Below are 230,686 nucleotides of genomic sequence, written 5' to 3'. Positions count from 1 at the left end.
GGCGGCACCATCGGCCCGTTCCGCGACACCACGCTCGGCTTCCACACGCCGGAGAACGAGGCCGCCCGCCTCGCCGTCAACCGCTGGATCCGCACCGGCGGCGCCTACGACGCGGTCGCCGACTTCGACGCCGCGGTGCGCGATCCGGCGCGGCCCGACCGGCTGCTGCCCGCCTACGACAGCGGCGACCACCTGCACCTCAACGACACGGGCAACCGGGCCATGGCCGACGCGGTCGACCTGCGCGTCTTCCGCTGAACGGCGCGCGGCCCGGCCCGTTCCCCCGGGACGGGGGAACGGGCCGGGCCGCGCGGGGGGAGACGGATCCGGCGTCAGTGCACGGCCGTCGGCGGGAGCGGGGTCTCCCGCTCCTGGCCGGCACTCCCGGCCGACTCCTCGGCGAGCCGCTCGATGCCGCTCTGGGTCTTCAGCGCCTTCTCCTTGATCAGGCAGACCGCGATCAGCGCCACGAACGCGATCGGCGCGCCCACGAGGAACACCTCACCGGTCGCCACACCGTACGCGTGCTCCACGACGCCCCGGATCTCCTCCGGCAGCGCGCTCATGTCGGGGATGGCGTGGCTGCCCGAGCCGCCGTCCGCCGGCATGCCGGGCACCTTCTCCATCTCGGAGGCCACACGGTTGCCCAGCACGGCGCCCAGCGCGCTGGTGCCGATGGTGCCGCCCAGGCTGCGGAAGAACGACACGACCGAGGTGGCGGCGCCGAGCGACGCGGCGGGGACGTCGTTCTGGGCCGCGAGGACGAGGTTCTGCATCAGCATGCCGACGCCGGCGCCCATCAGCAGCATGAACAGCGAGAGCGTCCAGAACGGGGTCGTCTCGTCGATGGTGCCGAGCAGGGCGAGACCGGCCGTCATGAGGACGCCGCCGATCACGAGGAAGATCTTCCACCGGCCGCGGGCGCTGACGATCTGGCCGACGACGGTGGAGGACACCATGAGGCCGAGGATCATCGGCAGACCCATCAGCCCGGCCTCGGTCGGCGTGTGGCCCAGGGATATCTGGAAGTACTGCGAGAGGAAGACCGTGCCGCCGAACATGGCGACACCGACCAGCATGCTCGCCACCACGCTCAGCGTCACGGTGCGGTTGCGGAAGATGTCGAGCGGCACGACCGGCTCGTCCACCCTCGACTCGACCCACACGGCGAGGACCAGCAGGATCACGGCCGCGCCCACGAGCATCGCGGTCTCGGGGGACACCCACGCGAACTCGTGGTCCACGAAGGAGATCCACAGCAGCAGCGAGCTGATGCCCGCCACGATGAGCAGTGCGCCGACGTAGTCGATCTTCACCTCGCGGCGGGTGACCGGCAGCCGCAGGGTCCGCTGGAGCAGGACGATCGCGAGCAGCGCGAACGGCACGCCGATGAAGAAGCACCACCGCCAGCCGAGCCAGTCGGTGTCCACCAGGACGCCGCCGATCAGCGGCCCGGCGACCGTGCCGACGGCGAACACCGCGCCGAAGACGCCGGAGTAGCGGCCGAGCTGGCGCGGCGGGATCATCGCGGCCATGACGACCTGGGCGAGCGCGGTCAGACCGCCGGCGCCGATGCCCTGGGCGACGCGGCTCGCGATCAGCATCGGCACGCCCGTCGAGAAGCCCGCGACGAGCGAGCCGACGACGAACAGCGACAGGGAGAGCTGGATGAGCAGCTTCTTGTCGTAGAGGTCGGAGAGTTTGCCCCACAGCGGGACGGTCACCGTCATGGCCAGCAGTTCGGCGGTGACGACCCAGGTGTAGGCGGAGTTGGAGCCGTTGAGGTCCGCGAGGATGCGCGGCAGGGCGTTCGCCACCACGGTGGAGGCGAGGATGGCCACGAACATGCCGGCCATCAGGCCGGACATGGCCTCCAGCACCTGGCGGTGCGACATCGGGGCTGCGGCCTCGTCGGCCGGTGGGGGCGGAGCTGGGGCGGTCATCGGGTGTGTCCTCGTTCTCGGGTGTGTCGGAGGTCTGCGGGGTCGGTGGGTCCCCGGGGCGCGCGGCGGCCCCGGGGTGGGCGGTGCGCCCGGGTCAGCGGGCGAGGCCGGCCGCGAGGTGGTCGAACGCCTCGCGGTAGAGGTCCTGGAAGACGGCGCTGCGGTCGGCGGTCCAGGTCTCCACGGCGGACCGGACGGCCGCCACCGCGGCGTGCACGGCCAGCCGGGGGAGCAGCGCGGTCGGCGGGTGGCCGTCGCGCGCGGCGACCGCCTCGACGAGGTCGGCCTCCTCCGCGCACCGGGCCGCCAGGAACCGCGACATCAGGGCGGGATCCCGGCCGAACACGGACGTCTGGAGCTGCCAGCGCTCGTGGTCCTTCTCGATGTGCGCGAGCTGCCGGCCGATCGCGTCCCTGAGCACCCCGAGGGCGCCGAGTCCGGCGGGCGCCTCGCGGATGGCCGCCAGCGTCCGTTCGTGGGCGCCGGGGTCGGGCCGGACGAGGGCGTCCTCGAGGGTGGGGAAGTAGTTGAAGAAGGTACGGACGGATACGCCGGCGGTGGCCGTGACGGCCTCCACGGTGACGCCCGCCAGGCCGTGCTCCGCCGCCACGCGCAACGCCGCGTCCGCGAGGGCCTCGCGCGTGGCGCGCTTCTTGCGCTCGCGCAGCCCGAGGGGCGGTGGATCAGGGGGCATGAGGATGGATGCTATGCAACTTTTCCTATGACTGCAAAATCATTATTGCGACGCTCTGGAGGGAGAGGCGACACCCCGCGCGCAGGGCGTCAACTCCTCTTGTCAGCCACGGTGTTCAACCCCCACTCGAAATGGCTCAGATCTGCCCCGGCCCTCCCGGTCACGGGGAAACGGAGCTACCGTGGACGGTACGGCCGCGTCGATCCGCGCGCCTTCGCGGCCGTCCAACGACCGGTTCCCCGGCCGCCCCGTCCGAGGGCGGCCGGGCGTCCCGTCGTCACCCGCCGGCGTCGCGCGAAGACGTCACACGGCCGTGTCACCGGCCAGCCGGGCGCGCGCGGCGGGCGCCGGCGTCTGCCGCCTCGGCTCGAACACACAGAACTCATTGCCCTCGGGATCGGCCAGAACGTCCCACTCCGTCCCCTCGCCCCGCCGCCTGACCAGTGTCGCCCCGAGCGCGATCAGCGCCTCCGGGTCACCCGTCACATCGAGGTGCATGCGGTTCTTCACCGTCTTCGGCTCGGCCACCGGGTTGAACCAGATCAGGGGTCCGAACCCCGCCGGGTCCTGGATCGGGACCGGCCAGGAGCGCGGCCGGTCCGCCGCGCCCGCCGCCGGCGGGACCCGCTCGTACCCCATCGCGGCGCACCACCAGTCCGCGAGCGCCTGGTGATCGGTGGCGTCCAGCGCCAGGTCCTTGAAGCGTGCCGGGAAACGTGCCGGCTGAACTCCTGCTGACATGCCCCGAGCTTAGGGTCACTCCGGCGCATCCCGCCCGTCCCGCAACGCCGGGCACGGCATCCGATCCGGCGCCGCGAGCCTGCGGCAGGACCCGCCGCACAGCCCCCGGGACGGCCACCCCGCGCGGGGCTCAGTCGGCGACCGCGGCCTGCGCCGTCACCCGCTCCGCCCGCAGCCGCACCAGCAGCTCCCCCGGCACGCCGTTGCGCGCGCCGTACTCCTCGGCCTGGTCGGGACCCATGTAGCGCTCGGCGATCCGCGTCGCCCACAGCAGCAGCTCCGGCAGGTCCTCACTCAGTGTGACCGGCCCCGTGACCGTGACGAACGCGTACGGCGCCCGTTCGTCGTCCACGCACAGCGCGGCGCGTCCGTCGCGCGCCAGATTGCGGCCCTTCACGGTGTCCCGGCCGGTCGTCAGGACGATGTCGTCGCCGTCCAGCACGAACCACACCGGGGCGACATGCGGCGCGCCGCCCGCCCGTACCGTCGCCAGCTTGCCCGTCCGCGTCCCCGACGCCAGGAACGACCGCCACTCACTGTCCGTCATCGCACGTACCATGCGGCCATCCTCCGTCATTCCCCGGGACCCGGCCAGCGGGCGGGCAGCCCGTGCGGGCGGGCCGACGCGAGCAGCCGCTCCGGCCCGGCGCCCGAGCGCGCCGCGAGCCAGAAGCCCGCGCGGCCCGCGACCTCGCGCGGCTCGAACGACAGGTACGCGAACCCCGCCTCGTCCGTCGCCGCGGCGGCGAGCCGCGCCAGCTCGTCCGTCACGCCCGCCCACTCGTCCGCCGGCACGTACTGCCGCATCACCGAGTGCCACACGACCGTCAGCGTCCCCGGTTCGAGGTCCACCGACGACAGGAACTCCGCGGCCCCGGCCCCCTCCACCGTCGCCGGGACCTTGGCCGCTATGCGCAGCGCGCCCTCCAGGCGGCGTACGCGCTCCGCCTGGTCGGGCCACAGGTAGGCGCGCAGCGCGAGCGACCCGTCGGCCGACAGCGGGTCGATCGGGGAGGGGTCGCAGCCGCGCCGCTCGACGATCCGCAGCGCCTGGTGCCGCTCCGCCCCGGCGCGCAGCCAGTCGGGGACCTCGCCGTCCCACGCGTCGGTCAGCCGCACGGCCGAGTCCACCGGACCCCAGGCGAAGTCGCCCGAGACGTAGCGGAACTGCTCGGCCCGCAGGTTCAGGCCCGCGCTCGACCCCAGCTCGAACAGCCGTACCGGACGCTGGGCGGCCGGCACGGTGTACAGCAGCCCGGCCAGCAGCAGATTCGCCCGGCCGACCTCGTTCGTCTGCGGCGGGCGGCTCAGCCAGTCGGCGATCCACCGCGGGTGCTCCGCCACGGCGTCGCGCAGCGCGGGCCAGCCCGCGTCCGGCGCCTCCGGATCGAGGACGCCGCCCGCGCTCGGGTAGTGCTCCGCCAGCGCCGGGGCACGTCCGGTGAGGGCCAGGGCGTGCGCCCCGGCCATGAGCCGCAGCGGCAGGGCGTCGTCCTCGGGGCCGTCCTCGCGGCCCGTGACGGCGTCGGCGCACGGGCCACCCTCGCGGATGTCCTGCGCCACCCGCCGCAGCAGCGCCGCGTACAGCGGCGAGCCGAGGTGGGCACAGGCTTCGGCCTGCCGGCTGAAGACCTGGGCAACCTGTTCACGGGCCATCGGTACTCCTCACTGCGGATGCCCAAGATCATGGGTCCGCGAGCGGCGGAACGGAAGACCCGCCCGGTGAATATGCCCCGAAGGAAACCCGGGCGTGCCCGTGTTGCCGCGCTCCGTGGCTGACCGGCCCGCACACGGCCGCGACCGTCGCACACGAGCCCGCCGGGCCGCCCGTCCGTACGATGGGCTCCCATGAGCGCACCCCGCATCGTCGTGTACTCCCGCACCACCGGGTTCCGCCACGACTCCATCCCCGCCGGCGTCGCCGCGTTCCGCGAACTGGCGGCCGAGCGCGACATCGCCGTCACGGCCACGGAGGACGTCGACACTTTCACCGCCGCCCTGCCCGGCAGCCGTGCCGTCGTGTTCCTCTCGACCAGCGGCGAGGTCCTCACCGACGGCGCGCGGGACGCCCTGCGCGCCCACCTCGCCCGGGGCGGCGGCTTCGTCGGCGTGCACGGCGCGTCGACCACCGAGTACGACTGGTCCTGGTACGGCGAGAACGTCGTCGGCGCCGTCTTCGACGGCCACCCGCCGCTCCAGGACGGCACGGTGATCGTCGAGGACCGCGACCACCCCGCCACGGCGCACCTCGACGAGCGCTGGCGGGTCACCGACGAGTGGTACGACTTCACGAGCAACCCGCGCGGTCCGGGCGTCCGGGTCCTCGCGCGCGCGGACGAGACGACGTACAGCGGTGGGAAGATGGGCGCCGACCACCCGCTGGTGTGGTGTCACGAACGCGCCGGGGGCCGCTCGTTCTACACGGCGCTCGGCCACCGGGCGGAGTCTTACGGGGACCGGGTCTTCCGCCGCCACCTGCTGGGCGGCCTCCTGTGGGCGGCCCGCCTGTCCGAGGAGGCGTGACGGCACGGCCCGCCCTGCCATCATGGGCGGTATGACCACTCTCGTACGGGTCCGCGGGGACATCACCGAGCAGCACACGGACGCGATCGTGAACGCCGCGAACTCGTCGCTGCTCGGCGGCGGCGGGGTGGACGGCGCGATCCACCGCCGGGGCGGCCCCGAGATCCTGGCGGAGTGCCGGGCCCTGCGGGCCTCCCGGCTGGGCCGCGGCCTCCCGGCGGGCCGGGCCGTCGCCACGACCGCCGGGCGCCTGCCCGCCCGCTGGGTCATCCACACCGTCGGGCCGGTCCACTCCGCCACCGAGGACCGATCGGAACTCCTCGCGTCCTGCTATCGCGCGTCGCTGCGCGTCGCCGACGAACTCGGGGCGCGGACGGTCGCCTTCCCCGCCGTCTCCGCCGGCGTCTACCGCTGGCCGCTCGACGACGCCGCGCGCATCGCCGTGGAGACGGTGCGCGCGGCACGGACCCGGGTCGAGGAGGTCAGATTCGTGCTCTTCGGCGAGGCGGCCGACGCGGCGTTCGCCGCACGCCTCGGCTAGGGAGTCAGCACGCTTCCGAACCCGCTGCCCTGGGCGTCGAGGCCGACGTCGTCACCGCAGACGGCGGACGCGCCGTCGGCGGTGAGGCGCCCGTCACCGCCGGCGTCGGCGGTCCACACGCATCCCACGCCGTCCTGGCCCGGCGCGCCGACGGTCAGTTCGGCCCGGCCGTCGCCGTCGCGGTCGGCCAGCCGCACGGTGCGGCCGAAACCCGCCCCCGCCTGCACGGCCTGCCCGCCGCCGAACTGCCCCGCGTCGAACGTCTGGGCGCCGGTGCCGGTCGGGCCGCCGCCCGTGCTGTAGAACACGACGACCACGCCGGCGTCCGACTGCCCGCCGACGGTCCTGCCGGGGACGCCCACAGCCACGTCCGCGTATCCGTCGCCGTTGACGTCACCCGTGCTGACGGAGGCGCCGAACGCGTCCCCGTACTCGGCCTGCAGGCCGGCACTGCCCTCGTGCAGGCGGTAGGAGTTGGCCGCCGAAGGACCGCTCGACCAGCCCTTGAGGACGGTGATGTGGCCACCGACCGGCCACTGCGCGAGGCCGTCGTACGAGTTGCCGAGAACCAGGTCGCCGTAGCCGTCCAGGTTGGTGTCGGCGATGGCGGCCGATGTGCCCTGCGCCCGGTCGCCGCTGTTGAGGAACGTGCGGACCATCTGTCCGTCCACCCAGTTGTCCAGCCAGACCCGTCCGCCGGGCGAGTTGTCGGTGGGGCCGGGCAGCAGGACGCGTTCGGCCCAGGTCTCGTGGTCCACGGTGCCGGTGGCGCCCGGGACGCCGGGGGAGTCCTCCGTCAGGACCGACTCGGGCACTCCGTCGCGGGTGAACGGACCGTCGAGGAACGCGGAGGAGCAGGCACCGCCGACGCTGAGGTCCTGCGCGCCGGCGTTGGTCATCTCGTCGGCGAGCAGAGTCAGGCCCCACTGGCAGCTCTCGCCGGGGACTCCCACGGGGGGCACGGCGGTGCCCGCCACGAGGCCGTCCGGGCTTCCCCACATGATGGTCACGCTGCCGGTCTCCGGAGCGTCGCCGACTGTCTCGTACGGTGCTCCCACGGCCAGGTCCGTGTATCCGTCACCGTCCAGATCACCGGCGGCGACGCTGTGGCCGAAGGCGTTGCCGGCCGCCGCGGTGCCGGGGACACCGGGGCTGTCCTGCGTGAGCAGTTGGTGCCGTGTGCCGTCCGTGCCCGGGGCCGAACCGTAGAGGACGGTGACGGCGCCGGCGCCGGCCTTCCCCGCCACGCCGGCATCGGGTGCGGCGACGACCAGGTCGCCGTAGCCGTCGCCGTCGAAGTCGTCCGGGACCGGGATGACGGGGAGCGGGGTCCCGGGATCGGGTTCGGCGTGGGCGGGACCGGCGGCGAGAGGGAGGAACCCCAGGGAGAGGACGGTCGCGAGGGCGATCCGTCGGCGAGCGGCGTGCGGCACTGTGCACATCTCCACTTCGTGAAGCAATCATGGAGCCTTCGTGGGCGCCCTCACCCTAGGCCCGCCAATCCCGCCTGGCCAGAGGGGAATTGACCGCCCGTCCGAAGTCCGCGGTGCTGGGCGTGCGGACGGGGGAGTTCAGAGCCCCGGGGGGATCATGTCGACGGCCCGCAGTCCGGCGGCGAGCGGCAGGTCGTTTCCGGTCCCGGGGTTCTGTGCCAGGACGTCGAGCGCCGTGTCCGCCAGCTTGATCGCGTGCTCGTCCCCGTGGTCCGCCGCGCGTTCGAAGAGTCCGTCCGCCGTGATCCGCGCCGCGTCCGCCGGAGCCGGACGCTCCTCCGCCGGGGCGTAGGCGGCGACGATCCCCGCGCTCGCCGTCCAGGCCGCGGCCGTGCTCGCCGCCCACATCTCCCGCGGCAGGGCGGGCAACACCCGCAGGACGGCGTTCGGAGCGGTCGCCGCGTGCACCAGCATCACCGGGTTCCCGTGGGCGTGGGTCGCGTAGTGGCCGACGGCCGCGCCGACCAGCTCCCGCAGCCGCTCGCGGGCCCGCTCGGCGCCGCCGTCGCCGTCGGGCCAGGCGGGCAGGGCCGTGATCTGGCCGAGCCGGTGGTTCACGCCGCCCGAGGGATCGGGGACGCGCCGCACCACGCGCAGCGCCGCGTCCGCCGGGACCGGTGAGGGGAGCGGCGCGACGGCCGACGGCAGGACGCGGTGGCGTGCCGCCCAGTACCCGAGCGCGTGCGCCAGCTCCGCGACACGCGGCGCCGTCTCCCCGCCGTCGAGCAGCCCGCGCACCGCGTGCCCGACCCGGATCACCCCGTGCGTGGCGCTCGCGGTGATCCCCGGCAGCAGCCGCGGCCACCAGACGGCGAGCACCTCGCGCCACGGCGCCTCCTCGAGCTGCTCGGCGAAGTGGACGGACCAGTCCGTGAGATGGCGGGGATCACCCAGCGCCGTACGCCAGTTGTCGGCCGTCACCCGCCCGTACCGTCCCGGCCGGTCCTCCAGCCGGGGGCGGTACGCGTCCAGCCAGCGGTGCACGCGCGCGGCCTGCCCGTGCCGCACCAGTGCCTCCACCGCCATCGGTGCGTGGTTGCTCAGCCAGCCCTCGAACTCGGGGCCGGTCCGGTGCAGTCGCTCCCACGCCTCGTCCAGCGTGCCCGTCGTGTCGCCCGGCGGCGTTCCCTCGGTCGTCATGCCGCCAACCTAGGCACGGCGCGGCGGGACCGGAACGGCCGCGCGGCGCAGGCTTCGGGGCCTTTGGACGTACGTCGCGTGCCGCCCGCCCCGCCATGGCGACTACGACCGGGGACCCGGGCCGGGCGCCGGGGCCGTATGGCCGCGGGACCGGTCATTTTCGTCCCGTGATGGCGAAAAGACGGACGCGTGCGAGGAATTGCTCCTCGGTATTCTCTCCTGTTCCGCAGTGGTCCGCCGTGCCGCCTCCGGTATTCCTCGCGCTCCCGGTGATGCGCTCTTGCCGTGGCGGCGGTGATGTCCTGACGGTGCGTACGACCAGGCGTTTCGTGAGCCTCCCGGCCAATTCGCGGCATCCGTCGCGGCATTGTCCGAATGCCCCCGGCGCACTCTTGTCGATGATATGACCACTGTTTCCGCTGCTTTGGAGCGCGTGCGGCCGGGACAGGATGCAGGGCGAGATTCCGCCGCTCCCGAGGAGGCCCCGTGCTGCAGGTCGAGCGCCTCCTCGCCGATTGCGCCGACGACGCGCGCGCCGGGTCCTTCGGCGCCCTCCCCTCCCGGCCGACGGCGCCGGCTACGCGGCGGCGCGCCGGGCCTTCCTCGCCGCGGGGCTCGCGGCACTGCGCGAGCATCTGCCCGACGCGGGCTGGGTGCAGCTCAACCTGACGCCCGACGCGTCCGGTCCGGCCGGGCTCCACAGGCGGCTCGCCGCGGCCGCGGGGGAGACGCTGGGCAGCGGGCTGGCGCGCGACTTCTTCTTCATGCACAAGCCACCCGGGGTCCGCGCGCGGTTCCGCGCCGCGGAGCCGTCGCTGGCCGGCGACCTGCGCACCGTCCTCCTGCGCCACCTGACCCCCGATCAGGGGGCCGCGGCCGGTCAGCGGCCCGTCGCCACCGTGTACGAACCCGAGACGTACCTCTTCGGCGGACCCCGCTCGATGCCCCATGTGCACACCCTGTTCACCGCCGACTCCCTGGCCTGGCTCGACCTCCACACGGGCGCGGCCGGCGGGCAGCCGCCCGCGGCCTGGCGCGTCTCGCTGACGCTGCTGCGGACCGTGTTCGACCGGCTGGGCATCGACGGCTGGGAGCACCGCGGCGTGTGGCAGGCCGTGCGGGACGAGACGGGCCGCCGCCTGCCCGGCGGACTGCACGACACCGCCCTGCGGCGCGTGGCCGACGGCATCCGCGCCCACTGGGCCGAGGGCGCCGAGGCCCAGCTCGCCGCGCTCCCCGAAGCCTGGCGGAACGTCCTCGGGCCGCGGCTCGACGGCGTGGCACGGGCGGCGGAGCAGTGGCGCACCCGCTACTTCGCGTCGGGCGAGGCCACCGTCGGTCCGCGCCGTGCCGCCGCCCACCACGTGATCTTCCACTGGAACCGCGGCCTGGTCTCCACAGCACGGCAGTGCCTGCTCACCGAGGCACTCGCCGCCGACGGCCACGAGGGGACGGAGTGACCATGGGACACGCGCGGACCGGGGGGACGGCGCTCGGGGGGACGGCGCTGCTGCGGATCGCCGGGATGCCCTGCGACGCTTGGACGGCCGGCGCCGCGCCCCGCCTCTTCGACGCCGTCGCCGACCACGCCGCCGACACCGAACGGCTCGCCGCGCACGCCCGCGCGCTGGCCGACCGCCTCGGCGCCGAGGTCGTCACGCACCCGGCGCTGCCGGCGGCGGACCGCGGAGCCGTCCTCGCCCTCCGCCGGCGACTGCACTCGGGCGCCGCGCCGCGCCCGGCGGACTGCCGTCTGCTGCGGCACTCGCCCGCCGTGCCCCCGACCTCGCGGACCGGGCCGACGCCCTGCTGCGGCTGACCGCCGAGGCGGACGAGACCCTGGCCCGCCTCGGGCGCGAGGTCACGGCCGAGCAGGAACGCCTCGCCGTGCTCGCCTGGCGCACCGTGTCGTCGAGCCCCGTGATGCTCGCCTTCCTCGACAGCACGGCCCCCGGGCTCGCCGCCGAGGTCGAACGCCGCCTGGCGGCCGGGCAGTCCTGGTCCGACAAGCAGTTGCGCAAGCGCGCCGCGTACCTGTGGCGCCTCCTGGGCCGCGCCGCCGCCAAGACGACGCCCCGCGGCTGGGCCGGGCAGATCGCGGCGCTCCCGGTCGGCCCCGGGCACGACGGCGACGGGCGGCTCCTGCCCGACGGCACCGCCCTCGGCGCCCTCGCCGCCGTGGCCGTGGAGAACGTGCACCGTGTCCGCGCCCGGCAGACCGCCGCCGACCCGTGCGCCGCCGACCCGGAGACCCTGATCGCTCCCGTCCCTCTGCGCTTCACCGAGCCGGGCGCGTCCGGCCCGGGACACGTGCGCTGCTACGTCACCGATCCGGCCACGCCGGAGCGGCTCCGGCAGATCGTGCTGCGCCGCACCCGCGCCCTGGACACCGTCCTGACCCTCCTCGCGGACGGGCCGCGCCCGCTCGCCGAACTGGAGAAGGACATGCTGGGCGCGCTCGCCCCGGACGGCCCCCCGGCGGCGGCCCGCGTCGACGCACTGCACGGATTCCTGCGGCACCTCATCACCCGTGGTGTCCTGCAGATCTGTCAGGCACCCCGGAATCACTACGGCTCCTGGGTCCCCGAGGGCGACATCACGGCCTCCGGTGCCCTGCCGCAGCCACCGGGGGGAGCGGGACAGGGCGGCTGGTTCCTCGACGCGTACCGTCGCCTCGCCCCCGCCGCCGCGGTGTCCGCGCACGCCGCCGACCGTGTGGCGCGCGGCCTGCGGATCGCGGCGCGTATCGCCGCCCTGCGGGATGCGGACAACCCGCCGGACACGGCGCGCCACGAACGGCCGGAACTGGCCGCGCTCACCGACCACCCCCGTCCCCTCGCCGAGATCCTGGCCGAGGCGCTGTCCCGGGGCACCCGGCCGCCCGCCGCACGCCGCTACGCGGGCTGGTCCCCGGCCCGCGACCCGGACGGCGGCTACGCCCGCCTGCTGGACCACCTGGACGCCGCCGCCCGTTCCGGCGCCACGGGCGTCGACATCGACGACGCGCTGCTGGACAGCCTGGGCGCCCCCGCTGCCGATGACCACCTGCCGCGCTGGCCCCTCGACTGCCTGCTGCGCCCGCTCGCCCCACCGGACGGCAGCGGACCCGTGGCCGTGCTGGAGACCGCGTCGCCCGCCGGAGTGATCGACGCCCGGTTCGCCGACGGTCTCCGCGCGCTCCACGGCGGCTACGGCAACAGCGACGCCCACCGCGCATTCCTGGCCGCCGTCGAGGCCCGCACGGGCGTCCGGTTCGTCGACCTCCTCGTGCCCCCGCTCACCGAGCGCGCGGCCAACGCCGTGCGCCGCCCGCCGACCACCGGGTGGTGGACCGGCGACCCGGACCCCACGCCGTACTACGGACGGACCGCCGGCGACATGCAGTACCTCCCGCTGGACCGCATCACCCTGCGCCGCAGCCATGGACAGGTCATCGCCGAGGCGGACGGCCGCCGCATCGTCCCGGTGTACTGCGCCAGCCGGTCCCCCCTGCCGCCCTACGACACACTGGTCCGCATCCTGCTCGCAGCGGGCCACCGGGCGGCGTCGTACGTGATCCGGCTCGACTCCCTGGACGCCGCGTTCCCCGGGCGGCCCCGGCTGCCGCGTCTCACCGCGGGCGGTGACCTCGTCATCGCCCCCGCCACTTGGCGGATCGACGTGGAACGCCTGTGGCGGCGGGACGACGATCCGCTCACCAAGGTCCGCACGCTCGCCCCGCTGCGCCGCGCCGCCGGCCTGCCGCGCCACGCGTTCGTGCGCACGGCCCCCGGCGGGAAGCCCGTACCGGTGGACCTCGCGTCCCTGACCGCCGTCCACATCATCGACCGGCTGCGCGCCGGACAGCCGGGCCGTGAACTCCTCGTCGAGGAGATGCTGCCAGCCCCCGGCGAACTGCCGCTGCGCGACCCGCTGCACGGGGGCGCGGCCGTCGCCGCGCAGCTCGTGCTCCGTCTCCCGCACGACCGTGACGCCGCGTCGGCCGCCGCCGACGTCCCGGTGGGCGGCGACCCGAGAAACGTCCCCGGCCCGCCCGCGCGGCGGCCCGCCGGGGCGATCAACACCCGCTGAGAGAAAGGCACGTCCCATGCCGAACAACGACATCACCGAACTCGACACCCTCATCTCCGAACTGGACGAGCGGATCACCGAGAGCGAGCTGCCCGAGGCCAACGGCGGCGGCAGCGTCCTGTGCACGATCATCGTCTGCAACAGCGTTCTCTGCGCCTGACCCGCTCCAGGAGCCGCCCGCCACGCGCGGGCGGCTCCGCCCCCGGCCACCACACGAGGGAACGCGATGGCGCACGAGACGGCCGTACCGGCCACCGACCGCGACCACATCCACCGCCTCGCCGTCCGATACCTGGAAGCCCAGGCCGCCGCCCCCGGCGCGGCCGCGCACCCCGGCGACCCCGGCATCCCCGTCCTCGCGCACCTGACCGGCGACGACCGCGCCACACCCGCGGCCGTCGCCGCCTGGGCGCGCACGGCAGGCCGCGGCCCCGCCCACCCCGCCCTGCACGACGGGGGACTCGCGGGCACCCTCGTCGGTCTGCGCCTCGGCGCGCACACCCACCCCGCCCTGCGCACGGCCGCCGACCGGCTCGCCGCCCATTTCGGCGGACGCCTCCCCGCGTACCGCACACGCGACGTCGCCTTCCCCGACTACGACCTGATCTCCGGACCGGCCGGCACCCTGCTCGCCCTGTGCGCCATCGACCCCGCCCCCGAACTGCTGCGCCCACTCACCTCCCACCTGACCCTCCTGTGCGACGACCCGGAACTGCCCCGGCTGCGCACCGGGCAGTACGAGCGGCACCCGTATCTCTCATGGGTGCACGGCCGCGTCAACACGGGGATGGGCCACGGTGTCGCCGGCGTCGTCACCGCGCTGACGGCGGTCCTGCGCCGCACCGGTCCCGACGGGGCCGTCGCTGCCGCGCTCGCCCGCGCCACCCGCTGGCTGGCCGACCGGGCGTACACCGACGACCGCGGCATCCGCACCTGGCCGGCCGCCGGCACCGACCACCCGCCGGAGACCACCGCCCAGCCGCGCCAGGCGTGGTGCTACGGCGCCCCCGGCGTCGCCTGGGCACTGTGGGACGCGGCCGACGCCCTCGGCGACACGGCGGCCGCCGACCGTGCCGCCGCGGACTTCACCGCCCTCGCCGAGCGGTACGACACGTCGTTCCACCTGTTCGGGGACACCCCGGGCGACCGTCTCGGACTGTGCCACGGCGCAGCGGGCGTCCTGGCCGTCGCCGACGCCTTCGACCGCCACGCCCGCCTGCCGGCCGCCGCCGGCCTGAAGGCGCGCCTCATCCGTCACCTGACGGACGGTATCCCCGCAGAGCCGCCCACCGACTGGCCCGCCGACCTGCTGAACGGCTCACCCGGCGCACTCGCCGCCCTGCTCACCGCCACCAGCACGACGGCCCCCCGCACCTGGCTGCACTGCCTCGGACTGCGCTGAACCACGGGGGCGCCGCCCTCACGCGCTGACGAGGACGACCTCCAGGGTGCGGGGGCCGTGCACGCCCTCCACGCGGTCGAGTTCGATGTCGCTCGTCGCCGACGGACCCGAGATCCAGGTCTGCGGACGGCCGGGGACCAGCCGGGGCAGCGCGTGCGGCACCGAGTCCACCACCTGGTCCGGCACCCGCACGACGCACACGTGGTGGTCGGGGACGAGCGTGATCCGGCGGCGCCCCTGGTCGGGCGATCCGTCGAGGACGATCGTGCCCGTCTCGGCGATCGCCACCGCGCACCCCGTCACCACGCTGTCCACCGCGTCCAGGTCGGCCGGCGTCAGCTCCGCCGTGTCCTGGACGCGCCGCACGCCCTGCGGTGTCCGCGCCAGCCACTGCGCGGGCAGCGCGGGCGGCACCACGACGGAACCGCTGCCCCGCCGCGTCAGCAGACGGCCGATCAGCTCCGGGAGGCCGGCCGCGTCCGTCCGGTGGACGAGGGCGCGGTAGTCCGCCAGGTTCTCGGCGAGGGTCTCCACCGCGTCGGCGGGGGAGTGGGTGCGCAGATACTCGCGCACGACCGGTACGTCCCCGGGGTTCTCGTCGCGCGGCACGTCGGCGAGTGCCCTGCGTACCCGGCCGAGGACCGTCTCCCTGCTTCTCACCGCTCGCCTCCCGCCTTCCGCGCGGCCGGGCGCGCCCCGCCGCCCCTCTCCCGCAGCCACCAGTCGCGGAACGATTCCGCCGGCACCGCCGGGACGTCCCGCGTCGCCGTCCAGGCGCGCCCCGGTCCCGGCAGCCGCCGCGGGACGAGCCGGCGGCCCCGTCCGGCGAGCCGCTGCCCTGCCCGCAGCACCCCGGGGTGGTCGAGGGCCCACCGCGCCGCCCGCATGGCCGCGCGCTCCGCAGCGTGCCCCTTCGCCGGCGCGATCCGCGTCCGCGTGCCCCGGACCGTCACCTCACCGCCCTGCACCACGCGCTCCCGCAGGTGCACCAGCACTTCCGGGATGTCGATCGCCACGGGGCACACCTCGTAGCACGCGCCGCACAGCGACGACGCGTAGGGGAGGGACGCGTCGAGTTCGCTCGTCACCCCGCGGAGCTGGGGCGTGAGGATCGCACCGATCGGCCCCGGGTACGCGGACCCGTAGGCGTGGCCGCCGGCGCGCTCGTACACCGGGCACACGTTCAGACAGGCCGAGCAGCGGATGCAGCGCAGCGCCTGACGCCCGACGGTGTCGGCCAGGGTGTCCGAGCGTCCGTTGTCCAGCAGCACGAGATGGAAGTCGCGCGGCCCGTCCCCGTCGGTCGTCCCCGTCCACATCGAGGTGTACGGGTTCATCCGCTCGGCCGTCGACGAGCGAGGCAGCAGTTGGAGGAAGACCTCCAGGTCCGCCCAGGTCGGCACGACCTTCTCGATGCCGACCACCGAGATCAGCGTCTCGGGCAGGGTCAGGCACATCCGGCCGTTGCCCTCGGACTCCACGACCACCAGCGTGCCGGTCTCGGCGACCATGAAGTTGGCGCCCGAGATCCCGACCTTCGCCCGCAGGAACTTCTCCCGCAGGTGCAGCCGCGCCGCCTCGGCGAGGACCGCGGGCTCCGCCGTGAGGCCGTCGGGCGCGGGCCGGCCCCAGTCCGCCATCCGCTCGCTGAAGATGTCGCGGATCTCGTCCCGGTTGCGGTGGATCGCGGGCACCAGGATGTGCGAGGGCAGGTCGTCCCCGAGCTGCACGATCAGCTCGGCGAGGTCCGTCTCGTAGGCGCGGATGCCCTCGGCCTCCAGGGCGGCGTTCAGACCGATCTCCTGGGTGGCCATCGACTTGACCTTCACGACCTCGCGCTCGCCGGTCGCGCGCACGAGCGAGGTCACGATGCGGTTGGCCTCCCGCGCGTCCGCCGCCCAGTGGACCGTGCCGCCGGCGGCCGTCACCGCGGCCTCGACCTGCTCCAGGTAGTGGTCCAGGTGCCGCAGGGTCCGGTCCTTGATCGCCGCGCCCGCCGCCCGCAGCCGGCCCCAGTCGGACAGCTCGCGCACCGCGCGCGCCCGCTTGTCGCGGATCGTGCGGGTGGCGTGCGTGAGGTTGGAGCGCAGCCGCGCGTTCCTCGTCGACACGTCGGCCGCGCGCGGGAACGCCGGCATGCCCAGGTACGTTCCGCCGCTCACAGGGGCGCCTCCTTCGTGCTGGCCAGGATCTCGGCGATGTGCACGGGCCGCACCGGCGCGCCGAGCCGCGCGAGCGTGCCGCCGATGTGCATCTGGCACGAGTTGTCCACGGTGCAGACCGCCGACGCGCCCGTGCCCATGATGTTGCGGGCCTTGTCCGCGCCCATGGCGGCCGACACCGCCTCGTTCTTCACGGCGAACGTCCCGCCGAAGCCGCAGCACTCGGCGGCGCCCGGCAGCTCGCGCAGCTCCAGGCCCTCGACCGCCTCCAGCAACCGCCGCGGGCGGTCGCCGAGCCCCAGCATGCGCAGCCCGTGGCACGTCGGGTGGTACGTGACGCTGTGCGGGTAGTACGCCCCCACGTCGGTCACGCCCAGCACGTCCACCAGGAACTCGGTCAGTTCCAGCGTCCGCGGCACCACGGACTCCGCCACCCGCGTGAGCGCGCCGCCGCGCCCCTCCGCCTCGGCCTTCGCGCCGATGCGCGGGTAGTTGTCCCGCACCATCGCCGTGCAGGAGCCCGACGGCGTCACGATGTAGTCGTAGCCCTCGAACGCCCGGCCGAAGCGGCGGACGAGCGGCTCGGTCTCGTGCCGGTACCCGGTGTTGAACTGCGCCTGACCGCAGCAGCTCTGCGCCGGCGGGAAGTCCACCGTCACCCCGAGCCGCTCCAGCAGCGTGACCACGGCCCGGCCCGTACGGGGGTACAGCGTGTCGTTGACGCAGGTGACGAACAGTGCGACGCGCATTCTCAGTCCTTCCCACCGGTGGCGATCCTGGCCGCCGCCCGGTCCCACGCCGCGCGGTCACCCGACGGCTCATGCTGCCGCAGCGGCAGTCCCGCGCGCAGCAGCGCCCGCAGATCGGCGAGCCCGCCGTGCGCCTCGCCCGCGGCGCGCGCCTGCACCAGGACGTTGCCGAGCGCCGCCGCCTCGGCCGGTCCGGCCACCACCGGCAGGCCGCACGCGTCGGCCGTGAGCCGGCACAGCAGCTCATTGTGCGCGCCACCGCCCACGATGTGCACCGTGTCCACGTCCTTGCCGGACAGCCGCTGCGCGTCCTCCACGGCCGCGCGGTGCGCGAGCGCCAGGGAGTCGAGGACACAGCGCACCGTCTCCGCGCGGTCGCGCGGCACCGGCTGCCCCGTACGGCGGCATGCGTCGGCGATCCGCTCGGGCATCCGGCCCGGGGGGATGAACGCGGGGTCGCCCGCGTCCACCACGGAGCGCAGGGGCTCGGCCCGAGCCGCCGCTTCGAGCAGCGGCGCCAGGCCCGCGGGGCCGTCGGCGACCGACCAGTCGCGCAGGCACTCCTGGAGCAGCCACAGGCCCATGATGTTGCGCAGGTAGCGGACGGTGCCGTCGACGCCCAGCTCGTTCGTGAAGTTGGCCCGGCGGCTCTCCTCGGTCAGGACCGGGGCGTCCAGTTCCACGCCGGCCAGCGACCAGGTGCCCGTCGCGATGTACGCGAACCGGTCGCCGGCGGCCGGGACGCCCGCGACGGCCGACGCCGTGTCGTGCGAGCCGACCGCCGTCACGGGGACGCGGCCGGTGAGCCCCGCCTCCGCGAGGACGCCCGGCAGCAGGTCGCCCGCCGCGTCGCCCGGCACGCGCAGCGGCGGGAACAGGCCGAGGTCGATGCCGAGGGCGCGCGCCACCGTGCCGGACCAGTCGCGGGTGCGCGGGTCGATGAGCTGGGTCGTCGAGGCGTTGGTCAGTTCCGTGCCCGCCTCGCCGGTCAGCCAGTACGCGATCAGATCGGGTATGAGCAGCAGACGGTCGGCAATGGTCAAAAGTGGGCTGTTCCGGGCGGCGACCAGTTGGTACACCGTGTTGAACGGCAGGTGCTGGAGGCCCGTCGCCGCGTACAGCTCTTCCGGTGGGACGACGGCGGCCACCCGCTCCGCCGCGCCGGCCGTCCTCGTGTCCCGGTAGTGCACCGGGTTGCCGAGCAGCGCGCCCGAGGCGTCCAGCAGGCCGTAGTCCACGGCCCAGGAGTCCACGCCGACGCCCGCCAGTTCCCCGGACGCGGCACGCCCGGCCTCCCGCAGGCCGTCGAGCACGCCGCGGTGGAGCGCCAGGACGTCCCAGTGCAGTGTCCCGCCCACCCGGACCGGCCGGTTCGGGAAGCGGTGCGCCTCCCGCAGCGTCACCGTGCCGTCCCGTACCGCGCCGAGCATCACCCGCCCACTGGACGCCCCCAGGTCGACCGCGGCGAACGGGCGGCCGGGGGATCGGGAAACAGCGGCGGACGAGGACACTTCTCACCTCGGATCAGTCATGAACAGTCGACAAAGAACGCCGGCGGGCGGGCGGCGAGCCGGTGGCGGCGGGCCGCACCCGGCCCGCCGCCTCCGGTTCAGCGCAGGAACGCCGCCGCCACCCCGGCGTCGACCGGGATGTGCAGCCCGGTCGTGTGGCTCAGCTCGCCACCGGTCAACGCGAACACCGCGTTCGCCACGTGCTCCGGCAGCACCTCGCGCTTCAGCAGCGTCCGCTGCGCGTAGAACTCGCCGAGCTTCTCCTCCGGCACCCCGTACACGGCCGCCCGCTTGGCGCCCCAGCCGCCCGCGAAGATCCCGGAACCGCGCACCACGCCGTCGGGGTTCACCCCGTTCACCCGGATGCCGTGCTCGCCCAGCTCCGCCGCGAGCAGCCGCACCTGGTGCGCCTGGTCGGCCTTCGTGGCGCCGTACGCGATGTTGTTCGGACCCGCGAAGACACCGTTCTTGGAGGCGATGTACACGATGTCGCCGCCGATGCCCTGCTCGGTCATCACGCGCGCCGCCTCGCGCGACACGAGGAACGACCCGCGCGCCATGATGCCGTGCTGCAGGTCCCAGTCGCGCGCCGTCGTCTCCAGCAGCGGCTTCGAGATCGAGATCCCCGCGTTGTTCACCACGAGGTCCACGCCGCCGAACGCCAGCACCGCGGCCTCGAACGCCGCCGCGATCTGCTCCTCCGACGTCACGTCCACCGTCACCGGCACCGCCCGGTCCGGGCCGCCCAGCTCCTTCGCGACCGTCGCCGCGGCCTCGCCGTTCAGGTCAGCGACCACCACGCACGCGCCCTCGGCCGCCAGCCGGTGCGCGATCGCCCGCCCGATGCCCGAACCGCCGCCCGTCACCAGCGCCACCCGCGTCGCCAGGGGCTTCGGCGCGGGCATCCGCCGCAGCTTCGCCTCCTCCAGCTCCCAGTACTCGATGCGGAACTTCTCGGACTCCTCGATCGGCGCGTACGACGAGACCGCCTCGGCCCCGCGCATCACGTTGATGGCGTTCACGTAGAACTCGCCCGCCACCCGCGCCGTCTGCTTGTCCTTGCCGAACGAGAACATGCCCACGCCCGGCACCAGCACGATCGCCGGGTCCGCGCCCCGCATCGCCGGCGACCCCGGCTCCGCGTGCCGCTCGTAGTAGGCCCGGTACTCCGCCCGGTACTCCTCGTGCAGCTCCTTCAGCCGCGCCACCGCCTCGCCGAGCGGCGCGGACGCGGGCAGGTCCAGGACCAGCGGCCTGACCTTCGTGCGCAGGAAGTGGTCAGGACACGAGGTGCCCAGCAGCGCCAGCCGCCCGTGCTCCTCGCGCGCGAGGAAGTCGAGCACCACGTCCGCGTCCGTGAAGTGCCCCACCTGCGGCCGGTCCACCGACGCAAGACCCCGCACCACCGGCGCCAGCGCCGCCGCGCGCGCCCGCCGCTGCGGCTCCGGCAGCGCCTCGTACCCCTCGCGCACCGGGCCGAACGGCTCCGGCCTGCCGCGCTCGGCGAGGAACGCCTCCGCCGCCTCGATGATGAACAGCGAGTTCGCCTCGCACTCGTCGCTGGTCGCGCCCCACGCCGTGATGCCGTGACCGCCCAGCACGCACCCGATCGCCTCCGGGTGCGCCCGGCGCACCTCCGCGATGTCCAGACCGAGCTGGAACCCGGGCCGCCGCCACGGCACCCACACGACACGCTCGCCGAAGCACTCGCGGGTCAGCGCCTCACCGTCCTTCGCGCACGCCAGCGCGATCCCCGAGTCCGGGTGCAGGTGGTCCACGTGCGCCGCCTCGACGAGACCGTGCATCGCCGTGTCGATCGACGGCGCCGCACCCCCCTTGCCGTGCAGGCAGTAGTCGAACGCCGCGACCATCTCGTCCTCGCGCTCGACCCCCGGGTACACGCCCCGCAGCGCCCGCAGCCGGTCGACGCGCAGCGCCGCGAGACCGCCGGCCGTGAGCGTCCCGAGGTCGCCGCCCGAGCCCTTCACCCACATCAGCTCGACGTCGTCACCCGTCACCGGGTCCGTCGCCGTGCCCTTCGCGGACGTGTTCCCGCCCGCGTAGTTCGTGTTCCGCGGATCGGCGCCCAGCCGGTGCGAACGCGCCAGCAGCGCCTCGACCGCCCCGTGCGGGACCGCGCCCGCGCTCTCCTCCACCGCCACGCTCACGCACCCCATCCGGCCTGCTGCCCGCCGACCCGCTCGGCGACGATCCTCTCCGCCCACCCGCTGCGCGCGTACGCGGCCACCGGGTCCGGGTCGAGCCCCTGCTCGGCCCGCACCTCCGCGAGCAGCGGCCGGACGTCCGAGTTGTACGCGTCCATGAACACCGCGTTCGCGCCCAGGACATCGCCCGCCTGCTGCGCTGCGACCAGCGCCTCGCGGTCGACCAGCAGCGCCTTCGCCGTCGCCTCCTGGACGTTCATCACCGACCGGATGATCGCGGGGATCTTCGGCTCGATGTTGTGGCACTGGTCCAGCATGAACGCCACGTCCGGCGAGAACCCGCCGCCCCGCACCACCTCGTACATGATGCGGAAGAGCTGGAACGGGTCGGCCGCGCCCGCCATCAGGTCGTCGTCCGCGTAGAAGCGCGAGTTGAAGTCGAACCCGCCGAGCTTCCCCTCGCGCAGCAGCAGCGCCACGATGAACTCGATGTTCGTCCCCGGCGCGTGGTGGCCCGTGTCCACCACGACCTGCGCCTTCGGGCCGAGCTTCAGGCAGTGCGCGTAGGACGTCCCCCAGTCCGGGACGTCCGTCGTGTAGAACGCCGGCTCGAACAGCTTGTACTCCAGCAGCATCCGCTGGTCGCCGCCCAGCCGCTCGTACACTGCGGCGAGCGCCTCGGCGAGCCGGTCCTGACGGTCCCTGATGTCGTCCTGGCCCGGGTAGTTCGTGCCGTCGGAGAACCACAGCTTGAGATCGCGCGACCCGGTGGCGTCCATGACGTCGACGCACTCCATCAGGTGCCCGAGCGCCTTGCGGCGGACCGCGGGGTCGGGGCTGCAGACGCTGCCGAGGACGTAGTCGTTCTCCTGGAAGACGTTCGCGTTGATCGTGCCGATGCGCAGTCCGAGACCGCGCGCGTGCTCGGCGAGCGCGGCGTAGTCCTCCACCTTGTCCCACGGGATGTGCAGCGCGACGGTCGGCGCCGCACCCGTGAAGCGATGGACCTGGGCCGCGTCGTCCAGTTTCTCCTGCGGTGTGCGCGGCACTCCCTGCTGCGCGAACACCTTGAAGCGGGTGCCGGAGTTGCCGTAGGCCCACGAGGGGGTCTCGATGGCCTGGGTGGTCAGGGCCGCCTTGACGGCGGATGGAGCGGTCATGCGATCAGGGCTCCCGGATGGTCATCGCCGGACGAATCTCTAATGAATCGTTTCACCAAGGGTGACGCTAGGAGGGCGCGGGACGGCTGTCAAGGGAGCTGCGGCAGGCCGGGACGGCCCGCCGAGCTTGACGCCCCGACCTCGCCTGACTAGCTTGCGTCCGTCCGGATGAAACCTTTCAGAGAGGTGGTCGGCCGTGCAGCGGGTGTGTTTTCTGCTGAAGGTCCGCCAGGACCGCGTCGACGAGTACCGCGCGCGCCACGCCGACGTGTGGCAGGAGATGCGCGACGCCCTGTCCGCCACCGGCTGGCACAACTATTCACTGTTCCTGCGCGAGGACGGCCTCCTCGTCGGCTACCTGGAGACCGAGGACTTCGACGCCGCCCGGGCCGCGATGGAGGCCACCGACGTGAACGCCAGGTGGCAGGCGCAGATGGCCCCGTACTTCGAGGCGCTGGACGGCACCCGTCCGGACGAGGCCATGACACCGCTCACCGAGGTCTTCCACCTGGCGTGACCCTCCGTCGGCATCCGGTGTCTACGATGTGCGGGCGGTGAGTGGCGTGTAACGGACGAGGAGCGGGGCACAGCACATGGCGCACACGGTGGGGATCAAGGAAGTCGCCCGGCAGGCGGGAGTGTCGGTCGGCACCGTCTCCAACGTGATCAACCGCCCCCACATGGTCGCGGACGAGACCCGGGAGCGCGTCCAGGCCGCCATCACCGAACTGGGGTACGTCCGCAGCGAGTCGGCGCGGCAGCTCCGCGCCGGGCAGAGCCGCATCATCGCGCTGCTCGTCCTCGACATGGGCAACCCGTTCTTCGTCGACGTCGCCACCGGCGCCGAACGTGTCGCGCGCGCCGCCAAACTCGGCGTGATGACGTGCAACAGCGCGCAGAGCCCGTCCGAGGAGTCCGACTACCTCGGTCTCTTCGCGGAGCAGCGCGTCCGCGGCGTCCTCGTCACACCCGCCGACATGACCGGGCACAACCTGGCCGACTTCCGCCGCCACAACATCCCCTTCGTCCTGGTCGACCGCGTCCTGCCGAGCGCCGAGGGCTGCTCCGTCTCGGTGGACGACGTGCGCGGCGGCACCCTCGCGGTCCGCCACCTCATCGACCGCGGGCACACGGACGTGGCGTACATCAGCGGCCCGATGTCCCTCCAGCAGTGCCAGGACCGCATGGAGGGCGCGGCGCGGGCGCTCACGGACGCGGGGTTCGCCGCCTCCGCGCTGCACCACATCGAGGCGGCGCGCCTCGACGTCGCGTCGGGGCGCGAGGCGGGGGCGCGGCTGCTGGCCATGGCCGACCGCCCGTCGGCCGTCTTCTGCGCGAACGACCTGCTGGCCCTCGGCGTCCTGCAGGCGCTGTTCGCGGCGGGCGTGCGGGTGCCGGACGAGATGGCCCTCGTGGGGTACGACGACATCGAGTTCGCGGCGGCGGCGGCCGTCCCCCTCACCTCGGTGCGGCAGCCGGCGGTCCGCATGGGCCGGCAGGCCGCCGAACTGCTGCTGGAGGAGACGGGCGAGGGCGCCGCGGCCCACCGGCACCAGCGCATCGTCCTCGACCCGGAACTCGTCGTCCGCGAGTCGAGCCGGGCCGCCCGCCGCTGACACCCGGCGCTGCGTACGGTGGGGGCATGAGCGACGCCTTCCGCACCACGGTCCTCCGCGTCACCACCGGCTCGCACGAGACGGTCACCGACCTGACGCGCGACTGCGCCTCCTTCCTCACCGAAGCGGCCGGGGGAGGGGACGGCCTGTTCAACGTCTTCGTGCCCCACGCGACGGCCGGGGTGGCCATCCTGGAGACGGGGGCGGGCAGCGACGACGACCTGCTGGCGATCCTGCGCGACCTGCTGCCCGCCGACGACCGGTGGCGCCACCGCCACGGCAGCCCGGGCCACGGCCGCGACCACGTCCTGCCGGCGATCGTCCCGCCCCACGCAACGGTCCCGGTGATCGGCGGCCGCCTGCAACTGGGCACATGGCAGTCGATCTGCCTGATCGACACGAACGGCGACAACACGGAACGCCAGGTACGCCTCTCCTTCCTCGGCTGATCGAGCCGATTCCGATTGTCTTTGGTGTGGCCGCCGAATCCTCTCGTGCTCCGGCGAAACGGGAGGGAGCTGCGCGGTACCGCCATGGACGAGATCGAACGACCGTGCGACGGCTGCAGTAGTTCCTGCTCGGAGTACGCCGGCTGTCGCGGGTCAAAGCCGCCACGACCTACGGCAGCGGGAGGACGTGCTGACGACTGCCGCAGCTGTAGGCGGTCGCATCATCGACTGGGCGGACAACTGGGAGGTGTCCGGCTCCGCCGAGACCCGATGACCCGTCCGAAATCCGGTCCGTGGTTCCGCGATGAGCGGGGGAAGTACGACGGGCTGGTGACGGCAGCGGTTGAGCGGCTCGACCGCGACGTGGTCGACTGCCTGAACACCGGCTACACGGTGTACGGCGAGGGGAAACTCCTCGTCGTCGACAGGCACGAAGGCGTCTGGAACTGCGTCTGCGGACCTCCACGGCGAGCTGCATGAGGCGCTGACCGAGCGCTTCCGTGGTTCTTGGCAGGGAAATGGTTGCCGTCCGCGGTGCGCGAGCCAGTGCTGCGGGCTGTGCAGTGTGTTCCATCAGCCGAGAACGCTCATGGGCGGATGGTGCGAGCGACCCGCTGGGCTGGACGGTTAGGCACGGGTCCGGACGGGCGACCCCAGTCGAGGACGTGGATACCGGTGCTCTGGATGAGTTCTGCGTCCACATGCAGGAGCTGGACAGGGGAGTGGCCGTGGCGTCCGAGCCATGCGAGACGGCGTCGCTGCTCCGCAGCGCTCAGCTCATGCCAATGATCGTGATGGACGCCGGGTGGCTGGCCGGGATTCTCTCGGACCCAGACGCGTACGAAATGTGTCTCGTGCGGCGCGGTGCGCAGGGTGATCAGTGCCCATGCGGTGTCGTACGTCAGCGTGGGTCCGTGTTGAGACATGAGACGGCGGGTGCGCAGTTGTCGTAAGGGCGTTAAAAGCCATCGTCTGGTGAGCAGATTCATGTTGGGACACTTCCTGGTTCGGGTGGGGTCTGCCACCGGGTAGCGGCTGTCTTCAAATCCTTTTGGCCGACGACGCCGAGACTGTGGACGAAAGCTTGGAGGAAGAGCTGGCGCTGCTCTGGCGTGTGCAGTTCGGTGACGAGCCGGTCGGTGAAGCGTCGGATGTCGCCGCGGATGTCGTCGTCATTGGGTTCGCGAGGCACGGGAAGCCCTTGGAGTGCCTCCGCGAGTGATGTCAGACTGGAGAACCGGTCGGGGAAACGAGCCGTCCACCACACGCGGCGCAAGTCCGAGTCGGCCAGCACCCGCTGTAGGTGAGACAGGCGGGCCAGCTCCTCTTCCTGAGCCAGATCGACTGCCTGTCGTCGGCGGGCATGTTCTTCGGCCAGGGCGGTGTCGTTCCGGGCGGGGGCGCCCAGACGGACCTCGCCGAACACCTCCAGCCCGGGGAGAGGACGGCTCCAGCGCATCAGGATCGTGTTGGTCGCGTCCTGGGCCGCTGCCCGATCAAGAATGGAATGCTGGCTCAGGACGCGAGCTGCCTGGCGGCGTAGGTAATCGCGCGCGGGGACTGCAGGATCGCGATGCTCGGGAGGTTCACTGTGTGTCCACCGCCATGCTCCTGTGATGCGAACCGTGAAATGCACGCCGGTGATGCGGCTGGCCATCCGCTCGCCCTCGAGGGCGAGCGGATGGGTGACGCCAGTGCGCACCGCGTGGGACGTATGCCATGCGCTTTTCCGGCGCCCTGACAGAAATCTCACGTCGACGAGGGGGAGCCGTTGTAGTGCGGGACCGGGGCCGTACCGGGTACGTCAGCTCCGGGCACCTGCGCGGAGATCAACATGTCCACCAGCTTCAAGCGCCGGGCCCGCCCCAGGTCGGAGCTGCCGGAGGAGCCCACCAGAAGTACGGCGGCCCCGGCCTGGCCGATATGTCCGCGCAACACCGTCGCGGCCATGGGGAGTACCTGCTCGTCCGTCAGTTTGGAAGAGTCCAGCCAAGCGGCCAGCCGATTGTGAGCTGCGTCAGTGGTGGAGGGTTCCCGTAGCGCCGCACGCCAACCCCGGGCGAACAGGTGAGGGCTCTGGGGGGCTACCTCGTCGTCAACGCTTTCTTGCGTTTCGGGCAGTGGGAGGAGCGTGTCGCTGGAGATGTCGGTCAGGGCCAAGAAAGTGCTTGCTCCGGCTCTGCGGATCGTGGTGTCGGTGGACTCCGCCCAATTGACGATCTCCGACAGCAGCAGGACGCGCTGATCCGGCGTACTGGCCAGGGTGCGTACCGCCTCCGCCACCGCCTCGCGCGCCGCTGCGTTGTCCCTCGAGGCCAGCAGGCGGAGCCGGGTCAGGGCGATGCGGGGGTACAGCTGACCCAGCCGACCCGAGCAAATCTCAGCGACTGCCCTGGTCAGCTCTTCGCTAGTGGACTTCTGCTGTGCCCAGTCGTACAGCTGCTTGCGGACGCCGACACCTGTGACCGGGTGGAGTGCCATGGTCTCGACGATCCCGAGCGCCAGCTGCCGGTGCGCTGTCCGGCCCTTCTCGATCCATGCGATCGCCACGGACAGGACCGTGGAACCCCCGGGCAGCAGAGCGAGCCGGACCAGGCAGTCGGCGATGCGTCGTAGATGGCCCACAGCGATCCCGTGGGGCCGACTGATGTCGGAGGCCCATTCCAGCAGTACAGGTCGCAGTTGCGGCCTCTGTCGCCATACGTACTTCAGGAGGGCTTCGGACATTCCGTGCCGGTCGGAATCCAGGGAGATTGTTTCGCCGTCCACTTGACGGGCATGGATGGCCTTGAGGCGCATTTCGAGATCGCGGCCGGCCAGCGGCCCACCGGGCGGAAGTTTGCCGCCGACCTTCGTAAAGAGCTGGTCCGCTGCAGCGAGCACGATGTCCGCCGGTACCTTCTCTAGTAGGGCACTGCTCACCAAAAGCGCTCGCTCGCGGAGGTCGTCCTGTGCCGAGTGCTTCTCGAACCAGCCTTTCAAATGGTCGTGCCAGTCGGTGAATTCCTCCTTGACGGTAGCTTCGCCGTCCACATTGGCCTGTGCGATGAGCCGAGCCAGGCGCGCGGCGTCACCGGGAGGCGCTGCCGGAGCGAGCAAGTCGCTCAGCGGAGCCCTGTTCAGCCAGTCGATCCTGTCGGCCGACAGGTGGTGCAGATGGGCTCGGGCGACCTCTCGCGACGGCGGACGGATCATGTGTACCGCGGGTGTGGTGGTGAGTGGCCCGGGCTTCCAGCTGCCAGGGTCGGTGAGGATGATCAAGAAGGACTCGGAGACTTCAGCGGCCTTCTGATAGTCGGCCAGTCCGGCGTAGAAGTCCTCCGGCAGGGCTCGGAATCCGGTCAGGTCCAGGACGAAACCGTAGCCCTGGGTGTGGGGAAGCTGTTCCGTGCGCGGCCGGTCCCAGTCCAGTACCAGCCAGCGAATCCGCTCTCGCGGCACATCCGCCTCGCGGAGGACACGCAGAGCGGCGGTACGCCTCCCAGTGCCGGCCTCCCCGCAGAGCACAAGTGAGTTGCTCCGCGCGCGTGGGCCGCGGAGCAGGCTGGCGGCGCGTTCCACTTGACCAGTGGCCTGAGAACCCTGGGGGTCGACGAAAGCGCGTTCCACAAGGTCCAGCTCGTGAGCGTCCACGCCGATGCCGCGCAGATACTCCCAACCTCGCACATACTGGTGGTGGTGCTCCTCGTAGTCGCCAGCGACTTGTGTCAGTCGAGCGTGGCCGGAAGCCTCCGCCTGCTGGTGCGGTACCACCCCGGTGCCCGTCATGACGGCTCCGAACCCGAGTTGTAATTGCCAGCGACCTGGATCAGTTGTGACTTACCGCTGGCCTTGGCCTTTTGCCGCACGTCGGGCCGCGACGTGTTGGCTTTCGTGCTCTCTGCCGTACGCCGGGGTGCCCGGTGCTCCTCGTCGGGCGGTGCGGTCCCGTTCGGAGTGAGGTGAGGGCTGATTGCCGCCGGCACCAGTCCGGGGACGAAGAGCCAGCATGTCTCCTCGAAGTCAGGCTTGTTGTTGACGCGGGCCGTGGCCCGGTGGAAGTGGTGCTCCCTGAGGGTCTGAGTGCGTTGCGCCAGCACGGTCCGGTGGAAGACCGTGTTCGAGACGGCAGCGGCTAGAAGCAAATTATGGTCCTCAGCCGCAGTCAGAGCCTGGCGGACTGCGTCACTTTCGACCAGACGGCAGGCGACGTTGATGGCGTCACCCCGGTAGTCGGGGAGCTGCAAAGGGCCGACGTGCACGCTCGCACGTAGCCGGATGGAGGCTGCACTGGCCAGCCGGGTCTGCTCGTGACGGGCCAGCTCCTGGCCGAGGTGGGTGAGGAGGGGGTCGATCAGTCGTGCCGCGTACCAGGCGGGCACGACGAAGATGGCGCCGTCGCCGCTGTCCTTGACCGCGATTTCCGGAGCCGTCCCGTCGCCGAGCCCACTGTGCGTGAACGCGGTGGCCAGCATGCGGTCCAGGTCGGCCCGGGCAGGCGCCATCTGGGCCTCGGGAATCCGGCTGTACCCCTTCATGTCGACGACCAGGAGCGCCTGCTCCTGCGGTACATCGTGCGTGTGGGGTGGGAGTGGAGATGACATGGGTAGGGGACCTTCCCGACGTGACTGGGTGTGAGTGCCCCATGTTTGCCGTCCCCGGGCCGAGGCAGTGCACAGTAATGGGCACCGCAGGAGTGCGGTCGGTCACCTCTGGGTGTGCGCGTGTGCCTGGATCGATGGGTAATCCCGGATCGACAGCCCGCCACCGGCCTCCGTGGCGAGCCAGCCCTGCTCACGCCATGGCCGCAGTGCCGACCCCACGGCGTTACGGGAGGCGCCGATCATCTCCGACAGTTCTGTCTGCGTCAGGCGTACGAGGCACTCGGCACCAGCGGTGGAGGCGGCTTGGAGAAGGCGGCCGAGGGCCGAGGCCAGACGCATCGGAACCGGGGCGGTAGCCATCTCCAGGCGCACCGCCTCTGCCTCGCGGACCCGTGTGATGGCGTGGTGCAACAAGGGGGCTAGCAGAGCGTGGCGGTCTACGAAAGCTAGGAAATCTCCACGCGGGACGATGTGAACCCGGCAATCCTCGGCAGCGATGACCGATGCGGTGCGTGGCTGCTCGTCGAGGACGGCGAGTTCGCCCAGAAGTTCACCGGCGCCGCGTACCGCCAGAAGCGTCCGTTCCCCGTGCGATCCGGTCAGTGTGATGAGGGCCGAGCCGGAGGCCAGCAAGATGACATGGGTGCCGGGATCGCCCTGCCGCAACAGCACACTCCTGGCCGGCCGGACGCGGACAGGGGTCAGGCCGGACAAGCGGGACCACAGCTGCTGACCTATGACTGACAGATGTGGCTGACACATACTCACCCCAAGTGATGGTCGTTCCGCCGTGATGCTCTCAAGAAGAGACGTACGGGATCAACAGCCCAAGTGTGGCGACTGTTGTGGCTGTCGCCACAAAGTCGACAGCCCACTTGATGGCACGGAACTTCTGCTGCGCGAGGGTGGTGAACATCGCCAGCCTCGCGGCTTCCGCCCGAAGGTGGTCACCGCCGCAGACTACGGAGCAGGCTGGCCAGCCCGACTCGGACTGGTCGTTGGCTGGTGCGGTGCATGCGAACGTCCTGAGGCGGCCGTCGCGTGGGAGGGCGGGACGGATCGCATACATAGCCGTGATCAGGGCCACGGCAAGAAGGATGGTGGCAGTTGTCTGTGTGATCAGGGGCAGCCCGCCGCACTCTCGGACGGCCGAGAGCGCTGCAATGTCCACTCCGAGCATGCCCCCGGCGACTCCGCAAAGCGTCGTGGCCTTGGAATCGGCCCGCTGCACCTCGGTGAACATCACCGCCGCTTCGGTCGCAAGCCCGTGGCCGGCCCGATGTTCCGTTGCAGTGCAGCTTCCGTCAATGTCGGACACTAGCCCCTCCGAGGGTGGACGCAGCTTGTCTGGGTCCTCTCACCATGCCGGGATTACGGCTGCTCCAGTGCCTTACACGGGGCACCGCACCCGATGGACGTGTCACAGTCACCCTTGAGTACGCCGAACCTGCTGAGAGTTCTCGCCAACCATCCGTCCTGCCGCTGAACAGCGTCGAGAACCCGGTTGCTGCTGTGCCCAGGGCATTCGTCTGGCTGCGTGGCAGGAATGGAGCCTGGGACTGCACCTGGGCCACCTCCGGTCATCTTGAAGAACGGAACGGCGAGCCCCCTCTCCACCGGCGGCCTCCGTCGAATGCCCGGCGGGTACTTCAGGCGTCGGGGTCACTCCGCTTCTCGTCGGCCCTGCACGGTGCTTCCGGTGCGGGAGCTGCCGTCAGGGACAGGCCGGACTTCCGGCTTGTGCAGTCCGCCTGCCTCCTGACCGCATAGCGGGTATGGTCTCTGTCTTCACGTCACGTGCACCGGTCGTGCATGTGTGTGGTGGTGGGGCGTGGTGCGTCCTCGCCCCGGGGGACGGCTGGGAGGCCCTGTGTACGAGATGGTCAAGGGTGGCAACGTCGGGCTGGCGGACCTGAGCGGCGGCGATGTCGATGCGGTCGTCGTGAGTCTTGGATGGGTGAGTCCCACGGGCGACGGAGACGCGGACGTGTCCGTCTTGCTGCTCGACGCGAACGCCAAGGTGCGCAGTGACGCTGATTTCCTTTTCTACAACAACGCCACCGCGCCCGACGGCAGCGTGCAATTGCTGGGCAAGATTCCGGTGGGGGATGGCAGTGAAGACCGGATCAGTTTCGACCTCACGGCCATTCCCGACGACATAGCGACCATTCTCATCGCGGCAAGTAGGTACGAGTCGGGCCGCTTCGACGAGTTGCACGATCTCCGCCTGTCGTTGTACGACGGGTCGGGGGAGTCGCTGCTGCGTTTCGACATCGATGACGCAGGCGGTGTGAGTGCGCTGATCTTCGGTGAGCTGTACCGGCGCGGTGGTCAGTGGAAGTTCAGGGCCGTCGGACAGGGGTACGAGGCCGGTTTCGCGGCCCTGGCGACCGACCATGGTGTCGATATAGACGACGATGCCACGACGGAGCCGGCGGAACCCGGCAGTGCCGAGACACAGCCCTCGGGGGCTTCAGCCGTGGAACGGTCCTCACAGGAAGTGCAACCGCGCTCGGCTGCCGTGATCGCAGTACCCGCGCCGCGCCGCGCCGCCGACGACACGGTGGTTCCGGGGAAACCCGCGCGCCATCGGACGGCCAAGAAGAAGGTCGTGCTCCCGAAGAAGCCGAAGCGATCCCTGGCGGAGAACGAGTCGTGGAAAGGGGCGCGGCTGTTCCCGGTGTCCGCGTTGAAGAGCGACCGTGACCGGGAGATGCGCGCCACTTCGGTATTGCTGGCCGTGATGGCGCAGGTTCCGGAATTCGGCCGTCGGCTCACCGCCGGGTTCGGTGCTCCGGCCGGACGTATGGAGACGTTCACCGAGGTGTCGCTGCCTCATGGCGAATCGCCGAGGCGCCCTGACGGCGTGATTCGTGTAGAACGCGCCGGCAAACTCTGGACGGCACTCGTCGAGACCAAAACCAATGGAAACGCTCTCAAAGCAGAGCAGGTGCAGACTTACGCTGACATAGCGGCCAGGCGCGGGTTCGAGGCGGTCATTACCCTCTCAAACGATGTGGCGCTGGAAGGCAGTCCACTTGTCGATGTGAAAATGGACCGTCGACGGAAGAACAAGGTTGGGCTTTGGCATCTCTCCTGGGCTGAGGTCGCCTATCAGGCGCAGATGTTGATCCGGCACGAAGGCGTGGGGAATCCCGCGCACGCGTGGCTCCTGGAAGAACTTTTGTACTACCTTCTGCATGAGAATTCAGGTTGTCACGGATTCCAGAACATGGGACCCGCCTGGGTGCCCGTGCGGAACGGAATCCAGGATGAGACCCTGTGCGAGGGTGACCCCCGGTCCCTGGAAGCTGTCGAGAGCTGGGAGCGTCTGATCCGGCAGGTCTCGTTGCGACTGGGTGGCGAACTGGGGCAGAAGGTGCTCCCGGTCCAGCGTGCCCGGCGGGGGTCGGACGCCGTGTCGCGGCGAGCGCGCATGGCGGACACCCTGTGCCGTGACGGCAAGCTGCATGCGGAGCTGCGCATCGACGGGGCAATCGGCACAGTGGGGCTCACCGCTGATCTGCGGACGGGAAAGATCCGCACGTCCATCGACATACCGGTGCCGGAGCAGGGCTACCCGCTGTCCTGGGCCAAGCGGGTTGTACGCGAATTGGCGGATGCGCCGGCCGATCTGCATATTGAAACCTTGGTCGAGGGGGACATCGGCGGGCCGCGTGGGACTTTGGAGCGTCTGAGGCCGGAACCGGGTGACATGCTCCCGAAGGGCGGAGCGAAAATAACGGGATTTCGACTGTCGCTGTTCAAGGGGATGGGCAGCCAGCGGGGGAATTCAGAATCCAGTTTCATCCGCAGCGTCGACGAAGCAGTGCACAAGTTCCAGGCGGGGGTCGTGGCACGCCTCGACCGGCTGGGCAGGGGCGTTCCCGGGAAGGTCGTCGCAGGGGCCGACCTGTAAGTAGGCCGTGTTCGCGGTGGCGGTTAGGGTTCCGGTGTGGATGATGCTGGGGATGCCGTGCGGATCAGGCCGGGGAGGCCGGGGGATGTTCCGGGTGTGCTCGGCATGCTCGATGGTGCTGTTGTCTGGATGAACGCCCGTGGCAACACCGAGCAGTGGGGTACCACGCCCTATTCCCGGAAGCCCGGCGGTGTCGAGCGTGTCGAGCGGTACTTCAGCGAGAACGATCCGTACGTCGCGGAGTTGAGGGGTGTGCCCGTCGGTGCCCTCGTGCTCGATTCCGGTCCCAGTCCGCGGATGCCGATCGCGCCGGCCGGTGAGCCCGAGCGATACGTCCGGCTGCTCGTGTCCGACCGCCGGTACGCGGGGCGGGGGATCGGTGCCGCGCTGCTCGGCCATGCCGTCGAGCGGACCCGGCGGGCCGGGGTGGCGCTGCTGCGCGTCGACTGCTGGGCCGGTGGCGGAGGTGAACTGGTCGCCTTCTACCGGCGCAACGGCTTCGACCCCACCGAACGTTTCCTGTCCGGTACCTGGCCGGGGCAGGTGCTCGCGCGGCGCGTCGGCTGACGGGTCCCGGTGGGAGGGAACCCTTCGGCCGGTTCGCGGTGCGTCGCGTACCGGCCGCCGCCGGGATCCGCCCGAACGGCCGGGTGTGTCGGCCGGTGGCGGGCGCGGCGGGTCGCGAGACTGTGCACCGCCCGGCCCCGCCCCGGCCGCGCGCCGCACCGTCCGGGAGGCCCCGTGGAACCGCTCGTCCCCCTCGTCGCCGGCTTCGTCGTCGCCCGCCTGATCGGGCTGGCCGGCGTGGACGCGGTGGACGGATGGGAGCCGTCGCTGCGGGTCGGCGCCGCCCTCATGTTCCTGTTCACCGCCGCAGCCCACGTCCAGCCGCGGCTGCGTGCCCAGCTCATCGGCATGGTGCCCCCGCGCATGCCGAGGCCCGACCTGCTGGTGAGCGCGACGGCCGTCCTGCAGGTCGCCGGCGCGATCGGGCTGCTGATCCCCGCGACCGCCACGGCCGCCGCCGTCTGCCTGATCCTGCTGCTGGTCGCCATGTTCCCGGCGAACGTGTCGGCGGCGCGCCGCGGCGTCGCCCAGGGGGACCCGCTCGGGCGGCGCACGGCCGTCCAGATCGTGTTCATCGCGGTCGTGGCCCTCACCCTGCCCTGACGCGCGGCGCCCCGGCCTGGGTTCAGGCCGCCATGGCGCCGCTCCGCCGCAGCAGCGGCAGCACGTGGCCCGTCACGGCGGGCGCGAGGCGCACGCCCTCCTCCCGTCCGGTGATCCACCGGAGGTCCGCCAGTTCGGTGGCGGTCCTCGGCGGCCGGCTCAGGCCCGCCGCGTAGACCGTGAGCCTCATCGGCACCCCCTCCAGCGCCGCGACGGACTCCACTTCGGCGAGGAGCCGGGGCGCCACGGGCGCGGCACCCAGCTCCTCGTCCAGCTCCCTCACCAGCGCGTCGAGCGGTTCCTCACCCGGCTCCGGTTTCCCGCCCCGGAGGTGGAACACCTCGGGAGCGGCCCGCCTGCTCACGACCAGGAGACGTCCCTCCCGGACGGTCCCCGGGGCGGTGGTCGTTTCTCCGTTCAGCGTCACGGACACCATGGTGTACGGCCCGCCCGCGCCCGCCGTCGGCAGACCGGTGATCCGCCGGACGACAGCGGCGGGGGACGTTGGCCGGGGCGGCGGCCGGACGCATCGTGGGTCTCGCCGTGTCCCCTGCCGAGGAGAGGCGAAGCCCATGGCCCCCGCCGACCGCACCGCGTCCGCCGAGCCGCAGATCCTGGTGATCTTCGGCGCCACCGGCGACCTCGCCCGCCGCAAGCTGTTCCCCGCCCTGCTGCGGCTGCTGCGGGCCGGGATGCTCCCGGACGCGTTCCTCGTCATCGCCTCGGGACGGCACCCGCAGGGCGACGACGACGCGTTCCGCGACCGGCTCGGGGACGCCGTGCGCGACCTGGCGGGGGACGGGGCGTTCGACGCCGGCGCCTGGCGCGACCTCGCCGGCCGCGTCCGCTACGCCGTCGCCTCGGCCGACGACGGGTCGGCGCTGGCCGACGCGGTGCGCCGGGCGCGGGACGACCTCGGCGGCCACGCCCGCGTCCTGTACTACCTGTCCGTGCCGCCCGGCGCCGCCGAGCCGATGATCGGCATGCTCGGCGGCGCGGGTCTCGCCGAGGACGCCACCCTCGTCATGGAGAAGCCGTTCGGCCGGGACCTGGCCGGCGCCCGCGCGCTGGACGCCGCGGTCGCCCGGTTCGTCCCGGAGGAACGGGTCTTCCGCATCGACCACTTCCTCGGCAAGGAGGCCGTGCAGAACGTCCTCGCCCTGCGGTTCGCGAACGGCCTCTTCGAGCCGGTGTGGAACCGCGACCACATCGCCTACGTGCAGATCGACGTCCCCGAGACGCTCGGCATCGAGGGGCGCGCCCGCTTCATGGAATCCACGGGCACCTTCCGCGACATGATCGCCACCCACCTGTGCCAGCTCCTCGGCTTCTTCGCCCTGGAGCCGCCCGTGCGGATCGCCGCCGACGAACTGCGCGCCGAGAAGCTGAAGGTGTACCGCGCCCTGCGGCCGTTCGACCCGGCCGATGTCGTGTTCGGCCAGTACGACGGCTACCGCGGCGAGGACGGCGTGGCGGACGACTCGCCCACCGAGACGTTCGTCGCGCTCCGCGCCCGGGTCGACAACTGGCGCTGGCAGGGCGTCCCGTTCTTCCTGCGCACCGGCAAGGCGCTGGCACGGTCGCTGCGCGTCGTCACCGTCGGCTTCCGCAACCCGCCGCACGCGCTGTTCGGCGCCGCGGCGCGGGACACCGGCGCGCCCGACGAGCTGGTGTTCGACCTGACGGGCGATCCGGTGGTCAGTCTCGACGTGCGGGCCAAACGCCCGGGACCCGACCTGCGGCTGGCACGCGGCCGGTTCACCTTCCGCGCGGACGAGGCGTTCGCGGCGGGCGAGCCGCTTGAGGCGTACGAGAAGCTGCTGCTCGACGCCATGCGCGGCGACCGCACGCTGTTCACCGGCGCCGCCGAGATCGAACGCCTCTGGGAGGTCTGCGACCCGGTCCTGAAGGCCCCGCCGCCCGCCCTGCCGTACGCGCGCGGCTCCTGGGGGCCCGACGCCGCGTCACGGCTGCCGGGCGAGCGCGGCTGGGCGGTGGGCTGACGCGTGACTGCCGCATCCCCGCTCGACCCGCCGTACCTGCCGATCGCCGAGCACGGCCTCATCGGCGATCTGCGGACGGCCGCGCTCGTCGGCACGGACGGGCGCGTCGACTGGTTCTGCGCGCCCCGCTTCGACTCGCCCAGCGTCTTCGGCGCGCTCCTGGACGCCCGCCGGGGCGGCCACTGGCGGATCGCGCCGCTGTGCGACGTCGCGACGCGGCAGCAGTTCTACTTCCCCGAGACCAACATCCTCATCACCCGCATGCTCACCGAGGACGGCATGGTGGAGGTGCAGGACTTCATGCCGGTCTCGCGCGCCCACGACCCCGCGCACCGGCAGCGCCTGGTGCGCCGCGTCGTGAACGTGCGCGGCCGCATGCGGATGGCCGTCGAGATCGCGCCACGCATGGACTACGGGCGGGCGCGGCACCGGGTGGCCGTCCGGCCGGACGGCGGCGTCCGGTTCACCGGCGGTCCGGTGGAGCTGGCGGTCGGAAGTACCGTCCCGCTGCGCGCCGACGGCATGGACGCCCGCGCCGAGTTCTCGCTGGAGGAGGGGCACTCCGAGGTGTTCGTCCTGGAGGTGGGGGAGCCCGGCCGCACCGGCCGCGGGGACCGGCCGGACCCCGGGGACGCCGACGCGCTGTTCGAGCGGACCGTGGCGTTCTGGCGCGGCTGGCTCAGCGGGTCGGCGTACACCGGGCGCTGGCGCGAGATGGTGCACCGCTCGGCGCTCACCCTGAAGCTGCTCACGCACGAGCCGAGCGGCGCGCTCGTCGCCGCACCGACGCTCGGCCTGCCGGAGCGGATCGGCGGCGGCCGGAACTGGGACTACCGGCACGTGTGGATCAGGGACGCGGCGTTCTCCCTGTACGCGCTGCTGCGCCTCGGGTTCACGGAGGAGGCCGAGGCGTTCATCGGGTGGCTGACGCGCGGCCCGCTCCGCTCGGGCGGCGGCCCGGCCGGCCCGCTGCGGGTCATGTACACCATCGACGGGCGGCCCGACCTGCCCGAGGAGGAACTCTCCCACCTCGCCGGCTACCGGGGTTCGCGCCCCGTCCGCACGGGCAACGCGGCGGCCGACCAGACACAGCTCGACATCTACGGCGAACTCGTCGACTCGGTCTACCTGTTCAACAAGTACGGCGCGGGCATCGCGCACGACGGCTGGACGGACCTGTGCGGCGTCCTCGACTGGCTGCTGGAGAACTGGGACCGGCCCGACGAGGGCATCTGGGAGACCCGGGCCGGGCGGCGGGACCACACGTACTCGCGCGTCATGTGCTGGGTCGCCGTCGAACGGATGATCAGGATGGCGCGCCACCGCGGCCTGCCGGGCGACATCGTCCGCTGGAGCGCGGCGCGCGACCGCATCTACCGGCAGGTGATGGACCGCGGCTGGGACGCCGCCGCCGGGACGTTCGTCCAATCCCTGCGCGCCCCGGAGGGCGCCGGGCGGGACCGGCCCGTGCTGGACGCGTCGCTGCTGCTGATGCCGATGGTGAAGTTCATCTCGCCCGCCGACCCGCGCTTCACCGCCACGCTCGCCGCCATCACCGAGCAGCTCGTCACCGACAGCCTCGTCTTCCGGTACGACCCGGCGCTGTCCCCGGACGGGCTCACCGGCGTCGAGGGCACCTTCTCCATCTGCTCGTTCTGGTGGGTCGAGGCCCTCACCCGCACCGGGCAGGCGGAGCAGGCGCGGATCGCGCTGGAGAAGACGTTCACCTACGCCAACCACGTCGGCCAGTACGCGGAGCAGATCAGCCTCACCGGCGAGCACCTCGGGAACTTCCCGCAGGCGTTCACGCACCTCGCGCTGATCAGCGCCGCCGTGAACCTCGACCGCGCCCTGGGCTGAGGCCCGCGCCGCCGCACCTCTCAGCGCAGGCCGGAGCGGACGAACGAGTCCTGGACCTGCCGCTGCAGCAGCGCGTAGATCACGAGGACCGGCACGCAGGACAGCCCGGACGCCGCCATCACCGCGCCCCAGTCGTTGCCCTCGGCGCCCAGGAAGCTGCGGATGCCGATCTGGACGACGGAGTCCGCCCGCTGGAGCACGAGGGCGGGCCACAGGTAGTCGTTCCACGCGGAGATGAACATGAGGATGAACAGCGAGGCGAGCGCGGGCCGGGTGCTCGGCAGCACGACCGTCCACAGCGCCCGCCAGCTCCCCCGGCCGTCCATGGTGGCGGCGTCCAGCAGCTCCCGGGGGAACGCCTGGAAGTGCTGCCGCAGCATCATCACGGCCATGGGCGCGCACAGGTTCGGCACGACGACGCCGGCGAGCGTGCCGAGCAGGCCGAGCTGCGACAGCAGGACGTAGTTCGGGATCATCGTGACCTGGAACGGGATCATCCACGAGCCGATGAACATCAGGAACAGCAGCCCGCGCCCCGGGAACCGCCAGCGGGCGAAGCCGTAGGCGGCGGGTATGGCGATCAGCAACTGCGCCGCCGCCGTGGCCACCGACACGAGCAGCGTGTTGAGCAGCATCCGCAGCATCGGGATGCTGTCCCACACGTGGGTGACGTTCTCCAGGCTCAGCGGCCACGGCAGCGGGGACTGGGAGAGGACGTCCCCCGACGGGCGCAGCGCCGTGAGGAACATCCAGTACACCGGGCCGATCGCGGCCAGGGCGACGGCGATCAGCAGCAGGTGCCCGCCGGCGCGCGCGGCCAGGCCGCGCAGGGCGCCCCGCGCGGGCGCCGCGCCGGGGGCGGCTCCCGGGGGTGGCTCGACGGGGTCGGGGGCCGGGGCGGTGGGCGGGTCCAGCAGGACGAGGGTCATGTCGGGGCTCCTGTGTGTTCCTGGCGGTGAACGGCGGTGAACGGCAGCGGACGGGCGGGCTCAGTCGTCGTAGAAGCTGAGCCGGTCCATCAGCTTCACGAAGAGCAGCGCCACCAGCGTGAAGGCGACGAAGAACAGCACACCGGCCGCGGCCGACAGGCCCGCGTCGAAGTTGCGGAACCCGAACTGCCACAGCAGGTGGTAGACGTTGGACGTGGCGTTGCCCGGCCCGCCCTGGGTGAGGACGTCGATCACCGGGAACGTCCACTGCGCCGACAGCAGCAGCGTCATCAGCGCCAGGAACACCAGGGTGGGCGACAGCAGCGGCAGAGTGATCCAGCGGGTGGTCTGCCAGGCGGTGGCCCCGTCGGTGGATGCGGCGGCCGCGTAGTCCGGGCCGATCCCGGTCAGCCCGGCCGCCACCACCAGCACGCCGAAGCCCATGAGCTGCCACCCGGTGATCAGGACGACGGCGAGCACGGCGAGCTGCGGGTCGCGGAACCAGTTGACGGGCTCCATGCCGAAGGCGGAGAGCAGCGTGGTCAGCGGGCCGCCCTCGGGCGCCAGCAGCCAGCGCCACACCGCGGCCGTGGCCACCGGCGTGATCAGCACCGGCACGAAGATGAGCGCCTGGTAGAAGCCGCGGGCTCGGCCGCCGACCCGCCGGGTGAGCAGGGCGATGACGACGGGCAGCACCGTGGAGAAGACCAGGAGCGCGCCGATGTAGAGGGCGGTGGTGCGGATCGCCTGCCACATCTCCGGCAGGGCCAGCACCTCGCGGTAGTTGTCGAGACCGACCGGTGTCATCGGGTTCGACGGCACCATGTTCCAGTCGTAGAAGGACAGTTGGAACGTCTGGGCGAGGGGGCGGTAGGTCCACAGGACCAGCAGCGCGAACGCCGGCGCGATGTACAGCAGCGGCACCAGGTGCCTGCCCAGGGCGCGCAGCCGGCGGCGCGGCGCCCGGGCCGGGCCGCCCGCCTCGCCGGCCGGGGCCGACGGGGCCGGGCGGCCGGCCGTGGGGAGTGCCTCGACGAGCACGGCCTCAGCTCCCCGCCACCGCGTCGGCGCCCCGGTCGCCGGCGGCCAGCCACGTGGCCATCTGCTCCGTGGTCACCTCGTACAGGGTCTGCGCGTCGCCCCACGGCGTGGTGGAGGCGACGGTGTCGCCGCCGAAGCAGTGCACGAGGTTGAACGACTGTCCCGCGTCCATGCCGCGGTGCGCCGAGGAGGCGGGGGACAGGATGTCCGTCGAATAGCAGGTGGCGGCGGCGACCGCGACCGGCACGCCGGCGAACAGGCCGCTCGACGCGTAGTGGTAGTGGCCGCCGAGGATCATCCGGACATCGCTGCCGGCCACGACCTCGGCGAGCCGCTCGCGCTCCCGCAGGTCGACCAGGCGCAGCAGGTCGCTGGTGGGGGCCAGCGGCGGGTGGTGGAGGGCGAGGATCGTGCCGCCCTCGGCGGGCGTGGCCAGTTCATCGGCGAGCCAGTCGAGCTGCTCCTGGACGATCTCGCCGTAGTGCTCGCCGGGCACCGTCGAGTCGAGGGCGATGAGCCGCAGGCCGCCGAAGCGGTGCACCGTGTCGTACGGCTCGTCGGTCGGGTCGGCGTCCAGCAGGCCCGCGCGGAACGCGCCGCGCTCGTCGTGGTTGCCCATCACCCAGACCACGGGGGCGCCGATCCGTTCGGCGGCCGGCTCGACGGTGCGGCGCAGCCGGTCGTAGGCGTCGGCGTCGGCGGTGTCGGCCAGGTCGCCGGTGAAGACGAGGGCGTCGGGCGTGATGCCGGCGGCCTCCACGGCCTGCAGGGCGGCCGTGAGGTTGGCGCGGGTGTCGGCGACGCCGTGCAGGGGCTTGTCGCCGCCGGTGAAGTGGGTGTCGCTGAAGTGGACGATGAGGTGGTCGGGGGTGACGCTGTCGGTCATGACGCTTCTCTCGGTGAGTCGGGGAGGGGGGCGGAGGGCCGGGTCAGACGAGTTCGAGCCGGGCGCCGGGTTCGTTCGCCGTGCCGGGCTCCGGCTCGACGAGGGCGGCGCGCAGCCGGTCCAGGCCCTCCGGCGTGACGCCGTGGGCCAGCAGGAACGCGCGCACGGTGCCGTGGCCGGCGCGGACACGGACCAGGGTGGTGCGGATCAGCTCCGCGGGCGCGGCGGTCGCGGCCCGCGCGAGACCGGCCGGGATGCCCGCGTCGGCGAAGTGCTCGCGGATGTCGTCCAGGAACGCGCCGGACAGCAGCGCCTCGGACGCCGTGTAGTCCGTGACGATGTCGTCGTCGCCGACCCCGAGGACCGAGAGCACCAGGGCGACGACGACGCCCGTGCGGTCCTTGCCGGCCGAGCAGTGCGCGATCGCGGGGAGCGCGCCGGGGGCGCACAGGGCCGCGACCGCGCTGCCCAGCCGGTCGGCGTGGTCCTCGACCAGCCAGCGGTAGACCTCGTCGAGGTCCAGGTCGCCGGATCCCTGGTCGTGCAGACGGTCGCCGAGCACGGCGACGCTCACATAGGCGGCGTCCAGACCGTCGAGCCGGTCGGGCGCCCGGTCGCGCTCGCTCCTGTCGCGCAGGTCGAGGACGGTGCGCAGGCCGAGGCGGGCCAGCAGGGCACGGCCCTCGTCGTCGAGCCGGTGCAGCGCGTCCCCGCGCAGCAGGTGGCCCGTGCGGATCGTGCCGCCCTCGGCGGGCAGGCCGCCCGTGTCGCGGACGTTGTGGGTGCCGGCCAGCGGCAGGCGGGCCGTCGAGTGGGTGGGTGCGGTGGTCATGTCCCTCCAGGACCGGTGCGGGGGCTGTGCTGGGCGGGGGGCGTCGGGGTCACAGGAGGTCCTGGGCGCGTTCCTGCGCGTCGCCCAGGACGCCGGCGGGGTCGGCCCCGTCGAAGACGGCGGACTGGACGGCGTCCATCCACAGGTCGGTGATCTGCACGAAGCTGTCACCGGGGAAGGACTGCCAGGGCTCCAGGCGGTCGAGCTGTTCCAGGTTGGGGGCGAGCAGCGGGTTGTCCGCGGCCCACTCGCTCAGCCCGTCGTCCACGAGGCCGGTGCGCAGCGGCAGGTAGCCGATGCCGGTGGCGATCCGTTCGTACGCGTGGTCACTGGTCAGGAAGGTGATCAGCTCCCAGGCCGCGCGCTGCTTGGCGGCGTCGTCGGAGAAGACGAACAGGGCGGAGCCGGAGTTGGTGGGCACGGCGTCCTGCCCCGTGAAGCCGGGCATCGCCGCCGCCCGCAGGTCCCAGCCGCCGGCCTCGGCGGACTGGGTGAGCGACCCCTGCACGGCGGAGGACTGGAGGAGCATCGCCGCGTCGCCCCGGCCGAACGCCTCCAGGCCCTGGGTCGAGTCGAGGTCGGCCACGGCGCCCTGCTCGACCAGGTCCGCCATCCCGGCGACGGCGTCGACTGCCGCGCCCTCGCCGAAGGTGAGACTCTCGCGGTCGTCGGAGATGACGCTGCCGCCCGCGGAGCGGATGATGCCCTGCATGCACCAGGAGCCGACCGGGTCGAGGCAGCCGACGACCGCGCCCTGCGAGCCGGTGGCGTCCCCGATCGCGGTGGCGGCGTCGGCGACCTCCTCCCAGGTGGTGGGCGGCTGGTCGGGGTCGAGGCCGGCGGCGGTGAACAGGTCGGCGTTGTAGTACAGGACGGGCGTGGAGAAGACGTACGGGACGCCGTACGTCTCGCCGTCCCAGTCGCCCAGGGTGCGGGCGCGCTCGTGGTAGGGGTGCTCGCCGTCGAACTGGGCCTGGACGGCGTCCGTCCCGAACAGGTCGTCGAGCGACTTGGCGTGCAGCCCGTTCACCGCGAAGTCGAGGCCGTCGAACGTCAGCTGGGCCACGTCGGGCGGTGATCCGGCGAGCAGTTGGGTCTGCACGCTGCTGATGGTGTTGCTGCCGTCGCTCTGGCCGCCCTGCGGGGGCTGCGCGTGGACGGTGATGTTGGGGTGCTCCTCCTGGAACTCGTCGAGCAGCCCGTTGATGGTGTCCGACCAGGCGCCGGACTGGGCGAGGTTGTAGCTCTCGAAGGTGATCTCGACCTGCTGGTCCGCGGCGAGTTCGGGGACGACGTCGCCGGCGCCGCCGTCGGAGGTGCCGGACGTGTCGGTGCTGCCGAGCCCGCCGCAGGCGGTCGCGGCGATCAGCAGGGCGCCGGCCAGGGCGGCGGCGCGCGGGCCGCCGCGGTGAAGGGGACGCATCGGTTGCTCTCCAGGGGCGTGGTGGGGTGTGCCGCGCGGTGCCCCGGCGGGGACGCGCGGCGCAGGGGGAAGGGGGAGGACGGGAGTCAGACGGCTTGGCCCGTCGGGGCGGCGGAGACCGCGGGGACGGGCGCGGGGGCGGCGGGGCGGTCGCCCGGGGTCCGGCCGGCGGCCGGGTCCCGGACGAGCCGGCGGCCGGTGGCGCGGTCGAAGAGGTGGACCCGGTCCGGGTCGGCGGCCAGCCGCACCGGCCGGCCCTCGCGGACACCGAGGGGGCGCGGGCCGCGCAGGGCGGCGCGGCCCTCGCCGACGGCGACCTGGGCGACCTCCTCGAAACCGAAGTTCTCGACGGCCGTCACGGTGCCCTCAAGCAGGACGGACGGGCCGCCTCGCGCCGTGCCGCGCGGCTCGGCGCCGCCGGGGGCGAGCAGCGTCAGGTGCTCGGGACGCACGCCGAAGACGATGTCGCGCGCGGGCGTCGCACCGGCCCACAGGTGGGCTTCGAGGCCGGCCGCCCGCGCGGTGACCCAGCCGTCGGAGGTCTCCACGCGGGCGTCGATCAGGTTCATCGGCGGGGTGCCGAGGAATCCGGCGGCGAACACGGTGGCGGGGGTGTCGTACATCTCGGCGGGCGTGCCGACCTGCTCCAGCCGGCCGCCGTTGAGCAGCGCGACGCGGGTGGCCATGGTCATGGCCTCCACCTGGTCGTGGGTGACGTACACGAAGGTGGCGCCCAGGCTGCGGTGGAGTTCGGCCAGTTCGACGCGGGTCGCGGTGCGGAGCTTGGCGTCCAGGTTCGACAGCGGCTCGTCCATGAGGAACGCCTTGGGCTCGCGCACCAGGGCGCGGCCCAGGGCCACGCGCTGCCGCTGCCCGCCCGAGAGCTGCTTGGGGCGCCGGCCGAGCACATGGCCGAGTTCGAGGCGCTCGGCGACGTCGCGGACGGTCTCCCGCGCGGCGGCACGGTCCGCGCCCCTGGCGCGCAGCGGGAAGCCGATGTTCTTCTCGACCGTCAGGTGCGGGTAGAGCGCGTAGCTCTGGAACACCATGGAGACGTCCCGCCGCCGCGGGGGTTCGTGGGTGATGTCGCGGCCGTCCAGCCAGATGCGGCCCGAGGTGGGTTCGAGCAGGCCGGCGATCATGCGCAGCAGCGTCGTCTTGCCGCAGCCGCTCGGCCCGAGCAGGACGAGGAACTCCCCGTCCGCGATGTCCAGTTCGATGCCGTCCACGGCCACCGACCCGCCGAAGCGGCGCGTCAGAGCCTCGATCCGGATACCGCTCACGGTGCCTCCCGCCCTGCCACGGAATCTCGTTCCATGGAGATCTGCTGATTTCGGTTCGCTGTTCCACGAGTCAGCATGGGAGGGGTGTGTGAATGGCGCGTGGCCGGAAAACGACCCTTCACGGAAGGCGTCCCCAGCAACACATGCCGGGTGTGTCCGGTTCGCCCCGCGGCGGGCGCTCAGCCGGCCCCGGTCTCCGGGCGTTCGATGAAGTCGGCGACGGTGGCCAGCTCCGCCGCGTCCTGACGGCCCGCCGCCAGGTCACGGGCCTGTACGCAGATCTCCAGCGCGTTCAGCAGAAGTGTCTGCACCACGCCGCCGGTCTGCACCCGCGAGCTGAACGGGCCGCCGCCCGGCCCCGCGACCAGCACCACATCCGCGTGCCGCGCCAGTTCGGACCGGTGGAAACTGGTCAGCCCCACCACCGTGGCACCGGCCGCCCTGGCCGCGGCGGCTCCGCGCAGCGTGACCAGGTTGAGCCCGCTGTCGCTGATCGCGAGGCACACGTCGCCGGGACCGAGGGTCCGCGCCGTCACCTCCTGCACGATCGCATCGCCCGGCGCCTCGGCCGACCGTCCGCGCCGCATCAGCCGCAGCGCGGCCCCCTGCGCCGCCGGCGCTGAACCGCCGTTGCCCAGCACGAGCAGCCGGGGCGTCGCGGCCACCGCGTCGACCGCGCGCGCGAACTCCGCCCCGTCCAGCGGCGCCAGCGACTCGCCGAGGGCGTCGGCCACCGTGCGGAACACCCCGCGGGCCACCTCGGCCGGCTCCGCCTGCGGATCGAGCGCGGGCCCGCCCCGCGGGGCCGCCGACGCGATGTCCCGCACCAGCAGGATGCGCAGATGCTGGAACCCCTTGAACCCCATGCGCTGGCACGCCCGGACCGTGCTGGCGCGCGACGTCCCCGCCGCGCCCGCGAGATCCGCCACGGTCCACTCGCGCACATCGGCCGCCCGGTCGAGCACCACGGCGGCGACCCGCCGCTCGCTGGGGTTCAGCGTCGGCAGGGCCGCCCGTACGCAGGCCAGCGTCCCGCCCACGGGCGGGTCGAGAAACTGTTCGCTCACGCCCCCAGCCCTACCACGCGTGGATGACGGGAGGACGGCGGGAGGACGGTGCGGACGCGGGCCGTCCCTCTCGCGCACGTGTGCGGGCGTCCGGCACGGATCGGGGACCGCGCCGCGCGGGAAGACCACAGGCCGGGGCCGTGTTCCGTCCCCGTCGCCCCACCGCACCGGGAGGCATCCGTCATGAGGCACCGGAACTCCGGGCGCAGGACCGGCGCGGCGCTGGGCGCCCTGGCGCTGCTCGCCTGCCTGTTCACCCCCGAAGGCACCGGCCCGGCCCACGCGGACGGGGCCGGCGCCGGCACGCCCCCAGCCGTCGCGCTGACCGGCACCGTCACCGAGGCCCTCGGCTGTCCCGCGGCCGGCGCCGACTGCCCGGCCGCCCGGCTCAGCCCCGCGCCGGACGGCACCTGGTCCGGCACGTTCGCGCTCCCGGAGGGCGAGTGGACGTACGGCACGACGGCGGACACGGGCCGGGCCGCCCCCCTCTCCGTCCCGGCGGGCGGCGCCCGCGTCACCGTCGTCCACGACCCCGCGACCCACCGCACCGCCGACGACCTCGGCACCGCGATCGTGACGGCCGCCGGCACCTTCCAGGCCGCGCTCGGCTGCCCCGCCGACTGGTCGCCCGACTGCCTGCGCGCCTGGCTCGACGATCCGGACGGCGACGGCGTCCACACCTTCACGACCTTCGCCGTCCCGGCGGGCGACCACCAGGTGAAGGCCGTCACCGACCGCGCGTGGACCGGGGCCTACGGCGCCGGCGGCGTACGGGGCGGCGAGTCCGTCCACTTCACCGTCCCGCCCGGCGGCGCCAGGACGACCTTCCGCTTCGACGCCGCCACCCACCGCATCGACGCCACGGTCACCGCCACCCACACCGTCACCGCCGACGAGCCGCCCCTCGTCACCGCCGTCGGCACCTTCCAGTCCGCCGCCGGCTGCGAAGCGGACTGGCAGCCCGCGTGCGACCTGACCCGGCTCACCGACGAGGACGGCGACGGCACGTTCACCTGGAGCACCACCGGCATCCCGGCCGGCGCCCACGAGGCCAAGGTCGCCATCGGCGGTACCTGGGACGAGAACTACGGCGCGGGCGGCGAGCGCAACGGCCCCAACATCGCCTTCCGTGTCCCCGACGGCGGCGGGACCGTCACCTTCACCTACACCGCCGACGACCACGTCCTCGCCATCGACACCGGGGCACCGCCGGGCGACGGCACCGCCCCCGGCGACACGTTCCGCGCGCACTGGCTCACCCGCGACCGCATCGCCTGGGAGGAGGCCGTCGCCGGCCGCACGTTCTGGCTGTACGCCGCACGCGACGGCGGGGTGACGATCGGCCAGGACAGCCACGGCGTCCCCCTCACCCACGAGCCGTCCGGCCTGCCCGCCGACACCCGGGAGGCGTACCCGCACCTGGCGTCCCTCGGCTCGCTGCGGCTGCCCGGCGACCTCGGCGACGACGACCTGCGCGCCCTCCTGAGCGGCGACCTCGCCATCGCCGCGTTCGGCGCCGACGGGCGTCTCGCCGCGTCGACCCGCCTGCAGACGCCCGGCGTCCTGGACGACCTGTACGCCGCCGCTCGCTCCCGCGCGCTCGGCCCCGCCTTCGACGGCGACGGCACACCGACCCTCACCCTGTGGGCGCCCACCGCCCGTTCCGTCACCGTCCGCCTGTACGACACACCGGGCGCCGGGACGCCGACGGCCACGGCGGACCTCACCCCCGGCGCGGACGGCGACGGCGTGTGGAGCGTGCGCGGCGAACCCGGCTGGAAGGACGACGCGTACGTCTTCGACGTGGAGGTCTTCGTCCCGGAGACCGGCCGCGTCGAGCACAACGAGGTCACCGACCCGTACTCCCTCGGCCTCACCGCCGACGGCGCCCGCAGCGTCCTGCTCGACCTCGCCGACCCGGCCCTCGCCCCCGACGGCTGGGACGACATCCCCGCCCCCTCGGCCGCGGCGCCCGAGGAACTCACCATCCACGAGCTGCACGTCCGCGACTTCTCCGTCGCCGACACCACCGTGCCCGCCGAACGGCGCGGCACCTACGCCGCGTTCACCGACCCGGACACGGACGGCATGCGCCGCCTCGCCGCGCTCGCCGAGCACGGGCCGACCGCCGTCCACCTCCTGCCCACGGCCGACTTCAGCCCCGTCCCCGAACGCCGCGCTGACCGGGCGGAGCCCGACTGCGACCTGCCGTCCGAGGCCCCCGACAGCGACCGGCAGCAGGCGTGCGTCGCCGAGGTGCGCGACCGCGACGGCTTCGACTGGGGCTACAACACCCAGCACTTCACGACCCCCGAGGGCTCCTACGCCACCGATCCGGACGGCGGCCGGCGCACCCTGGAGTTCCGCGCCATGGTCGCGGGGCTGCGGGACGCCGGCCTGCGCACCGTCATGGACGTCGTGTACAACCACACGCCCGACCACGGCCAGGACGGCACCGGCAACCTCGATCGCATCGTCCCCGGCTACTACCACCGCCTCGACGCGGACGGCGCCGTCACCACGTCCACCTGCTGCTCGAACACCGCCACAGAACACGCCATGATGGCCAAGCTCATGACCGACTCCGTCGTCACCTGGGCCACCGCCTACCGTGTCGACGGCTTCCGCTTCGACCTCATGGGCCACCACCCGAAGAGTGTCATCACCGGGGTGCGCGCCGCCCTGGACGCCCTCACGCCCGAGCGCGACGGCGTCGACGGGAGCGCCGTCGTCCTGTACGGCGAGGGCTGGGACTTCGGCGAGGTCGCCGGCGACGCCCGCTTCGTCCAGGCCACCCAGGAGAACATGGCGGGCACCGGCGTCGGCACCTTCAACGACCGGCTGCGCGACGCGGTGCGCGGCGGCGGCCCGTTCGACGCCGACCCGCGCGTCCAGGGCTTCGCCAGCGGCCTGTTCACCGACCCGAACGGCGCCGCCGTGAACGGGAGCGAGGCGGAGCAGCGCGACCGGCTCCTCCTGCTGCAGGACCAGATCCGCGTCGGCCTCACGGGCAACCTCGCCGACTACACCTTCACCGACCGCACCGGCCGCACCGTGCGCGGCGCCGAGGTCCCGTACGGCGGCGGCGCCCCCACCGGCTACACCGCCGACCCGCAGGAGGCCATCACCTACGTCGAGGCCCACGACAACCTGACGCTCTACGACAGCCTCGCCTACAAACTCCCCACGGACACCCCCATGTCCGACCGCGTGCGCCACCAGATCCTCGCCCTCGCCACCACGGCGCTCGGCCAGGGCACCACCTTCTGGCACGCCGGCACCGAACTGCTCCGCAGCAAGTCCTTCGACGGCAACAGCTACAACTCCGGCGACTGGTTCAACCTCTACGACCCCTCCGGCACCGACAACGGGTTCGGCCGCGGACTGCCGCCCGAGGACGACAACGGCGCGCTGTGGGACCACGCGCGCCCCCGCCTCGCCGACCCCGCCCTGCGCCCGGCCCCCGCCGACCTGGCCGCCGCCGACGCGCTCGCCCGTGACCTCGTCGCCCTGCGCGCGGGCAACCCCCTCCTCCACCTCGGGACCGCCGACCTGATCCGGGAGAAGGTCACCTTCCCCGGCGCGGGCACCGGCCAGACGCCCGGCGTCATCGTCATGCGGATCGACGACACGGCCGGGGGGACGGACGCCGACCCCGCCGCCGACGGGCTCGTCGTCGTCCTCAACGCCACCACCGGGACGACGCGGCAGACCGTCCCCGGGGCGGCCGGCGCCGCGTACGCCCTCGACCCGGTGCAGGCCGGCGGCGCCGACCCGGTGGTGCGGGAGGCGGCGTACGACAGCGGCACCGGCACGTTCACCGTGCCGCCGCTGACGGCGGCCGTCTTCCGCACCACGGGGTGAGGCGCCGCACCACGGGCGCCGTCAGGACGCCGTCATGTGGGCCGCGACCCGCAGCGCGTTGGCGAAGATGGACAGCACCGGGTTGACGCCCCCGTTGGTGACGTGCAGGGACCCGTCGGCGACCCGCAGGTTGTCGTGCCCCCACACCCGGCCGAACGGGTCGGTGACCGAACGGGCCGGGTCCGTGCCCATGCGGCAGGTGCCCGCCTGGTGCTGCCCCGCGCTCGGGCCGTGCCCCGTGCCGGACGGCCGCGAGGTGACGACCCGCCGCGCGCCGGAGGCCGTGAGCCACTCGGCGCACCGCTCGGCCAGGAACGCCTGCGCCCGCAGGTCCTCCGCGTGCGGCGCGCCGGAGAGGACCGCGACCGGCAGCCCGAGACGGTCCCGCGTCCCCGGATCGACGCGCACCCGCGCCCCCGCCGTCGTCACCTCCTGCACGGGACCGGCCAGCCGCATCGTCCGCGGCGCCAGCTCCCGCATGCCGCGCTTGGCCGCGAGCCCGTGCACGGGTATCAGCCCCGCGTCCACCAGGTTCCGGTAGGTGCTCGCCGGCGTCGGCACGAACTCCTTGACGACGATGCCGCCGCCGACGATCCCCGCGTTGTCCTGCCGGTGGTCGGCCGTCGCGATGGAGGGACCCGGGCCGATCAGGTCCTCCACCGGGTCGTCGAAGACGCCCGTCGCCGAGGCGTACAGGTGGCCCTGGAGGTGGCGCCCCACCTGGTCGGCGTTGTTGCCGACGCCGTGGGGCTCCGCGTCGTGCGCCGAGTTCAGCAGCAGCCGGGCCGTCTCCACCGCGCCGGCCGCGAGGACCACCTCGCCCGCCGCGACCTCGGCGTGCCACTGCCGCCCGTCCCGCAGCCCGGTGACGGCCACGCCCGTGATCCGCCCGCCGGGCGAGGTGAGCAGCCGCGCGGCCGTCGCCTCCAGCAGGACACGGCAGTTCCCCGAGGCGAAGGCACGCGCCAGCAGCGTGTTGTGGCTGCCGTTCTTCGCGTCCACCGTGCACGCGAACCCCACGCACAGCGAGCACTGGGCACACGCGGGCCGGCCGAGGTAGGGGACCGAGTTCACGAGCAGCGGCGTGTCCACCGTGGACAGCCCGAGCTTCCCGGCGCCCGCCCGCAGCACGTCGTACGCGCGGCCCGTGGGAAGCGGCGGCATGGGCAGCGGACGGGCACGGCGCCCCGCGTACGGACCGTCGTCGGGGCCGCCGCTCACACCGATCTCCCACTCGGCCTGCTCGTAGTACGGCGCCAGCTCCTCGTACCCGAAGGGCCAGTCCGCGAGCGTGCTGCCCTCCGGCACGCCGTAGCGCGACGCCATCCGGAAGTCGTCCGGGCCGAACCGCCACGCCTGCGCCCCGTACACCCGGGTGCCGCCGCCGAGCGTCATCGCGTTGTTGCTCCACCGGCCGTCGGACGGGCGCAGCACGACGCGGCCGCCGTCCGTCGCGAGGACACGCGGATTGCCCTCGTCCCCGGGGCCCGCGAGGGACCCGAGGTCCCAGTAGGCGCGCGGGTTCCGCAGGTGGTCGCGCGCCAGGTCGCCGGTGGCCGGCCAGGAACCGGCCTCCACCACCAGCACCGACCGCCCGGCCTCCGCGAGCCGGCAGGCCGCCGCGCCCCCGCCCGCGCCCGACCCCACGACGACGACGTCGTACCGCGCGGCGAGGCCGTCCGGCGTCACCACGGCGTCGCGGTGCCCGTCACCGGCGGCGGCCGGCGGCAGGCCGGGCCGCCAGCCGACCGCGTCCCACGAGGCGTTGCCCGCGTTGCCGCCGTTGCCCTCGTCCGCGTAGTGACCGCCGTTCACGAGCTGCGCGAACCACACGTAGTCGGCGTCGCCGAGCAGCCCGTCGAGAACGGCGGCGCGGTCCGCCGCGCCGAGCTCCGGGTCCTCGAACGGCCGCCCGTACCGCTCCTCGGCGCCGGCGCCCACCCGCTCCAGCACCCGCGCGACGCGCGGCTCCCAGTCGGGCCGCTGCGCCAGCACCCGCGCCAGGAACCCGAGTCCGCCCGCCTCCACGGCGGACGGCCGGTCGTCCGCCGGCACGACGGCCTCCACCAGCGCCCGCAACCGCGCCTCCCCGGAACGGACGACACCGCCCGCCTCACTGCCTGACATGCCCGGTTCCCTGCCTTCTCGACTGTGTCGTCTAGTCTCTGCGCAGCACTCACTGCGACAACGGTGCCCCCAACTCTCTCCCGGAGCCCGCGATGCCCCTGCGCCTGCCCCCGACCGCCACCATCCTCTTCCAGGGCGACAGCATCACCGACGCCGGCCGCACGGGCCAGATCGGCGACGGCCTCGGGGACGGCTACGCCGCGGCGGCCACCGCCCTCCTGCGCGAGCGCCACCCGGACGCGGCCCCCGTCGTCCTCAACCGGGGCATCGGCGGCAGCCGCATCACCGACCTCCGCGCCCGCTGGGAGGAGGACGCCGTCGCGCTCAAGCCCGACCTGGTGTCCGTCCTCATCGGCATCAACGACACCTGGCGCCGCTACGACCAGGGCGAGACGACGGCCACCGGGGTGTGGGAGGCCGACTACCGGCACCTCCTCACCCGGCTCCGGGACGCGACGGGCGCGCGCCTGCTGCTCGTCGAACCGTTCGTCGTCCCCGTCACGGCCGCGCAGTGGGACTGGCGCGAGGACCTCGACCCGCGCATCCACGCCGTGCGGCGGCTCGCCGCGGAGTTCGACGCCGCGCTGCTCGCCGCCGACGGGCTGCTCAACCAGGCCGCCCGGACCGCCGGCGACCCCGCCCGCATCGCGGCGGACGGCGTGCACCCCACGCCCCTCGGCCACCGCGTCCTCGCCGAGGCGTGGGCCGACCTGGTGCGCCTCGACGCGGAGTGACGCCCCGCCTGTTGCCGCCCCGGTGGCATCAGCGCGGTGCGGGTGCCGAAGCATCCGCGGGCGGTTCCGGCAGCCAGTCGCCGGCCGGGTCGTACTCCAGCCATCGCCTGCGCCCCGCCTGCTCGGCGCAGGCGGCGGTGAGCCGGCTCAGCCCCGGGTGCCCGTCCCCCGAACGCCACAGCAGGGACCAGGCGTACAGCGGCGTGGGATCGACCAGGGGGACAGAGCGCAGCCCGGGGACCTCCGGCAGCGGCACATCGGCGGGCACCAGGGAGAAGCGCCGCGGGTCCGCCACCACCTCGGCGAGGAAGTGGCCGAGCCCGAGGTTGACGCTCGTCGCCGTGTCCCGCACGCCGAACCGGTCGGCGAACCGGTGGAGGAAGTCGAGCCGGTCCAGCGCACCGGGCGCCCACAGCACGCTCCCGCGCAACTCCGCCGGCCGCAGCGCCGGTTCGGCCGCGAGCGGATGGGCGGCGCTCAGCACCGCGTCCACCGGTTCCAGGCGGACGAGGCGGTGCGCGAGTCCGGCGGGCAGCGGGGGGTGGACCCGGCCGAGGGCCGCGTCGATGTCGCCGCGCAGCAGAGCCGTCGTCACCGACGCGAGATCGCGCCCGTGCCCCGACACGAGGGGGCCGGCCCGCCCGGCTACCTCGGCCAGCGTCCGCATCGGGGCGTACAGGTGCCCCCAGACGTCCACGCGCAGGGGCCGGTCCCCGCCGACGGCCGCCGCGACGGCGGCGTCGGCGGCGGCCACGGCCCGCCGGGCCGGCGCGAGGAACCGCCGCCCGGCGTCGGTCAGGCGCACCCCGCTGCCGCCGCGGTGGAAGAGTGCGGTGCCGAGCCCGGTCTCCAGCCGGGCGATCCTCTTGGACAGCGCCTGCTGGGAGACGGCGAGCCTGCCCGCGGCCCGCCCGAAGTGCAGCTCATCGGCGGTGTGCAGGAAGGCACGCACCTGCGCGATGTCGAGATCCACGGCCCCCACCATAGGTGACAACCGTCGGTTGTCGGCCGTGCTCGTCCTTTGTTGGATCGCACGGCGGCGAGCGCGGTTGCATCGTCCCCATGCAAAGACTGATCCCCACGGGGGACGCGGCCCGCCCGGTCGCCTTCACCGAGGTCCCCCAGCCCGTGCCGGAGCCCGGTGAGGCACTGGTCAAGGTCGAGGCGTTCGCACCGAACCGCGGCGAGACGTTCCTCCTCGAACACCCCAGCCCCGGCCTGCTGCCCGGCAAGGACATCGCGGGCCTCGTCGTACAGGCGGCGGCCGACGGTTCGGGACCGGACACCGGCACCCGCGTGGTCGGACACCCCGCCCAGGGCGGCTGGGCCGAGTACGCCGCCGTGCCCACGCACTCGCTCGCCGTGCTCCCGGACGGCATCGACAGCGCACGGGCCGCGGCCCTGCCCCTGGCCGGGATCACCGCCCTGCGACTGCTGGCCACGGCCGGTTCCCCGGCCGGCCGGCGGATCCTGCTGACCGGCGCCTCGGGCGGCGTCGGACACTACGTCACCGAGCTGGCCGTCGGTGCCGGAGCGGACCTGACCGCCGTGACGGCCACCCCGGCGCGCGGCGAGCGGCTCGCGGAACTGGGCGCCGAGGTGGTGCACGACGTCGCGGAGGCCCGGGGACCGTTCGATGTCGTACTGGAGTCCACGGGCGGCGCAGACCTGCCGCTCGCCCTGTCGAAGGTGCGCCCGGGCGGCACGCTCGTCTGGTTCGGCCAGGCGAGCCGCACCCCGGTCAGCCTCGACTTCTTCCGGCTCCTCGACGGCCCCGAGCGCGTCACGATCCGGCACTTCCACTACGCGGGCGCCCCGTACGGCCCGGACCTCTCCGCCCTGGTGCGGCTCGTGGACCAGGGCCGCCTGCACCCGGAGATCGGCCGCGTCACCGACTGGGGGCGGACCGCCGGCACCCTGGTCGACCTGCGGGAGCGCCGGATACGCGGCAAGGCCGTGCTGCTGGTCGGAGGAGGACGGTGAACGCCGCCGAGTTCGCCGCCGCCCAGTGGACACGCGCCACCGGCGCGGGCGTGGACCCGCACGAGTACCGGCGCGTCACCGGCGGTCTCGCCTCCGTCGCCGACTGGGAGCCGTCCTTCCTGCGCACGGGACACGCTCACGTCCGGCGCGCCGCGAACGCGGGATCGTCCGTCTCGGCGGGTGGGCATCTGCTGATGGCGGCCCGGTGGTTCCACCTGGCCACCCTGGCACCGCACGCGGAGGCGCACCGTGGTGCCGCCGAGGCGGATCACGCCCTGGAGGCGGCCCTCGCCCTGCTGGAGCCGGGTGCGCGGCGGGTGAGCGGCGAGGGGTTCACCGGCTGGCTGCGCGGCCCGTCCGACGCGCCGGGAACCGTGCTCGTCGTCCCCGGCCTCGACTCGGCCAAGGAGGAGTTCATCGATCTCGCGTCGGCGCTGCTGGCCAGAGGGCTGGCCGTGTTCGCGATGGACGGGCCGGGACAGGGCGTGCTGGCGGCCGGCACGACCCTGCGACCGGACTACGAGCGCGTCGTGGCCCGGGTCGTCGACACCCTCGGCGTCGCGCGCGTCGGGCTCGTCGGCATGAGCCTGGGCGGCTACTTCGCGGCCAGGGCCGCCGCGCTCGAACCCCGCGTGGCGGCTGTCGCCACCGTCAGCGGTCCCCACCGCCTCGACTGGGCGCGACTCCCCCCGCCGGTACGGGACCTCATGGCCCGCCGCACCGGAGGCGCGGAGGCCGCCCCCGAGTTCGCGCGCCACGTGGACCTGTCCGCCCTCGCGTCCCGCATCGCGGCCCCGCTGCTCGTCGTGGACGGAGGCCGGGACGTCATCCCCGGCGTGACGAACGGCGAGCCCCTGGCCCGGTCGGCGCCGCACGGCACCTACCTGTCCGTCCCGCACGGCGACCACCTCCTCGGCAACGCGCGACCGGACTGGCTGCCCCGCCTCGCCGACCACCTGGCACACGCCCTGGCGGGTACGCCGGCGTGAACCGCTCCACCGGGCGGACCGCCGTCGCCCCTCCCCGGCGGGGCGACGGCGGGGGCGCGTCGGTCTCCCGGAGTGCCCACCCGTCGCCACTTCGGGTGATTTCTGTGACGGAATGACCGCGAAGTGTCACGTGCGGCGCACTCTTGTGGGGTACGTCCGACCTCAAGCACCGAAGGAGCCGGAGCAGTTCATGCCCCAGTGCCCCGAACCCCTCGCCTTCCCCTTCCCCGACACCGCGGCGAAGCTCGCCCCGCACCCCCGTTACGCCGAGCTGAGGGAGCGCCCGCTGGTCCGGGTGCGCATGCCCTACGGTGACGACACCTGGCTGGCCACCCGCCACGCCGACGTGCGCCAGGTGCTCTCCGACCCGCGGTTCAGCATGGTCCCCGCCCGCGGCCAGGACCAGCCCCGCGTCCGCCCCGGAGCACGGGCCGGCGACGGCCTGTTCTCCCTCGACCCGCCCGAGCACTCCGAGGTCCGCGCCGTCATCGGCCGGCACTTCACCCCCCGCCGCCTCGAAGGGCTCGCCGAACGCGTCCGCGCCATGGCGAACGGGCTGTTCGACCGCATGGCGGAGACCGGCTCGCCGGCCGACTTCTTCGCCGCGTACGCCCGCCCGCTGCCCACCATGGTGATCTGCGACCTGCTCGGCGTCGCCGCCGACCGGCACGAGTGGATCTGGGACTGGGCCAACGGCATCATGAACAACACCACCACACCCGACGAGATGGCGGCCCGGTACGGCGACTTCCTCGCCTTTCTGCGCGGCGAGGCCGACCGGCGCCGCACCCACCCCGGCGACGACCTCCTCACCACCCTCGTCCAGGCACTGGACGCCGGCCGCATCACGGAACGGCGCTTCCACGCCCTGGTCGCCGACCTCATCGGCGCGGGCTTCGTCACCACCGCGGCGCAGCTCGCCAACTTCCTCCTCACCCTCTTCGAACACCCCGACCAGCTCGCCCTCCTGCGCGACGACCCGCGCCGCGCCGACGCCGCCGTCGAGGAGCTGATGCGCTTCGTCCCGGTGCTCAGCAGCATCTCGCTGCCCCGCTACGCGACGGAGGACGTCGAACTGGGCGGGGTCACCGTCTCTGCGGGGGACCCGATCATCGTCTCGCTCGTCGCGGCCAACCACGACCCGTCCGTCCACCCCGACCCGGGCCGCCTCGACATCGAACGGGAGACCGTCGCCCACCTCGGCTTCGGGCACGGCCCGCACTACTGCATCGGCGCCCAGCTCGCCCGCATCGAGATGCGCGTCAGCCTCGAACTCCTCTTCACCCGCTTCCCCGCGGTCAAGCCGGCCTGCGACCTCGCCGAACTGCCCTGGCTGAGCGGCTTCCTCATCAACTGCCCCGAGGAACTGCCCATCGCCTGGTGACCCCAGGACAACGGGGTCCCGGCCACCGGCCGGGACCCCGTCGTCGTGCGGCGCGCCGCGCCTACAGCTTCACCAGCACCTTGCCGCGGTTGGCCCCCGGGTCGTCGTACAGGCTCTGGTAGGCCGCCGGGAGGTTCTCGAAGCCCTCGACGACCGTCTCGTCCCAGGCGATCTCGCCGGACCGCACCAGCGAGCCCACCTCGTCGTGGAGCGCCGCGAGATTGTCGTCGGTGTACCACTCCTCGGCGAAGACGCCCCTGATCGTCGTCCTCGGGAACATGATGTACGGCAGCAGCCGCGGCCCGGACCAGTCGCCGTTCACCGTCGTGGACCACTGCCAGCACACCGCCACCCGGCTGTGCACCCGCAGCATCCGGAACGCCGCGTCCGTCACCGCGCCGCCCAGGTTGTCGAAGTAGCGGTCGATCCCGTCGGGAGCGGCGGCTTCGAGGGCGCGGTGCACGGCGTCCGTGTCGTCCCCGTGGCGGTAGCGCACGACCTCGTCGAAGCCCAGCTCCCGCAGGTAGCCGACCTTGCTCTCCGAACTCGTCGTGCCGACCAGCCGGGCCGCGCCCGCGCGCTTCGCGAGCTGCCCCGCGAGCGTGCCGACGGTCCCGGACGCGCCGCTGATCAGCACCGTGTCGCCCGGCCCGACGTCGAGGAACTTCGTCATCGTGCCCCACGCCGTGATGCCGGGGCTGCCCATGATGCCGAGCGCCGTCGTGACCGGCAGCCGCTCGTCGTAGCGCGCGGGGTCGAGCCTGCGCAGCGGCGGCAGGCGCAGCGGGAACTCCCCGCCGTCCCACACCCACGAGGCGCCGTCGCTCACCAGGTGGGTGCGCCACCCACCGAAACCGCGCACCAGGTCGCCCGGCCGGAACACCGCGTCGGGACCGGCCGCCTCCACCTCCATGATCGCGTCACCGACGACATGGCTGCCGATCGGCAGCTCCTGCGAGAGACCCACGAGATAGGGGTCCACCGAGACGTAGCGGGTGCGCAGCAGCATCCGGTCGGCACCGAGATCGGTGTCGATGTCCTCGGTGACCTCCTCGTACAGCCGCCGCACGTCCGGCACACCGGCCATGCGCTCCTTGATGGCCCATTTCCTGATCTTCATGTCAGACACTCCCCGTCCCCATGTCGGCGCCGGCGGCGGAGGGCACCCGCGCCGCGTCGTCCCCGGCCGTGGCCTTCGGCCCGACCGCGATGATCCGCTGCGTCGGCAGCGGCAGGCTCTCGTCGATCGAGGCCGTGAACTCCTTGCCGTCGTCCCGGCAGATGAACTGCATCACCTGCCGGCCGGCCGCCGCCGCGCGGATCAGGCCGCCGACGGTGACCCAGACGCCCGACATGTAGAAGTCGGACAGGCCGGGCAGCACCGGCCCGTTCTTCTTGATCTCGACCTCCAGCGTCTCGCCGCCCTCCATGAACGGCTGCCAGCCGGGGAACGCCCCGTTGTGCGTCGCCGTGTACCGGATCTGCGTGAGCGGCGTGGACACGTCCCGCACCGCGACGGCGTCCCGCAGCCCCGGGTAGCGCTCGTCGAGGAACGCCTCGACGGTCATCCGCACACGCCGCTTCGCCAGCGTGTACTCCTTGCCGTGGCGCACCGGCAGCGTGTGGAGGATGCCGCCGCGGCGCGTACGGCTGGCCCGCTCGGGACCGTCGCGCAGCTCGCGCCACGGCGCGGCCTCGGAGAAGTACGTCGCGTAGATGACGGACGAGTTCTCCGGGGACAGCTCCGGGTAATGGCAGCTCCGGAACTGCACGTTGATGCTGGGGTGGCGCATCCCCACGAGCTTCCCGGCCGTCTCCTCGTCCAGGAGGTGCGTGGTGCACGGATCGCCCTCGGGGAACGCGCGCCGCAGCCCGAGGAAGACGCTGACGTACCCGGGGGACAGCATGCCCGGCTCGTCGATCGTCTCCGTGTACAGCCTGCGGTAGGTGTCGTTGAGGTAGCGGCCGCCCAGCATGTCCATCACCGTGGACCTGCCGTCCGCCGCCGACACGACGATGTCCGCGCGGAACTCCCGGCCGTCCGTCAGCCGCACGCCGACCGCGCGGTCGTCCTCGACCAGGATCTCCTCGACGAGCGCGTTGTACGTGATGGCGCCGCCGAGCCCGAGGTAGCGCCGCTCGATGGACCGCGCGAGGCCGAGCGACCCGCCCTCCGGCACCCCGGCCGACCCGCAGGCGTGCGCCGCGAGCTGGAAGTAGAACGGCAGCACCGGGAAGTCCGCGTGCTTCTCGTACAGCATGTAGTTGAACGCCTCGCGCAGCAGCGGGTGGCTGAACCGCGCCGAGTAGTCCGTCATCAGCTCGGTGATGGACTTGCGGATGGTGTTGAAGTACGGCGCGAACGACGCCAGCATCCGCCACCGCTCCCGCCGGCCCATGAGCCCCACGGGCTTCAGGAACGGGTAGACGGCCAGCGCGCGCCTGAACGTCCGCAGTCCGTCGCAGAAGTGCCGGATCTGTTTGGCGTCCGCGGGCGAGATCTCCCGCAGGTGTGCCTCCAGGCGGTCCGGGTCGGAGTAGAAGTACACCGACTGCCCGCCGTGCCCCCGCACGATGTTGAACACGTCGAACTGCCGCATCTCCTTGCCCTGGAGGGCGCCGAGCTCCAGCCAGATCTCGTGCATCTCGTTGCCGGGGCCACTGCCGAGGAGCCAGCTCACGCACCAGTCGAACGTGAAGTCGCCGCGGTCCCAGGAGGTGCACGACCCGCCGGGGATCTCGTGCATCTCCAGGATGTGCGTCCGGTAGCCGTTCATCCGGGCGTAGACGCCGGTGGACAGGCCGCCGAGACCGCCGCCGATGATGAGCATGGTCTCCCGGGGGCGCCGGGTGCCGCTGTCACTGGTCATGTGTGGGGGTACCGCCCGTCAGGATGTCGAGGGTGAGCCGGGCGTTGTGCCCGGCGTGGTCGGCGTCGAGGAGTTCCGCGTGGGTGCCGGAGCCGGCGATGACCCGGGTGCCGCCGCCGGCACTGCCGTGCCAGCTCCGCCCCGCGCCCTCGGCGAACAGCGCGGCGTTGCCCTCGTCGGCGATCACCGTGAGGGCGGCCGCGACGGTGCCGTCGTTCGGCGTGCGGGCGGCGTAGTCCAGGTAGTCCCTGGCCTGCTCCATGGTCTCGGCCGCGACCGACGCCGACCCGGTGTGCCGCAGCAGATGGTCCCGCAGCTCCGCCTCGAACGCCGCGATGTGCTCGGGACCCGGCTCGTACGCCGCGACCGTGCGGAAGCTGTCGAGGATCACGACGTGCCGCACGGTGCGGCCGCGCTCCTCCAGCTCCTTCGCGACCTCGAAGGCCAGGTTCCCGCCGAGGGAGTAGCCGAGCAGGTCGAGCGGGCCCGAGGGCCGGAGCCGCTCGACGAGGTCCGCGTACGCCGCGGCCTTCCCCGGCCCCGTCAGGTAGTTGAACGCGACGATCCGCCGCTCGGGCAGCGCGGCGGCGAACCGCCGGTACACCAGCCCGTGCCCGCCGGCCGGCGGGAAGCAGAACAGCGCCGCGTCCACCCCGTCGTTGAACCGCAGGTACGGCTCCGCGCCGTCCAGGCGGCCCGTGATGACGCCCTCCAGCGTGCGCGCCATGCCGTGCAGCGTCGTCACACGGAACAGCTCGCTCACCGGCACCGACACGTTGAACTCGCCCCGGAGCCGGTGGATCAGCTCGATCAGCCGGATCGAACTGCCGCCGCAGGCGAAGAAGTCGCTGCGCAGGCCGACCCGCTCCAGGCCGAGCAGCGCGCACCAGTGGGCCGCCATCCGCTCCTCGTAGAGCGTCACCGGCTCCTCCAGCGCCTCGTCAGCCTCCGCCTCGGGGGCGGGCTCGGGCAGGGCCGCCGTGTCCACCTTCCCGCTGCGCGACAGCGGCAGCGCCGGCAGCACGACGAAGTGCGCCGGGATCAGGTACGTCGGCAGCTCCTCCGCGAGCCGGTGCCGCAGGTCCCGCGTGTCGAGGGCGGCACCCGCGGCCGGCACGCAGTACGCGCACAGGTACCGCTCGCCGGAGGCGTCCTCGCGGGCCGTGACGACCGCCTGCTCGACGCCGGGCAGCGCCACCAGGCGGGTCTCGATCTCACCCGGCTCCACGCGGTGGCCGCGCACCTTGACCTGGTTGTCGGCACGGCCCAGCAGGTGCACCAGCCCGTCCGCGTCCCAGTGGGCGAGGTCGCCCGTGCGGTAGAGGTGGAGTTCCGCGCCGTCCACGACGCGGGTGACGAACCGCTCGGCGGTGAGGGCGGGATCGCCCGCGTAGCCGAGCGCGAGGCCCGCGCCGCCGATCCACAGCTCCCCGGCCACCCCCGGCGGGACGGGCGTGCCGTCCGCGTCCAGGATGTACAGGGCGCTGCCGGGGAACGGGCGGCCGACCGGCACCATCCGCGCGCCGTCGAACCGGTCGGCCGGCCCCTCGAACCAGGCGGAGTCGATCGTGGCCTCGGTCAGGCCGTAGCTGTTGACGAGGCGCGTGTCCGGGCCGGTGAGGGCGCGCAGCCGCTCGTACTCGGCGGCCTTCCACGCGTCCGAGCCGACGATCAGCAGCCGCATGAAGTCCAGCCGCAGACCCTCGCGTTCGCAGTGCGCGAGCAGCGCGCGGACCACCGCGGGCACGAACTCGGCGCAGTCCACCCGCTCGTCGGCCATGGTGCGGTACAGCCGGGCCGTGTCGAACAGCAGGTCGCGCCCGACCAGCACGAGCCGCCCGCCGGTGCCGAGGGCACGCACCAGGTCGCCGGTGAACACGTCGAACGGGAAGGCGGCAAGCTGGAGATGGCACCGCGCCTCGGTGTCGAGCCGGTACACCTCCCGCCACCCCGCCAGCACCGAGGCGAGACTCCGGTGCCCGACCCGCACGGCCTTCGGCCGCCCCGTCGAGCCGGAGGTGTGGATCACGTACGCCAGGGTGTCGAGGCCGGCGTCGCCCGCCGTGCCGTCCGGCGCGCCCGGGTCCCCGGGCAGCGGCACGTCCAGCCGCGGCGGCGCGACGGCGGGCACCGACAGCCACGCCGGCCGGTCGCCCGCGATCACCGTCAGGACGGCCCCGCCGCCCGCCGTCATGGCCGCGAGCCGGTCCGCCGGGTGCCCCGGGTCGAGCGGCAGGTACGCGCCGCCCGCCTTCCACACCGCGAGCAGCGTCACGATCAGCTCGGGCGACTTCTCCAGGCACACCCCGACGACCGCGCCGTCCCGCACGCCGAGGGCACGCAGCTCGTGCGCCATCACGTTGGCCCGGACGTCCAGCTCGCCGTAGGTGAGGTGCCGCGCCGGGCCGTTCGCCGACGGGAGCGTGACGGCGACCGCGTCCGGCCGCGCCGCGGCGGCCCGGGCGATCAGCCGGTGCACCGGCTCGTCCACCGCGACCGGCCGGTCCGCGCCGCTGAACCGCGTCACGATCCGCTCGCGCTCCGCGTCGTCCAGCATCGCCAGCTCATGGACCGGCCGCTGCGCACGCGCCGCGGTCAGCTCCTCCAGGAGCCGCCGGAAGTGCCCGGCCATGCGCCGCATCGTCTCCGGCACGAACAGGTCGGTGTTGTACTTCAGCACGCAGTGGAACCGGCCGTCGGCCGCCTCCTCGTACGCCGACAGCGTGAGGTCGAACTGCCCCTCCTCCTCGGGCAGCTCGATGTACTCCAGCCGGTAGCCGTACCGCTCGGTGGCGACCTTGTGGTGCAGCAGGATGAACATCGCCTGGAACACCGCGGACCGGCTCGGGTCGTGCTGGAGCCCGAGCTTCTCCACGAGCAGCGTGAACGGGTACTCCTGGTGGTCGAGACCGCCGAGCACGACCTCGCGGACCTGGTCGAGCAGCGCCGCGACCGTGGGCCGCCCCGACAGGTCGAGGCGCAGCGGCAGCGGGTTGACGAAGTAGCCGTAGACCGAGGAGAACTCCTCCTGCGTCCGGCCCGTCACCGGGCTGCCGACGACGATGTCGTCCTGCCCCGAGTACCGCTGGAGCAGCAGGTAGTACGCCGCGAGCAGCACCATGAACACCGTGGTGTTGTGCTCCTGCGCCAGCGCGTGGACACGGGCGCTCAGTCCGGTGTCGAGGGTGAAGAACTCCGAGGCACCGTTGTGCGTCTGCACGGCGGGCCGCGGCTTGTCCGTCGGCAGGGTCAGGACCGGGACCTCGCCCTCCAGCCTGCCGCGCCAGTACTCCAGCATGCGGTGCGCGTCGGGACCGGCCAGGAAGCGGTTCTGCCAGTTGAGGAAGTCGAGGTAGCGGGCGGACACGGGCGGCAGCTCCACCTCGCGGCCGGCGCGCAGCCCCTCGTACGTCTCCAGCAGCTCCTCGATGAACGTGAACGTGGAGATCGCGTCCGACGCGATGTGGTGCACGGCCTTGGTGATGACCCATCGGTCCGGCCCGCGCCGGAACAGCCGGAACCGCACCAGCGGGTCGTGCTCCAGGTCGTACGGTCTGCGGTACTCCTCGATGATCATGCGGTACACGTCGTCCCAGGGCCGCCCCTCGACGTCGAACACCGCGCAGTCCGCCGCGTCCTTGGCCGTCGCCTCGGGCGCGATCCGCTGGACGGGCTGCCCGTCGAGCATCGTCACGTTCGCCCGCAGCACCGGGTGCCGCGCCACGAGCCGCCGGAACGCCTCGCACATCAGCTCGGGATCGAGCGCGGTCCGCACCTCGACGGCACCGCCGATGTTGTACGCGTACCCGTCGGGGTGGAGGTGGCGCAGGAACCACAGCGCCTTCTGGTTCTGCGTGAGCGGGTAGCAGTCGGCGTCCGTGTGGATCGGGGCGGCGTCCCCGCCGCCGCCCGCCGCGTCCGCCGCGACCAGGTCGGCCAGGCCGTCGGCGAGCCGGTCGACCAGCTCGGCGGCCGGCGCGCCGCTCAGCAGCGTCACCACCGGCAGGGAGACGCCGATGTCGGCGTGCACCCGGGAGCGCAGCTCCATCGCCAGCAGCGAGTCGAGCCCCAGCCGGCTCAGGCTGACCGACGGCTCGACGCCGTCCGCCGGGACCCGCAGCACGGCCGACACGACGGCCGTGAACCGCTCGGTGAGCAGCGCGCGCCGCTCCTCCTCGGGGGCCTGCGCGTACAGGTCGAGGAACGACCCGGCCGCGCCGGCGCCCTCCCCGCCGGTGTCCGCGCCGGCGGCCAGCTCGGCCGCGAGCGGCGGCGCCTCCGGGTACCAGGCGAGGAACGTCCGCCAGTCCACGATCGACGCGACGAGGAGCTGCGCCCGGTCCTGGCCGATGACGCGCTCCAGCACGGCCATGCCCGCGTCCGGCGTGAGCGAGCCCATGCCGCGCTGGTCGCGGTAGTGCTCGATCAGGCCCAGCTCCTCGATCATGCCGGTCGCCCACGGACCCCAGTCGAGGCTGAGGGCGGGCAGCCCGAGGGCGCGCCGGTGGTGCGCCAGGGCGTCGAGGAACGCGTTGCCGGCCGCGTAGTTCGTCTGCCCCGCGGTCGTGAGGACGGCCGCGACGGAGGCGAACAGCACGAAGTGGTCGAGCGGTTCGTGGCGCAGCTCACGGTGCAGCAGCCAGGCCCCCGCCGTCTTCGGGTCGTGGACCGCGTCGAACGTCGCCCGGTCCATCTGCGGCACCATCGTGTCGCGGACCTGCCCGGCGAGGTGGAACACACCGCGCACGGGCGGCGCACCGCTCGCCCGGTGGCCGTCGAGCCAGGCCCGCAGCGCCGCCTCGTCCGTGACGTCCACGGGAGCCACGACCGCCTGCGCCCCGAGGGACTCCAGCTCCCGGACGAACCGCACGCGCTCCCCGGCGGGGCCGTCGGCACCCGCGCCCCACGCGGAGCGCTCCGGCAGCGCCGTCCGGCCCATCAGGACGAGCCGCCGCGCGCCGCGCCGCACCAACGTGCGGCACAGCAGCCGGCCCAGGGCGCCGAACGCCCCGGTGACGAGGTAGGTGCCGTCCTCCCGCAGCCGCAGGGGCAGCGGGCGGGACATGCCGTCGGCCTGCTCCAGGCGGCAGGTCCAGCGGGTGTCGCCGCGCAGCGCGACCTCGTGCTCGCCGTCCCGGGCGCCCGCTCCGGCCGTCTCGGCCAGCAGCCGCGCCGCCTCGGCACGGGGACCGCCGGGCGCCGCCGGGTCGAGGTCGACCAGCTTGCCCCGCTGCGCCGTCAGTTCCTGCTGCCACAGGACGCGCCCCACGCCCCAGGCACGCGCGCCGAGGAGCGTCACATCGGCGTCCGGGAGGACGGGCTGCGTGCCGCGCGTCACGATGTGGAGGCGGGCGTCGGGGGCGCCGTCCGGCAGGGTCTGGGCGAGCGCGATCAGGGCGTACGCGCCGGTGGCGGTGTGGTACTCGGTGCCGCCGCCGGGCACCGGCTCCGGTGCGGTGAGCCCCACGTTCCACAGGTGGAGGACCGTGCGGAAGGCGCCGCCGGTGTCCGCGAACAGCCGCCGCAGGTCCTCCGCCGACCCCGGCACGACCTCCGAGACGCCGGCGGCCGTGTCCGTGCGGTAGGCACTGCCGGGCCGCACCAGGTGGCAGCGGCCGCCGCGCCCGGCGACCAGCTCCGCCACCGCGTCCCCGACGCCGCCCGGCGCGTCCGCGAACACCAGGACGGAGTCCGCCGCGCCGGAGGCGTCCGGCTCGTCGCCGAGCGGCGGCAGCTCCCGCCACACCGGCTCGCTCAGCCAACTGTCCACGGTGGCCTGCCCGACGGCCGCCGGGGCCTGGGCCACGTCACCGGCGCGGAAGCCCTCGACGTGCCCGAGCGGCGCGCCGTCCTCCGCGTACAGGGCGATGTCGCCGAGCAGCCCGTCGGCGTCCTCGCGGGTGATGACGGCGTGCGCCCACAGCGCGCGGTCGCCGACCGGCGCGAGCCGCACCTCGCCGATGGACAGCGGCAGTCGGATGCCGCCCTCGCCGGCGCCGGACGCGCCGTCCGCCAGCAGCGCGGGGGTGAGGAGCGTCTGGAAGCAGGAGTCCAGCAGCACCGGGTGGGCGTGGTGGCCAGCGGCGTCGCCCGCGAGGCTCTCGGGCGGACGGATGCGCGCCAGCGCCTCGCCCGGACCGATCCACACCTCCTCGATGCCCTGGAACGCCGGTCCGTAGTGGTAGCCGAGGGCGGCGAGCGCCTCGTACGCCGCCGGGCCGGTCAGCCGGCGCGCGCACCGCGCCCTGACGGCCCCGGTGTCCAGCGGCGGCGCGCCGTTCCGCCGCTGCCCGGCCCGTACGACACCGGTGGCGTGCACGGCGGGTTCCACGACGCCGCCGGCCGCCGGGTCCCGCACGGTCGCGATCGTGAAGGCCGCGGTCCCCGAGGAGAACGCGAGCTGCACCGTCCGCGGCTGGTCCTCGGGCAGGAACAGCGCCTTCCGCAGCTCGACGCCGGCGAGCGCGGCGGCCCCCGCGTCACCGGTCAGCGCGCGCACCGCCTGGGCCGCCATCTCGATGTAGCCGGCGGCGGGGAACAGGACGTTGCCCTGCATCCTGTGGTCCGACAGGTAGGGCAGCCGCTCCGGGTCGAGTGTGGACTCCCACACCGGTTCGGCGCCGTCGACGCGGCGGCCGAGCAGCGGGTGGTCGAGCCGGCCGAGCCGCACCCGCGCGACGGCGGGCGACTCGGTCCAGTACCGGTCGCGGCGCCACGGGTAGCGGGGGAGGGGCACCGGGGCGCCCTCGGGCTGCAGGACGTTCCAGTCCGGGTCGACGCCGAGCGAGGTGAGCGCGGCGAGGGTGAGGGCCATGCGCTCGGCCTCGGGCTCCGCGCGGCGCAGCGACGGCACGACCCGGCTCTCGGCCTCGCGGCCCGCGAGGCACTCGCGGATCGAGTGGCCGAGGACGGGGTGCGGCCCGATCTCCAGGAAGAGTTCGAAGCCGTCGTCCGCCAGCCGGTCCACGGCGGCGCGGAACCACACGGTGTCGCGGACGTTCTGCCACCAGTAGTGCGCGTCCAGTTCGGATCCCTGGGCGACGGCGCCGGGGCGGGCCGTGAGATAGAGCGGGACGCGGGCCTCCTGCGGCTTGATGCCGTGGAGCGCGGACAGCAGTTCCTCGCGGATCGGGTCCATGGCGGCGCTGTGGTAGGGCACCTCCACGGTCAGGAGGCGTGCGAAGCGGCCCTCGCCCTCCAACTCCGCGGCCAGCGCGGTGAGAGCTTTCTCGTCACCCGCGAGGGTGAGTGAACGCGGACCGTTGACGGCGGCGATGGAGACGCTCCCGCCGTACGGGCGGACGCGCTGCGCGGCCTCCGCCTCGTTCAGGTCGACGGCGAGCATCGAGCCGGTGCCGGCCAGCGTGTGCTGGAGCCGGCTGCGGTGGACGACGATCCGCACGGCGTCCTCGAAGCTGTAGACACCGGCCTCGTGGAAGGCCGCGACCTCGCCCGTGCTGTGCCCGGTGACGGCGTCAGGGACGATGCCGCGGCTGCGCCACAGCGCTGCCAGACCGAGCTGGAGGGCGAAGTTGGCCGGCTGGGCGAGCCAGGTCTCGGCCATGCGGGAGTCGGCCTCGTCGGCGTGCAGCTCCTCGACGAGGGACCAGCCGGTGAGCGCGGCGATCTCACGGTCGCACCGGTCGACGGTCTCGCGGTAGACGGGCTCGGTGGCGTACAGCTCACGGCCCATGCCCCACCACTGGGGACCCATGCCGGTGAACACCCACACGAGCCGCTTCCGCGTGCCGTCGCGGCGGGTGTCCTGCAGGACGCGCGGGTGCGGGACGCCCTTCTCCGCTGCCGCCAGCGCCTCGTCCAGGGACTCGCGGTCGGTGTAGGCGACGGTGAGGCGTTCCTCCAGGTGCTGGCGCCGGTGGGCCAGGGTGTGCCCGAGGTCGGCGAGCGGCGCGCGCTCCAGCTCCCGCCGGATGCCGGCGGCCACCTCGGGCAGCGCGTCGGCCGTGCGCGCGCTGAGCGGCAGCACGGTGAACGCGGGCCGCCCGGCGGCCGCCTCCGGCGGTGCGGGCCGGGCCGGCGGCTCCTCCAGGAGGACGTGCGCGTTGGTGCCGCCGAAACCGAACGAGTTGACGCCGGCGCGGGCCGGCCCCTCGTGCGCCGGCCAGGGTGTGGGCTCCGTCGGGATGCGGTAGGGCAGCTTCGCCGGGTCGAGGGCGGGGTTGAGCCGCTCCAGGTTGATGTGCGGCGGGATGACCTTCTCGCGCAGGCTGAGGGCGGTCTTGATGAGCCCCGCGATGCCTGCGGCCGACTCGGTGTGCCCGATGTTGGACTTGACCGAGCCGATGTACGCCGTGCTGCCGGGCTCGCGGCCGATGGCGAGGGCGCGGGCGAGCGCGGTCGCCTCGATCGGGTCGCCGACGGGAGTGGAGGTGCTGTGCGCCTCGACGTACTGGAGCTGGCCCGGCTCGATGCCGGCCTCGGCGCACACCCGGCGGATCAGCCGGACCTGGGCGTCGGCGCTCGGCACGGTGATGCCGTTCGTGCGGCCGTCCTGGTTGACGCCGCTGCCGATGACGACGGCGTGGATCGGGTCGCCGTCGCGCAGGGCGTCGTCGAGCCGCTTGATGGCGACCACGCCGACGCCCTCGGCGCGGACGTAGCCGTTCGCCGAGGCGTCGAGGGGGCGGGACCTGCCGTCCGGCGACAGGAAGCCGCCCTTGGTCTCGGCGATGGTGTACTGCGGCGTCATGTGGAGGAGCGTGCCGCCGGCGAGGGCGAGGTCCGTCTCGCCGTTGCGCAGGCTCTGGCATGCCAGGTGCACGGCGACCAGGGACGAGCTGCAGGCCGTGTCGACGGAGACGCTGGGGCCGCGGAAGTCGAAGCAGTACGAGAGACGGTTCGACACCATCGTCATCATCGTGCCGGTGGCCGTGTGCGCGGCGAGCGACTCGAAGCCGAGGTCGGCGAACTGCACGATCTTCCAGTCGAGCGTGAACGCGCCGACGAAGACGCCGACCTCGGTGCCGGCGAGGTCGGCGGGCTTCTGCCCCCCGTCCTCCAGCGCCTCCCAGGCGACTTCGAGCAGCTTGCGCTGCTGGGGGTCCATGTGCTCGGCCTCGCGGGGGCTGATCCCGAAGAACGCCGGGTCGAACTCGTCGAACCCGTCGATGTAGCCGCCGCGTCCGCCGACCAGGCGTCCGGGCTTGGCCTTGTCGCGGCTGCCGAGCGTGGTGACGTCGTACCGGTCGGGCGGGGTGGGCGTGATGCAGTCCCTGCCCTCGATCAGGTTCCGCCAGTAGTCGCGGTGGTCGTTGGCTCCGCCGGGGAAACGGCAGCCGATGCCGACGATCGCGAACTTCCCGGCTATGGCCTGGGGGACGCGTGGACGGTCCGTCATCAGAAACCTCGTGTTGGGGCGCTGGGGAATGCGGGAAGGAGAGCGGTTTTCCTTCCGGCATGCGGGAATGGCCGCGCGGGCGTGCAGGAGCCCGCGGCGGGAACAAACGGACACGCCGGAACCCGCGGTCGTTCAGCCTGTCATGCGGTGAGCCCGTCGTGACCGAAACAGAATTCGTACTGGTGAATGACCGTGGTGACCGGATCGCCGTTGACCGGTCGCTGGAATTGTGTACTCCCCCCGCGCGTTCAATGCGCGCCGAGAACGACAGTGCTCCCCAATTGACTCACATCATGGGCGCATGATCACCTTTTCGCGTCATCGTCATCCCAATTGATTAATGCTCAAAAGGGAGTTCGAATTGGACAGGTGTTTGCGGTGGGTCACTTCGCGGTGAACGGCGCGGATCGGCGACATCGGGGGCGCGGGGAAGTGCGCCGGAGCGCACGCGCGCGGCCGTCCGGGCAGCGGAACGCGCCCGCCGGCGGCGGGTGGGGAAGGGGTGACGGACGGCCGCCTTCACGCGCCCTTCACGGGAGACGGGCGCGGGCGGCGGGCTGTTGTGTGCGTCCGGGTGGCGGTGACCCGCCCGATCGCGCCACCGGACGGCGGTGACGCGGGGCGCCGGAAGCGCCGGCCACGCGGGAACGCACCGCGAACGGCCCCTCCGGGGGGCTCGAACCGGCCGGGGACGAGCGGAACGGGGCGGCCCCGGGGGGAAGACGGGACGCCGTGGGTGCGACGGGGACGGCCGCCCGTGCCGGAACACGTCGGCGGCCCGGAGGCTGTCCGTCTCGCGACGCCGGCCACGGCGCCCCGGCGCGTTGCCGTATCAGCGCGGACCGTGCGTACGGACGGGCACGAGCTGCGGCCCGGCGCCCCGCCGGACAGGCCCCCGGCCGCCGCGGCGTGCCGGCGGCCGGGGGAGGGGTGGCGTCAGCGCGCGGCGGTCCCCTGTGAGGGCTGCGGGGCGATCCCGACCTCCGTCATGTACCGCGAGAGGACGAGCTTGCCGATCGCCGGGTACGCGCCGAGGGGCTGCGCCGCCGAGCAGCCGGCCTCCTCCGCCGCCGCCTCCAGCAGGCCCTCGGGGATCTCGGGACCGATCAGGCAGGGGGCGAGCGCCAGGTTCTGCGAGCCCTCCTCGGCGAGCTTGGCCGCCGTCGCCGCCACCGCGCCCTCACGGTCGACCGCCGCCGCGAGCACCGGCACCGCGAGCCGGGCCGAGAGCAGCATGCCGGTGATGCCGGCGACCTGCACCGCCTCCTCGCCGCCGGCCGTCGCCAGCACGATGCCGTCCGCCGCTGTCGCGACGGTGAACAGCCGCGCCCGGTCCGCCCGGGCGAGCCCCGCCTCGGACAGCCGCACGTGCACCGCCTCCGCGAGCAGCGGGTGCGGTCCGAGCACATCCGTCAGCACGGCACCGGTTCCGCTGCTGAGGACCTCCTGCCGCAGCACCCGCAGGTGCGCGCTGTCGGGGCCGGCCAGCAGGGGCACGACGACCGTGGGGGGACGGTTCTCCTCGCCGTCCTCGCCCTCGCCGCCGGCGGTCCTGCCGAGGACCTCGGCCAGCGGCGGGAACTCCTCGTCCTTGCCCTCGGCGAACGCCAGCCGGGCGTCAAGACCCGGCAGTTCGGACCGGGCGATGCTCAGCACCTCGTCGGCGACCGAGCGGCTCTCCGCCGACGGGACGCCCGGCACGGCCAGGACGAGCGGCGGCGCGCCCTCGGGCGCTGACACGGGCTCCGGCCGGCGGTGGCGTCCGGGCTGACGGGGGCGCGGCATTCGAACGGGCAGGCCGTTGGCGGGCCCGGCGGATGAGGAGGAGCTCATGTCGCCGCATGTTAATGCCTTGATGTGGTTGGCTGTTCTTCCGGGGGGCGTCGCTCCGTGTCTGTCCTGTTTTATCCCACGCGTCGGTGGGAGCCCGGGACATGTCCCGTTTACGCGCCGCCGGTTGCCCGGCCACCGTGCGCGCCGTGCGGCCCGGGCGGCGCGGTACCCCCGTTCGACCGTCGCCGGGGCGGCCTCCACGCGCGCCGGGAGACGCCCGGGGCCTGCCCGGCGGGTCCTTTCGCGCGCTCGCGGCGCCGGACGCGTCGCTCCTGCACGTCCCCGCCAGGGACCTAGCCGGCGGCGATGTGCAGGAGCGACGGGTCGGGCGGCAGCCGCAGCGTGCCGGCCGCCAGCCGGGCCGCGACGAGGAGCGCGCCGGACAGCGGGTCCCCCGCGGGAGGCACCACGCGGGCGCCCGGCAGGAGTCGGGCGATCTCCTCCTCCAGGGGCACGGTCAACGGCTCGCCCAGCCGCGGCAGTCCGCCGGTGACGGACACCTCGCCGCCCCCGCCGGGGGGCAGGACGGCCGCGGCCGTCACGGCGATCTCACGGGCCGCCGCCCGCAGGATGCCCGCCGCGACCGGATCACCGTGGGGCGCTGCGGCGCAGCGCGCGACCTCCGGTGCGAACGACGCCAGGACCGCCGGCCGGTCCGTCCTCGGGTAGAGGCGCCCCGGCAGCCCCGCCACGGGGCCGAACACGCGCTCCGCCCGCTCCAGCAGCGCGGGGGACCCGCCGTCGCGGCCGTCGTGGGCGCGCAGGGCCGCCGCCAGGCCGGCGCGCCCGATCCAGGCGCCGCCGCCGGCGTCGCCCAGCAGGTGGCCCCACCCGTCGGCCCGGCGCCAGGACCGCAGGTCGGTGCCGACGGCGATGACACCGGTGCCCGCCGCGACGACGGCGCCCGGCCGTGTCCCGAGCGCCCCGGCGTACCCCGTCACCGCGTCCGCGGCGAGCGCGATGTGCCGCGCGCCGACGGCGTCCCGCAGCGCCGCGGGCAGGCGGGCGCGCAGGGAGCCGCCCAGCGTCGCCATGCCCGCGGCACCCACGCACACCGCGTCGGCGGCGGCCCGTTCCCCGGCCGTCGTCAGCAGTGCGCGGGCCGCGGGGAGCAGCAGCGCGAGGAAGTGGTCCGCGTCGATGCCGGCGTCGCCCGTCCGTACGGGCGCGGCGGTCACCGGCTCGCCGTGCGGCCGCGGCGCTCCGTCGGCGCCGGCGCGGGCCAGGGCGACCCGCAGCCCCGAGCCGCCGGAGTCGACGCCGAGGACCCAGCCGCCCGGCGGCGTCACGGGAGTTTCCAGTCGATGGGCTCGGCGCCCTGCTCGACCAGGAGCGCGTTGGCCCGGCTGAAGGGCCGCGAGCCGAAGAAACCGCGGTCGGCCGACATGGGGGAGGGGTGGGCGGACTCGACCGAGGGGACGGCGCCGAGCAGGGGGCGTAGGTTGCGGGCGTCGCGGCCCCACAGGATCGCCACCAGGGGCTTGCCGCGCGCGGCCAGGGCGCGGATGGCCTGCTCGGTGACCTCCTCCCAGCCCTTGCCGCGGTGCGCGCCGGGGCGGCGCGGCGCGGTGGTGAGGGCGCGGTTCAGGAGGAGGACGCCCTGCCCGGTCCAGGGGCTGAGGTCACCCGTGGCCGGCCGGGGCAGGCCGAGGTCGGTGTGCAGTTCTCTGAAGATGTTCTCCAGGGAGCCGGGCAGGGGCCGCACCTCGGGGGCCACGGCGAAGCTGAGCCCGATCGCGTGCCCGGGCGTCGGGTAGGGGTCCTGGCCGACGATCAGGACCCGTACCTCGTCGAAGGGTTGCTGGAAGGCGCGCAGGACGTTCGCCCCCGACGGGAGGTAGGTGCGTCCCTGGGCGATCTCGGCGCGGAGGAAGTCGCCCATCGCGGCGACGCGGTCCGCCACGGGGGCGAGAGCCGTGGCCCAGCCAGGCTCGACGATCTCGTTCAATGGTCGTGCTGCCACGGTCCGTCACCCTACTGGCGCAGCGGCCCCCGCGTCCCGCCGCCCCGCCCGGACTCACGCGGCGCGGCGGTACTGCGGGGGCAGCTCCGCGCCGGAGGCGCTCAGCTCGCGCGCGGCACGCCGGGGCCAGTACGGGTCGCGCAGGAGCTGGCGGCCGAGCAGCACGGCGTCCGCCTCGCCGGACGCGACGATGCCCTCGGCGTGCTCCGGTTCGGTGATGAGCCCGACGGCGGCCACCGGCATACCGGTCCCGGCCCGTACCCGGGCGGCGAACGGCACCTGGTAGCCGGGGCGCAGGGGGATCTCGACGCCCGGCACGTTCCCGCCCGACGAGACGTCGAGCAGGTCCACGCCGTGCGCCCGCAGGTCGGCGGTGAACCGGACGGTGTCCTCGATCGTCCAGCCGCCGTCCGGCAGCCACTCGGTGGCGGAGATCCGGAAGAACAGCGGCAGTTCGGACGGCCACACGGCGCGCACCGCGTCCACCACCTCCAGGGGGAAGCGGGTCCTGCCCGCGTGGTCGCCGCCGTACGCGTCGGTGCGGCGGTTGCTCACGGGGGAGAGGAACTGCCCCAGCAGGTAGCCGTGGGCGCCGTGGATCTCGGCCACCTTGAACCCGGCGTCGAGCGCGCGCCGCGCCGCCCGCGCGAACTGCGCGGTGACCTCGGCGATCCGCTCCTCGCTCATCGCGGCCGGCACCTGGTGCGCGGGGCTGTAGGGCACCTCGCTCGGCCCCTCGGGCCGCCAGCCGCCGCTCCCGGCGTCCAGCGGCCGGTTGCCGAGCCAGGGCCGGTCGACGCTGCTCTTGCGGCCCGCGTGGGTGAGCTGGATGCCCGGCACGGCGCCGAGGTCCGTCACGAACCGGGTGATGCGGCTCAGGGATTCCGCCTGCCGGTCGTTCCACAGGCCGAGGTCGTACGGGCTGATCCGGCCCTCCGGGCTGACGGCGGTCGCCTCCTGCAGGATCAGGCCGCTGCCGCCGACCGCGCGGGTCGTGTAGTGGGTGAAGTGCCAGTCGCCCGCGACCCCGGTGTCCGGGCCGGTGTCGGCGGCCGAGTACTGGCACATCGGGGCCATCCACACGCGGTTGGGAATGGTCAGCGACCGCAGTGTGCAGGGCTCGAACAGCGCGCTCACGTGTGACAACCTCTCCGGCATCGGGCGGGCCGCCGGCCGGACGGAGGTCCGGCCGGCGGCCCGTGCGGAACCCTCCGATCGTACTGTCGGGCCGGGGCGCCGTCCCCGGGCACGGCGTCCCGGAGCCGCCGCCCGTGGTCAGGACCGGGGCAGGAGGAGCGTCGGGGGCGCCCCGTCGGGCGGGCGGTCCCCCGGCGGGATGCCCATGTCCCACGCGAGGTCGTAGCGCGAGAACAGTTCGGCGCGCAGCCGGGCGAGCGGCATCGGTGCTCCCGGCAGCAGTTGCGCCACCACGGCGCCCATCAGCAGGGCGCGCAGCAGGGGGTAGTCCGTGTCCGGGTCGGCGGACCCGTAGCCCGCCACGGTCTCCCGCAGCAGGAACGCGAGCCGCTGCTGCTCCACGCACTGGATGAAGCCGTCGTGCTGCAGCAGTCCCGCCATGTGCGCCCGCATGAGGACGGGCCGGCTCCGCGCGAGCCCCAGGATCGCGTCGACCGCGCGGGCGAGCAGTTCGTGGCCTGCAAGCGGACCGGCGGGCCGCGGTGTCCGGTCCAGGGCCTCCTGGAGCGTCAGGTGCATGAGCCGGTGCACGGCGGACTGGAGGAGCTGGTGCTTGCCGGAGAAGTAGTAGGCGATCAATCCGCGCGCGGTGCCCGCCCGTTCGGCGATGTCGCCCAAGGTCGTGGCGTCGTAGCCGCGTTCGGAGACGAGCTCGACGGTGGCCCGCAGGAGCCGCTCCCGGGAGCGTCGGCGCATCTCCTCATTGACCGAAGCGCGTCGAGGCGACATGCTGGACTCCCGTTGGCTGGCTCACAGTCAATATACTCAGGGGCGACCGGGCCTCCGCCGTGCAGGGCGGACGGGTTCCGGTGGACGGGCCGGTATCGGGCGGAGCGGGGGACCGCCCGATACCGGCACCGCGTACGGGGCGCCCGCCGTACGGCACACGCCCTCACGGTCCTCGACGCGCCCCGTGTGCCCGCCGCCTCCTCACATCCAGCCGCCGAGCGCGCGCAGCCCGGGGGCGAAGGCCACCAGCAGCGGCACCGCGGGCAGCAGCGTCGCCCCCACCGTCAGCCTGGCCCTGCGCGACACGGACAGCCGTCCGGCGGGGCTCAGCAGCCGGTGCACCCGGTGCGGGACGTGCGCCCGGTGCGAGGTCGGCGCGAAGGCGCCGCGGCACTCGTTCAGCCCGACGAGCGCGAGCGCCGTCGTCAGCCGGCCGAACCGGCGGGAGGCCACGTCGTCGGCCGCCAGCTCGACGAGCCGGTGCACCTGGTGCCGGAACGCCGCGAACACCGGCACCCGGGGGAAACCGCTCGCGAGCGCGCCCGCGCAGTTCAGCAGCCAGTGGTGGCGCGCCCTGACATGGCCCTGCTCGTGCGCGAGCACGGCGTCGAGCTGCCGTCCGTCGAGCCGCCGCAGCGCGGCCGTGGTGATCACGAGGCGCGGCGGGGTGCCCGCGAGGAGCCAGGCGTCGGGGCGCTCGTCCTCCAGGACGACGAGCCGTTCCCCCGCGGCCGCCTCCTCCCCGGGCAGTCGCGGTGACCGGGCGAGCAGCTCGGCCCGCGCGCGCCGCCGCCCCGCGCGGGCGATCCGCACCTCGCGGGTCAGCATGACGGCCGTCCACGCGCCGCCGCACGCCAGCAGGACGGCGACGGCCGCCGCCCAGCCGCGGTCGTCGCCGTGCAGCGCGTACGCGTCGATGACACCGGCGGGCGCCGGCGCGAAGACCTGGCCGCGCACCGCGTGCCACGCCGTCGCGGCCGACAGGGCCATGGCGAGCAGACAGCACAGCAGGACGGCGGCCACGACGCACTGCCACACCCACAGCGCGAGGACCGGTTCCCTGTCCGGCCAGGACCAGCGGGCCAGCAGCCGCGGCGCCGTCGCCGCGGTGAGCCCGCCGAGCAGCAACAGCGCGATGGCGATCACCATGCCGTCAGCTTAGTGCCGCGGGAACGCGCCCACCGTCCCCGGGAACGGACGGCCGGCGGCGGGGTGCACGGCCGTGCCGCGGCCGTCCCCCCACGCCCGCGTGTTCCCAACACCCCGTGCCGGCGCTTCACATGGCCAGCAGCATCGCGAACATGCCGAGGGACAGGGCGAGCCGGCAGGCCGCCGTCGCCTCGTCCCCACCGCCGGGCACCACCGCGTGCGGGCCGCCGGCCGCGCCCGCCGGGACCAGCCGCGGCGCGCAGCGCAGGGCGTAGGCCGCGAAGTACACGAGCAGCGCGCCCGTCACGGGAGCGGCCCAGCCCGTCGTGCCCGTCCCGCCGTGCGCGGCGTGCGCTCCGCCGCCGGCCGTCGCCATCACCACGGCCATGTGCACCATGGCGAGGCCCTCGACCACGTGGTGCGTCTGGTGCCGTACGCCCGCACGCGCCAGTACGGCCGCCCGCAGCGCGACGGACCCGGCCGCGGCGCCGGCGGCCGCCATGACGGTCCGCGGGTCGCCCGGCAGCGCCGTCGCCGGCACGGCCATCACGGCCATCGCCAGTCCCATCGCGGCCTCCACCCCGGCCGCCTGCCGGTCGGTGCCCGCCGTCCTGCGGGTCCGCAGGACGCAGAACGCGCCGGTCGTCCCGCACAGCGCCACCAGCAGCCAGCACACCAGTACCGGCCCGTGCATCCGCGCACCTCCCCGTGCCGCCCGGCCCCGCGCACGGGTACCTGCCCGCCCGGCCGCCGGGGCAGTGCGGCGCACGGGGGCGCGGGGGAGCACGGCGATTACCATCCGGGGGTATGAGCACGCGCCCACTGACCTTCCGCGACGCCACGGAGGCGGACATACCGGTCCTCGTCGCCCTCGTCGAGTCCGCGTACCGGGGGGAGGCGAGCCGCGCCGGCTGGACGACCGAGGCCGACCTGCTCGGCGGGCAGCGCACCGACCCGGAGGGAGTGCGCGAGGTGCTGACCGCGCCGGCGAGCCTGCTGCTGACCGCCGGTTTCGCGGACGGCACGGCCGACGGCGACGCGGCTCCCGCCGGACCCGTCGCCTGCTGCCACATCGAACGCCGCCCCGCGGGCACCGGGGCCGGCCCGGCCGCCTACTTCGGCATGTTCGCCGTCCGGCCGGCCCTCCAGGGCGCCGGCGTCGGCCGCGGTGTCCTGGCCGAGGCGGAGCGCCGCGCCCGGGCCGAGTGGGGCGCCCGGGAGATGCGGATGCAGGTCATCGCGCAGCGCGCCGAACTCATCGCCTGGTACGAGCGGCGCGGCTACGTGCGCACCGGCCGGAGCAGCCCGTTCCCCTACGGCGACGAGCGGTTCGGGCTGCCGCGCCGCCCCGATCTGTCGTTCGAGCTGCTGGTCAAGCCGCTGGCCTGAGCCGGCGCCGGCCGCGGGTCAGACCGCCTGGCGGTGCCCGTCCCGCGCGGCCCGCACCAGTGAGGGGCTGTCGGTCACGACTCCGTCGAGGCCCAGTTCCCGTGCCCGTGCAAGGTCGGCGGCCGTGTTCACCGTCCAGGAGATGACGCGCAGCCCGGCGGTGTGGGCGCGCTCCACCACGGCGGTGTCGAGGTGGGCCAGCTCGCAGGAGATCATCCCGGCCCCCAGCGCGACGGCGCGCTCGGGAGCCGAGGCGGTGGAGCGGCCCGTCACCAGCGCCAGCGGCATGTCCGGCAGCAGCGCGCGGGTCTCGCGCAGCGCGTCGTCGTGGAAGGAGATCACGGTGATCCGGCCGTGGAGCCGCAGCCGTCCGATCTCGGCGGCCAGGACCCGCGCGGCGGCCGCGTCCTTGATCTCCGCCTGGAGCGGCGCCGTCACGGCCCCCGCGGCCTCGGCGAACACCGGTACCCGCTCGCCCCGGCCCGCGTCGAGCGTCCGCAGCTCGGCGAGCGTCAGGTCCGCGATGCGCCCCGAGCCGTCCGTCGTACGGTCGACCGCCGGGTCGTGCATCACGACGAGTCCGCCGTCCTTGCTGAGGTGCAGGTCGAGTTCGACGGCGTCGACCCCGGCCCGCTCGGCCGCGCGGAACGACCGCAGTGTGTTCTCCGGTTCCACGGCCATGAGTCCGCGGTGTCCCACGATCAGCAGCGCCATGCCGTGCAGCCTAGGGTCTGTCCGGCCGGTCCCGTCGTCCGCGCGCGTCCGCAGGGCGTCGCGGCGGCCGGGATCAGCCGGCGCCGAAGCCGAGCGAGCGGATCAGCTGGGCCAGTTCCGAGCGGAAGAGCTTGCCGGGCGCGAGCGTCTGGGCGCGCAGGTGCCCGTGGACCTCCAGCGTGACCAGGCCGTGCAGGTGCCCCCAGATGCGCAGCGCGAGGGCCACCCCGGACGGCGGCAGGTCGGGGAACGCCGAGCGCACCTTCGCGAGCAGACCGGGGTCGAAGTCGTCCCAGGTGAAGGCGGGCCCGGGGGCCGGTGACCCGGCCCTGTCCCCTGCCGCGGCCGCGAGGGCGGCGATGCCGACGCACACCCGCCGGGCGGCGTCCGGGGCGGCGCCGCCCTCCGGAGCGACGTAGCCGGGGACGGGGTCGCCGTAGATGAGCTTGAAGCCCTCGGGGTTGTCCAGCGCCCAGGCGCGGAAGGCGGTGGCCCAGGCCAGGACGCGCGCCGCGGGTTCGTCCTCGGCCGAGGCCGTCCAGGCGGCTCCGACGGCGTCGGCGAGCGCGGTGTACACGTCCGCGATGAGCGCGGTGACCAGGTCGTCGCGGGTGGCGAAGTAGCCGTAGATGGCGTTCGGTGTCATGCCCATCTCGCGGGCGATCGCCCGCAGGGTGATCGCGCCCGGGCCGCCCGAACGCATCAGGGCCAGTGCGGTGCTCTTGATCTCGGCGATCGTCTCGGCCCTCAGCCGCTTGGCCCGGACTGGGGAGAGAGCATGCACATCGGCGTCATCGGAGCCACCGGCACCATCGGCAGCCGGGTCGTCACCGAGGCCCTCGGACGGGGGCACCGCGTGACGGCGTTGAGCCGTGACGTCTCGGGGATCGACGACCGGCGGGAGAACGTCGGCTGGGCGGCCGTCGACGTCTTCGACGCGGCGGGCGTCGCCGCCGTCCTGCCCGGGCTCGACGTCCTCGTCAGCGCGTTCCAGCCCGGGAACGCGGCAAGGGACCTCACGGACACCGTCCGGCGCTCCGTGGCGGACCCGGCCTCCTACGCGCGGGCCGCCCGGGCGCTGCTCAAGGCCCTGGAGAGCCACCCGCGCACCCGTCTCGTCGTCATCGGCGGCGCGGGCAGCCTGGAGATCGCGCCGGGCGTCGTCCGCGCCGACCACGACGAGCTGATGCACGAGGTGCTCGACGCGATCGGGCTGCCCGCGCGTACGCCGCCGCGATACGCGGCCACCGTGACGCGCTGAACGTCCTGCGCCTCTCCGACCGGCTGTGGACCTACTTCAGCCCGGCCGAGCGGATCGCCCCGGGCGAGCGCACCGGACGCTTCCGCGTCGGCGGCGACCAGCCGGTCGTGGACGCCGACGGGCTGAGCCGCATCTCGGCCGAGGACGCCGCCGTGGCGATCGTCGACGAGGTGGAACTGCCCCGGTTCGTCCAGCGCCGGTTCACCGCCGGCTACTGATCGCGGCGGTGCCGCGCGGGGAGGCGGTCGCCGCCCGGCCGCCTCCCGCCCGGTTGAACCGTGCCCCTCATCCCGATAGCGTGGAGCAGGACAGCAAATCTTCCTGTGGAGGGCGGGTCATGACGGAAATCCTTGCTCCTGTTGCCCCGGACGGCGAGAGCGGGGCGGCCGAGGAGTCCCTGTCCGCCCGGCCCGCCTGGAGGGCGCTGAAGGCCGCAGTCGAGGCGCTGCGCCCCGCCCAGCGCGCGGACGGCTCGATCGATTTCGCCGCCGACGGCGCCCCCACGCCCGCCGAGGCCGGCCGCCTCGTCGACCGCGTCATCGCCGCCGTCCGCGACCTGTCACCGCTCCTGCCGCACGACGCCGCCTACCACGCCGCGCTCACCGCCGACCTCCGCCGCTGGGCCGACGAGGGCTTCGGCGTACCGGACTTCCTCGACTCGCTCCTCGCCTTCCGGCCCGCCGAACGGCGCGAGGACGGCCGCGCGCACCTGGTCGTCTTCCCCATGTACACGCAGAACGGCAACCCGGACCGCAACCTGGAGGCCGTCCTGGTGCGCCTCGTGTGGCCCGACTGGCTCGCCGAGCTGGAGCGCACCCGCTTCGACAACCCGATGTTCCTCGGCATCACCTTCGAGGACTTCACCGCCGGCTACGACACGAACTCCGCGGTCCTCTTCCCCGAGACCGTCGCCGTCCGCGAGGTCCCCGAACGCTTCACCTGGGGCGGCATCTTCTGCGATCGCGAGGCCGCCCGCTTCCGCCGCGTCGCGGCCGCCGCCCGCGACGTCACCGGCCTGCTGCTGCCCGAGGACGCCGAGGGCCTCCTCACGGACCAGCGGCGCTGCCAGGAGACGTTCGTGCTGTGGGACATGATCCACGACCGGACGCACAGCCACGGCGACCTGCCGTTCGACCCGTTCATGATCAAGCAGCGGCAGCCGTTCTGGATGTACGGCCTGGAGGAACTGCGCTGCGACCTCACGGCGTTCCACGAGGCGGGGCGGCTCGCCGCCGACGGCCTGCCGCAGGGCCGCGACGTGCAGTACGCCGTCCTCCTGGACCGGATCTTCCGCTTCCCCGTGACGGGCGCCCGCGTCCGCAACTACGACGGCCTCGGCGGCCAGCTCCTCTTCGCCTACCTCCACCGCCACGACGCGCTGCGCTGGACCGACAACCGCCTCAGCGTCGACTGGGACCGCGCCCGCGAGGTCACCGTCGCGCTGCGCGGGGAGATCGAGGACCTCTACCGCCGCGGCATCGACCGCCCGAAGCTCGTCCACTGGCTGAAGGCGTACGAGTTCGTCGCCGGCTACCTCGCCCCGCACCCCGGCTCCACCTGGGCCAAGGGGCCGGACGCCCTCGACCTCGCGCTGCCGCCCCGCAAACTCGTGGACGACGTCCTGCCCGACGAGTTCCCCCTGAGCCTCTTCTACGAGGCCCTGGGGAAGAAACTCCGCAAAGTCGTCGAGTCCACCCGCGGCATCACGGCGGCGGACACGGCGCCGCGCGCCGCCTGACCCGGCCCGGCGGGGTCCGGCGCGCCCCCGCACGGCCGACCGGCATCATGGACCCCCACGAGGAGGCCACCAGCATGGACCCGACCACCCCCACGACCCACGGCACCGACCCGCTCGCCGGCGCCGTCGTGGCCGTCGCCGGCGCAGGCGGGCCGGCCGGGCACGCGGCGCTGCGCGCCCTGGCGGGGGAGGGCGCCACCGTCGTGGCCGCCGACGCCGACCCGGGCCGCCTCGCCGAGGGCGTGGACGCCGCCCGCTCCGCCCACGGCGGCGCCACCGTCACCGGCGACACGGTGGACCTGCTCGATCTCGCCGCGACCCGCGCGTGGGCGGCCCGCACCGAGCGGGAGCACGGCCGGATCGACGGCCTGGTCCACCTCGTCGGCGGCTGGCGCGGCGCGAAGACCTTCGCCGGCACCGACCTCGCCGACTGGGACGTCCTGCACGGCCTGCTCGTGCGCACCGTCCAGCACACCTCCCTCGCGTTCGAGGCGCCGCTCGCCCGCAGCCGCAACGGCCGGTTCATCCTGGTCAGCGCCACCGCCGCGACCCGCCCGACCGCCGGGAACGCCGCCTACGCCGCCGCCAAGGCCGCCGCCGAGGCATGGACCCTCGCCCTCGCCGACGGCTTCCGCAAGGCCGCGGCCGACGGCCCGCCGCCCGCCGCCGCCACCGTGCTCGTCGTCAAGGCACTGGTCAGCGAGGCGATGCGGGAGCGGCGGCCGGACGCGCGGTTCGCCGGCTTCACGGATGTCACCGACCTCGCCGACGCCATCCGCCGGCAGTGGTCAAGGCCCACGGACGAAGTGAACGGAACGCGACAGTGGCTCACACTCCAGCCGACCCCACGCCCATGACGCCCCCCGGCACGCCCTCGACCGACGCCGCGCGGCGCCACGACCCGGACGCGCGCGGATTCGCCAGCGACAACTACGCGGGCGTCCACCCGGAGGTGCTGGCCGCCATCGCCCTCGCCAACGGCGGCCACCAGCCGGCGTACGGCGCCGACGACTACACCGCCCACCTCCAGGAGGTGTTCCGCCGGCACTTCGGCCCCCGCGCGCAGACCTTCCCCGTCTTCAACGGCACCGGCGCCAACGTCGTGGCGCTCCAGGCCCTGACCGACCGCTGGAGCGCCGTCGTCACCGCCGGCAGCGCCCACATCCACACCGACGAGTGCGGCGCGCCCGAGCGGGTCGGCGGCCTCAAACTGCTCCCCGTGCCGGCGCCCGGCGGCAGGCTCACCCCCGACCTCGTGGCCCGCGAGGCGTGGGGCTTCGACGACGAGCACCGCGCGCGCCCCCAGGTCGTCTCCCTCACGCAGGCCACCGAACTGGGCACCTGCTACACCCCCGGCGAGATCCGCGCCGTGGCCGACTTCGCCCACGAGCGGGGCATGACGGTCCACATGGACGGCTCGCGCCTCGCCAACGCGGCCGCGTCCCTCGGCCTGCCGCTCGCCGCGTTCACCACCGACGCGGGCGTGGACGTGGTGTCGTTCGGCGGGACCAAGAACGGCCTGCTGATGGGCGAGGCGGTCGTGGTCCTCGACCCGGAGGCGGTGCGCGGCCTGCCGTACCTGCGGAAGGCGTCGATGCAGCTCGCGTCGAAGATGCGGTTCGTCTCCGTGCAGTTCGAGGCGCTGCTCGCCGGCGACCTGTGGCTGCGCTCCGCCCGGCACGCCAACGCGATGGCGGCCCGCCTGGCCGAGGGCGCCCGCGCCGTCCCCGGGGTGACGATCCTGCATCCCGTCCAGGCGAACGGCGTCTTCGCCCGCATGCCCCGTGACGCGGCGGAACGGCTGCAGAAGCGGCACCGGTTCTACTTCTGGGACGAGGCGGCGGGCGACGTCCGCTGGATGTGCGCGTTCGACACGACCGAGGAGGACGTGGACACGTTCGTCGCCGCGCTGGGCGAGGAGATGGGCCGCTGAGGAGGCCCGCACCGCCGCCCCGCGGTCCCTCAGCCGGCGTGCGCGGGCGGCGGGGCGCTGCCGCCCAGGTGCGCGGGCAGCCACCAGGTGTCCTCCGGCCCCCTCGGCTTGGCCGGGTAGGCGCGCTGCGCCGCGTCGAGCAGCTCCTGCACGCGCTCGCGCAGCCGCTCGGTGACGGACATCGCCGACTCGTCCGCGTCGGCCTCCAGCGGCTCGCCCACGCGCACGGTGACGGGGAAGTGGTTGCGCCCGAGGTCGCGCTTCCGCCCCTTCGTCCACAGGCGCTGCGTCCCCCACAGGGCGACCGGCAGCAGCGGCACGCCCGCCTGCTGCGCCATGCGCGCCGCCCCCGTCTTGAACTTCTTCAGCGTGAAGGACGGGGAGATGGTCGCCTCGGGGAACATCCCGACGATCTCGCCGCCGCGCAGCGCGTCGAGCGCGTGGTCGAACGCCTGCTCACCGCTGGCCCGGTCCACGGGTATGTGCTTCATGCCGCGCATCAGCGGGCCTCCGATCCGGTGCCGGAACACCGACTCCTTCGCCATGAAGCGCACCAGCCGCTTCGCCGGCCGCGCCGCGAGCCCGGCGAACACGAAGTCGAGGTAGCCGATGTGGTTGCTCACGAGCACCGCACCGCCCCGGCGCGGCACATGCTCACTGCCGTCGACGTCAAGGCGCAGGTCCAGCGCCTTGAACATCGTCCGCGCGGCGGCGATGACCGGCGGATATACGAACTCTGCCATGGGAGGTGCGCCCTTCTTCCGTGCCGAGGACCTACGCAACCGTAACTTCCGGTGTCGCAGGATCGTGCCCGAATGCCGCGGCGATCGCCAACCCCTGGGCGCGGCGGATCCGTGAACGGTGCGCGTACGGGGCGCGCGACCGGGAATGCGCGCTGCTTCGCGGACGCTCGTTCCGGGGGACGACGACAGGAGGAACCACCCATGGACGGACGGAACGACGGACGGGACGACGGGCGGGACGGGCCGCTCACGGCGGGGGATCTCGGTGTGGAGCGCCTCGGCCGCCGCGCGACCCTCGTCCACTTCTCGTCGGCCTTCTGCGCCCCCTGCCGCGCGACCCGCCGGATCGTCGCGGACGTCGCCGCCCTCGTGGAGGGGGTCGGGCACGTCGAGGTCGACGCCGAGTCGCGGCTCGACCTCGTCCGCGCCCTGGGCGTCACGGCCACGCCCACCGTGCTCGTGCTGGACGCCGGCGGGCGGATTGTCCGGCGTGCCACGGGGCAGCCGCGCAGGGCGGACGTGATCGTGGCCGTCGGGCTCGCGATCGGCGGCTGAACCGCGTGGCGGTCATGGCGGGTGACATGGCCGGACATCCGTGCGGGACGCGTGGGGGGTGCCTCGGTGCGGCATGCTTGCGCGCGGGGGATACCCTCGGTTGTACTGGCGAGTAACAAACCGGGTCGATCGTCCGGCCGGCCCGGTCGCGGAGCGAACGCAGGAGGAGTCGGCGTGAGTCTGAGGATCGTTGTCTGTGTGAAGTACGTGCCCGACGCCACCGGTGACCGTGGCTTCGCCGATGACCTGACCACCGACCGCGAGGCCGTCGACGGCCTGCTGTCGGAACTGGACGAGTACGCCGTCGAACAGGCGCTCAGGATCGCCGAGGACACCGACGGGGCCGAGGTCACCGTCCTCACCGTCGGCCCCGAGGACGCCACGGACGCGCTGCGCAAGGCCCTGTCCATGGGCGCCGACAAGGCCGTCCACGTCGAGGACGACGACCTGCACGGCACGGACGTGATGGGCACGTCGCTCGTCATCGCCAAGGCCGCCGAGCACATCGGGTACGACCTCGTGGTCTGCGGCATGGCCTCGACCGACGGCGGCATGGGCGTCCTGCCCGCCCTGGTGGCCGAGCGGCTCGGTGTCCCGCAGGTGACGCTGCTGTCCGAACTGTCCGTCGCCGACGGCAAGGTCACCGGCCGCCGCGACGGCGACGCGGCGACCGAGCGCCTCCGGGCCGCGCTGCCCGCCGTCGTGTCCGTGACCGACCAGTCGGGCGAGGCCCGTTACCCGTCGTTCAAGGGCATCATGGCGGCGAAGAAGAAGCCCGTGGAGACCCTGGACCTCGACGACCTCGGCATCGACGCCGCCGGGGTGGGCCTCGCGGGCGCCGCCACCGCCGTGCTGTCCGCGACCGAGCGCCCGGCGCGGTCGGCGGGCGAGATCGTCACCGACGAGGGCGAGGGCGGCAAGCAGCTGGCCGGCTTCCTCGCCGAGCGCAAGTTCATCTGACGCCCGCCCCGCCGCCGACACGACACCCGTCACGCTCAACGGAGAGACCGATACCCATGGCCGAAGTCCTCGTGTACGTCGATCACCTCGACGGTGACGTCCGCAAGCCCACCCTCGAACTCCTCACCCTGGCCCGCCGCCTGGGCGACCCGGTCGCCGTCCACCTCGGCCCGGGCGCCGAGGCGGCCGCCCCCGTCCTCGCCGAGCACGGCGCCACGCGTGTCCTGGCCGCCGACGCGCCCGAGTTCGCCGACTACCACGTCGTCCCCAAGGTGGACGCGCTGCAGGCCGCCCACGACGCCGTCTCGCCGTCCGCCGTGCTCGTGCCCTCGTCGGCCGAGGGCAAGGAGATCGCGGCGCGCCTCGCGCTGCGCATCGGGTCCGGCCTGATCACCGACGCCGTGGACATCGAGGCGGGGGAGGAGGGGCCGGTCGCCACCCAGTCCGTCTTCGCCGCCGCGTTCACCACCACGTCGCGCGTCGTCGCCGGCACGCCGGTCATCACCGTGAAGCCGAACTCCGCCGCGCCCGAGCCGGCCCCGGCCGCGGGCACGGTGGAGGCGCTGGACGTCACGTTCGGCCCGCTCGCCACCGGCACGTCGGTCGTCTCCCGGCAGCCGCGCGAGTCGTCGGGCCGCCCGGAGCTGACCGAGGCCGCGATCGTGGTGTCCGGCGGGCGCGGCGTGGGCGGCGCGGAGAACTTCGCCGTCGTCGAGGCCCTGGCCGACGCCCTCGGCGGCGCCGTCGGAGCCTCCCGCGCGGCCGTCGACGCCGGCTGGTACCCGCACTCGCACCAGGTCGGCCAGACCGGCAAGACGGTCTCGCCCCAGCTCTACGTCGCCGCCGGCATCTCGGGCGCGATCCAGCACCGCGCGGGCATGCAGACCTCGAAGACCATCGTCGCCGTCAACAAGGACGCGGAGGCGCCGATCTTCGAGCTGGTCGACTACGGCGTCGTCGGCGACCTGTTCGAGGTGCTGCCCGCCCTGACGGAGGAGATCAAGGCCCGCAAGGGCTGAGCCGTGGGCCGGGGGACGTGCGTCCCCCGGCCTTCCGCGCCCTCCCGGCGCGCCGCCGCGCCGCGTGGTGCACCGTTGTGTTCGCCGCCCGCGCCCGTTACCGTCGCGCTGGTCCGCCGCCGCGGACCGCCGTACCCGCCGGAGGTGAGCCGCATGGACCAGCCCGTCCCCGCGGCGGCCGTCACCGTGCGCGCCGGCTCCGGGATCCGGGCGCGGCGGGCGGCCCCCCGCTCCGCGGAAGAGGCCGCCGTCCGCCGCCCCGACCGCCCCACCTGCGGGCCTTCGCAGGCCGGACCCCGTGCGGATCACCATGACCGGACTGGACAAGTCGGTCACCGCAGAGCAAGCTTCGTGCTCATGACCACTGATCTTGTCGCCGCCGTGGACATCGGCGGTACGAAAATCGCCGGTGCGCTCGTGGACGGCACCGGCGAACTGCTCCACCGCGTTCAGCGCCCGACCCGGGCCCGCGAGTCGGCGGAGAACGTGATGGGAGCGGTGACCGAGGTGGTCACCGGGCTGACCGACCACCCGCTGTGGTCGCGCGTGGGCGCCGTGGGCGTCGGCAGCGCAGGGCCGGTCGACGCCCGCGAGGGCACCGTCAGCCCCGTCAACATCCCCGCCTGGCGCGACTTCCCGCTCGTGGCGCACCTCGCGAAGACCACCGGCGACCTCCCCGTCACCCTCGTCGGCGACGGCGCGGCGATCGCCGCGGGCGAGCACTGGCGCGGCGCCGCCCGCGGCCGGCGCGACGCCCTGTGCATGGTGGTGTCCACCGGTGTCGGCGGCGGCCTCATCCTCGACGGCAGGCTCCGCCCCGGCCCCACCGGCAACGCGGGCCACATCGGCCACATCAGCGTGGACTTCGACGGCGAGCTGTGCCCCTGCGGCGGCCGCGGCTGCGTCGAGCGCATCGCCAGCGGCACCAACATCGCGCGGTACGCCCTCGCGTCCGGCTGGCGCCCCGCCGGGGCGGACGGCGACACGACCGCCGCCGGCGTCGCCGTCGCCGCCGCGCAGGGCGACCCGATCGCCCTGGAGGCGTTCGAACGGGCCGCCCGCGCCCTGGCCGCCGGCATAGCGGCGACCGCCACGCTGGTGGAGATCGAGACCGTCGTCGTCGGCGGCGGCGTCAGCCAGGCCGGGGACGTGCTGTTCACGCCGCTGCGCCGCGCGCTGTCCGCGTACGCCACGCTCCCGTTCGTCCAGCACCTGGACGTCGTGCCGGCGCAGCTCGGCACCGACGCGGGTCTGGTCGGCGCGGCGGCGGCCTGCTGGAACTCGGACACGTTTTCGGGGCAGGGCCCGCTGGGCACCTGACACACGGTGAACAAGGAGGGGGCACGTGATCATCTGGCTGAACGGCGCGGCCGGGTCGGGGAAGACCTCGGTGGCGGCGGAGCTGCTCGACCTGCTGCCGGGCAGCACGCTCTTCGACCCCGGCCTGGTCGCGGACGGGCTGCGCGCCATGCTGCCCGAACAGCGCCTCGCCGGCGTGGCGGACGTGCAGGAGCTGCCGGCCTGGCGCCGGCTCGTCGTCGACACGGCGGCGGCCCTGCTCGCCGAACTGCCGGGGCCGCTGATCACGCCCCTCACCCTGCTGCGGCAGGAGTACCGCGACGAGATCTTCGGCGGGCTCGCCACCCGCCGCATCGCGGTGCAGCACTTCCTGCTCCACTCTGACGAAACGTTCCTGCGGACCAGGATCGGTCAGCGTGCCGCGGTCGACGGCGAGGCGGCGGCCGGCCGCCCCGGCCGTCCCCCCGGCCACCCGGCCGCCCCCTCCTGGCTCGCGGCCGACTCCTACCGCGTGGACACGGCGGGACGCACGCCCCGCGAGACGGCCGTGCTGCTGGCCGAGGCGATACGGCGCGGTGACGGCACCTGTCCCATCGTCCAGACACCACCGCCCCGGGCGGAGACCCTGGCCGCCGGCGTCCTCTTTTTCGACGACCAGGACCGGGTCCTCCTGGTCGACCCGACCTACAAGCCGGGCTGGGAGTTCCCCGGGGGCGTCGTCGAGCCGGGCGAGCCGCCCGCCCGCGCCGCCGTCCGCGAGGTCGCGGAGGAACTCGGCCTGCACCTCGCGCAGGAGCCCCCGCTGCTGGTCGTCGACTGGGAGCCGCCCCGGCCGCCCCGCTACGGCGGCCTGCGCCTGCTGTTCGACGGCGGGCGGCTCGACGCGGACCGCACGGGCGACCTCCTCCTCCCGGGCGAGGAGCTGCGCGGCTGGCGCTTCGCCGCCGAGGACGAGGCGGAGGAGATGCTGTCGCCCGGCCGGTTCGCACGCCTGCGGTGGGCGCTGCGGGCGCGCGCCGACGGCCGCGCGCTCAACCTCCAGGCGGGCGTCCCGGTCGGCGTCTGACACCGCCCCGGCGCCGTGCCCTCCGTATGCCGCACATCCGGATCGCGGCGGCCGGGGCGCGGATCTAGCGTTACCGGTGATGGCCCCGCGAAGGGGCGGCTCCTCCCTGCAGGCGGTGACCGCGATGCGCATGCCGGAGTACGTACCGGACCCCGCCGACGACCAGCGCGGCTGGGGCGGCCACGCCGTCTTCGGCGCCGCCACCGCCGCCGTCGTCCTCGGCGTGACCCTGATGTTCGGCGCCGGGGGCGGCGCGGACGCGTCGGTGGGTCCGCCGCCCCAGCCGGCCGGTACGGACCGGACCGACCAGGACGCCGGCACGGAGGGCGCGGTCGTCGAACCGCTCCCGCCCGCCGTGCCCACCTGGGTGTCCGTGCCCTCCATCGGCGTCGACGCCCCCCTCGCGCCGGTGGGCCTCGATGCCGAGGGCTGGGTCGAGTCGCCCCCCGAGGACATCCCCGGTCTCGCCGGCTGGTACGACGGCGCCACGGCACCCGGCGCGGACGGCACCGCCGTCATCGTCGGGCACGTCGACAACGCCGCGGGCCCCGCCGTGTTCTACGGCCTCGGCGCCGTGCAGGCGGGCGACCGGATCGAGGTCGTGCGCGAGGACGGCCGCGCGGCCGGCTTCACGGTCTACGACGTCGCCGTCTACGACAAGGCCGACCTGCCCGCCCACGTCTACCGCTCCACGGGCCAGGCCGAACTCCGCCTCATCACCTGCGGCGGCGCGTACGAGGAGGGCAGCGGCTACGCCGGCAACATCGTCGTCTTCGCCCGGCTGACGGACGTCCGCTGACGCGCCACACCCGGCGCCGCGCGGACGCACCCCAATGGCCCCCGCGCGTAACCCGTTCGTCCCGTCCAGCGGGGTACGGGACCGCCCGGATGCCTAACGTCGCGGTGCGGGGCGAGCACTTCGACGAAGGAGCCAACCGATGAGCACACTGCGTACCGCGCTGGCCGGTGCCGGACTCGGCGCGATCCTGGTGGGCGCGGCCGCGCCCACGGCGGCAGCCCGGATAGCCGGCGCGGCTCCCGACCGGGCGCCGCTCGGCGCCCCCCTGGTGGCGACGGCGTTCGGCTTCAGCGTGTCGCCCGCCGCGGTGCGCCCCGGCGGGACCGTGACGCTCACCGTCACCGGCTGCACGGAGGCGGGGGCGTACGCCGAGTCGGCCGTCTTCGACCGCATCAACCTCGGGGCCGCCGGGCAGACCCAGAGCGCGAGCACGACCGTCGACACGGACGCACGCATCGGCGCCGAGTACGACGTCACGTTCACCTGCGGCACCGAGAGCGGCACGGCCCCCCTCAGCATCGTCGCCGCCACCGCGAGCCCCACGCCGACCGCCACCGCCACGGTGACCGCCTCGCCCACCGCCAGCTCCACGAGCCTCCCGAGCCGGGGCGCGCAGGCGGGCGTCGGCGGCACCCAGCCGGTCGCCGACGGCGGCAGCGGCGGAACGATCCTCCTCGCCGCCGCCGGCATCACCGCGCTCGCCGCCGGCTGGGCGGCGTACGCCTTCCGCGGGCGGCCGGGCCGCGGACGCTAGTGCCGCGTCAGGCAAGGTTTGCCCGTCAAGGAGCGGCGTCCGGTGCGGTGCATCGCAAGGCGCCGGATCGCAGCTCATACCCGTCGTATTCGCGCGATTCGGCAACGCAGCGAGGTGCCGTGCCGGGCGACGCGACGGGGCGAACCTTGCCTGACGCGGCACTAGGGCCTGTATCGAGTCGTGATCAGTTTGTTGGTTCCGCCCTCGTTTCGAGGGTGGATCCGGTAGTCCGGTGCGCATGACGCGTGTGCAACTGACGGACGGGGAGTGGGGGTTCGTCGAGCCGTATCTGCCGGTCGGTGAGTACGGCCCGTATCCCGAGCGGCTGCGGCAGCAGTTCGAGGGTGTGATTTGGAAGTTCCGCTCGGGAGCGCAGTGGCGGGAGGTGCCGGAGCGGTTCGGTGCCTGGTCCACCGTGCACAACCGGTTCCGGCAGTGGCGGGACGCCGGGGTCTTCGAAGCGCTGCTGGAGGGGGTGATCGCCGAGGCGTCCGAGCGGGGCGGGGTGGACCTGTCGTTGGTCAGTGTGGACTCCACGACAGTCCGTGCCCACCACGACGCGGCCGGGATGCGTCTGCAGGAGGGCATCCTGGAGGCGTTGGAGAAGGCCGCCGTCGAGGCGGAGGCGGCCCGGCAAAAAGGGGCGGCTCGGAGGGACAAGACAGGCATAGTGGTGTCTGCGATCCCGGCCAGGGCGAACGGCGACGCGTCCGGCGACGGCGCAAGCTGCGTTTGAAAGCTGCTTCGCTCGGGCGCTCACGAGGCGGACAGACCAGCAAGATCCACCTGGCTGCCGACCGCCGCTGCCGGCCCCTGGCGCTTGTCCTGACCGCCGGCCAGGCCGCGGACAGCCCGCAGTTCATCCCCGTGCTCGCCGAAGTGCGCGTCCGCGGGCCTGTCGGGCGTCCTCGCACCCGACCGGACGCAGTCGCCGCAGACAAGGCGTACTCCTCTCGTGGTAACCGCGCTCACCTGCGCAAACGCGGGATCAAGGCAGTCATCCCGGAGAAGAAGGACCAAGCCGCCAACCGGAAGAAGAAGGGCCGACACGGCGGCCGACCCGTCACCCACGACGCCGAGCTCTACAAAGAGCGCAACACCGTCGAGCGCCTGATCAACAAGCTCAAGGCATGGCGCGGGATCGCCACCCGCTACGACAAGACCCCCGAGAGCTACCTCGCCGGGCTCCACCTCCGCGCCTCCATGATCTGGATCAAGGACCTCACCCGAACCACTCAGTGATCACAACTCGATACAGGCCCTAGGCCGGGTACCGGGTCCCGACGCCGCGTCAGACGCCGGCGGTGGCCGCGTACCGCCGGAGGAACAGCGCCTCGGCCACCGCCATGCGGCTCAGTTCGTCGGGGGACAGGCTCTCGTCTACCGCGTGGATCTGCGCGGCCGGCTCGTTCAGCCCGATCAGCAGGATCTCGGCCGCCGGGTAGAGCGTGCCGAGCGTGTTCGCGAGCGGGATCGACCCGCCCTGGCCCATCACCGCCATCTCCGTCCCGTCGTAGGCCTCGCGCATCGCCGCCGCCATCGACGCGTAGGCGGGGCTGGCGGTGTCGGCGTGGAAGGGCTGTCCCTCGCCCGTCGCCCGCACCTCGACACGGGCGCCCCAGGGGGCGTGCGACTCCAGGTGCGCCGCCAGCAGACCGCTCGCCGCGCCCGCGTCCATGCCCGGCGGCACCCGCATGCTGACCAGGGCCTCCGCCCGCGCCTGCACCGAGGGCGTCGCGCCCACCACCGGCGGGCAGTCGATGCCGAGCACGGTCACGGCGGGCCGCGCCCACAGCCGGTCGGCGATCGTCCCCGTGCCGATCAGCCCGACGCCGTCCAGCACCTTCGCGTCCTCCCGGAACATCTCCTCCGGGTACGGCGTGCCCTCCCACACCCCGTCGGCCGCGAGGCCGTCGATGCGCGTCGAACCGTCCTCGGAGCGCAGCGAGTCCAGCATCCGGATCAGCGCGGCGAGCGCGTCGGGCGCGGCGCCGCCGAACGCGCCGGAGTGCAGGTTGCCCGCGAGGGTGTCCACCCGGACGCGGACCATGGCCATGCCGCGCAGACTGGCGGTCACGGTGGGCTGCCCGGCGCGGAAGTTGCCCGCGTCGCCGATGACGACGGCGTCGGCCGCGAGGAGCCCGGGGTGGGCCTCCGCGTACCGCTCCAGACCGCCCGTCCCCTGCTCCTCGGAGCCCTCGACGATCACCTTCACGCCCACCGGGACGCCGCCGCACTCCCGCAGGGCGCGCAGCGCGAGCAGGTGCATGAGCACCCCGCCCTTGCAGTCGGCGGCGCCGCGCCCGTACCAGCGGCCGTCGCGCTCGGTCAGGGTGAACGGCGGGGAGGTCCACGCCGCCTCGTCCAGCGGCGGCTGCACGTCGTGGTGCGCGTACAGCAGGACCGTCGGCGCGCCCTCGGGTCCCGGCAGGTGGCCGTAGACGGAGGTGGTGCCGTCCGGCGTCTCCAGCAGCTCCACTTCGGCGAACCCCTCGGCGCGCAGCGCTGCCGCGATCCACTCGGCGGCGGCGAGGCTTTCGCTCGGCGGGTACAGCGCCGGGTCGGCCACCGACCTGAACGCCACCAGCTCGGCCAGTTCCTCCTTCGCCCTCGGCATCAGCGCGGCGACGGCGGACGGAATCGTGGCCTCCTGGGCACGGTGCTGCATGGGACGCTCCACGTACGGGCACGGTCGCCGCCGTCACGGGAGCGTGCGGACGCCGGTGCACACGGATCAGGGATGTTTCCGATGATCCCACAGCCCGGTTCCGCGCCGGGTGCTGCGTAGGATGCCCAGCGGTGACCTTCGGACGTAACCCAGCGGGGAGCTACAGCACATCGTGAGCAGTGAAGACGAAGCCGTGAGCAGCGAGGTCTGGGACGTCGTCGTGGTGGGGGCGGGCCCCGCCGGTGCTTCCGCCGCGCGCGCCGCCGCCGAGGCCGGGCGGCGTGTCCTGCTGCTGGAGAAGGCCGAGCTGCCCCGCTACAAGACGTGCGGCGGCGGCATCATCGGCCCCTCGCGCGACGCCCTGCCGCCCGGCTTCGAACTGCCGCTGCGCGACCGCGTGCACGCCGTCACCTTCTCCCTCAACGGCAGGCTCGCCCGCACCCGCCGCTCCAAGCGGATGCTCTTCGGACTGGTCAACCGGCCCGAGTTCGACCAGCGCCTCGTCGAGGCGGCGGTGAAGGCGGGCGCCGAACTGCGCACCGGCACCGCCGTGTCCCGCGTCGAGCAGCACGGACCCGCCGTCCCCGACCGGCGCACCGTGGCCGTCGTCCTCACGGACGGGGAGACGCTGCTGGCCCGCGCCGTGGTGGGCGCGGACGGCAGCGCGAGCCGGATAGGAGCACATGTCGGGGTGCGCCTGGACCAGGTGGACCTCGGCCTGGAGGCGGAGATCCCGGTGCCGCCGGACGTCGCGCGGGAGTGGAAGGGCCGTGTCCTCATCGACTGGGGGCCGCTGCCCGGCAGCTACGGCTGGGTCTTCCCGAAGGGCGACACCCTCACCGTCGGCGTCATCTCGGCGCGCGGCGAGGGCGCGGCCACCAAGCGCTACCTGGAGGACTTCACCACCCGCCTCGGCCTCGCCGGCTACGAGCCCGCCATCTCCTCGGGGCACCTGACGCGCTGCCGCACGGACGACTCGCCGCTGTCCCGGGGCCGCGTCCTGGTCTGCGGCGACGCGGCCGGGCTGCTGGAGCCCTGGACGCGCGAGGGGATCTCGTTCGCGCTGCGCTCGGGCCGTCTCGCGGGTCAGTGGGCCGTGCGGATCGCGGAGGCCGGTGACGCGGTGGACGCCCGGCGCCAGGCCCTCAACTACACGTTCGCCGTGAAGAGCGGCCTCGGTGTCGAGATGGGCGTCGGCCGCCGTCTGCTGCAGGTGTTCGCGCAGCGCCCGAAGGTGGTGCACACGGCGCTGATCACGGTCCGCCCGGCGTGGACCGCGTTCGCCCAGATCACCCGGGGCTCGACGACCCTCGCGAACATCGTGCGCACCCATCCGATGGCGCGCCGCGTGCTGTCAGCGCTGGACCGGTCGCCCCGGCAGGCGCCGGACGCGCCGGGCGGCGCCGCGGCGGACGCCGCCGCCGAGTGACGCGGGGCCGAACGGGCGAAGCCGGCGCGGCATGCGGATGACACGCGGCGCCCGGCCCGGCTGCTGCGTTCGGACGCACGGTCCCGCCGTACGGGCGACCCGGCCCGCCGGCCCGGCCGGTCCCCGGCGCTGACCGCCCGTCACGCGGCCCGCCGGCGGTCCCCTGGGGACGGTCTCCCTCCCGTGCCGTTTCCTCGTGCGCATCGGCCCGGCCTCGCCCGGGGCCGGGCGCCGCTGTTGTCCGTGGAGCGGGCGGGTCCCGGCGGAGCGGCTCGCGCTCCCGCGCCGGCGTGGCCTGCGGTGGCCTGCCGCCCGCTCCGGATCCTGCCGTCGTGGTGTGCGGCGGGTTCGCCGTCCGCTGTCGGGCCTGCCGGGGGCCGCGCCCGCCGGCGTTCGTGCGCCGCGCTCCCCGTCTCCCGGGAGGGGTCGGCCCTGGTGCACCGGTCGCGCTGTCCGGGCGACGCCTGCCCGCGGGCCGTGCCGCCCCCCTTGCCCCCGGCGGGGACCGGCGCGCCCTGTACGGCGGTCCGGTGCCGGGGACCGCGACCGGACCGCCTGCCCGGCACGCGGCTGCGTGTTCCGGTCCCGTGGGCCGGCCGGGCCGGTGCCTGACCACGGTGGCGCCGTTCCACCGTCGCCGCCCGGATCTCCGCCGGGCGGAACCCGGCGAACACACGGGGATCGTCCGGAACGGGCCGCCCAGCGAGGGAGGGAGCCGCCGAACCGGTTCCGGTCCGGCCGCGTGCCGCTGGGCGCCCGGGCGCCCGAAGAGCGGTACGGACGTGACCGGTTCATGGGACGGCGGAGTGTGCGGGGCGCGGTGGAACGGTGCGCGCGGCGACGCCGTCACGCCGTCCGCCGGGATTCAGGCCGCGCCCCGGCTGGCGCGGGCCGTCACCGCCGCCACGGCGGCGAGCCCCGCCACCGTCGTGAGCGCCACGGGCAGCGAGACCCAGTCGGCGACGAATCCGATCGCCACCGGCCCGAGCAGCATGCCGCCGTACCCGAGCGTCGAGGCGGCGGCCACGCCCGCCGGCCCGGCCAGCGCGCCGGCCCGTCCGAGCGCGATCGGGAAGACGTTCGCGAGCCCGAGCCCGGTCAGCACGAAACCGGCCAGGACCAGCCAGACCGACGGCGCCAGGGCGCCCAGCAGCATGCCGACGGCCGCCGTCGCCCCGCCCAGCTCCAGGCAGCGGTCCTGCCCGAGGCGCCGCAGCATCGCCGAGCCGGTCATCCGGCCCACCGTCATCGCGCCGGCGAACACCGAGTACGCCGCGGCGGCGACGGCCGGGCCCGAGCCGAGGGACTCCTTCAGGTGCAGCGCGCTCCAGTCCGCGAGCGCGCCCTCCCCGTACGCGGAGCACAGGGCGATGAACCCCAGCAGCAGCACCACGCGGCGGGCGCCGCGCCCCGCCCGGGCCGTGCCGGGCGCGCCGTCGGCGGGCGTGGTGTCCCCGCGTGCGGCGGACTCCGCGCGGTCCGGTGCGGGCAGTGCGGGGCGCAGCAGCGCCCACCCGGCTCCCGCGGCGGCCACCACGCCGACGACCGCCAGTGCCCCCAGGTGCCGGGCCGCGCTCCAGTGCCCGGCGACGAGCCCGCCGAGCCCGGCGCCCAGCATGCCGCCGAGGGAGAAGGCCGCGTGGAAGCTCGGCATCACCGGCTGCCGCAGCGCGGCCACGAGGTCCACGGCGACGCTGTTGGCCGCCACGTTCACCGCGCCGAAGCCCACACCGAGGACGAGGAGGACCGCTCCCAGGGACATCGCCCCGTGGGTGTGCGGGGGCAGCGCGACGGCCACCGCCAGCAGGACGAGACCGGCCACCGTGACCGGCCGGCTCCCGAACCGTTCGCACAGCCGGCCGATGAGCACCATGGTCACCACCGCGCCGACCGACACCCCGAGGAGCGCGAGCCCGAGCGCGCTGGGGGAGGCGCCCGTCTGCTCCTTGACGTCCGGGATGCGCACCACCCAGCCGGCGAAGAGGAAGCCGTCGAGCCCGAAGAAGAAGGTCAGCGCCGCTCGCAGCCGGCGCAACGCGGCCGCGTCGGGCCGCTGTTCCCGCTGCCCGCCGGCAGGGCGGGCACCGCGCGCGGTCTTCGTCGACCGCAATTTGTTTATGGGGGGCACAAAGCCACAATAGGCGTGTGACCCACCCTCGCACCAGGCTCGAACGGGGCCGTAACGCCCTCGGTCCCGCACTGGAACTCGTCCACACCGGCCGCGCCCCCACCCGCGCCGTCCTCACCACCGAACTCGGCGTCACCCGCGCCACCGCCGGCGCCGTCGCCGCCGAGCTCCAGACCCTCGGCCTGATCACCGTGGACGCGAGCCCCGGCACGGCGACCGGCGGCCAGGGCCGTCCCTCCCACCGGCTCGCCATCGCCGACGACGGCCCGGTCGCCCTGGCCGTCCAGGTCCACGCGGACGGCCACCGGGCAGCGCTCGTCGGGCTCGGCGGCCGGCTCGTCGCCACGGCACCGCCGACCCACACGGACGATCCGGGAGCCGACCCGGCCGAGATCATCCGCGAGGTCGTCGCCGTCGGGGCGCGCCTGCTGGCCGACAGCGGCCGGGTGTGCGTGGGGGCGGCCCTGGCCGTCCCGTCCGCCGTCGCCGAACCGGAGGGCACCGCCCTCAACCCGCTGCACCTCGCCTGGCCCGTCGGCGCGCCCGTGCGGGAGATCTTCGGACGCTGCCTCGCCGAGGCGGGCATCACCGCTCCCGGCCTGTGCGGCAACGACGTGAACCTCTCCGCCCTCGCCGAGCACCGGCACGGCGCGGGCCGCGGCGCGCGGCACCTCCTGTGCGTCGCCACCGGTCACCGCGGTGTCGGCGGCGCCCTCGTGGTGGACGGCCGCCTGCACACCGGCAGTGCCGGACTCGCCCTGGAGGTCGGGCACCTGACCGTGGACCCGGCCGGCCGGCCGTGCCACTGCGGCGGCCGCGGCTGCCTCGACGTGGAGACCGACCCGCAGGCCCTGCTGGCCGCCGCGGGCCGGGCGCCGGGGCCCGACGGCATCCTGCTGGACCAGGCGGCCGACCTCGTGCGGGGCGGGTTCCCCGCCGACCCGGCGGTCCGTGACGCCACCCGCGCCGTCATCGACCGCCTCGGCCTCGGCCTCGCCGGGCTGGTCAACATCCTGAACCCCGACCGCATCATCCTCGGCGGCCTGCACCGCGTCCTGCTGCAGGCCGACCCGGACCGGCTGCGGGCCGTCGTCGCGGAGCGCAGCCTGTGGGGGAGGGGCGGCAGCGTCCCCGTCCTCGCGGCGACGCTGCGCCACAGCGGCCTGGTCGGCGCGGGCGAACTGGCGTGGCAGGCGGTCCTGGACGACCCACTGGCCGCCCTCACCCGCGCGACGGCCACCCGCTGACCCCGACCGGCCCGCCCCGCCGCCCGGGGCGGGCGCCGTGGTGGCCGGCCGTCAGCCTTCCGCCCGCACCATCTTCTCGATCTCCTCGATGACGAGGGCGGGCCGGTCCTCCGGGACGTCGTGCGAGCTTCCCCGCGCGGTGACGAGGGTCCGGTCCGGCCCCTGCCGCACGAAGGCCGCTGCCGCGTCCCGCCAGCGCCGGGCGTCCTCGGGAGAGCCGTCGAACGGGGTCTTCTCCGACACGATGACGGTGGCCGGGACCGTGTCGGGCCAGGAGGCCCGGTGATAGGCCGCGTGCATCGCGGTGTAGCTCTCCGCGATGGAGATGAGCTGGCTGTTCCGCGGATCGGATGGGTCCTCCCGCGCCGCGTCCACCGCGGGCTGGTTGGCAGCGACGACGCGGGCTGTCTCCTCGTCGGTGTAGAACGGGGGAAGGCTGGCGTCGACGAGCACGGACCCTGCCACCAGTCCGGGGTTCGCCCCCGCGAAGTAGGTCGCGATCTCGCCCGCCTGCGAATGGGACACCAGGATCACGTCGCGCGTCACACCGAGCGCCCGCAGCCCCGTCTCCAGGTCGCTGACGGCACTCGCCACGTCCCACGGTCCGGGGACCGCCTCGCTCCGGCCGAGACCGGCACGGTCGTACGTGACGACCGTGGCTCCGGTGTCCGAGTGGAGCTGCGGGGCGATGTCCTTCCAGTAGGAGGAATCCTCGCCGCCGCCCGCGTCCAGCACGATGGTCGGGCCGCTTCCCTCGGTGACGTGGAACGCGAGGCGGTGGCCGTCGTTCTCGACCATGTGGAGTTCGGGCTCGGCCGCCCCCCGGGCCGATGACGCGGACGCCGAAGGCGAGGGAGCCGGGTGACCGGATCCCTCGTCGCTGCACGCGGTGACGACACCGGCGGAGACCGCCAGCAATGCGATGCCTGCCAGCGCGCGGTGTGCGCGCCGGTCGAACCGGCGAAGACGTGCCATGAGTGTTTCCTGTCCGGTGGTACGGGAGAGACGAACACATGCCATCTTTCGCCGGAAACCGGGCTCCGGAACATCCGGCTGACAGGCCGATGTGTGGTGCTTCCAGTGACACGGGACAGGGTGGGGCTGGCGACACCCACGCCCGGCGGGCCGCCGCCCCGCGGCGACTCATCGGCTTGTCGACAGGTCGTCACCCGTCCTCGGCGGCCGTCGTGCCGGCCGGTACCGGACCGCGCCGCTCCGGCAGCAGCGCGAGGACGGCCCGCCGCGCCGCCTCGTCCGCCGTCTCGTCGTACGGGTCGGGCGTCGCCGGCACCTGCAGCCGGTGCACCGGGCCGGGACCGAGCCGCGCGAACCCGCGCCCCGGTGGCATGCCGCGCGACCGGCCGCCGGGCGGCGGGCCGCCGAGGACCGCCGCCGCCGTGGCCGCGTCCACCGCCCCGAGGAGCACCCGCGCCCGCGCGCACGCGGCGACCGGCGGCCCGAGCCGTTCCAGCGCCTCGGCCTGCTCCGCCACCACGACCGTCACGCGCCCGCCGCGCCCGTACCGCAGCGGGACGTCGAGCAGCGCCAGCGGATCGCCCACCCCCTGGACGCGCGCCAGGTGGCCGATCAGGGCCGGCCGGTCCACCACGAGCCACAGCGGCCGCTCCCCGCGCCCCGCGGCGAGCAGCCGCCGTTCCGTCTCGCGCTGCGCCCACCGCAGTCCCGTGACCGCTCCCGCCGCCGTCGTCTCGACGCCGAGCACACCGGCCCGCCCCGCGAAGCACGCGAACTCCCCGCCGCCGCCCCCGTCCACCAGAAGCACCTCGCCCCCCTGCTCCAGCGCCTGCAGCGCCACCGACCGCAGCAGCGAGGTGGCCCCGGCACCCGGTGCGCCGACGACGAGCAGGTGCGGTTCCGCCGACCGGGGCCCCCAGCGCCACACGACCGGCGCCGCCTGCAACCGCTCCCCGTATTCCGCGCCACCGCGCACCGGCACCGTACGGTCCACCGCCCACGCGTCCGTGAAGCCGAGCACCGTCTCCCCGGGACCCGCGACGAAACGCTGCGCCCCGATCCCCGCCGGCAGGTCGGGCAGCACCACGACCTCCAGTTCGTTGCGCTCCTCCTCCCACCGGAACCGGACCTCGCGGTCGCGGCCCGCCTTGCCCGCGACCACCCGCTCCACCCGCGCGCGGCAGTCCGCGTCACCGTCGGGGAAGAACGCCGGGTACAGCAGCCGGAGCCGCAGCAGCCGTCCGTCGTCGCCGAGGACGTAGGAGCGGAAGCAGCGCGCCCAGGCGCCGCCCGGCGCGTAGAGCGGTTCGGGCGAGGGGTCGGCCGGCAGCGAGAAGTACGGCACCAGCGCCTCGTACAGCAGGCCGAGACGCGCCGCCGCCTCGGCCGCCGCCGCCTGCTCCGCCCGCTCCGCCCGGCGCCCGGCCCAGTACGCCGCCGACAGCAGCAGCCCCGCGCCCGCCGCGGCGCCGTACGGCGCGGCCAGCACGGCCGCCACCGCCACTGCGGCGCCGGCGGCCGGCAGCCACCGCCGCTCCCGCGGTGTGCGCGCCCACCGCGCGCGGCCCGCCCGCGCGAGCTGCCCGAGACCCCGCCCGACGATCGTGAACCCGTGTGCCGCCACCGTCAGAACGAGATCCCGCCCAGCAGGTCGGCCAGGCTCCGGCCCCCCGCGTGGATGCTCGGCGCCACCGCCGTGCTGGACAGGTAGAAGCCGAAGAGCGCGCACACCACCGCGTGCGAGACCTTGAGCCCGTCCTTGCGGAAGAAGAGGACCACGATGACCCCCAGCAGGACCACCCCAGACACGGACAGAATCATGAGCACTCCCGGAGTACGGCGCCGACGTCCTTCACTGTCGGTACTCTAAAGCTCACGCAACGTGACTCGCGGTCGGCCGGGGCATCAGGGTGAACATGTCGGCGCGCCGCCCCCGCCTCCTCAACGGCCCCCGCTTGGGGGCCGATGCGGTGCGGCGGCCGCGCCGGACATCGATAGGCTGGTCCGGGCCGGAGGACGAGCACGAGGGCATGGGCCGAGGGCCGTGTGCGGGCAAGGAGGAACGAGGACGATGGCAGAAAGCAACCAGCCGCTGTCGGCACGGGCCAGGCTGGCTGTGACGGCGGGCCGGGCGGCGGCGGCCGTGTCGCGGGCGGCCGGCCGCGGCAGCGGGTCCGTGATCGGCGGGAAGGTCGCGCTGCGGGTCGACCCCGACCTGCTCTCGCGCCTCGCCGGGCACCTCGACGTGGTCCTCGTCTCCGCGACGAACGGCAAGACCACCACCACCCGCCTGATCGCCGAGGCCCTCCGCGCCGGCGGCGAGGTCGTCTCCAACGCCCTCGGCGCCAACATGCCGGCCGGCATCACCTCCGCCCTCTCCGCCGGCGCCCAGGCGCGCTACGGCGTGATCGAGGTGGACGAGAAGTACCTGGCCGGTGTGGCCCGCGACGTGTCGCCGAAGGTCATCGCCCTGCTGAACCTCTCCCGCGACCAGCTCGACCGCGCCGCCGAGACCCGGATGCTCGCCGAGCACTGGCGTGAGGGCCTCCAGGGCGTGAAGGCCACCATCGTGGCCAACGCGGACGACCCCCTCGTCGTGTGGGCCGCCTCGTCCTCCGGGGACGTCGTGTGGGTCGCCGCGGGCCAGGAGTGGAAGGACGACGCCTGGTCGTGCCCGTCGTGCGGCGGTGTCCTGCAGCGCAACGGCGACGACTGGCGCTGTGCCAGTTGCGGCTTCGGCCGCCCCACTCCCACCTGGGTCCTCTCCGGCGACCACGTCCTGGACCCGCACGGCTCCGCGTGGCCGATCAGGCTCCAGCTCCCGGGCCGCGCGAACAAGGCCAACGCCGCCTCCTCCACGGCCGTCGCCGCCGTCTTCGGCATCCCGCCGCACATCGCGCTGGAGCGCATGCAGTCCGTGGCCGCCGTCGCCGGCCGGTACGACGTCGTGCAGTACGAGGGCCGTGACGTGCGTCTCCTCCTCGCGAAGAACCCGGCCGGCTGGCTGGAGACGTTCTCCCTGATCGACCCGCCGCCCGCCCCCGTCATCCTGTCCGTGAACGCCCGCAGCGCCGACGGCACCGACACCTCGTGGCTGTGGGACGTGGACTACCGCAGGCTGCACGGCCACCCCGTCGCCGTCATCGGGGACCGCCGCCTCGACCTCGCCGTCCGGCTCGACGTGGCCGGTGTCGACTTCCGGGTCTGCGCGAGCGCCCACGAGGCCGTCCACACCCTCCCGCCCGGCCGCATCGAGGCCATCGCCAACTACACGGCGTTCCAGGACCTGCGCCGCGTCGTCGGCAACTGACCCCAGCCCCCGGCAGCCACGAAGCAGCCACGAGACAGAAACGGACCGCGACATGAGCGCTTCGGCACTCCGGCTGGTGTGGGTCTACCCGGACCTGCTCAGCACCTACGGCGACCAGGGCAACGTCCTCGTGATGGAGCGGCGCGCCCACCAGCGCGGCCTGCACGTCGAGCGGGTGGACGTCCGTTCCGACCAGCCCGTGCCGACCTCCGGCGACATCTACCTCATCGGCGGCGGCGAGGACCGCCCGCAGCGCCTGGCCGCCGAGCGGCTGCGGCGCGACGGCGGGCTCCAGCGGGCGGCGGACAACGGCGCCATCATCTTCTCCGTCTGCGCCGGCTACCAGATCCTCGGCCACGAGTTCGTGAACGACCTGGGCGCCCGCGAGCCCGGCCTCGGCCTGCTCGACGTCGTCAGCACGCGGGGCGAGGGCGCCCGCTGCGTCGGGGACGTGCTGGCCGACGTGGACGCGTCCCTCGGTGTCCCGCAGCTCAGCGGCTTCGAGAACCACCAGGGCGTCACCCACCTCGGGCCGGGTGTGCGCCCCCTGGCGCGGGTCAGCGTCGGCCGGGGCAACGGCACGGGCGACGGCACCGAGGGCGCGTGGCGCGACACCGTCTTCGGCACCTACATGCACGGTCCCGTCCTGGCCCGCAACCCCAAGATCGCCGACCTCATGCTGAAGCTGACGCTCGACGTGGGCGCCCTGCCGCCGGTGGACGAGCGCTGGTTCGACGCGCTGCGCGACGAGCGCATCAGGGCGGCGACCCAGAGCGCCGCCTGACGCACGGGGCCGCGGCGCAGCGCGGCCACGCCGCAAGGACCCCCTGGCCGCGTCGCGGCCGGGGGGATTCCCTATTGTTGAGCCCGGTCATCACCGAACGCGCCCGGACGCGATTTCCCCGGGCACGCGGAACACCGCGAGCGGAAGTCAGGGATATGGATCACGACCACGGCCATGGAATGGACCTGCCGCCGCTCACGGTGGCACGGGCACTCGCCCCCGGCGGCGACACGGTCTTCCTCATCGGCTGCGTCGCCTTCCTGGTCCTGTACGGCTGGGGCGTCGTCCGGCTCCAGCGGCGCGGCGACCGGTGGCCGGTGGGCCGCACCGTCGCCTACGCCCTCGGCGTCCTCAGCATCGCCGCGGTGACCTGCACCGGGCTCAACGACTACGGCATGGTGCTGTTCAGCGCGCACATGCTGCAGCACATGGTCATCAGCATGGTGTCGCCCATCCTGATCCTCCTCGGCGCCCCCGTCACACTGCTGCTGCGCTCCCTGCCCGCCGGCGGCCCGACCCGCCGCGTGCTCGTCCGGCTGCTGCACAGCCGCTATGTGCGGCTCATCACCAACCCGATCTTCACGATCACACTTTTCGTGGCGAGCCTCTACGCGCTCTATTTCACACCGATTTTCGATTTCCTGATGGAATCGCGGATCGGGCACCTCGGCATGATGCTGCATTTCGTGGCCGTGGGGCTGGTGTTCTTCTGGCCGATCATGGGCGTCGACCCGGGGCCGCACCGGTCGGGGCACATGATGCGCATGCTGGAACTGTTCGCGACGATGCCGTTCCACGCGTTCTTCGGCATCGCCCTGATGATGGCGAGCGGCCCCATGGTCGACACGTACGCGGACCCGCCCGCGTCCCTCGCGACCGACGCCGTCTCCGACCAGTCGGCGGCCGGCGGCATGGCCTGGGCGTTCAGCGAGATCCCCACCGTCATCGTGCTGATCGCGCTCGTCATCCAGTGGTACGTCTCCGAGCAGCGCACGGCCCGCCGTATCGACCGCACCGCCGAGCGGACCGGCGACCGCGAGCTGGAGGCGTACAACGCGTACCTCGCCTCCCTGCGCACCCGCTGAGCCGGGGCGGCCGGGCGGGGTCGGAAAAAAGTCGGCATGCTCCTCCCGGACGCGGGTAGCCGGTGCATCGCTGCCCCACGAAGCGGCGATACGGAAGGAGAACCACCCGTGTTGATGGCACACCCCACGGTCCTGCGGAATCTCATCGACGAGTACGAAGCCCTGCGGATCCTGCAGGCGGACACGGGTGGCCCGGACGTGCGGCAGCGTATGGAGGACGTCGCCTACACCCTGTGCGTGTCCACGGGAACCAGGCAGGTCGACGACGCGCTCGCCGTCGCCCGCCGCCAGCTGGAGGGAACCCCCGCGGCGGACACCGCCGTGCTCAGCGGCAGCTGAGCCCCCGCTCCGATCCCTCCCCCCACACCGGCCGGCCCGCCACCCCCCCGCGGGCCGGCCGTTCCCGTGCCCCCGTCCGTTCAGCCCCCGGCCGCGATCAGGCGCGCGTCGGCCTCCGGGAGCCAGGCCCCCGGCGGGCTGCGCAGCCACCCGCCGGCGCGCCCGAGCCCGTCCGCCGCGGCGAGCAGCGCGTCGAGCCCCGGGTGCCGCAGTCCGTCGCGCCACACCATCCACACCGCCGCCAGCGGCACCGGATCCGTCAGCGGTCGCAGCACCGTGCCCGGCAGATCGGTGAACTGCTCGCTCGCCAGGACCGACCAGCCCCGTTCCAGGACGACCCGCCGGAACTCCTCGTCGCCCTCGATCCTGGGATACGGGTCCGCGAGCCGGATGCCGCGTCCGGTGAACAGCGCCCGGGCGTAGTCGGTCCACTCGGTCGTCTCCTCGTTCCCGGCCGCCGCGTACAGCGTCTCGCCCGCGAGCCGCGCGAGGGGCACCCGTGCCAGCGGCGCGAGCGGGTGCCCGCCCGGCACGAGCACGGCCGCGCGCTCCAGCCGGACCAGCCGGTGGGCCAGTCCGCGCCGCGCGCCGGGCGGGAGTCCAGCGACCCTGCCGAACGACACGTCGAGCCGCCCCACGGCGATGTCGCGCACGGCGCCCGCGAGGCCGCTGCGGAAGCGGGCCACGAACTCCACCCCGGGGGCCGCCCGCCGTGCCCGCGTCAGCACGAGGTTGCCCGTGGCGGCCGGCGCGCCCACGTCGACGGCCAGCGGCCGGCCGCCCGCGTCCGCGAGCATGGCGGCCAGCTCGTCGTGGGCGGCCAGGACATCCCGTGCGGCCGGCAGCAGCCGTTCCCCGTCCGCGGTGAGCGCGACCTGCCGAGTCGTCCGCACGAAGAGCCGTACGCCCCACTCCCGCTCCAGGCGCCGGATGTCCCGGCTGAGGGCCTGCTGGGCGACGAACAGCCGGGCGGCCGCCCGCGTGAAGTGCAGCTCGCCCGCGACCGCGACGAAGGCGCGCAGCAGCCGGGGATCGGTGTCGCGAAGAGGCACGCCCGCCATTGTGGCCCCCCGGGCCCGGCCCGTCATCCACGCGCCGGGAGTGTGAATCGGCGCCGGACAGGTGTTGGACCCGGCCGGGGCGCGGCCGGGAGGGTGGGACGCATGCCGCTGACCCCGCCCGGCCGCGTGGCCGCGCCGTACCGGGCGCTCCTGCGCACGCCCGGAGCCCTGGCGTTCACCCTGCCCAACCTCATGGCGCGCCTGCCGTCCGGCATGTTCGGCGTCGCCGCCGTCCTCATGATCACCGACCGGCACGATTCCTACGCCCTGGCCGGCGCGGTCCAGGCGACGGGGCTCGCCGCCTCGGTCGTCGTCGGTCCGCTGATCGCCCGTCTCGTGGACCGGCGCGGGCAGTCCGCCGTCCTCGTGCCGGCGGCCTTCCTGTGCGCGACGGGCCACCTGGCGCTGCTGCTGGCCGTCCTTCTCGACGCCCCGGTGTGGATGTACTTCTGCTGCGCCGTCGCCACGTCGGCGCAGCCCAACACCGGCGGCATGTCCAGGGCACGCTGGGCGCACCTCTACCCGGACGACTCCCCGGACCACACATCCGCCCGTCACACCGCGAACTCCCTCGAACAGGCCATGGACGAGCTCTGCTACATGTCCGGTCCTGTGCTCGCCGCCTTTCTGTGCACCGCCCTGTTCCCCGAGGCCGGCACCGCCACGGCAGCCGTCCTGCTCCTGGCCGGCAGCCTCCTGTTCGCGGCCCAGCGCGGCACCGAGCCGCCGCCCGCGCCACGCAGCGGAGCAGGACGCGCGCCCCTGCGGACGCCGGGCATGCCGTCGCTGCTCGCCGTCTTCGTGTGCACGGGCGCCGTGTTCGGCGCGCTGGAGGTCGTCACCATCGCCTTCGCCGACGAACGGGGACAGCGCGCGCTCGCCGGGGCCGTGCTCGCCGCCCAGGCCGCGGGCTCCGCCGTCGCGGGCCTCGCCTTCGGCCTGCTCAGGGCGGCCGGCACGCCGCACGGCCGGCTCGCCCGCTGCTCGGCGGCCATGGCCGTCCTCATGTGCCTGCCCCTCCTGGCCGCGCGGACCGGGTCGCTCCCGGCCCTCGCGCCGGCGCTGCTGCTCGCCGGCATGGCCACCGCGCCGACGATGATCACCGGCATGACCCTGGTGCAGACGGCCGTGCCGGCGGGACGTCTCAACGAGGGCATGACGCTGGCCGTGACCGCCCTGCTCGGGGGCATCGCCCTCGGCTCCGCGACGGGCGGCTGGGCCGCCGAGCACCTCGGCGCGCCCGCCCTCGGCTACCTCCTGCCGCTGACCGCCGCGTCGACGGCCGCACTCCTGGCCCTGATCGGCAGCCTGCGCGCCGGGCGGCGCCCGTCGCCCGGACCCGCGGTCCCCGCCGCCGCGTGACCCGGCGCCACAGCCGGCGGAGGGGCGCTCAGCTCCCGTCCTCGTGCAGCCACGCGCGCACGGCCGCGGCCTCGGGGGAGCCGATCCGGTCGAGGATCGAGAGCGCAGCCCGCCACAGCACCCGCGCCTCGTCCGACGCGTCGCGCTCGGCGAGCAGACCGAGACTGCTCAGCGTCCTCGCCTCCCACAGCCGGTCGCCGTTGGCGCGGAAGGCGGGCAGGCACGCCAGAAGGCAGTCCGTGGCCGCGTCGTGCTCGTCCCTCACCCGGTGCACCTCGCCGAGGCTGTGCAGGCTCCTCATCTGCCAGCGCCGGTCACCCAGCCTCTCGAACGCGGGCACGACCGGCAGCAGACAGGTGAGCGCCTCGTCGAGGCGGCCCAGCTCGCGCAGGGCGTCCCCCATGCAGCGCAGCGTGTAGTTCTCCCAGATCCGGTCGCCGAGTCCGCGGAAGCTGCCGAGGCCGGTCTCGAAGAGCCCGACGGCCGAATCCGGCTGTCCGCTGTCGAGATCGACGCGCCCGAGGGCGACCCGGGAGATCGCCGCCCACCGGGCGTCGCCCAGCTCCTCGAACACGGCGATCGCCGACGCGCAGTGGGCGCGTGCCTCGTCGAACCGGCCCTGGTCGCGGCGCACGTCGCCGAGGTCGACCAGCGTCCTCGCGCGCCAGCGGCGGTCGCCGAGGTCCTCGAAGATCCGCAGGCAGCGGTCGGACGCGCGGGCGGCCTCGTCGAACCTGGCCTGGTACCAGTACACGCGGGCCAGATCCACGAGAGCGGCCGCCTCGCCCCGCTGGTCGCCCGTCTCCCGGAAGATGCCGAGGCACTGCTCGGCGGCGCTGATCGCCTCGTCCCACCGGGACTGGTAGCGGCGGAGCCTGATGACGCCCCAGAGCGTGTACCCGGCTCCGACACGGCTGCCGACCCGCTGCGCCGCGGACAGGGCGAGCGCCTGCGTGTTCTCCCAGTCGTCCCAGTGGGTGTGGAGGTCGAAGAACGTCGCCAGTTCCGTGGACAGTTCCCACGCGTGGTCGGGCAGCGTCCCGTGCGCCTGCTCGACGGTGCTGACCAGGCTGAGCCGTTCGGCGCCGAACCACGCCGTGGGGCTGCGCGCTGCGTCCACGGCCGCCCGCGCCGCGGCCGGGACGGCCGGCGCGAGACCGCGCCAGGCGGACTGCAGCCCGGCGGGTTCCAGCTCGTCCACGGCGCGCCGGGCCGCGAGCAGATACGCCTCCACGACCCGCAGCAGCGCCTCCGCCCTCGCGGCGTCCGTCTCCGACGCCCTGAGCTCCTCGCGCGCGTAGGCGCGGATCAGGTCGTGGAAGCGGTAGCGCGTCTGGCCCGCCGCGTCCGTGCCGGCGTCCTGCAGCAGCTCCGCGTCGACGAGCCGCTCCATCTCCGCGCCGGCCGTCACGAGATCGGTGTCGAGCAGCGCGGCCGCGATCCACGCGGGGAAGTCGGGTGCGGTCAGCGTCCCCAGCATCCTGAACAGGCGCCGGGTCGGCGGGGCGAGTTCGTCGACGGAGATGCGGATGCTCGCCCGCACGCCGAGATCGCCGATCTCCAGCTCGCGCAGCCGGGAGTCCTCGTCCGCCAGCCGGTCGGCCAGCGTGGCGGTGCGCCAGTGCGGCCGGCCGGCCAGCCGTGCCCCGGCGATGCGGACGGCCAGCGGCAGGCAGCCGCACAGCCGGACGAGACGGAGCGCCGCCTCGGGATCCTCGGCCACCCGGTCGGCGCCGGCGACCCTGGCCAGCAGATCGACGGCCTCCTCGGCCGGCAGGACGTCCAGGGACAGGGGCCGCACGCCTTCGAGACCCGCCATGCGCGCGCGGCTCGTGACGATGACGGCGCACCCGGGGCTCCCCGGCAGCAGAGGGCGGACCTGGGTCTCGTCGGCGGCGTTGTCGAGGACGACGAGGACGCGCCGGCCGGCCAGCCTCTCCCGGAAGAGCCGGCTGCGCGCGTCGAGGGACGCGGGGATCGCGGCGCCCTGGACGCCCAGGGCACGGAGGAACTCGGCGAGCGCGTCGGACGGATCGAGCCGCTGTGCCTCGGCACCGCGCAGGTTCACGTACAACTGCCCGTCGGGGAAGTCCGCGAGCAGGTCGTGCGCCACCCGGACGGCCAGGGTCGTCTTGCCGACGCCGCCCATGCCGGCCACGGCACTGATCAGCACGGCGCGCCGGGCTTCCCCCTCCGCGCCGAGCACGGCCTCCCGCACGGCGGCCAGCGCCGCCTCCCGGCCGGTGAAGTCGGCCACGGCGGGCGGTAGCTGGAAGAGCGCCGTCGACGATGCCAGTGCCTTCGACGGGTCGTCCTCGAAGCCGTGGTCGCGCATGGGTGGTCCTTCCGCTGAACGATCTTCCGGGAGGTGCCCGCCGCCGCCCGGGTCGTGGCGTGCCGCGAGCGCCAGGAGCACGCGGTCGAGTTCCGCCGCGGTGACGGGTGGGACGGCCGTGGGCGGGGCGCCGGGTGCCCGCCGGAGGCCGGGGAGCCCGGCCGCAAGGGCGCCGATCCCGGCTCCCCCGAGCGCCAGCAGCCCCGCGGACAGCGGATGCGGGGACGGATCGAGGGCCAGGTAGCCGCCCGTCGTGAGCGCCGCGGCGACGGTCCCGGACCCGGCGGCGCGGACGGCGCGCCGGCGCTCGTCCCGCGCGCTCCCGCCGTCGCGGAGCGCGATCCCCTCGGCGGGTGCGGCGTCCTGGTCCCCGTCCCTGCGGGCGAACACCTCGGGCACCAGCCGGGCGAGCATGGCGACGGGCATCAGGTACGCCGTCCCGTCCGCCCGTTCCGCGGCGACCACCATGCCGGCGACGGCTCCCGAAGCGGCGTCCCAGACGGGCGCGCCGCTGAACCCGTAGGTGATGCGCGGCCCCTGGCCGACCTCCATCTGAACCCACCCGACGGCCTGGGTCCCCAGCAGCCGCCCGGACGCCCACACCCCGAAGTCGCGGTTGCCGGGGAAACCGAGCGCGCGGAAGGCGCGGTCCCAGAGCGAGGCCGCGTGCAGGAGCGGCACGTGACGCGCGCCCTCGGGCGCGGTCCCGGTGAGGCGCAGCAGCGCCAGGTCACCGCCGCCGTCCGGCTGTTCGGGCAGCCAGGTGACGACCTCCGCCTCCCTGGCCGGCCGCGTGGACCCCGGGGCGCCCGGCAGGAGGGGGAAGTCCACGGTCACCCGCGCGTCCGGCGCGGTCGCCGCGTCTGCGTCGTGCCCGACGGCCGCCGACACGACGTGCGCGCAGGTGCACAGGAGGTCGGGGCGTACGAGGAACCCGGCGCCGACCACCTGGTCCTGCCGCCCCCGTATGCGGACCACGGCCGCCTCCCTCGCGGCCGTCTCCGTCGAACTCCCCGTGAGAGCCACTGGTTCACTGTCCCCCGTTGCTGCGGCCCGGACGGGGCGGTGGCCCGCGGGCATCCCGACACGAACTATGGGTGCGACCGTGCTCTGTGCTTCTATGGCGCATAGTAGAGGACGGCCGAGGGGACGCGCGGATGCATGTGATCGAGGTGCCCGTGGGGGACGACGGGCCCCAGCAGGTCTTAGTGCAGGTCAAGGAGTTGGACGAGGGTTTGGTCCGGGTCGGCCGCACCGGCGGGCGTACCGCCGCGCGCGCGGTCCAGTCCTTCGACGCGATGCTCGGGAGCATCCGCCCGGTCGCCGAACGGTTCGTCACCCACTTCCGGTCCCTCCCGCAGCCGCCGGACGAGATCTGCGTGGAGTTCGGCGTCTCGCTGTCGGCCGACGCGGAGATGGTGATCGCCAGCGCCTCGGCCGAGGCCAACTTCTCCGTCAGCCTGACCTGGCACCGGCCCGAACCCCCGCAGGAACAGGCCGTTCCCGGCGCCTGACGGCGCCCGCGCGACGGGTACGGCATCCAGCGGCCGATGCCGGGTAGACGGATGGTCCGACCGGACGGGCGACCGTTCCCCGTTCACGGAGAAGGAGGAGCAACCATGCCCGGGATCTTCAGCCGTGTCAGGGCCTTCAGCCGTACGCCGCAGGGCCGGCGGGCGATGCGGACGGCGCGGCGCGCCGCCGCCGATCCGAGGAAGCGCGCCCAGGCCCGCCGGCTGCTCGGCCGCCTGCGCGGCCGCCACTGAGCGGGTGCGCCCGCCGGCCGGCAGGACCGGCGGGCGCACCGTGGCGAACCGGTGGCGACTTCGTCCCGGGGGGAGACCGGCCCGCCATGGGCCGCTACCCTTCCCCCAGGGCCTTACCGAAGGGACGTTGCGGATGAGCGCCGGACCCGCCGCCGGGATGCCGTCGGCCGAGCAGATCGTCGCGATGCAGGACCTGGGCGACCGGGACCGCTGCCGTCACGAGATCGACACCGCGTCCGACGAGCGGCGCGACGCCGTGGTCCGCAAGTGGTGGGCCTGCGGGCTGCTCTCGCAACGCCCCGGCCGTGCCGACCAGTACGCCGCCGCGCACCTCGGCGGCGGGGACTGGCGGCCGGTCGGAAACGCCGCATGACCCGCTGGGACGTCTACGGCGACCCCGCGCTCGACGACCAGCTCGCGAAGAACACCGGCCCCGCGTGGGACGCCCTGCGCGGCCTGATCGCCGCCCTCGGCTGGCAGGCCGACCAGGTCGGCTGGGAACTCGCCTACCCCTGGCCCAACACCATCCGGCGCGCCCTCATCCAGGACGACACCACCGTCTACGGCGTCGCCGAGTACATCCTCGAATCCCGCCGCCACCGCATAGCGCGCATCCTCGCCATCGCCTGGCTGCCGGACATACCCCGCTGAGCCGGACGATTCCCCGCCGCGCTCCCCGTCCTCCCGCGCCCCGACCTCCCGGCGTGCGCCTTCTCACGTGCCCCTCCGGCGTGATGTTCTTGGCACCGGTGACGATCACCGACCCGTCGCCGCCCCTCCGGCACGCACCTCCAGGACAGCGCAGTGGACATTCCCCCGCAGGCCGCCCCCGCCCCGCACGACTCCCCGTCCCAGGACCCCCGGCACCTCGACTACGACGCGTGGCTCTTCTGGCAGGAGGCCGACGACGGACAGCGCCGCGCCCAGCTCGAACGCCAGGCCGCCCTCACCCGCGCGTGCGGCGCCGAGATCGGCGCGCGCACCTTCGTGTCCGGCCTCGCGATGGTCGCCCCGGACAGCCTGCGCCTCGGCGCCGACTCCTACATAGCCGCCCACGCCTACGTCACCGGCACGCTCCACGTCGGCGACGACTGCACCCTCAACCCGTTCACCGTCGTCCGCGGCACCGTCACCCTCGGGAACGGCGTCCGGGTCGGCGCCCACACGTCGATCCTCGGCTTCAACCACTCGATGGCACCCGACCGCCCCGTCTTCCGCCAGCCCACCACCGCGCGCGGCATCACCATCGGCGACGACGTGTGGATCGGTTCCAACGCGGTCGTCGTCGACGGGGTGACGATCGGCGACCACGCCGTCGTCGGCGCCGGGGCCGTCGTCACGAAGGACGTGCCCGACTGGGCCGTCGTCGCGGGCAACCCCGCCCGCCGCATCCGTGACCGCCGCGCACCCGGGCGCACCGGAGCACCCACCCGCCACCGGGCGGCCGCCGACCGCATCGCCGCCCTCGCCGAACGGGCCGCCGCCCAGGCCGTCACGCTCATCGACCGCTGCTGGGACCCGGGCGCCACGGCCCCCGACGGCACCCCCACCGGCCGCTACACCGACGCCCCGGGCGCCGCCCCCACCCTGCGCGCCCACGCCGACGCCGTCGAGATCGCCGACCTCCTCCTTGGCACCGCGCCCGCGCAGCTCACCCCCGCCGACCACATCGGCCGCCTCCGGCAGAACCAGGACCCCCGGACCGGCCTCACCCCGCTCCTCGGCACGGACGGCCGCCACGGCCCCGCCCCCACCGGCCTCGCCGACGGGGGCAGCCACTACCACGTCCTCAGCCTCGGGTACGCCCTGGACCTGCTGGGCGCCCGCTTCGACCACCCCGTCCACGCCGTCGCCGACCTGACGCCCGAAGCCCTCGTCGCCCACCTGGAGGGCCTGCCGTGGCGCGACGCCGGCTGGTCCGCCGGCGCGACCGTCGACACGCTCGGCACCGCCCTGCGCTGGAACGCCGGCCGGACCCCCGCGTCGCCGCTCACCGAGACGTTCTTCGGCTGGCTGCTCACGCACGCCGACCCCGTCACCGGCATGTGGTCCCGCGCCCGTCCGGCGGACGGCCTGCTCCAGCCGGTCAACGGCTTCTACCGCGCGACCCGCGGCTCCTTCGCGCAGTTCGGCCTGCCGCTGCCCCACCCGCGCGCCGCCGTCGACACGGTCCTCGGACACGCCGCCGACGACCGGCACTTCGGACCCGGCCGCACCACCGCGTGCAACGTCCTCGACGTGGCGCACCCGCTGTGGCTCGCCGGCCGGCAGACCCGGCACCGCGCCGACGAGGTGCGGGAGTGGGCGTACGCGCGGATCGACGGGATCGCCGGGCAGTGGGTGGACGGCGAGGGGTTCCCGTTCTGCTTCCCGCCGCTCAGCGGCCCCGTGACGGCCGGGCACCGGCCGGGCCTGCAGGGCACCGAGATGTGGCTCGCCACCCTCTGGTACATCGCCGATCTGCTCGGTCTCGCCGAGTCGCTCGGCTTCCGCCCGCGCGGCGTCCACCGTCCCGAGCCCGCCATCGACACCCGCCCCTGACGAGGAGAAGCAGCGTGCACGAACTCCAGGTCGACACCGAGGCCCCGGACCCGGCCCGGATCTACGACTACCTCCTGCACGGCAGGAACGGGAAGAACCACTACCCGGTGGACGCCCTCGCCGCCGAGCGCGTCATGGACGTCTTCCCCGCCGCCCGCGGTGCCGCACTCGCCAACCGCGCCTTCATGCACCGCGCCGTGCGGACCCTCACCCGCGAGGCGGGGATCACGCAGTTCCTCGACCTCGGCACGGGCATCCCGTCCAGCCCCAACCTGCACGAGGTGGCGCAGGCGGCCGACCCGACCGCCCGCGTCGCGTACGTGGACAACCGCCGCATCGTCCTGCTCTACGCGCAGGCACTGCTGCGCAGCACGCCGGAGGGCCGCACCACTTACGTCTTCGCCGACGTCACCGAGCCCGACGAGGTCCTCGGCGACCCGGTGGTGACGGAGCTGATCGACTTCCGCAGGCCCGTCGCGCTGTCCCTGTGCGCGCTGATGCACTACATCACGGACGAGCAGCGCCCCCACGACATCCTGCGGCGCTACCTCGACGTCCTCGCGCCCGGCAGCCACCTGATCCTCTCGCACGCGACCTCGGACTACCTGACGCCGGAACAGCACGAGCGCCAGGCCGCGTTCGCCCGCTCGGCCGGTACGGGGCAGACCGGTCAGACGCGTGACCACGGCGAGGTGGCGGCGTTCTTCGACGGCCTGACCCTCCTCGATCCCGGTCTCGTCCTCGCGCACCACTGGCGCCCGGACGCCGGCGGCCCGGCGGGAACGGCGGCCGTGCCCGAGCTGTCGGACCCGGAGGTCGCCCTCTACGCGGGCGTCGCGCGCAAGGACGGCTGACCCCGCCGGGCCGTGCGTCACTTGATCGGGTGATGTCGGTGCCGGCGGCGGTGGAACGGCCGGGCATCCGGGCAGGTCCCGAGGGCGTCCGGCCGTTCCCGGGCGTCCCCGTACGCCGCCGCCCCACGCCCGGAGGAACCCCGCATGCGCGTCCTGTGCACCTCGATGGGATCGCCGTCGCACGGCCGTGCCCTGCTGCCCCTGGCCCGCGCCGTCGCCGACGCCGGGCACGAGGTCACGATCGCGGCCACCGAGGCCGTCGCGCACGTCTTCGCCGCCGACCGGGTCGCCGTGGACGTGTGCCTGCCGCCGTTCCCGCCGCTGTCGGGGGACGTGGACCCGCTGGGCATGGACGGCGACGCCGCGGTCCGCTTCCGGAAGCTGACCGAGGGGATGGTCGGGCCGGGCGCCCGGGCGGCGCACCCCGCCCTGAGCCGTCTCGCCCGCGCGGTCCGCCCGGACCTCCTCATCCGCGACGGGATGGACCTCGCCGCGTGCCTCGTCGCCGAGGACCTCGGCGTCCCCCACCTGCCGATCCCCTCCGGCTTCGCCAACGCCGCCGACCCCGGCGTCGTGCGCGCGGTCCTCGCCGACGTGCGCGCCGCCGTCGGGCTGCCCCCGAACGACGCGGCCGACGCCGTCGCGCCCTTCGGCCGGTTCGACTACCTGCCGGCCGCCTACTCGTTCGCGCCCTTCCCCGGCCGCGTGCACGCGTACCGCCAGACCACGACCGTCGAGCGGACGGCCGGCCTCCCCGGCTGGGTGACGCGCCTTCCGGGCGACCGCCCGCTCGTCTTCGCGGCCATCGGCACGGCCCTGCCGATGGTCCGCGCCATGATCGCGGCAGGCGTCCCCGTGCCGCCCGGCATGGCCGACCCGGCCGAGCCGCTGCGGCACATCGTCGCCGGGCTCTCGGACCTCGACTGCACCGCCGTCGTCGCCACGGGCGGCATCCCCCTCGACGGCCCGGCCCCCGCGCCGCACGTCCACGTCACCGACCGCCTGCCGCAGCCCCTCCTCCTGGAGTGCGCCGACCTGTTCGTCACCCACGGCGGCTACAACAGCGTCCGCGAGGCCATCAGGACCGCCACACCGATGGTCGTGCTCCCGCAGTTCGGCGACCAGCCGCACAACGCCCGCCGTGTCGAGGCCCTCGGTCTCGGCCGCCACCTCACCGACCCGGCGCCCGACACCCTCGCCGCCGCGTGCCGCGCCGTCCTCGCCGACGACGCCACGGCGGTACGGCTGCGCGCCGCCCGGCTCGCCGTCCTCGCCCTGCCCGACCTCGCCCAGGCCCCGGCCGACCTGGAGGAGCTGGTCGCGGGCCGCCGCGTCGGGCCGCCGCGCGTCTCCGTGTGACGGCTGCGGCCGCCCGCCGTCACACGGCGCGGCCGGAAAACGGGTCGACAGGGGGCGGCGGGGCGCGGTGCGATGGCCGCCCGTGAGCCCGCGCCGCCGCCGTGGAGGACCCGCCCCGCATGAGCACCCCGACCCGTATGCACGCCGACGAGGCGGACATCGACACCGCACTCGTCCGCAGGCTCGTGGCCGCGCAGTTCCCGCGGTGGCGCGGCCTGCCGGTCACGCCCGTCGCGTCGTCGGGCACCGACAACGCCATGTACCGCCTCGGCGACACCATGGCGGTGCGTCTGCCGCGCATCCCCGCGGCGGTCGGCAACGTCGAGCGCGAGCAGCGCTGGCTGCCCCGGCTGGCGCCGCATCTGCCGGTGGCCGTCCCCGTGCCACTGGCCGAGGGAGTCCCCGGCGAGGGGTTCCCCTGGCCGTGGTCCGTCCTGCGCTGGCTGGACGGCCGCAACCCGGTCGCCGGCCGCCCCGGGCTGCCGGACCGCCTCGCCGCCGACCTCGCCACGTTCATCACGGCCCTGCGGCGTGCCGATCCAGCGGGCGCGCCGCCCGCCGGGCGCGGCGTTCCCCTCGCCGAGCGGGACGCCCCCACCCGGGAGGCCCTGCGGGCGCTGCGCGGTGAGATCGACACCCGCGCGGCCGGCGCCGCCTGGGACGACGCCCTGCGCGCCCCCGCCCCGGAGCCCGCCCCGCGCGTCTGGACGCACGGTGACCTGTCGCCGGGGAACGTCCTCGTCACCGGGGACCGGCTCAGCGCCGTCATCGACTTCGGCGGCGTCGGGGCCGGCGACCCCACCGTCGACCTGTCGGTCGCCTGGAGCCTCCTGCCCGCCGCGTCGCGCGGCGTCTTCCGTGCCGGGCTGGGCGCCGACGACGCGACCTGGGCGCGCGGCCGCGGCCGGGCACTGTCGATCGCGCTCATCCAGCTCCCGTACTACCGCGACAGGAACCCGGCGCTCGCCGCCACCGCGCGCCACGTCATCGCCGAGGTCGTCGCCGACCGCGCCGGGGCGGCGGGTCAGCAGTCGTAGGCGTACTCCGCCGTGCCGTCGCCCTCCCAGCGCACGACGGCGGTGCCGTACGCCGCTATCGGCACGCACGCCGGGTCGGCCTGGCCGGTCACGGCCACGGACGCCTCGATGGGCACGCCGCAGTCGTTGCGCAGGTCGGCGCTGCCGGGAGCCTGGCCGACCAGTTCGGCGCAGGCGCCGAGCGCGCCGGCGTCCGCCGCCTGCGCCGGCACGGTGGCGAGCGCGGCGGCCGCGGCGGCCGAGGCGGCCAGGAAGGTCAGGGTGACGCGGGCGCGGGTCATGGTCTCCTCCGATCGGGCCGCGTCCGCGGGCCGGGCGGGAGCCCGGCCGCCGCGGCCGCTTGCGAGCATGCCCGCCGCGCGGCCCGCGGAACCGGGCCCGGCACGACGACGGCGCGGCGGCGGGCGCCCGGAAGGATCCGGGTGCCCGCCGCCGCGCCGGGGGTCCGTGCCGCGGGGGCCGACGGTCAGTAGGCGCCCCACACGTTGTCCATCGAGCCGTAACGGTCGGCCGCGTAGTTGCAGGCGGCGACGATGTTGGCGACCGGGTCGTACAGGTCCCAGGAGGTGCCCTCGACGTGGTAGGCGTCGAACGTCGGCTGGATCACCTGGAGCAGGCCCTTGGAGGGGACGCCGTTCTGGGCGTTGATGTCCCAGAGGTTGATGGCGTTCGGGTTGCCGCTGGACTCGCGCATGATGTTCCGGTAGATGCCCTCGTAGGACCCGGGGATGCCGTGCTCGTCCATGATCGCCATGGCCTCGCGGATCCAGCCGTCCAGGGTGTCCGGGTACTGCGTGGTCTCCGCGGTGCCGGTGGACTCGGGGGCCTCGGCGGGCTCCGTGCTCTCCGTCGCCCCGGCGGCCGAGGATGAGGTCTCGGGCGCGCTCTCGGCGGTCGAGCCGGCCGGTGCGGTCCCGGCCTCGGGGGTGAGGTCGAGGATCTGCTGGGTGCCGCCGAGCGTGTCGCTCACGGTCGTGGCGCTCTGCCCGTCGGTCAGGCCGGTGAACGCCATCGGCGCCACGGTCGCGCTGGCGACGCGGGCCGGTCCGGCGGCGGCCGCGGCGTTGCCCGGGACGAGGGAGACGGTCAGGGCGGCGGCGCCGGCGGTCAGGACGCCGGCGATCGAGGCCTTGCGCGCCCAGGTCCTTCGGAAGGCGGTGGAACGTGTCGCGGTCATTGCGGGGGTACCTCGTTCGCAGGTAGGCGGTGAACGTCGCGATTGCGGACGAGCCGTCATACTCGACACGTCGGCGAACGGGCGGCAAGCACGGGACTTACGAGCCATCTCCGTAGCCGAAGGACCCGGTACCCGCCCCACTCCCGGGCGCCGCACGGGTGGTTGCGAGTGCGAACTACTATGCGGCATGGTATGTGGCGCGGGTCACGTGCTCCGCCTCACAGGAGCACGGCCCCGCTCTCACGATCCGTGTCCGCCCGACCGCGCCGCACGCCGTCCCGCGGACGTGTGCCCCGCCGAGGACAGGGCCGCGGGACCTGTCCTCCTGTCACCCGCCCCACGTGCCGGTGCCCCGGCGGCCCCGGACCGGCCGGGTCCCGGGGACCGGCCGGCCGCACCACGGCACCGCCCGGAGGAGCGGTCCGCCCGGGATGCCGTGATCATCCCCACCCTTGATCCGGCCGGGGTACCTGGTGATAGGAAGACCGGATGACGCAACACGCCGGCGACCCGTCGCAGCCCGCCACGCCGTTCCACGACCTCGACACCTTCTCCGCCCTGCCCCGTCTCGGCGGCCTGGTCCTCTCGCCCGACGGCCGCCGTCTGGTCGCCACCGCGTCCGTGCCCGGCGCCGACGGGACCCGTTTCGTCTCCGCGCTGTGGGACGTCGACCCGGCGGGCGGGCGCCCGGCCCGTCCGCTGACCCGGGGCGACAAGGCGGCCTCGGGGCCGGCGTTCACCCCCGGCGGCGACCTCCTCTTCGTCTCCTCGCGGCCGGGCCCCGGCGAGACGAGCGGCCAGGACGCCCCCGCGCTGTGGCTCCAGCCCGCCGCCGGCGGCGACGCGCGGGTGATCGCCCACCCGGCCGGCGGCGTCGGCGCGGTGCGCTGCGGCGCATCCGGCACGGTCGTCCTCGCGGCCGACCTCCTGCCGTCCGCCACCGACCCGGCGCACGACGCCGAGCTGCGCGAGACACGGGGCAAGGCCAAGGTCACCGCGATCCTCCACGAGGCCACCCAGGTCCGGCTGTGGGACCACGACCTCGGCCCCGGCACCACCCGGCTGCTGGCCGCCGACCTGCCCGACGACATCGCCACCACCGGCGAGGCCCCCGATCCGCGCGACATCACCGGACACGTCGGCCCCGCGCTGCACGATGACGGCGGCTGGGACCTGTCGCCCGACGGCCGGACCGTTGTCGCCGCCTGGGTCGTGCCGGAGGAGCGGGGCGGGCAGTACTTCACGCTCGTCGCCGTCGACGTGGCGACGGGGGAGCGGCGCACGCTCGTCGACGACCCGCGGCTCGACCACGGCGCGCCCAGCGTCTCCCCGGACGGCACCGTCGCCGCCGTCCCCGTCACGCGCCGCTTCACCCCCGACGACCCGGGCGACTGCTGGCTCACCCTCGTGCCCCTCGACGGCGGCCCGGCCCGCGACCTGGCGCGCGAGTGGGACCGCTGGCCGCTCGCCCCGGTCTGGACGCCCGACGGCGCGGCGCTCGTGACACCCGCCGACGACGGCGGCCGCAGCCCGCTGTGGCGGATCGACGCCACGACCGGCGAGGTCACCCGTCTCACGCCCGACGACGGCGCCTACACGAACCCCCAGGTCGCACCGGACGGCCGCTGGGTCTACGCGCTGCGCTCGGCCCTCGACAGCCCGCCGGCCCCCGTCCGCGTCGCCCTCGACGGCAGCGGCGCCGTCGAACACCTGCCGGGACCGGCCGAGGCACTGGGGCGCCCGGCCGACCTGCCGGGCCGGCTCACCGAGGTCACGACCACCGCCGAGGACGGCACGCCGCTGCGCGCCTGGCTCTCCCTCCCCGAGGACGCGTCCGCCGACCGGCCCGCACCGCTCCTGCTGTGGATCCACGGCGGCCCGGTCGCCTCGACCAACGCCTGGTCGTGGCGCTGGAACCAGTGGCTCGCCGTCGCCCGCGGCTACGCCGTCCTGCAGCCCGACCCGGCCCTGTCCACCGGCTACGGCGTGGACTTCGTCCGGCGCGGCTGGGGCCAGTGGGGCGGCGCCCCGTACACCGACCTCATGGCCGTCACCGACGCGGCGGAACGCCGTCCCGAGATCGACGCGACCCGCACCGCCGCGATGGGCGGCAGCTACGGCGGCTACATGGCCAACTGGGTCGCCGGCCACACCGACCGCTTCCGCGCCATCGTGACGCACGCCTCGCTGTGGACGCTGGAGCACGCCGTCCGCGTCAGCGACTACGCGTACGGGTTCGCCGACGAGTTCACGCCCGAGATCGCCGAGGCCAACTCGCCGCACCGTTTCATCGACGCCATCACCTCCCCGATGCTCGTGATCCACGGCGACCGGGACTACCGGGTGCCGTTCGGCGAGGCGCTGCGCCTGTGGACCGACCTCCAGGCGAAGCACGGGAGGGCGGACGGCACCAGCCCGCACAAGTTCCTCTACTTCCCCGACGAGAACCACTGGATCCTGACGCCGAACCACGCGAAGGTCTGGTACGAGACGGTCTTCGCGTTCCTGGCGCAGCACGTGCTCGGCGAGGAGTGGCGGCGTCCCGGGCTCCTGGGCTGAGCACCGTCGTGGCCGTGGACGGTGACGCGCGGCGGCGGGACGGCGCGGGAGCGGCCGTCACCCTCGGCCTGCTGGCTGCCTGGGCTGTGCACGACCTGGAGGAGGTGGTCACGGTGCCGCGCTGGACCCGTACGGTGGCACCGGGTCTGCGCGACCGCCTCCCGTGGGTGCCGGACGGGGTGTGGCGGCGCCTGGCGGCCACCCGCAGGCGCGAGTTCACGGCCGCCGTGGCAGTGATGGCCGTCCTGGTGGCCGCCGCCGCGGCCGACGGGTACCGCACCGGTGGGCGGTCCGCCGCGTACCGCGCCGCCCTCGACGGCTTCGGGCTGCACGGCGCCGCCCACCTGGCGCAGGCCGCCGTCGTCCGCGGGTACACGCCGGGCTCGGTCACCGCGCCGCTGGTCGTCGTCCCCTTCACCCTGTGGGCGCGCCGCGAGCTGCGGCGCGCCGGGGTCCCGGCACCGGCCCGTCCGCTCGACGCCGTGCGGGGGGCGGCGCTCGCCGCCGCGGCCACGGCCGGGGCGCACGCGGCCGCGCGGCGGCTCACCGGCGGACGCGGGCGGCCGCGCCGCTCAGGGTCTGTCCGCCGGGTCCTGTCGCGAGACAGGCGGGATCCGCCGGACAGACCCTGACCGCCGGCCGGGTGTTTCCCGGCGCGCGGCGGACGGCGCGCCGGCCCGGCGCGTCGACATGCGCGCGCGGCGTGCCGAGGGTGGTGCCCGGCGCGCGTCCGCGACCCGGGACGCAGCGCGCCGCAGCCCCGACAGGAGGACCGTGCCGCCCCGACCCGTTCCCCTGCGACGGCCGTGCGCCGCCGCGCTCGCGGGCGCCGCCCTCGCCGCCCTGCTGACCGCCGCCGGCCCCGCCGCCGCCTCGGGGGACGGCACGGTCGGCACCGCGTTCGCCCGGGCCGCCGCCGACTTCGGCGTCCCCCGCGACCTGCTGGTCGCCATCGGCTACGGCGAGACACGGCTCGACGACCACGACGGCCTGCCGAGCCTCGCGGGCGGCTACGGGGTCATGCACCTCGTGGACACCCCGGCCCACCGCACGCTGCGGACCGCCGCCGAGGAGACCGGCCTCCCGGCGGCCGACCTGCGCCGGGACACGGGCGCCAACATCCGGGGCGCCGCCGCCGTCCTGCGCGCCGAGGCCGACCGTCTCGGCCTGGACGCGGCCGACCGCGCCGACCCCGCCGCCTGGTACACGGCCGTCGCCCGCTACGGCGGCGCCGGCGACGACACGACGGCCCGCCTGTACGCCGACACCGTCTACGCCCTCCTGCGCACCGGCATCCACGCCGTCCTCGACGACGGCACGACGGTGGACGTCGACCCCAGCGCCGTCACCCCCGAACTCGGCACGTACGCGGACGCCGGCCCCGCTCCCGGCAGCGAGGACTACCCGCCGGCCCACTGGGCGCCCGCCCATCCCGAGAACTACGCCGCCGGCCGCACCGAACCGATCAGCGTCGTCGTCATCCACGTCACCCAGGGCTCCTACGCCGGCTCCATCGCCTGGTTCCAGGACCCGGCCGCCGAGGTCAGCGCGCACTACGTCGTCCGCTCCGCCGACGGCGACGTCACGCAGATGGTGCGCGACGCCGACACCGCCTGGCACGCCCGGGACGGGAACGCGTACAGCATCGGGATCGAACACGAGGGCTGGGTGGACGATGCCGCCTGGTTCACCGACACGATGTACCGCTCGTCCGCCGCCCTGACCCGCCACCTCACCGACCGGTACGGCATCCCGAGGGACCGGCGCCACATCCTCGGCCACGCGGAGGTCCCGGGCAACGACCACACGGATCCGGGACCGCTGTGGGACTGGGACTTCTACATGTCCCTGGTCACCGGCGACACCCCCGCCGCCTGACACCGGGACGGCCGTCGCCCGAGGCCCACCGCGCCCCGCCGCACCCTTACCGCCCCGCCGGACGGTCCGTAGGATGTCCGGCCATGACCACGCCCACACCCGGGGACGACGGCTACGAGATCAGCACCGACACCGCCCGCCTCGACGTGCCCCTGATCCACCACTGGCTCTCGACCGACGCGTACTGGGCGCACGGCCGCGACCTCGCCACCGTGGAGCGGAGCGTCCGCGGCTCCCTCAACTTCGGCCTGTACGCGCCCTCCGGCCCCCAGGTGGGCTACGCGCGCGTCGTCACCGACCACGTCACGTTCGCCTGGCTGTGCGACGTGTACGTCGCGCGGGAGCATCGTGGCCGTGGCCTCGGCGGCCGGCTCGTCGCCGCGGTGAAGGACACCCTGGAGCCGCTCGGCCTCACCCGCATGCTGCTCATGACGCGCGACGCCCACGCGTTCTACGCCCGCGCGGGCTTCACGGCCCCGCCGGACCCCGGCCGGCTCATGCTCCACACGTTCCCGGCCTGATCGGGCGGCGCGGTCACGCGGCGGGGCCGGCGGCGGCCAGCAGCGCGCGGACGGCGGCGCGGAAGGACTCGTCGTCGAGGAAGCCCGGCAGGCCGCCGCTCCGGCACACCCTCCGGTCGCGGCCGGGCACGTCCCGCAGGAGACCGGCGGCGGCGCCCGCCGCCGGGCCGACGCGTGTGAGGTGACGCACCGCGGCGAGCCGGACGAGCAGCCAGGGGCCCTCGTCCAGCTCCCGCAGGACCGAGGTGAGGACCGGCACGGCCGTGCCGGTGTCGCCGGTGGCGGCCCACAGGGCGTGGGCCGCCTCGACGCGTGTCCACGGGTCGGCGGCGCCGGTCAGCGCGCGGAACCGGTCCGCCCAGGGGGCGGCGCGGTGCCCGAGGTCCGCGAAGCGGCGGAGCCGCGTGTGGGGGAGTCCGCCGTCCACGGCGGCCGCGCGGGCGAGAGCGTCCAGGAGCGGGCCGGGATCGCCGGTGACCCGCAGGCAGGCCCGGGCTGCCAGGTCCGCCGCGGGGCCGTCGGCGCGCGCCAGCGCCCGCAGGGCGTCCCCGCCTGCCGCGCCCGCCGCCCCGATCCCGGCCAGGGCCTCCGCGGCCGGCGCCCAGGTCCGGTCGTCCTCCAGGAGGGACAGCAGCCGGGGGACGGCGGCCCCGGCGGCGGGTCCCCACGCGCCGAGGACCCGGCACAGGTCGCGCAGCAGGCGGTCGTCCGTGTCCGGGCCGAGCCGGTCGGCGACGGCGGGGGCGAGCACGTCGGCATACCCGCCGAGGCGCTCCAGCAGCCCGGGCAGCGGGGGGAGCTGGGGGTGGTGCCAGTCCGTGCCGAGGTCGAGCAGTGCGGCGGCCGTGAAGCCGGGCCGTTCGCCGGACAGCAGCGCCAGCACGTCCGGCAGACAGCGCGGGTCCCCCGTCCGGGCCAGCGCCCACAGGGCGGCGTCGGCGACGGCCGCCGGTGCCCGTTCGCCTCGTGCGGCGGTGTCGCCGAGGAGGGCGGCCACCCCGTCGGCGTACGCCGCCGCGGCCGGGCCGAGGCAGGCGAGCAGCTCGGCCGCCCGGAAGCGGACCTCGGGGGCGGGGTCCGCCAGGCGTTCCGCGATGCGGGGCAGCAGCGCGGGGGCGGGGGAGCGCCACGCGCCCAGCAGCCTGCCTGCCTGTTCCAGGGCGCCGATCCGCTGCTGCTCGTCGGGATGGTCCGCCAGCAGGCCGAGGACGAAGGCGGGGGACGGGCCGTCGAGCAGAGCCGCCGTCCACTGGTGCATGCCGCGCGCCCCGCACTCCATCGATGTTGTGTCGCGCCAGATGCCGACCCCGGGATCGCGCACCGCCGTCAGCAGGTGTCCGAGCCGCCGTGCGGGGAGCCCCGGCTCGTGCGGGGCGAGCGCGTGCACCGCCGCCAGGCGGGTCTGCTCCCCGGGGGCCGCCAGCAGGCTCCGCAGCAGGCCGGACGCCTCGGTGGCGAGGGCGCCTGCGGGCTCCCGAGCGAGCGCCCGGCCGGTGGCGAGGATCAGGTCGAGGCGGGTGGCCGGGTCGTCCTCGGCCCGCAGACGGCGCAGCAGAGCCGGCAGGACGAGCCGCCCGGGGCTCGCGCAGACGCGCAGCACGTCGGCGGCGGTGCGGCGGATGCGCGGCCCGGGGTCGTCCAGCAGGGCGATGATGTCCGGCAGGGCCGCCCCCCAGGCCCGTGGCCAGTCGGCGGCGACGAACCGGTCGGCGACCTCGGTGGCCTCCCCCGCCAGCACCGCCACCAGGTCGAGCGCCGCGTGCCGGCCGGGCAGGTGCGGCGACGCGGCGAGGCGGATCAGGAAGGGGAGCGCCGCCGGGGCGGCCGGGCAGATCCAGCCGCCCTGGTGGAAGAGGAGGTCGGTCAGGTCCTCCGCGGCGCTCACCGCGCCGGCCGGATCTGTTCCGCCGCACCTGCGCAGCAGCGCCGGTACATCGGCGGCGGTGCCCCGGTTGTGCTCCAGCGACGCCCAATCGACGGCGTCCAGTCCCTCCCACACCCGTGCGACTCTATCGACGGACCCCGGACGCGACTGCGCCCGTGCCCGCCCCTGGGGGCGGACACGGGCGCGTCACCGCGTGTCCTACCGGCTGTCGCCGGCGGGGGAGACCGCCGCGGCCGGCTCGGGCCGCTCCCCGCCGGCGGCGGCTTCCCCGTCCGCCGGGGCCGGCTGCGGCTTCTGCAGGTCGAGGCTGTCGCGCAGCGTCGCCGGGGTGAGGAACAGCACGGCGGCCAGGCCGACCAGCGCGATGACCGCCGAGATCAGGAAGATGTGGCCGGTCGCGTCCCCGTAGGCGCCGCGCACGATCTCCCGGACGGGCGCGGGCATGGCGTCCACGTTCAGGGTGGAGCCGCCCCCGGCCGAGTCGGCCGCCGAGGGGTCGATGCCGAGCCGCTCAAGACCGCGCGCGATCTTGGCCGAGACCTGGTTGGCCAGGACGGCGCCGAGCACCGAGACACCGATGGTGCCGCCCAGCGAGCGGAAGAACGTGATCGCGCCGCTGGCCGCGCCGATCTCGTTCAGCGGGACGGTGTTCTGGACGACCAGGACGAGGTTCTGCATCGACATGCCGACACCGACGCCGACGGCGAACATCCCGGCGCCCACGTAGACCAGCGACGTCCCGTGGTCGATGAACGACAGGAGGAAGAAGCCGAGCGTCAGGACGACGACACCGGCCAGGATGTACGGCTTGACCCTGCCGGTGCGCGAGACCATGCGGCCCGCGACGGACGAGGACAGCAGCACGCCGGCCATCATCGGGATCGTGAGCAGGCCCGCCTCGGTGGGGGAGTAGCCGCGGCCGATCTGGAAGTACTGGCCCATGAACACCGCGCCGCCGAACATGGCCATGCCCACGGCCAGGCTCGCGATGATGGCGAGGGCCGGGTCACGGCGCCGGATGACGTGCAGCGGCACGACGGGCTCCCGCACGCGGGCCTCGACGACCACCGCCGCGCCGAGCAGCACGATGGTGCCGGCGACCATCGCGGCCGTCTGCCACGACAGCCACGCGAACTCGTTGTCGACGAAGGTGACCCACAGCAGCAGGAGGCTGACGCCCGCGGCGATCAGCGAGGCGCCCGCGTAGTCGACCCGGGTCTCCGGACGGCGGGTCTCGGCGAGGTGCAGCGTCCGCGTCAGCATGACGAACGCCAGCGCGGTGAACGGCACGGCGACGAAGAAGCACCAGCGCCAGCCGAGCCAGGAGACGTCGGTGATGGCGCCGCCGAGCAGCGGGCCGCCGACCGTGGCGACGGCCATGACGCCGCCGAGGTAGCCGTTGTACCGGCCGCGCTCCTTGGGGCTGACCATCGCCGCGATGATCACCTGGACCAGTACCTGCAGGGCGCCCATGCCGAGGCCCTGGACGACGCGGAAGGCGATGAGCTGTCCGGCGTTCTGGGCGAAACCGCAGGCCAGGGCCGAGACGGTGAACAGGCCGATGGCTATCTGGAGCAGCAGCTTCTTGCTGAACAGGTCGGCGAGCTTGCCCCAGATCGGGGTGGAGGCCGTCGAGGCGAGCAGCGTGGCGGTGACCACCCACGTGTACTGGGTCTGCGAGCCGTTGAGCGAGCCGATGATCTGCGGCAGGGCCACGGAGACGACGGTCGAGCTGATCATCGCCATGAACAGCACGATGAGCAGGCCGCTCATCGCGCGCAGAACGTGCCGGTGGTCCATCGGCTGGGCGCCCGGCTGCGCGGTGCCGGGCGATGCGGCCGTGTGTGCGCTCACGCGCGAACCTCCTGGGGGACGGTCGGGAACAGGTACGACATCGAGCGTACTGCACACTGGGCATCTTTTCCCAATGGGCAATTTTCGTGGCCCATGAGGCATCATGGAGGCATGCACACCACCGCTGGACTGCGCGAACGCAAGAAGGCCGCCACCCGGCGGGCCGTACACGAGGCGACCCTCCGCCTGTCCGTGGAACACGGCATCGACAACGTCACCGTCGAGGCCATCGCCGACGCCGTCGGCATCTCGCGTCGCACGTTCTCCAACTACTTCTCCGACAAGGAGGACGCCCTCCTCTTCGGCGACCACGTGCACAGCAGGACCCTGCTCGCCGCGCTCCGCGAGCGGCCGGCCGACGAGTCGGCCTGGACCGCCCTGCGCGGCGCCGTCACCGAGGTGTACGCGCAGGGCGACCACACCGTCAGGGACCGCGACTGGGTCCTGCGCAGCCGCCTCGCCCTGCGCCACCCCTCGCTCCTCGCCCGCCAGCTCGCGCAGCGCGTCACCCTGGAGCGCGAGGTCGCCGAGGCCATCACCGGCCGGCCCGGCACGGCCGACGTCCGCCCCGACATCATCGCCGCCTCCTTCCTGACCGCCCTGCGGCTGGCCACGGCGGCATGGCTGCGCGACGAGGACCCCGGCGACTTCGGCACCGTCATCACGGCCTACCTCGACCAGGTCGCGCGGCCGTTCGCCTGAGGCGGCGGGGCACGGAAACGCCGACAGGCCCCCCGGATCTCCGGGAAGCCTGTCTGCGGGCGCCTGAGCGGTCCGGCCGTCAGCCGGCGGGGGACCGCGGCGGCACGGTCGTGTCCGGGATCTCGTACTCCTGGCGCCGGCCGCACATCCCGAAGCCGTCGGGCCGCGTCGGCCCGGTCGAGGTGACCCGCGCGCCGTCCAGATGAGTGCCGTCGCCCCGCTCCAGGGCGTCCAGCACCGCGCCCGTCGCCTGAGCCGCGGCCAGCGCGCCGTCCCGCCACCGCTCGCGCCACGCCGGAACCTTCGGCGCAAGCAGCCGTACCGCGGCCGCGTGGAACTCCCGCAGCGGCCCCGGATCACCGGCCCGCAGCGCGTCCCGCAGCGTGAGGTACCCCTCGACGGCGAGATCCCGGCGGCGCACCGCGGCGCGGGCCGCCTCCTCCTCCCCGGCCGGCAGCGCCGCGGCCTCCGCGTAGCGCCGCGGATCGGCCAGGTACTCCGGCGGGAAGGTGAGCACGGCGTCGCCGGCCTCGGGCAGGCCGCTGTTCTGCATGAGCACGGTCACCCGCAGCCGCCCGTCCCCGTTGACCATGCGGTGCACCGTCCCCGGCGTGAACCAGGCGACGACCCCCGGCCGCAGCGGCGTCTCCGCGTAGCCGTCCGGCGTGAGGGTCTGCACCGCGCCGCTGCCGTCCGTCACGACGTACGCCTCGGCGCACGCCAGGTGCAGGTGCGGGCTGCCGCCGCACACGCCGTCGGCGGCCGGCCATTCGTAGGCCGAGATGTGGGACAGCCCGACCGCCCCCGGAAGGGGATTGCGCAACGTCACGGTGATCGCCTCTCTCGCCGTCGTACCGCTGTCACCAGCGCTGGTTCTCCACATACCGTTCCGCGCGCTCCGCGTCCCACGCCCCGTCCGCGAAGACGACGCGGTAGCGGTAGGAGAACGACTCGCCGTGCGCCAGCTCGAACTCCTCGAAGAACGCCCACGAGAACGCCACCGTCGGAATCGGCTGCGAGCGCACGAACCAGTGCGACGGGTGCACGGCGGACGCCGTCGTGTTCTCCGGCGCGTGCACGAACAGCAGCGTCGTGTGCGCGTCCGTGTCGTCGCGCTCGGCCGTGAAACCGAGCCACCGCGCCTCGGCCGCAGGAGTGCCCATCGCCTCCTCGTCCGGGAGCGGACCACCCGGGAGCAGAACCGTTCCGCCGGTGAAGTCGCGCGGGCCGCGCCACTGCAGACCCGTGTAGCCGGCCATCTCGCGCCCGGCCGTCGTCGGGCTGCCGAACCGCAGCGGCTCGCCCCGCGTGTTGGTCAGGTGGATGGCCCAGTCCAGCGCCCAGGAGCCGTCCGCCGCGTCGGCCGAGTGGACGGTCAGCGTGCGCCGCTCGGCCGCCCACGCCTCCCCGGCGTTGCTGAGCCAGGTCAGGTCCTCCGCGATCGTGACCCGCTCGGCGTCGGCCTCCAGCACGGGGAACCCCTCGTGCCGCATCGATCCGATCCGGTCGTGGACGGGCTGATAACCCCGGTCCGGCCCGAGATAGGAGTTCCCGCCCCAGAAGTTCTGCTCGGACAGGTGGCTCGCCGTCATCTGCAGGCCCTTGTGCCAGCGATGGTCGTTCGGCCGGTAACCGGTGACCAGGGCGCCGCCCAGCGTGCGGACCGGGTGGGCGTACGGCTTGCGCGACTCGAACTCCACCGGGTCGGGCCGGTAGACGTAGCTCAGGATCTCGGTACCGCCGGCGGCGACGGCGATCCGCTCGCCGAGCGCGTGCTCGACGGACAGGGGTGTGGACAAGACGGCTCCTCGGTGCTCGTACGCGTGACTCGGTGCTTCGTGCTTCGGCGCGCTGTCAGGAGGCGGCGGGCGCCCAGTCGGGGTGGTCGCCGTGCATGGCGCGGTAGTACGGGTCGTCCGGCGTGATCTCGCCCGCCTTCACCGGCAGCCCGGTGAACGCCGCCTTGTACAGCGCCGCGTTGAACTCCAGCGTCCGCCGCGCGTCCGCGCCGCCCACCGGCGGCCGCTCACCGGACCGCATCGCGGCCAGCACACCGGCGAGCTGCGCCGTGTGGGAGCTGGGCAGATCGGCCGCCGGCGTGCGCCACCGCTTGATGCGCTCCTCGTCCTGCAGGCCGGGGCGCGGCGTGTACACCCAGTCCTCGTTGCGGTGCCCGTACAGGTGCGTCAGCTCGACCGTGGCGTCGGCGCAGTCGATGCGGATGCGGCTCACCTCGTCCGGCGACAGCACGCTGTTGACGACCGTGGCCACCGCGCCGTTCGCGAACCGCACCAGCGCCGTCGAGACGTCCTCGCTCTCCACGTCGTGCACCAGCCGCGCGGCCAGGGCGCGGATCTCGACCCAGTCGCCGAGCAGGTGCAGCAGCAGGTCCGTCTGGTGGATGCCGTGCCCCATCGTCGGGCCGCCGCCCTCGGTCGCCCACCGGCCGCGCCACGGGACCGAGTAGTACGCCGTGTCCCGGTACCACGTCGTCTGGCAGTGCGCGACGCGCGGCGCCCCGAGCTCGCCCGACTCCAGCAGCTCGCGGGCGTGCACCGTGCCCGAGCCGTACCGGTGCTGCGCCACGACGGCCACGTACGGTCCGCCCTCGCGCTCGGCCGCCGCCAGCTCGTCGAACTCGGCGAGCGACAGGCACAGCGGCTTCTCGCACCACACCCACGCGCCCGCCCGCAGCGCGGCGAGGGCCTGCCCGTGGTGGAGCGACGGCGGCGTCCCGAGGAGGACGAGGCCGGGCCGCTCGGCCTCCAGCATGGCCGCGAGGTCGGTGTAGCCGGTCACCTCGGCGCCGGCCTCTGCCGCCGCGCGGGAGCGGAACGCCGCCAGCCGCTCGGGCGCGACGTCCACCGCGGCGACCAGCTCGACCTGATCGGCGAGCGCGGCGATGGCGGGCAGGTGGGCGCCGGTGGTGATGCCGCCGGTGCCGACGACGGCGGCGCGTACGCGGGGGGAGGACGTGGTTGCGGACGGCTCTGTCATGGGGGAGGACTCCACGCTGTGATCGACGTAGCAAGCGCTTTCCGAGGAAGCGTCCGAAGCCAACCACGGATCGTGGGACGGGACAAGGGGGGTCGTGGCCTGCGGCGGCGCGCCGTACCGGCGGCTTCGCCCCGCCGGGCCGTCGTACCGCCCGCGCGGAGGGCAGGCGTGCCGCGCCGTCGGCGCGTCAGGGGCGGCGCCAGTCGCCGCTGGTCAGCCGGGAGCCGGCCTGCGGCCCCATCCGGAGCATCCCGCCGTCCACCACCCAGGACGCGCCGGTCGCGTACGAGGCGTCCGGGCCGGCCAGGAAGGCGATCACCGCCGCGATCTCGCGGGCGTCGCCCGGTCGCCCGAGCGGAATGCCCGGCCGCTCCTCGCGCCGCACGTCACGGTCCTCCTGGCCCGTCATCGGTGTGGCGATCTCCCCGGGGGCGACCGCGTTCACGGTGATGCCGTGCTCGGCCAGCTCCAGCGCCATGACCTGGGTGAGCAGGCCGAGCCCGCCCTTGGCGGCGCAGTACGGCGCGGCGCCGACCTTCGGCTGGTGCTCGTGGACCGAGGTGACGTTGACGATCCGGCCGCCCCGCCCCTGGGCGATCATCCGGCGCGCGGCGTGCTGCGAGCACAGGAAAGGCCCGCCCAGGTCCACGTCCAGCACGGTCCGCACCGTCGCGTGATCGATGTCGAGGAAGGGGGTCGAGGTGCCGGTCCCCGCGTTGTTCACCAGGACGTCGAGGCCGCCGAGGCCGTCGGCCAGGGCGTCGACGGCCTGCACGGCGTCCGGCAGCGCGGTGAGGTCGAGCCGCGCCACCGCCGCTGTCCGGCCCGCCGCCCGCACCTCGTCCGCCGTCCGCCGCGCACCCTCCTCGTCGGTGTTCCAGGTGATGCCGACGTCCATGCCCGACTCGGCCAGCCGCACGGCGGTGGCCCGTCCGATGCCCGAGTCGGCTCCCGTCACCACGGCGACAGTCATCGCGTACTCCCTTCGCGCTGCATCAGCGATCCCCACGCGGATGCCACGCCTCCGGGGGCGCAAACTGCCTGCCGGGCCGGCTCACCCGGGTGCCATCCGGCTCAGGTCCTCCCACCGCAGGAGGTCGGCGGTGCGCGTCCGGTCCATCTCCTGGACCATGTCGAACGACGCGCTGCCCACGACGAGCTGCCGCGGCGGCTCCGGCAGCCGCGACAGTTCGAGCAGCGCGGGAGCGGCCGTCTCCGGCGCGGGGCCGGTCTCGTCGCCCCACATCTCGGCCATCCGGGCGCGCAGGTCGTCGTACGCCGGGTGCGGCGCGGTCGCCGTCGTCCCGCGCGTGAACAGCTCGGTGGCGTACCCGCCCATCTGCACGACGGTGACCCGGACGCCGAACGGCTCGGCCTCCATGGCGAGGGCCTCGCCCAGCGAGGCGAGGGCCGCCTTGCCCGCGCCGTAGAAGCCCACGGTGGCCACGCCGCCGCCGCTCCCCATCGAGGCCACCTGGAGTATGCGGCCGGCCTTCCGCTCCCGCAGGTGGGGGAGCACGGCCTGGGAGACCCACACGGCGCCGAAGAAGTTCACGTCGAAGTGGGCGCGGATCTGCTCCTCGGTGGCCTCCTCGACCATGCCGTAGAGCATGCCGCCCGCGTTGTTGACGACGACGTCGAGTCCGTCGAAGGCGGCGATCGCCCGCTCGACGCCTGTGAGGACGGCGGCGCGGTCGGAGATGTCGAGCGCGATCGTCCGGAGCGCGTCCGGGTGCGCGGCGGCGAGGCCGGCCAGGGGGGACACGTCCCGCGCGGCGCCGACGACGCGGTCGCCCGCGGCGAGGACGGCCTCCGTGAGCGCGCGGCCCAGCCCTCGGGAAGCGCCGGTGATGAACCACGTCCTGGGCCGGGTCATGGCGGGACTCCTTGTCGTTCCGTTTCATGAGACGGACCGCTCCGTCTCGTGAGAACGGTAGGCGAAACCCGGCGCGAAGGCAACAGCGATCGGCGACGGCCGGGCCCGAGTTCGCCGTCACCCGCGCCGCCCGGCCGGCGGGGAAGCGGCCGGCCGCTCAGCGGGGACTCGTTGCTACCGGCTTCATTCGCAGTGCTCCGGGCTTCAGCCCGGAGGTGAAGCGAATCTTTAGCCCGCTCTGACCTCGGCCGTGGGCACGGATCCGCACTGTTGACCCGCGCTCACGATCAGGTCAGGCCGGGCGGTTCTGCTGCTCGATGTACTGCTTCGCGATCGACAGAGGCGCTCCGCCCACGGATCCGGCGAAGTACGACCCGGACCACAGGTGCTGAGCCCGCCAGTAGTGCCGGACGAGGTCCGGGAACTCCTGCCGCAACCGGCACGAGCTGACGCCCTTGAGCGAGTTGACCAGCTTCGAGATCGCGACCTTCGGCGGGAAGTTCACGAGGATGTGCACGTGGTTCGCCTCGCCGTTGAACTCGACCAACTCCGTCTCGAAGTCCTCGCAGACGCTCCGCATGATCTCTTCCAAGCGTCGAAGGTGCGCGTCCCCGAACACCTTGTGTCGGTACTTCGTCACGAAAACCAAGTGCGCGTGAAGGGCGAAAGCGCAGTGCCTACCTGTACGGATATCCTGATACTCAGCCATAAACCAACTGGCAGTACGCTCTTCGGTATGCAGCTTCGGTACAGCTTCCGCCTGTACCTGAACGGCCCTCAGCGTGCCGCTCTGGCCCAGGCGTTCGGGTGCGCCCGCGTCGTCTTCAACGACGCGTTGCGCGCCCGCAAGGACGCCCACGAGCAGGGCCGCCCGTACCCGAAGTCCGGGGGCCTGTCGAAGCAGCTCATCACCGAGGCGAAGAAGACACCGGAGCGAGCTTGGCTCGGCGAGGTTTCGTCGGTGGTCCTCCAGCAGTCCCTCCGGGACCTGGACACCGCGTACAAGAACTTCTTCGACGGCATCAAGGGCAAGCGCCCCCGCATGGGAGCCCCGCGCTTCAAGTCCAAGCGGGACACCCGGCAGTCGATCCGCTTCACCGCGAATGCCCGCTGGAAGATCACCACAGGCGGGGACCTGTCCCTTCCCAAGGTCGGCGACGTGCGGGTGAAGTGGTCCCGTGCGCTGCCGTCCACCCCGTCCACCGTGACGGTCGTGAAGGACTCGGCGGGCCGGTACTTCGCCTCGTTCGTGGTGGAGACCGAGCCGACCGAGGTACTGTCCGAGGTAGACGCCGAGGTCGGCATAGACCTCGGGCTGGGACACTTCGCCGTTCTCAGCGACGGGACGAAGGTCGACAGTCCGCGCTTCCTGCGGCGGGCCGAGAAGCGGTTGAAGAAGGCGCAGCGGGAGCTGTCCCGCAAGCAGAAGGGCTCCGCGAACCGGGGCAAGGCCAGGGTGAAGGTCGCTCGCGCTCACGCGCGGGTCGCCGACGCGCGCCGCGAGTTCCACCACCAGCTCTCCACGAAGCTGATCCGCGAGAACCAAGCGGTCGCCGTGGAAGACCTGTCGGTGAAGGGACTCGCCCGCACGCGCCTGGCCAAGTCCGTGCACGACGCGGGCTGGTCGGCGTTCGTGAGCATGCTGGAGTACAAGGCCGCGCGGCACGGGCGCACCTTCGTGAGGATCGGCCGGTTCGAGCCGACCTCCCAGGTGTGCTCCGTGTGCGGCGTCAAGGACGGCCCCAAGCCCTTGAGCGTCCGGGAGTGGACGTGCGGGGAGTGCGGGGCCGTCCTGGACCGGGACATCAATGCGGCGGTCAACGTCGCCAAGGCGGCCGGACTGGCCGTTACGGCCTGTGGAGCGCAGGTAAGACCGGTACCCGTACCGGCGCAGCGCGGTGAAGCAGGAACCCACCGAGACGGTCAGACGACCGTGGTAGGAGTCCCCCACCTTTAGGTGGGGGAGCGGAAGTCAATCGGCCCGCAGGACGAAGAACAGGAAGGACAGGAAGCGCGGCATGGCGGCGATGGCCTCGGGAAACAGCTCGCCGGCGGCGGGGTCGGGATCCGGCTCGCCGATGTCCGTGATCCGGAAACCGGCCCCGGTGAACGCCTCGATCGTCGCGTGCAGCGGCCTGTGCCAGCGACTCACCAGGGCGGTCCGGCTGCCGATGGTCCACTCCACGGTCCACCTGGTGGTGTCGAAGTAGTCGCATTCCGCCTCGCGGCCGACCTCGCGGTGCATGAGGTTGACGGCGAAGGGATGGTCGATCGAAGCGATCAGCCGGCCGCCGGGCTTGAGCACGCGTCGCAGCTCGGCCAGAGCAGGTCCCCAGTCCTCCAGGTAGTGCAGCACCAGGGACGCGACCACATCGTCGAACGTGTCGTCGGGGTAGGGAAGCGGGCCGCCCAGGTCCGCCGCCTTCAGGTCCGCACTGTCGCCGAGCCGCCGCCGGGCCAGCTCCAGCATCCCGGCGCTCGAGTCGAAGCCGCTCACCACGGCGCCACGGTCGCGCAGCGCGGCGAACAGGAGTCCCGCTCCGCAGCCGGCGTCGAGGATCCGCCGGCCGGCCACGTCTCCGGCGAGGGCCAGCATCGCGGGACGCTCGTAGTGGGCGTTGACCAGGTTGGTCTCGCTCACGGCCGTGTACGCCTCGGCGAAGCTGTCGTAGTCGTTGACCTCCGGCGCGTCCACACCCGCCGCCGACTGCGGGACCAGCTTGACGGACATCACGTGGTCTTGGCGATCACCCATGGTGCGGGAGACGTGTGCCGCACCGAGTCCGGTTCCTGGCCGCGGCCAACTGCTGCGCGGCGTCGTCGTACGGGCCGTTCTCCCGGCGTCTTCCTCCCCGCACCGGTCCGCCGCGGACCCGGCACGGGTCCGGATCGCCCGAACGCCGAGCCGGGCCGCGTGACGGCGGGGGAGGGCCGTATCACTGCTCGATGAAGTACGTCTCCTGCCGGCCGGAGTCCCAGGTGACGTCCAGGGTGCCGTCGCCGTTCGGGGTCACCGTGGCCGTCATCTCGGTCCACTGCTCGCCGTTGATGCCCTCGGTGCACGAGGTGAGGGTGACGGTGTTGTCGGCGAACGTGCCCTGGCAGTCGTTGTTCTCGGCGAAGAAGAGCACGGAGTTGCCCATGATGTACAGGTTGGTGGACATGAGGTCGGCCGGGTCCAGGTACCAGTCGCCCTCCGCCGAGGATCCGTCGGTCTCCCCGCCGAGGTCGCCTCCGGTGTCCCCGCCGAGGTCGTCCTCGTCGAACTCGGGGAGATCCTCCACGTCGGAGTCGTCGGGCGCCTCGTAGATGTCGCCGGCCTCGATCCCGAAGGGCGCGTCCTCGTTCGCGCACCCCGTGATCAGCAGCAGGGTCGATGCCGCTGCGGCGACGGGCAGCGGGAGACGTGCGGACCTGTGCATGGTGTGTCCCCTTGATGAATGAAGTGAGCGTACCGGCACCGTAGTTGACACTTCGATGTGAACAACTGATCAGTCACACACCCATGACATTCGCGGCCGGACCGATACGTTCCCGCTGGCCGCGCCGCCTCAGCCGGTCACGGCGCCGGCGGCCCGGGCCAGTACGCCGGCCGTCCGTGCCCCCGCACGCGCCACAGCCTCGTCCGTGCTCGGCACGCACCGCCCGCTTCCCCCGTCGTGCACAGCCATCACGACACCCGCGTGGTCCGCGTCGATCTCCTCCAGGGTCACCGGCCAGCCCTGCCCGGTGAGCAGCGTGTGCAGCGCGCGCGAGCGCTCTATCCGCACCAGAGTGTCGGCCGTGCCGTGGACCAGCACCACGGGCAGGGGGGACGCCGGGCCGCCCGCGCGCGGCAGCTCCCCGTACGGCGCAAGCGTACGGCCGGCCCCGGCGATGGCGACGACGGCCCGCGGCCGCCACCCGTCGACCCCGTCGGCCCGGAAGGCGGTGCCGAGGGCCGCCTTGCCGCCCCGCGACCAGCCGCCGAGCGTGATCCGCTCCGCGTCGGCGCCGAGCGAGCCGGCCCGTTCGACGGCGAACGCCACGGAGTCCCGCAGATGCGCGCGCCCCGCGTCGGGGGTGTCCGAACGCCAGTCGGGCACGAGGACGACCGCGCCGGCCGCCGCCACCGCCCGCGCCAGCGGCCGCAGGACCTCACGCTCGTCGGCGCCGCTCCCGTGCCACAGCAGCACCGCGGGGAGATCCCCCGGCGGGTCCGCGGGCCGGTGGACATCCATCAGCCTGTCGCTCTGCCCGTAGACAACACTGGTCGTCTCGACATCCTTCGCGGTCACGGTCACGCCCGTGCCTCCTCCTCCCGGGGGCTCGAACGCTACCAACCCGACCGCCCGCGACTCGACCCCCCTGCAGGCAACTCGGCGTCTCACCGCCCGCCTTGACGGCCTCCGGCACGCGGGCCGCCCGGGGGGGCCGTGCTCGCGCGCACGACCAGCCGCGTCGGCACCAGCGTCGCCCCGGCCTCCGAGGTCCCCGAGCGCAGCCGGTCGAGGACTCCCCGCACGAGCAACTGCCCGACCCGGGCGAAGTCCTGGCGGATGGTCGTCAGCGGCGGCAGGAACGACGCCGCCTCGGGGATGTCGTCGAACCCCACCACGCTCACGTCCCCCGGCACGGACCGCCCCCGCTCGTGCAGCGCGCGCAGCAGCCCGAGGGCCATCTGGTCGTTCGCCGCGAACACCGCGGTGCACCCCGGCTCCTCCGCGAGCCGCAGACCCGCCCGGTACCCCGACTCCGCGGTCCAGTCGCCCCGCAGCGGCGGCGGCACCCGGCGGCCCGCCTCCGCGAGGGCGTCCCGCCACGCCGTGGCGCGCCGCTGCGCGGCGAACGAGTCCGCGGGACCCGCGAGATGCCACACCGTGCCGTGCCCCAGCGCCAGCAGGTGGCGCACCGCGTCCCGCGCTCCGCCCGCCTGGTCGGTGTCCACGGCGGCGTAGCGCCCGCCCGCCTCCGAGTCGGCGACGACGACCTGGGCGCCCGGCGGGATCGGCACCGTCGCCGTGTCCAGCAGATGGACCTCCATGATCACGACGAACCCGTCCACCGCCAGCTCGCCGAGACGCGTGAACGCCCCCCGCACCTCGTCCCGCGTCGGCGCGGCGAGCGGCAGCAGCGTGACGGCGTACCCCTCCTGCGCGGCGGACGCGGCGACGGCCTCCAGCGTGCGGACGCTGCCGGTCGTCGAGAGGGAGGACAGGATGACGCCGATCGTGCGGAACTCGCCGCGCTTCAGTGCCCGGGCCGCGCTGTTGGGGCGGTAGCCGAGTTCCTGCATGGCGTCGAGCACCTGGCGCCTGGTGGCCTCGACGACGCCCGGGTGGCCGTTGGACACCCGGGAGACGGTCTGGGCCGACACCCCGGCGAGCCGCGCCACGTCCGCCATGGAGACCCGCCGCGTGCGCCGCTCCGCCTCCGCGGTCCCGTCCGGCCGCCCCGTCTGCGCCACTGGTGACCGCCTCTCCGGCTCTTGACCCCTGTCAGGCAGCAGTGTAAACATCGCCGCTGCGCGTCATGTTTACGCAAACATGACGCCGCGCCCCGCGCCCGCACCCGAGGAGTGACGCCCGATGCCCCGTACGATCCCGCACCGCTGGCCGCGTCTGCCCGCCGCGGACGGTGCCGCCCCCGGCCTCGGCTACGGCGCCGACTACAACCCGGACCAGTGGCCCCGCGAGACCTGGCGGGAGGACGTCCGCCTGATGCGCGAGGCGGGCGTCAACGTCGTCTCCCTCGCCATCTTCTCCTGGGCACGCATCCAGCCCGGCCCGGACACCTGGGACTTCGGCTGGCTGGACGAGGTCATGGACCTCCTCCACGCGGGCGGCATCGGCGTGGACCTCGCCACGGCCACCGCATCGCCACCGCCCTGGCTGACCACCGCGCACCCCGAGATCCTGCCCGTCACGGCCACCGGCGAGATCGTGTCGCCCGGCGCACGCCAGCATTGGCGTCCGACCTCCCCCGTCTTCCGCGAGCACGCCCTGCGCCTCGTCACGGCCCTGGCCGAGCGCTACGCGGACCACCCGGCCCTGGTCGCCTGGCACATCAGCAACGAACTGGGCTGCCACAACATCTACGACTACTCCGACGACGCGGCCCGCGCCTTCCGCACGTGGCTGCGCCACCGCTACACCACGATCGACGCCCTCAACGACGCGTGGGGGACGGCGTTCTGGTCCCAGCGCTACAACGACTTCGACCAGATCCTCCCGCCGCGCCTTGCCGCCTCCCACCCCAACCCCACCCAGCAGCTCGACTTCAAGCGCTTCTCCTCCGACGCGCTGAAGGACCATCTGCGCGCCGAGCGCGCCGTCCTGCGCCGCCTGACCCCGGACATCCCGGTGACCACCAACTTCATGGTCGTGGGCGAGACGAAGGGCATGCACTACGCCGACTGGGCGGCCGAGGTCGACTTCGTCTCCAACGACCACTACACGCACCCCGGCCCGCAGTCCCTCGACGAGCTGTCGTTCTCCGCCAACCTCGTCGGCAACATCGCGGGCGGCCGTCCCTGGTTCCTCATGGAGCACTCCACGTCGGCCGTCAACTGGCAGCCCGTGAACCGGGCGAAGCGCCCCGGTGAACTCGCCCGCGACTCCCTGCTCCACGTCGCGCACGGCGCCGACGCGGTCTGCTTCTTCCAGTGGCGCCAGTCCGCCGCGGGCGCCGAGAAGTACCACTCGGCGATGGTCCCGCACGCCGGCCCCGACAGCGATGTCTTCCGCGCCGTGACGCGCCTCGGCGCCACCCTCCGCGACCTGGCCCCCGTCACCGGCACCCGCCGCCGCCCCGCGCGCGCCGCGATCCTCTTCGACTGGGAGTCCTGGTGGGCCAGTGAGCTGGACTCGCACCCCACATCGCGCCTGCGCTACCGGCAGGAGGCGCTCGACTGGTACTCCGCGTTCCTCGCCCTCGGGGTACGCGCCGACGTGGTGCCCACCGGGACGCCCGTCGACGGCTACGACCTGCTGGTCGCGCCCGTCCTGCACGTCCTGCCCGCGGCCCTGGCCCAGGACCTCGTCCGCTGGACCGAGAACGGCGGCCACCTCGTGACGACGTACTTCTCCGGCATCGTCGACGAGAACGACCACGCCTGGCTCGGGGGTTACCCCGGTCCGCTGCGCGAGCTGCTCGGCATCCGCATCGAGGAGTTCGCACCGCTGCTGGACGACGAGACGGCGCCGCTCGACGACGGCGGCACGGGCACCCTGTGGACCGACCTCATCACCGTCACCGACCCGGCCGTCGAGGTCCTGGCCCGGTACACCACCGGCCACGCCGAGGGCCGCCCGGCCCTCACCCGCCGCCCGGCCGGCCGCGGCTCGGCCGCGTACGTCTCGACCCGCCTCGGCCCCGGCGGGCTGACCGGTGTCCTGGCCGGCCTGCTCGCCCGCGCCGGCGTCACGAGCGAGCTGCCCGAAGAGGTGCGCGGCCGGGCCGAACTCACGATCCGCGCGGGCGAGGACGCCGACTACTGGTTCCTCGTGAACCGCGGCGACACCCCTGTGCCGCTCGACGGCGTCACGGGCCGGGCCCTGGCCGGCGGCACGGAGGGCGCCGCCGTCCTCGCGCCGCGCGGCGTCACCGTGCTGCGGCGGCCCGCGGCGGACTGAAGCGCCCGGACATCCTGGCCGCGCCGCCCCGGCACGGTCAGGACGACGGCGGCGGGAGGGTGCGCTTCCCCGGGCGCGACGTCCAACTGCTGGGCGGGTACGTGGCGTCCGGCGCGGCCAGGCAGACCTCGATCTCGGTCCCGAGGTCGTTGTCCTCGAACCACTCCGAGACCGTCTGCATGATCCGCAGCGCCTGCACCGTCCGCGGGCCGATCGGGCGGCCCATCCGGTCGAGACCGCTGGGCACGCAGATCGGCTTCGTCCGCGCCACGGCGACGGCGCGGGTCCGCTCCTCCGAGCCGGCGAGCGTGTACCCGATGGCCGTGGCGACCGCCTTGGCCGCGTGCCGCGTGCTCGACACCATCGAGCGGATGCCGATCAGCGTCTGCTGCGGGCTCCCCGCCGTGGCCTCGCCGTCGTGCGGCTCGCCGTGGAGCCGCCGCAGGCGCTGCTCCTCCTCGGTGAAGATCTCAGCCGCGGACTCCAGGGTGTGGAGCACCTTCACCATCGTGTCGATCTCGGCCATGCCACATCTCTCGGGACGCACACCGGAACAGGAACCGCAGCGTACCGCTCCGATGGGTGACGTGGCACACACGGTCCGTAGACGGGTGCCCGTGCGACCCCCCGCGTACGCCGGGCGCACCTCCCGCCCGACCCGGCCCCCGTCACATGTCGCGCCGCCGTAGGACGGTGACGGCCACCGCCACCGCCACACCCGGCCACAGGGCGAACGCCAGCCACGCTTCCGCGACCGACGGCAGCGCCGCGATGCCGCGCGGGTGCGGCAGGGAAAGGCACTGCTGCCACGCGTAGTCGGGAAACTGCCCGGCGTGGACGGGATCGCCGCGCGTCTCCACATCACACCCGGCACCGCGGAGACCCATCTGGCGAACATCGGGTCCGCACTCGGCGCCCGCGACCGCGTCCACTTCGTGCTCACGGCGTACGAGGCGGGTCTCGTGACGCCGGGCGGTCCCGCCTGACGGGCCGGACGCCCGGCCGGACGCGAGGGAGCGCGTCGGCCGGGCGTCCGGTCGGTGCGTGGGTCAGCGGCCCACGCGGATGCGGTAGAGCTGGTCCGGTGCCGCGCCGGCGCCCGACTTGTCCACCACGAAGGCGGTCCCGCGGACGGTCTCGACGTGGTTGGGGTTGGCGCCGGTCGCGATGGTGTCGACGACCCGGCCGCGGCGCGCGTCGACGACCGAGACCGTGGCGGCCGTGCGGTTGACGACGACGACCCGGTCCGTCCGCGGCTCGACCTCGACCGACAGGGCGCCCTCGCCGGTCGGCACGGTCCGCTCGACGGTGCCCGAGCGCAGGTCCACGACCGACAGCGTGCCGCCGGTCTGGTCGGCGGTGTAGGCGGTACGGCCGTTCTCCGACAGGTCGATGGAGATCGGGCCGTCACCGGTGGGGATGAAGCGGGGCGCCTCGTCGTCGGGGCCGACCTCGATGATGCGGTCGCCCGAGAGGTCCGCGGCGTAGACGGTGCCGCTGCGTTCGTCGACGGCCAGGCCGGTCGGGCCCGCCCCCTCGACCGTGACGCGGTCCTTCTCCTCGAAGGTCCGGCTGTCGAACGCGACCAGGGTGCCGGATCCGAACGCGCTGGCCCACACGGTGTTGTGACGTTCGTCCACCACGATCTCCCGCGCGTGGTCGACGCCGGGGAGGGTCGCCAGGTGCTCGCCGGTGCGCTGGCTGTAGACGGAGACGCTGTTGTCGCGGGTGTTCGTGGTCCACACGGTGTTGTGCTCGTCGTCCACGTCGATGCCGTAGACGGCCTCGACCGCGCCGGTGGCCCCGTCGGTGACCGGCGGCACGATGGTCTGCTCGATCTCCAGGGTCCGGGGGTCGACCCGGAGCAGGGCCGACTGGGTGACGGGCGGGCGTCCGACGGCGGAGGTGACCCACAGCGCGTCGTTCCGCTCCGAATAGGCCGACTGGTACAGGCCCTCCACGAGCGGCGCGGACGCGACGGCCGGCGCCGGGGAGGCCGTACCGGCCGCCGTCGGGGAAGCGGCGGCGGTGCCGGTCAGCACGAGCGCGCTGCCGGCGGCCAGGGTGACGGCGACGGTACCGGTGCGGCGGGTGAATGAGGACATGGGTGTGACCACTCCTTGCAGGGGACACCTCGTGAGCGAGGCGGACAACGAGAGGTTAGCTTAGCCTTACCTAAGTTTTTGACATGGCTTGTGTGACGCCTGCAACACCCGTCCGATGTTTGTGAGTTGAGTGCCGCGTCAGCTCCGGGGTGCGCGCGGTGTTGCCGAAGTAGGCACCGATCGCACCCTTGACCGGCCGATTCGGCATCGGGATTCTTGCTGGTGCCGGCCACTGGGGTTCCTGGTGCCGGTGGGGCGGTTGTGCCGTGGACCGCCCGCATTGCACCTGCGAAAAAACGCACCGGACCGGACGACGGGAGCGGGCGCGGCACCGCACGTACAGGAAACCGCCGGCACCGTCCCGCCGGACGCGCGCCCCGGGCCTTGCCCGAGCTTTCGGCGTCCCACCCCCCGCACCCATGTACGAGCCCAGTAGGGAGCCCTCATGCTGAAGAAACGGTTTTTCGGAGTTGCGACCGTCGCTGCGCTGGGCGTCACCGTCGCCCTCACGGGAGCGGGCCAGGCCGGCGCGCAGCCGGTGACGGCCGAGCAGGCCCAGCAGACAGCCGATGAGCCGACGCTGTACTACAACCACTCCTACGCGGTCATCGACGCCGAGACCGCCGAGGCCATCGACAACTCGGAGTACCTGCGGGACTTCGCCAACTTCGAGATCCGCACGACCACCGGTGCGGAGCTGACCTGGAGCGGCAGCTACATCTACGGCAGCGAGACCTACTTCGAGTTCTTCGCCGAAGGTGAACTGCCCGGCCAGGACGCCAACTACGGCTCGTCCTCGCTGGCGCTGTCGGCCGAGTACACCGGCGGCCTCCAGACGGCGACCGAGCGGCTGACCGAGGCGGGCGTCGACCCCCTCGAGTTCCGCCAGACGCGCGACTTCGGCGACGGCGTCCCGGTGGGGTGGTTCGACGGGTTCAACATGCCCGTCACCGAGTGGGACACCTTCGGGGCCTGGGCGATGGAGTACCTGCCGGAGTACTTCGAGGACCCGCGCAGCAACACGGACCCGGCGGCCTACCCCGGTGACATCAGCCGGGAGCGGTACCAGACCGACGACTACCAGGACCACCTGATGCGCGAGATCACCGGCCTGCGCTTCGGCGTGAGCGAGCGCGACCTCAGCGACAACCTGCCGCTGTTCGAGGCCGCCGGCCTCGACATCGAGTATTTCGACGACGGCGACGTCCACGTGTCGGACGGCGTCACCGAGGTCCAGTTCGACGTGGTCCCGGCGGGTGAGTACGGCCTGCAGTGGATCAAGATGGCGCTGAACGAGTCCCAGGACGTCATGACCGAGGAGCGGATCGGCAACTCCACGCTGTCCGTCGGTCCCGGCGCCCGGGCCGTGTGGACCTTCGAGCAGCCGTGATCACCTCCACCGCACCGTCTGCGCCGGCCCGGATCCCGCCCGGGCCGGCGCTGCCCATTCCCGGGGTCCGTGGACGGGTGCGCCCGGCCCGGTCCTCACGGGCGGGGCGCGCGGCGACTTTTTGGCACTGTGTGCCATGAAGTCGTAGGGTCGGCGGCGCGGCGCCACCGCCGCCCGTACCACCGCACGCGAGGAGAACGACCATGGGCAGCCACACCGGGCTCGACGGCAGGGGCGTCATCGTCACCGGGGCCGGCTCCGGCATCGGTCGGGCCGCGGCCCTCGCCTTCGCCCGCGAGAGGGCCAAGGTCCTCGTCGCCGACCTCTCCCGCGAGGGCGCCGATGCCACCGTGCGGCAGGTCACCGCAGCAGGCGGCACGGCCGTGGCCGTCGTCGGCGACCTCGGCGACCAGCGGGTCGTGGACCGGGTCGTCGCCACCGCCGTCGAGACGTTCGGCGGCATCGACGTCCTCGTGAACAACGCCGGCGTCATGGACCGCATGTCGGCCCTCGGCGAGGTCTCCGACGCGGAGTGGGACCGTGTCCTGCGCGTGAACCTCACGGCGCCCTTCCTCCTCACCCGCGCCGCGCTCCCGCACCTCCTCGCCTCGGGCAGGGCCGCGATCGTCAACACGGCGTCCGAGGCCGGTCTGCGCGGCAGCGCCGCCGGCGCCGCGTACACCGCCTCCAAGCACGGCGTCGTCGGCCTCACGAAGTCCCTCGCGGTCATGTACCGGGACCGGGGCATCAGGGCCAACGCCATCGCCCCCGGCGGCACCGCCACCGGCATCGCCGTCGACACCGACGCCACCGCCGCCGGCCCCGCCGTCATCGGCGCCTACCGGGCCAACACCGGCCGGGTCTCGGGGCCGGAGGAGCAGGCCGCCGCGATCCTCTTCCTCGCCTCCGACGCCGCGAGCAACGTCAACGGCGTCGTCCTGCCCGTCGACAACGGCTGGTCCGCCGTCTGACCCGGCGACCGGCCCGCGGCCGTCACGGCTCGCCGTTCACCCGCGCGGTGTCCACCGCGGCGTCCGGGATGCCCCAGCGCTCCATGGCCCGCGCGTACGTCCCGTCGTCGATCAGCGACTGGAGCGCGGCGCGCAGGGCCTGCGCCAGCTCCCCGTCGCCGCGGTGCACCGCCATGCCGTAGTCGCCGATGAGCATCAGGCGCTCCGACAGGGCCAGGCCGCCGTCCGACCCCTCGTGCTCGGCGAAATGGCCGACGATCTCCGTGTACAGCACGAACGCCGCGTCCGCCTCACCGTCGCGCACCGCGTCCAGCATGGCGGGCAGGTCGTCGATCCCCCAGTACCGGACGGGATCCCCGCAGGCCGTGCTCTCGGCCGCCACCAGTCCCCGGTAGTAGTCGCCCTCCCAGCCGGCGACCGTGCCGCCGCACAGACCGCCCAGGTCGCGGGCGACCTCGCCGTCGCGCATCACCAGCACATAGCCGTCCTGGAAGCTGTCCACCACGGTGGTCCCGGACTCGGAGCGGTTGTCGGGCGTGTCGGAGAACCCCCCGATCGCCATGCGCGGTCCCTCGCCCCCCGCGAGCCGCTCCAGGGCCGTCTCCCGATCGTCGGCGGCCTCCAGCGCGAAGGTGACGCCGAGGCGCTCCCCCATGGCGGCCAGCAGCTCCGGTTCGAGGCCGGCGAACCCGCCCGACCCGTCGAGGTGGCCGAACGGCCCGGCGTCGACCGGCGCGTACACCGTGACGGTCCCCGCCTCGCGCACCTCCGGGGGCAGCAGCTCGCTCAGCGGCGCGCCGGAACCGGCCGGCGGCGCGGTTTCCGTCGCGCCGTCCGGCTCCGTGGCGCCCGTCCCGCCGGCACCGTCCGCGTCGCCCCGCACGTCCGTCAAGCCGGTCTCGGGGGTCAGACCGGTCTCGGCCGCCGGGCCCGGCCACGGCGCGTCGTCCGAGTCCGGCGCGTCGGCCTCCGACTTCCCCGGAGCGTCACCGGCCGCTTCGGAGGCGCTGTCCCCACCACCCGGCAGGAGCGCCCATGTGGCCAGGGCCGCCAGCAGCAACGCGCCGACCGCCGCAGCGCCGCGCACCGACCGGCGCTGCCCACGCGATGCCCCGGCCGGGTGCGTCGGCGGGTCGCCGGGCACGTCCGGGACCGGGGGAGCCGCCGCATCCCGCCCGAGTCCGGCCGACAGGGCGGGGGGCAGCCAGGCCCCGCCGGCGAGCGCCGCCGCGCCGTGCCGCGCGGCCTCCTCGGCTATCTCGGCCGGTGACGGGCGGCGCGCCGGGTCCTTCGCCGTGCACCGCGTCACGAGGTCGCGCAGCTCCCCGCGCAGCGGGCCGTCCACCGGCCCGGCTCCCGTTCCCCCGTCCGGGGACTGCCAGGGCGCGGACGCATCCGCCGCCGGCAGCCCGGTGCCGGTGACCGCGTACGCCACCACCGCGCCCAGCGCGAACACGTCGGCCGGCGCTCCGGCCCGCTCGCCGACGATCTGTTCGGGGGCCAGCCACCGGGGGGAGCCGGACGGCGTCACCGCCGCGCCGCGTGCGATGCCGAAGCCGGTGACCTTCGGACCCTCCGGGGTGAGCAGGATGCCGGACGGCTTCAGGCCACCGTGCACGAGGTCGTGGCCGTGGATCTCCGCCAGTGCCCGCGCCAGGCCGAGGCACAGCGCCCACGCGGACGCCTCCGGCAGCGGGCCGAAACGTTCCGCCACGGCGTCACGCAGCGTCGGCCCGGGGACGTACCCGGTCGCCACCCACGGCACGCGCGCGCCCGTGTCGCCCCCGAGGACCGGCACCGTCCACGGGCTGCGCACCCGCTGCGCCACCGCGACCTCGCGCGCGAAGCGCCGCCGGAACGCGGCATCGTCCGCCCGGGACTCGTGCACGAGCCGGACGGCGACGTGTTCGCCGTCCGGGGAGCGTCCGAGGCAGACGCGTCCCGTGCTGCCCGTGGCGAGCCGTGCCACCAGCCGGTAAGGGCCGATCTCGGCGGGATCGTCCGGACCCGGTTCCTTCACCTCCGCACCCCCTGCGCGTCTGGCAACAACCGTACCGGCCAAGGGCGTTGACGGACACCGGCCGGGGGCTCCCCGGGCCGGACCGCGTCCTGATAAAACGATTCAAGCGCACGGTCGTCCCCACTGCCGGAGGTCCCATGTCCCTCGATCCGTCCCTGGAGAAGAAACTCGCCCCCCTCGCCGGGGCCACCCGGGCCGAAACGGACGCGGATCCCGTCCTGCGCGCCGCCAAGGCCGACGTCTACCGCGACGAGCGTCCGTACCAGGCCCCGCCCGTGCCGACCGCCGAGGAACACATCGGCCGGGACGGGAACCTGCGCGTCCGCGTCTACACACCGCCCGGGCCGGCGGCAGGTCCCCACGGCGCCCTCGTCTGGCTGCACGGCGGCGGTTTCGCCGCGGGCTCCCTCGACGACACGGAGGGGGACACCGTCAGCCGCGAGGTGTGCGCCCGCGCCGGCGTCGTCGTGGTCTCCGTCGACTACCACCTCGCGAACGGCACGACCGTCACCTACCCGGCGCTGCACCGCCAGGCGGCCGATGCGTATCTGTGGACCCGCGAGCACGCCGCCGTTCTCGGCACGGACCCGGAGCGCACCGCGCTGGGCGGCGCCTCGGCCGGCGGCAATCTCGCGCTGGCGGCGGCGTACGAACTGCGTGCCCGGGGCCGCGCGGTGCCGGACCGGCTGGTGCTCGCCTACCCCGCCCTGCACCGCCGCGCCCGCACGACGGCGGAGCACGAGCGGCTGATGGCCGCCGTCCCGCCCGCCATGCGTTTCCCGCAGGAAGCCCTGGACACCATGTGGGACCGCTACACCGGCCCCCGCGCCGACGCGCCGCTCGCGGCCTTCGACGACGCCGACTACACGGGCCTTCCGCCCATGCTGGTCATCCTCGCCGAGTACGACGACCTGCGCGTCGGTGCCGCCGACGCCGCCGAGCGGGCCGCGCGGCACGGCGTCGACGTCGAGACCTACTTCGCCGCGGGCGTCTTCCACGGCCACCTCAACATCGCGCCCACCCTCCCCGAGACGGACGCGACCCTCGACCGGGTCGCCGCCTACCTCGCCCCTCGGCGGGACACCGGGAGAGCGGCCTGACGGGGCCGCCGCCCGATGGCTCGTTAGGGTGACAGACGGCAGCGGCGGAGGGGGAGAGCGCAGTGGAGCAGCCCGGAGCACCGGAGGCCGTGCCGCCCGGCGGGGCGCGGCCGACCGGACGGCCGCCGCTGACCGAGCGGCGCAAGGCGGCCACCCGGCTGGAGATCGCCCACGCGGCCGTGCGGCTGTTCGACGCGCGGGGCGTCGCGGCGACCTCCGGAGCGCAGATCGCCCGCGAGGCGGGCATCTCGCTGCGCACCCTGTGGCGTTACTTCCCCTCCAAGGAGGAGTGCGTACGCCCGCTGCTGTCCGCCGGTCTGGAGGCCACCGCCGCGCGGCTGCGGCGCTGGCCCGCCGACCGGCCCCTGAGCGAGGGGCTGCGGCAGGACCCGTCCGCGCTCGACCGGACGGAGGACGCCGAGGCGCTGCTCGCGCTGGTGCGCCTGCTGCCGGACGAGCCGGGGCTGCGCGCCGTGTGGCTGAGCGTCCACCGGGACGCCGAACCGGTGTTCACCGGCATCATCGCCGCGCGCACCGGCGACGACCCGGCCGCCCTGACGCCGCGGGTCAAGGCCGTCATGCTGAACGCCGCCCTGCGCGTCGCGGCCGAGGAGTGGGCGCGTGTGGCCGGGGCGGAGGGCGCACAGGCCGGTGCCGAGGCGTTCCGCCACGCCGTACTCCTGGCCACCGGGAGCCTGGCCCTGTGACACCGTTCTCCCGCTCATGGCCTGTTGCCGTGTCCCGCCGGCCGGCCGCCGACCGCTCCTGACCCTCCCGGCCCCGCACCGCGTTCGGAGCAACCGGCCGCGCGCCGCGTCCGCTCCCGTTCCAGACTGACCGGGAGGCGCCGCACCGTCGGCGGACATCGCGAGGAGAGGTGCGGAGAGATGACGTTCCCGGTTCTGGAGGGCAAGGTCGCGATCGTCACCGGCGCCGCCATGGGGATGGGCGCCGCGACGGCCGAGCTGTTCGCGGAGGCGGGCGCCAGGGTGCTCGCCGCCGACATGAACGAGGAACGCGGCCGGGACGTCGTCCGGCGGATCGAGGCGGCCGGCGGCACGGCCGCCTTCCACGGCGTGGACATCTCCGACAGCGCCCAGGTCGAGGGCATGGTCCGCACCGCCGTCGACACGTTCGGCCGCCTCGACACGGCCGTCAACAACGCCGCCCTCACCCCGGACGACCGGCTGACCGCCGAGTTCGACGAGGACTACTGGGACCGCCTCATGTCCGTCGACCTCAAGGGGACGGCCCTGTGCCTGAAGCACGAGCTGCGGCAGCTCGTCGCCCAGGGCGGCGGCGGCTCGATCGTCAACATCTCGTCGGTCAGCGGTTTCCGCCCCCAGCCGGCCAACCCGGCGTACGTCGCCGCCAAGCACGGCGTGAACGGCCTCACCAAGACGGCCGCCCTCGAGTACGGGCCGCAGCAGATCCGGGTCAACGCCGTCGCCCCCGGCGCCATCGACACGCCGATGCTGCGGGGCGCCCTGGAACAGTTCGGCTTCACCGAGGAGGAGTACGCGCCGCAGCTCAGCCTGCTGGGCCGCTTCGGACAGCCGCGCGAAGTGGCCCAGGCCAGCCTGTGGCTCGCGTCCGACCAGTCGTCGTACGTGACCGGCTCCGTCATCCACGTGGACGCGGGCTACACCTCCCGCTGAGCGGCCCGGCGTCAGCGCCGCGCCAGCGCCAGCACGCTCAGGCCGAACATCAGGACGCCGAGCGGCAGATGGACCGACGGCACATGCGCGATGCCGAGCACGACCTGGACCGACGCGAGGACGAGGAAGCCGGACGCGTACCCGATCGGCCGGGGCGAGCCGCCGCCCGGCTTCCACGCGAGCACCGCCGCGAGCACGTACAGCATCGACGCCCCGTACATCACGCGGGCTCCGACGCTGTGCAGCGTCTCCCCGTAGGAGGCGGTCAGGAGCAGACCGGCCGAGACCGCCTGGAGGAAGATCGTCAGGGTCTGCAGGGCGATCGCGGTCTGCAGGAACGAGAAGCGGCGCTGTGCTGTCACCTGGGTCGCCATGGCGTGGTCCCCTTTTCCGCCCGGGGGCAGTGGATCGATAAGGTCTCACCTGCTCGACGACGCGGGCGGGCGAAAGGTAAGGCGGGGGGACGGCCGGGATCATGGAGACGGCTGCGACGGACCCCGACGGCACAGCGGGCGAGCGCCGCCACCTGCTCAACGTCGCCTACCGGCTGCTCGGTTCACTGGCGGAGTCCGAGGACGCCGTCCAGGAGGCGTACGCCCGCTGGTACGCGCTGCCGCCCGGCCGGCGGGACGGCATCGCGTCCCCGGGCGCCTGGCTCACGACGGTGACCGGCCGCATCTGCCTGGACGTGCTCGGCTCGGCGCGTGCGCGGCGCGAACGCTACGTCGGCGCGTGGCTGCCCGACCCGCTGCCCGACCGCGCGGAGTGGGACGACGGCCGGGCCACGGACCCCGCCGACCGGATGGTCCTGGACGAGTCGGTGACCACGGCGTTCCTCGTCGTCCTGGAGACCATGACCCCCGCCGAACGGGTCGCCTTCGTGCTGCACGACGTCTTCAGGTACCCGTTCGCCGAGATCGCCGGCGTCCTCGACCGGACGCCGGCGGCCTGCAAACAGCTCGCGGCCTCCGCCCGGCGGCGGGTGCGCGCGGCGCGGGTCGGGGGCCTGACCACCGTGCGGGGTGACACGGTGCGGCGGGTCAAGGAGGCGTGGGAGAGCAAGGACATCGCCGCCCTCGTGGACCTCCTCGACCCGGCCGCCGTCATGACCGCGGACGGCGGCGGCATGGTCGGCACCGTCCTGCGCCCGGTCGAGGGCGGGGAGCGGATCGCCGGGTACATGGTCGCCATCGCCGACCGGGCGCCGGGGCTCGAACTCCTTGAGCGGTCCGTCAGCGGCACGCCGGGTCTGGTGGCCCGGCGCGCGGGTACGGTCACGACCGTCGCGTCCTTCGAGGTCGCCGACGGCCGCGTCACCCGGATCTGGGTGGTCCGCAACCCGGAGAAGCTGCGCCCGTGGGTGCGGGACGACTGACCGGCCGGCGGCCCCGCGGCCGCGCCCCGTGAGAGGCTGGGCGGCATGGGCGGGGTGTCGGAGGACGAGGCTTCCTCGCGGTTCCTGGCCGGGATCGAGGTCGGTGAACTCCTCGGCGGCACCGTGGCGGACGTCTCCCGGCGAGGGGCGTCGGTGCTCCTGGACGGTTTCCCCGCACGCCCGCTGGGGTTCGTCGGACCGCTGGACCTGACCTGGCGCCGGGAGCCGGCCGCGGCGGTGACGGCGGGACGGCGGATCACCGCCGAGGTGATCGCCGTCGACCCCGACCGGGGGCGGGCCGTGCTGTCCCTGGCCGCCACGGAGAATCCCGGTCTGTGGGCGTTCCTGAAGTCCCTCCGCGCCGGTGAGGTGCTCCGGGGCACGGTCGCATCGGTCGAACGGTTCGGGGTCTTCGTCGCGCTGGACGACGGGCCGGACCACCCGGTGTTCCCCGGCGTCGGGTTCATCACCGTTCCCGAACTGTCCTGGCAGCGCGTCGGAGCGGTCCCGGACGTCGTGCGGGTGGGACAGCGGGTCTCCTGCGCCTTCCTCATGTTCGACACGACGAACGGAGAGGCCCGGCTGTCCCTGCGGGCCACCCGGCCCGACCCCTTCCGGGCGTTCGCCGACGGCGCCACGGTGGGGCAGACGCTTCGGGGACGGGTCACGGAGCTGCTCCCGTCCGGTGCGCTCGTCCGGGTCACCGGCGGCGTCGAGGGCCTGATTCCTCTGCGCGGGCCGGCGCCCGCACCTGGGGGAATCCCCGAGGACGCCGTCGGGGTCGGTGACACGCTCGAGGTCGTCGTCACGGAGATCGACCGGCAGCGACGCAGGCTGATCCTCGCACCTCGCGGGTGATCCCCCGGTACACGCCCGAGCCGAGCACACGTGCCCCGCCGCCCCGGCCCCCTCCGCCCGTCACCCGCGGGAACGAGGATCGGCCTTCGAGCCGCTCGAAGGTCGAGCCGCGGAGGCCCGTGGCGGCGTCGGACATGCCGCCACGGGCCACCGGATCACCGTCCGCCGCGAACGCGGAAGGTGAACCCGAACCGCGCCGGTGCGGGCGTCAGATGGTACTGCGGCAGCGGGGCCGGTCCGCAGGACTGGCTGCCGATGCCGTGCTGGCCGTGGTCCAGGTTGACCCAGACGGTGTCGCCGGGCTCCAGGTCGACCGTGTGCTCGGCGGCGTCGAGCTGCTCGCCGGTCCAGCGGCGCGCCGTGAACCAGAACGGCTCGGGTCCGGCCTCGACGCGCAGCACCGTGCCGTCGTCGGCGGCCAGTTCGGCCCAGCGGACGTCGGTGCGGGCGCCGTTCTCCTGCGGCCGGACGTACGGCGTCTGCAGCGCGTCGACGGACGACTCCCAGCGGCCGATGCGGGCGGCCTCGCGGGTGTCCGGGTACGCCTCGCCCGGGCCGCCGCCGTACCACGTGACCTGTCCGAAGGCCGCGGGCAGCCCGAGGCGCAGTCCGAGCCGGGGCAGCGGACAGGGCCAGTCGCCCTGCGGCTCGACGGCGACGGTCAGGCGCAGGGCACCGTCATCGCCGGCCGTCCAGTGGTGGACGGCGGCCAGGCCGAGGTCCCGCGACGGCGGGGCCACGCGGGTGCGGACGGTCAGGCCGTCGTCCGACGGCTCGACGGCGTCCGTCCGGTGCATCACATGGCGCATGCCGATGCGTTCCCAGTGCACGCTGACCTGGGCGTCGGCCTCCCAGTGCATGCCCCGGTCGTTGTCGGTGGGGGCGCGGAAGAGGTCGATGCGCGGCGTGTCGGACAGCGTGATGCTGCCGATGGACAGCAGCCGCCCGGTGCGCGCGTCGAACACGCCGGGGCCGAGGGTGATCCGCTCGCCCTCCCGCCGGGGGGCGGACAGGACGGCGGGGGCGGCCGGGGGCGGCGCCGGGACGGCGGTGAGCTGCCCCCAGGCGATCTCGTGTCCCGCCTGCGCCCAGGCCGTGTCGGCGGCCAGGCGGGCGTGGACGGTCCAGACGGCCTCGCCGGCCGGTGCGTCCGCGGGTACGGGCGGCAGCGCGACGTCCGCCTGCTCGCCCGGCGCGAGCGACGGCACGGCCAGGTCGCCGGCGGCCACCCGCACGCCCTCGACCGCGTAGGTCCAGGTGAAGACGAGGTGGTCCAGATCCGCGAAGTCGTAGCCGTTGCGGACAGTGACGGTGCCCCGGGCGGCGTCGCCGGTGATGCGGACGGGTTCGATGACCTTCTTGTACTCGGCGAGCCCCGGAGTGGGGGTCCGATCGGGCAGGACCAGTCCGTCGCAGACGAAGTTGCCGTCGTGGATCGGCTCGCCGAAGTCGCCGCCGTAGCCGTAGTAGGCGCGGCCGTCGGGGGTGTGCTTGGTGAGGCCGTGGTCGATCCATTCCCAGACGAAGCCGCCCTGGCAGCGTTCGTGGGTTTCGAACAGGCGTTGGTAGTCGGCGAGGCCGCCGGGGCCGTTGCCCATGGCGTGCGCGTACTCCACGAGCAGGAAAGGCAGCGAACGGCGGTGGGCGTCGAGTTCGGGGTCGTCGAAGGGTTCTTCCTCGTGGCGGCCGATGGCGTCGACTTCGGCGTGCGGGGCGTACATGCGGGAGTAGATGTCGCTGTCGGGGTAGGTGGGGTCGTTCTCGTAGTGGATGGGGCGGGAGGGGTCGCGTTCGCGGATCCAGGCGGCCATGGCGGACAGGCCGGGGCCTGAGCCGCATTCGTTGCCGAGGGACCAGATGACGACGGAGGGGCGGTTCTTGTCGCGTTCGACCATGCGGCGGGCGCGTTCCACGAGGGCGGGGGTCCAGCGGTCGTCGGCCACCGGATTGCCGCGCCATTCCGGCATCCAGCAGAACCCGTGCGTCTCCAGATCACCCTCGTCGATGACGTAGAGGCCGAGTTCGTCGCAGAGGTCGAGGAAGGCGGGGTGGGGTGGGTAGTGGCTGGTGCGGACGGCGTTGATGTTGTGCTGCTTCATGAGCAGGATGTCGTGGCGCATGGTGTCGGGGGTGACGGTGCGGCCGGTGTCGGGGTGGAATTCGTGGCGGTTGACGCCGCGGAAGAGGATGCGGCGGCCGTTGATCTTGAGGGTTCCGTTGTCGATGGTGATGGTGCGGAAGCCGATGCGCAGGGGGATGGTTTCGCCGGAGGTGGTGAGGTGGCCGGTGTAGAGGTGGGGGGTTTCGGCGGTCCAGGGTTGGACGGGGATGCGGGTGGTGTGGCCGGTGGGGATGTCGATGTCGAGTTCGGGGATGGTGATGCGGCCGGGTTGGTCGGTGTCGATGCGGAGGGTGCCGTGGCCGGTGGTGTGGTCGTAGGTGGCGTGGGTGAAGTAGTCGGTGGGGGAGTGGTGGGGGCGGTGGTGGAGGGTGACGTCGCGGAAGATGCCGGGCATCCACCACATGTCCTGGTCTTCGAGGTAGCTGCCGGCGGACCATTGGTGGACGCGGACGGCGAGGGTGTTGCCGGTGGGGCGCAGGAGGTGGGTGATGGCGAATTCGTGGGGGAGGCGGCTGCCTTGGAAGGTGCCGAGTTCGGTGCCGTTGAGCCAGACGCGGGCGCAGGAGTCGACGCCTTCGAAACGCAGCAGGGTCTCGCCGTCCGCGGGCCAGTCCGCCGGCAGATCGAACACCCGCCGGTGATCACCCGTCGGGTTCTCGTCCGGCATGTACGGGGGATCGACCGGGAAGAGGTACGCGACCCCCGTGTACGCGGGTATGCCGTGGCCCTGGAGCACCCAGTGGCCGGGCACCGTGATCCGGTCCCAGTCCGCCGTGGCGGAGGGATCGTCGCCGGTGAACGCCGTGCCGGTGCCCTCGGCGGTCGGCGCGAGCCGGAACTCCCAGTCGCCGTTCAGCGAGAGCCGGGCGGCATCCGATTCGGCCCACCACGCGCGGGCCGGGAGGGTCCCCGTGTCGCTCGCGGGGTTCTCGTAGTACGGCAGGGCGGCGAAGGTGGCCTGACCGTGCGGCCGGTCGTGCATGGGTCTCCTCGGGAACGTGCGACGGATCACCGGACCGGGACGTCACGCCGACGGGATCCCGGACCGTCCAGCGCTGTCGCCCGGAGGGCCGACGGCAGGAGCCGTCGGCCATGTTGGCTTCTGTGGAAAATCTATGCCGCTCAAGCGGGTGCTGTCCATGGGGGTTCCACCGGTGAACAGGACGCGCCGGAAGAGGAGCTGATTTTGCTCCGGAGCCAACTCGCGCGTTCCTGTTGAAGCCTGTGTGTTTGCTTGTGCGGGTCCGGTGTCGTGTCAGGCGGCCAGGCCGCGCAGCGCGAGGTCGACCTGGTGCGCCCTGGCGCCCGGCGCGGGGACGAGCTGCGCGACCCGGACGAGTCCGAGCAGTTGGTACGCGATGTCGTCCGCGGTGACGTCCGCGGCGAGGGTCCGGTCGGTGGCGGAACGCTCGACGGCTTGACGGCCGACGGCCCTCAGGTGCGCCAGGCACCGTTCGAGGTCCCCGTCGGAGGGTGCCGCCCCCGCGAGCAGGTCGATCATGGCCCTGTTCGCGTCGAGCAGGGCCAGCGCGCCGGTGAAGAACGCCCGCAGCCCGTCGATCGCCGGGACCCCGTCCGGCAGGTGGGCGAGCGAGAGTTCGGCGACGTCGGACCCGGTGATGGCCCGTACGAGGTCCTCCCTGGTGGGGAAGTGCCGGTACAGCGTGCCGATGCCGACGCCGGCCGCGGAGGCGACGGCGCGCATGTCGACGGACAGTCCGTGCCGCCGGAACGCGTCCTCCGCCGCGCTCAGGATCCGCTCCTTGTTCGCCGCGGCGTCGCGCCGTTGCCTCCGCCCTTCCGTCATGGGGCAAGCCTACCAATGCGGAACAGGCGTTCCGGATCTGTTGTACGGTGTTCCGGAACATCGGTTCCGGAACAGTTGGGGGCATGCCATGAGGACGATCGTGATCACCGGCGGTACGGACGGCATGGGTGCCGCGCTCGCACGCCACTACCTCGCGGCGGGGGAGCGGGTGGTGGTGGTCGGGCGCAGCCGCGCCAAGTTCGACGCCCTGCTCGCGGATGCGCCGGGGGAGTCGCGGTTCATCGCCGCCGACCTCTCCCTCGTGGCGGAGAGCCGCCGCGTGGTGGACCTGCTGAAGACGTCGTACGAACGCGTCGACGCGCTCGTGCTCGCGGCGTCGTTCATCCGGCAGCGCCGGCACCTCACCGCCGAGGGGCACGAGGCGTCCTGGTCGCTGTTCTTCCTCAGCAAGTACCTGTTCGTCACGGGGCTCGCCGGCCCGCTGGGCGCCGCCGGGAAGCCGGTCGTCGTGAACACCGCGGTTCCGGGCGCACGCCCCGACGCCATCGCCTTCGACGACCTGGAGATGGCGGGCGGGTTCAGCTTCAGGCGGTCGAACGCCCAGCAGCGCCGGGCCAACGAACTGCTCGGGATCCTCGCCACGGACCGCTGTCCCCGTCTCGCCTACGTCACCTGGGGGCCGTCCCGGCTGGTCCGCACCGGCTTCGCCGGCGAGGTCGGGCCGGGGATGAGAGTGTCGGCCGCTGTCCTCGGACGGCTGCTGGGGCAGCCGCCCGAGAAGGCGGTCCAGCCGGTCATCGGCATCATCGACGACCCGGCGCCGGGCCGGACCTCCTGCCGCGGCGCGACAGCACGCCCGCTGACCACCGGCCCGCACGACGAGGAGGACGCCGCACGCCTCGCGTCGGCCGTCGAGAGGACCCTCTGACACGGCACCGCGGTACCCGGGACGGCCGTCGCCTCGTTCCCGGCCGGCGCGCTCCGCGGCGGACGAGTGCGGTGTGCCCCCGGCCGGTTCAGCCGACGTGCGAGAAGTCCTGTTCCCCCACGACGCGCAGGAGTGCCAGGCGGTCAGCGGAGTCCGTCCCCGGCGGCGGCGTGAGGATGACGACCCGCTGGTCGCCGGCGGGCGCCAGCAGGACCTGGCAGTCGAGGTCCAGAGGGCCGATCGCCGGATGCAGCACCCGCATCCGGCTGCGGCGGCGCACGGCGACCTCGTGCCGCTCCCACAGTTCGGCGAACTCCGCGCTGGCCGCGCTGAGCCGTGCCACCAGGCGGTGGGCCGCCGGATCGTCCGCGCGCCGGCCGAACGCCGCGCGCAGGTCCGCGACATGGACCCGGCTGTAGTGCCCGTGTTCGTCCGCCGGGTAAGCGGCCCGCGCGTCAGGATCCGTGAACCAGCGCCAGACCAGGTTCCGACCGTGCTCCGAGACGGTGCACACCCCGCCGAGCAGCGCACGCGCCAGGGCGTTCTGCGCGAGGACGTCCCCGAGCGCACTGAGGATCTGCGCAGGGGTGCCGGGCAGTTGGTCGAGCAGGTGGAGCAGCCCGGGCGCCACGTGCTGGTCCACCGAGGCGCGCGCGGGCGGCCGGTGGCCCGCGAGCAGGTGGAGGTGGTCGTGCTCGTCGGCGGTGAGCCGCAGCGCGCGGGCGAGCGCCGCGAGCATCTGGGGGGACGGCTGCGGCCCGCGGGCCTGTTCGAGGCGCGTGTAGTAGTCCGCCGACATGCCGGCGAGCTGGGCCACCTCCTCCCGGCGCAGCCCGGGCGTGCGCCGCCGAGGCCCCGCGGACAGACCCGCGTCACCCGGGCGGATCCGGCTGCGGGAACGGCGCAGGAAGTCGGCGAGCCCGCGGCGGTCGATCGTCATGCCGTCATCCTGCCGAAGGCTGCCCGGCGCATCCAGGGACTCCCGATCCCAGGTTGCGCGGGTCTCTCCCGGCGGCCCGCCGGCTCCCGCAGAGTCGTGACGGCCGGTGCACAAGGCCCGGCCACCATCCCGGCGAGGAGTTCGACACCATGCCCACCGTCACCGTCCAGGACGCCCTGATCCACTACGACCGCACCGGTGGAGGGCCACGCCCCCCTCTGCTGCTCGTGCACGGGACCGGCTCCGCCGGAGCGCCCCTGACGTGGGGTCAGGCGGCGCCGGCGCTCGCCCGCGACCGCGCCGTCATCACCCCGGACCTGTCGGGCGCGGACCGCACACGGGACGCGGGCGGTCCGCTCACCGTCGAGGGGCTGGCGGCCCAGGTCGCCGCCGTCGCCGAGGACGCGGCCGGTGCTGCCGCCGGACCCGTCGACCTGCTCGGGTTCTCCATGGGGGCACCGGTCGCGGCGGCCACGGCCGCGCTGCGGCCCGACCTCGTGCGCCGCCTCGTCCTGGTGGCCGGCTGGGCGCACACCGACAGCGACGAGTACATGAGGAACCTCTTCGCCCTGTGGCAGCGGCTCGGGCACAGCGACGCCGAGGCGTTCGGCCGCAGCGTCACCATGACCGGCTTCAGCCGGGCCTTCCTCAACTCCATAGGCAGCGCGGAGGTCGAGAGGCTGATCCCCAACATGCCGCCGACCACCGGGACCATGCGGCACGTGGACCTCGACACCCGCGTCGACATCCGCGCGCTGCTGCCCCGCGTGCGCGCCAGGACGCTGGTGCTGGGAGCGACGCGGGACGCCACCGTCCCCGTCGAGAACAGCCGGGCCCTGCACGCCGCGATCGAGGGCAGCTCCTACGCCGAGCTGGACGCCGGGCACGTCGCCTTCTTCGAGCGGCCGGCCGAGTTCGCCGACCTGGTGGACGCCTTCCTGACGGACTGACAGAGGGCCGTCAGAAGGTGATGACGGTGGCCTGTTCGAGTGTGAAGCGCAGGAACTCGTCGCGGGCCACCCGCAGTGTCAGGCCGCGCCGCCGGAGTTCGTCCGCGCTGCCGTCGGCCTCGGCGGCGTTGACGCACGCGCCGACGGTGACGCCGCTCGCGATCAGCTCGTCGATCCGGCGGTTGTAGGCGATGTCCGTCCCCGAGGTCCCGTCGGCGAGGTGGCGCTGGGCCGGTCCGAAGCACAGGACCTCGACGCCCACACCGTGGTCGGGCGCGACCTCCAAGAGGCGCTGGGCAACGCGCGTCCCCGTCAGCAGGGCGTCCTCGTCGTCGTGGAACAGATGGATGACCGTCTTCGGCATCGTCCGCGGCCCCTCACTCATCAGATCGGTGTCGGTGTGCGGCCCGACCGTATCAACTGTCTCGCTGCGCAAGACCCGTCGTATCGGAAGGTGAGACGGTGTCCCGGCCCCGCGGTGCCGCACCAGCCGGTGCGGCACCGCGGGGTCCCGCCGGTTCAGCGGGCGACGGTGCCCGGCTCCGCCGACGCGACGGCGAGGTCGCGGAGGTGCGGCAGCCCCTCCCAGTCGCCCTGCGTGGCGACGCAGGCGGCGGCGACGGTGGCGCCGCGGCGCATGCGCCCGGATTCGGGAAGGCCGGCGAGGAGCCCCGACAGGTAGCCGGCGACGAACGAGTCGCCGGCGCCGACCGGGTCGACCGCGGTGACGCGCAGGGCCGGGACGTGCTCGGTGCCGGCGCCGGTGACGGACAGGGCGCCCGCCGCCCCGTCGGTGAGGACGACCGTGCCGGGGCCGAGGCGGCGCAGGGAGACGGCGTTCTCCTCGGGCGTGGCGTCGGGCCGTCCGGTGAGCATGGCGGCCTCGTCCGTACTGGCGAAGAGCACGTCGACGCGGGGGACGAGGGCGCCGAGCACCGTGGCCGCGCGCTCGGCGGACCAGAGGCGGGCACGGTGGTTCAGGTCGAAGGAGACGATGCCGCCGGCGTCCCGGACACGGTCGACGGCCGCCTCCACGCCGGCGAGCGCGCTGGGCGACAGGGCGGCCGTGATGCCGGTGGTGTGGAGGACGCGCGTGGAGTCCAGCAGCGAGTGGGGCAGGTCGCCCGGCTCCAGGCGCGATCCGGCCGAGCCCGCGCGGTAGTAGTGGACGCGGGACTGCCCGGCCATGCGCTGTTCCTTCAGCATGAGGCCGGTCGGGGCGTCCGGGTCGGTCACGGCGTGGACGTGCAGGCCCTCGCCGCGCAGGCGGGTGGTGACGAGCGCGCCGAGTTCGTCGTCGCCGACGCGGCCGATCCACGCGGCGCGGTGGCCGAGCCGGGCGGCCCCGATGGCGACGGTGGACTCCGAGCCCGCGACCGACAGGCCGAGCGAGCGGGCGTGGCGCAGCGGACCGATGTGATCGGCGGTCAGGGTCGCCATCGTCTCGCCGAGCACCGTGAGGTCGATGGCCTCGCCGCTGCCGGGGGTCATGCGGCGGCCCCCTCGGCGGCCAGGCGGACGAACTCGGCGGCGCGTTCCCCGAGCGCGGCCAGGGAACCGCCGGCGAGGGCGTCACCGACGAGGGGCGAGCCGACCCCGACGGCGACGGCCCCCGCGGCACGGTAGGCGGGGATCTCGCGGGTTCCGACGCCACCGGTGGGCACGAGCGGGATGTCGGGCAGCGGCGCCCGCACGTCCGCCACGTAACCGGGGCCGAGCCCGGTCGCGGGGAAGAGCTTCACCGCGGTGGCGCCCGCCCGGTGCGCGGCGAGGATCTCCGTCGGGGTGAACGCGCCGGGCAGCGCGCCGAGTCCGGCGTCGCGGGCGGCCCGTATGAGCTCGGGGTCGGTGTGCGGGGAGACGACGAACGCGCCGCCCGCTTCGGCGGTCGCCCGCACCTGGGCGGGCGTGGTCACGGTTCCGGTGCCGATCAGGACCCGGTCGCCGTACTGCGCGGCCGCGGCCCGCACGGCCTCCAGGGAACCCGGGGTGGGAACGGTGATCTCGATGATTGCGACTCCCGCGTCGACGAGCGTGCGGACCACGTCGAGCAGGGGCGCGCCCGGGGTGCGCGCGCGCAGGATCGCGACCAGGCCGTGGCGCCGCAGGGCTGCCGGGAGGCGGTCGGCCGGGGACGGACTCACTGGACTTTCCTTTCCTCGCCGGGGTCGGCCGGCATGGGGTGGACGCTACCGGGCGCCTGCCGCGGGCTCAGCCGGCGACGGTCCGCTCGGCGTTCCCGCCGACGGTCTCCTTCACGCACCGGACCACCGTGACGCAGGTGATGACGGCGGCCAGCATCAGATAGCCGGAGGGCGCCAGGTCGTACCCGGTGGAGCTGACCAGCCAGGTCGCGATGTACGGGGCCGTGCCGCCGAAGAGGCTGACGGACACGTTGTACGGGATGGCGATGGCCCCGGTCCTGATGCGGGCGGGGAACAGCTCCGCCATGCTCACGTTCACCGCGCCGTCGTACGCCGCGATCGGCAGGCCGAGCAGGACCATGGCGGCGATGGCCAGCGCGGCGTTGTCGAACGACATCAGCAGCAGGCACGGCCAGGCGAGGACGAACAGGCCGACGGATCCGCCGATCAGCAGCGGCCTGCGCCCGACCCGGTCCGACAGGTGCCCCGCGACCGGTATGAGCACGGCGATCGCGGCCATGCAGACGGTGGAGGCGGCGAACGACTGCGTGCGGCTGAAGTGCATGGTGTCCGTCAGGTAGCTGACCATGAAGGTCTGCAGCACCCAGTGCGCGACCCCCTTCAGCACGATGACGCCCGCCAGGACGGCCATCGGCCGCGCGCCCGTCCTGAAGGTCTCCCGCATCGGCGACTCGGCGACCTCGCCGCTCTCCGCCATGCGCACGAACTCGGGTGTGTCGTCGAGCTTCAGCCGCAGGTACAGGCCGGCGAGGCCGAGCGGCAGCGCCAGGAGGAACGGGATCCGCCACGCGTACGACTCGAGGGCGTCGTCGCCGAAGCCCACGGACAGCAGCAGGGCCACCCCGGCGCCGAAGACGAACGCGACGAACCCGATGCTCGCCCCGTAACTCGTGTAGTAGCCCCTGCGGTGGCGCGGCGCGTACTCGAACAGCAGGCTGACGGCGCTGGACGTCTCACCGCCGGCGGCGAATCCCTGCACCAGCCGCGCGGCGACGAGCAGGACCGGCGCGAGGGAACCCACCGTCGCGTAGGTCGGCATGATCCCGATGGAGAACGTCGCGAGCGAGGTGACGATGACGGTGATCGCGAGGACGCGGTTGCGGCCCAGGCGGTCGCCGAGCGGGCCGAAGTACAGGCCGCCGACGGGGCGGATGGCGAAGCCCACGGCGAAGATGACGAAGGTGGACAGCAGGGCGGAGGTGGGGTCCCCGTCGGCGAAGAAGTTGCCCGCGATGACGGACGACAGCGTGCCGTAGATGCCGACGTCGAACCACTCGACGAAGTTGCCGACGCTGCCGGCGACGAGGACCCGCGGGGACGGTGTCGTGCCGGGGGACCCGGACGGCGGCGCGGGGGGCGTCGTCGCCCCGGTGGTCTCGGTGCGGGCGGTGGACCGGTACATGTGAACCTCGGGCTGTGCGGGGAGGGTGGGGCGGCCGCCGGCGCACGGCGGGCGCGCTGCCGGCGGCGGTGGTGCGGAGGCGGACCGGGGGAGCGGTCCCCGGTCCGCGGTCAGGCGCCGGCCGGGGCGGCGGGGCCGTGGGGGGTCGGGACCGGCCCGAGATAGCCGAGGCCGGTGCTCACGGAGTCGGCCGCCTCGATGATCAGGCGGCCGAGTTCCGCCTCCCGTTCGTGCAGGGCGATCGCGGACAGGGCGCCGGAGACCGACAGCGCGGCGACGATCCCGCCGGTGTGGTCGCGCACGGGGGCGGCGATGCAGGCCCGGCCGAGCGCCAGTTCCTCGACCTCGGTGGCGTAACCCCGCCGCCCGGAGCGGGCGAGGTCCTCGTCGAGGGCGTCGGGATCGGTGATGGTGCGGTCGGTGTAGGCGTGCAGCGGCTGCGGACCGAGGAGGGAGCGGCGCTGGTCCGGGGAGAGGTCCAGCAGCAGGCACTTGCCCATCGCCGTGGAGTGCAGCGGATTGCGCTGCCCCAGCAGGGAGTACGACTTCTGGGCGAGCTGGCCCTCCACGTTCTGCAGGTAGAACAGCTCGGCACCGCGCCGGACGGCGACGTTCGCGCCGAGCCCGAGCTCCCAGGCCAGGCGCTGGGTGACCGGGCGGGACTGCCGGTAGACGGGGTCGTTGTTCAGGGCGACGCCCGCCATGGTGACGACGGCCGGGCCGAGTTCGTAGAGCTGGCTCACGGGGTCGCGGCGCACCAGCTCCGCCGCCTCCAGCGTCGCCAGCAGCCGGGATGTCGTGGACAGCCCGAGGCCGAGGGTGGTGGCGACGTCCGACACGCGCAGCGCGGGGCGGCCGAGTGTGAAGGCCCGCAGGACGGCGGCGGCGCGCTCGACGCTCTGGTTGCTGTTTCGCTCCGAAGTCATGGCCGGGATTCTGGATGAGACTTGCAGTATGTGCAACCCCCGTGCAGTATTTTCCGCGTTCGACGTACTTACGCACGAAGGAGTTGCGGAATGCGCATCGTGGACGTCACCACGTACGTGCTGAAGCTGAGAGCCGCCCGGGCCTACCTCGGCCGGCTGGAGGACGGCGAGGAGCTGACCGCCGACCGCGGCTATGTCGTCCGTGCGCCGTGGCGCAGCCTCTACTCCGGCCGCTTCGAGACCCTGCTCGTCCGCGTCCGCACGGACGAGGGCCACACCGGCTGGGGCGAGGCCCTCGCACCGGTCGGCCCCGAGATCCCCGCGGCCGTCGTGGACCGCCTGCTGGCCCCGCACCTCGTGGGCGAGGACCCGCGGCGCGTCCGTCCGCTCTGGCACCGCCTGCGCGACCTGATGCGGGAGCGCGGCCACCTCGTCGGCCACCAGGCCGACGCGCTCGCCGCCGTCGACATCGCGCTGTGGGACCTGCACGGGCGGGTCACCGGCCTGTCGCTCACCGAACTCCTCGGCGGCGCCCACCGCGACCGCGTCCCCGCCTACGTGTCCGGGCTGCCCGAACCCACCGACGAGGCCCGCGCCGCGCTCGCCGCCGAGTGGGCGCGCAAGGGCGCGACCCGCGTGAAGCTCGCGCTCGGCAAGGGCGTCGAGGCCGACCTCGCCACCTTCGACGCGGTCGCCGCCGCAGCCCCCGGCCTCGCCGTCGCCGTCGACGCCCACTGGGCCTACCGCCCGGGCGAGGCCCTCACCCTCGGCCGCGAACTCGACCGCCGCGGCGCCCTCTTCCTCGAAGCGCCGCTCGCTCCGGAGGACATCGAGGGCCACCGTGACCTCGCCTCCCGCATCGCCACCCCCGTCGCCGTCGGCGAGGCGCTGCGCAACCGCTACGAGTTCGCCGCCTGGCTCGGGCGCCGCGCCCTCGGTGTCGCCCAGCCCGACGTGGCCCGTACCGGCATCACCGAGGCCGCCGCCATCGCGGAGCTGGCCTCCGCCCACCACGTCCCCGTCGCCTGCCACCACTCGGTCGGGCTCGGCGTCGCGCTCGCCGCCGGCGTGCACCTCAGCGCGGCGACGGCCGACTGCCCGTTCTTCGAGTTCCAGGCGGACACCCTGCCGGTGGCCGACAGCATCCTGCGCACGCCCCTCGACGCGGGACCCGACGGCTTCCGCGTCCCCACCGGACCCGGACTCGGCATCGAGGTCGATGCCGACAAGGTGACCGAACTCGCCGAGGAGAGCTGATCCCCATGCCCGCCGCACCCCACGGCCTCATACCGATTCTCGCCACCCCCTTCACCGGCACGGGCGCCCTGGACCTGGGCTCGCTGCGCCGCCTGGTGGAGTTCCAGCTCGCCGCCGGCGCGGACGGCCTGGCCGTCTTCGGCATGGCCAGCGAGGGCTTCGCCCTCACCGCCGACGAACGCGCCGCGATCCTGCGCACCGTCCGCGAGGTCGCCGGACCCGGCGTGCCGATCGTCGCCGGCGTCAACGCCACCAGCACGGTCACCGCCCTGCGGATGGCGCACGAGGCGGCCGACGGGGGCGCCGACCACCTCATGGTCCTGCCGCCCTTCCTCACCAGGCCCGCGCCCGAGCAGGTCCCCGAGTTCTTCACCGACGTCGCCACCGGGGCCGGCGTCCCCGTGATGATCCAGGACGCCCCGTCGGTCACCGGCGTCCCCCTGCCCGTCGCGGTGATCGCCGAGCTGGCCGGCGTCCCCGGGATCGCGTCGGTCAAGGTCGAGGCGCCGCCCACCCCTGTCAAGATCGCCGCCGTCGCCGCCGCGACGGCGGGCCGCGACCTCGCCGTCCTCGGCGGGCAGAACGCGCAGGCCCTCATCGAGGAGTACGACGCGGGGGCCGTCGGTACCATGCCGGCCTGCGAGTTCACTGACCTGCTGCGCGGCGTGCTCGACGATCTCGCCGCCGGCCGCCGCGCCGACGCGCGCGCCGCCTTCCTCCGGCTCCTGCCGCTGATCCTGATCGGCGTGCGCCCGGGCCAGGCGTGGGCCGTCCACAAGGAGGTGCTGGTGCGGCGCGGTGTCATCGCGTCGGGCACGGTCCGGCTCCCGGCCAGGGTGCTGGACCCGGTGACCCGCGCGGCGCTGGACGAGATCCTCACGGAGCACCCGCTGCCCCCCGCACCGCGCTGACCGGCGCCGCGCGGCGGGCGGGACCCCGCCGCCCGTTCGGGATCACCGCATCGGGTGGGGCTCCGCGTCACGGACGAGGAGGGCGGCCTGCACGCGGTTGGCGCACCCCAGTTTCGCGAGGGCGCGGCTCACGTACGTCTTCACGCTCGTCTCGGTCATGTGGACACGGCGGCCGATCTCCGCGTTGGGCAGCCCTTCGGCGAGGAGTTCGACGACATCGCGCTCCCGCGCGCTGAGCGCCGCCAGCCGCCGCACGGCGTCGTGCCGGCGGCGCAGGTCGTCCGGCGTGACGACGCGGCCGAGGACCATCCGCGTCACGGCCGGCGAGAGGTAGGCGTCGCCGCGGTGGGCCGCCCGCACCGCGGCGACCAGCTCCTGCGGCGTGCAGTTCTTGAGGACGAACCCGGCGACGCCGCCGGCCAGGGCGCGCAGCACGTTGGGCGCGTCCCCGAAGGCCGTCAGCATCACGGTCCGCACGTCCGGCGCGCGGCGGCGGAGCTCCTCAGCCGCCGACAGCCCGTCCAGGCGCGGCATCGTGATGTCAAGCACCGCCACGTCGACGCGGTGCCGCAGAGCCGCCTCGACGGCGGCGCGCCCGTCGGCCGCCTCGGCGACCACGTCGAGCCCCGGCTCGGACGTCAGCACGGTCCGCACCGCGGTGACGATGAGCGGCTCGTCGTCGGCGATCAGCACGCGGACGGCGGAGTGTGCGGCGGACGTCACCGGCCACCGGTCCCCATCAGCAGCCCCGCGGGGAGGACGACGAGGACCAGCGCCGCCACGGCCAGGCCGCTGAGGGCCATGCGCAGGGGACCGGCGTCCGCCCCGGGCACGGCGGGCCCGTCACCGGCCTGCGGGGCGGGCGGCGCGGCGGGCAGCAGCGCGAACAGGCGGAACCCGGTTGCCGCGCGGCGGTGGTCGAGCATGCCGCCGGCGCCCTCGACCCGTTCCGCGAGCCCCCGCAGCCCGTGCCCGCCACCCCCGCCGGCGGCATCCGGCGACGGCTCGCCCGGGTTCTCGACGGCGACGAGCAGCGCGTCGCGCTCCCACGTCAGGGACACGGCGACAGGCCGGCCCGGCGCGTGCTTCGCCGCGTTGGTGAGCCCCTCCTCCACCACCGCGTAGGCGGCCCGCCACGCCTCGGGCGACAGCGGCACCGGAGCCCCCGACCGGTGCAGCACCACGGGCCGCCCGGCCGCCGCCCGCCGGAACCGCGCCACCAGGCGTTCGACGGCTGCCACGTCCGGCACGGGACGCGCACCACCGTCCCCCTGCGGCGCGCCCGTCCGCAACTGCCCGACGAGATCCTGCAGTTCGGTGAGGGCATCCCGGGTCGCCCCGGCCAGGCCCCGGACGGCGTCGCGGTGCGCCGCCGGCAGGTCGGCGGCCACCTCGAGCGCCGCCGCCTGCACGGACACCAGCGCCAGCCGGTGCCCCAGCGAGTCGTGCATCTCCCGGGCGATCCGCAGCCGTTCGCGCAGCCGCTCCCGCTCCGCGAGCAGGGCACGCTCGGCGGTCAGGCGCCGGTTGCGCTCCGCGAGGGCGTCCAGCAGGTGCCGGTGCTGGGCGAGGTAGCGGCCGGCGAGCAGCGGCAGGGCCACGAACACGAGGTGGGCCATCACCAGTTGCCCGACCGTCCCGGGGCCGCCCGCCATGTGCCGCTCTCCCGCCAGCAGATGGAGGGCGAACCCCCCGGCCGCGGCCCCCGCGACCCGCGCGGCGTCGCCCCGCGACCCGAGGGAACGGCCGGCCCGGTAGGCGGACCACAGCAGCAGGACGTACCCGGCCCCGGTGAGCGGCGGCAGCGCCGACGCGCCGGCGAACGCCGCCCACGGCCACCACCGCCCCGCCAGCGCCGCACCGGCCGCGGCGACGGCGAACGCGCCGGTCGCGAGCGGCCCCGGGGAGGCCGCGAGCGCCACCATCAGCGTGTCGGCGGCGACGGCCGCGGCGGGCGGGAGCGAAGTCCGCGGGTGCCAGGCGTGCATGACACAAGAGCGTAGGGGCCGAAGGTGACGCCGACTGTCCACTTTCGTCGACTGTCCGGCCCTCGGGTGCCGCCTAACGTCGCCGGACGTGACGATCGACATACGCAATCTGACCAAGCGGTACCGGAAACGGGACGCTCCGGCGGTGGACGGGCTGACGTTCACCGCACGGCCGGGCCGCGTGACGGGCTTCCTGGGCGCCAACGGCGCCGGGAAGTCGACGACACTGCGCGTCCTCCTCGGCCTCGACGCCGCCGACGCGGGCGAGGCGCGCGTCGCCGGACACCGCTACCGCGACCTCGACCGGCCCCTGCGGCAGGTCGGCGCGCTGCTGGACGCCCGTGACCGGCACCGCGCCCGCAGCGCCCGCGACCACCTGTGCTGGCTCGCCCGCGCGGGCGGCGTCCCCCGCCGGCGCGTGGCCGAGGTGCTGGAGATCACCGGCCTGGACGGGGCGCCCGCGGGCAAGCCTGGGCGTGCCCTGTCCCTGGGCATGGGCCAGCGCCTCGGCATCGCGGCGGCCCTGCTCGGGGACCCGCGGGTCCTCGTACTGGACGAACCCGGCAACGGTCTGGACCCGGCGGGCACCGTCTGGCTGCGTACCCTGCTGCGTTCCCTGGCGGACGAGGGCCGCACGGTCCTCGTCTCCAGCCACCAGCTCGGCGAAATGGCCCTCACGGCCGACCACCTGGTCGTGATCGACCGGGGCCGCCTCCTGGCGGACGCGCCGGTGACGGACGTCCTGGCCTCGGTGGACGGGCTGCACGTCGCGGTGCGCGCCGCCGGCGGCCCGGCCGCCAGGGACCGGCTGAGCCGGGCACTGACGGACGCCGGCGCCCGCGTGGAGCCGGAAACGGCGGACGCCTCCGGGCTGCGCGCCTACGGGCTGCCGGCCGAGGAGGTCGGCCGTGTCGCGGCACGCTGCGCGATCCCGCTGCTCGCGATGGGGGAGCGGACAGGATCGCTCGAGGACGCGTTCCTGCGGCTGGTCGCGTCCGGGGGCGGTGCGGACCGATGAGGGACGCGATGGCGGCCGAATGGCTGAAGATCAGGACCGTGCGCTCCACGCTGTGGGCACTCGGCGCCACGCTCGCCGTCGCCGCCGGCATGGCCTGGTTCGCCGGGAGCAGCCTCCGCGCCACCTACGACGAACGCCCCGCGATGCACGCCGACGCCGACCCGGTCCTCGCCGGGATGCTCGGCCCGCTGCTGGCGCAGTTGGCACTGGTCGCGTTCGCCGTCCTGGTGGCGGGCGCGGAGTACGGCGCGGGGACGCTCCGCCCCTCGCTGCTGGCGACGCCGCGGCGCGGCCGGTTCCTTGCGGCGAAGGCGCTGGTGGTGGCGCTGGCCGCGGGCCTCGTCGCGGCGCTCGCCGTCCCCCTCTCGTTCCTCCTCGCGCAGAGGGCACTCGGCCCGCACGGGATCGGCGCCGGGGACGCGGACGCGCCGCGCGCCCTCGCCGGCGGCTGGCTCTACCTGGTCCTCATGGCGCTGTTCGCCCTGGGCGTGACCATGATGCTGCGCAGTACGGCACGCGCGCTGGGGGTGCTGATGCCGGTCCTGTTCCTCAGCTCGCAGGGGCTCGGGAACGTACCGGGCCTGCGCACCGTCCTCCAGTTCCTGCCCGACCAGGCCGGGGCGATGATCCTGCACATGGCGGGACCGCCGGAGGACCTCCGGTTCGAGAGGGCCTTCGGCCCCTGGACCGGAGTCGGCATCCTGGCGGCCTGGTCCGCGCTCGCCCTCGCCGGCGGCTACGTCACCCTCCGCCGCCGGGACGCGTAGCCGCGCCGGGACCGGCCGCCTCCGACACCCGCCGACCGGCCCGTCGAGGACCCCGGCACCTCACCGGTAAGGTCTCGGGTGCTCGTTCCTTGCCCGAGGGGGTGTGTGGTGACCGGACTCGACGCCGGGTCGCAGACGGTGCCGATCGAGGCCGCGCGCACGCGGCTGACCGAGTTGGTCCGGGCCGCCGGGGAAGGCCGCACGACACGGCTGCGCGACCGCGACTCCGGCGCCGAGGCGTGCCTCGGACCCCTCGCCCCCGGGGACACGACGCCGCCGGCCGGCTGGCCGGTGTGGACGGTGACGGACGCACGGCCCAGGCTCGGCGACCTGGTGCGCGGCGCAGCGGCGGGGCGCCCGGTCGTCCTCGCCCGCCGCGGGCGCCCGATCGCCCGGCTCACCGGCGCGGACCAGGCGACAAACGCCCCGGCCGTCTCCCTCGGCGACCTGCTGGACAGCCTCACCACCGCCCGTCCCGCCGCGGACGCGGTGCCGACCGGCCTCGCGGGCCTGGACGACGTGACGGCCGGCGGTCTGCGGCCCGGCCGGCTGACCGTGGTGACCGCCCCGCCCGGCAGCGGCGCCACCACCCTGGCCCTCCACCTGGCCCGTACCGCGGCGCTCGACACCGCCGCGCCGCGTCCGGTTCTGGTCGCGTCCGGCCGCCTCAGCCGCGCCGACGTCCTGGCGCGGGTCCTGGCCGCCGAGGCCGGCGTCGACCTGCACCGCATCACGGCCGGCACCCTGCCCGACGACCAGCGCCGCCGGCTCGCCGACACCGCAGCGAGGCTCCGGACCGCCCCGCTGCACCTCGGCGACGACCTGCCGACACTGCGGCGGATCACCGAGACGGCCGGCCGGATCGACGGCCCGGCCCTCGTCGTGATCGACCCCGTCACGCACGTCACCGCCGAGCCCGGCTCCGGGCCGCTGCCCCTCGCGCTGCGCCGCCTGGCACGGGACCTGCAAACGGCCGTCGTCGCCGTGGCACCCGCCGACGCCCCGGGCACGGAAGAGCTGCGGGACGAGGCCGACCTCGCCCTGCGCCTCGACCGGGACGGCGACCTCGTCCGCCTGACGGTCGAGCGCCACCGGCACGGCCCCACCGCGGCCTGGCCGTTGCGCGCCGACTTCGCCCACGCCCGGCTCCGCGAGGACCCGGCGGCCGGCCTCCCCGACCGGCCCCCGCCTCCCGGACCGCCCGCCCGTCACCCCGAGACCGCGGACGCACCCGCACCCGCTCCCGTGCCCCCGGAGCCGCGGCCGGCGGCCGGCCCGGTGGCGGAACCGGACCGCGACCGGGCGGGCCGGGCACTCCAGGGCGAACGGGAGCCCTGCGTCCTGTGCGGGCGTCCCACGCCGTACCGGGCGGGAGGACGCCCGCAGCACCTCGGCGGCATGTGCGTCACCGCCCCCACGGTGCCCGCGCCCGCCGCGCCGCCCACCCCGCCCGGGCGGTCGGCACGCCCGGTCCGCCGGGCGACGTCCGGCGTCATCGGGCGGAACGTCGAAAAGGCGCTCGCGGACCACGGCGGGGACGCCGACGCGGCGACCGCCGCCCTGATCAAACGGGCGATCCCCGACGCGATGGCCCTGCTGAACTCCACCCGCGTCGGCGGCACCTACGACTTCACGCTCTTCCTGAACCTGGACGAAATCCCGATCCTGAAGAAGCCGTCGCGCGACGGGGCCGACCAGATCTGGGAAGGCCGGCCCAAGTGGCGCAACCCGGGCATCTCCCGCACCGGCGGCACGGCCTGGAGCGTGACGGCGCTGGACGTGAACGGCGCGTACCTCTCCGCCCTGAAGTGCCACCTGCCGATCGGCAAGCTCGTCCACTCCACCGACGGCACCTACGACCGCAAACGCTCCGGCCTCTACCTCGTCACGCCGCCCGAATGGGCGCACGAGGATCTCCCGAACCCCCTCGGGAACCGCGAGGAACCCGGCCCGCTGTGGATCACCGACCCGACGCTGCGCCTCCTGCTGCGCCTGTCTGAGCCGCGGACGCGGCTGTGCGCTCCGCCCGTGATCCACGAGTCCTGGACGTCCGGCTCGTCCGAGTCGCTGCTGGAGCGGTTCCGGCGCGAGCTGGCGGCCGCGCGGGAGCGGGCCATCGCCGACGGCGACACCGTCACGCAGGAGTACGTGAAGGCGATGTACGCCAAGTTCGTCTCCACCATCGGTGAATCGAGTGCCAACCGCGAGATGCGGCGCCCCGACTGGATGCACATCATCCGCTCCCGCGCCTTCGCGAACCTGTGGCTGAAGGCGTGGAAGGCCCGCGAAGCGGGCCTGGAGATCGTGCAGATGATGGGCACCGACGAACTCCACGTCATCGGTGACTGGCGGGAGGTCTTCACCGAGGGCCGGGCACTGACCGAGATGAAGCTCAAGAGCGAGTACACGATCGGGGGTGGTGACTGATGGCGGGGCGGTGGGGTACGGGCACCGGTCCTGACTCCGGGTTCGGCGTGTTCGGCGCGCGGGGCGTGCCGGGGTGGGTGGCGCTCGGCCGGGAGATGGACTGTCAGGTCACCGGGGTCGCCTCCCCGGTCGATTCGGAGCGGGGGTTGTCGGCCCGTCTGCGGTATCTCACCGAGAGCGCCGCCGGGTACGAGGCGATGGAGCGCGCGGGGATCAGTGTCCGTCCCGCCACGCTCTTCGCCTGGCTCGCCGAGGAACGCATCCCGACCCGGCGGAACCGGGAGAAGATCGACACCGCGTACTGGGACCTGCGCCGCCGGCGCCTCGGGGCGGAGTGGAAGCGCCGCCTCGAACCGCGGGGCACCAGGATCGAGATCCACCCCGTCGACCAGCGCACCGTCCAGCGGAACAACCCGGGCCGCCTCCGCGACATCCCCGTACGCCGGGTGTCCGTGCGCCAGCCCCGTATCTGGACCGACATCATCGACGGCTGGCTCACCGGCAACAGCGAACTCCTCGACGCGGCCTGGGACGACATCATCTGGGACCTCGGCTCCGAGTACGACTCCTACGCGTACGTCAGCTCCATCGGCTTCGGCCTCTGAGAGCTTTCCGTACGCCCCGCCGCCGGGCGGCCGTATCAGCGTACGGTCGGCGCGTGAGGCGCACACTGCGGAAAACCGCAGTGTTTTCCTGTAGTAAACCGCCGCTCTCTTCGATGGATTGCCTCATGGCCGCCATCAGCGCCCCTCACTAGCTTCTTTTCAGCGGTGTGCGGGTGTCCGCCGCTGTATTCGCAGCCATGAAGGGAACGGAAAGTGCGCAGAAAACCGGCGACGGTGCGGTTCGCGAGATGGAGTGCCACCCACCCCTGGTCCGCCATCGGGATGTGGTGTCTTTTCGTCGCCGCGTGCTTCCTCCTCGGCGGCATGGCCGGCAGCGACAGGATCAGCGATCTCGAATCCGGGGTCGGAGAGTCCGGAGCGGCCGGACGGATCGTCGCCTCGGGCGACTTCACCGAAAAGCCCGAGGAGAGCGTCCTCATCACGGCAGAGTCGGGCGGCGCGCTGGACACCGGGGCCGCCCGGCGGGCCGCCGGTGAGCTCGCCGGGCGCATGGCCGCTCTTCCCGAGGTGGAGCGTGTCGACGAGCCCGTGCTCTCCCCGGACGGCCGGGCACTGCTCCTCCCGGTCACGATGGCCGGGGACGCGGAGACCGCCGACCGGCGCGTGCAGCCGCTGCTCGACGCCACGGCGGAGGTGGAGCGCGCCCACGCGGGGCTCAGATTCGACCAGGTCGGTACCGGCTCGACGGCCAAGGGGCTGACCGAGACCCTGGGCGAGGACTTCGTGCGGGCCGAGCTGATCAGCCTGCCCCTCACCCTGGTGATCCTCCTGGTCGCCTTCGGGGCCGTCATAGCCGCCGGCGTACCCGTGGTGCTGGCCCTGTCCTGCGTCGCCACCGCCATCGGTCTGTCCGCCCTGGTGTCGCACGTCCTGCCGGAGACGAGCGTGGTGAGCAACGTCATCCTGCTCATGGGCATGGCCGTCGGAGTCGACTACTCGCTCTTCTACCTCAAGCGCGAGCGCGAGGAACGCCACCGGGGCGCGTCCAGGATCGACGCGATCGAAATCGCCGCCGAGACGTCGGGACACACCGTCCTCGTCTCGGGCGGGACCGTGATCGTGTCGCTGGCCGGCCTGTATCTGGCCCAGGAGGCCACCTTCGCCTCCCTCGCGACCGGCTCGATCATCGTGGTCGCCGTGGCCGTCCTGGCGTCGCTCACCGTGCTGCCCGCGCTGCTCGCGAAGCTCGGCCGCTGGGTGGACCGGCCGCGTGTGCCGTTCCTGTGGCGGCTGACGATGCGTCCGACCCCTTCCCGGCTCTGGCCTGCGCTGCTCCGCCCGGCCCTCGCACGCCCCGTCCTGACGCTCATTGTCTCCGCGGGTGCCCTCCTCCTGCTCGCCCTCCCCGCGCTGGACATGCGGCTGAAGCAGCCCGGTTCGGACGACCTGCCGCGCGACATCCCCGTCGTCCGGGCCATGGACCGGCTCACGGACGCCTTCCCGAGCGAGGGCACGGTGCACGAGGTCGCCGTGCGCGCGCCCGCCGACCGCGCGGAGGACGTCGAGAGAGCGCTCGACGGCTTGATCGACCGCCTGGCCGACGAGGACCTGTTCGCCCATGACCAGGAACCCGTGGTCCGCGTGTCGGACGACCGGCGGGTGCACGCCCTCCGCGTCGGCACACCTCACTCGTCCCGCAGCGACGGCGCCCGGGAGTCCCTCACCCTTCTGCGGGAGTGGGTTCCCGAGGCCATGAGCGGCATACCCGGCGTGGAGAGCGCCGTGGGCGGCAAGGTGGCGGACGGCATGGACTTCACCGCCCATCTGCAGGCGCGCATGCCATGGGTCGTGGGCTTCGTCCTGCTGCTGACCTTCGTCACGATGTTCCTCATCTTCAGGTCCCTCGCCGTGGCCCTGTCCGCGATCCTGCTCAACCTGCTGTCCGCCGCGGCGTCGTTCGGGGTCCTGGTCGCCGTCTTCCAGCACACCTGGGCGGAGGGCCTGCTGGACTTCCACAGCTCGGGAGCCGTCGTCTCGTGGCTGCCGCTCTTCCTGTTCGTCATGCTGTTCGGACTCTCGATGGACTACCACGTGTTCGTCGTGAGCCGGATCCGCGAGGCGGCGATGGACGGCGCGCCCCTCAAGGAGGCCGTCCGTGAGGGCATCACCCGGTCCGCGGGCGTCGTCACCAGCGCGGCGCTGGTCATGGTCGGTGTGTTCTCGATCTTCGGCACCCTGAGCATGGTCGAGTTCAAACAGCTGGGCGTCGGGCTGGCGGTCGCCATCCTGCTGGACGCCGTGGTGATCCGGGTCTTCGTCCTGCCCGCCCTGATGGCGGCGCTGGGCAGGGCCAACTGGTGGCCGGGCGGTCCGTCACGCCGGTACCGCGGCCGGCACGCCGTGCCCGCGGGCGAGGCGGTCCGGGGCACCGCACCCTCCGGAGGCGGCCTTGTCGCCTCGGAAAGGGGGCCGTCCCGCTTGTGAGTGAGAACGGATTCTGAGGACGCATCCGGGTCCGGCGGGGCACGGCGGCCGATGGTTGATCTCGCTCGCGCAAAGGACCGTTCGTGAGACCGGGGTCAGCGTGTGCGCACGCCGTCGATGGCGATCGACAGCAGGAGGTCGGCCTCGGCCGGGCCGTCGATCTCCCGCTCGGTGGCCAGCGCGATGGCGCCGACGAGCTTCAGCAGTGCGGTGATGGTGATTCCGGCGCGCACGGTGCCCGCCGCTCGGGCGCGCGCAAGGAGTGCGTCTCCGGCGGTGGTGATCATGTCGTGGCAGGTCTCGCCCAGCGCGGGGTCTCCGTCGCGCATCAGCGAAGCTCCCAGGCCCCGGTTGGCCACGGCGTGCGCGCCGACGGCGTGAAGCCAGGTGGTCAGCGCAAGGCCCGGGTCGGGTGCGGCGAGGAGGTCGTCCGCCTTCGCGCACAGGGTTTCCACCCGTTCCTTGAAGACCGCCTCCAGGAGCGCCTGCCGGGAGGGGAAGTGGCGGTGCAGGGTGGCCGAGCCGACTCCGGCACGGCGGGCGACCTCCTCCAGCGAGGCGTCGGCGCCGTGCTCGGCGATCAGTGCCCCGGCGGCGGCCACGATCTTCTCGGCGTTACGGCGGGCGTCGGCCCGCATCGGCCGGCCGGGCGGGGCAGTGGCGTCCTCGGGCACGGGCACTCCTGACGGCTTGATAAACGGGGTGGCCCTCCATATCGTAGCGGACGAGAAACGGAGGGCCGCCCCACTTATGGGCCGGCTTCCCCTCCGCATGGACGCATGGAGATGATCGTGAAGCTGACGAAGAAGACCGTCGTGGTGACGGGTGCGACCGGCCTGCAGGGCAGGGCCGTGACACATCACCTGCTCCGCGACGGCTGGCAGGTGCGCGCACTGACGCGCGACCCGAACGGGCCGCGCGCCACGGCGCTGGCACGGGCCGGCGCACAGGTGATCCGGGCGCGGATGGAGGACGTCGACTCTCTGATCGCCGCTGCCGAGGGCGCGTGGGGCCTGTTCAGCGTCCAGCCCACCGTCGGCTCGCCCGGCACCGCCCCGGACTTCACCGCCGACGACGAGGTCCGCTGGGGAGTGAACGTCGCCGAGGCCGCGCACGCCGCGGGCATCCGGCACGTCGTCTTCACCTCAATCGCCGCGGCGGACCGGCACCTTGAGGAGAGGCTGCCGGTGAATCTGGTCAGCAAGTGGCGGATCGAGCGGCACGTCGCCGCGCTCGGCCTGCCCGCGACAATCCTGAGGCCGGTGTCCTTCATGGAGAACTTCACCGGCGGATACGCGCTGCGGAACGGGAACCTGTCCACCGGGCTCGCGCCGGAGGTCCCCCAGCAGATCCTGGCCGTCGACGATGTCGGCGCCGTCACCGCGCTGGCGTTCTCCCGGCCGGAGGAGTGGACCGGCCGGGCCGTCTCCCTGGCCGGGGACGAACTCACCCCGGTTCAGGTCGCCGCGGCGATCGGGAAGGCACTCGGCATGTCGCTGCCCTACGCGCAGATCCCGATCGACGCGATCCGTGCCCTGAGCGAAGACTTCGCCTACGCCAATGAGTGGCTCAACGAACACGGCTACCGCGCGGACATCCCCGCCACCCGGGAGATCCACCCCGGCACGATGGACTTCAGCACGTGGCTGGAACGCACCGGCGCGTCACAGATCGCCGCGTTCCTCGGGTCCGCGCGCACCGTCGCTCACGAGGCGTGAACGCCCGCATTCACGGCCTCGGGCGCGTCGGGATCCGGGCTGCGGACTTCGACCACCTCTCCGCACCCGGGGTCCGCTTCGGCGCTCTGTGGTTCCCCGGAATCGCAGGGCGGGAAACCGTGGCGCAGGCCGCGATCTCCTGGCGGCCACCCGGCACATCACCGTGGCCTCCGGCATGACCGAACAGGGCCGAGTCCGGGGCGCTCCGGCGATGACGGCCTGCCCGTCCGGCCCTTGCCCGTCCCGGGCGGTGACAGGTCCGTGCCCCGGCACGGCATCCCGTCCCTGAGACCGACCCCCGGGCGCACGGCATGGGGGGAGAGGCCGGCCGGCGGAAATCCCCGTTCCACCCCCGTTGATCCTGCGGAGCGTCTACATTGGCGGGGGGATTGGGGGCGCCATGGGTGGTAAGGCGAAGGCCGGATGGGGCGTTCTGCAAGTGCGGGCGCAGCGGTCCTGGGGTGACGGGAAAGGCCCCAGTGCTCTCAGGTGGCGGGGATTCCAGAGCGTCTACCCCGACTTCGAGGAAGCCCTGTCCTGGGCGCACGACGGCTCCGCGGTCTTCGGGCGGCCGTCCGGGCGCCGCCTGCCCCACCCGACGGTGAAGGGGGCGGTCCTCGTCGTCGAGCCGCCCTCCCTGTGGATGGTCTTCCCGATCCCCGCCGGAGCCGACCGGCGCTCCCACTCCGAGAGTGTGTACCGCGCCGCGCCCGCCGATTGGCTGGTGCGCCTCCTGCTGCCCTGACCCGGCACCGGCGCGTCCGCGGCCGGGAGGCGTCAGGCGGCGCCCCGGGCGGCCAGGGACGCGGTGAGCCGTTCCGGGGACAGAGCATGCTCCACCACCATCAGGGCCGCCCCGTACACACCGGCGCGCTCACCGGCCCGGGACTGCACGATCCGCAGATCCTGCGTGGCCAGCGGCAGGGACCGCCGGTACACCACCTCCCGGACACCGGCGATCAGATGCTCCCCGGCCTGGGAGAGCGCGCCGCCGATGACGATGCCCGAGGGGTTGAGGAAGCTCACCGCCGTCGCCAGGACCTCCCCGATCCGGCGGCCCGCCTGGCGGACCAGGGTGAGTGTCGGCACCGAGCCGCTGCGGGCGAGTGACACGACGTCGCCGCTCGTGCGGGCCGGGATGTCCTGCTCCGTCAGGCGGGCCGCCAGGGCGGCACCGCTGGCGACGGCCTCCAGACAGCCCACATTGCCGCAGCGGCAGGGCACCTCGGAGACGTGGGGAAGCTGCACGTGCCCCATGTCCCCGGCGACCCCCTGCGAACCCCGGTACAACCGCCCGTCGGTGATCAGGCCGCAGCCGATCCCGGTCGCCACCTTGACGAAGAGCATGTGGGGCCAGTCGTACCAGTGGGTCCGGTGCTCGCCGAGCGCCATGATGTTCACGTCATTGTCGACGAGGACCGGCGCCCCGAGCCGCTCCCGCACGTGGCCCGGCACGTCGAAGCCGTCCCACCCGGGCATGATCGGCGGATTGGTCGGCCGCCCCGACGCGTGCTCGACCGGGCCGGGCAGGCCGAGGCCGATCCCCAGCAGCTCGTCCCGCGCCCGTCCCGCGCGCTCCAGCAGGTCCTCACCCCGGGCGCACACCAGGGCGAGGACCACCTCGGGTCCCGAGGCGATGTCCAGCGGCAGATCCTCCTCCACCAGCACCGCGCCGGACAGGTCGCTCACCGTGATCTTGGCGTGGGTCGCGCCGACATCGGCGGCCAGCACCACGCGGGCACCGGGATTGAAGGCGAACGCCGACGCCGGCCGGCCACCGGTGGACGGGGCGTTGTCCGCACGGGTCACGAGACCGAGCCCGAGCAGGTCGTCGACCCGTTCGGTGACGCTGGAGCGGCCCATGCCGCTCTCCGCGACGAGTTCGGCCCGCGTGCGCGGCCGGCCGTCCCTCAGAAGCCCGAGCAGGGTGGCCGCCCCGGCGGCCTGGGCACTGCTGTACCCCATGACACCCCCTCTTCTGCTGGTCACAGGCTTGTTCTTCGCGCCGACACTACACCAAGCCGCTGCTTGGCGCCCTCAAGTCGACTTCTTTCACGGTCAGTTGCGCGCACTTTCTATTGACGACCGGCAAAAGCGTCCCTACGTTGTCCGCCATGACAGGCCCATCTGAGACGGCCCTCCCGTCATCGCCGACGGAGAGCCGGGAGCCACTTCTCTCGATGCGCGGCATCGTGAAGCACTTCCCGGGAGTGCGTGCCCTCGACGGGATCGACCTGGACGTCGCGGCCGGCGAGGTGCACTGCCTGCTCGGCCAGAACGGCGCGGGCAAGTCCACGCTCATCAAGGTTCTGGCCGGCGCCCACCGGCCCGACGCGGGCCGGATCACCTGGCGCGGCGAGGACCTCCGCATCCCCCGTCCGCAGGCGGCACTCGACCGCGGCATCGCCACGATCTACCAGGAACTCGACCTGGTCGACGGGCTGACGGTCGCCGAGAACATCCATCTCGGGCACGAGCGCAGCAGGTTCGGCGTCACCCGCCGCGGCGCGACGAACGCGGCCGCCGCCGACCTGCTGCGCCGTCTGGGCCACCCCGAGATGGCGCCGGACCGCGAGGTCGGCCGGCTCTCCGCCGCCGGCAAGCAGATCGTCAGCATGGCCCGCGCCCTGTCCTACGACGCGCGGCTGATCGTGATGGACGAGCCGTCGGCCGTGCTGGACCGCGAGGAGGTGAACCGTCTCTTCACGGTGATCCGGGACCTCGCCGCCCAGGGCATCGCCATCGTCTACATCTCCCACCGGCTGGAGGAGATCCGCCGGATCGGCGACCGCATCACCGTCCTCAAGGACGGCCGCACCGTCGCCGGCGGGCTCGACGCGGCCGGCACCTCCACCCGCGAGGTGATCCGGATGATGACCGGCCGGTCCATCGAGTACGTCTTCCCCGACCGCACCGCCCCCGCCGCGAGCGAGGAGGAGCCGGTGCTCCGGGTCGAAGGGCTCACCCGCGCGGGTGAGTTCAGCGATGTCTCCTTCGACGTCCGCCCCGGCGAGATCGTGGGTCTGGCCGGACTGGTCGGCTCGGGCAGGACCGAGATCCTGGAGACGGTCTACGGCGCCCGCAGGCCGGCCGCCGGCACCGTGCGGGTCGACGGGCGGCGGCTGCGTCCGGGCCGGGTCGGTGCCGCCATGGCGGCCGGCATCGGCTTCTGCCCGGAGGAGCGCAAGAGCCAGGCCCTGATCCTCGGGGACGCCGTCCACCGGAACATCACGCTCGCCAGCCTCGCCCGGTTCTCCCGCGCCGGTTTCCTGGACGGCGAGCGGGAGCGGCGCGCGGCTGCGGAGCACACCACGGCCCTGGACGTCCGGCCCGCCGGCGTCGACCGGCCCGCGGGCACCCTGTCCGGCGGCAACCAGCAGAAGGTGGTGCTGGCCCGCTGGCTGCTGCGGGACTGCCGGGTCCTGCTGCTCGACGAGCCGACCCGCGGCGTCGACGTCGGCGCCAGGACGGAGATCTACGCCCTGATCCGCGCACTGGCAGGACGCGGCATCGCGATCGTGGTCGTGTCCAGCGAGATCGAGGAGGTCATCGGTCTCGCGGACCGGGTGCTGGTCGTCTCCGCGGGCCGGATCGTCTCCGAGTCGCCCGCCGACGCAATCGACGAACACCAGGTGCTCGACCTGGTCATGGAAGGTGATGTGGCGTGAGCACCCCGACAGCGGCGAAGTCCCCCGGCGGATCCCCGCCCACCGGCCCGGCCCCGGCCGCGGGAACCGACCGGACGGGTCACCGGTTCGCGGCCCTGCTGGCCGGCCCCGCCGGGCGCACCCTGGGCCTCGCGATCGCCCTGCTGGTGCTGTGCCTCATCGGGGCACTGACGGCGGGGGACCGGTTCACCACGTTCGACAACATGATGACCGTGCTGCGGCTCGCCTCCGTGATCGGGGTGATCAGCGTCGGCATGACGTTCGTCATCACCGGTGGCGGCATCGACCTGTCGGTCGGCGCCAGCGTGGCCCTGGCCTCGGTGTGGGCGACGACGCTCTCGACCCAGTCCATGGCCGAGGACTTCCACTGGATCGTCATGGTCACCACGGCCCTGCTCGTCGGCCTCGGCTGCGGCCTGGTCAACGGAGTGCTGATCGCCTACGGGCGGATGGCGCCGTTCATCGCCACCCTCGCCATGCTGGCCGCCGCCCGCGGCCTGGCCGAGATCATCTCCGACAAGAAGACCCAGGTCGTGACGCAGACCGGACTGGTCGACTTCTTCGGCGGCGAGGTGCTCGGCCTGCCCGTCCTCGTGATCATCTTCGCGCTGTCCGCCGCGGCCGGCTGGGTCCTGCTGAACCGTACGACCTTCGGCCGCCGCACCCTCGCGGTGGGCGGCAACCCGGAGGCCGCGCGGCTGGCCGGCATCGACGTCCGGCGGCACACCGCGCTCCTGTACGTCCTGCTCGGTCTCGCGTGCGGCATCGCCGCGGTCATGATCATGGCCCGCACCACCGCCGGCACCTCGACCCACGGCAACCTCTACGAACTCGACGCCATCGCCGCCGTCGTCATCGGCGGCACGCTCCTGAGCGGCGGCCGGGGCAGCATCGTCGGCACGGTCTTCGGTGTGCTGATCTTCACCACCCTCACCAACGTGTTCACCCTGAACAACCTCGACACCTCGACGCAGGCCGTCGCCAAGGGCGCCATCATCGTCGCCGCCGTGCTCCTCCAGCAGCGCGTCGCCGCCCGCGGCGGCGGCACCCCCTGACACCCGCGCGCACGCCCTCCCCGCACCGCCGACCCGCACCGTCCGTCCGCACCGGAGGCCCCCATGCCCAGAGCAACGAAGAGAACCGTCCGCCGCGCGATGGCCGCCTGTCTGGCCCTCACCGCGACCGCCGTCCTCGCCGCCTGCACCAGCAACTCCCCCGACGAGTCGCCCGCCGAGGACGAGACGGCGGGGCGCACCGCGCTCAGCCCCAACGACGAGCCCGGCGAGGAGGTCGTCATCGGGTTCTCGGGGCCCGAGGCGGACCACGGCTGGCTCGCCGCCATCAACACCTTCGCCGAACAGACCGCCGCCGAGTACGAGGACGTGGAACTCCGCGTCGCCGAGGGCACCAACGACCCGAGCACCCAGATCAGCCACATCGAGACGTTCATCAACGACGGCGTGGACGCCATCGTGCTGCTGCCGACGGACGGCGCGGCCCTCACCCAGGTCGCCACCCAGGCCATGGAGGCCGGCATCCCGGTGGTGAACGTCGACCGCGAGTTCTCCGACGAGGCGGCCGCCCGCACCACCATCCTCGGCGACAACTACGGCATGGGCGTCGCCGCCGGCGAGTACGCCTGCGGCCTGGTGGCCGAGCACGACCTCGGGGACGACGCGGTGATCGCCGAGATCGCCGGCCTCGACTCCCTGCCGCTGACCCAGGACCGCTCCCGCGGCTTCACCGACGCCCTGGAGGCGTGCGGCCAGGACGTCGACAACCGCGTGGCGGCCGAGTTCACCGTCGAGTCGGGCGAGGTCGCCGCCTCCAACCTGCTCCAGGCCCAGGGCGAGATCGACATCATCTGGAACCACGACGACGACCAGGGCGTGGGCGTCATGGCCGCCTTCCAGAACGCCGGCCGCGACGAGTTCTTCTTCATCGGCGGCGCCGGCTCGGCCAACGCCATGCGGTGGATCCAGAGCGGCGACATGGAGGCCACCGTCATCTACCCGGCCACCCAGGCCGCCGACGGCATCAAACTGGCCCGCCTCATCGCCCAGGAGCGCGGCATGTCCGACCTGGCCCAGCCCGAGGTCCCGCGCCGCATCGTCCTCGACGCCCCGGTCGTCACGGCCGACAACGTCGAGCAGTACCTCCCGATGGGCTTCGAATCCTGACCGCGGCACGCAGCACCGCCACCCGCCACCCGCCAACTCGGACGGAGGACGCCCGATGGGCTCGCTGAACGCGCGCACGATCGGTATCGGCATGGTCGGTCACGCCTTCATGGGCACGGCCCACTCCCTGGGCTGGCGCAACGCGCGCAGCTTCTTCGCCCCGCCGCTGCTGCCCCGCCTCACCGCGCTCGCCGGCCGCGACCGCACGGCCGCCACCGCGACCGCCGAACGCTTCGACTGGTCCGAGGTGGTGACCGACTGGCGGGACCTGATCGCCCGCGACGACATCGGCCTGATCGACATCTGCGCCCCGGGCGACACCCACGCGGAGATCGCCGTCGCCGCCCTGGCGGCGGGCAAGCACGTCCTGTGCGAGAAACCGCTCGCCAACTCGGTCGCCGAGGCCGAGGCCATGGCCGCCGCGGCAGCCGCCGCCAGGGAGAACGGCGTACGGTCGATGGTCGGCTTCACCTACCGGCGGGTCCCCGCCGTCGCCCTCGCACGCCGGCTGGTGCGCGAGGGGCGCGTCGGGGAGCTGCGGCACGTCCGCGCCCGCTACCTGCAGGACTGGCTCACCGACCCCGCCGCGCCGCTCACCTGGCGGCTGCGCCGCGAGCGGGCCGGCTCCGGAGCCCTCGGCGACATCGGCGCGCACGCCGTGGACCTCGCCCAGTACCTCACCGGCGAGGACGTGACGGGGGTGGCGGCCGTCACCGGCACGTTCGTCCGCGAACGCCCCCTGCCGGACGGCGGCACGGGCACCGTCACGGTCGACGACACCGCCGCCTTCCTCGGCCGCATGACGGGCGGCGCCCTCGCGACGTTCGAGGCGACCCGCTGCGCGACGGGCCGCAAGAACGCCCTGCGCATCGAGCTCAACGGCACGCTCGGCAGCCTGGCGTTCGACTTCGAGGACATGAACGTCCTGCAGTTCCACGACGCCACGGCCGACGCCTCGGTCCGCGGCTTCACCCGGATCCAGGTCACCGAGCCCGAACACCCCTACATCGCCGCCTGGTGGCCGCCCGGGCACGGCCTGGGGTACGAGCACGCCTTCGCCCACCAGGCGGCCGACCTGCTCACCGCCGTCGCCACGGGCGACGATCCGGAGCCGTCGTTCGACGACGGCCTCCGGGTCCAGCGGGTGCTGGCGGCGGTCGAGGAGAGCGCCGCCGCAGGCAGCGCCTGGACCGGGATCCCGGGCGCCGCGGCCCGCACCGGCACACCCGACACGGAAGGAAAACCATGAGCCGACCGGTCACCCTGTTCACCGGCCAGTGGGCCGACCTGCCGCTGGAGGAGGTCGCCCGGCTCGCCGCCGACTGGGGCTACGACGGCCTGGAACTCGCCTGCTGGGGCGACCACCTGGACGTGTGGCGGGCCGCCGAGGACGACGCGTACCTCCGCTCCCGCCGCGAGATCCTCGACCGGCACGGTCTCGGCCTGTGGGCGATCTCCAACCACCTGAAGGGCCAGGCGGTCTGCGACGACCCGATCGACGCCCGGCACCGCGCGATCCTGCCGGACCGCGTCTGGGGCGACGGCGAACCCGAGGGCGTACGGCGCCGCGCCGCCGAGGAGATGAAGGCCACCGCCCGCGCGGCGGCCCGCCTCGGCGTGGACACGGTGGTCGGCTTCACCGGCTCCGCCGTCTGGAAGTACGTGGCGATGTTCCCGCCGGTCCCCGAGGAGGTCATCGAGGACGGCTACCGGGACTTCGCCGACCGCTGGAACCCGATCCTCGACGTGTTCGACGAGGTCGGTGTCCGGTTCGCCCTGGAGGTGCACCCCTCGGAGATCGCCTACGACCACTGGACGACCGCGCGGGCGCTGGAGGCCGTGGAGCACCGGGAGGCGTTCGGCATCAACTGGGACCCGAGCCACATGGTCTGGCAGGACATCGACCCGGCCGGCTTCCTGCTGGACTTCCGCGACCGCATTTACCACGTCGACTGCAAGGACACCAGGCGGAACACCGGCGACGGCCGCAACGGACGGCTCGGCTCGCACCTGCCGTGGGGCGACCCCCGGCGCGGCTGGGACTTCGTCTCCACCGGGCACGGCGACGTGCCGTGGGAGAAGTGCTTCCGTGTCCTGAACGCCATCGGCTACCGCGGGCCGGTCTCCGTCGAGTGGGAGGACGCGGGCATGGACCGCCTGCGCGGCGCGCCGGAGGCCCTCCGGTTCGTCCGCGCCAACCTCTTCGACCCGCCCGCGGCCTCGTTCGACGCCGCGTTCAGCACGTCCGGCTGACGGCGCGGCGCCGGCCCGGAGGACGCCCTCCGCCCTCCGGGCCGCGCCGGGATCCGTCAGCGGAGCGGCCCGAGCGGGGCCGGCTCCTCCGTACCGCCGTCGGCGTCCCGCACGTCCAGCACCTCGAAGAAGACGGTGCTCCCGTCCAGCGGATCGGGCCGCCGGTGGGACGAGGGCATGAGCACCCGCCACCGGCCGTCGCCGCCGCCCTTCACGAGGTACGCGCCCGCGGCGCCGTCCCCGAAGAGCCGCTCGCCCGGCACCAGCCCGGTGCCCTCCCGCAGCCACGCCCCGGCCGCGCTCCACTGCTCGCGGTCGGCCCGCAGCGCCCCGAGCCACCCGTCGAACGCCGCGCGCAGCCGGGCGGCGTGCCCGGGCGGTGTCCGGACGTCGATGAGGACGACGGCCGCCTGGAACTCGTCCGTGGTGGAGACGTTGAGCGCCGTCACGTGCGCCTCGGCGAGCACGCCGTGCGCGAGGAACACCTCGTGCGCCCGGCGCATCCTGGCCGGCCACGTGTGCCGCCGCCGGAGGTACACGACCGGCGCCGCGACGGATCCGGCGACGGCGACGGAGGTGAAGGACGCCCGCCACTGCCCGTCCGACAGCACCGGGCCGCCGTCGACTTTGAGGGCGCACAGCCCCGACAGGGCGGCGAGCACCAGCAGCAGTCCGGCCCCCAGCAGCGGGCTGAACAGCGGGGACACCCTGCTCGCGAACGACTCGAACGACGCGATGTCAGGCGGAGACCCGTCCCGCGCGTCCGGAACGGCTCCGGCGGCCGCCCGCTCCCAGTGCTCCCGCGGATTCCCCGGCGGCTCCGTCCGCTTGCCCATTCGCGCCCCCACGCTCCACAGTTCCCCACCACGTTAGCCATGGCGGCCGCCCCCGGCCACGGGGTGGTTTCGCATCTCAGTGCGGGAGTCGTTTCGATGTGACGGCGCCATCGTCCAGACCGGCACCGAGTCCCACCGCCTCGCCGGCACCGAAGCCCTGGCCGAACAGACCCGGGCCTGCTGAACGGCGTCCGATGGCCGATCCCGGAGCCAGCGGGGTCGGCAGCAGGGCAAGATCAGCCGTCGACTTCCCGGGCCACTTGCTCCAGTCGGTTCCGGTGGCCCTCCCACCATGCCCGATCCCCTGGTGGCATGTTGTCCTTGCCTTGCAGGTATCCGACGGATCCGTCGATGAGTTCTCGCACGATGTCGGCCTGGCCGGCATGGCGCTGAGTATCGGAGATCACGCGCACCAGGACGTGGTGCAGTGTTATCTCTTGTCGCTCCTGTGGCCACCACGGGACACGACCGGTCGCGTCAAGCGCCAGCGTTGCGATTGTTCTGTCGGAGTGCTCCCACGCCTGCCGATACAGCCCAACGATCCGTTCCCGCGACTCATCTGCAGTGGCCCACATGTCCGAGTTGGATTCCGGCTCCTCGGTGTACCACCAGGGTGGCGGCTCCTCGTCGAAGAACGGCCGGCCGAACGTGTCGCCGAAGTACCCCAGTTCCACGCCGGCGACATGCTTGACCAGCCCCAGCAGGTTCGTGCCCGTGGGGGTCAGCGGACGGCGGATGTCGTACTCCGAGAGCCCATCGAGCTTCCAGACCAGGGCATCACGCGCCTCTTGAAGGTACCGGAGCAGGTTCGCTTTCGGGTTCGGTCCGTTCATGCCGGGCAGTCTTCCACCCGGCACTGACAGTCGGGAATGACACCGGAAGCGCCTGACATCGATCCTGCCCGACGCGGTGAAACGCCTCCCCGAGCCGCCTCGGAACGACTCCCGCGAAAGTGGCACAGCCAACGGGATGTGCCGGGGGCGGCCGGCTCAGCGCGTCCTCAGCCGCACTCCTCGCCGTCGGCCGGGACGGTGCCTTCCAGCAGGTGCGCGTCGACGGTCCCGGTGACGCACGAGTCGCCGGACGTGTAGGCGCTGTGGCCCTCGCCGTCGTAGCTGAGGATCGGCGCGACCCCGGGACCGCCCATGGCCTCCTGCATCCGCGCCGCGCCCTCGTACGGGGTGGCCGGGTCCCCGGTGGTGGCCACCAGCAGGATCGGCGAGGCGGCGTCCGCCGCGTCGTACTCGGGCCGCTCCGTCTCGGACGCGGGCACCGGCCAGCCCGCGCACCCCGTCAGGGACCACGTCATCCACTCACCGAAGACGGGGGAGAGCGACGTCAGTTCCTCCTCGTGGGTGCGCGCCTCGGCGAGACTCATGCCCGACGGGTCGTCGGCGCAGGTGATCGCGGCGTTGGCGGCGTTCTGGTTGCTGTAACGGCCCTGAGCGTCACGGCCGTTGTACAGGTCGGCCAGGAGCAGCAGGAGGTCACCGCTCCCCGCGTACCGCGCCTCCTGGAGCCCGGTCGTGAGGTACTCCCAGGTCTCCGGCGAGTACAGGGAGGCCGCGACCGCCGTGAGGGCGAGGTTGGCGGTGAGCCGTCTGCCGTCGGGGTCCGAGGTGGGCAGGGGGGCGTCCTCCAGGTCGTCGAGGAGGGAGTTCAGCACGGCGCTGCCCTGCGTGGGGTCCGCGCCGGTCGGGCACTCGGGTCCCTGCTGCTCGGCGCAGTCGGCCATGTAGTGGTCGAGCGCGAGCTGGAACCCCTCCGCCTGGAGCCGTGCCTGCGCGAGCAGGTCGGCGGTGGGGTCGACGACGGCGTCGAGCACCGTGCGGCCGACATTGCCGGGGAAGAGGTGGGCGTACACGGCGCCGAGTTCCGTGCCGTACGAGATGCCGAAGTAGTTGAGCCGCTCGTCACCGAGGACGTGCCGCAGGAGGTCCATGTCGCGCGCGGTGTTGGCGGTGGTGACGTGCGGGAGCAGGTCGCCCGAGTTGGCTTCGCACGCGGCCAGGTAGGCCTCGTCCTGTTCCTCCGCGATCTGTTCCTCGGCCGGCGTGTCCGGCCGGCCGGACAGTTCCTGCTCCTGCGCGTCGGTGGTCCCGTCGTCGAGGCAGACGATCCCGGCGCTCTCGCCGACGCCGCGCGGGTCGAAGCTCACCAGGTCGTAGCCGCCCGCCCGCAGGCCGGCGTACTCCTCGGCGGCGCTCGGCAGGGTGGCCACCCCGGAGCCGCCGGGGCCGCCGAAGTTGAAGACGAGGGAGCCGATCCGGTCCTCCTCGTCCGCGGTGGTGACGGCGCGGATCAGCGCGATGCCGATCGTCTCGCCGTCGGGCGCGTCGTAGTCCAGCGGAACCGTGAGCGTGGCGCACTCCCACTCGTCACCGGGCGCCGTGCCTGTGATCGTCCCCTGCATGGGGGTCGGCGCGGCACAGGGCTCCCAGCTGAGCTGCTGCCGGCCCACCTCGTCGGGCAGCCCCTCGTAGCTGTCGGGCACCGGCCCCGTGGCGGTTCCGCCGGCCCCGCGGTCGATGCCGAACGGTTCCCCGCCTCCGGAGCAGGCGGTGACGAGGAGCAGCGCACCCGCCGCGGCCAACGCGCCGGCGGCGGGCCGCAGTCGGCCGTCACGGGGACGGCGGAGGAACCGTGAAGGTCGTATGGTGTGATCCACGAAAGGTGACCGTACAGGTGTTCTCCGTCGGGCCGGCTGCCGGGGCCGACCGCGGCCGGCCCCGCTCACCGCAGGTCCGGGGTCAGCAGGGCCGTCTCCCCCGGTGACACGTCCGGCCGCAGGATCTCGCTGCCCGAGGAGCGGAAGAGCGCGATCTCGCCGGGTGCCAGCGACGCGGTGACACGGGCCGCCCCGCCGCCGAGGAGACGGCCCGCCGTCCCGGCGAAGCGGGCGTCCAGGGCCAGCAGCGCGTCGGGCTCCGACCAGAGATGCGAACGGCGCGGCGCGTCCCTGGTGACGTGGAGGACCGTGCGCCAGGGGCCGTCCGCCAGGGCGGCGGACGGCGGGCGGCGCAGATCGCACACGAGGACCTGCGGACCGCCCTCCCGCGTGGGCGGCGCGGGCTGCCGGGCCGGCCAGCCGCTCACGCCGTCGGCGACCGTCAGCCGGTCGCCGGCCACCCGCGCGATGCTCTGCCACTGGTCCGGCACCCGGGTCGCGGCGGTGACCCGGGCGCCGACCGCCAGCATCCGCAGGCCGAACAGCCGCCCGAACAGGGACTCCCCGAGCACGGCGACACGGCGCGGCTCCGGACCGATGGGCAGCGTGACGGCCCGTCCGGCACGGTCGGTGCCCAGGTGCACGCCGGCGTCCGCGGCAACGAGCCGGAAGGGCACCGGGATGCTGTCCTGCCAGTCGACGGCGGGCGGTTCCTGGGGGACACGGGGATTCATCGGAGCGCTCCCGGGGAGCCGAGACCGGTCGTCTCGACCAGTGGACGGAAGGGGTGGGCGACCGGCAGCGTGGCCAGCAGCCCGGCGCGCTGGTCGGTCGGCAGGTCGGGGACGACTCCGGCGCGCAGGAGCCGTTCGCGTTCGGCCACGGCGTGCTGGGCCATCATGCTGACGACCCGCACGGCGGTCACGACCCGCAGCCGCGGCCCGTCGGCGGTGAGGGTGGCCGCGGTGACGACCCGTTCCGCCGCGCAGCCCGCCAGGCCGGACAGGAGCCGCGACCACTCGGCCCGCGACGCGACCCGCACGGCCATCGAGCAGTGGGTGGCGTCGACGCCCGCCCAACCGGTGGGGGAGACCCGGCCCTCCCCGGCCGCGTCACCGAGCTGCCGCAGCAGGTCCCGCAGGTCCGCGGCGCCCAGCGGGGTGGTGGGGGCACCTGCCGCCGCGAGCCGGGCGCGGAGGCGCGCGGTGGCGGCGGCCGTGGCCGCACGCGCGCCCGCCGTACCACCGCCCCGCCGCTCGGCGGCCTCGGACGCGCCGAACGGCTCGTACCGCAGCACCAGCCAGGCCCGCACCGCCACCGGACGCGGCCCGCCGGGCAGTTGCCGGTACGCGACGGTGGGCCCGTAGCCGTGCTGCAGGTCCCACGGCGGCAGTCCGAACTGCTCGACCACGAGCTGGGCGGCGGCCGGCCGCGCCGGGTCGGCGGCCAGCCACGCGCGGACCTGCTCGGCCGGCAGGTCCGGCAGCGTGCCGCCGGGGAACGCCAGGACCGCGGCGCAGCCCCGCCCGTCGGACAGCACGCCGAGGCCCGGGGCGCCGGGGGACAGGTTGCGATCGGCGAACTCGGTGACGTCGAGCACCGGGATCAGCGCGTGGGCCAGCCCGAGCCCCTCCTCCCCGCCGTCCTCCGGGACACGCCGCGTGCCGGACGCCGGCGCGAGGGCGTCGCGCCCCAGCCGGTCAAGCAGCAGCCGGTCCGCGAACGTGCCGCCGCGCCGCAGCAGCGCCACGACGATGACGACGGCTCCGGCGGCGATCAGGGCACAGCGGGCGCCGCCGCCCAGCGCGACGCCCGCGATCAGGGCGCCGGCGCCGCTCTCCACCGCGAGCAGCCGGCCACGGCCGACGCGGCTCCGCGCGATTCCCCCGGTCACGGCGCCACCTCCTCCTCGTCCTCCCCGGCCGCGGCCGGGACGTGCTGTTCGCGTGCCGCCGCCTCCGGGTCGAGGAGCGGCCCAGCCGGCAGCAGGTCCACGAACGCCCGCGGCATCGACGGCGCGTCCCCCGGTGCGTAGCGGAGGCGTTGCACGGCCTCCGCCGAGGTGAACGGGAACGCGACCCCCGCGTCGGTGATCAGCGTGTAGGTGCCTCCGGTGCCGCCCGACGCGGTCGCCAGGACCACGGCCCCGGAGCCTGCCGGCACCCAGACGGCGTCGAGCGTGCCGAGCCGGTCGCCGTCCGCCGACCGCACCGGCGTGAGCCCGGCCGGCTCCGGCATCCTGTCCGGCAGGTGGACCGTCGCCGCCCAGGGCGCGTCCCCCGGCCGGCTGCCGGGCGGGGTGCTGACGCACACCGGCTGGTCGCGGCCCGGTTCCTGCGCGGCGGGCAGGGCGTCCGGCCACGCCTCGTCGCCCGGCGCCGGCTCGCCGGAGCGCGGCGCGGTCGCCGCGCGGGTGCCGTCGAGTTCGTGGTCGGCTCCGGCGGTGGCCTCCAGCAGGGCGTACACGAGCGGGGAGATGGCCACCAGGCCGTCCGGACGGACCAGGTAGTACCGGGGGTTGGCGCCGGCGGCCCCGCTGTGCGCCAGATCCCCGACCACGGCGTCGAACGGCAGACGCACCCGCGGCACCTCCCCGGCGCCGCTCGGCCGGGGCACGGTGATCTCCGGCCCCTCCGGAACGGTGGCGACGACCTCGCGGGGCAGTTCGACGGGCCGCACCCCCTGGAGGCCCAGCAGCCCGCGGACGGTCTCCGTGACGGCGTACCGGCGCCCCTCGGTGAGCAGCCACAGCCCGCCGTCGTCCGCGCGCACCAGCACGGTGCTGCCGGCCTCGCCGGCCGGGGGAGCCACGCCGGGCACCGAGACGTACAGCACGGTCTCGGTCGGCCGGCCGCCGGTCTCGGCCGGTGTGGCGCACAGCGTCCACGCGCCGTCGAGGAGGCGGTCGGGTTCCGGCAGCGCGTCCGGGGCGCCGGGTATGCCGACGGGCAGGCCCCGTGGCGCACCGTCGAGGGTGGCCTGCCGGACCTTGGTGAGTTCGCCGCCGCCGACGAGCAGCGCCGAGCTGAGGTTGAGGGCCGGGTGCACCGTTCCGTCGCTGACGACGTAACTGTTCCCGTCGGTGCCCACCACGACGGCACCGGCCGAGGGCAGCCCCGGGCCGCGGCCCCCGCCCAGCCAGCCGGCGATGCCGAAGCCCGCCATGAGCAGGATGGCGAAGGCCGTCCCGCCGGCCAGCGCGCGGTTGAGGCGGCGGCGCGGGTCGAGGACGGCCTCCTCGGCGCCGCGCAGGAGACCGGTGCTCCTGCGGAGGTTCTCGTAGGCGTAGGCGTCCGCCTGTTCGCGTGTCGTGGCCATGCGTCAGTTCCGGTTCCTGGTGGGAGACGGGTGCGTGGGGGCGGCGTCCGTGCCGTCGAGCCGGCGCAGGATCTCGCCGGCGGGCCGGGGGGTGGCCGGGGCCGCCCGTGGCCGCCCGGCCCGTGGCACGACGCGCCAGCCGTGGACGGCGGCCCGGCGCACCGCCGGAGCGCCGAGCAGGCTCAGCAGGACGGCGAGCGCCAGCGCGCCGCTCCAGGCCAGGGCGCGGGCCGTGGCGGGGCCGACCAGCGGCCCCTCCCGCGGAAGGTCCGCCACGGTGACGCCGGCACCGTCGCCGCCCGCCCCGGCAGCGGGACCGTCCGGTCCCAGGTGGGTCAGGGCGCCGAAGGGGTCGACGATGCCCGCGCCGGTCCTCTCGTTGCGGCCACCGCCGACGGCCGAAGCGGACTCGGTGAGACGCCGGGCCACGTCCGGCGCCGTCAGGCCGGGGAAACGGGAGCGGACGAGGGCGGCCACGCCGGACACCTGGGCCGCCGCGAAGCTGTTGCCCGACACGGTGCGGTAGCCGGAGCCGTCGGGGGCTGCCACGGTGAGCGCGTCGCCGTAGGCGGCCAGGTCGATCCACTCGCCGGTGTTGGACGAGTCCATGGGCACCCCCAGGTCGTCGACCGCGCCGACGGCGAGCACGCCGTCGTAGGCGGCCGGGTACATCAGGCCGCCGGCGGGACCCCCGTCGCCCTCGTTGCCGGCGGCGGCGACCACCACCACGTCCGCGGCCAGGGCGCGCGCCACCGCCTCGCGCACCGCCCGGTCGTCGACCGGGCGGCCGAAGGAGAGGTTCAGGACGCCGACGCCCGCCGCGACCGCGTCGTCGATGGCGGCGGCGACGGTCTCGGGCGGCAACTGCTCGACCGCGCCGTCGAGGCGCACCGGGTAGACGGCGGCGCCGGGGGCGATCCCGGCCATCCGGTCCCCGGCCGAGCGCCGGGCGGCGATCAGCCCGGCCACCGCGGTGCCGTGGCCCGAGCAGTCCTGCGGCGGCGCCGGCTCCGTACGCCGCGCCCGCCGCCCCGACCGCTCCTGCGCGAACTCGCTGCCGCCGAGCACCGCGCCGTCGGCGAGGTCCGGGTGACGCGCGTCCACGCCGGAGTCGACGACGCCCACCAGCACCCCGTCGCCCGTGGACAGGTCCCACGCCTGGCGCAGCCCGAGCTGCTCGATCAGCCGGAGAGGCCCGGCCGTCTCCGGCAGCTCCTCGCCCGTGACCTGGGTCCTGCACGGTGTGGTGGCGGCCGCCGGCACGGGCGGCAGCGCCGCCAGGGCGGCCGCGGCCACGGCGAGGACGGCCGCCCCGCGGATCACGGCGCCCCGCCCGCGTCGTCCCTCCTGCTTCGCACTGCTGCGCATCCGCCTCACGCCTTCAGGTCCAGCAGCGCGGAGTAGACGTCCCAGACGGCCAGGCACAGCGGTACGACGGACAGCAGGACCGTCGTCTCCAGCACGTCGACGGCGCGGGAGATCCGCGGATTGAGCCGGGTCCGGCCGGACAGCAGGCCCACGGTGCCGGTCCCGAGGGCGGTCAGCAGCGCGACGGGCAGCACCACGCCCAGCAGCGGCACCGTCTCGCCGGAGCGGTCGGTGAGGACGACGGCCGCGGCGCCGCCCGCCGTGAGCAGCGCGGTGGCCAGGGGGACGGCGACCTGGACCGCCTCCCGGAACAGCCGGGCGCGCGTCAGGATCAGCAGGACGAGTGCCCCGCCGAGCACCCCGGGCCACAGCCGGGTCGACGCGAGGAGCACCAGCGCGCCGCCACCGGCCACGAGGTGGCTGCCGGTCTGCATGCCGAGCAGCAGCCGCCCGGCCACCGTGACGCGGGCGCGCAGCCGGTCGTGTTCGAGCTGGCTCGGCAGTTCGTCCAGCTCCTCGACGGTGGCGGCCACCTGGGGCGCGGGGATCCGCGCGAAACGCAGGGCCAGCGGGGGCCACAGCGTGGTGAGGGCGAGGGCGAGCGGCGCCGTGATCGCCGCGGCGCGCGCCGGGTGGACGTCGGCGAGCGCGCACAGCAGGGCTCCGGACGCGGTGAGGGCTCCGGTGACGAGCAGCGCCGCGAACGTTCCGTCGCCGCCGCCGATCAGCAGCGGGCCGACCGCGCCGATCAGGGCCAGCACCCCGCAGGCCAGCAGGAGTTGTCCGGCCGTGGTGCCGCCGAGCACTCCGGGGCCGCCGCCGAGCAGCCGGACGGCGCCGAGCATGGCGGGCGGCGCGGCCAGGACGGCGGCGAAGGCGCCCGCGCGCGGGTCACCGAAGCCGCGGGACGTGAGGACGCCGACGCCGAGCGCGACCAGCGCCACGACGAGCCCGAGCCAGCCGGGCAGCCGGCCGGGGGCGCCGTCGAGCGCCCCGCAGGCCGTGGCCGCGGCCAGTGCCGTCAGGCAGGCGGTGGTCCGGCGGGTCGCCGCGGCCGGCCAGGTCGTGCGGACGCCGCCCCCGCGGATGATCTCCACGACGTCGTCGTACAGCGGCGGCGTCGTGTCGTCCGTGCCCTTGCCGATGAACAGCAGGTCGCCCTCGCGCACCCCCTGGGCGGCGAGCGTGGCCGCGGTGTCGAGCCGGGTGCCGTCCGCGCGGCGGAGCACCCAGCCGCCGTGCCGGACACCGCCGTCGGGGCCGGGCTCCTGGCCGGCGTGCCGCAGCAGCGCCGGCATCACGCGGGCCAGCGGGATCGCGGCCGGTACGGCGAGGTCGGCGCGGCCGGTCGGTCCTGCGACGCCGACGCGGACGAACGTGGCGCCCGCCGGGCCCGTCGGCCGGTGGGTCGTGGGGCTGCCGTTCATGCGTGGTTCCCGGTGGGGTGATCGGAGGCGGTCAGGGGCGAGTCGGCGCGGACGAGCTGCACCGGCACGTTGCCGAGCCTGCGGTGGAGCAGCAGACCCCGGCCCTTCTTGCGCTGCGCCGGCTTGACGCCCCAGATGGGCATCTCGTCCTTGGGGACGCTGAGCAGCACGGCGGGTGTGTTGAGTTCCTTGAGGCGGCCGATGACCGGTTCGGCGACGGCGCGCGATGAACCGCCGGCCTGGCGCGTGATGATCATGTGGAGTCCGATGCCGCGTGCCTGCGGGAGGAAGTCGAGCAGCACCTTGAGGGAGTTGCCGCGCGAGGTGGCGACGAGGTCGTAGTCGTCGACGAGGAGGTAGATCTCCGGGCCGGTCCACCAGGAGCGGTCCCGAAGCTGCTCGGGCGTCACGTCGGCGGACGGCATACGCCGTGCGAGTCCCTCGGCCAGGCCGGCGACGACCTCCATCGAGCGTTCGTGCGTGGTGGAGTAGCCGAGGAGACCCGGCCCGTCGAACTCGCGGAGCATCGTCATGCGGTGGTCGAGGACGATCAGCTTGGCCTGCTCGGGAGTGCGCCCCCGGGTGATCTGGCGGGCGATGGAGCGCAGCAGCGACGTCTTGCCCGACTCGCTGTCGCCGATGACGATGAGCCCCGCGTCCTCGCCGGGTGTGAGGACCACCGGCTCCAGCCGGTTCCCCTCCAGGCCGATGATCACGCCGCCCCGGCCCGTGGCGCCCGCCGGAAGGGCGGCCGGCTCGTAGCTGGTCGGCAGCAGCCGTACGCCGGGGGCACGGCTGCCGTGCCAGGCCCCGTCGACGCGGCGCACCAGGTGGGTCACGCCCTCGGCCAGCCCCGCCGCGGAATGGATGCCGTCCACGCGGGGGACCGCCGTGAGGAAGTGGAGCTTCTCGTCGGTGATGCCCCGTCCGGGGCGGCCGGCGGGGATGGTCCGCTGGGCCTTGCGGTCGACCTCGGAGTCCAGGGCGTCGCCGAGCTTCAGTTCCACCTTGGTGCCGATCAGGTCCCGCAGGGCCGTGCGCATGTCGAGCCAGCGGTTCCCGGTGATCACGAGGTGGATGCCGTAGGTGAGCATCCGGCCGGCGACGGCCAGCAGGGTCTGCTCCAGCTCCGGGTAGCTCTGCCGCAGCACGGCCCAGCCGTCGACCACGAGGAAGACGTCGCCGTGCGGGTCGTCGGCGGCACGGCCCTCCGCGCGGGCGCGGCGGTAGCCGGCCATCGACTCGACCCCGAGGTCGCGGAACCGGGTCTCGCGGCCCTCCATGATCTCCAGCACCTCGGCGACGGTGCGGTTCACCACCTCGGCGTCGAGGCGTCCGGCGACCCCGCCGACGTGCGGCAGCCCGGCGAACGGGAACAGTGAGCCGCTGAAGTCGAGGCACAGGAACTGCACTTCCGCAGGCGTGCGGCGCAGCGCGAGGGAGGCGATGAGGGAGCGGACCGCCGTCGACTTGCCGCTCTGCGGGCCGCCCACGATCGCCACGTGGCCGCCTGCGCCCGACAGGTCAAGCTCCAGCGGGTCCCGGCGCTGGTGGAACGGCCGGTCGACCACGCCGATGACGGCGGTCAGCGGTGCGTCCCCCCGGCCGCGCGGCGGTGTCTCCTCGGGGCCGGCGTGCAGCGCGTCCAGCGGCACCGGCCGGTCCAGGGGCGGCAGCCAGACCTGGTGGGCCTTGGCGCCCTGCCCGGCCATCTGGGCGACCATCACGCCGAGCACGGTCGTCCCGAGATCCTCGCTGTCCCCGAACTCGTCCGGCTCCGGCTCGGGTTCGGGCTCCGGAGGGCGTTCGTCCACGGGGACGGGCACATGGGCGGCGGGGAACGGCCGCACGTCCGCCTGCCCGCCGAGCGCCGTGCCGGCGACCTCCTCACCGGTGCGGTACGGCCCCGACACGTAGGCGGCCCGGAAACGCTTGAGCGTGTTGGTGCCGGTCTTCAGGTAGCCGTGACCGGGCGCGCTGGGCAGGTGGCACGCGTCCGGGACACCGATCGCGGTGCGGCTCTCCCCTCGGAGAAGGTGCGCAGTCCGACGCGGTAGGACAGGTGCGCCTCCAGGCCGCGCAGCCGGCTCTCGTCCAGGCGCTGGGACGCGAGGAGGAGGTGCAGCCCCAGGGACCGGCCGAGCCGCCCGATCTGGACGAAGAGGTCGGCGAAGTCCGGCTTCTGCGACAGGAGTTCCGAGAACTCGTCGACGACGATGAACAGGCTGGGCAGCGGCAGCAGATCGGCCCCCCGCTGGCGGGCGCGCTCGTAGTCCCTGATCGAGACGAGGTTCCCGGCGTCGCGCAGCACCTCCTGGCGGCGGTTCATCTCGCCGGACAGGGCCTCCCGCATCCGGTCGACCAGGCCGAGATCGTCCTCCAGGTTGGTGATGACGGCCGCGACGTGCGGCAGTTCGGCCATGCCGGCGAACGTCGCGCCGCCCTTGAAGTCCACCAGCACGAAGTTGAGCTGGCTGGGGGAGTGGGTGGCCGCCATGCCGAGGACGAGGGTGCGCAGCAGCTCGGACTTCCCCGAGCCGGTGGCGCCGACCAGCAGACCGTGCGGACCCATGCCGTTCTGCGCGGACTCCTTGATGTCCAGCTCCAGCAGGCCGCCGTCGGCCGCCACCCCGATGGGCACCCGCAGCCGGTCCCTGACCGGGCGCTCGCGCCACAGGGCGTCCAGGTCCAGGCGGCCGGGGTCCTGGATGCCGAGCAGTCCGGGCAGAGTGTTGACGGCCGCCGTCAGGTCCTCGGTGTCCGCGGCGCCGGCGGTGTCCGCCCGGTACGGGGCGAGCTGCATCGCCAGCGCCTCCGCCTGCCCGACGGTGAGCGCGTCGGGCGTCCCCAGCTCGTCCCGGGTGTCACCGGCCACGACCGCGAGCGCGGCCCCCCGGATCTCGAGACGCACCCCGTGCGCCTCGGCCAGCGCGTCGGCACGGCCGTCCACGTCGAGCACCGTCACGCCCTGCATGCCGCCCGGTTCGAGCAGCGCCTCCACACCGCTCACGAGACCGCCGTCCAGCACGACCAGCAGGTGCGGCACATCGGGATCGGGCGCCGCGCCGCGGTTGAACCGGGTCCGCCGCGTCAGCTCGGACCCCAGCCACTCCTCCAGCACGGTGAGGCTGCGGTGCACCATCCGCACCGGGCCGGCGTGGTCCACCTCCGACGGGTGCTGCGCGTGCGGCAGCCACTTCAGCCAGCTCCACTCGAGGCCGTCCACGTCGCGGACGCAGACCACGATCCGCAGGTCCCGCGGCGAGTGCGACACCACCGCCTGGGCGATGAGCGCGCGGACGAGCGCCCGCGCCGCCGAGCGGTCCTCGCCGTCCGCGACCGACACGGCCACCGCGGCGAACCGCCGCAGCGACACCTGCACCGGCAGCCCGGGGACCGTCGAGTGCGCGTCGAGGAACCGCCGCAGCGCGACCGTGCACAGCGGATCCAGATCCTCCACGGGCGCCGACTCGCCGGCCACCAGCGGCCTCGCCAGGTAACGCGGACCGAGGCCGATCCGCACCACCCCGAAGTCGTCGTCACCGCCGCGCCGCTCCCACAGGCGGCGGCTGTCGGCGAAGCACCACAGCATGCGCGGATCGGGCGCGCCCCACTCCAAAGCCTCGCGCTGCGCCTCGGCGGTGCGCCGCACCTCGGTCCGTGTGCGGTCGAGGTAGCGCAGGTACTCGCGCCGCTCGTGGCGCGCCTGGCCCTTCACGGTGCTGCGCTGCCGCACCACGGAGCCGATGACCATCGCGAGGCAGGACACCAGGAACATGCCGCCGATGACATAGCCCAGGGGACCGCGCCCCATGGTCAGCATGTAGAGGACGGAGCCGAGTCCGCTCAGGGCGGGCAGCGCGGTCATCCAGACGTTGGCGTCCTCCGGCTTCGGCAGCACCGGCGGCGGCTTCAGCACCAGCTCACTGGTCGGCACGACCGGCCGCACGACCCGCGCGGTCCGCCGCACCACACTCGTGGGGGCGCTCATCGCGGCATCCAGTCGCCGACCCGGCCGCCGTTCTCCGCCTCGGAGATCTCCTCCTGGTCCTCGAAGTTGTTGCGGACGGCGCCACGGTCGATCTCCGCGGTCCATCCGTCGAGGAAGTTCCCGGTCAGATCGCCCAGGGCATTCTCGACGGCCCGCTGCCGGTTCTGGGCGGTGTAGGTGTCGATCAGCTTCCAGTCCCCCGGGCTCAGATTCCAGCCCTCGCCGGCACGGGGGATGATTTCGGCGGCCTTCGTGTCGGAGATGCCCGGGTACTCGGCGTCCCGCGCGGCGTCGTAGATCCTCTGTATCCCGTCCATGCCGCCTTCGCGGTTTTCCAGGAAGCGGCGCATCTCGTCGTTCCGCTCGGCCGTGGGCTCGGGGTCGCTGACGAGGTTCGACAGCCCGTCCGCCAGGCCGAAACCCTTGGCCAATCTGGCGGGTGTCGCCTCGGTGCCGAGGGCGAGAGCCGTTCGCAGCGCCTGGGCGTTCTGCTGCGCCGACTCGTCGTCCCGTTTGTCGGCCTGGTAGGCGGCGTCCAACTCGGCGTTGATGACGGCGGCGTTCAGCTCCCCGAGCTGCTCGATCTCGGCGGACGGCGTCCCGGTCCCTGCACGGCCGTCGAACACCTCGTGCGCACGCTGCCCGGTGTACTCGTCGACGGCAGACCTGAAGCTGTCGGCGTTCTCCTCCTCGCCGTGCAGCAGTGCCGAGAACAGAGCGCTCCTGTCGTCCGCGGAGAACTGGAAGCGGTCTCCGGCGACCCGGTCCACGTAGCTGTCGCCGTTCGTCGCGGCGGAGAGGTTCTTCAGGTACTCGGGATGCGACGCGATGTCCGTGAAGGCCTCCTCCGCGCGCGAGGGGAGGGAGAAGCTGTTGTCGACATAGGCCTCGGAGTTGTCGGCGATGTACTGCATCACGGTGTAGCCGGCCTTCAGTTTGTCCCTCTCCGCCGCGGTGAAGGTCTCGCCGTCGGGAAGGGTCCCGGCCCGCATCAGGTCGCCCACGGCGCGGCCGTTGTCCTGCCAGGCGAGGGTCGGGTCGAGCAGGCGCTTCACCTGGTTCTCGTCGCCGAGGAATGTCGCGGCCGCGCCGTCGTTTGCGGCCGCGAGCTGCAGGAGTTCGTGGGCACCGTCCAGGGGGTACTGCGAGCCCAGCGGCGCCTTGTTCCAGTAGTCCTTCTGGGCGTCGATGGACGCGTTGATCAGCGAGGTGCTGAACGCGTCGCTGGGCGTCACCGTGCCGTGGCTCATCAGGGCACCGAAGTCGTTGAACCGGTCCGCCTGGAGCTTGAGGTTCTGCCCGGTGCCCTCGTCGGAGATCGGGGTCTTCTCGAAGAACTCCTTGACCGTGCTCACCGGCTGGGGTCCGGTGGACGCCGCGATCACCCCGTTGGCCAGCGCTTCCTGGAACGGCTCGAAGGCCGGCCCCTTCAACCGCCCGGCCGCCAGGAGGTCCTCGGTCCCCACCTTGCCGAAGAACGCGTTCAGGTACGCCTGCTGCTCGGCGGACGGCTGCTTGGCCCCGTCCTTGTCGTCCAGGTCGTCGGCCAGGCTGTCGAGCCCCGCGGTGTAGCGCGACAGCAGCTCCGGGTCGGGATCGCCCTCGGAGAGGAGCTTCTTCACCTGCTCCCCGTTGAAGGCGGCCATCTCGTCGCTGTGCCAGATGCCAAGCGGTCCCTCGGAGGTGTCGTAACCGGCCTCCTCCAGCTCGGCCCCGTACTGGGCGAGTTTCTGCCGGTACTGACGGATCGCGTCGGTGATCTCCTCGTCGGCCCAGGAGGCCTCGTCCCCCGTCATGTTGAGGTACGTGTCGCGGATGTCGCCCGGCAGCGACGGGGGAGCGGTCCAGGCGCCCGCCGACGGAACGCCCTCGTACTCCACGTTGTTGAACGTGAACCGCGGCACCCCCGCGCCGAGGAACGGCTGGGGCGTGATCGGACTCGGCGGCGCCTGCGCGGCGAAGAACTGCTGCGCGCGCTCCCACGTCTGCACGGCCGCGGCCGAGTTGTGCTGCAGCACCTGCTGCATCCCGGCGCCTCCGTCACCCCCGTCGATCTGCGCGTCCACCTCCTCCCTGGCCTGCATCGCCCGGTTCATCGCCTTCACCAGCATCCCGACCACCTTGTCGATCCCCTCACCGTTGCCCTGGAGGCCGGCGGCGGTGGAGTCGATGCGGTCGTCCTCGACGAAAGCGGAGCCGTTGAGCGCACCCGCCTGCTGCCCGATCTCTGTCGCGCGTTCGGCCAGATCACCGGCGTCACGTGCCGAGTGGGCGGCCCGCGCGAAGATCGACGCGGTGTCGGCCATGTGCTCGGTGTCCACCTCCGCGGCGAACTCGTCCCGGTGCGTCCAGGGCTTCGCGCCCAGGGCCTCCACGTCGGCCTTGTCGAATGAGACGTCCACGGCGGACCCCCTACATCCCGTCGGCGATCGCCCGCGCGACCGCCGTGTGCGCCCGAGTGAGGGCCGACTCGGCGGCCGACTCCATCTCCTCGCCGATGTCCGCCGTCCGCTGATCGGCGCCGGCCATCTCCTCGCGGCCCTCCGCCGCCTGCTCCACCTCGCGCATCTGCCGGTCGCGGGTGGAGACCAGGGCGCCGACGAACGCGTCGGCGCCGCCGAACCGGCCGGCGTCCGGCTGCGCGGTGCCCAGCCGCCTGCGCGTGCTCTCCGCCGCGTCGGCGGACTCCAGGCTGCCCCGGGCCGACTCGCGGAACTCCTCGGGCATGTAGAAGAGCCCGTCCGTGGACATCCGTCCTCCTCCTCTCTCAGTCCTCGCCCAGCACGCCGCGACCGGCGGTGCCGCGCACGGACCACACTTCGGGGTCCTCGGTCAGTTCGGTGGGCCGCTCCGCGGTGCCCGATCCGTCCCCACGGCCGCCGTTCGTCCGGCCCCCCGCACCGGACGACGCGTGCGGCGGTGCGAACGGCCGGCCACCCTGCGCCGCCTCGCGCATCGCGAACCGGCTCGCCACCTCGGCGCGCCGGCCCAGCACACGCTGCGCCTCACGGATCACCTGCTGCCGGGCCGGCCCCGGCGTGGCCACGCTCGGCGGCAGCACCCCGCCGTACAGGCCGGCCAGGCCCCCGCCCCCGCCGGCGGCTCCCGGACCGCCGGCCCCGATCGCGGCGAGCCCCACACCGGTGGCCACCGCGCCGGGACCAGCGCCGAGGCCGGACAGCCGGGTGGCGTACTCGGTGGACTCGCCGAACGGCAGCCCCGTGACCGGATCGATCCACCGGCCGCTGTCCGGATCGAACTCGCGGCCCGTCGCCGGATCGACCAAATGACCGGTGTTCGGGCTCTGCACCCACCCGCTGAACTCCCCGTTCTCCGGGCCGAGCACCGAGAGGTACGGGGGGTACGCGTCGGACGACGCGGGCGCGACGCTGTCCTCGCCCAGCGTCCGGACGACGGTGGGCGGCGGCGTACCGTCGATCATGGTGTCCCGCCCGTCGTCACGGTCGCTGCGCGCGGCGGGCTTAGCGGACACCTCACGGTTCCCGGTCGTGCTGTCCGCCGCGCTGCTGCGGGGCACCGACTCCAGCGAGTTGCCTTCCGTCGTGCCGGTCCGCTCCGGCGCGGGCGGCGCGTCACCCCCGGTCACCTGGTCGAACTCCTGCCCCAGCTCCCCGAGTACGCTCCTTGCCTCGGCGAGGAGCCGTTCCTGCTCCTCCTGGCCTCTGAGCGCGGCGCTCACCCGGTCCGGGTCGAGTGCCTCGTCGGCCGGCAGCTCCACCGCGGCCGCCTCGTACTCGACGACCAGGGCCAGCGCCCGTTCCGTCGCGCGGGCCGACGCCTCGCCCGCCGCCTGTAGCTGGCCGGCGATCCGCTGCGCCACATCGCTCGCGCCCTGCGCCCACGACGCCGTCCCGTTCAGCCGGTCCGCGAGCTCGACCAGCCCGACGCCCGGCTCCGCCTCGGCGCCCGAGGCCGCGGCGGCGAGCCGGTCGCCCTCCGCGCTCCCCGCCCAGGCCAGCGCGAGCCAGGCGCCGGCCGCCGCGTGGATCATCACGTGCTCGGCGCTCAGGATGCGGTCGATGACCGCCCTGAACTCCTCCTCCGTCGCCATTCTGCTCACTCCGGATCGCTCGGCGGGGACGGCTGCGAACCGCCCACCGCGGCGTACATGTACTGGACGGCCTCGCCCGCCGTGACGAGCCGGCTGTGCGCCGCCCGGTCCGTCTCGTCGGCGATCTCCGCCATCCGGTAGGCGCTGTCGCTGATGTCCTTCACCGTCAGCCCCGTCCGGTCCAGCTCGTCGAGCATGGTGGTGGCCGCCGACGTCAGCGCCTGTTCCGCCCGGTCACCGCCCGGCACCCGGCCGAACAGTCCGCGGGCACCGGCCACGTCGATGAACGCCTCACGCATCGCGGCGAGCCGGTCGCTCGCCCGTGCGTGGTCCCCCGCTCGCCGGGCCGCGCCGGGGTTGAGGTCGAGGGCGCCTGTCTCCGCCATGGCTCAGCGCCCACTCCCCCTGGCCGCCCGGACCATCGCGGCACCGCCCTCGGAACCGATCGTCTGCACGTCCCGCATCGCCGTGTTCTGCGCGGTCACCCCGTCGTCGAAGCCGGCGGACTCACGGCGGAACTGCTCGTCGCGCTCGTTGATGACCTGCCCGATGCTTGCGTCCACCTGCCCCTGCTCGACGAGCGCGAGAAGCTGGCTGTGGACGTTGTTCCAGATCTCGGTGTACTGGTCCTGCTGGCTCCTGGTCTGCGACTGGATCGAGTCCAGCCCCTCGGTGACGAACCTGATGATGCTGCCGTCGTACGCGCTCATGTCCCTGCTCCTCGGGTCTCGATCGTCATTGCGCTGCTCGGTGCGGCGGCGCCGGTCACATGCCCTGGGCCACGCCCAGGTCGACCCGGACACCGGTGATGTCGACCCCGCCCAGCACGTTCGCCGCGTCGGCGTCCGTCTCGCGGCCGGTCGACGCCGTCAGCCCCAGGTCCTGCGACAGCCCGTCCAGGGCGCTCGCGAGCGCCTGCCCGGCGCGCCCCAGGTCCTCGTAGGTGGCCTCGGCCCTGCTGGTGCCGCCGCCGTTGTACGCGCCGGCGACCTGCGCGCTGTGACCGCCGATGCCGGTCGCCACCGCCTCCATGTCCGCGTACGCCTGGGCGATGATCCCCATGACCCGCTCGACCTCCTCGGGAGCGAGCTTCACCTCGTCGCTGTACACACCGTTCTCCCTTCGCTGGGAGGCGCACGGCTCACGCCGGTGCACCTGTCCGGGTGCCGCCGACCGGCGGCGCAATGGAGTCTGCGAGGGGAGATGCGAACGGGGCAACGGGCTCCGGCCGTCCCGGACGGCCCACGGGTGTCCGGGCAGGTCAGAGCCCTGTCCGGACAGAAACCCGGACAGGATCGGACGTGCTGCGGACGCCGCGGCGGATCACGGGACGGCGCGGGGCGCGCGTCGCGGCGGGCGGTGTCCGGTGGTGCGGGGGAGGGGTGGGCGCGTCAGCGCGCGGCGCCGATCACGAACGCCTGCGCGGCGTCGCCGTCGCAGGGCCGCTGGATCGCTTCGGCGCCGTCGGCCGCGCCGTCGTCGGGGAAGCCGATGCACTCGTCGGTCCCCGCGTTCCGCAGGAGGTAGGCGGGGGCGTCCCCTCCGCCACGGCCGGAGACCGGCTCCAGCCGGAAGTGCTGCTCGGGCCGGTCGGCGGCGCAGTGCTCGTCGTTGACGGGTTCGAGCAGGCCGGCGGCCGGGCCGTCGGACACGAAGGTGAGGCAGCCGCGCCCCTCGACGGGGTGGTCCCACTCCAGGAAGTACAGGTCGTCCTCACCGACGGCCCGCAGGAACGTCCGCGGCTCGGCCTGCGGGGAGCAGGGCTCCTGCACGGCCACGGGATTGCCGTAACGGCCGCTGCGCTCCACGCCTTCCGAGAGGCACAGGCCCGGCTCGTCGGCGGAGCGGATCTCCACCTCGCCGTCCGGGACGGCCGCTTCCGCGGGCGTCCCGCCGTCCCGCAGCACCACCCACGCCCCGGCCGCCACCAGCACGGCCAGTCCGGCCCCGACCGCGCCGAGGACGAGCGGGCGGCGGCGCCGTACGGCAGGTGCCGCGCCCGGTTCGGGCGCGGCGGCGATCCGCTCCCTGACGGCGAGCCACTCCCGCACATCGCTCTCGCCGCCGCCGCAGGCACGGACGAACGCGGCGAGCATGTCGGCGCGCGGCAGCGTGGAGCGGTTCAGGACGTCGGCGAGGGTGCTGCGGGCCAGCACGTCACCGCGCGCCTCGGCGCGTTCCCCGAGCTGCCGCAGCGACAGGCCGGAGCGCTCCTTCACGGTGCGCATGGCGGCGACGAGTTCGCCGACGTTCTGTGCTGCGGCGGGCGAGAACACCGGGCCGTCCAAAGCCATGCACCCATCCTTCGAATGGTTGAACGCGCTCTGATTCCATTCTATGCGGGGCGAGTTGATGTCCGCGCCCTGTCCTGGACGGCTGCGGACACCGGCGGCATGCTGGATGATGGTGCCAATCGCCCGGCCGGGGCCGGACGGGGGGACGATGGAATTCCGGGTGCTGGGACCGATCGAGATCGCCAGGGCCGGGCGGCCTGCCGAGACGCTCCCGGGCAGGCTGCGACGCACCCTGCTCGCCGTGCTGCTGGCGCGGGCGGGCCGGCCGGTGCCGGTCGACGCGCTCGCCGACGCCCTGTGGCCGGACGGGCGGGAGCCGCGGACCGAACAGCGGCTCCAGCTCCATGTGCACCGGCTGCGCCGCACCCTCGGCGAGCCCGACCGCCTCGCGCACCTCCCGGAGGGCTACCTGCTCCGGGTGGCGCCAGGCGAACTCGACGCGGAACGCTTCGAGTCGCTCGTCGCCGGGACGGTGCGGGACGCGGGCCACGACCCCGGCCGTACGGTCGCCGCGCTGCGCGACGCGCTGGGGCTGTGGCGGGGGACCCCCTTCTCCGGCCTGGACGTCCCGGATCTGGCCGACTGGGCGCACCGGCTCACCGAGTGCCGGATGACCGCGATCGAGACGCTCGCCGAAGCCGAGCTGGCGCGCGGCCGGGCGGCGGCGGTCGTGGGGGAGCTGTCCGATCTGGTGCGCGCGCACCCGCTCAGGGAACGGCTGCACGCGCTGCTGATGACCGCGCTCCACCGCTCGGGCCGCCGGTCCGACGCGCTTGCGGCCTACCGGACGGCGCGGAAGGTCCTCGTCGCGGAGCTGGGGCTCGAACCCGGCCCGGAGCTGCGCGCCCTGGAAGCGCACATCCTGACCGGCCGGGGAGCGGGCGCGGCGGACACGGCGGGGTCGGGAACGGTCACCCCCGGGCGGCCACCGACACCTCCGCCCGCCCAATTGCCCATGGACGTACGGGGTTTCACCGGCCGCGAGGCCGAACTCGCCGAGCTGGACGGACTGCTGTCCGCCGAGGTGCCCGCGGTGATCACCGCGGTGGCCGGTACGGCGGGCGTGGGCAAGACGGCCCTGGCGGTGCGGTGGGCGCACCGCGTACGGGAGCGCTTCCCCGACGGCCAGTTGTACGTCGACCTGCGGGGTTACGGCCCCGATCACCCGGTGACGCCGCAGGACGCGCTGGCCGAGTTCCTGCGCGCCCTGGGCGTGGACGGCGCGGCGGTCCCGCCGGGGCTCGACGAGCGCGCCGCGCGGTTCCGCACGCTGCTCGACCGGCGCCGCATGCTGATCGTGCTGGACAACGCCAGGACGGCGGAGCAGGTACGTCCCCTGCTGCCCGGGAGCCCGTCGTGCTTCGCCCTGGTGACCAGCAGGGACTCCCTTGCCGGGCTCGTCGCGCGGGAGGGCGCGCAGCGCATCGGCCTGGACCTCCTGCCGCTCCGGGACGCCCGCGGCCTGCTGCACGCCCTGCTCGGCGACCGGGTGTCACGCGAACCGGAGGCGACGGACACGCTCATCGAGCGCTGCGCGCGGCTGCCGCTCGCCCTGCGGATCGCCGCCGAGCTGATCCGGTCACAGCCCGCCCGTGGCATCGCCGAGCTGGCGGACGAACTGGCGCGTCAGCGGGACGCCCTCGACGTCCTGGACGTGGGCGACGACGCCCGGGCCGCCGTCCGGGCGGTCTTCTCCTGGTCCTACCGGCAGCTCGACCCGGCGGTGGCGCGGGTGTTCCGACTCCTCGGCCTGCACCCGGGGCACGACACGGACGCCCGCGCGGTGGCGGCCCTGGCCGGGACCGGCCCGCGGGAGGCGGGGCGTGCGCTGGACGCGCTGCTGCGCGCCCACCTGGTCGGTGCGTCCGCCGGCGGGCGCTACCAGCCCCATGACCTGCTGCGGGCGTACGCGGCCGAACTCGCCGCGGGCACCGACAGCGCGGCGGGCCGGGGCGCCGCGCTGGAGCGGCTGTCAGACCATTACCTGCGCGCCGCGTCGGCCGCGATGGACGTCGTCGCGCCGGACGACTACGTACCGAGGCCGGAGGTGGGCGGCCCCGACGGCACGACGCCCGCGTTCCCCGCCTACGAGCAGGCCTTCCACTGGCTCGACACCGAGCGGGCCAATCTGCTGGAGGTCGCGCGGCACGGCGACGGCACGTTCGTGCACCGCCTGGCGCAGACCATCTGGCGGTATCTCGACATCGGCGGTCACCACGACGAGGCGGCCGCCCTGCACACCAGGGCGCTCGAGGCCGCGCGACGTCTCGGTGATCCGCTCGGCGAGGCGCACGCGCGTCGTGCCCTGGGCCTCGCGATGAGCCGGATGGGCCGCAACGGGGAGGTGATCGGCCATCTCACCTGGGCACTGGCCGCGTACCGGAGGGCGGGGGAGCGGGACCTCGACGCCGCCACGCTCGGGCTCCTCGCCAACGTGCACTCGAAGCGGGGCGACCTGCACGAGGCCGGGCGCCACTACGCACGCGTGCTGGAGCTGAACTCCCGCTCGGGCAACTGGCAGTTGACCGCCGTGTCCTCGACCAACCTGGCCCGCAACCTGCTGAGTCTCGGCCGCCCCGACGAGGCGCTGCGCCATCTCGACACCGCCGTCGCCCTCTCGCGCGACCACGCCAGCAAGCCCCTTGAGTGCAACGCGCTGTGCGTCCTCGCCGAAGTGCTGGCGCACATGGGGCGCCTCGACGATGCGCTCGGCCACGCCCGCCGGAGCCTGGCCCTGGCGCGCGAGACGGGCTACCGCTCGTCCGTCGGCGATTCCCTGCGCGTCCTCGGCATGATCCACCGGGCACTCGGCGACGACGAACGGGCGGTCCGCCACCACGACGAGGCGCTGGCGATCGTCCGCGAGATCGACGACACCCTGTCGATCGCCAAGACCCTGAACGGTTTCGCGGCCGCCCACGCGGCCGCCGGCCGCCCGGCCGACGCGCTGCGCCGCTACGACGAGGCCCGCGAGGTGGCCGAAGCGGCCGAACACCGGGTGCAGTTGGCCCACGCCCACGCCGGCATCGCCGAGACGCACGCCGTTCTCGGGGACGACACCCCCGCCCGTACGCACGGCCGGCGGGCGGCCCGCCTCTACGAGGAACTCGGCCTGCCGGACCGCGCCGCTCGGCTACGAGCACGGCTGGACAGCTCTCCGTGACCGATCGGAGCGGTGCACCACGGGTCAAGAAAGCGCGGTGAAAGGGCGGTGACCAGGATGTCGGTCGGGACCCGGGCACTGGGGCTCCGGGCCCGAGCAAGCGTGGAGGCAACATGAAGCGTTTCGTGACCGTGCTCACGACTGCGGTTCTGGCCGCCGGGGGCGTGCTGACGATCAGTCCGGCGCACGCGGCGGCGTACCCGACGTGCAACGGCAGCAAGGGCGTCACGTACAGCGGCGGCGACTACGTGGTGAACCAGCCCTACTACACCGGAACGGGCTCCCGGAACTGCGTCCTCGGCTACGGTGCGCAGGGGACGGCCGTCCGCAGGCTGCAGGACGTCCTGATCAACTGCTACGGCGATCTGTACGACGACGGCATCGACGGCATCTACGGTCCCAACACGCAGGCTGCCGTCGAGGCGGTGCAACGCAGGGAAGGCGCGTCGGTCGACGGCGAGTACGGTCCGGAGACCCGTCGGGAGATGCGCTGGGTCGTCCACGGGCCGAGCGGAGTCGGCTGCGCGTATCCGCGCCTGTGAGTGCCCCGGGCGGGGCGTGCGCGCCGGACGCTTCCGTGCCCCGTCCGGACGACGCAGCCGTCCGGGCCGCCCACGCCGTGAGCGGTCCGGACCCGACGTGGTGGGTGGGGGCCGTGTCCGCCGTGCCGGGCCGCCCGCCCGTCACGGCGTCCCGGCCGCACCCGGACCCGTGCGGCGTGCCCGCTCCGCGCGGGTGTGGTGGCGGCCGGGGGTGTAGCCGTACTCCCGGGTGAAGGCGGCGACGAACGCGGAGGCGCTGGCGTAGCCGACGAGGTGCGCCACCCGGGTCACCGGCCGGTCGCCGAGCAGGGCGCGCGCCGCCCGCATCCGCAGCACGGTGCGCCAGCGCGAGAAGGAGACGCCGAACTCCCGCACGAAATCGCGCTGGAGCGTCTTGACGCTGACGTGCAGCCGGCCGGCCCACTCGCGCAGCTCGGTGGCGTCCCCCGGATCGCGGGCCAGCTCGCGCGCGACGACGGCCGCGAGTCCGCTGCCCGTCGCGTGGTGGGCGACGTAGGCGTCGGCCGAGGGCGCGAGCCCGGCCATGAACCGCTCCCGCGCGGCGAGCGCCTCGGACTCCGGGCAGCCCGTCCGGGCGATCACCGTCGTCAGCAGCCGGGCCGCCTCGGGGTCGATGGAGACGACCCCGGCCCCGAGGCCCGTGAGCGCCGGCGGCACCTGGCGCAGGCAGACCCGGTAGACGGCTCCGCCGTCCCCGGCGCGCACCTCGTGTGCCACGGCGCGCTCCGCCCAGAACGCCTCGCCGGCGCCCGTGAACCGCACGCGCGGCCCGTGCAGCAGGGTCAGGATGCCGGCGGGGGAGAAGTAGAGCTGGTGCAGGAAGTCCTGCCGCCGGTCGTCGAACTCCAGCATGTCGGCCGCGCGGTAGCGCAGCACGAAGATGCCGTCCGGGCGGCCCAGACCGTACCCGAATTCCTCGCAGCGCACCGGGTTCGTGCGCGGATGTCCTGTGAGCGACACGGTGTGACCTCTCCGCGATACTTCCTCGAACTGAGGTGAGGCTAACCTAAGCCACTGCTCGTCGCATGAAATCCAAGGAACCCACGATGCGCCCACCCAAGCCGAGAGCCCTCGCCGCTCTCCTCCTCCCGCTCGCCCTCCTCGCCGGCTGCTCCTCCGACAGCGGTGACGACGACGGCCGGAACACCGACGCCACCCGCGTCTTCGCGGCCGACAACGGCGACATCACCATCCCGGCCGACCCGCAGCGGGTCATCGCCACCGGCTACGCGGTCCCCGCCCTCATCGAGGCCGACGCGGCACTCGTCGGCATCTCCTCCTGGGAACGCGGCCGGCCGCTCATGACCGACGAGGACCGCGCCACCTACGACGAGCTGCCCAGGATCGCCGGCGAGAACGCCTCGGAGACCAACTACGAGGCCATCGCCGCCCAGGACCCCGACCTGATCGTCATCGGCGTCCCCGCCCCCGTCCTCGGCGACATCGACATGGAACGCCTGGAGTCCATCGCCCCCGTCGTCGCCATCGGACCCACCATCCCCTCCGCCTGGCGCGAACTGTCCGAACGCCAGGCCGACGCCGCCGGCCGTCTTGAGCACTTCGAGGAGGCCCGCGACGCCTACGAGCAGCGCGCCGCCGAACTGACCGAGAAGTACGCCGACACCCTGGCCGGCCTCGACTTCGGCCACGTCGGCTCCTACGGCGACGCCGCCGCCGGAACGTTCATGCGCGAGTACGCGGACGCCTGGGGCACCAACATCGCCGGCGACATCGGCGTCTCCTACCCCGGCGAGCCCGCGGAACCCGGCGAGGGCAGCGCGGCCGTCTCCGAGTACCCCTCCATCGAGGAACTGCCCGAGAGCCTCGGCGACGCGGACGTCATCACCTACAGCGTCGGCCCCGACGGCACCCCCAACGAGGCCGTGAACTACGTCCTCGAATCCGAACTGTGGCAGAACCTCCCCGCCGTCCAGGCCGGCCGCGCCATCCCCCTGCGCTACACCGAGGCGGCCACCTACGCCTCCGCCCTGCGCACGCTCGACGCCATCGACGAGGCCCTCACACCGCTGCTGGAGGACCAGTGACCGTCACCGACCGCAGCGACCCGCGGGGCCGCGTCGCCGACCACCTGCGCTCGGGCTCCGGCGTCGTCCGCATCCCCTACCCCATCGGCATCCGCACCCTCACCCTGCTGAACCGCACCGAGATCACGCCCTGCATGCTCCGCCTGACCCTCGGCGGTCCGGGACTCGACGGCTTCCACAGCTACCAGGCGGACGACCACATCCGCATCGTCTTCCCGGACCCGGACGGCACACTGCGCGTCCCCGTGCCGAACGACCGCCAGATGCTCGACTGGCCGCGCCCGTTCCCCATCACCCGCCAGTACACCGTGCGCCGCTGGGACCCGGACACCCGCGAACTGGACCTGGACTTCGTCCTCCACGACGGCGGCGTCGCATCCGAGTGGGCACGGCGGGCGGCCATCGGCGAGGACGTCATCGTCGCCGGACCGCCCGGCGCCAAGGTGTTCCCCCTCACCTACGACCACTACATCCTGGCCGTCGACGCGACCGGGCTGCCGGCCGCCGCCCGCTGGCTCGAAGAGGCCGGCGACGACATCAGCGCCGACCTCGTGGTCGAGACCGACGAGGCCGTCGAGCACGACTACCCGCTGCCGGAGCGCGCCGGCGTCACCGTCCACCGCCTGATCCGCGACGGCCGCCCCTCGGCCCTCGCCGACACCGTCACCGCACTGCCGCTGCCCGCCGGACGCGTCCTCCTCTTCGCCGCAGGCGAGGCCGACGACATCAAGCCGCTGCGCGCCTGGCACAAGGACCGGACCGACGCCTCGTTCACCGGCTACTGGAAGCGCGGAGTCGCCGGACTTGATGACTGACACCCCGGCCGCACCCGCGTCCGGGTCCCGCACCGCCCCCGCCGCGGCCGGCGGCGGCTCTGGCCTCGTCCTGCTCGCCGCCGCAACGGCCGCCCTCCTGGCCGCCGTCGGCGTCAGCCTCTGCGTCGGCGCGGGATCCGTCCCGCCCGGCGAGGTCTGGCGCGCCCTCACCGGCGGCGCCGACAGCGACGCCCGGCTCATCGTCCGCGAGGTCCGCGTGCCCCGCACCGTCCTCGCGGTCGGTGTCGGGGCGGCACTGGGCTGCGCCGGGACACTGATCCAGACCCTGACGCGCAACCCGCTCGCCGAGCCCGGCGTCCTCGGCGTGACGTTCGGCGCCGGTTTCGCCATCACCCTCGGCGCCGCGCTCGGCATCGCCGGCCACCAGGCCACCCAGCTCGTGCTCGCGCTCGCCGGGTCCCTGCTCGCCGCGCTCCTCGTCTACGCCGTCGGGCGCACCTCGCCCCTGCGCCTGCTGCTCGCCGGCACCGCGCTCAGCTTCGTCCTCGGGGCCTGTCCCTCGGCCTGCGCCTGATGTACCCCGACGTCCTGGACCGGTACCGCTTCTGGTCGGTCGGCTCCCTCGCGGGGCGCGAGCAGATGGACCTCACCCTGCCCCTCGTGGTCATCGCGCTCGCCCTGGCCGGCGCGCTCCTGCTCACCGGCCCGCTGAACGCCCTCGCGCTCGGCGAGACCGTCGCCCACGCCCTCGGCGCACGCGTCGCCCGCACGAGGACAGCGGTCCTCGTCCTCGTCACCGTGCTCGCCGGGACCGCCACCGCCGTGGCGGGCCCCATCGCCTTCCTCGGCCTGATGGTGCCCCACCTCGCGCGCCGGGCCGCAGGGGGCTCACTGCGCCGGCTCATGGCCCACACCGTGGTCCTCGGCCCGCTCCTCCTCCTGACGGCGGACATCGCCGCGCGCGTCCTGCTGCCCACCGGCGAGGTGCCGGTGGCCGTCGTCACCGCATTCCTCGGCGGCCCCGTGCTCATCTGGGCCGTCCGCCGACACGGGGTACTCGCACTGTGACCACCGCTCCCCTCCGCTCCACCGGCCCGCTCGTGCTGCGCGTCGGCCGCTGTTCCGCCCAGATCGAACGCCGCACCGTCGTCGCCGCCCTCGTCCTCCTCGTCCTGGCCGCGGCCCTGGCCCTGACCGCCCTGTGCAGGGGCGACTCCTGGGACAGCCCGGCGGACGTGCTGCAAGCGCTCGCGGGCCGGGGCGACTCCGTCCTCGTCGTCCGCGAATGGCGTCTTCCCCGCGTCACCGCCGCGCTCGTCTTCGGCGCCGCGCTCGGCCTCGCTGGCGCGGTCTTCCAGAACCTCACCCGCAATCCGCTCGGCAGCCCCGACGTCATCGGCCTGGACGCCGGCTCCTACACCGGCGCCCTCGTCGCGCTCACCGTCCTGGCCGGCACCCCCGCCCAGCTCACCGGCCTCTCCGCCGCCGGCGGCCTCCTCACCGCGGCGGTCGTGTACGTGCTCTCCCTGGAGACGGGGTTCAACGGCCTGCGGCTCGTCGTCACCGGCATCGGCGTCAACGCCGTCCTCACCGCCCTCAACTCCTGGATCGTGCTCCGCGCCGAGCTCGACGTCGCCATCGCGGCCACCGGCTGGAACGCCGGTTCCCTGAACGGCCTCGACTGGCAGGACGTCCAGGTGCCGTTCGCCGCCATCGGCGTACTGGCCCTGCTCCTGGCCGTCCTCTCCCACGCCACCCGCCAGGCGGCCCTCGGCGACGAACTGGCCGTCACCACCGGCGTGCGCCTGCGGACCCTGCGGCTGCTCAGCGTGCTGGCGGGCGTCGGCTGCACCGCCGCCGTGACCGCCGTCGCGGGCCCCGTCGTCTTCATCGCGCTCGCCGCACCCCAGATCGGCCGCCGCCTCACCGGCGCGTCCGGCGTGACGCTGCTGCCCGCGGCGATGACCGGCGCCGTCCTGCTGCTGGCGGCCGATCTCATCGCCCAAGTCCTGCTCGCCCCCGTGATCCTGCCGGTCGGCGTGGTCACCACCGCCCTCGGCGGCTGCTACCTGCTCTGGCTGCTGCACAAGGAGGTCACCCGCTCGTGACCGCGCCCGAACGCACCCCCGCTCGCCTGTCCGCCCGGCAGATCACCCTCGCCTACGGGGAGCGGACCGTCTCCACCGGCCTGAGCCTCGACATACCGGACGGGGCGTTCACCGCCATCATCGGCGCCAACGCCTGCGGCAAGTCGACGCTGCTGCGGGCGTTCGTGCGCCTCCTGCGGCCGACGGCGGGCGAGGTGTCCTTCGACGGGCGTGACGTGGGCGCGTGGCAGCCCAAGGCCGTCGCCCGCCAGATCGGCTTCCTGCCCCAGACCCTCGCGGCGCCCGAGAACACCCGTGTCCGCCAGCTCGTGGCCCGCGGCCGCTACCCGCACCAGTCGCTGATCGCGACCTGGTCGCCCGAGGACGAGCGGGCCGTGGCCGAGGCGATGGCCGCGGCCGGGGTGGGCGATCTCGCCGAACGGGACCTGGCGAGCCTGTCGGGCGGGCAGCGCCAGCGCGTGTGGATCGCCATGGTGCTCGCCCAGGAGACGCCCTATCTGCTGCTCGACGAGCCCACCACTTTCCTCGACCTCGCCCACCAGTACCAGCTCCTCACCCTCCTCGCGCGGCTGCGGGACGCGGGACGCACGGTCATCGCCGTCCTCCACGACCTCAACCAGGCGTGCCGCTACGCCGATCACCTCGTGGCGATGCGCGAGGGCCGGGTCGTCGCCGAGGGCGCCCCGGCCGACATCATCGACGCGGACCTGGTCAAGGAGGTGTTCGAGCTGCCCGCCGTCGTCATCCCCGACCCGGTGACGGGCGCCCCGATGGTCGTGCCGACCCCCTGACCGCGGCGCACCCCTGAGCCTGACCTAGAGTCACTTCCGTCGCCCGGTGACGGCCCGGGCCGCGCGACGGGCACGGCGGGGTGCGGCTTCCCGTTCCGCCGCCGGCCGAACCGAACGCCCCCGGCCCGAGGGAACGTGCCGATGCCCGAGATCAGCGTCATCACACCGGTGTACGACGGCGGCCACCACTACCTGGCGGCGGCGGGGGAGTCCGTGGAGGCGCAGCGGCTCCCGGCCGGCTGGGCCGTGCAATGGGTGGTGCAGGAGGACGGCACCACCGGCCGCCCCCTCGCGGGGCTCCCCGATGTCCCGTGGATCACCAGGGGCGGCGCCCGGCGGGGAGGCGCGGCCCGGGCACGGACGCTGGGCCTCGCCCGGGCGACCGGCCGGCTGGTCCGCGCCCTCGACGCGGACGACCTCTTCCCCGACCCCCACGCACTGGCCCGGGACATCGAGACGCTGACACGCCGTCCGGACATGGGGTGGTGCGTGTCGCCCGTGCTCGACCTGCTGCCGGACGGCACCCTCCGTCCCGGCCCCCGGGACCCCGCACCCGGCCCGCTGCCCGGCGGCTGCCTCGCCGACGGACTGCGGAAGAACGAACTGCCCGTCGTCGGCACCGCCATGACCACGTACACCGCGCTCGTACGGCTCCTCGGCGGGTGGCCGGCCCTGCCCGCGACGGAGGACGTCGGGCTGCTGCTGGCGGCGGAGGCGGTGACGCCCGGCTGGATGCAGGAACGGCCCGGCGCGATCTACCGCAAGCACGGCGTCCAGTCGACCACGCACCCCGGGTTCACCGACCCGGCCGAGACCCGCGCCCGGCACGCCTCGGTCCTCCAGCGGGCCGACGCGCTCCGCGCGAGCGGATGGCGCTGGACGCCGCCCCGGCTCTGAGAACGGCCGAGCCCCCGGCCACGGCGGCCCCGGCGCGGGTTCAGGCACGGAGATACGCGAGCACCGCGAGGACGCGCCGGTGGTCGTCCCGTTCCGCCGGATGCAGGTCGAGCTTCAGGAGGATGCTCGCGATGTGCTTGGCGATGGCGGCCTCGGTGACGGTCAGGCGGCGGGCGATCGCCGCGTTGGACCGACCCTCCGCCATGGCCGCGAGCACTTCGCGTTCCCGGGGAGTGAGGCGCTGCAGGGGATCCCGCCGGCGCGCCAGGAGCTGGCGCACGACGTCCGGGTCGATGACGGTCGCGCCGGCGGCGACCTGGACGACGGCGTCCGCGAACTCCCCGACGTTCCCGACGCGTTCCTTGAGCAGGTAACCGGTGCCCGCGGTGGCGCGCCGGTCCTGGAGGAGTTCGTCGGCGAACGTCTGCTCGACGTACTGGCTGAGCAGGAGGACCGCGAGCCCGGGCTGTTCGGCACGGAGCCTGCGGGCCGCGCGCAGACCCTCGTCGGTGTGCCCCGGCGGCATGCGGACATCGGCGACGAGCAGGTCGGGCCGGTGCTCCCTGGCGGCGGCCAGCAGGGACGGCCCGTCACCCACGGCCGCCAGGACGCGATGGCCGAAGCGTTCCAGGAGGTGGACGAGCCCCTCGCGCAGGAGGACCGAGTCCTCGGCGATCACGATACGGACGGATTGCTGCACGGGAGGTCGGCTCTCAGGAGGGTGTGCCCGCCGGGCGGGCTGGAGAGGTACATTCTGCCGCCGGCTGCCGCGATCCTGTCGGCCAGGCCGGTGAGTCCGCTGCCCCGGGCGGGATCGGCGCCACCGTGGCCGTCGTCCGCCACCTCCAGCCGCAGCAGGCCGCCGTGGAGGCGGGCGGTGACGCGGCAGCGGTCGGCGCCGCTGTGCCGGGCGACGTTGGTGAGGGCCTCCGCCGTCACGAAGTAGGCCGTCTCCTCGACGGCGGGCGGCAGCCGGCCCGGGACCTCGATGTCCAGGTCGGCCGGGACCGCGGAGCGCCCCGCGATGTCCCGCACGGCCGCGGGCAGTCCGCGTTCCGTGAGGATGCGGGATGCACGCCGCGGATCAGTTCGCGCAACTCGACCAGGGCTTCGCCGGCGAGGGCGTGCGCGTCCCCGACCTCCTTCGCCGCGGCGCTCCCGGCCGGCAGATCGAGCACGGCCAGCCCGAGTCTCATGTGGAGCGCCACGAGGCGCTGCTGGGCGCCGTCGTGCAGGTCGCGTTCGATGCGCCGCCGTTCCGCGTCGAACGCGCCGACGAGGCGGGCACGTGAGCGGGTGACCTCCCGCAGCTCCCCGCCCCCGGGGTCCAGGACCGCCCGGGCGATGGTGCCGCGGGCACCCGCCCAGGCGCCGATGGGGTAGGCGGCGACCGGCAGCAGCAGGACCCCCGCGACCGGGCCTGTGACGGCCTGCCATGTGGCCGCGGTGGGCTGGAGCGGCGCCAGGACGAGCCCGCCGGGGATGCCGAGGGCGACCAGGAGGACGGCGAAATCCACCCAGGCGACGGCCAGCACGGACACGGTTCCGTAGCCGATCGCCCGTCGTGCGTGCGGGGACACGGCCCGGTCGCGGTCCACCAGGGCGAGACGCCGCCGTTCGAAGGCGCCCGAGAGACCGATGCCGACGGCGACGGGCACCAGCGCGCACACCGCCCCGGCCACGTCCCCCGGGACGGCCGCGAACACCCCGACGGCACCCAGGGCGACGGCCGCCGCGAACAGAGCACCGGACAGCAGGTACAGCGCCGCGCGCGAGGGCCACGCGGTGCCGAGATAGCCCAGCGGACTGCGCGCGAGGGCCTCCAGGACGGTGAGGGATTCCACGCCGCCGACGGTAACCGCGTGACCCGTGCGACCGCAGTAGTGCCAGGTGGAGTATCGGTTCTCGCACTGGCGCCCATGTGCCGGAGGCCCCACTGCCGTTGTCTTGAGCACATGACCACAACCCCGACGACCCCCACGGCGGCACCCGCGGCCGAGCTGCGCTCGGTGACGAAGCGCTACGCCGCCGGCGAGCAGACCGTCACCGCCGTGGACGACGTGTCCATCGGCTTCGCCGCCGGAACCGTGACCGCCGTCATGGGCCCCTCCGGTTCCGGCAAGTCGACGCTGCTGCAGTGCGCCGCCGGCATCGACCGGCCCACGGCCGGCGACGTGCTGATCGGCGGCACCCAGCTGGGCGGGCTCGACGAGGACGAGCTGACCCTGCTGCGCCGCGAGCGCGTCGGTTTCGTCTTCCAGGCCTTCAACCTCGTGCCGGCGCTGACCGCCGCGCAGAACGTCGAACTGCCCCTGCGGCTCGCCCGCCGCCGCCCGGCGGCCGGCGAGGTCGCGGCGGCACTGGCCGAGGTCGGCCTCGCCGACCGCGCGGGCCACCGGCCGGGCGAACTGTCCGGCGGCCAGCAGCAGCGGGTCGCGATCGCCCGCGCGATGATCGCCCGGCCCGCCGTCCTCTTCGCGGACGAACCGACCGGAGCCCTGGACACCCGCGCCTCCCGCACCGTCCTGCGGCTCCTGCGGGCACTCGCGGACGACCACGGCCAGACCGTGGTGATGGTGACGCACGACCCGGTCGCCGCGTCCTGCGCGGACCGGGTGGTGCTCCTCGCCGACGGACGGATCGCCGACGAACTGCCGGGCACCGGCGGCCCGGAGGCGATCGCGGGACGCATGGCCGCGCTGGAGGTGCGCGCATGATCGGCACGGCGACCGTACGACAGCGCTGGGCCTCCTTCCTCGGGTCCTTCATCGCCGTGGCACTCGGCGTGACCGTGCTGACGATCAGCTCGCTCATCCTCCTGTCGGAGGGCACCGGCGTCCCTGACCGGCTCGCGGGGGCACCGGTCCTGGTCCGCAGTCCCACCGGGGAGCAGGTCGGCGGGCAGTTCGCGGAGGACCCGCCATGGCCCCCGGACCGGGCCGAGGAACTGCGCCGGGACCTCGCGGACCTGCCAGGCGTCGCCACCGCCGTGGCGGACCGGTCGTTCTACGCGCAGGCCGTGGGAACGGAGCAGACCGAGGGGGAACGCCAGGGACACGGCTGGTCGAGCGCCGCGCTCGCCACCTACGGGCTGACCGCCGGCGCACCGCCCGCGGCCGACGGCGACGTCGCCGTGGACCGGGCGCTCGGCCTCGCGCCGGGAGACCCCGTCACCCTCCTCACCGCCCGCGGAGCCGAACCGTTCACCGTCTCCGGGACCCTGGACGGGCCGGGCTACTACGTCACCGACGCACTGGCCGAGCGGCTCGCGGGCGGCGTACGGGTCATCGGACTCGTCCCCGAGCCCGGCGCCGACACGGCCGCGATCGCCGCCGCCGCCGAGGCGGTCGCGGGCGGCGACGGCCAGGTCCTCACCGGCGACGCCCGCGACGCCCTCGCACCGAAGCAGGACGGGATGACCCGGTGGATCGGCAGCCAGGTCCTCACCGCCATGGCCGCGCTGTCCGCCTTCCTCACCGTCTTCATCGTGGCCTCGACCTTCGCCTTCACCGTCGCCCAGCGGCGCCGCGAACTGGCGCTGCTGCGCACGATCGGCGCCACACCGCGGCAGCTTCGCCGGATGCTGTCCGGCGAAGCACTGACCATCGGCGTCATCGGCGCGGCCACGGGCGCGCTGCTCGGCACCCTCCTGGCGCCCGCCATGACGGGGGTCATGATCGAGGCTGGCTTCCAGCCGGCGGGCTTCGAACTCCGCGTCCGGCCCTGGATACCGCTCGCCGCCTTCGCGCTCGGCCCGCTGATCGCACTCGCCGGCGCACGGTCGGCGTCGCGGCGCGCCGCACGCGTCCCCCCGCTGGAGGCCATGCGCGAGGCGACCGCCGACGGACGCGTCATGACACGCCGCCGGTGGATCACCGGGTCGGCGGCCACCGCCACCGGCCTGACCTGCGCCGTCGGCACGGCCCTCGCCGGCCCCGACGCCATGGTGCTCCTCGCCCTCGGCACCGCCATGGGCATGGCCGTCGGCCTCACCCTCCTCGTCCCGGCCCTGATCAAGCCGGTGATCGGCACGCTGACCCGGCCACTTGCGCGACACCCCGGGGCGACCGGCGTACTCGTCCGCGAGAACATGATCGCCGCCACCCGCCGCACCTCGGCGACCGTCGCACCGGTACTCGCCACCGTCGCGTTCACCGTGCTGATCACCAGCGCCGTGGCCACCACCGCCGGCGCCGCCACCGCCGAGCGCGCCGCGAGCGTGACCGCCGAAACGGCGATCGTCCCGGACGGCACGCCCGGTCTTTCGGACGCCGCCACCGGCGAGGCCGCCGCGACGGCACTGCTGTCCACCACCGTCTACGGCGGCGACGGCAAAGCAGCGCTGTCGGCGGGAGGCGTGTCATCCGGTTTCGACGAGCTGTACGGCCTGGCCGCGCCCGGCCCCGGGACGGCGGTCGTCACGTCCGCCGTCGCCGCCGCGCACGGCTGGCCGGAAGGCGAGGCCGCCACGCTGACCTTCGAGGACGGCCGTACGGAACGGCTGCGCGTGACCGCCGTGGTGGACGACTCCATGCCGTACCAGCTCTTCCTCCCGCGCGATCTGGTGCGCGCCCACGACCCTTCCGCCCTGGCCGACGTCGCCTACCGCACCGGCGACACCCCCGCCGACCTCCCCGCCGAACTCGGCGCACGCGAGATGACGGTGTCCGAGTACGCCCGGTCGGACGACGCCGAGGACGACCGCCTGGTCCGCATTTTCACCCTGATCCTCGTCACCATGTCCGCGGGCTACACGGCGATCGCTGTCGCCTCGACGCTCCTCGCGGCGACGACCGACCGGGCACGTGACTTCCGGACCCTGCGCCTGACCGGCGCGACAACCCGACAGGTGCTGACCGCCATCGCCGGGGAAACAGCCTGCGTGGTCGCTCTCGGAACGGCTCTGGGCCTGGCCGTGGCCGCACCGGCCCTGCTCGGCATGGTGCACGGCCTGCGCGACAGCCTCGGCCTACCGGTGGAACTGGCGGTGGAGTGGCCCTGGGCCACGGGCGCGGTCGCCGCCTGCCTCCTCGCCGGCCTGACCGCGAGCGTCCTCCCCGCCCGCACGATCCTGCGACGCACCACCTGACACACAGGCCGACCGCACGGCCGCCGACCTCCCGTCGCCGACGAGACCAGGACACCGGCTCGTCGGCGACGGGACCACCCACCCGGTTCGGTGCCACGCGACGCACCGGCCTACGGCAGGACCCCCGGGGGTGCGGACGGAACGACCGGCGTGCTAGCTTCCGGGAAGCGTCGCGTGCCGGTGGCAGACCGTGTCAGGCATGGAGGCGCCCGACCGAAGGAGACCGACGATGCCCTCGTCGCACCCTTCGCTCTCGCGTGACTGAGCGCGAGACGACCAGGCTCATCGCCTGGAGCCAAGAACTCCGCCGGGTGCACCACCGCATCAGGGAAGCGCTGTCCGTGACCCGCGACTCCCTCGCCGACGGCACCCCCGGCCAGGCCGCGACCCGTGAGCTGCTGCTGTACTGCCACGGCTTCTGCACAGCACTCGACACCCACCACCGGGGCGAGGACCGCACCCTGTTCCCCGCCGTGGCAGCCGCCCACCCGGAGCTGCGCCCGGTCCTGCGCTCCCTGGAGCAGGACCACTCGATGATCGCCCACCTCCTCAACAGCCTCCGCGCCGCGGCCGATCGTGCCGCCCCGCCCGAGGAACTCGACCGCCACCTCGAAGGCATCGCCGCGGTCATGGAGAACCACTTCCGCTACGAGGAGCGCCAACTGCTCACCGTGCTCGAGACACTGGAACTCGAAGCGGACACCGGGGAGGTGCTCGGAGCGCTGTGAGCAGGACGACCTGCGACGCCAATCGCCGACCGTCACCCGTCGGCACTGGGCGACTTCCGCGCGCTTCGAGGACCTCGGGGCGAGGGCGAGGGATTCATCCCACCCGGTGGACCTGAACGGGAAGCCGTCCGCGGGGGAGCCATCCGCATGCGTGATGCGCCCGTCATCGTGTTGACGCGCACGCCGTCGGTGCGCCGACGCGACGGCGCACCGGGAAACGACCCGCCACTACACCCCGGACACCGGCTGCGGCGGACATTCACGGGATCACGGAGAACCGGAAGGCACTTCGGCGACAGTGGGGCGGTAGACCATGAGGCACCTCATGAACCTCCGGCTCCGAGGAGTTGACATGTCATCGCAACTGAAGGTCCCGGGTCGCCCCGCGCAGGACACCGATCCGGTGGGGGAGCTCGTGTCGTCCGGGGTCCAGGGCGCCCGCCCGGCGCCCTGGACCGAAGCCGGCGACCTGCTGGAATCCGCCCCGCTGTACTGGCTGACGACGGTCCGGCCTGACGGCCGCCCGCACGCCACGCCCGTGGTGGCCGTCTGGTGGGACCTCGCCCTGCATTTCTGTGTGAGCCCGGACAGCGTCAAGGCCCGCAATCTCCGGTCCAATCCGCACTGCCTCGTGACGGCGGGACGCAACGACATGCACGACGGCCTCGACCTGGCCGCCGAGGGCACGGCACACCGCCTCCGGGACCACGCGACCGTACGGCGTCTGGTGCGCGTGTTCACCGCGAAGTACGGGGAGTGGCCGTTCGAGGCCGGGCAGCACGGGGGAGAGGCCGTCGTCGTGAAGAAGCAGTCCGGACACCGCTCGGTGGTCTTCCGCGTCAGACCGACGGTCGTCCACGGATTCAGGAAGGGCGGCGAGTGGACCCAGACCCGCTGGCGCCTCCCGGCCCCCACACCCCCGGCACCCGGGACGCCCGCGCCTGCCGCAACCGTCCGGAACACCCGGTGACCCGCGACAGCCCCGCCGGTGACGGCGGGATCCAGGACCCCTTCGGCACCCTGCGGCGCGCGCTGTGGATCGGGGGTGGCCAATGGGCCGGCAAGACGACCGTGGCCCATCTCCTGGCCGAACGCCACGGCGTGACGGCCTACCACTACGACTGGCACGACGCCCGGGGGCACGACGACCGGCGGATCGCCCGCCGCGTCCGTCTCGGAGAACCCGCTGCCGGCCCCGACCCGGAGACGATGTGGGTGCGCACCGGCCCGGCGGAGATGGCAGCCGACGCCCTGGCCGGTTTCCCTCTCCGATTCGCATGGGCACTGGACGATCTCCGCGCTCTCGACTCCGGCCACCCGGTCATCGCCGAAGGCTGGGGCCTCCGCCCGGACCTCGTCGCACCCATCATCGACTCACCCCGCCGGATGATCGTCATGGTTCCCACGGACGGGTTCCGGCGCCGCCAGGTCCGCGAACTGCCCCGCGCGGCATCGCTCGGCCACCGGGTGAGCGACCCGGCCCGGGCACAGGCCAACCGGCTGGCCCGGGACCGGCTCGTCGCGGACGACGCCGTCCGCACGGCGCGCCACCACGGCATACATGTCATCGAGGTCGACGGTACGCACGGAGCCGCCGAGGTCGCGGACATGGTCGCCGGCCACTTCGCCCCCTACCTGCCCGCGGCGGTCGAGCCGGGCACCGGCACGTGACGGCAACGCCGGACAACAGCGCCATTCAAGCCACCGGTAATCGCCTTGCCGGCCAGGCGAGATGCGCGTCCCACCCGCGGGCACCTCCCCGAGCACACCTGCCGGCGCTGACCCGAGCCGCCCGACCGTGAGGCAGCCAGGAAGCCGGCAACTCAGCCGCCGCTCCCCTCGCCCGGCGTGACCAGACCACTCTCGTACGCGAAGACGACCGCCTGCGCACGGTCCCGCAGCGACAACTTGTCGAAGATCCGGCTGACATGCGTCTTCACGGTCTGCTCGGCCACGAACAACGCGCCCGCGATCTCGCTGTTCGACCGCCCCCGCGCCACCAGGGACAGCACCTCCGTCTCCCGCTGCGTCAGGCCCCTGAGCCGCGGCTCGTCGGGCAGCGCACGGGGGCGGGCACGGACGAACCCCTCGATCAGCCGCCGCGTCACCGAAGGGGCGAGCAGCGCGTCGCCCGCCGCCACGATCCGCACGGCCGCGATCAGGTCGGCGGGCGGCGCGTCCTTGAGCAGGAAGCCGCTCGCCCCCGCGGCCAGCGCCTCGTACACGTAGTCGTCGACATCGAACGTCGTGAGCATCAGCACCCGCGGCCGGTGTTCGACGCCGCGCGGCGGGTTCATCAGACGGCGGGTCGCCTCCAGACCGTCCAGAACGGGCATGCGCACGTCCATGAGCACCACGTCGGGCCGGCACCGCCGCGCGGCGTCGACCGCCTCCTCACCGTTGGCGGCCTCCCCGGACACCTCGATGTCCGGCTGGGCGTTCAGCAACGCGCCGAACCCGGCGCGGATCATGGCCTGGTCGTCGACGACCAGCACGCTGATGCTCATGACACTCCCGGCAGGGGAAGGACGGCCGATACGCGGAAACCCCCGTCGGGCTGCGACCTGGCGGTCAGCTCGCCGCCGAGCACGGCGACGCGCTCCCGCATGCCGACCAGCCCGTGCCCGCCCGCCCGGGCCTCCACGGCGCGCGGGACACCGGCCGGCGCCGAGTTGACCACGTCGATCCGCAGCCCGCCGTCACTGCGGCGGACGCGCACGTCCGCGCGGGCACCGGGAGCATGGCGGACCACATTGCTCAACGCCTCCTGCACCACACGGTAGGCGGACAGCCCCACCGTGGCCGGAAGGTCAGCGTCGCCGGGCACCCCCTCGTCCATGTCGAGACGCACGTCGACGCCCGCACGGCGCGTCGTCTCCACAAGGGCGGCGAGATCCTCCAGCCCGGGCTGCGGAGCGTACGCGCCGTCGGGCGACTCCTCGCTCCGCAGTACGTGCAGCAGTCGCCGCATCTCGCCCAGGGACCGCCGCGCCCCCGCCGCGATGGCCGCGAACTCCTCGGCCACCTCCGGCGACACCCCGCCGAGACGGTACGGCGCGCTGTCCGCCTGCACGGTGATCACCGACATGTGGTGGGCCACGACATCGTGCAGCTCGCGGGCGATACGGGCACGCTCCGCCAGCAGCGTCGCACGCGCCTGCTCGGCCGCGCTGACCCGCTCCGTGACGGCCAGCCGCGCACGGGCCTCCCCCCGGCCGTGGAGCGCGTCCGCCGTGACGGCCGCTACCGCGAGCAGCACGCTCAGCGGCAACAGCCCGCCCCACTCGCCGTACTCCGGGACCAGAACGACCAGTACCGCTCCGGCAGCCAGCACTTCCAGCCACATCGCGCACAGCGCGCGGCGGGGTGCCCGCGAGCCCACCAGGACGAACACCGCCGCGGCCGAGAGCGACGACGTCACGGCCCACGGCCACGGCTCGGCGGGGGAGTGCGGCCGGGTCACCGCGGCCGTCACGACCACCGCCGCGAACTCCGCCCACCAGGCCGTCCGCGGCCCGGTGGCGGCGAGCACGACCGGCGCCGCCCGGGCCAGGGCCAGCGCCACCGCCGGACCGGACGCGGTGTCGTAGTGCTGCACCAGGTCCGCGAACCCGGCGAAGAACACCAGGGCGGCCAGCGCCCACGGGACCGACGCCCCCCACCGGCCGCCGGGGACGGGCAACGGCGCCCCGCCCAGGTCGTCCCACAGGACCGCCCGGCAGAACGACAGCGCGGTCCGGGAGCGGTCGGTGGTGCGCGTCGTCATCGCCGACCATGCTACGGCCGGCATCAGAGCTGGTGCAGCCACGCGTTGACCAGCAGGGCCCCGGCCGCGGACGTCCCGGCCGTGACCGCCACGGCCCAGGCCCTGACCGGCCGGCCCCACAGCCGGCCCGCGAGATGGGCGTGCAGGTCACCGAGCAGGCGCAGGACGACGAGCGCGGCGGCCGCGAACGGCAGGGCGATCCCGAAGTGCGCCAGCCACGCGCCGCCGGCACTCGGACCGCCCCAGGACGTGTCGTACGGGCCGCGATCGACCAGCGGATAGAACACGCCCCGCAGGACGAACAGGATCTCGATGCCGACGGGGATCAGCGCCAGCAGCCCCAGGGGCACGCACACCAGGGCATGGGCCAGCAGCCGTGCCGCTCCCGGCCCGCCTGCCGCCGGGTCCTGGCCGACGGCCCGCGCCCACCACTTCCCCGCCCGGTCCGCCCGCCCGCCCAGGACCGCGCCGACCGTGACGGCCGAGGCGGGGAGCAGCAGCGCCGCGTACCCCGCCCGCCGCGCGAAGCGCCGCACGCCGCCGTCCCCGGCCCGTCGTGCCCCGTGACCGCCACCCGCGTACCGAGAAGTCGTGGAAGCCATCGCCTGTTCCCTCCCTGTTTCCGGCCGGCCCTTGCCGACAGGGGAAAGGTAGGGGCGGGGCTCCCCACGGCACGTCACACCACGGCGCCGGACCGACCCCCTACCTCAGTAGGGGGTCCGGCGGATGCCGTACCCCTGGGCGTTGATCAGGTGGTGCCCCCGCCCACCGGCTCCCCGACATGTTCGGCCCGCGCGGCGCCCCCCTCGTCCACCACCGGCCGGGGTCAGTCCGTGGCCGCGGGCACAGGGCGGGGGACGAGACCGCGCAGGCCGGCCCACCGGGGCGAGCGGACGAGCCCGACCGCACTGTCCACCGTCGCTCGGTTGACGGTGCTCGCCGCAGAGTTCCCGGAGCCGAGGTCCTTCGCAGTGACATGGAAGATCCCGGCGGCATCAACGTCCGCCGTCACCTCGACCCGTGGTACGCCCGCAGGGGCGGGAGGAAGGTTCAGTTCGAGCACCGCGACCGTCCTGTTCCTCGCCACCTCCGCGCGCTCGCCCTCCACGACATGCACCACCATCGCTCGCTGGTTGTCGGAGTGCGTGGTGAACTCCGCGCTGACTTTCGTGGGAATCGTCGTGTTCCGCTGGAACACCTTCGACATCACGCCGCCCAGCGTCTCGACGCCGAGGGAGACGGGGTGGACATCGAGGAGCAGCACGTCCTTCACGGCCCCCGTCAGGACACCCGCCTGGAGCGCCGCGCCGGTGACCACACTCTCCGGGGCCAGGCCGCGATGGGGCTCCCGACCGCAGGCGAGACGGCGGACCAGTGCCCCCACGGCGGGCATCCGGGAGGCACCGCCGGCCAGCAGCACCCGATCGATGTCCTCGAACGTGTGCCCGGCATCTTCGAGCGCTTGCTCCATGGCGGTACGGCAGCGCTCCAGCAGGTCACGGGTGCACGCCTCGAACTGATCGCGGGTGAGCACCTCATCGAGGAGCAGCGGCCCACTGCCCAGGAAGGGCAGCCGGACGGACGCGGACCGCGCCGTCGACAACTCCCGCTTCGCCGCCTCGGCCGCCTGCCGCAACCGTTGCGTCGTCACCGCGTCATTGGTGAGGTCCACGCCGTACTGGCGCCGCACGCGATCGGTGAGCTGCTGAACGATGCGCAGGTCCCAGTCGTCCCCGCCGAGACGCGCCGTCCCCGCGGTGCCCCTGACCTCCACGACGCCGTCATCGACGGCGACGACCGCCACGTCGAGCGTGCCTCCGCCCAGGTCGAGTATCAGCACCGTGCTGTCGTCGTCCCGGCTCATGCCGTACGCCATCGCCGTGGCCGAGGGGGCGTTGATGATCCGCAGGACGCGCAGCCCCGCCTCCTCGCCGGCTCGGTACAGCGCCGTCCGCCGGCCGAGCCCGAAGGCGACGGGCACGGTCAGGACCGTCCCGCCGAGCTGCCCGCCGAGGTGTGCCTCGGCGTCCTTCCTCAGCCGGGCGAGCAGCAGCCGGACGGCATCCTCCGCCGCCAACCGCGTGGGACCCCGCGTGACGCTCCACTCCGTCCCCAGCTTCGACCCCACTGCCCGCACGGTGTGGTCGGGATGGAGGACGGCCTGCCGCTCGGCGGCCGTGCCCACGAGGACGCTCCCGTCGTCCAGGACCGACACCACGCTCGGTGTCGTCGTGGCGCCCTCGGCGTTGGGTATCGGCCGGACCCTCCTGCCCTCGAAGACGCTCATCGCGCACGTCGTCATCCCGAAGTCGATGCCGATGACGGGGCGCCGGGGCGTCCCCTTCCCGCTCGTCCCCGGAGGTGACGACCGGGTCCGTTCCGCGTGCCGTTGTCCGTCACCGCCCCGGGCTCCCTCCGGCGGCGACGTGACGGTGGGCGCGGAATGGGTCGTGGCGGAGCCGGCGGGCATGGTGTACGCCGCGGTCGGCGGGATGTCCCGGTCGTGGATGAGGGCGGTCACGGCCGCGGGCCAGGGGGAGCCGCCGGGGACATCGTCCGCCGGCTGCCAGTGCGCCGTGATCCGGTCGAGGATCGCCGGCAGGGCGGGCCGCTCCGCCGGATTCTTCGCCAAGCAGCTCCCGGCCAGCTCACGGAGCGGGCCGTGCAGGTGGTCGAGGCGCGCCCGGCCGTTGACCACCCGATGCATGACCGCCAGGGGCGCGCCCTCGCCGAACGGCTCGACAGCGCCGGCCGCGTAGGCGATCACCGCTCCCAGGGAGAAGACGTCACCGGCCGGCCCCACGTGGCCGCCCTCGATCTGCTCCGGGGACATGTAGCCCGGCGACCCGATCACCTGACCGGTGTGCGTCAGGACCGTGCCCTCCAGCGTCCGGGCGATGCCGAAGTCGATCACGCGCGGCCCGTCGGCGGCCATCAGTACGTTCGACGGCTTGAGGTCACGGTGGAGCAGCCCGGCGGCATGAACGGCCTGCAGCGCCTCCGCGAGCCCGGCCGCGAGCGACCACACCGCATCCTCCGGCAGTGGCCCCGTCTCCCTCACGGCCTCGGCCAGGTCCGGCCCCGGTACGTGGACGGTCGCGAGCCACGGCGGATCGTCGTCCGGCCCCGCGGCCACCACCGGCGCCGTGAACGCGCCGCTGACCGCCCGTGCGGCCGCCACCTCCCTGCGGAAACGGCGCCGGAACTCGGGTTGGCGCGCCAGATGGGGATGCACGACTTTCACGGCCACCGCCCGTCCCCCCGGCGACCGCCCGAGGAACACCTGTCCCATCCCTCCTGCGCCCAATCGGCCACGCAGTGCGAAACCCCCCACCTCCCGTGGGTCACCCGCCCGCAACGGCTCCACCCGCACCCCTTCCACGTCCTGCCCACGTCGACGGGTCCGCCCGCCCGGACGCCCACTCAACCATCAGAGGATCACGGGAGACAGCGCGCACGCGACGCACCGAGGGTGCCAGAATCGGCCGGGTCGAGCGGAACCGGTTCGCTGGGGGACGCCGGGACCCGACGGCTGCGTGCGCCGGCAGGTCCCCCTGCGCCCGCTCGGAACGCCCGACTCGGCGCCTCGGCCGAACCGGGCGCCCGCACCCGCCCCGAACCCCGGATCCGGAGACGACTCGGCCCATGGACATGTCCTCCCGTGAGATCACCCTCCCCCTCGGCGAGGTCGTCGCCATGCTGCGGGACCTCGACGAGTTCGTCGTCTCCCTCGACCGCCTGGGCTCCCGCCGGGCATCCGGGACCGCCGACGAGTCCACCGTCGGCGCGTTCGTCGCGGACTGGGATGTCGCCCGGCGTCTGGCCCGCGCCCGACGCGTCATCGGCGAAGCGCTGGACGCGCAGCTGAGCGACGAGGAGAACGCGGAGATCGACGCCCTGTGCGACCAGGGCCGGTTCTACGGCACGGACAGCGCACCGGCCGCCCCGGACACCGACGGGTCTCCAGGCCCCAGCACGGGGCGTTGATCACTCTGACGGGTGGTTTGGGCAGGAGCGGGGCGTGATGGCGGTTGAGCGGCATGGTGCCTGGTGAGGCTGTGGGCGCAGACAGCAGGGACGGCGGGCTCAGCGGGCCTGTCGAAGCCGAGAGGGCACCATGGCGACGTATGACACGCAGATCCACACCGGCGGCGGAGGCTGGCAGGATGACGCACCACTCACGGTGAACATCGTCAACCGCAACCAGGTCGTGCCCGAGGACAGCCCGCCGAGCACCGGGACCACGGTGACGTGGAGCGGTGACGCCGGAAACGGTTCGGTGACCTTCTTCGACGGAGGAAGCACCTTCCAGGGCACCGCCCAGTTCCCGGGCGAAGGCCCCGTCGGCTACCGAGGGACGCTGGCCGGCTAGCGGGCGGCGCCCCGCGAGCGCGCGACAGGGGATCACATCGGCGGATCTCCCGGGACCACACCGGACCCGGGAGGTCCGCCGACGCGCGTCTTGGGTACAACAACCCCCAGCAGGAAACGGCACTTCCAGCGGCGAGGGACGGCGGAACGGCCCGTGCCCCGAGGCGCCGCGTGCGGGTCGGAAACATTCGCTGGACGGACCGCCGCGTGATGTCCGGCCAGAGCCCCTCGGCCGTCAGACCGCCGCACGGGCGCGGAGCGGGGAGTGTTCGGCCGATCCGTCGGAACGTCACGCAAGACGAGACGTTCCGTCTTGCGGCTTCCCCCGTCGTAGCGTACGGTCTCCCGCATGGGTTCCCTGTGAGACCACCGGCGCCGACCGCGGAGCTTCGCAGTGCACTGCACTCGACTGCCGCCGCCGCGCCCCGCCGAGCAGCCCTCCACCCCGATCCGGCCCGGACCGAACTCCGAGGCCAGAAGGACCCCGCCTTGCGCACCTCACAACTCACCCTCCACGACGTCACCAAGCACTACCCCGGCCACACCGTCGTGGACCGGGTCTCCTTCACCCTGAAACCCGGCGAGAAAGCCGGGCTGATCGGCGACAACGGCGCCGGCAAATCCACTCTCCTCCGGCTCATCGCGGGCCAGGAACGCCCGGACAGCGGCGAGGTGACCGTGTCCGCCGCCGGCGGCATCGGCTACCTGCCGCAGACCGTTCCCCTCCCCCCGACCGCCACCGTCCAGGACGCCGTCGACCTGGCCCTCGCGGACCTGCGTGCCCTGGAAACGGAGCTGCGCCGGGCCGAGCAGGCGCTCGGTGACGGCGGGGGCCCGGCGGCACTCGCCGCGTACGGCGCGCTCCTCGGACGCTACGAGGCACGGGGCGGCTACGACGCCGACCACCGGGTGGACATCGCGATGCACCACCTCGGCCTGCCGGCGCTCCGCCGGGACCGCCGGCTCGGCTCCCTCTCCGGCGGCGAGCGCTCACGGCTCGCCCTGGCCGGCGTCCTGGCCGCCCGCCCCGAACTGCTGCTCCTGGACGAGCCGACGAACGACCTGGACGATCGGGCCGTGGAATGGCTGGAGGCGCAACTGCGGGCACACCAGGGCATCGTGCTCGCCGTCACCCACGACCGCGTCTTCCTCGAACGCCTCACGACCACGGTCCTGGAGGCCGAGGCCGGGAAGGTCACCCGGTACGGCGACGGCTACACCGGCTACCGTACGGCGAAGGCCGCCGAACGCCGCCGCCGGCTCCAGGAGCACAAGGAGTGGCGTGCCGAACTGGCCCGCAACGAGCGGCTGGCCGTCGGCCACGCCGCCCGCCTCGACACCATCCCGCGCAAGGCGTCGCTCGCCAACTTCGGCCACGGCGGGTTCCGGGCACGCGGCCGCGCCCACGGGGCGATGGCCCGCATCCGCAACGCCCGCGAGCGGGTCGAGCGGCTCACCGCGAACCCGGTGGCACCGCCCCCCGACCCGCTGGCCTTCACGTCACGCATACGGATGGCGGAAGACGTCGCGCACGACACCGGCACCACTCCCGCGGAAACCCCCGCCGCCCAGCTGACGGACATCCGCGTGGGCGACCGTCTCCGCCTGGACTCCCTCACCCTCGGCCGCCACGGCCGGCTTCTCGTCACCGGCCCCAACGGCGCAGGCAAGACGACGCTGCTGAAGCTGCTCGCCGGTGAGCTGCGGCCGGACGAGGGCGCGGTGCGGGTGCCGGGCCGGGTGGGCCATCTGCGCCAGGACGAGACACCATGGCCGTCGGACCTCACAGTGGCCGAGGCGTTCGGACTGGGCCGCGTGGGCTCCGCCGACGAACACGCCGATGCCCTGCTCGCCCTCGGTCTCTTCCACCCGGCCGAACTCCGGCTGCGCATGGGTGAGCTGTCGTACGGCCAGCGCCGCCGCGTGGATCTGGCGCGCCTGGTCGCGGAGCCCGCCGACCTCCTGCTGCTGGATGAACCGACGAACCACCTGTCACCGGCACTGGTCGAGGAACTGGAGGAAGCGCTGACCGGGTACGCGGGAGCGCTGGTGCTGGTCACACACGATCGCGCCCTGCGGACACGATTCCACGGCGAGCACCTGGAACTGCCGCGGACAGCCGCGATCCGAGCGGCGTGACAGGCCGGTCACGCGGCACAGCCATCACGTGACGCTGGAGGATCCGGTTGTCCTGCCGACGGTGACTTTTCTGGCGGGCGGGCCGGTATCAGAAACGCAATCAACGATATACGGAACAGCGGAATGAGTGACGCGCCGTACGATCAACCATCACGATTCCGCGACTTTTCTCTGACCTGCCGGGCAGGACGGAATGCGCGCACGGTCCCGGTCACAAGGCCATGGCTCCACAACTAAGTCAAGACTTACCTTCAGGCGGCTTCGACCATATGGTGTGCTCGAATCGAAGGAGCCCCTGTTGTCGCAAGTGAACGACCCGGCCGTGCGTGCGGTTGCATCCGAGCAGGCTTATGTGTCCACCCTGTACGAACTGCTCACCGAGCGGCTTTCCGAGGCACGAACACAGCGGGCGAATGTGCTGAAAGCCCCGGCTGAAAGGGCCGACGAGGCATATGAGAGAGAAATCGTCGCCGAGCGTCTGACCAAGGAGATCGGCCGGCTGGAGGGCGCCGGGAAAGGGCTGGTCTTCGGACGCATCGACTGGACGGATGGCACGGCCCTGCGCATCGGACGGATCGGACTGCACACGGAGGAGGACGACCTGCCCCTGCTCGTGGACTGGCGCGCGAACGCGGCGCGGCCCTTCTACGAGGCGACACCGGTCCACCCGATGGGCCTGCGGCGGCGCCGGCACCTGCGCCTCGACGAGCGCACGGTCGTCTCGGTGAGCGACGAACTGCTGGACGGGACCACCCCGACCGACGAGGACGTCGTCGGGACGGCCCGTTGACCGAGGCTCTGTCGGCACGGCGCACGGGCAGGATGCACGCGGCCGTCGCGACGCTCCAGACCGAACAGGACGAGATCGTCCGCTCCGCCCACCGCGGAGTGACCGTGGTGCAGGGCGGACCCGGCACAGGCAAAACGGTGGTCGCCCTGCACCGGGCGGCCTACGTCCTGTACGCCTTCCCACGCGCCGCGGAGGAGGGCGTCCTGGTGGTGGGCCCGAACGCCCGGTTCCTCGACTACATCTCCCAAGTCCTCCCCTCCCTCGGGGAGAACGACGTCGTCCTGGCGACCTGCCAGGAGCTCGCCGGAGTGTCCACCGACACGGCGGACCCGTTCGACACGGCGCGCCTCAAGGGCAGCTCCGACCTCGCCGGCGCCTTGGCCTGCCTGCTGCGCGCCCACCAAGCACCCCACGGCGACTTCACCGTGCGGGTCGGACAGGACCTGGTGCACCTGCCCGGCGA

General features: G+C 74.2%; 197 protein-coding genes and 4 pseudogenes (1 of these 201 cut by a window edge). 98 read left to right on the top strand and 103 right to left on the bottom strand.

What is annotated here, in order from left to right; genetic code table 11:
- On the top strand, positions 1-258 hold the end of the coding sequence (locus EMA09_RS00985) for an SGNH/GDSL hydrolase family protein (protein WP_129837950.1). 1,077 nt of this gene lie to the left of the window's left edge; the window shows 258 of its 1,335 coding nt (coding positions 1,078-1,335); its start codon lies off the left edge, out of view; the stop codon is at positions 256-258.
- A gap of 74 nt (positions 259-332) precedes the next feature.
- Here the strand turns inward: EMA09_RS00985 and EMA09_RS00980 are convergent, their stop codons facing one another.
- The 5 genes from EMA09_RS00980 to EMA09_RS00960 form a co-directional block, all read right to left on the bottom strand.
- A complete protein-coding gene (locus EMA09_RS00980; RefSeq protein WP_168220615.1) occupies positions 333-1,943 on the bottom strand; it encodes an MDR family MFS transporter in 1,611 nt (536 codons plus the stop codon).
- 94 nt (positions 1,944-2,037) lie between these two features.
- On the bottom strand, positions 2,038-2,637 hold the full coding sequence (locus tag EMA09_RS00975; protein WP_129837948.1) for a TetR family transcriptional regulator: 600 nt from the start codon (positions 2,635-2,637) through the stop codon (positions 2,038-2,040).
- Positions 2,638-2,940: 303 nt separating this feature from the next.
- Positions 2,941-3,378 (bottom strand): VOC family protein, encoded by a 438-nt coding sequence (locus tag EMA09_RS00970; protein WP_129837946.1) that lies wholly within the window; start codon positions 3,376-3,378, stop codon positions 2,941-2,943.
- A gap of 130 nt (positions 3,379-3,508) precedes the next feature.
- Positions 3,509-3,925 carry a PPOX class F420-dependent oxidoreductase gene (locus EMA09_RS00965; RefSeq protein ID WP_129837944.1) on the bottom strand — a complete coding sequence of 139 codons (417 nt, stop codon included), beginning with the start codon at positions 3,923-3,925 and terminating at the stop codon, positions 3,509-3,511.
- Positions 3,926-3,951: 26 nt separating this feature from the next.
- On the bottom strand, positions 3,952-5,034 hold the full coding sequence (locus EMA09_RS00960) for a DUF2332 domain-containing protein (protein ID WP_129837942.1): 1,083 nt from the start codon (positions 5,032-5,034) through the stop codon (positions 3,952-3,954).
- A 192-nt stretch (positions 5,035-5,226) separates the two neighbouring features.
- Between EMA09_RS00960 and EMA09_RS00955 the strand changes: the two genes are divergently transcribed.
- Positions 5,227-5,901 (top strand): ThuA domain-containing protein, encoded by a 675-nt coding sequence (locus tag EMA09_RS00955; RefSeq protein ID WP_129837940.1) that lies wholly within the window; start codon positions 5,227-5,229, stop codon positions 5,899-5,901.
- Positions 5,902-5,932: 31 nt separating this feature from the next.
- Positions 5,933-6,442 (top strand): O-acetyl-ADP-ribose deacetylase, encoded by a 510-nt coding sequence (locus tag EMA09_RS00950; protein WP_129837938.1) that lies wholly within the window; start codon positions 5,933-5,935, stop codon positions 6,440-6,442.
- On the opposite strand, the gene EMA09_RS00945 is transcribed toward EMA09_RS00950, so the two are convergent.
- Together EMA09_RS00945 and EMA09_RS00940 are read right to left on the bottom strand one after the other, a co-directional pair.
- The gene (locus EMA09_RS00945) at positions 6,439-7,875 is read right to left on the bottom strand and encodes an FG-GAP repeat protein (protein ID WP_168220614.1); all 1,437 of its coding nucleotides are present in this window, start codon (positions 7,873-7,875) and stop codon (positions 6,439-6,441) included. The genes EMA09_RS00950 and EMA09_RS00945 overlap by 4 nt on opposite strands.
- Before the next feature lie 138 nt (positions 7,876-8,013).
- Entirely contained in the window at positions 8,014-9,075 is a 1,062-nt protein-coding gene (locus EMA09_RS00940) for a questin oxidase family protein (RefSeq protein WP_129837934.1), read from the bottom strand.
- A gap of 515 nt (positions 9,076-9,590) precedes the next feature.
- On the opposite strand from EMA09_RS00940, the gene EMA09_RS00935 reads away from it, so the two are divergent.
- The 5 genes from EMA09_RS00935 to EMA09_RS00920 all read left to right on the top strand — a co-directional run bounded on the left by EMA09_RS00935 (position 9,591) and on the right by EMA09_RS00920 (position 14,548).
- On the top strand, positions 9,591-10,535 hold the full coding sequence (locus EMA09_RS00935) for a thiopeptide-type bacteriocin biosynthesis protein (RefSeq protein WP_240796164.1): 945 nt from the start codon (positions 9,591-9,593) through the stop codon (positions 10,533-10,535).
- 2 nt (positions 10,536-10,537) lie between these two features.
- Positions 10,538-10,894 carry a hypothetical protein gene (locus EMA09_RS28745; RefSeq protein ID WP_129837932.1) on the top strand — a complete coding sequence of 119 codons (357 nt, stop codon included), beginning with the start codon at positions 10,538-10,540 and terminating at the stop codon, positions 10,892-10,894.
- Between the two features lie 68 nt (positions 10,895-10,962).
- Entirely contained in the window at positions 10,963-13,146 is a 2,184-nt protein-coding gene (locus EMA09_RS00925) for a lantibiotic dehydratase (protein WP_129837931.1), read from the top strand.
- Positions 13,147-13,162: 16 nt separating this feature from the next.
- On the top strand, positions 13,163-13,306 hold the full coding sequence (locus EMA09_RS28125) for a hypothetical protein (RefSeq protein WP_168220613.1): 144 nt from the start codon (positions 13,163-13,165) through the stop codon (positions 13,304-13,306).
- Positions 13,307-13,372: 66 nt separating this feature from the next.
- Positions 13,373-14,548: a lanthionine synthetase LanC family protein gene (locus tag EMA09_RS00920; RefSeq protein ID WP_129837929.1), complete on the top strand. Its 1,176-nt coding sequence runs from the start codon at positions 13,373-13,375 to the stop codon at positions 14,546-14,548.
- Between the two features lie 18 nt (positions 14,549-14,566).
- Here the strand turns inward: EMA09_RS00920 and EMA09_RS00915 are convergent, their stop codons facing one another.
- The 6 genes from EMA09_RS00915 to rhaI form a co-directional block, all read right to left on the bottom strand.
- Positions 14,567-15,208, bottom strand: coding sequence for a lactate utilization protein C (locus tag EMA09_RS00915; RefSeq protein ID WP_129837927.1), 642 nt, complete (start codon positions 15,206-15,208; stop codon positions 14,567-14,569).
- A complete protein-coding gene (locus EMA09_RS00910; RefSeq protein WP_129843762.1) occupies positions 15,205-16,686 on the bottom strand; it encodes a lactate utilization protein B in 1,482 nt (493 codons plus the stop codon). Before EMA09_RS00910 ends, EMA09_RS00915 begins: the two co-directional genes overlap by 4 nt.
- Positions 16,687-16,706: 20 nt before the next feature.
- Positions 16,707-17,459: a (Fe-S)-binding protein gene (locus EMA09_RS00905; protein ID WP_129837925.1), complete on the bottom strand. Its 753-nt coding sequence runs from the start codon at positions 17,457-17,459 to the stop codon at positions 16,707-16,709.
- Between the two features lie 2 nt (positions 17,460-17,461).
- The gene (locus EMA09_RS00900; protein ID WP_276324149.1) at positions 17,462-18,970 is read right to left on the bottom strand and encodes a rhamnulokinase family protein; all 1,509 of its coding nucleotides are present in this window, start codon (positions 18,968-18,970) and stop codon (positions 17,462-17,464) included.
- 98 nt (positions 18,971-19,068) lie between these two features.
- Positions 19,069-21,132, bottom strand: a complete 2,064-nt coding sequence (locus tag EMA09_RS00895; protein ID WP_240796606.1) for a bifunctional aldolase/short-chain dehydrogenase — start codon at positions 21,130-21,132, stop codon at positions 19,069-19,071.
- Between the two features lie 2 nt (positions 21,133-21,134).
- The gene (gene rhaI / locus EMA09_RS00890) at positions 21,135-22,295 is read right to left on the bottom strand and encodes an L-rhamnose isomerase (protein WP_129837921.1); all 1,161 of its coding nucleotides are present in this window, start codon (positions 22,293-22,295) and stop codon (positions 21,135-21,137) included.
- A gap of 196 nt (positions 22,296-22,491) precedes the next feature.
- On the opposite strand from rhaI, the gene EMA09_RS00885 reads away from it, so the two are divergent.
- The 4 genes from EMA09_RS00885 to EMA09_RS28120 all read left to right on the top strand — a co-directional run bounded on the left by EMA09_RS00885 (position 22,492) and on the right by EMA09_RS28120 (position 24,840).
- Positions 22,492-22,812, top strand: coding sequence for an L-rhamnose mutarotase (locus EMA09_RS00885; RefSeq protein ID WP_129837919.1), 321 nt, complete (start codon positions 22,492-22,494; stop codon positions 22,810-22,812).
- A 76-nt stretch (positions 22,813-22,888) separates the two neighbouring features.
- Positions 22,889-23,911 (top strand): LacI family DNA-binding transcriptional regulator, encoded by a 1,023-nt coding sequence (locus EMA09_RS00880; RefSeq protein WP_129837917.1) that lies wholly within the window; start codon positions 22,889-22,891, stop codon positions 23,909-23,911.
- A gap of 26 nt (positions 23,912-23,937) precedes the next feature.
- Positions 23,938-24,360 carry a secondary thiamine-phosphate synthase enzyme YjbQ gene (locus tag EMA09_RS00875; RefSeq protein WP_129837915.1) on the top strand — a complete coding sequence of 141 codons (423 nt, stop codon included), beginning with the start codon at positions 23,938-23,940 and terminating at the stop codon, positions 24,358-24,360.
- Positions 24,361-24,690: 330 nt separating this feature from the next.
- The gene (locus EMA09_RS28120) at positions 24,691-24,840 is read left to right on the top strand and encodes a hypothetical protein (protein ID WP_168220612.1); all 150 of its coding nucleotides are present in this window, start codon (positions 24,691-24,693) and stop codon (positions 24,838-24,840) included.
- Between the two features lie 505 nt (positions 24,841-25,345).
- Here the strand turns inward: EMA09_RS28120 and EMA09_RS00865 are convergent.
- From EMA09_RS00865 to EMA09_RS00845, 5 genes are all read right to left on the bottom strand, one after another.
- On the bottom strand, positions 25,346-26,062 hold the full coding sequence (locus tag EMA09_RS00865) for a hypothetical protein (protein WP_129837913.1): 717 nt from the start codon (positions 26,060-26,062) through the stop codon (positions 25,346-25,348).
- A gap of 47 nt (positions 26,063-26,109) precedes the next feature.
- Positions 26,110-28,128 carry a hypothetical protein gene (locus EMA09_RS00860; RefSeq protein ID WP_129837911.1) on the bottom strand — a complete coding sequence of 673 codons (2,019 nt, stop codon included), beginning with the start codon at positions 28,126-28,128 and terminating at the stop codon, positions 26,110-26,112.
- Entirely contained in the window at positions 28,125-28,943 is an 819-nt protein-coding gene (locus tag EMA09_RS00855; protein ID WP_129837909.1) for a hypothetical protein, read from the bottom strand. The genes EMA09_RS00860 and EMA09_RS00855 overlap by 4 nt, the downstream gene beginning before the upstream one ends.
- A 102-nt stretch (positions 28,944-29,045) precedes the next feature.
- Entirely contained in the window at positions 29,046-29,705 is a 660-nt protein-coding gene (locus EMA09_RS00850) for a Crp/Fnr family transcriptional regulator (protein ID WP_129837907.1), read from the bottom strand.
- 37 nt (positions 29,706-29,742) lie between these two features.
- Positions 29,743-30,261, bottom strand: a complete 519-nt coding sequence (locus tag EMA09_RS00845) for a Pycsar system effector family protein (protein ID WP_129837905.1) — start codon at positions 30,259-30,261, stop codon at positions 29,743-29,745.
- Positions 30,262-30,822: 561 nt separating this feature from the next.
- On the opposite strand from EMA09_RS00845, the gene EMA09_RS00840 reads away from it, so the two are divergent.
- The 3 genes from EMA09_RS00840 to EMA09_RS00830 all read left to right on the top strand — a co-directional run bounded on the left by EMA09_RS00840 (position 30,823) and on the right by EMA09_RS00830 (position 34,032).
- On the top strand, positions 30,823-32,862 hold the full coding sequence (locus tag EMA09_RS00840; RefSeq protein ID WP_168220825.1) for a TerD family protein: 2,040 nt from the start codon (positions 30,823-30,825) through the stop codon (positions 32,860-32,862).
- A 105-nt stretch (positions 32,863-32,967) separates the two neighbouring features.
- On the top strand, positions 32,968-33,429 hold the full coding sequence (locus EMA09_RS00835; RefSeq protein ID WP_129843760.1) for a GNAT family N-acetyltransferase: 462 nt from the start codon (positions 32,968-32,970) through the stop codon (positions 33,427-33,429).
- A gap of 174 nt (positions 33,430-33,603) precedes the next feature.
- Positions 33,604-34,032, top strand: a complete 429-nt coding sequence (locus EMA09_RS00830; RefSeq protein ID WP_129837901.1) for a DoxX family protein — start codon at positions 33,604-33,606, stop codon at positions 34,030-34,032.
- Positions 34,033-34,054: 22 nt separating this feature from the next.
- Here EMA09_RS00830 and EMA09_RS00825 read toward each other — a convergent pair whose 3' ends face one another.
- Positions 34,055-34,459: an NUDIX domain-containing protein gene (locus EMA09_RS00825; RefSeq protein WP_240796162.1), complete on the bottom strand. Its 405-nt coding sequence runs from the start codon at positions 34,457-34,459 to the stop codon at positions 34,055-34,057.
- 145 nt (positions 34,460-34,604) lie between these two features.
- Here EMA09_RS00825 and zwf point away from each other — a divergent pair, with 145 nt between their 5' ends.
- Together zwf and EMA09_RS00815 are read left to right on the top strand one after the other, a co-directional pair.
- Positions 34,605-36,035 (top strand): glucose-6-phosphate dehydrogenase, encoded by a 1,431-nt coding sequence (gene zwf / locus EMA09_RS00820; protein WP_129837897.1) that lies wholly within the window; start codon positions 34,605-34,607, stop codon positions 36,033-36,035.
- Positions 36,036-36,038: 3 nt separating this feature from the next.
- On the top strand, positions 36,039-37,895 hold the full coding sequence (locus EMA09_RS00815; protein WP_129837895.1) for a glycoside hydrolase family 15 protein: 1,857 nt from the start codon (positions 36,039-36,041) through the stop codon (positions 37,893-37,895).
- A 20-nt stretch (positions 37,896-37,915) separates the two neighbouring features.
- Here EMA09_RS00815 and EMA09_RS00810 read toward each other — a convergent pair whose 3' ends face one another.
- The 7 genes from EMA09_RS00810 to EMA09_RS28115 form a co-directional block, all read right to left on the bottom strand.
- Positions 37,916-38,824 carry a carbohydrate ABC transporter permease gene (locus tag EMA09_RS00810; RefSeq protein WP_129837893.1) on the bottom strand — a complete coding sequence of 303 codons (909 nt, stop codon included), beginning with the start codon at positions 38,822-38,824 and terminating at the stop codon, positions 37,916-37,918.
- A gap of 60 nt (positions 38,825-38,884) precedes the next feature.
- Positions 38,885-39,865, bottom strand: coding sequence for a sugar ABC transporter permease (locus EMA09_RS00805; protein ID WP_206305880.1), 981 nt, complete (start codon positions 39,863-39,865; stop codon positions 38,885-38,887).
- A 4-nt stretch (positions 39,866-39,869) separates the two neighbouring features.
- Positions 39,870-40,751, bottom strand: coding sequence for a metallophosphoesterase (locus EMA09_RS00800; RefSeq protein ID WP_129837891.1), 882 nt, complete (start codon positions 40,749-40,751; stop codon positions 39,870-39,872).
- Positions 40,752-40,794: 43 nt separating this feature from the next.
- Entirely contained in the window at positions 40,795-41,583 is a 789-nt protein-coding gene (locus EMA09_RS00795) for a tyrosine-protein phosphatase (RefSeq protein WP_129837889.1), read from the bottom strand.
- Positions 41,584-41,632: 49 nt separating this feature from the next.
- Positions 41,633-43,006 carry an ABC transporter substrate-binding protein gene (locus EMA09_RS00790; protein ID WP_129837887.1) on the bottom strand — a complete coding sequence of 458 codons (1,374 nt, stop codon included), beginning with the start codon at positions 43,004-43,006 and terminating at the stop codon, positions 41,633-41,635.
- Positions 43,007-43,092: 86 nt separating this feature from the next.
- On the bottom strand, positions 43,093-44,289 hold the full coding sequence (locus EMA09_RS00785; protein ID WP_129837885.1) for an ABC transporter ATP-binding protein: 1,197 nt from the start codon (positions 44,287-44,289) through the stop codon (positions 43,093-43,095).
- Positions 44,290-44,468: 179 nt separating this feature from the next.
- Positions 44,469-45,356 carry a MurR/RpiR family transcriptional regulator gene (locus tag EMA09_RS28115; protein ID WP_168220611.1) on the bottom strand — a complete coding sequence of 296 codons (888 nt, stop codon included), beginning with the start codon at positions 45,354-45,356 and terminating at the stop codon, positions 44,469-44,471.
- Between the two features lie 183 nt (positions 45,357-45,539).
- On the opposite strand from EMA09_RS28115, the gene pulA reads away from it, so the two are divergent.
- Positions 45,540-49,220: a pullulanase-type alpha-1,6-glucosidase gene (gene pulA, locus EMA09_RS00775; RefSeq protein ID WP_129837883.1), complete on the top strand. Its 3,681-nt coding sequence runs from the start codon at positions 45,540-45,542 to the stop codon at positions 49,218-49,220.
- A gap of 21 nt (positions 49,221-49,241) precedes the next feature.
- Here pulA and EMA09_RS00770 read toward each other — a convergent pair whose 3' ends face one another.
- Positions 49,242-51,347: a GMC family oxidoreductase gene (locus EMA09_RS00770; protein WP_129837881.1), complete on the bottom strand. Its 2,106-nt coding sequence runs from the start codon at positions 51,345-51,347 to the stop codon at positions 49,242-49,244.
- Positions 51,348-51,439: 92 nt separating this feature from the next.
- Here EMA09_RS00770 and EMA09_RS00765 point away from each other — a divergent pair, with 92 nt between their 5' ends.
- Positions 51,440-52,081: an SGNH/GDSL hydrolase family protein gene (locus EMA09_RS00765; RefSeq protein ID WP_129837879.1), complete on the top strand. Its 642-nt coding sequence runs from the start codon at positions 51,440-51,442 to the stop codon at positions 52,079-52,081.
- A gap of 28 nt (positions 52,082-52,109) precedes the next feature.
- On the opposite strand, the gene EMA09_RS00760 is transcribed toward EMA09_RS00765, so the two are convergent.
- Positions 52,110-53,054: a LysR family transcriptional regulator gene (locus tag EMA09_RS00760; protein WP_129837877.1), complete on the bottom strand. Its 945-nt coding sequence runs from the start codon at positions 53,052-53,054 to the stop codon at positions 52,110-52,112.
- Positions 53,055-53,143: 89 nt separating this feature from the next.
- Here EMA09_RS00760 and EMA09_RS00755 point away from each other — a divergent pair, with 89 nt between their 5' ends.
- From EMA09_RS00755 to EMA09_RS00745, 3 genes are all read left to right on the top strand, one after another.
- Positions 53,144-54,064 (top strand): zinc-binding dehydrogenase, encoded by a 921-nt coding sequence (locus EMA09_RS00755; RefSeq protein ID WP_129837875.1) that lies wholly within the window; start codon positions 53,144-53,146, stop codon positions 54,062-54,064.
- Positions 54,061-55,053, top strand: coding sequence for an alpha/beta fold hydrolase (locus EMA09_RS00750; RefSeq protein WP_129837873.1), 993 nt, complete (start codon positions 54,061-54,063; stop codon positions 55,051-55,053). The genes EMA09_RS00755 and EMA09_RS00750 overlap by 4 nt, the downstream gene beginning before the upstream one ends.
- A gap of 190 nt (positions 55,054-55,243) precedes the next feature.
- A complete protein-coding gene (locus EMA09_RS00745; RefSeq protein WP_129837871.1) occupies positions 55,244-56,437 on the top strand; it encodes a cytochrome P450 in 1,194 nt (397 codons plus the stop codon).
- A gap of 61 nt (positions 56,438-56,498) precedes the next feature.
- On the opposite strand, the gene EMA09_RS00740 is transcribed toward EMA09_RS00745, so the two are convergent.
- The 10 genes from EMA09_RS00740 to EMA09_RS00695 all read right to left on the bottom strand — a co-directional run bounded on the left by EMA09_RS00740 (position 56,499) and on the right by EMA09_RS00695 (position 76,230).
- Positions 56,499-57,557: an NADP-dependent oxidoreductase gene (locus EMA09_RS00740; RefSeq protein ID WP_129837869.1), complete on the bottom strand. Its 1,059-nt coding sequence runs from the start codon at positions 57,555-57,557 to the stop codon at positions 56,499-56,501.
- Between the two features lies 1 nt (position 57,558).
- Positions 57,559-59,307, bottom strand: a complete 1,749-nt coding sequence (locus EMA09_RS00735; protein ID WP_240796161.1) for an NAD(P)/FAD-dependent oxidoreductase — start codon at positions 59,305-59,307, stop codon at positions 57,559-57,561.
- A complete protein-coding gene (locus EMA09_RS00730) occupies positions 59,297-68,665 on the bottom strand; it encodes a non-ribosomal peptide synthetase/type I polyketide synthase (RefSeq protein ID WP_129837867.1) in 9,369 nt (3,122 codons plus the stop codon). The genes EMA09_RS00735 and EMA09_RS00730 overlap by 11 nt, the downstream gene beginning before the upstream one ends.
- A 936-nt stretch (positions 68,666-69,601) precedes the next feature.
- The gene (locus EMA09_RS00725) at positions 69,602-70,450 is read right to left on the bottom strand and encodes a hypothetical protein (RefSeq protein WP_129843757.1); all 849 of its coding nucleotides are present in this window, start codon (positions 70,448-70,450) and stop codon (positions 69,602-69,604) included.
- Positions 70,451-70,791: 341 nt separating this feature from the next.
- Positions 70,792-71,787 (bottom strand): BadF/BadG/BcrA/BcrD ATPase family protein, encoded by a 996-nt coding sequence (locus tag EMA09_RS00720; RefSeq protein WP_129837865.1) that lies wholly within the window; start codon positions 71,785-71,787, stop codon positions 70,792-70,794.
- Complete coding sequence (locus EMA09_RS00715; protein WP_129837863.1) at positions 71,784-72,461, bottom strand: uracil-DNA glycosylase; 678 nt, start codon at positions 72,459-72,461, stop codon at positions 71,784-71,786. Before EMA09_RS00715 ends, EMA09_RS00720 begins: the two co-directional genes overlap by 4 nt.
- Positions 72,462-72,515: 54 nt before the next feature.
- Entirely contained in the window at positions 72,516-73,598 is a 1,083-nt protein-coding gene (locus EMA09_RS00710) for an NADH:flavin oxidoreductase/NADH oxidase (protein WP_129837861.1), read from the bottom strand.
- A 138-nt stretch (positions 73,599-73,736) separates the two neighbouring features.
- Entirely contained in the window at positions 73,737-74,387 is a 651-nt protein-coding gene (locus EMA09_RS00705) for a TetR/AcrR family transcriptional regulator (protein ID WP_129837859.1), read from the bottom strand.
- A gap of 201 nt (positions 74,388-74,588) precedes the next feature.
- Complete coding sequence (locus EMA09_RS00700; protein WP_129837857.1) at positions 74,589-75,536, bottom strand: M56 family metallopeptidase; 948 nt, start codon at positions 75,534-75,536, stop codon at positions 74,589-74,591.
- A gap of 127 nt (positions 75,537-75,663) precedes the next feature.
- On the bottom strand, positions 75,664-76,230 hold the full coding sequence (locus EMA09_RS00695) for a DUF5134 domain-containing protein (RefSeq protein WP_129837855.1): 567 nt from the start codon (positions 76,228-76,230) through the stop codon (positions 75,664-75,666).
- A gap of 113 nt (positions 76,231-76,343) precedes the next feature.
- Here EMA09_RS00695 and EMA09_RS00690 point away from each other — a divergent pair, with 113 nt between their 5' ends.
- On the top strand, positions 76,344-76,925 hold the full coding sequence (locus EMA09_RS00690; RefSeq protein ID WP_129837853.1) for a GNAT family N-acetyltransferase: 582 nt from the start codon (positions 76,344-76,346) through the stop codon (positions 76,923-76,925).
- An 18-nt stretch (positions 76,926-76,943) separates the two neighbouring features.
- On the opposite strand, the gene EMA09_RS00685 is transcribed toward EMA09_RS00690, so the two are convergent.
- Positions 76,944-77,639, bottom strand: coding sequence for a glycerophosphodiester phosphodiesterase (locus EMA09_RS00685; protein ID WP_129837851.1), 696 nt, complete (start codon positions 77,637-77,639; stop codon positions 76,944-76,946).
- Positions 77,640-77,712: 73 nt separating this feature from the next.
- Positions 77,713-78,423 (bottom strand): TetR/AcrR family transcriptional regulator, encoded by a 711-nt coding sequence (locus tag EMA09_RS00680; RefSeq protein WP_129837849.1) that lies wholly within the window; start codon positions 78,421-78,423, stop codon positions 77,713-77,715.
- On the opposite strand from EMA09_RS00680, the gene EMA09_RS00675 reads away from it, so the two are divergent.
- From EMA09_RS00675 to EMA09_RS00660, 4 genes are all read left to right on the top strand, one after another.
- Entirely contained in the window at positions 78,418-78,900 is a 483-nt protein-coding gene (locus EMA09_RS00675) for an NAD(P)H-binding protein (RefSeq protein ID WP_240796160.1), read from the top strand. The genes EMA09_RS00680 and EMA09_RS00675 overlap by 6 nt on opposite strands.
- Before the next feature lie 337 nt (positions 78,901-79,237).
- Positions 79,238-80,638 (top strand): DUF6421 family protein, encoded by a 1,401-nt coding sequence (locus EMA09_RS00670; RefSeq protein ID WP_129837847.1) that lies wholly within the window; start codon positions 79,238-79,240, stop codon positions 80,636-80,638.
- A gap of 74 nt (positions 80,639-80,712) precedes the next feature.
- A complete protein-coding gene (locus tag EMA09_RS00665) occupies positions 80,713-81,495 on the top strand; it encodes an SDR family NAD(P)-dependent oxidoreductase (protein ID WP_206305879.1) in 783 nt (260 codons plus the stop codon).
- Positions 81,492-82,571, top strand: coding sequence for a low specificity L-threonine aldolase (locus tag EMA09_RS00660; protein WP_129843756.1), 1,080 nt, complete (start codon positions 81,492-81,494; stop codon positions 82,569-82,571). The genes EMA09_RS00665 and EMA09_RS00660 overlap by 4 nt, the downstream gene beginning before the upstream one ends.
- Positions 82,572-82,600: 29 nt before the next feature.
- On the opposite strand, the gene EMA09_RS00655 is transcribed toward EMA09_RS00660, so the two are convergent.
- Positions 82,601-83,314, bottom strand: a complete 714-nt coding sequence (locus EMA09_RS00655) for a lysophospholipid acyltransferase family protein (RefSeq protein ID WP_129837843.1) — start codon at positions 83,312-83,314, stop codon at positions 82,601-82,603.
- A gap of 201 nt (positions 83,315-83,515) precedes the next feature.
- Between EMA09_RS00655 and EMA09_RS00650 the strand changes: the two genes are divergently transcribed.
- The 8 genes and pseudogenes from EMA09_RS00650 to EMA09_RS00615 all read left to right on the top strand — a co-directional run bounded on the left by EMA09_RS00650 (position 83,516) and on the right by EMA09_RS00615 (position 91,008).
- A complete protein-coding gene (locus EMA09_RS00650) occupies positions 83,516-83,869 on the top strand; it encodes a thioredoxin family protein (protein WP_129837841.1) in 354 nt (117 codons plus the stop codon).
- Positions 83,870-84,043: 174 nt separating this feature from the next.
- Positions 84,044-84,829: an electron transfer flavoprotein subunit beta/FixA family protein gene (locus EMA09_RS00645; protein WP_129837839.1), complete on the top strand. Its 786-nt coding sequence runs from the start codon at positions 84,044-84,046 to the stop codon at positions 84,827-84,829.
- A 56-nt stretch (positions 84,830-84,885) separates the two neighbouring features.
- Positions 84,886-85,848, top strand: a complete 963-nt coding sequence (locus EMA09_RS00640) for an electron transfer flavoprotein subunit alpha/FixB family protein (protein WP_129837837.1) — start codon at positions 84,886-84,888, stop codon at positions 85,846-85,848.
- A gap of 357 nt (positions 85,849-86,205) precedes the next feature.
- Positions 86,206-87,168 carry an ROK family protein gene (locus EMA09_RS00635; RefSeq protein WP_129837835.1) on the top strand — a complete coding sequence of 321 codons (963 nt, stop codon included), beginning with the start codon at positions 86,206-86,208 and terminating at the stop codon, positions 87,166-87,168.
- 25 nt (positions 87,169-87,193) lie between these two features.
- Entirely contained in the window at positions 87,194-88,213 is a 1,020-nt protein-coding gene (locus EMA09_RS00630; protein ID WP_129837833.1) for an NUDIX hydrolase, read from the top strand.
- Between the two features lie 79 nt (positions 88,214-88,292).
- Positions 88,293-89,012: a class F sortase gene (locus tag EMA09_RS00625; RefSeq protein WP_240796159.1), complete on the top strand. Its 720-nt coding sequence runs from the start codon at positions 88,293-88,295 to the stop codon at positions 89,010-89,012.
- Positions 89,013-89,151: 139 nt separating this feature from the next.
- Positions 89,152-89,766, top strand: a complete 615-nt coding sequence (locus EMA09_RS00620) for a hypothetical protein (RefSeq protein WP_129837831.1) — start codon at positions 89,152-89,154, stop codon at positions 89,764-89,766.
- Between the two features lie 238 nt (positions 89,767-90,004).
- Positions 90,005-91,008: pseudogene (locus tag EMA09_RS00615) on the top strand (IS5 family transposase).
- A gap of 49 nt (positions 91,009-91,057) precedes the next feature.
- Here EMA09_RS00615 and EMA09_RS00610 read toward each other — a convergent pair.
- On the bottom strand, positions 91,058-92,434 hold the full coding sequence (locus EMA09_RS00610) for a dipeptidase (RefSeq protein WP_129837827.1): 1,377 nt from the start codon (positions 92,432-92,434) through the stop codon (positions 91,058-91,060).
- Positions 92,435-92,606: 172 nt separating this feature from the next.
- Here EMA09_RS00610 and EMA09_RS00605 point away from each other — a divergent pair, with 172 nt between their 5' ends.
- Entirely contained in the window at positions 92,607-93,863 is a 1,257-nt protein-coding gene (locus EMA09_RS00605; RefSeq protein WP_240796158.1) for a geranylgeranyl reductase family protein, read from the top strand.
- Positions 93,864-94,728: 865 nt separating this feature from the next.
- On the opposite strand, the gene EMA09_RS00600 is transcribed toward EMA09_RS00605, so the two are convergent.
- Entirely contained in the window at positions 94,729-95,898 is a 1,170-nt protein-coding gene (locus tag EMA09_RS00600; RefSeq protein WP_240796605.1) for an MFS transporter, read from the bottom strand.
- 110 nt (positions 95,899-96,008) lie between these two features.
- Between EMA09_RS00600 and EMA09_RS00595 the strand changes: the two genes are divergently transcribed.
- A complete protein-coding gene (locus EMA09_RS00595; protein WP_129837821.1) occupies positions 96,009-97,238 on the top strand; it encodes an ROK family protein in 1,230 nt (409 codons plus the stop codon).
- Positions 97,239-97,289: 51 nt separating this feature from the next.
- Here EMA09_RS00595 and EMA09_RS00590 read toward each other — a convergent pair whose 3' ends face one another.
- From EMA09_RS00590 to EMA09_RS00580, 3 genes are all read right to left on the bottom strand, one after another.
- Positions 97,290-98,213: an alpha/beta hydrolase gene (locus EMA09_RS00590; RefSeq protein ID WP_129837819.1), complete on the bottom strand. Its 924-nt coding sequence runs from the start codon at positions 98,211-98,213 to the stop codon at positions 97,290-97,292.
- A 190-nt stretch (positions 98,214-98,403) separates the two neighbouring features.
- The gene (locus tag EMA09_RS00585; protein WP_129837817.1) at positions 98,404-99,837 is read right to left on the bottom strand and encodes an ATP-binding protein; all 1,434 of its coding nucleotides are present in this window, start codon (positions 99,835-99,837) and stop codon (positions 98,404-98,406) included.
- A gap of 2 nt (positions 99,838-99,839) precedes the next feature.
- The gene (locus EMA09_RS00580; RefSeq protein ID WP_129837815.1) at positions 99,840-100,034 is read right to left on the bottom strand and encodes a hypothetical protein; all 195 of its coding nucleotides are present in this window, start codon (positions 100,032-100,034) and stop codon (positions 99,840-99,842) included.
- A 250-nt stretch (positions 100,035-100,284) separates the two neighbouring features.
- Here EMA09_RS00580 and EMA09_RS00575 point away from each other — a divergent pair, with 250 nt between their 5' ends.
- The 4 genes from EMA09_RS00575 (at position 100,285) to EMA09_RS00560 (ending at position 103,731) form a co-directional block, all read left to right on the top strand.
- Positions 100,285-101,523 (top strand): MurT ligase domain-containing protein, encoded by a 1,239-nt coding sequence (locus EMA09_RS00575; RefSeq protein WP_129837813.1) that lies wholly within the window; start codon positions 100,285-100,287, stop codon positions 101,521-101,523.
- A 52-nt stretch (positions 101,524-101,575) separates the two neighbouring features.
- Positions 101,576-102,307 (top strand): glutamine amidotransferase, encoded by a 732-nt coding sequence (locus EMA09_RS00570; RefSeq protein WP_129837811.1) that lies wholly within the window; start codon positions 101,576-101,578, stop codon positions 102,305-102,307.
- Between the two features lie 155 nt (positions 102,308-102,462).
- Positions 102,463-103,392 carry a cytochrome c oxidase assembly protein gene (locus EMA09_RS00565; protein WP_129837809.1) on the top strand — a complete coding sequence of 310 codons (930 nt, stop codon included), beginning with the start codon at positions 102,463-102,465 and terminating at the stop codon, positions 103,390-103,392.
- 108 nt (positions 103,393-103,500) lie between these two features.
- On the top strand, positions 103,501-103,731 hold the full coding sequence (locus EMA09_RS00560) for a DUF5133 domain-containing protein (RefSeq protein WP_129837807.1): 231 nt from the start codon (positions 103,501-103,503) through the stop codon (positions 103,729-103,731).
- Between the two features lie 80 nt (positions 103,732-103,811).
- Here the strand turns inward: EMA09_RS00560 and EMA09_RS00555 are convergent, their stop codons facing one another.
- A complete protein-coding gene (locus tag EMA09_RS00555) occupies positions 103,812-104,792 on the bottom strand; it encodes a LysR family transcriptional regulator (RefSeq protein ID WP_129837805.1) in 981 nt (326 codons plus the stop codon).
- Positions 104,793-104,894: 102 nt separating this feature from the next.
- On the opposite strand from EMA09_RS00555, the gene EMA09_RS00550 reads away from it, so the two are divergent.
- Complete coding sequence (locus EMA09_RS00550; protein WP_240796157.1) at positions 104,895-106,154, top strand: MFS transporter; 1,260 nt, start codon at positions 104,895-104,897, stop codon at positions 106,152-106,154.
- A gap of 28 nt (positions 106,155-106,182) precedes the next feature.
- Here the strand turns inward: EMA09_RS00550 and EMA09_RS00545 are convergent, their stop codons facing one another.
- The gene (locus tag EMA09_RS00545) at positions 106,183-109,515 is read right to left on the bottom strand and encodes a tetratricopeptide repeat protein (protein WP_168220610.1); all 3,333 of its coding nucleotides are present in this window, start codon (positions 109,513-109,515) and stop codon (positions 106,183-106,185) included.
- Between the two features lie 131 nt (positions 109,516-109,646).
- Between EMA09_RS00545 and EMA09_RS00540 the strand changes: the two genes are divergently transcribed.
- The 8 genes from EMA09_RS00540 (at position 109,647) to EMA09_RS00510 (ending at position 116,046) form a co-directional block, all read left to right on the top strand.
- Positions 109,647-110,003 (top strand): CU044_2847 family protein, encoded by a 357-nt coding sequence (locus EMA09_RS00540; RefSeq protein WP_129837801.1) that lies wholly within the window; start codon positions 109,647-109,649, stop codon positions 110,001-110,003.
- 105 nt (positions 110,004-110,108) lie between these two features.
- Positions 110,109-110,255, top strand: a complete 147-nt coding sequence (locus EMA09_RS28110) for a hypothetical protein (RefSeq protein WP_168220609.1) — start codon at positions 110,109-110,111, stop codon at positions 110,253-110,255.
- Between the two features lie 133 nt (positions 110,256-110,388).
- Entirely contained in the window at positions 110,389-110,628 is a 240-nt protein-coding gene (locus tag EMA09_RS00535; RefSeq protein WP_129837799.1) for a hypothetical protein, read from the top strand.
- Positions 110,625-110,906 carry a hypothetical protein gene (locus tag EMA09_RS00530; protein WP_129837797.1) on the top strand — a complete coding sequence of 94 codons (282 nt, stop codon included), beginning with the start codon at positions 110,625-110,627 and terminating at the stop codon, positions 110,904-110,906. Before EMA09_RS00535 ends, EMA09_RS00530 begins: the two co-directional genes overlap by 4 nt.
- 153 nt (positions 110,907-111,059) lie before the next feature.
- On the top strand, positions 111,060-112,796 hold the full coding sequence (locus EMA09_RS00525; RefSeq protein ID WP_346655799.1) for an acyltransferase: 1,737 nt from the start codon (positions 111,060-111,062) through the stop codon (positions 112,794-112,796).
- 14 nt (positions 112,797-112,810) lie between these two features.
- Complete coding sequence (locus EMA09_RS00520) at positions 112,811-113,650, top strand: SAM-dependent methyltransferase (protein ID WP_129837795.1); 840 nt, start codon at positions 112,811-112,813, stop codon at positions 113,648-113,650.
- Positions 113,651-113,794: 144 nt separating this feature from the next.
- Entirely contained in the window at positions 113,795-115,009 is a 1,215-nt protein-coding gene (locus EMA09_RS00515; RefSeq protein ID WP_129837793.1) for a glycosyltransferase, read from the top strand.
- A 119-nt stretch (positions 115,010-115,128) separates the two neighbouring features.
- Entirely contained in the window at positions 115,129-116,046 is a 918-nt protein-coding gene (locus EMA09_RS00510; protein WP_240796156.1) for an aminoglycoside phosphotransferase family protein, read from the top strand.
- Here EMA09_RS00510 and EMA09_RS00505 read toward each other — a convergent pair.
- Positions 116,034-116,327 carry a hypothetical protein gene (locus tag EMA09_RS00505; protein ID WP_129837791.1) on the bottom strand — a complete coding sequence of 98 codons (294 nt, stop codon included), beginning with the start codon at positions 116,325-116,327 and terminating at the stop codon, positions 116,034-116,036. The two genes, EMA09_RS00510 and EMA09_RS00505, sit on opposite strands and share 13 nt — an antisense overlap.
- Positions 116,328-116,512: 185 nt before the next feature.
- Positions 116,513-117,223, bottom strand: a complete 711-nt coding sequence (locus tag EMA09_RS00500) for a transglycosylase SLT domain-containing protein (RefSeq protein ID WP_129837789.1) — start codon at positions 117,221-117,223, stop codon at positions 116,513-116,515.
- Positions 117,224-117,712: 489 nt separating this feature from the next.
- Between EMA09_RS00500 and EMA09_RS00495 the strand changes: the two genes are divergently transcribed.
- The 4 genes from EMA09_RS00495 (at position 117,713) to EMA09_RS00480 (ending at position 122,181) form a co-directional block, all read left to right on the top strand.
- Entirely contained in the window at positions 117,713-119,782 is a 2,070-nt protein-coding gene (locus EMA09_RS00495) for a S9 family peptidase (RefSeq protein ID WP_129837787.1), read from the top strand.
- Between the two features lie 14 nt (positions 119,783-119,796).
- The gene (locus EMA09_RS00490) at positions 119,797-120,414 is read left to right on the top strand and encodes an HXXEE domain-containing protein (RefSeq protein WP_129837785.1); all 618 of its coding nucleotides are present in this window, start codon (positions 119,797-119,799) and stop codon (positions 120,412-120,414) included.
- Positions 120,415-120,556: 142 nt separating this feature from the next.
- The gene (locus EMA09_RS00485; protein ID WP_346655798.1) at positions 120,557-121,660 is read left to right on the top strand and encodes a peptidoglycan recognition family protein; all 1,104 of its coding nucleotides are present in this window, start codon (positions 120,557-120,559) and stop codon (positions 121,658-121,660) included.
- Positions 121,661-121,743: 83 nt separating this feature from the next.
- Positions 121,744-122,181 carry a GNAT family N-acetyltransferase gene (locus tag EMA09_RS00480; RefSeq protein WP_129837781.1) on the top strand — a complete coding sequence of 146 codons (438 nt, stop codon included), beginning with the start codon at positions 121,744-121,746 and terminating at the stop codon, positions 122,179-122,181.
- A gap of 13 nt (positions 122,182-122,194) precedes the next feature.
- Here the strand turns inward: EMA09_RS00480 and EMA09_RS00475 are convergent, their stop codons facing one another.
- On the bottom strand, positions 122,195-124,180 hold the full coding sequence (locus EMA09_RS00475; RefSeq protein WP_129837779.1) for a hypothetical protein: 1,986 nt from the start codon (positions 124,178-124,180) through the stop codon (positions 122,195-122,197).
- A gap of 84 nt (positions 124,181-124,264) precedes the next feature.
- Positions 124,265-125,866, bottom strand: coding sequence for an MDR family MFS transporter (locus EMA09_RS00470; protein WP_129843751.1), 1,602 nt, complete (start codon positions 125,864-125,866; stop codon positions 124,265-124,267).
- 165 nt (positions 125,867-126,031) lie between these two features.
- On the opposite strand from EMA09_RS00470, the gene EMA09_RS00465 reads away from it, so the two are divergent.
- Complete coding sequence (locus EMA09_RS00465; RefSeq protein ID WP_129837777.1) at positions 126,032-126,622, top strand: TetR/AcrR family transcriptional regulator; 591 nt, start codon at positions 126,032-126,034, stop codon at positions 126,620-126,622.
- Positions 126,623-126,701: 79 nt separating this feature from the next.
- Here EMA09_RS00465 and EMA09_RS00460 read toward each other — a convergent pair whose 3' ends face one another.
- The 6 genes from EMA09_RS00460 to tnpA all read right to left on the bottom strand — a co-directional run bounded on the left by EMA09_RS00460 (position 126,702) and on the right by tnpA (position 132,204).
- Positions 126,702-127,451, bottom strand: a complete 750-nt coding sequence (locus EMA09_RS00460; RefSeq protein ID WP_240796154.1) for a cupin — start codon at positions 127,449-127,451, stop codon at positions 126,702-126,704.
- 31 nt (positions 127,452-127,482) lie between these two features.
- Positions 127,483-128,421: a PmoA family protein gene (locus tag EMA09_RS00455; RefSeq protein ID WP_129837775.1), complete on the bottom strand. Its 939-nt coding sequence runs from the start codon at positions 128,419-128,421 to the stop codon at positions 127,483-127,485.
- Between the two features lie 55 nt (positions 128,422-128,476).
- The gene (locus EMA09_RS00450) at positions 128,477-129,619 is read right to left on the bottom strand and encodes a Gfo/Idh/MocA family oxidoreductase (protein WP_129837773.1); all 1,143 of its coding nucleotides are present in this window, start codon (positions 129,617-129,619) and stop codon (positions 128,477-128,479) included.
- A gap of 187 nt (positions 129,620-129,806) precedes the next feature.
- Positions 129,807-130,592 (bottom strand): SDR family oxidoreductase, encoded by a 786-nt coding sequence (locus EMA09_RS00445; RefSeq protein WP_129837771.1) that lies wholly within the window; start codon positions 130,590-130,592, stop codon positions 129,807-129,809.
- A gap of 81 nt (positions 130,593-130,673) precedes the next feature.
- Complete coding sequence (locus EMA09_RS00440) at positions 130,674-131,495, bottom strand: SDR family NAD(P)-dependent oxidoreductase (RefSeq protein ID WP_129837769.1); 822 nt, start codon at positions 131,493-131,495, stop codon at positions 130,674-130,676.
- A 292-nt stretch (positions 131,496-131,787) separates the two neighbouring features.
- Positions 131,788-132,204 (bottom strand): IS200/IS605 family transposase, encoded by a 417-nt coding sequence (gene tnpA, locus EMA09_RS00435; protein WP_129837767.1) that lies wholly within the window; start codon positions 132,202-132,204, stop codon positions 131,788-131,790.
- Between the two features lie 27 nt (positions 132,205-132,231).
- Between tnpA and EMA09_RS00430 the strand changes: the two genes are divergently transcribed.
- Positions 132,232-133,452 carry an RNA-guided endonuclease TnpB family protein gene (locus tag EMA09_RS00430; RefSeq protein WP_129837765.1) on the top strand — a complete coding sequence of 407 codons (1,221 nt, stop codon included), beginning with the start codon at positions 132,232-132,234 and terminating at the stop codon, positions 133,450-133,452.
- Between the two features lie 15 nt (positions 133,453-133,467).
- Here EMA09_RS00430 and EMA09_RS00425 read toward each other — a convergent pair whose 3' ends face one another.
- From EMA09_RS00425 to EMA09_RS00410, 4 genes are all read right to left on the bottom strand, one after another.
- Positions 133,468-134,226, bottom strand: a complete 759-nt coding sequence (locus EMA09_RS00425; protein ID WP_240796153.1) for a class I SAM-dependent methyltransferase — start codon at positions 134,224-134,226, stop codon at positions 133,468-133,470.
- Positions 134,227-134,431: 205 nt separating this feature from the next.
- Positions 134,432-134,917 (bottom strand): hypothetical protein, encoded by a 486-nt coding sequence (locus EMA09_RS00420; RefSeq protein WP_129837761.1) that lies wholly within the window; start codon positions 134,915-134,917, stop codon positions 134,432-134,434.
- 129 nt (positions 134,918-135,046) lie between these two features.
- Complete coding sequence (locus tag EMA09_RS00415) at positions 135,047-135,778, bottom strand: alpha/beta hydrolase fold domain-containing protein (RefSeq protein WP_129837759.1); 732 nt, start codon at positions 135,776-135,778, stop codon at positions 135,047-135,049.
- 83 nt (positions 135,779-135,861) lie between these two features.
- Positions 135,862-136,878 (bottom strand): LacI family DNA-binding transcriptional regulator, encoded by a 1,017-nt coding sequence (locus EMA09_RS00410; protein ID WP_129843749.1) that lies wholly within the window; start codon positions 136,876-136,878, stop codon positions 135,862-135,864.
- A 184-nt stretch (positions 136,879-137,062) separates the two neighbouring features.
- On the opposite strand from EMA09_RS00410, the gene EMA09_RS00405 reads away from it, so the two are divergent.
- Positions 137,063-139,108, top strand: a complete 2,046-nt coding sequence (locus tag EMA09_RS00405; protein ID WP_129837757.1) for a beta-galactosidase — start codon at positions 137,063-137,065, stop codon at positions 139,106-139,108.
- Between the two features lie 37 nt (positions 139,109-139,145).
- On the opposite strand, the gene EMA09_RS00400 is transcribed toward EMA09_RS00405, so the two are convergent.
- Positions 139,146-139,634, bottom strand: coding sequence for a hypothetical protein (locus tag EMA09_RS00400; protein WP_129837755.1), 489 nt, complete (start codon positions 139,632-139,634; stop codon positions 139,146-139,148).
- Positions 139,635-139,776: 142 nt separating this feature from the next.
- The gene (locus EMA09_RS00395; RefSeq protein WP_129837753.1) at positions 139,777-139,968 is read right to left on the bottom strand and encodes a hypothetical protein; all 192 of its coding nucleotides are present in this window, start codon (positions 139,966-139,968) and stop codon (positions 139,777-139,779) included.
- Here EMA09_RS00395 and EMA09_RS28105 point away from each other — a divergent pair.
- The gene (locus EMA09_RS28105) at positions 139,942-140,094 is read left to right on the top strand and encodes a hypothetical protein (protein WP_168220608.1); all 153 of its coding nucleotides are present in this window, start codon (positions 139,942-139,944) and stop codon (positions 140,092-140,094) included. The genes EMA09_RS00395 and EMA09_RS28105 overlap by 27 nt on opposite strands.
- Before the next feature lie 63 nt (positions 140,095-140,157).
- On the opposite strand, the gene EMA09_RS00390 is transcribed toward EMA09_RS28105, so the two are convergent.
- Positions 140,158-141,213, bottom strand: a complete 1,056-nt coding sequence (locus EMA09_RS00390; protein WP_129837751.1) for a YncE family protein — start codon at positions 141,211-141,213, stop codon at positions 140,158-140,160.
- A 445-nt stretch (positions 141,214-141,658) separates the two neighbouring features.
- Here EMA09_RS00390 and EMA09_RS00385 point away from each other — a divergent pair, with 445 nt between their 5' ends.
- Together EMA09_RS00385 and EMA09_RS00380 are read left to right on the top strand one after the other, a co-directional pair.
- A complete protein-coding gene (locus EMA09_RS00385; protein WP_129837749.1) occupies positions 141,659-142,603 on the top strand; it encodes a DUF5829 family protein in 945 nt (314 codons plus the stop codon).
- A gap of 203 nt (positions 142,604-142,806) precedes the next feature.
- On the top strand, positions 142,807-143,574 hold the full coding sequence (locus tag EMA09_RS00380) for an SDR family NAD(P)-dependent oxidoreductase (protein ID WP_129837747.1): 768 nt from the start codon (positions 142,807-142,809) through the stop codon (positions 143,572-143,574).
- 22 nt (positions 143,575-143,596) lie between these two features.
- Here the strand turns inward: EMA09_RS00380 and EMA09_RS00375 are convergent, their stop codons facing one another.
- Entirely contained in the window at positions 143,597-145,594 is a 1,998-nt protein-coding gene (locus EMA09_RS00375) for a serine/threonine-protein kinase (protein WP_129837745.1), read from the bottom strand.
- A 137-nt stretch (positions 145,595-145,731) separates the two neighbouring features.
- Here EMA09_RS00375 and EMA09_RS00370 point away from each other — a divergent pair, with 137 nt between their 5' ends.
- The 3 genes from EMA09_RS00370 (at position 145,732) to EMA09_RS00360 (ending at position 148,352) form a co-directional block, all read left to right on the top strand.
- A complete protein-coding gene (locus EMA09_RS00370) occupies positions 145,732-146,694 on the top strand; it encodes an alpha/beta hydrolase fold domain-containing protein (RefSeq protein WP_129837743.1) in 963 nt (320 codons plus the stop codon).
- Between the two features lie 62 nt (positions 146,695-146,756).
- The gene (locus EMA09_RS00365) at positions 146,757-147,401 is read left to right on the top strand and encodes a TetR/AcrR family transcriptional regulator (protein WP_240796152.1); all 645 of its coding nucleotides are present in this window, start codon (positions 146,757-146,759) and stop codon (positions 147,399-147,401) included.
- A gap of 180 nt (positions 147,402-147,581) precedes the next feature.
- A complete protein-coding gene (locus tag EMA09_RS00360; RefSeq protein ID WP_129837741.1) occupies positions 147,582-148,352 on the top strand; it encodes an SDR family oxidoreductase in 771 nt (256 codons plus the stop codon).
- Positions 148,353-148,363: 11 nt separating this feature from the next.
- Here the strand turns inward: EMA09_RS00360 and EMA09_RS00355 are convergent, their stop codons facing one another.
- Positions 148,364-148,726, bottom strand: coding sequence for a hypothetical protein (locus EMA09_RS00355; RefSeq protein ID WP_129837739.1), 363 nt, complete (start codon positions 148,724-148,726; stop codon positions 148,364-148,366).
- 101 nt (positions 148,727-148,827) lie between these two features.
- Here EMA09_RS00355 and sigJ point away from each other — a divergent pair, with 101 nt between their 5' ends.
- Together sigJ and EMA09_RS00345 are read left to right on the top strand one after the other, a co-directional pair.
- Complete coding sequence (gene sigJ / locus EMA09_RS00350) at positions 148,828-149,727, top strand: RNA polymerase sigma factor SigJ (RefSeq protein WP_129837737.1); 900 nt, start codon at positions 148,828-148,830, stop codon at positions 149,725-149,727.
- A 45-nt stretch (positions 149,728-149,772) separates the two neighbouring features.
- On the top strand, positions 149,773-150,585 hold the full coding sequence (locus tag EMA09_RS00345) for a S1 RNA-binding domain-containing protein (protein WP_129837735.1): 813 nt from the start codon (positions 149,773-149,775) through the stop codon (positions 150,583-150,585).
- A gap of 155 nt (positions 150,586-150,740) precedes the next feature.
- Here EMA09_RS00345 and EMA09_RS00340 read toward each other — a convergent pair whose 3' ends face one another.
- Both EMA09_RS00340 and EMA09_RS00335 read right to left on the bottom strand, forming a co-directional pair.
- Positions 150,741-153,689: a glycoside hydrolase family 2 TIM barrel-domain containing protein gene (locus EMA09_RS00340; RefSeq protein WP_129837732.1), complete on the bottom strand. Its 2,949-nt coding sequence runs from the start codon at positions 153,687-153,689 to the stop codon at positions 150,741-150,743.
- A 273-nt stretch (positions 153,690-153,962) separates the two neighbouring features.
- Positions 153,963-154,514: a helix-turn-helix domain-containing protein gene (locus tag EMA09_RS00335; protein ID WP_129837730.1), complete on the bottom strand. Its 552-nt coding sequence runs from the start codon at positions 154,512-154,514 to the stop codon at positions 153,963-153,965.
- 88 nt (positions 154,515-154,602) lie between these two features.
- Here EMA09_RS00335 and EMA09_RS00330 point away from each other — a divergent pair, with 88 nt between their 5' ends.
- Positions 154,603-155,403 carry an SDR family NAD(P)-dependent oxidoreductase gene (locus EMA09_RS00330; protein WP_168220607.1) on the top strand — a complete coding sequence of 267 codons (801 nt, stop codon included), beginning with the start codon at positions 154,603-154,605 and terminating at the stop codon, positions 155,401-155,403.
- A gap of 88 nt (positions 155,404-155,491) precedes the next feature.
- Here the strand turns inward: EMA09_RS00330 and EMA09_RS00325 are convergent, their stop codons facing one another.
- On the bottom strand, positions 155,492-156,343 hold the full coding sequence (locus EMA09_RS00325; RefSeq protein ID WP_129837726.1) for a helix-turn-helix transcriptional regulator: 852 nt from the start codon (positions 156,341-156,343) through the stop codon (positions 155,492-155,494).
- A 149-nt stretch (positions 156,344-156,492) separates the two neighbouring features.
- Between EMA09_RS00325 and EMA09_RS00320 the strand changes: the two genes are divergently transcribed.
- Positions 156,493-157,293, top strand: coding sequence for an alpha/beta hydrolase (locus tag EMA09_RS00320; RefSeq protein WP_129837724.1), 801 nt, complete (start codon positions 156,493-156,495; stop codon positions 157,291-157,293).
- A 10-nt stretch (positions 157,294-157,303) separates the two neighbouring features.
- Here EMA09_RS00320 and EMA09_RS00315 read toward each other — a convergent pair whose 3' ends face one another.
- The 5 genes from EMA09_RS00315 to EMA09_RS00295 form a co-directional block, all read right to left on the bottom strand.
- Positions 157,304-157,657: a hypothetical protein gene (locus tag EMA09_RS00315; protein WP_129837722.1), complete on the bottom strand. Its 354-nt coding sequence runs from the start codon at positions 157,655-157,657 to the stop codon at positions 157,304-157,306.
- Between the two features lie 155 nt (positions 157,658-157,812).
- The gene (locus tag EMA09_RS00310) at positions 157,813-158,784 is read right to left on the bottom strand and encodes a sugar kinase (protein WP_129837720.1); all 972 of its coding nucleotides are present in this window, start codon (positions 158,782-158,784) and stop codon (positions 157,813-157,815) included.
- Complete coding sequence (locus tag EMA09_RS00305; protein WP_129837718.1) at positions 158,781-159,437, bottom strand: bifunctional 4-hydroxy-2-oxoglutarate aldolase/2-dehydro-3-deoxy-phosphogluconate aldolase; 657 nt, start codon at positions 159,435-159,437, stop codon at positions 158,781-158,783. The genes EMA09_RS00310 and EMA09_RS00305 overlap by 4 nt, the downstream gene beginning before the upstream one ends.
- A gap of 67 nt (positions 159,438-159,504) precedes the next feature.
- Positions 159,505-160,860 (bottom strand): MFS transporter, encoded by a 1,356-nt coding sequence (locus tag EMA09_RS00300; RefSeq protein ID WP_129837716.1) that lies wholly within the window; start codon positions 160,858-160,860, stop codon positions 159,505-159,507.
- 110 nt (positions 160,861-160,970) lie between these two features.
- Positions 160,971-161,786, bottom strand: coding sequence for an IclR family transcriptional regulator (locus EMA09_RS00295; protein WP_129837714.1), 816 nt, complete (start codon positions 161,784-161,786; stop codon positions 160,971-160,973).
- 90 nt (positions 161,787-161,876) lie between these two features.
- On the opposite strand from EMA09_RS00295, the gene EMA09_RS00290 reads away from it, so the two are divergent.
- Positions 161,877-163,043: a mandelate racemase/muconate lactonizing enzyme family protein gene (locus EMA09_RS00290; protein ID WP_129837712.1), complete on the top strand. Its 1,167-nt coding sequence runs from the start codon at positions 161,877-161,879 to the stop codon at positions 163,041-163,043.
- 5 nt (positions 163,044-163,048) lie between these two features.
- The gene (locus tag EMA09_RS00285; RefSeq protein ID WP_129837710.1) at positions 163,049-163,954 is read left to right on the top strand and encodes a dihydrodipicolinate synthase family protein; all 906 of its coding nucleotides are present in this window, start codon (positions 163,049-163,051) and stop codon (positions 163,952-163,954) included.
- 42 nt (positions 163,955-163,996) lie between these two features.
- On the opposite strand, the gene EMA09_RS00280 is transcribed toward EMA09_RS00285, so the two are convergent.
- Entirely contained in the window at positions 163,997-164,677 is a 681-nt protein-coding gene (locus EMA09_RS00280) for a response regulator transcription factor (protein ID WP_240796151.1), read from the bottom strand.
- Positions 164,674-165,942, bottom strand: a complete 1,269-nt coding sequence (locus EMA09_RS00275) for a histidine kinase (RefSeq protein WP_168220606.1) — start codon at positions 165,940-165,942, stop codon at positions 164,674-164,676. The genes EMA09_RS00280 and EMA09_RS00275 overlap by 4 nt, the downstream gene beginning before the upstream one ends.
- 88 nt (positions 165,943-166,030) lie before the next feature.
- On the opposite strand from EMA09_RS00275, the gene EMA09_RS00270 reads away from it, so the two are divergent.
- The 5 genes from EMA09_RS00270 (at position 166,031) to EMA09_RS00250 (ending at position 173,204) form a co-directional block, all read left to right on the top strand.
- Positions 166,031-166,960, top strand: a complete 930-nt coding sequence (locus EMA09_RS00270; RefSeq protein WP_129837706.1) for an ATP-binding cassette domain-containing protein — start codon at positions 166,031-166,033, stop codon at positions 166,958-166,960.
- Positions 166,957-167,727, top strand: a complete 771-nt coding sequence (locus EMA09_RS28100) for an ABC transporter permease subunit (protein WP_168220605.1) — start codon at positions 166,957-166,959, stop codon at positions 167,725-167,727. The genes EMA09_RS00270 and EMA09_RS28100 overlap by 4 nt, the downstream gene beginning before the upstream one ends.
- A 108-nt stretch (positions 167,728-167,835) precedes the next feature.
- Positions 167,836-170,154 carry a type II toxin-antitoxin system prevent-host-death family antitoxin gene (locus EMA09_RS00260; protein ID WP_168220604.1) on the top strand — a complete coding sequence of 773 codons (2,319 nt, stop codon included), beginning with the start codon at positions 167,836-167,838 and terminating at the stop codon, positions 170,152-170,154.
- The gene (locus EMA09_RS00255; RefSeq protein WP_129837702.1) at positions 170,154-170,759 is read left to right on the top strand and encodes a transcriptional regulator; all 606 of its coding nucleotides are present in this window, start codon (positions 170,154-170,156) and stop codon (positions 170,757-170,759) included. Before EMA09_RS00260 ends, EMA09_RS00255 begins: the two co-directional genes overlap by 1 nt.
- A 213-nt stretch (positions 170,760-170,972) precedes the next feature.
- Entirely contained in the window at positions 170,973-173,204 is a 2,232-nt protein-coding gene (locus EMA09_RS00250) for an MMPL family transporter (RefSeq protein WP_129837700.1), read from the top strand.
- Positions 173,205-173,299: 95 nt separating this feature from the next.
- On the opposite strand, the gene EMA09_RS00245 is transcribed toward EMA09_RS00250, so the two are convergent.
- Entirely contained in the window at positions 173,300-173,878 is a 579-nt protein-coding gene (locus EMA09_RS00245) for a TetR/AcrR family transcriptional regulator (protein ID WP_240796150.1), read from the bottom strand.
- Positions 173,879-173,983: 105 nt separating this feature from the next.
- Between EMA09_RS00245 and EMA09_RS00240 the strand changes: the two genes are divergently transcribed.
- Positions 173,984-174,922 carry an NmrA/HSCARG family protein gene (locus EMA09_RS00240; protein ID WP_206305878.1) on the top strand — a complete coding sequence of 313 codons (939 nt, stop codon included), beginning with the start codon at positions 173,984-173,986 and terminating at the stop codon, positions 174,920-174,922.
- 400 nt (positions 174,923-175,322) lie between these two features.
- Positions 175,323-175,667, top strand: a complete 345-nt coding sequence (locus tag EMA09_RS00235; RefSeq protein ID WP_129837698.1) for a hypothetical protein — start codon at positions 175,323-175,325, stop codon at positions 175,665-175,667.
- Between the two features lie 32 nt (positions 175,668-175,699).
- Here the strand turns inward: EMA09_RS00235 and EMA09_RS00230 are convergent, their stop codons facing one another.
- The gene (locus EMA09_RS00230) at positions 175,700-176,887 is read right to left on the bottom strand and encodes an ROK family transcriptional regulator (RefSeq protein ID WP_129837696.1); all 1,188 of its coding nucleotides are present in this window, start codon (positions 176,885-176,887) and stop codon (positions 175,700-175,702) included.
- A 149-nt stretch (positions 176,888-177,036) separates the two neighbouring features.
- Here EMA09_RS00230 and EMA09_RS00225 point away from each other — a divergent pair, with 149 nt between their 5' ends.
- The 5 genes from EMA09_RS00225 (at position 177,037) to EMA09_RS00205 (ending at position 183,023) form a co-directional block, all read left to right on the top strand.
- The gene (locus EMA09_RS00225) at positions 177,037-178,590 is read left to right on the top strand and encodes a sugar ABC transporter ATP-binding protein (RefSeq protein ID WP_240796149.1); all 1,554 of its coding nucleotides are present in this window, start codon (positions 177,037-177,039) and stop codon (positions 178,588-178,590) included.
- Entirely contained in the window at positions 178,587-179,645 is a 1,059-nt protein-coding gene (locus EMA09_RS00220) for an ABC transporter permease (protein WP_129837694.1), read from the top strand. Before EMA09_RS00225 ends, EMA09_RS00220 begins: the two co-directional genes overlap by 4 nt.
- A 63-nt stretch (positions 179,646-179,708) precedes the next feature.
- Positions 179,709-180,770: a substrate-binding domain-containing protein gene (locus tag EMA09_RS00215; protein ID WP_129837692.1), complete on the top strand. Its 1,062-nt coding sequence runs from the start codon at positions 179,709-179,711 to the stop codon at positions 180,768-180,770.
- A gap of 55 nt (positions 180,771-180,825) precedes the next feature.
- The gene (locus EMA09_RS00210; protein ID WP_240796148.1) at positions 180,826-182,019 is read left to right on the top strand and encodes a Gfo/Idh/MocA family oxidoreductase; all 1,194 of its coding nucleotides are present in this window, start codon (positions 180,826-180,828) and stop codon (positions 182,017-182,019) included.
- Positions 182,016-183,023 (top strand): sugar phosphate isomerase/epimerase family protein, encoded by a 1,008-nt coding sequence (locus EMA09_RS00205; protein ID WP_129837689.1) that lies wholly within the window; start codon positions 182,016-182,018, stop codon positions 183,021-183,023. The genes EMA09_RS00210 and EMA09_RS00205 overlap by 4 nt, the downstream gene beginning before the upstream one ends.
- 56 nt (positions 183,024-183,079) lie before the next feature.
- On the opposite strand, the gene EMA09_RS00200 is transcribed toward EMA09_RS00205, so the two are convergent.
- The 17 genes from EMA09_RS00200 to EMA09_RS00125 all read right to left on the bottom strand — a co-directional run bounded on the left by EMA09_RS00200 (position 183,080) and on the right by EMA09_RS00125 (position 202,997).
- On the bottom strand, positions 183,080-183,859 hold the full coding sequence (locus tag EMA09_RS00200; protein WP_129837686.1) for a hypothetical protein: 780 nt from the start codon (positions 183,857-183,859) through the stop codon (positions 183,080-183,082).
- 236 nt (positions 183,860-184,095) lie between these two features.
- Positions 184,096-184,692 (bottom strand): DinB family protein, encoded by a 597-nt coding sequence (locus tag EMA09_RS00195; RefSeq protein WP_129837683.1) that lies wholly within the window; start codon positions 184,690-184,692, stop codon positions 184,096-184,098.
- 167 nt (positions 184,693-184,859) lie between these two features.
- The gene (locus EMA09_RS00190) at positions 184,860-186,527 is read right to left on the bottom strand and encodes an alpha/beta hydrolase (RefSeq protein WP_240796147.1); all 1,668 of its coding nucleotides are present in this window, start codon (positions 186,525-186,527) and stop codon (positions 184,860-184,862) included.
- Between the two features lie 65 nt (positions 186,528-186,592).
- Positions 186,593-187,261 carry a hypothetical protein gene (locus tag EMA09_RS00185; protein ID WP_240796146.1) on the bottom strand — a complete coding sequence of 223 codons (669 nt, stop codon included), beginning with the start codon at positions 187,259-187,261 and terminating at the stop codon, positions 186,593-186,595.
- Complete coding sequence (locus tag EMA09_RS00180) at positions 187,258-188,421, bottom strand: type VII secretion protein EccE (protein WP_129837681.1); 1,164 nt, start codon at positions 188,419-188,421, stop codon at positions 187,258-187,260. Before EMA09_RS00180 ends, EMA09_RS00185 begins: the two co-directional genes overlap by 4 nt.
- Complete coding sequence (eccB, locus tag EMA09_RS00175) at positions 188,418-189,845, bottom strand: type VII secretion protein EccB (protein WP_129837678.1); 1,428 nt, start codon at positions 189,843-189,845, stop codon at positions 188,418-188,420. Before eccB ends, EMA09_RS00180 begins: the two co-directional genes overlap by 4 nt.
- A 3-nt stretch (positions 189,846-189,848) precedes the next feature.
- Positions 189,849-191,213, bottom strand: coding sequence for a S8 family serine peptidase (locus tag EMA09_RS00170; protein WP_129837676.1), 1,365 nt, complete (start codon positions 191,211-191,213; stop codon positions 189,849-189,851).
- A gap of 5 nt (positions 191,214-191,218) precedes the next feature.
- Complete coding sequence (gene eccD, locus EMA09_RS00165; RefSeq protein ID WP_129837673.1) at positions 191,219-192,640, bottom strand: type VII secretion integral membrane protein EccD; 1,422 nt, start codon at positions 192,638-192,640, stop codon at positions 191,219-191,221.
- Positions 192,637-194,553 carry a type VII secretion protein EccCb gene (eccCb, locus tag EMA09_RS29390; RefSeq protein WP_346655797.1) on the bottom strand — a complete coding sequence of 639 codons (1,917 nt, stop codon included), beginning with the start codon at positions 194,551-194,553 and terminating at the stop codon, positions 192,637-192,639. The genes eccD and eccCb overlap by 4 nt, the downstream gene beginning before the upstream one ends.
- Positions 194,554-194,594: 41 nt before the next feature.
- Positions 194,595-196,631, bottom strand: coding sequence for a type VII secretion protein EccCa (gene eccCa / locus EMA09_RS29385; RefSeq protein WP_346655796.1), 2,037 nt, complete (start codon positions 196,629-196,631; stop codon positions 194,595-194,597).
- Complete coding sequence (locus EMA09_RS00155; RefSeq protein ID WP_129837670.1) at positions 196,628-199,033, bottom strand: hypothetical protein; 2,406 nt, start codon at positions 199,031-199,033, stop codon at positions 196,628-196,630. Before EMA09_RS00155 ends, eccCa begins: the two co-directional genes overlap by 4 nt.
- 10 nt (positions 199,034-199,043) lie before the next feature.
- Positions 199,044-199,382 carry a hypothetical protein gene (locus EMA09_RS00150; RefSeq protein ID WP_129837668.1) on the bottom strand — a complete coding sequence of 113 codons (339 nt, stop codon included), beginning with the start codon at positions 199,380-199,382 and terminating at the stop codon, positions 199,044-199,046.
- 16 nt (positions 199,383-199,398) lie between these two features.
- Positions 199,399-200,703, bottom strand: a complete 1,305-nt coding sequence (locus EMA09_RS00145; RefSeq protein ID WP_129837666.1) for a hypothetical protein — start codon at positions 200,701-200,703, stop codon at positions 199,399-199,401.
- Between the two features lie 5 nt (positions 200,704-200,708).
- Entirely contained in the window at positions 200,709-201,089 is a 381-nt protein-coding gene (locus EMA09_RS00140; RefSeq protein ID WP_129837663.1) for a hypothetical protein, read from the bottom strand.
- 3 nt (positions 201,090-201,092) lie between these two features.
- A complete protein-coding gene (locus tag EMA09_RS00135) occupies positions 201,093-201,413 on the bottom strand; it encodes a hypothetical protein (protein WP_129837661.1) in 321 nt (106 codons plus the stop codon).
- Positions 201,414-201,468: 55 nt separating this feature from the next.
- A complete protein-coding gene (locus tag EMA09_RS00130) occupies positions 201,469-201,813 on the bottom strand; it encodes a hypothetical protein (RefSeq protein WP_129837658.1) in 345 nt (114 codons plus the stop codon).
- 281 nt (positions 201,814-202,094) lie between these two features.
- Positions 202,095-202,997, bottom strand: coding sequence for a helix-turn-helix domain-containing protein (locus EMA09_RS00125; RefSeq protein WP_129837655.1), 903 nt, complete (start codon positions 202,995-202,997; stop codon positions 202,095-202,097).
- 160 nt (positions 202,998-203,157) lie between these two features.
- Here EMA09_RS00125 and EMA09_RS00120 point away from each other — a divergent pair, with 160 nt between their 5' ends.
- Positions 203,158-206,160 carry a BTAD domain-containing putative transcriptional regulator gene (locus EMA09_RS00120; RefSeq protein ID WP_168220603.1) on the top strand — a complete coding sequence of 1,001 codons (3,003 nt, stop codon included), beginning with the start codon at positions 203,158-203,160 and terminating at the stop codon, positions 206,158-206,160.
- Positions 206,161-206,273: 113 nt separating this feature from the next.
- Positions 206,274-206,702, top strand: coding sequence for a peptidoglycan-binding domain-containing protein (locus EMA09_RS00115; protein ID WP_129837649.1), 429 nt, complete (start codon positions 206,274-206,276; stop codon positions 206,700-206,702).
- A 141-nt stretch (positions 206,703-206,843) separates the two neighbouring features.
- Here EMA09_RS00115 and EMA09_RS00110 read toward each other — a convergent pair whose 3' ends face one another.
- Positions 206,844-207,683 carry an AraC family transcriptional regulator gene (locus EMA09_RS00110; RefSeq protein ID WP_240796145.1) on the bottom strand — a complete coding sequence of 280 codons (840 nt, stop codon included), beginning with the start codon at positions 207,681-207,683 and terminating at the stop codon, positions 206,844-206,846.
- Positions 207,684-207,769: 86 nt separating this feature from the next.
- Here EMA09_RS00110 and EMA09_RS00105 point away from each other — a divergent pair, with 86 nt between their 5' ends.
- From EMA09_RS00105 to EMA09_RS00080, 6 genes and pseudogenes are all read left to right on the top strand, one after another.
- The gene (locus EMA09_RS00105) at positions 207,770-208,768 is read left to right on the top strand and encodes an ABC transporter substrate-binding protein (RefSeq protein ID WP_129837647.1); all 999 of its coding nucleotides are present in this window, start codon (positions 207,770-207,772) and stop codon (positions 208,766-208,768) included.
- A complete protein-coding gene (locus EMA09_RS00100) occupies positions 208,765-209,583 on the top strand; it encodes a siderophore-interacting protein (protein WP_129837644.1) in 819 nt (272 codons plus the stop codon). The genes EMA09_RS00105 and EMA09_RS00100 overlap by 4 nt, the downstream gene beginning before the upstream one ends.
- Positions 209,584-209,653: 70 nt before the next feature.
- A pseudogene (locus EMA09_RS29380) lies at positions 209,654-210,612 on the top strand (iron ABC transporter permease).
- Between the two features lie 62 nt (positions 210,613-210,674).
- Complete coding sequence (locus EMA09_RS00090) at positions 210,675-211,652, top strand: iron chelate uptake ABC transporter family permease subunit (protein ID WP_129843739.1); 978 nt, start codon at positions 210,675-210,677, stop codon at positions 211,650-211,652.
- Positions 211,649-212,443: an ABC transporter ATP-binding protein gene (locus tag EMA09_RS00085; protein WP_129837641.1), complete on the top strand. Its 795-nt coding sequence runs from the start codon at positions 211,649-211,651 to the stop codon at positions 212,441-212,443. Before EMA09_RS00090 ends, EMA09_RS00085 begins: the two co-directional genes overlap by 4 nt.
- 141 nt (positions 212,444-212,584) lie before the next feature.
- Positions 212,585-213,340, top strand: coding sequence for a glycosyltransferase (locus EMA09_RS00080; RefSeq protein ID WP_129837639.1), 756 nt, complete (start codon positions 212,585-212,587; stop codon positions 213,338-213,340).
- A 40-nt stretch (positions 213,341-213,380) separates the two neighbouring features.
- On the opposite strand, the gene EMA09_RS00075 is transcribed toward EMA09_RS00080, so the two are convergent.
- Complete coding sequence (locus tag EMA09_RS00075; RefSeq protein WP_240796144.1) at positions 213,381-214,040, bottom strand: response regulator transcription factor; 660 nt, start codon at positions 214,038-214,040, stop codon at positions 213,381-213,383.
- Positions 214,016-215,184 (bottom strand): annotated as a pseudogene (locus tag EMA09_RS00070) (histidine kinase). Before EMA09_RS00070 ends, EMA09_RS00075 begins: the two are co-directional and overlap by 25 nt.
- A 111-nt stretch (positions 215,185-215,295) precedes the next feature.
- Between EMA09_RS00070 and EMA09_RS00065 the strand changes: the two are divergent.
- The 5 genes from EMA09_RS00065 (at position 215,296) to EMA09_RS28095 (ending at position 220,828) form a co-directional block, all read left to right on the top strand.
- Positions 215,296-216,057 (top strand): ABC transporter ATP-binding protein, encoded by a 762-nt coding sequence (locus tag EMA09_RS00065; protein WP_129837634.1) that lies wholly within the window; start codon positions 215,296-215,298, stop codon positions 216,055-216,057.
- Positions 216,054-218,429, top strand: coding sequence for an ABC transporter permease (locus EMA09_RS00060; protein ID WP_129837633.1), 2,376 nt, complete (start codon positions 216,054-216,056; stop codon positions 218,427-218,429). Before EMA09_RS00065 ends, EMA09_RS00060 begins: the two co-directional genes overlap by 4 nt.
- A gap of 257 nt (positions 218,430-218,686) precedes the next feature.
- Entirely contained in the window at positions 218,687-219,157 is a 471-nt protein-coding gene (locus EMA09_RS00055; RefSeq protein WP_129837631.1) for a hemerythrin domain-containing protein, read from the top strand.
- A gap of 352 nt (positions 219,158-219,509) precedes the next feature.
- Positions 219,510-220,127, top strand: coding sequence for a pyridoxamine 5'-phosphate oxidase family protein (locus tag EMA09_RS00050; protein ID WP_129837629.1), 618 nt, complete (start codon positions 219,510-219,512; stop codon positions 220,125-220,127).
- A complete protein-coding gene (locus EMA09_RS28095; protein WP_168220602.1) occupies positions 220,124-220,828 on the top strand; it encodes a hypothetical protein in 705 nt (234 codons plus the stop codon). The genes EMA09_RS00050 and EMA09_RS28095 overlap by 4 nt, the downstream gene beginning before the upstream one ends.
- Before the next feature lie 152 nt (positions 220,829-220,980).
- On the opposite strand, the gene EMA09_RS00040 is transcribed toward EMA09_RS28095, so the two are convergent.
- The 4 genes from EMA09_RS00040 to EMA09_RS00025 all read right to left on the bottom strand — a co-directional run bounded on the left by EMA09_RS00040 (position 220,981) and on the right by EMA09_RS00025 (position 226,257).
- Positions 220,981-221,664: a response regulator transcription factor gene (locus EMA09_RS00040; protein WP_129837625.1), complete on the bottom strand. Its 684-nt coding sequence runs from the start codon at positions 221,662-221,664 to the stop codon at positions 220,981-220,983.
- Positions 221,661-222,923 carry a sensor histidine kinase gene (locus EMA09_RS00035; protein ID WP_129837624.1) on the bottom strand — a complete coding sequence of 421 codons (1,263 nt, stop codon included), beginning with the start codon at positions 222,921-222,923 and terminating at the stop codon, positions 221,661-221,663. The genes EMA09_RS00040 and EMA09_RS00035 overlap by 4 nt, the downstream gene beginning before the upstream one ends.
- 23 nt (positions 222,924-222,946) lie before the next feature.
- Positions 222,947-223,525: a hypothetical protein gene (locus EMA09_RS00030; protein WP_168220601.1), complete on the bottom strand. Its 579-nt coding sequence runs from the start codon at positions 223,523-223,525 to the stop codon at positions 222,947-222,949.
- A gap of 224 nt (positions 223,526-223,749) precedes the next feature.
- Positions 223,750-226,257 (bottom strand): Hsp70 family protein, encoded by a 2,508-nt coding sequence (locus tag EMA09_RS00025; RefSeq protein WP_346655795.1) that lies wholly within the window; start codon positions 226,255-226,257, stop codon positions 223,750-223,752.
- A 311-nt stretch (positions 226,258-226,568) separates the two neighbouring features.
- On the opposite strand from EMA09_RS00025, the gene EMA09_RS00020 reads away from it, so the two are divergent.
- The 4 genes and pseudogenes from EMA09_RS00020 to EMA09_RS00005 form a co-directional block, all read left to right on the top strand.
- Positions 226,569-226,910: a hypothetical protein gene (locus tag EMA09_RS00020; protein ID WP_129837621.1), complete on the top strand. Its 342-nt coding sequence runs from the start codon at positions 226,569-226,571 to the stop codon at positions 226,908-226,910.
- Between the two features lie 130 nt (positions 226,911-227,040).
- Positions 227,041-227,295, top strand: coding sequence for a hypothetical protein (locus EMA09_RS00015; protein ID WP_129837620.1), 255 nt, complete (start codon positions 227,041-227,043; stop codon positions 227,293-227,295).
- A 488-nt stretch (positions 227,296-227,783) separates the two neighbouring features.
- A complete protein-coding gene (locus EMA09_RS00010; RefSeq protein WP_129837619.1) occupies positions 227,784-229,433 on the top strand; it encodes a TlrC/CarA/OleB/SrmB family ABC-F type ribosomal protection protein in 1,650 nt (549 codons plus the stop codon).
- A 352-nt stretch (positions 229,434-229,785) separates the two neighbouring features.
- Positions 229,786-230,686, top strand: a pseudogene (locus EMA09_RS00005) (ATP-dependent DNA helicase); the annotation flags it as partial.

Origin of the sequence: Streptomyces sp. RFCAC02 (assembly GCF_004193175.1) — a bacterium.
GTDB lineage: Bacteria > Actinomycetota > Actinomycetes > Streptomycetales > Streptomycetaceae > Streptomyces.
Note: the sequence above shows the minus strand (reverse complement) of the source record. Positions and strands in the feature narration are given on the sequence as shown.

Coding starts and splice junctions, on each gene's coding strand:
- EMA09_RS00980 (WP_168220615.1), bottom strand. CDS start 1,943: ATGACCGCCCCAGCTCCGCCCCCACCGGCCGACGAGGCCGCAGCCCCG.
- EMA09_RS00975 (WP_129837948.1), bottom strand. CDS start 2,637: ATGCCCCCTGATCCACCGCCCCTCGGGCTGCGCGAGCGCAAGAAGCGC.
- EMA09_RS00970 (WP_129837946.1), bottom strand. CDS start 3,378: ATGTCAGCAGGAGTTCAGCCGGCACGTTTCCCGGCACGCTTCAAGGAC.
- EMA09_RS00965 (WP_129837944.1), bottom strand. CDS start 3,925: ATGACGGACAGTGAGTGGCGGTCGTTCCTGGCGTCGGGGACGCGGACG.
- EMA09_RS00960 (WP_129837942.1), bottom strand. CDS start 5,034: ATGGCCCGTGAACAGGTTGCCCAGGTCTTCAGCCGGCAGGCCGAAGCC.
- EMA09_RS00955 (WP_129837940.1), top strand. CDS start 5,227: ATGAGCGCACCCCGCATCGTCGTGTACTCCCGCACCACCGGGTTCCGC.
- EMA09_RS00950 (WP_129837938.1), top strand. CDS start 5,933: ATGACCACTCTCGTACGGGTCCGCGGGGACATCACCGAGCAGCACACG.
- EMA09_RS00940 (WP_129837934.1), bottom strand. CDS start 9,075: ATGACGACCGAGGGAACGCCGCCGGGCGACACGACGGGCACGCTGGAC.
- EMA09_RS28745 (WP_129837932.1), top strand. CDS start 10,538: ATGGGACACGCGCGGACCGGGGGGACGGCGCTCGGGGGGACGGCGCTG.
- EMA09_RS28125 (WP_168220613.1), top strand. CDS start 13,163: ATGCCGAACAACGACATCACCGAACTCGACACCCTCATCTCCGAACTG.
- EMA09_RS00920 (WP_129837929.1), top strand. CDS start 13,373: ATGGCGCACGAGACGGCCGTACCGGCCACCGACCGCGACCACATCCAC.
- EMA09_RS00910 (WP_129843762.1), bottom strand. CDS start 16,686: ATGCCGGCGTTCCCGCGCGCGGCCGACGTGTCGACGAGGAACGCGCGG.
- EMA09_RS00905 (WP_129837925.1), bottom strand. CDS start 17,459: ATGCGCGTCGCACTGTTCGTCACCTGCGTCAACGACACGCTGTACCCC.
- rhaI (WP_129837921.1), bottom strand. CDS start 22,295: ATGACCGCTCCATCCGCCGTCAAGGCGGCCCTGACCACCCAGGCCATC.
- EMA09_RS00880 (WP_129837917.1), top strand. CDS start 22,889: ATGGCGCACACGGTGGGGATCAAGGAAGTCGCCCGGCAGGCGGGAGTG.
- EMA09_RS00875 (WP_129837915.1), top strand. CDS start 23,938: ATGAGCGACGCCTTCCGCACCACGGTCCTCCGCGTCACCACCGGCTCG.
- EMA09_RS00860 (WP_129837911.1), bottom strand. CDS start 28,128: ATGACGGGCACCGGGGTGGTACCGCACCAGCAGGCGGAGGCTTCCGGC.
- EMA09_RS00855 (WP_129837909.1), bottom strand. CDS start 28,943: ATGTCATCTCCACTCCCACCCCACACGCACGATGTACCGCAGGAGCAG.
- EMA09_RS00850 (WP_129837907.1), bottom strand. CDS start 29,705: ATGTGTCAGCCACATCTGTCAGTCATAGGTCAGCAGCTGTGGTCCCGC.
- EMA09_RS00840 (WP_168220825.1), top strand. CDS start 30,823: ATGGTCAAGGGTGGCAACGTCGGGCTGGCGGACCTGAGCGGCGGCGAT.
- EMA09_RS00835 (WP_129843760.1), top strand. CDS start 32,968: ATGCTCGATGGTGCTGTTGTCTGGATGAACGCCCGTGGCAACACCGAG.
- zwf (WP_129837897.1), top strand. CDS start 34,605: ATGGCCCCCGCCGACCGCACCGCGTCCGCCGAGCCGCAGATCCTGGTG.
- EMA09_RS00810 (WP_129837893.1), bottom strand. CDS start 38,824: ATGACCCTCGTCCTGCTGGACCCGCCCACCGCCCCGGCCCCCGACCCC.
- EMA09_RS00800 (WP_129837891.1), bottom strand. CDS start 40,751: ATGACCGACAGCGTCACCCCCGACCACCTCATCGTCCACTTCAGCGAC.
- EMA09_RS00795 (WP_129837889.1), bottom strand. CDS start 41,583: ATGACCACCGCACCCACCCACTCGACGGCCCGCCTGCCGCTGGCCGGC.
- EMA09_RS00790 (WP_129837887.1), bottom strand. CDS start 43,006: ATGCGTCCCCTTCACCGCGGCGGCCCGCGCGCCGCCGCCCTGGCCGGC.
- pulA (WP_129837883.1), top strand. CDS start 45,540: ATGAGGCACCGGAACTCCGGGCGCAGGACCGGCGCGGCGCTGGGCGCC.
- EMA09_RS00770 (WP_129837881.1), bottom strand. CDS start 51,347: ATGTCAGGCAGTGAGGCGGGCGGTGTCGTCCGTTCCGGGGAGGCGCGG.
- EMA09_RS00765 (WP_129837879.1), top strand. CDS start 51,440: ATGCCCCTGCGCCTGCCCCCGACCGCCACCATCCTCTTCCAGGGCGAC.
- EMA09_RS00755 (WP_129837875.1), top strand. CDS start 53,144: ATGCAAAGACTGATCCCCACGGGGGACGCGGCCCGCCCGGTCGCCTTC.
- EMA09_RS00745 (WP_129837871.1), top strand. CDS start 55,244: ATGCCCCAGTGCCCCGAACCCCTCGCCTTCCCCTTCCCCGACACCGCG.
- EMA09_RS00740 (WP_129837869.1), bottom strand. CDS start 57,557: ATGAAGATCAGGAAATGGGCCATCAAGGAGCGCATGGCCGGTGTGCCG.
- EMA09_RS00735 (WP_240796161.1), bottom strand. CDS start 59,307: ATGACCAGTGACAGCGGCACCCGGCGCCCCCGGGAGACCATGCTCATC.
- EMA09_RS00730 (WP_129837867.1), bottom strand. CDS start 68,665: ATGACGGACCGTCCACGCGTCCCCCAGGCCATAGCCGGGAAGTTCGCG.
- EMA09_RS00725 (WP_129843757.1), bottom strand. CDS start 70,450: ATGCCGCGCCCCCGTCAGCCCGGACGCCACCGCCGGCCGGAGCCCGTG.
- EMA09_RS00705 (WP_129837859.1), bottom strand. CDS start 74,387: ATGTCGCCTCGACGCGCTTCGGTCAATGAGGAGATGCGCCGACGCTCC.
- EMA09_RS00700 (WP_129837857.1), bottom strand. CDS start 75,536: ATGGTGATCGCCATCGCGCTGTTGCTGCTCGGCGGGCTCACCGCGGCG.
- EMA09_RS00695 (WP_129837855.1), bottom strand. CDS start 76,230: ATGCACGGGCCGGTACTGGTGTGCTGGCTGCTGGTGGCGCTGTGCGGG.
- EMA09_RS00690 (WP_129837853.1), top strand. CDS start 76,344: ATGAGCACGCGCCCACTGACCTTCCGCGACGCCACGGAGGCGGACATA.
- EMA09_RS00685 (WP_129837851.1), bottom strand. CDS start 77,639: ATGGCGCTGCTGATCGTGGGACACCGCGGACTCATGGCCGTGGAACCG.
- EMA09_RS00675 (WP_240796160.1), top strand. CDS start 78,418: ATGCACATCGGCGTCATCGGAGCCACCGGCACCATCGGCAGCCGGGTC.
- EMA09_RS00670 (WP_129837847.1), top strand. CDS start 79,238: ATGACGGAAATCCTTGCTCCTGTTGCCCCGGACGGCGAGAGCGGGGCG.
- EMA09_RS00665 (WP_206305879.1), top strand. CDS start 80,713: ATGGACCCGACCACCCCCACGACCCACGGCACCGACCCGCTCGCCGGC.
- EMA09_RS00660 (WP_129843756.1), top strand. CDS start 81,492: ATGACGCCCCCCGGCACGCCCTCGACCGACGCCGCGCGGCGCCACGAC.
- EMA09_RS00655 (WP_129837843.1), bottom strand. CDS start 83,314: ATGGCAGAGTTCGTATATCCGCCGGTCATCGCCGCCGCGCGGACGATG.
- EMA09_RS00650 (WP_129837841.1), top strand. CDS start 83,516: ATGGACGGACGGAACGACGGACGGGACGACGGGCGGGACGGGCCGCTC.
- EMA09_RS00640 (WP_129837837.1), top strand. CDS start 84,886: ATGGCCGAAGTCCTCGTGTACGTCGATCACCTCGACGGTGACGTCCGC.
- EMA09_RS00635 (WP_129837835.1), top strand. CDS start 86,206: ATGACCACTGATCTTGTCGCCGCCGTGGACATCGGCGGTACGAAAATC.
- EMA09_RS00625 (WP_240796159.1), top strand. CDS start 88,293: ATGGCCCCGCGAAGGGGCGGCTCCTCCCTGCAGGCGGTGACCGCGATG.
- EMA09_RS00620 (WP_129837831.1), top strand. CDS start 89,152: ATGAGCACACTGCGTACCGCGCTGGCCGGTGCCGGACTCGGCGCGATC.
- EMA09_RS00610 (WP_129837827.1), bottom strand. CDS start 92,434: ATGCAGCACCGTGCCCAGGAGGCCACGATTCCGTCCGCCGTCGCCGCG.
- EMA09_RS00590 (WP_129837819.1), bottom strand. CDS start 98,213: ATGGCACGTCTTCGCCGGTTCGACCGGCGCGCACACCGCGCGCTGGCA.
- EMA09_RS00580 (WP_129837815.1), bottom strand. CDS start 100,034: ATGATTCTGTCCGTGTCTGGGGTGGTCCTGCTGGGGGTCATCGTGGTC.
- EMA09_RS00575 (WP_129837813.1), top strand. CDS start 100,285: ATGGCAGAAAGCAACCAGCCGCTGTCGGCACGGGCCAGGCTGGCTGTG.
- EMA09_RS00570 (WP_129837811.1), top strand. CDS start 101,576: ATGAGCGCTTCGGCACTCCGGCTGGTGTGGGTCTACCCGGACCTGCTC.
- EMA09_RS00565 (WP_129837809.1), top strand. CDS start 102,463: ATGGATCACGACCACGGCCATGGAATGGACCTGCCGCCGCTCACGGTG.
- EMA09_RS00555 (WP_129837805.1), bottom strand. CDS start 104,792: ATGGCGGGCGTGCCTCTTCGCGACACCGATCCCCGGCTGCTGCGCGCC.
- EMA09_RS00550 (WP_240796157.1), top strand. CDS start 104,895: ATGCCGCTGACCCCGCCCGGCCGCGTGGCCGCGCCGTACCGGGCGCTC.
- EMA09_RS00540 (WP_129837801.1), top strand. CDS start 109,647: ATGCATGTGATCGAGGTGCCCGTGGGGGACGACGGGCCCCAGCAGGTC.
- EMA09_RS28110 (WP_168220609.1), top strand. CDS start 110,109: ATGCCCGGGATCTTCAGCCGTGTCAGGGCCTTCAGCCGTACGCCGCAG.
- EMA09_RS00535 (WP_129837799.1), top strand. CDS start 110,389: ATGAGCGCCGGACCCGCCGCCGGGATGCCGTCGGCCGAGCAGATCGTC.
- EMA09_RS00530 (WP_129837797.1), top strand. CDS start 110,625: ATGACCCGCTGGGACGTCTACGGCGACCCCGCGCTCGACGACCAGCTC.
- EMA09_RS00515 (WP_129837793.1), top strand. CDS start 113,795: ATGCGCGTCCTGTGCACCTCGATGGGATCGCCGTCGCACGGCCGTGCC.
- EMA09_RS00510 (WP_240796156.1), top strand. CDS start 115,129: ATGAGCACCCCGACCCGTATGCACGCCGACGAGGCGGACATCGACACC.
- EMA09_RS00505 (WP_129837791.1), bottom strand. CDS start 116,327: ATGACCCGCGCCCGCGTCACCCTGACCTTCCTGGCCGCCTCGGCCGCC.
- EMA09_RS00500 (WP_129837789.1), bottom strand. CDS start 117,223: ATGACCGCGACACGTTCCACCGCCTTCCGAAGGACCTGGGCGCGCAAG.
- EMA09_RS00495 (WP_129837787.1), top strand. CDS start 117,713: ATGACGCAACACGCCGGCGACCCGTCGCAGCCCGCCACGCCGTTCCAC.
- EMA09_RS00480 (WP_129837781.1), top strand. CDS start 121,744: ATGACCACGCCCACACCCGGGGACGACGGCTACGAGATCAGCACCGAC.
- EMA09_RS00470 (WP_129843751.1), bottom strand. CDS start 125,866: ATGGACCACCGGCACGTTCTGCGCGCGATGAGCGGCCTGCTCATCGTG.
- EMA09_RS00465 (WP_129837777.1), top strand. CDS start 126,032: ATGCACACCACCGCTGGACTGCGCGAACGCAAGAAGGCCGCCACCCGG.
- EMA09_RS00450 (WP_129837773.1), bottom strand. CDS start 129,619: ATGACAGAGCCGTCCGCAACCACGTCCTCCCCCCGCGTACGCGCCGCC.
- EMA09_RS00445 (WP_129837771.1), bottom strand. CDS start 130,592: ATGACTGTCGCCGTGGTGACGGGAGCCGACTCGGGCATCGGACGGGCC.
- EMA09_RS00440 (WP_129837769.1), bottom strand. CDS start 131,495: ATGACCCGGCCCAGGACGTGGTTCATCACCGGCGCTTCCCGAGGGCTG.
- tnpA (WP_129837767.1), bottom strand. CDS start 132,204: ATGGCTGAGTATCAGGATATCCGTACAGGTAGGCACTGCGCTTTCGCC.
- EMA09_RS00430 (WP_129837765.1), top strand. CDS start 132,232: ATGCAGCTTCGGTACAGCTTCCGCCTGTACCTGAACGGCCCTCAGCGT.
- EMA09_RS00425 (WP_240796153.1), bottom strand. CDS start 134,226: ATGTCCGTCAAGCTGGTCCCGCAGTCGGCGGCGGGTGTGGACGCGCCG.
- EMA09_RS00420 (WP_129837761.1), bottom strand. CDS start 134,917: ATGCACAGGTCCGCACGTCTCCCGCTGCCCGTCGCCGCAGCGGCATCG.
- EMA09_RS00410 (WP_129843749.1), bottom strand. CDS start 136,878: ATGGCGGACGTGGCGCGGCTCGCCGGGGTGTCGGCCCAGACCGTCTCC.
- EMA09_RS00405 (WP_129837757.1), top strand. CDS start 137,063: ATGCCCCGTACGATCCCGCACCGCTGGCCGCGTCTGCCCGCCGCGGAC.
- EMA09_RS00400 (WP_129837755.1), bottom strand. CDS start 139,634: ATGGCCGAGATCGACACGATGGTGAAGGTGCTCCACACCCTGGAGTCC.
- EMA09_RS00390 (WP_129837751.1), bottom strand. CDS start 141,213: ATGTCCTCATTCACCCGCCGCACCGGTACCGTCGCCGTCACCCTGGCC.
- EMA09_RS00385 (WP_129837749.1), top strand. CDS start 141,659: ATGCTGAAGAAACGGTTTTTCGGAGTTGCGACCGTCGCTGCGCTGGGC.
- EMA09_RS00380 (WP_129837747.1), top strand. CDS start 142,807: ATGGGCAGCCACACCGGGCTCGACGGCAGGGGCGTCATCGTCACCGGG.
- EMA09_RS00370 (WP_129837743.1), top strand. CDS start 145,732: ATGTCCCTCGATCCGTCCCTGGAGAAGAAACTCGCCCCCCTCGCCGGG.
- EMA09_RS00360 (WP_129837741.1), top strand. CDS start 147,582: ATGACGTTCCCGGTTCTGGAGGGCAAGGTCGCGATCGTCACCGGCGCC.
- EMA09_RS00355 (WP_129837739.1), bottom strand. CDS start 148,726: ATGGCGACCCAGGTGACAGCACAGCGCCGCTTCTCGTTCCTGCAGACC.
- sigJ (WP_129837737.1), top strand. CDS start 148,828: ATGGAGACGGCTGCGACGGACCCCGACGGCACAGCGGGCGAGCGCCGC.
- EMA09_RS00345 (WP_129837735.1), top strand. CDS start 149,773: ATGGGCGGGGTGTCGGAGGACGAGGCTTCCTCGCGGTTCCTGGCCGGG.
- EMA09_RS00340 (WP_129837732.1), bottom strand. CDS start 153,689: ATGCACGACCGGCCGCACGGTCAGGCCACCTTCGCCGCCCTGCCGTAC.
- EMA09_RS00335 (WP_129837730.1), bottom strand. CDS start 154,514: ATGACGGAAGGGCGGAGGCAACGGCGCGACGCCGCGGCGAACAAGGAG.
- EMA09_RS00330 (WP_168220607.1), top strand. CDS start 154,603: ATGAGGACGATCGTGATCACCGGCGGTACGGACGGCATGGGTGCCGCG.
- EMA09_RS00325 (WP_129837726.1), bottom strand. CDS start 156,343: ATGACGATCGACCGCCGCGGGCTCGCCGACTTCCTGCGCCGTTCCCGC.
- EMA09_RS00320 (WP_129837724.1), top strand. CDS start 156,493: ATGCCCACCGTCACCGTCCAGGACGCCCTGATCCACTACGACCGCACC.
- EMA09_RS00315 (WP_129837722.1), bottom strand. CDS start 157,657: ATGCCGAAGACGGTCATCCATCTGTTCCACGACGACGAGGACGCCCTG.
- EMA09_RS00310 (WP_129837720.1), bottom strand. CDS start 158,784: ATGACCCCCGGCAGCGGCGAGGCCATCGACCTCACGGTGCTCGGCGAG.
- EMA09_RS00300 (WP_129837716.1), bottom strand. CDS start 160,860: ATGTACCGGTCCACCGCCCGCACCGAGACCACCGGGGCGACGACGCCC.
- EMA09_RS00295 (WP_129837714.1), bottom strand. CDS start 161,786: ATGACTTCGGAGCGAAACAGCAACCAGAGCGTCGAGCGCGCCGCCGCC.
- EMA09_RS00290 (WP_129837712.1), top strand. CDS start 161,877: ATGCGCATCGTGGACGTCACCACGTACGTGCTGAAGCTGAGAGCCGCC.
- EMA09_RS00285 (WP_129837710.1), top strand. CDS start 163,049: ATGCCCGCCGCACCCCACGGCCTCATACCGATTCTCGCCACCCCCTTC.
- EMA09_RS00275 (WP_168220606.1), bottom strand. CDS start 165,942: ATGCACGCCTGGCACCCGCGGACTTCGCTCCCGCCCGCCGCGGCCGTC.
- EMA09_RS28100 (WP_168220605.1), top strand. CDS start 166,957: ATGAGGGACGCGATGGCGGCCGAATGGCTGAAGATCAGGACCGTGCGC.
- EMA09_RS00255 (WP_129837702.1), top strand. CDS start 170,154: ATGGCGGGGCGGTGGGGTACGGGCACCGGTCCTGACTCCGGGTTCGGC.
- EMA09_RS00240 (WP_206305878.1), top strand. CDS start 173,984: ATGGAGATGATCGTGAAGCTGACGAAGAAGACCGTCGTGGTGACGGGT.
- EMA09_RS00235 (WP_129837698.1), top strand. CDS start 175,323: ATGGGTGGTAAGGCGAAGGCCGGATGGGGCGTTCTGCAAGTGCGGGCG.
- EMA09_RS00230 (WP_129837696.1), bottom strand. CDS start 176,887: ATGGGGTACAGCAGTGCCCAGGCCGCCGGGGCGGCCACCCTGCTCGGG.
- EMA09_RS00225 (WP_240796149.1), top strand. CDS start 177,037: ATGACAGGCCCATCTGAGACGGCCCTCCCGTCATCGCCGACGGAGAGC.
- EMA09_RS00215 (WP_129837692.1), top strand. CDS start 179,709: ATGCCCAGAGCAACGAAGAGAACCGTCCGCCGCGCGATGGCCGCCTGT.
- EMA09_RS00210 (WP_240796148.1), top strand. CDS start 180,826: ATGGGCTCGCTGAACGCGCGCACGATCGGTATCGGCATGGTCGGTCAC.
- EMA09_RS00205 (WP_129837689.1), top strand. CDS start 182,016: ATGAGCCGACCGGTCACCCTGTTCACCGGCCAGTGGGCCGACCTGCCG.
- EMA09_RS00200 (WP_129837686.1), bottom strand. CDS start 183,859: ATGGGCAAGCGGACGGAGCCGCCGGGGAATCCGCGGGAGCACTGGGAG.
- EMA09_RS00195 (WP_129837683.1), bottom strand. CDS start 184,692: ATGAACGGACCGAACCCGAAAGCGAACCTGCTCCGGTACCTTCAAGAG.
- EMA09_RS00185 (WP_240796146.1), bottom strand. CDS start 187,261: ATGAATCCCCGTGTCCCCCAGGAACCGCCCGCCGTCGACTGGCAGGAC.
- eccB (WP_129837678.1), bottom strand. CDS start 189,845: ATGGCCACGACACGCGAACAGGCGGACGCCTACGCCTACGAGAACCTC.
- EMA09_RS00170 (WP_129837676.1), bottom strand. CDS start 191,213: ATGCGCAGCAGTGCGAAGCAGGAGGGACGACGCGGGCGGGGCGCCGTG.
- eccD (WP_129837673.1), bottom strand. CDS start 192,640: ATGAACGGCAGCCCCACGACCCACCGGCCGACGGGCCCGGCGGGCGCC.
- eccCa (WP_346655796.1), bottom strand. CDS start 196,631: ATGAGCGCCCCCACGAGTGTGGTGCGGCGGACCGCGCGGGTCGTGCGG.
- EMA09_RS00150 (WP_129837668.1), bottom strand. CDS start 199,382: ATGTCCACGGACGGGCTCTTCTACATGCCCGAGGAGTTCCGCGAGTCG.
- EMA09_RS00145 (WP_129837666.1), bottom strand. CDS start 200,703: ATGGCGACGGAGGAGGAGTTCAGGGCGGTCATCGACCGCATCCTGAGC.
- EMA09_RS00140 (WP_129837663.1), bottom strand. CDS start 201,089: ATGGCGGAGACAGGCGCCCTCGACCTCAACCCCGGCGCGGCCCGGCGA.
- EMA09_RS00135 (WP_129837661.1), bottom strand. CDS start 201,413: ATGAGCGCGTACGACGGCAGCATCATCAGGTTCGTCACCGAGGGGCTG.
- EMA09_RS00125 (WP_129837655.1), bottom strand. CDS start 202,997: ATGGCTTTGGACGGCCCGGTGTTCTCGCCCGCCGCAGCACAGAACGTC.
- EMA09_RS00115 (WP_129837649.1), top strand. CDS start 206,274: ATGAAGCGTTTCGTGACCGTGCTCACGACTGCGGTTCTGGCCGCCGGG.
- EMA09_RS00105 (WP_129837647.1), top strand. CDS start 207,770: ATGCGCCCACCCAAGCCGAGAGCCCTCGCCGCTCTCCTCCTCCCGCTC.
- EMA09_RS00080 (WP_129837639.1), top strand. CDS start 212,585: ATGCCCGAGATCAGCGTCATCACACCGGTGTACGACGGCGGCCACCAC.
- EMA09_RS00065 (WP_129837634.1), top strand. CDS start 215,296: ATGACCACAACCCCGACGACCCCCACGGCGGCACCCGCGGCCGAGCTG.
- EMA09_RS00060 (WP_129837633.1), top strand. CDS start 216,054: ATGATCGGCACGGCGACCGTACGACAGCGCTGGGCCTCCTTCCTCGGG.
- EMA09_RS00050 (WP_129837629.1), top strand. CDS start 219,510: ATGTCATCGCAACTGAAGGTCCCGGGTCGCCCCGCGCAGGACACCGAT.
- EMA09_RS00040 (WP_129837625.1), bottom strand. CDS start 221,664: ATGAGCATCAGCGTGCTGGTCGTCGACGACCAGGCCATGATCCGCGCC.
- EMA09_RS00035 (WP_129837624.1), bottom strand. CDS start 222,923: ATGACGACGCGCACCACCGACCGCTCCCGGACCGCGCTGTCGTTCTGC.
- EMA09_RS00030 (WP_168220601.1), bottom strand. CDS start 223,525: ATGGCTTCCACGACTTCTCGGTACGCGGGTGGCGGTCACGGGGCACGA.
- EMA09_RS00020 (WP_129837621.1), top strand. CDS start 226,569: ATGGACATGTCCTCCCGTGAGATCACCCTCCCCCTCGGCGAGGTCGTC.
- EMA09_RS00015 (WP_129837620.1), top strand. CDS start 227,041: ATGGCGACGTATGACACGCAGATCCACACCGGCGGCGGAGGCTGGCAG.